General features: G+C 50.2%; 151 protein-coding genes, 1 riboswitch and 1 other annotated feature. Of the genes, 16 read left to right on the top strand and 135 right to left on the bottom strand.

The annotated features are described in order from the left end of the window. Positions 1–134: 134 nt before the first annotated feature. The 18 genes from rsfS to PUQ60_RS00670 form a co-directional block, all read right to left on the bottom strand. Entirely contained in the window at positions 135–503 is a 369-nt protein-coding gene (gene rsfS / locus PUQ60_RS00760) for a ribosome silencing factor (RefSeq protein ID WP_106999903.1), read from the bottom strand. Positions 504–647: 144 nt separating this feature from the next. Continuing rightward, positions 648–1,229: a bis(5'-nucleosyl)-tetraphosphatase (symmetrical) YqeK gene (yqeK, locus tag PUQ60_RS00755; RefSeq protein WP_022359429.1), complete on the bottom strand. Its 582-nt coding sequence runs from the start codon at positions 1,227–1,229 to the stop codon at positions 648–650. Then, positions 1,229–1,855 carry a nicotinate-nucleotide adenylyltransferase gene (gene nadD, locus PUQ60_RS00750; protein ID WP_273381395.1) on the bottom strand — a complete coding sequence of 209 codons (627 nt, stop codon included), beginning with the start codon at positions 1,853–1,855 and terminating at the stop codon, positions 1,229–1,231. Before nadD ends, yqeK begins: the two co-directional genes overlap by 1 nt. A 50-nt stretch (positions 1,856–1,905) precedes the next feature. Then, a complete protein-coding gene (gene yhbY / locus PUQ60_RS00745) occupies positions 1,906–2,202 on the bottom strand; it encodes a ribosome assembly RNA-binding protein YhbY (protein ID WP_022359431.1) in 297 nt (98 codons plus the stop codon). Positions 2,203–2,276: 74 nt separating this feature from the next. Continuing rightward, positions 2,277–3,569 carry a GTPase ObgE gene (obgE, locus tag PUQ60_RS00740; protein WP_106999904.1) on the bottom strand — a complete coding sequence of 431 codons (1,293 nt, stop codon included), beginning with the start codon at positions 3,567–3,569 and terminating at the stop codon, positions 2,277–2,279. 59 nt (positions 3,570–3,628) lie between these two features. Next, on the bottom strand, positions 3,629–3,919 hold the full coding sequence (rpmA, locus tag PUQ60_RS00735; RefSeq protein WP_022359433.1) for a 50S ribosomal protein L27: 291 nt from the start codon (positions 3,917–3,919) through the stop codon (positions 3,629–3,631). Positions 3,920–3,922: 3 nt separating this feature from the next. After that, positions 3,923–4,252, bottom strand: coding sequence for a ribosomal-processing cysteine protease Prp (locus PUQ60_RS00730; RefSeq protein ID WP_022359434.1), 330 nt, complete (start codon positions 4,250–4,252; stop codon positions 3,923–3,925). Positions 4,253–4,257: 5 nt separating this feature from the next. Beyond that, on the bottom strand, positions 4,258–4,566 hold the full coding sequence (gene rplU, locus PUQ60_RS00725; RefSeq protein WP_106999905.1) for a 50S ribosomal protein L21: 309 nt from the start codon (positions 4,564–4,566) through the stop codon (positions 4,258–4,260). Positions 4,567–4,705: 139 nt separating this feature from the next. Next, positions 4,706–5,584, bottom strand: coding sequence for a transposase (locus tag PUQ60_RS00720; RefSeq protein ID WP_273401116.1), 879 nt, complete (start codon positions 5,582–5,584; stop codon positions 4,706–4,708). 432 nt (positions 5,585–6,016) lie between these two features. Further along, positions 6,017–6,469, bottom strand: coding sequence for a M14 family zinc carboxypeptidase (locus PUQ60_RS00715; RefSeq protein WP_273379908.1), 453 nt, complete (start codon positions 6,467–6,469; stop codon positions 6,017–6,019). A 92-nt stretch (positions 6,470–6,561) separates the two neighbouring features. After that, positions 6,562–7,821, bottom strand: a complete 1,260-nt coding sequence (gene pepT / locus PUQ60_RS00710) for a peptidase T (RefSeq protein ID WP_273379873.1) — start codon at positions 7,819–7,821, stop codon at positions 6,562–6,564. Beyond that, positions 7,818–8,363 (bottom strand): Holliday junction resolvase RecU, encoded by a 546-nt coding sequence (locus PUQ60_RS00705; protein ID WP_022358599.1) that lies wholly within the window; start codon positions 8,361–8,363, stop codon positions 7,818–7,820. Before PUQ60_RS00705 ends, pepT begins: the two co-directional genes overlap by 4 nt. A 48-nt stretch (positions 8,364–8,411) precedes the next feature. Then, positions 8,412–9,410, bottom strand: coding sequence for an RluA family pseudouridine synthase (locus tag PUQ60_RS00700; protein WP_273379877.1), 999 nt, complete (start codon positions 9,408–9,410; stop codon positions 8,412–8,414). An 18-nt stretch (positions 9,411–9,428) separates the two neighbouring features. Further along, complete coding sequence (locus PUQ60_RS00695; RefSeq protein ID WP_273379879.1) at positions 9,429–9,998, bottom strand: O-linked GlcNAc transferase-like protein; 570 nt, start codon at positions 9,996–9,998, stop codon at positions 9,429–9,431. Positions 9,999–10,055: 57 nt separating this feature from the next. Then, positions 10,056–10,820 carry an SDR family NAD(P)-dependent oxidoreductase gene (locus PUQ60_RS00690; RefSeq protein ID WP_022358596.1) on the bottom strand — a complete coding sequence of 255 codons (765 nt, stop codon included), beginning with the start codon at positions 10,818–10,820 and terminating at the stop codon, positions 10,056–10,058. Positions 10,821–10,887: 67 nt separating this feature from the next. Then, positions 10,888–12,930 (bottom strand): YgiQ family radical SAM protein, encoded by a 2,043-nt coding sequence (locus PUQ60_RS00685; protein ID WP_273401113.1) that lies wholly within the window; start codon positions 12,928–12,930, stop codon positions 10,888–10,890. 1 nt (position 12,931) lies between these two features. Beyond that, entirely contained in the window at positions 12,932–14,401 is a 1,470-nt protein-coding gene (locus PUQ60_RS11435; protein WP_337955610.1) for a pseudouridine synthase, read from the bottom strand. Beyond that, entirely contained in the window at positions 14,401–15,927 is a 1,527-nt protein-coding gene (locus PUQ60_RS00670) for an RsmB/NOP family class I SAM-dependent RNA methyltransferase (RefSeq protein ID WP_273379883.1), read from the bottom strand. The genes PUQ60_RS11435 and PUQ60_RS00670 overlap by 1 nt, the downstream gene beginning before the upstream one ends. Before the next feature lie 198 nt (positions 15,928–16,125). On the opposite strand from PUQ60_RS00670, the gene PUQ60_RS00665 reads away from it, so the two are divergent. Beyond that, entirely contained in the window at positions 16,126–17,124 is a 999-nt protein-coding gene (locus PUQ60_RS00665; RefSeq protein ID WP_273379886.1) for a nucleoside recognition protein, read from the top strand. On the opposite strand, the gene PUQ60_RS00660 is transcribed toward PUQ60_RS00665, so the two are convergent. Genes PUQ60_RS00660 through rsmD form a run of 3 tightly spaced genes read right to left on the bottom strand, consistent with a single transcriptional unit; the run spans position 17,090 to position 18,797 of the window. Then, positions 17,090–17,707 carry a hypothetical protein gene (locus PUQ60_RS00660; RefSeq protein ID WP_022358776.1) on the bottom strand — a complete coding sequence of 206 codons (618 nt, stop codon included), beginning with the start codon at positions 17,705–17,707 and terminating at the stop codon, positions 17,090–17,092. The genes PUQ60_RS00665 and PUQ60_RS00660 overlap by 35 nt on opposite strands. 11 nt (positions 17,708–17,718) lie before the next feature. After that, positions 17,719–18,222: a pantetheine-phosphate adenylyltransferase gene (coaD, locus tag PUQ60_RS00655; protein ID WP_273379889.1), complete on the bottom strand. Its 504-nt coding sequence runs from the start codon at positions 18,220–18,222 to the stop codon at positions 17,719–17,721. A 20-nt stretch (positions 18,223–18,242) separates the two neighbouring features. Next, complete coding sequence (gene rsmD / locus PUQ60_RS00650; RefSeq protein ID WP_022358774.1) at positions 18,243–18,797, bottom strand: 16S rRNA (guanine(966)-N(2))-methyltransferase RsmD; 555 nt, start codon at positions 18,795–18,797, stop codon at positions 18,243–18,245. Positions 18,798–19,111: 314 nt separating this feature from the next. Between rsmD and PUQ60_RS00645 the strand changes: the two genes are divergently transcribed. Beyond that, positions 19,112–19,321 carry an alpha/beta-type small acid-soluble spore protein gene (locus tag PUQ60_RS00645; protein ID WP_022358773.1) on the top strand — a complete coding sequence of 70 codons (210 nt, stop codon included), beginning with the start codon at positions 19,112–19,114 and terminating at the stop codon, positions 19,319–19,321. A 155-nt stretch (positions 19,322–19,476) separates the two neighbouring features. Here PUQ60_RS00645 and pgeF read toward each other — a convergent pair whose 3' ends face one another. The 13 genes from pgeF to PUQ60_RS00580 all read right to left on the bottom strand — a co-directional run bounded on the left by pgeF (position 19,477) and on the right by PUQ60_RS00580 (position 28,941). Next, the gene (gene pgeF / locus PUQ60_RS00640) at positions 19,477–20,367 is read right to left on the bottom strand and encodes a peptidoglycan editing factor PgeF (RefSeq protein WP_118637268.1); all 891 of its coding nucleotides are present in this window, start codon (positions 20,365–20,367) and stop codon (positions 19,477–19,479) included. 70 nt (positions 20,368–20,437) lie between these two features. Further along, a complete protein-coding gene (locus PUQ60_RS00635) occupies positions 20,438–20,824 on the bottom strand; it encodes a YraN family protein (protein ID WP_106999914.1) in 387 nt (128 codons plus the stop codon). Positions 20,825–20,839: 15 nt separating this feature from the next. Further along, the gene (locus PUQ60_RS00630) at positions 20,840–21,511 is read right to left on the bottom strand and encodes a ribonuclease HII (RefSeq protein ID WP_117795445.1); all 672 of its coding nucleotides are present in this window, start codon (positions 21,509–21,511) and stop codon (positions 20,840–20,842) included. A 6-nt stretch (positions 21,512–21,517) separates the two neighbouring features. Further along, the gene (ylqF, locus tag PUQ60_RS00625) at positions 21,518–22,393 is read right to left on the bottom strand and encodes a ribosome biogenesis GTPase YlqF (RefSeq protein ID WP_022358769.1); all 876 of its coding nucleotides are present in this window, start codon (positions 22,391–22,393) and stop codon (positions 21,518–21,520) included. Between the two features lie 24 nt (positions 22,394–22,417). After that, entirely contained in the window at positions 22,418–22,963 is a 546-nt protein-coding gene (gene lepB / locus PUQ60_RS00620; RefSeq protein ID WP_106999916.1) for a signal peptidase I, read from the bottom strand. A 235-nt stretch (positions 22,964–23,198) separates the two neighbouring features. Continuing rightward, positions 23,199–23,546: a 50S ribosomal protein L19 gene (gene rplS, locus PUQ60_RS00615; RefSeq protein WP_022360232.1), complete on the bottom strand. Its 348-nt coding sequence runs from the start codon at positions 23,544–23,546 to the stop codon at positions 23,199–23,201. A gap of 154 nt (positions 23,547–23,700) precedes the next feature. Then, the gene (trmD, locus tag PUQ60_RS00610) at positions 23,701–24,459 is read right to left on the bottom strand and encodes a tRNA (guanosine(37)-N1)-methyltransferase TrmD (protein WP_022360233.1); all 759 of its coding nucleotides are present in this window, start codon (positions 24,457–24,459) and stop codon (positions 23,701–23,703) included. Between the two features lie 65 nt (positions 24,460–24,524). Beyond that, positions 24,525–25,037 (bottom strand): ribosome maturation factor RimM, encoded by a 513-nt coding sequence (gene rimM, locus PUQ60_RS00605; protein WP_273379896.1) that lies wholly within the window; start codon positions 25,035–25,037, stop codon positions 24,525–24,527. A gap of 73 nt (positions 25,038–25,110) precedes the next feature. Next, a complete protein-coding gene (locus PUQ60_RS00600; RefSeq protein WP_022360235.1) occupies positions 25,111–25,338 on the bottom strand; it encodes a KH domain-containing protein in 228 nt (75 codons plus the stop codon). 32 nt (positions 25,339–25,370) lie between these two features. Further along, positions 25,371–25,610: a 30S ribosomal protein S16 gene (gene rpsP / locus PUQ60_RS00595; protein ID WP_022360236.1), complete on the bottom strand. Its 240-nt coding sequence runs from the start codon at positions 25,608–25,610 to the stop codon at positions 25,371–25,373. An 81-nt stretch (positions 25,611–25,691) separates the two neighbouring features. Beyond that, entirely contained in the window at positions 25,692–27,059 is a 1,368-nt protein-coding gene (ffh, locus tag PUQ60_RS00590) for a signal recognition particle protein (RefSeq protein WP_118650829.1), read from the bottom strand. A gap of 15 nt (positions 27,060–27,074) precedes the next feature. Then, positions 27,075–27,416 carry a YlxM family DNA-binding protein gene (gene ylxM, locus PUQ60_RS00585; protein WP_022360238.1) on the bottom strand — a complete coding sequence of 114 codons (342 nt, stop codon included), beginning with the start codon at positions 27,414–27,416 and terminating at the stop codon, positions 27,075–27,077. A gap of 160 nt (positions 27,417–27,576) precedes the next feature. Next, a complete protein-coding gene (locus tag PUQ60_RS00580) occupies positions 27,577–28,941 on the bottom strand; it encodes an MATE family efflux transporter (RefSeq protein ID WP_270231382.1) in 1,365 nt (454 codons plus the stop codon). A gap of 218 nt (positions 28,942–29,159) precedes the next feature. On the opposite strand from PUQ60_RS00580, the gene PUQ60_RS00575 reads away from it, so the two are divergent. Continuing rightward, the gene (locus tag PUQ60_RS00575) at positions 29,160–30,239 is read left to right on the top strand and encodes a Xaa-Pro peptidase family protein (RefSeq protein WP_273379912.1); all 1,080 of its coding nucleotides are present in this window, start codon (positions 29,160–29,162) and stop codon (positions 30,237–30,239) included. Positions 30,240–30,409: 170 nt separating this feature from the next. Here the strand turns inward: PUQ60_RS00575 and gatB are convergent, their stop codons facing one another. The 4 genes from gatB to aspS form a co-directional block, all read right to left on the bottom strand. Then, positions 30,410–31,846, bottom strand: a complete 1,437-nt coding sequence (gene gatB, locus PUQ60_RS00570) for an Asp-tRNA(Asn)/Glu-tRNA(Gln) amidotransferase subunit GatB (RefSeq protein ID WP_273379899.1) — start codon at positions 31,844–31,846, stop codon at positions 30,410–30,412. Position 31,847: 1 nt separating this feature from the next. After that, positions 31,848–33,323 carry an Asp-tRNA(Asn)/Glu-tRNA(Gln) amidotransferase subunit GatA gene (gene gatA, locus PUQ60_RS00565; RefSeq protein ID WP_273379901.1) on the bottom strand — a complete coding sequence of 492 codons (1,476 nt, stop codon included), beginning with the start codon at positions 33,321–33,323 and terminating at the stop codon, positions 31,848–31,850. A 41-nt stretch (positions 33,324–33,364) separates the two neighbouring features. Further along, positions 33,365–33,658: an Asp-tRNA(Asn)/Glu-tRNA(Gln) amidotransferase subunit GatC gene (gene gatC, locus PUQ60_RS00560; RefSeq protein ID WP_273379903.1), complete on the bottom strand. Its 294-nt coding sequence runs from the start codon at positions 33,656–33,658 to the stop codon at positions 33,365–33,367. 75 nt (positions 33,659–33,733) lie between these two features. After that, entirely contained in the window at positions 33,734–35,065 is a 1,332-nt protein-coding gene (aspS, locus tag PUQ60_RS00555) for an aspartate--tRNA(Asn) ligase (protein WP_022360244.1), read from the bottom strand. Between the two features lie 824 nt (positions 35,066–35,889). On the opposite strand from aspS, the gene PUQ60_RS00550 reads away from it, so the two are divergent. After that, the gene (locus PUQ60_RS00550; protein WP_273379905.1) at positions 35,890–37,989 is read left to right on the top strand and encodes a glutamine synthetase III; all 2,100 of its coding nucleotides are present in this window, start codon (positions 35,890–35,892) and stop codon (positions 37,987–37,989) included. Positions 37,990–38,163: 174 nt separating this feature from the next. Beyond that, the gene (purF, locus tag PUQ60_RS00545; RefSeq protein WP_118491450.1) at positions 38,164–39,588 is read left to right on the top strand and encodes an amidophosphoribosyltransferase; all 1,425 of its coding nucleotides are present in this window, start codon (positions 38,164–38,166) and stop codon (positions 39,586–39,588) included. A gap of 244 nt (positions 39,589–39,832) precedes the next feature. Here the strand turns inward: purF and codY are convergent, their stop codons facing one another. The 7 genes from codY to PUQ60_RS00510 form a co-directional block, all read right to left on the bottom strand. Next, positions 39,833–40,630 carry a GTP-sensing pleiotropic transcriptional regulator CodY gene (codY, locus tag PUQ60_RS00540; protein ID WP_022360247.1) on the bottom strand — a complete coding sequence of 266 codons (798 nt, stop codon included), beginning with the start codon at positions 40,628–40,630 and terminating at the stop codon, positions 39,833–39,835. Positions 40,631–40,773: 143 nt separating this feature from the next. Next, entirely contained in the window at positions 40,774–42,843 is a 2,070-nt protein-coding gene (topA, locus tag PUQ60_RS00535; protein ID WP_106999929.1) for a type I DNA topoisomerase, read from the bottom strand. A 9-nt stretch (positions 42,844–42,852) separates the two neighbouring features. Next, the gene (dprA, locus tag PUQ60_RS00530; protein ID WP_273380997.1) at positions 42,853–44,085 is read right to left on the bottom strand and encodes a DNA-processing protein DprA; all 1,233 of its coding nucleotides are present in this window, start codon (positions 44,083–44,085) and stop codon (positions 42,853–42,855) included. A gap of 103 nt (positions 44,086–44,188) precedes the next feature. Continuing rightward, positions 44,189–45,832, bottom strand: a complete 1,644-nt coding sequence (locus PUQ60_RS00525; protein ID WP_273380998.1) for a YifB family Mg chelatase-like AAA ATPase — start codon at positions 45,830–45,832, stop codon at positions 44,189–44,191. Positions 45,833–46,258: 426 nt separating this feature from the next. Further along, positions 46,259–48,571 (bottom strand): molybdopterin cofactor-binding domain-containing protein, encoded by a 2,313-nt coding sequence (locus PUQ60_RS00520; RefSeq protein ID WP_273381000.1) that lies wholly within the window; start codon positions 48,569–48,571, stop codon positions 46,259–46,261. Beyond that, complete coding sequence (locus tag PUQ60_RS00515) at positions 48,568–49,044, bottom strand: (2Fe-2S)-binding protein (RefSeq protein ID WP_107000403.1); 477 nt, start codon at positions 49,042–49,044, stop codon at positions 48,568–48,570. Before PUQ60_RS00515 ends, PUQ60_RS00520 begins: the two co-directional genes overlap by 4 nt. A gap of 59 nt (positions 49,045–49,103) precedes the next feature. After that, positions 49,104–49,967, bottom strand: coding sequence for an FAD binding domain-containing protein (locus tag PUQ60_RS00510; RefSeq protein WP_273392031.1), 864 nt, complete (start codon positions 49,965–49,967; stop codon positions 49,104–49,106). A 148-nt stretch (positions 49,968–50,115) separates the two neighbouring features. On the opposite strand from PUQ60_RS00510, the gene PUQ60_RS00505 reads away from it, so the two are divergent. Next, entirely contained in the window at positions 50,116–51,240 is a 1,125-nt protein-coding gene (locus tag PUQ60_RS00505; protein ID WP_273381002.1) for an NTP transferase domain-containing protein, read from the top strand. Between the two features lie 146 nt (positions 51,241–51,386). Here PUQ60_RS00505 and PUQ60_RS00500 read toward each other — a convergent pair whose 3' ends face one another. From PUQ60_RS00500 to PUQ60_RS00485, 4 genes are all read right to left on the bottom strand, one after another. Further along, positions 51,387–52,784: a nucleobase:cation symporter-2 family protein gene (locus tag PUQ60_RS00500; RefSeq protein WP_273482796.1), complete on the bottom strand. Its 1,398-nt coding sequence runs from the start codon at positions 52,782–52,784 to the stop codon at positions 51,387–51,389. 145 nt (positions 52,785–52,929) lie between these two features. Continuing rightward, complete coding sequence (locus PUQ60_RS00495; protein WP_273381484.1) at positions 52,930–53,853, bottom strand: alpha/beta hydrolase; 924 nt, start codon at positions 53,851–53,853, stop codon at positions 52,930–52,932. 298 nt (positions 53,854–54,151) lie between these two features. Continuing rightward, positions 54,152–57,688, bottom strand: coding sequence for a pyruvate:ferredoxin (flavodoxin) oxidoreductase (gene nifJ / locus PUQ60_RS00490; protein WP_273417092.1), 3,537 nt, complete (start codon positions 57,686–57,688; stop codon positions 54,152–54,154). A gap of 346 nt (positions 57,689–58,034) precedes the next feature. Further along, positions 58,035–59,852, bottom strand: a complete 1,818-nt coding sequence (locus PUQ60_RS00485; protein ID WP_273381275.1) for a VanW family protein — start codon at positions 59,850–59,852, stop codon at positions 58,035–58,037. A 331-nt stretch (positions 59,853–60,183) separates the two neighbouring features. Here PUQ60_RS00485 and PUQ60_RS00480 point away from each other — a divergent pair, with 331 nt between their 5' ends. Next, positions 60,184–61,038, top strand: a complete 855-nt coding sequence (locus tag PUQ60_RS00480) for a PHP domain-containing protein (protein ID WP_117795479.1) — start codon at positions 60,184–60,186, stop codon at positions 61,036–61,038. Between the two features lie 108 nt (positions 61,039–61,146). Here PUQ60_RS00480 and hemC read toward each other — a convergent pair whose 3' ends face one another. Then, positions 61,147–63,573, bottom strand: a complete 2,427-nt coding sequence (gene hemC / locus PUQ60_RS00475; protein WP_273381273.1) for a hydroxymethylbilane synthase — start codon at positions 63,571–63,573, stop codon at positions 61,147–61,149. A 25-nt stretch (positions 63,574–63,598) separates the two neighbouring features. Further along, a complete protein-coding gene (locus tag PUQ60_RS00470; RefSeq protein WP_117795481.1) occupies positions 63,599–64,081 on the bottom strand; it encodes a bifunctional precorrin-2 dehydrogenase/sirohydrochlorin ferrochelatase in 483 nt (160 codons plus the stop codon). A gap of 494 nt (positions 64,082–64,575) precedes the next feature. On the opposite strand from PUQ60_RS00470, the gene PUQ60_RS00465 reads away from it, so the two are divergent. Both PUQ60_RS00465 and PUQ60_RS00460 read left to right on the top strand, forming a co-directional pair. After that, positions 64,576–64,833 (top strand): hypothetical protein, encoded by a 258-nt coding sequence (locus PUQ60_RS00465; RefSeq protein ID WP_022359554.1) that lies wholly within the window; start codon positions 64,576–64,578, stop codon positions 64,831–64,833. 185 nt (positions 64,834–65,018) lie between these two features. After that, positions 65,019–65,255, top strand: a complete 237-nt coding sequence (locus PUQ60_RS00460) for a hypothetical protein (protein ID WP_022359553.1) — start codon at positions 65,019–65,021, stop codon at positions 65,253–65,255. Positions 65,256–65,457: 202 nt separating this feature from the next. Here PUQ60_RS00460 and PUQ60_RS00455 read toward each other — a convergent pair whose 3' ends face one another. Next, the gene (locus PUQ60_RS00455; RefSeq protein WP_273380853.1) at positions 65,458–66,624 is read right to left on the bottom strand and encodes an alanyl-tRNA editing protein; all 1,167 of its coding nucleotides are present in this window, start codon (positions 66,622–66,624) and stop codon (positions 65,458–65,460) included. 216 nt (positions 66,625–66,840) lie between these two features. On the opposite strand from PUQ60_RS00455, the gene PUQ60_RS00450 reads away from it, so the two are divergent. Continuing rightward, positions 66,841–67,092: a hypothetical protein gene (locus PUQ60_RS00450; RefSeq protein WP_022359551.1), complete on the top strand. Its 252-nt coding sequence runs from the start codon at positions 66,841–66,843 to the stop codon at positions 67,090–67,092. 82 nt (positions 67,093–67,174) lie between these two features. Here the strand turns inward: PUQ60_RS00450 and PUQ60_RS00445 are convergent, their stop codons facing one another. The 12 genes from PUQ60_RS00445 to PUQ60_RS00390 form a co-directional block, all read right to left on the bottom strand. Then, positions 67,175–67,810 (bottom strand): precorrin-8X methylmutase, encoded by a 636-nt coding sequence (locus PUQ60_RS00445; RefSeq protein WP_273380867.1) that lies wholly within the window; start codon positions 67,808–67,810, stop codon positions 67,175–67,177. 16 nt (positions 67,811–67,826) lie between these two features. Beyond that, entirely contained in the window at positions 67,827–69,440 is a 1,614-nt protein-coding gene (locus PUQ60_RS00440) for a cobyric acid synthase (RefSeq protein WP_118637232.1), read from the bottom strand. Positions 69,441–69,588: 148 nt separating this feature from the next. Beyond that, on the bottom strand, positions 69,589–70,776 hold the full coding sequence (locus PUQ60_RS00435) for an aminotransferase class I/II-fold pyridoxal phosphate-dependent enzyme (protein WP_273380855.1): 1,188 nt from the start codon (positions 70,774–70,776) through the stop codon (positions 69,589–69,591). Between the two features lie 156 nt (positions 70,777–70,932). Next, a complete protein-coding gene (cbiB, locus tag PUQ60_RS00430) occupies positions 70,933–71,949 on the bottom strand; it encodes an adenosylcobinamide-phosphate synthase CbiB (protein WP_273380857.1) in 1,017 nt (338 codons plus the stop codon). A 23-nt stretch (positions 71,950–71,972) separates the two neighbouring features. After that, positions 71,973–72,431 (bottom strand): bifunctional adenosylcobinamide kinase/adenosylcobinamide-phosphate guanylyltransferase, encoded by a 459-nt coding sequence (locus PUQ60_RS00425; protein WP_273380859.1) that lies wholly within the window; start codon positions 72,429–72,431, stop codon positions 71,973–71,975. A gap of 15 nt (positions 72,432–72,446) precedes the next feature. Next, complete coding sequence (locus PUQ60_RS00420) at positions 72,447–73,232, bottom strand: adenosylcobinamide-GDP ribazoletransferase (protein ID WP_270706567.1); 786 nt, start codon at positions 73,230–73,232, stop codon at positions 72,447–72,449. Positions 73,233–73,303: 71 nt separating this feature from the next. Then, entirely contained in the window at positions 73,304–73,945 is a 642-nt protein-coding gene (locus PUQ60_RS00415; protein WP_273380861.1) for a bifunctional adenosylcobinamide kinase/adenosylcobinamide-phosphate guanylyltransferase, read from the bottom strand. A gap of 87 nt (positions 73,946–74,032) precedes the next feature. Continuing rightward, entirely contained in the window at positions 74,033–75,175 is a 1,143-nt protein-coding gene (gene cobT / locus PUQ60_RS00410) for a nicotinate-nucleotide--dimethylbenzimidazole phosphoribosyltransferase (protein ID WP_273380863.1), read from the bottom strand. Positions 75,176–75,591: 416 nt separating this feature from the next. After that, positions 75,592–76,968 (bottom strand): TolC family protein, encoded by a 1,377-nt coding sequence (locus tag PUQ60_RS00405; RefSeq protein WP_273400758.1) that lies wholly within the window; start codon positions 76,966–76,968, stop codon positions 75,592–75,594. 14 nt (positions 76,969–76,982) lie between these two features. Next, positions 76,983–78,173, bottom strand: a complete 1,191-nt coding sequence (locus PUQ60_RS00400) for a TolC family protein (RefSeq protein ID WP_273400761.1) — start codon at positions 78,171–78,173, stop codon at positions 76,983–76,985. Between the two features lie 86 nt (positions 78,174–78,259). Next, a complete protein-coding gene (locus tag PUQ60_RS00395; protein WP_273400764.1) occupies positions 78,260–81,268 on the bottom strand; it encodes an efflux RND transporter permease subunit in 3,009 nt (1,002 codons plus the stop codon). Positions 81,269–81,287: 19 nt separating this feature from the next. After that, positions 81,288–82,580: an efflux RND transporter periplasmic adaptor subunit gene (locus PUQ60_RS00390; RefSeq protein ID WP_273380664.1), complete on the bottom strand. Its 1,293-nt coding sequence runs from the start codon at positions 82,578–82,580 to the stop codon at positions 81,288–81,290. A 207-nt stretch (positions 82,581–82,787) separates the two neighbouring features. Between PUQ60_RS00390 and PUQ60_RS00385 the strand changes: the two genes are divergently transcribed. Both PUQ60_RS00385 and PUQ60_RS00380 read left to right on the top strand, forming a co-directional pair. Further along, a complete protein-coding gene (locus PUQ60_RS00385) occupies positions 82,788–83,465 on the top strand; it encodes a response regulator transcription factor (RefSeq protein ID WP_273380662.1) in 678 nt (225 codons plus the stop codon). Then, positions 83,462–84,529: a HAMP domain-containing sensor histidine kinase gene (locus PUQ60_RS00380; RefSeq protein ID WP_273380660.1), complete on the top strand. Its 1,068-nt coding sequence runs from the start codon at positions 83,462–83,464 to the stop codon at positions 84,527–84,529. The genes PUQ60_RS00385 and PUQ60_RS00380 overlap by 4 nt, the downstream gene beginning before the upstream one ends. A gap of 268 nt (positions 84,530–84,797) precedes the next feature. Here PUQ60_RS00380 and PUQ60_RS00375 read toward each other — a convergent pair whose 3' ends face one another. From PUQ60_RS00375 to PUQ60_RS00335, 9 genes are all read right to left on the bottom strand, one after another. Beyond that, a complete protein-coding gene (locus PUQ60_RS00375; RefSeq protein WP_022360264.1) occupies positions 84,798–85,202 on the bottom strand; it encodes a GerW family sporulation protein in 405 nt (134 codons plus the stop codon). A 1-nt stretch (position 85,203) separates the two neighbouring features. Beyond that, positions 85,204–86,301, bottom strand: coding sequence for a hypothetical protein (locus tag PUQ60_RS00370; RefSeq protein ID WP_273380658.1), 1,098 nt, complete (start codon positions 86,299–86,301; stop codon positions 85,204–85,206). A gap of 122 nt (positions 86,302–86,423) precedes the next feature. Continuing rightward, positions 86,424–86,762, bottom strand: coding sequence for a hypothetical protein (locus PUQ60_RS00365; RefSeq protein ID WP_022360266.1), 339 nt, complete (start codon positions 86,760–86,762; stop codon positions 86,424–86,426). Between the two features lie 103 nt (positions 86,763–86,865). Beyond that, a complete protein-coding gene (locus PUQ60_RS00360) occupies positions 86,866–88,119 on the bottom strand; it encodes a competence/damage-inducible protein A (RefSeq protein ID WP_273380654.1) in 1,254 nt (417 codons plus the stop codon). 1 nt (position 88,120) lies between these two features. Further along, a complete protein-coding gene (pgsA, locus tag PUQ60_RS00355) occupies positions 88,121–88,663 on the bottom strand; it encodes a CDP-diacylglycerol--glycerol-3-phosphate 3-phosphatidyltransferase (protein ID WP_118628485.1) in 543 nt (180 codons plus the stop codon). Beyond that, positions 88,647–89,990 (bottom strand): 30S ribosomal protein S12 methylthiotransferase RimO, encoded by a 1,344-nt coding sequence (gene rimO / locus PUQ60_RS00350; protein WP_273380651.1) that lies wholly within the window; start codon positions 89,988–89,990, stop codon positions 88,647–88,649. Before rimO ends, pgsA begins: the two co-directional genes overlap by 17 nt. A gap of 133 nt (positions 89,991–90,123) precedes the next feature. Continuing rightward, entirely contained in the window at positions 90,124–90,375 is a 252-nt protein-coding gene (rpoZ, locus tag PUQ60_RS00345; protein ID WP_107000406.1) for a DNA-directed RNA polymerase subunit omega, read from the bottom strand. A 20-nt stretch (positions 90,376–90,395) separates the two neighbouring features. After that, positions 90,396–91,016: a guanylate kinase gene (gene gmk / locus PUQ60_RS00340; RefSeq protein WP_273380649.1), complete on the bottom strand. Its 621-nt coding sequence runs from the start codon at positions 91,014–91,016 to the stop codon at positions 90,396–90,398. Between the two features lie 108 nt (positions 91,017–91,124). Beyond that, positions 91,125–92,003: a YicC/YloC family endoribonuclease gene (locus PUQ60_RS00335; RefSeq protein WP_118468641.1), complete on the bottom strand. Its 879-nt coding sequence runs from the start codon at positions 92,001–92,003 to the stop codon at positions 91,125–91,127. Positions 92,004–92,147: 144 nt separating this feature from the next. Between PUQ60_RS00335 and PUQ60_RS00330 the strand changes: the two genes are divergently transcribed. Next, complete coding sequence (locus tag PUQ60_RS00330) at positions 92,148–93,890, top strand: NFACT RNA binding domain-containing protein (RefSeq protein WP_273380646.1); 1,743 nt, start codon at positions 92,148–92,150, stop codon at positions 93,888–93,890. 109 nt (positions 93,891–93,999) lie between these two features. Here the strand turns inward: PUQ60_RS00330 and serS are convergent, their stop codons facing one another. From serS to PUQ60_RS00160, 34 genes are all read right to left on the bottom strand, one after another. After that, positions 94,000–95,277 (bottom strand): serine--tRNA ligase, encoded by a 1,278-nt coding sequence (gene serS / locus PUQ60_RS00325; protein ID WP_022360274.1) that lies wholly within the window; start codon positions 95,275–95,277, stop codon positions 94,000–94,002. A 192-nt stretch (positions 95,278–95,469) separates the two neighbouring features. Beyond that, positions 95,470–96,306 carry a pyridoxamine kinase gene (locus PUQ60_RS00320; protein WP_118472671.1) on the bottom strand — a complete coding sequence of 279 codons (837 nt, stop codon included), beginning with the start codon at positions 96,304–96,306 and terminating at the stop codon, positions 95,470–95,472. A gap of 252 nt (positions 96,307–96,558) precedes the next feature. Next, positions 96,559–97,161 carry an ECF transporter S component gene (locus PUQ60_RS00315; protein ID WP_022360276.1) on the bottom strand — a complete coding sequence of 201 codons (603 nt, stop codon included), beginning with the start codon at positions 97,159–97,161 and terminating at the stop codon, positions 96,559–96,561. A gap of 117 nt (positions 97,162–97,278) precedes the next feature. Further along, positions 97,279–97,929, bottom strand: coding sequence for a thiamine diphosphokinase (locus PUQ60_RS00310; protein ID WP_273380743.1), 651 nt, complete (start codon positions 97,927–97,929; stop codon positions 97,279–97,281). A 5-nt stretch (positions 97,930–97,934) separates the two neighbouring features. Beyond that, on the bottom strand, positions 97,935–98,600 hold the full coding sequence (rpe, locus tag PUQ60_RS00305) for a ribulose-phosphate 3-epimerase (protein ID WP_022360278.1): 666 nt from the start codon (positions 98,598–98,600) through the stop codon (positions 97,935–97,937). A gap of 33 nt (positions 98,601–98,633) precedes the next feature. Then, a complete protein-coding gene (rsgA, locus tag PUQ60_RS00300; RefSeq protein ID WP_022358687.1) occupies positions 98,634–99,527 on the bottom strand; it encodes a ribosome small subunit-dependent GTPase A in 894 nt (297 codons plus the stop codon). 25 nt (positions 99,528–99,552) lie between these two features. Further along, positions 99,553–101,799: a Stk1 family PASTA domain-containing Ser/Thr kinase gene (gene pknB / locus PUQ60_RS00295; RefSeq protein WP_273380746.1), complete on the bottom strand. Its 2,247-nt coding sequence runs from the start codon at positions 101,797–101,799 to the stop codon at positions 99,553–99,555. Beyond that, positions 101,796–102,542, bottom strand: coding sequence for a Stp1/IreP family PP2C-type Ser/Thr phosphatase (locus PUQ60_RS00290; RefSeq protein ID WP_273380748.1), 747 nt, complete (start codon positions 102,540–102,542; stop codon positions 101,796–101,798). The genes pknB and PUQ60_RS00290 overlap by 4 nt, the downstream gene beginning before the upstream one ends. Further along, positions 102,539–103,603: a 23S rRNA (adenine(2503)-C(2))-methyltransferase RlmN gene (rlmN, locus tag PUQ60_RS00285; RefSeq protein ID WP_022358690.1), complete on the bottom strand. Its 1,065-nt coding sequence runs from the start codon at positions 103,601–103,603 to the stop codon at positions 102,539–102,541. Before rlmN ends, PUQ60_RS00290 begins: the two co-directional genes overlap by 4 nt. A gap of 75 nt (positions 103,604–103,678) precedes the next feature. Further along, positions 103,679–105,010: a 16S rRNA (cytosine(967)-C(5))-methyltransferase RsmB gene (rsmB, locus tag PUQ60_RS00280; RefSeq protein ID WP_273380751.1), complete on the bottom strand. Its 1,332-nt coding sequence runs from the start codon at positions 105,008–105,010 to the stop codon at positions 103,679–103,681. Next, positions 105,003–105,719: a zinc metallopeptidase gene (locus tag PUQ60_RS00275; protein ID WP_106999964.1), complete on the bottom strand. Its 717-nt coding sequence runs from the start codon at positions 105,717–105,719 to the stop codon at positions 105,003–105,005. Before PUQ60_RS00275 ends, rsmB begins: the two co-directional genes overlap by 8 nt. A gap of 66 nt (positions 105,720–105,785) precedes the next feature. Then, the gene (fmt, locus tag PUQ60_RS00270) at positions 105,786–106,730 is read right to left on the bottom strand and encodes a methionyl-tRNA formyltransferase (RefSeq protein WP_106999965.1); all 945 of its coding nucleotides are present in this window, start codon (positions 106,728–106,730) and stop codon (positions 105,786–105,788) included. Between the two features lie 49 nt (positions 106,731–106,779). Beyond that, positions 106,780–107,253 (bottom strand): peptide deformylase, encoded by a 474-nt coding sequence (def, locus tag PUQ60_RS00265; protein WP_022358693.1) that lies wholly within the window; start codon positions 107,251–107,253, stop codon positions 106,780–106,782. Positions 107,254–107,271: 18 nt separating this feature from the next. Then, entirely contained in the window at positions 107,272–109,488 is a 2,217-nt protein-coding gene (gene priA, locus PUQ60_RS00260; protein ID WP_273380754.1) for a primosomal protein N', read from the bottom strand. 161 nt (positions 109,489–109,649) lie between these two features. Further along, positions 109,650–111,059 carry a UDP-N-acetylmuramoyl-tripeptide--D-alanyl-D-alanine ligase gene (murF, locus tag PUQ60_RS00255; protein WP_273379119.1) on the bottom strand — a complete coding sequence of 470 codons (1,410 nt, stop codon included), beginning with the start codon at positions 111,057–111,059 and terminating at the stop codon, positions 109,650–109,652. Between the two features lie 18 nt (positions 111,060–111,077). Then, positions 111,078–112,541 (bottom strand): UDP-N-acetylmuramoyl-L-alanyl-D-glutamate--2,6-diaminopimelate ligase, encoded by a 1,464-nt coding sequence (locus PUQ60_RS00250; protein ID WP_273379117.1) that lies wholly within the window; start codon positions 112,539–112,541, stop codon positions 111,078–111,080. A gap of 42 nt (positions 112,542–112,583) precedes the next feature. Next, positions 112,584–115,880, bottom strand: a complete 3,297-nt coding sequence (locus tag PUQ60_RS00245; protein WP_273400901.1) for a DNA translocase FtsK — start codon at positions 115,878–115,880, stop codon at positions 112,584–112,586. Between the two features lie 139 nt (positions 115,881–116,019). Then, a complete protein-coding gene (locus PUQ60_RS00240) occupies positions 116,020–116,826 on the bottom strand; it encodes an ATP-dependent Clp protease proteolytic subunit (RefSeq protein WP_273379115.1) in 807 nt (268 codons plus the stop codon). Positions 116,827–117,152: 326 nt separating this feature from the next. After that, a complete protein-coding gene (locus tag PUQ60_RS00235) occupies positions 117,153–118,832 on the bottom strand; it encodes an SH3 domain-containing protein (protein ID WP_273379114.1) in 1,680 nt (559 codons plus the stop codon). 15 nt (positions 118,833–118,847) lie between these two features. After that, on the bottom strand, positions 118,848–120,527 hold the full coding sequence (locus tag PUQ60_RS00230; protein WP_273379113.1) for a C40 family peptidase: 1,680 nt from the start codon (positions 120,525–120,527) through the stop codon (positions 118,848–118,850). A 379-nt stretch (positions 120,528–120,906) separates the two neighbouring features. Next, entirely contained in the window at positions 120,907–121,704 is a 798-nt protein-coding gene (locus PUQ60_RS00225; RefSeq protein ID WP_117795542.1) for an ABC transporter ATP-binding protein, read from the bottom strand. Continuing rightward, positions 121,704–122,621 (bottom strand): ABC transporter permease, encoded by a 918-nt coding sequence (locus tag PUQ60_RS00220; protein WP_118691721.1) that lies wholly within the window; start codon positions 122,619–122,621, stop codon positions 121,704–121,706. The genes PUQ60_RS00225 and PUQ60_RS00220 overlap by 1 nt, the downstream gene beginning before the upstream one ends. Positions 122,622–122,751: 130 nt before the next feature. Next, positions 122,752–123,774, bottom strand: coding sequence for an ABC transporter substrate-binding protein (locus PUQ60_RS00215; RefSeq protein WP_273379108.1), 1,023 nt, complete (start codon positions 123,772–123,774; stop codon positions 122,752–122,754). A 182-nt stretch (positions 123,775–123,956) separates the two neighbouring features. Further along, complete coding sequence (locus PUQ60_RS00210) at positions 123,957–125,357, bottom strand: ATP-binding protein (RefSeq protein WP_273379105.1); 1,401 nt, start codon at positions 125,355–125,357, stop codon at positions 123,957–123,959. A gap of 7 nt (positions 125,358–125,364) precedes the next feature. After that, a complete protein-coding gene (locus tag PUQ60_RS00205) occupies positions 125,365–126,093 on the bottom strand; it encodes a response regulator transcription factor (RefSeq protein WP_117795548.1) in 729 nt (242 codons plus the stop codon). Next, positions 126,093–127,766 (bottom strand): Na/Pi cotransporter family protein, encoded by a 1,674-nt coding sequence (locus PUQ60_RS00200; RefSeq protein ID WP_273379101.1) that lies wholly within the window; start codon positions 127,764–127,766, stop codon positions 126,093–126,095. The genes PUQ60_RS00205 and PUQ60_RS00200 overlap by 1 nt, the downstream gene beginning before the upstream one ends. Positions 127,767–127,932: 166 nt before the next feature. Beyond that, entirely contained in the window at positions 127,933–129,033 is a 1,101-nt protein-coding gene (locus PUQ60_RS00195) for a tRNA-dihydrouridine synthase family protein (RefSeq protein WP_337955593.1), read from the bottom strand. A 5-nt stretch (positions 129,034–129,038) separates the two neighbouring features. Further along, positions 129,039–129,605 carry a precorrin-6Y C5,15-methyltransferase (decarboxylating) subunit CbiT gene (gene cbiT / locus PUQ60_RS00190; RefSeq protein WP_118523384.1) on the bottom strand — a complete coding sequence of 189 codons (567 nt, stop codon included), beginning with the start codon at positions 129,603–129,605 and terminating at the stop codon, positions 129,039–129,041. Positions 129,606–129,644: 39 nt separating this feature from the next. Beyond that, positions 129,645–132,749, bottom strand: coding sequence for a cobyrinate a,c-diamide synthase (locus PUQ60_RS00185; protein WP_273400893.1), 3,105 nt, complete (start codon positions 132,747–132,749; stop codon positions 129,645–129,647). Continuing rightward, a complete protein-coding gene (gene cobJ / locus PUQ60_RS00180; protein WP_273379121.1) occupies positions 132,742–133,425 on the bottom strand; it encodes a precorrin-3B C(17)-methyltransferase in 684 nt (227 codons plus the stop codon). The genes PUQ60_RS00185 and cobJ overlap by 8 nt, the downstream gene beginning before the upstream one ends. Positions 133,426–133,454: 29 nt before the next feature. Next, entirely contained in the window at positions 133,455–134,798 is a 1,344-nt protein-coding gene (locus PUQ60_RS00175) for a cobalamin biosynthesis protein (protein ID WP_273379094.1), read from the bottom strand. Positions 134,799–134,817: 19 nt separating this feature from the next. Beyond that, the gene (gene cobM / locus PUQ60_RS00170; protein ID WP_273379092.1) at positions 134,818–135,591 is read right to left on the bottom strand and encodes a precorrin-4 C(11)-methyltransferase; all 774 of its coding nucleotides are present in this window, start codon (positions 135,589–135,591) and stop codon (positions 134,818–134,820) included. A gap of 63 nt (positions 135,592–135,654) precedes the next feature. Beyond that, complete coding sequence (cbiD, locus tag PUQ60_RS00165) at positions 135,655–136,845, bottom strand: cobalt-precorrin-5B (C(1))-methyltransferase CbiD (RefSeq protein WP_273379090.1); 1,191 nt, start codon at positions 136,843–136,845, stop codon at positions 135,655–135,657. A gap of 326 nt (positions 136,846–137,171) precedes the next feature. Continuing rightward, positions 137,172–137,405 (bottom strand): hypothetical protein, encoded by a 234-nt coding sequence (locus tag PUQ60_RS00160; RefSeq protein ID WP_022358715.1) that lies wholly within the window; start codon positions 137,403–137,405, stop codon positions 137,172–137,174. Positions 137,406–137,533: 128 nt separating this feature from the next. On the opposite strand from PUQ60_RS00160, the gene PUQ60_RS00155 reads away from it, so the two are divergent. Beyond that, positions 137,534–138,946 (top strand): alanine/glycine:cation symporter family protein, encoded by a 1,413-nt coding sequence (locus tag PUQ60_RS00155; RefSeq protein ID WP_273379086.1) that lies wholly within the window; start codon positions 137,534–137,536, stop codon positions 138,944–138,946. A 47-nt stretch (positions 138,947–138,993) separates the two neighbouring features. Here PUQ60_RS00155 and PUQ60_RS00150 read toward each other — a convergent pair whose 3' ends face one another. Both PUQ60_RS00150 and PUQ60_RS00145 read right to left on the bottom strand, forming a co-directional pair. Next, a complete protein-coding gene (locus tag PUQ60_RS00150) occupies positions 138,994–140,172 on the bottom strand; it encodes a phosphoribosylaminoimidazolecarboxamide formyltransferase (protein ID WP_022358717.1) in 1,179 nt (392 codons plus the stop codon). Positions 140,173–140,283: 111 nt separating this feature from the next. Next, positions 140,284–140,997 (bottom strand): IMP cyclohydrolase, encoded by a 714-nt coding sequence (locus PUQ60_RS00145; RefSeq protein WP_117795557.1) that lies wholly within the window; start codon positions 140,995–140,997, stop codon positions 140,284–140,286. Positions 140,998–141,576: 579 nt separating this feature from the next. On the opposite strand from PUQ60_RS00145, the gene upp reads away from it, so the two are divergent. After that, on the top strand, positions 141,577–142,206 hold the full coding sequence (upp, locus tag PUQ60_RS00140; protein WP_022358719.1) for a uracil phosphoribosyltransferase: 630 nt from the start codon (positions 141,577–141,579) through the stop codon (positions 142,204–142,206). Between the two features lie 91 nt (positions 142,207–142,297). Here upp and PUQ60_RS00135 read toward each other — a convergent pair whose 3' ends face one another. From PUQ60_RS00135 to PUQ60_RS00080, 12 genes are all read right to left on the bottom strand, one after another. Beyond that, a complete protein-coding gene (locus PUQ60_RS00135; RefSeq protein ID WP_117795592.1) occupies positions 142,298–144,256 on the bottom strand; it encodes a fructose-1,6-bisphosphatase in 1,959 nt (652 codons plus the stop codon). Between the two features lie 405 nt (positions 144,257–144,661). Then, positions 144,662–146,065, bottom strand: coding sequence for a HAMP domain-containing sensor histidine kinase (locus tag PUQ60_RS00130; protein ID WP_022358721.1), 1,404 nt, complete (start codon positions 146,063–146,065; stop codon positions 144,662–144,664). Further along, a complete protein-coding gene (locus PUQ60_RS00125; protein WP_022358722.1) occupies positions 146,062–146,766 on the bottom strand; it encodes a response regulator transcription factor in 705 nt (234 codons plus the stop codon). Before PUQ60_RS00125 ends, PUQ60_RS00130 begins: the two co-directional genes overlap by 4 nt. 85 nt (positions 146,767–146,851) lie before the next feature. Then, positions 146,852–148,375 (bottom strand): sulfite exporter TauE/SafE family protein, encoded by a 1,524-nt coding sequence (locus PUQ60_RS00120; RefSeq protein WP_273379076.1) that lies wholly within the window; start codon positions 148,373–148,375, stop codon positions 146,852–146,854. Positions 148,376–148,457: 82 nt separating this feature from the next. Next, complete coding sequence (locus tag PUQ60_RS00115; RefSeq protein ID WP_273379074.1) at positions 148,458–148,940, bottom strand: GNAT family N-acetyltransferase; 483 nt, start codon at positions 148,938–148,940, stop codon at positions 148,458–148,460. A gap of 386 nt (positions 148,941–149,326) precedes the next feature. Next, positions 149,327–151,978: a valine--tRNA ligase gene (locus tag PUQ60_RS00110; protein WP_118691816.1), complete on the bottom strand. Its 2,652-nt coding sequence runs from the start codon at positions 151,976–151,978 to the stop codon at positions 149,327–149,329. Between the two features lie 110 nt (positions 151,979–152,088). Beyond that, positions 152,089–152,280, bottom strand: a complete 192-nt coding sequence (locus tag PUQ60_RS00105; protein WP_273379072.1) for a DUF6472 family protein — start codon at positions 152,278–152,280, stop codon at positions 152,089–152,091. A gap of 116 nt (positions 152,281–152,396) precedes the next feature. After that, positions 152,397–152,693: a binding site (T-box leader), on the bottom strand. 132 nt (positions 152,694–152,825) lie between these two features. Then, positions 152,826–153,758, bottom strand: coding sequence for a type II secretion system protein (locus tag PUQ60_RS00100; RefSeq protein ID WP_273379071.1), 933 nt, complete (start codon positions 153,756–153,758; stop codon positions 152,826–152,828). 195 nt (positions 153,759–153,953) lie between these two features. Continuing rightward, complete coding sequence (locus tag PUQ60_RS00095) at positions 153,954–154,835, bottom strand: MetQ/NlpA family ABC transporter substrate-binding protein (RefSeq protein WP_273379069.1); 882 nt, start codon at positions 154,833–154,835, stop codon at positions 153,954–153,956. A gap of 98 nt (positions 154,836–154,933) precedes the next feature. Then, positions 154,934–155,599, bottom strand: coding sequence for a methionine ABC transporter permease (locus PUQ60_RS00090; RefSeq protein WP_022358729.1), 666 nt, complete (start codon positions 155,597–155,599; stop codon positions 154,934–154,936). A 1-nt stretch (position 155,600) separates the two neighbouring features. Beyond that, on the bottom strand, positions 155,601–156,614 hold the full coding sequence (locus PUQ60_RS00085) for an ATP-binding cassette domain-containing protein (RefSeq protein WP_273379065.1): 1,014 nt from the start codon (positions 156,612–156,614) through the stop codon (positions 155,601–155,603). A gap of 425 nt (positions 156,615–157,039) precedes the next feature. Continuing rightward, a complete protein-coding gene (locus PUQ60_RS00080; protein WP_106999988.1) occupies positions 157,040–158,131 on the bottom strand; it encodes a glycosyltransferase family 2 protein in 1,092 nt (363 codons plus the stop codon). Between the two features lie 308 nt (positions 158,132–158,439). Between PUQ60_RS00080 and PUQ60_RS00075 the strand changes: the two genes are divergently transcribed. Next, complete coding sequence (locus PUQ60_RS00075) at positions 158,440–159,579, top strand: DUF362 domain-containing protein (protein WP_273379060.1); 1,140 nt, start codon at positions 158,440–158,442, stop codon at positions 159,577–159,579. 113 nt (positions 159,580–159,692) lie between these two features. On the opposite strand, the gene PUQ60_RS00070 is transcribed toward PUQ60_RS00075, so the two are convergent. The 14 genes from PUQ60_RS00070 to PUQ60_RS00005 form a co-directional block, all read right to left on the bottom strand. Further along, the gene (locus tag PUQ60_RS00070) at positions 159,693–161,111 is read right to left on the bottom strand and encodes a serine hydrolase (RefSeq protein WP_273482791.1); all 1,419 of its coding nucleotides are present in this window, start codon (positions 161,109–161,111) and stop codon (positions 159,693–159,695) included. Positions 161,112–161,306: 195 nt separating this feature from the next. Then, positions 161,307–162,293, bottom strand: a complete 987-nt coding sequence (locus PUQ60_RS00065) for a diaminopimelate dehydrogenase (protein ID WP_117795607.1) — start codon at positions 162,291–162,293, stop codon at positions 161,307–161,309. Between the two features lie 181 nt (positions 162,294–162,474). Then, a complete protein-coding gene (locus PUQ60_RS00060; RefSeq protein ID WP_273379052.1) occupies positions 162,475–164,340 on the bottom strand; it encodes an ABC transporter ATP-binding protein in 1,866 nt (621 codons plus the stop codon). Beyond that, positions 164,337–166,019, bottom strand: a complete 1,683-nt coding sequence (locus PUQ60_RS00055; RefSeq protein ID WP_337377171.1) for an ABC transporter ATP-binding protein — start codon at positions 166,017–166,019, stop codon at positions 164,337–164,339. Before PUQ60_RS00055 ends, PUQ60_RS00060 begins: the two co-directional genes overlap by 4 nt. 104 nt (positions 166,020–166,123) lie before the next feature. Continuing rightward, positions 166,124–169,351 carry an SNF2 helicase associated domain-containing protein gene (locus PUQ60_RS00050; RefSeq protein WP_273379050.1) on the bottom strand — a complete coding sequence of 1,076 codons (3,228 nt, stop codon included), beginning with the start codon at positions 169,349–169,351 and terminating at the stop codon, positions 166,124–166,126. A gap of 22 nt (positions 169,352–169,373) precedes the next feature. After that, on the bottom strand, positions 169,374–171,143 hold the full coding sequence (gene argS, locus PUQ60_RS00045) for an arginine--tRNA ligase (RefSeq protein ID WP_022358738.1): 1,770 nt from the start codon (positions 171,141–171,143) through the stop codon (positions 169,374–169,376). 32 nt (positions 171,144–171,175) lie between these two features. Beyond that, positions 171,176–171,940 (bottom strand): N-acetylmuramoyl-L-alanine amidase, encoded by a 765-nt coding sequence (locus PUQ60_RS00040; RefSeq protein WP_273379044.1) that lies wholly within the window; start codon positions 171,938–171,940, stop codon positions 171,176–171,178. Between the two features lie 305 nt (positions 171,941–172,245). Next, entirely contained in the window at positions 172,246–172,803 is a 558-nt protein-coding gene (gene efp / locus PUQ60_RS00035; protein ID WP_022358740.1) for an elongation factor P, read from the bottom strand. Positions 172,804–173,041: 238 nt separating this feature from the next. Next, positions 173,042–173,557 carry a YqeG family HAD IIIA-type phosphatase gene (locus tag PUQ60_RS00030; protein WP_273381527.1) on the bottom strand — a complete coding sequence of 172 codons (516 nt, stop codon included), beginning with the start codon at positions 173,555–173,557 and terminating at the stop codon, positions 173,042–173,044. Further along, positions 173,557–174,054, bottom strand: a complete 498-nt coding sequence (nrdR, locus tag PUQ60_RS00025; RefSeq protein ID WP_118472763.1) for a transcriptional regulator NrdR — start codon at positions 174,052–174,054, stop codon at positions 173,557–173,559. Before nrdR ends, PUQ60_RS00030 begins: the two co-directional genes overlap by 1 nt. A gap of 111 nt (positions 174,055–174,165) precedes the next feature. After that, the gene (locus PUQ60_RS00020) at positions 174,166–174,417 is read right to left on the bottom strand and encodes a YlmC/YmxH family sporulation protein (RefSeq protein ID WP_106999996.1); all 252 of its coding nucleotides are present in this window, start codon (positions 174,415–174,417) and stop codon (positions 174,166–174,168) included. 87 nt (positions 174,418–174,504) lie between these two features. Further along, positions 174,505–175,428, bottom strand: coding sequence for a hypothetical protein (locus tag PUQ60_RS00015; protein WP_273400960.1), 924 nt, complete (start codon positions 175,426–175,428; stop codon positions 174,505–174,507). Between the two features lie 5 nt (positions 175,429–175,433). Further along, positions 175,434–176,663 carry a sirohydrochlorin cobaltochelatase gene (locus PUQ60_RS00010; protein WP_118472761.1) on the bottom strand — a complete coding sequence of 410 codons (1,230 nt, stop codon included), beginning with the start codon at positions 176,661–176,663 and terminating at the stop codon, positions 175,434–175,436. A 41-nt stretch (positions 176,664–176,704) separates the two neighbouring features. After that, positions 176,705–176,882, bottom strand: a riboswitch (cobalamin riboswitch). A gap of 297 nt (positions 176,883–177,179) precedes the next feature. Then, on the bottom strand, positions 177,180–177,941 hold the full coding sequence (locus PUQ60_RS00005; RefSeq protein WP_273381172.1) for a hypothetical protein: 762 nt from the start codon (positions 177,939–177,941) through the stop codon (positions 177,180–177,182). Positions 177,942–178,176: the final 235 nt, after the last annotated feature.

The following is a 178,176-nucleotide window of genomic DNA, read 5'->3' as shown; positions in this document are numbered from 1 at the left end:
CTTATGAAGCAGATTCAGTCTGTAATTGATGCAGACAGCACAAATAAATAGAGGGTTTGAGAAATAAAAGGGAAAAACCATTTGCAGGTTTTTCCCTTTCTGTTCGTGATATAAAAGAAATGAAACAAAATCTATTACAATTCCTCTACATTCTCAACTACTTTTCCATCTCTCCAGATGCGCTCCAGATCATAAAACAGTCTGTCATCGCGGGAGAAAATGTGTACGATCAGATCGCCGTAATCCATCAGGATCCATCCGGCAGTCTGATAGCCCTCGATCTGACGGCACTCATGACCGGCTTTGCCGAGTTCTTCCTCTACATTATCTGCCATTGCCTTTACCTGGCTGGCGTTGCTTCCGTCTGCGATGACAAAGTAATCAGCCAGTACAGATACTCCATGAATATCAATGACGCGAATATCTTCGCCTTTTTTATCTTCCAGCGCCTTTACGGCAAGTTTGGTCAGCTCTTTTGCTTCCACGGGGATTATCCTCCTCATTATTTTATTTAAATCCTGTTTCAAAAGCAAGCAGCTCTTCTGCCTGCCCTTTTTATAACCTGTCGGACAGTTGTTACTGTTCACGCATACGTGCCCAGTAACGTCGGATACCGTTCACAACATCATGTTCACATCTTAATGTGTCTATTGATGAACATGACGTTCATGATAGTATTCCCAGGTCTGTTCGGTTGTATCATCCTCTGCCGTGCCCGTTTCCTTTAAATAATTGCGGGTGCTGTCCAGAATCTGATACAGCGCTTCGTCCAGATCTTCAAATGCAAGACGGCGGAGCTTCGGCAGATTTGGCGCCTTATCACGGCGCGGTTCGATGTAATCGGCTACGTACAGGATCTTGTCTAACAGGGACATCGCCGGTTTTCCGGTCGTATGGCAGGCGATTGCAGATAAGACCTCTGGATCGGTAATACCATACTTGTGTTCTGCCATCCATGCGCCTAATTTTGCATGAATCACAGCCGGAGCCCGCAGTTCACCTTCAGTCAGTTCAATGCCATGCTCCTGGCATTTGCAGATGATAGTCGCATCATCATAGCGCTTCGCACAGTCGTGGAGAAGTCCAGCCATCTCCGCCTGATCCAGATTGGCACTGTAACGCATAGCCAGAGCCATGCATGTGTATGAAACACCCAGCGTATGTTCATAGCGCATCGGGTTCAATTTCTTTTTCAAATGCTTCCGTATCTCTGTAATTCTTTCGTCCATTACACATTTACCTCCTGATACAAGCCGTGCTGTTCGATATATTGACAGACTTCCTTCGGCACCAGGGAACGAACGTCTGCTGCGTGTCCTGCCCGGAAAGCCGCGCGGATCTCCGCCGAAGCAACATCCATTTCACGGCAGTGAAGACGCAGAATATGCGCCTGATATTTCTGGGTTAAATAGGAAATCTGCTCATCCAGCGAACGATCCGCCTCCTCATGCTCTCTTGCTGCCGCCAAAAATGTGACGGCTGGAAGAACATATTCGGGATGATACCATTTTTCAATGTCCATAATTGAGTCCGCGCCCGCGATAAAGAAAAATTCCACATCCGGATATTCTTCTTTCAATAAGCGAAGCGTGTCTGCTGTGTAGGTATTTCCGCCGGTCCTGCGAAGTTCAAAATCAGACAGCTTAAAATAAGAATACGGCGCGATCGCAGCTGCAGTCATTGCCAAACGGTCCTTTGCCGCTGTGATCGTATGATCCTTTTTATGCGGCGGGATCCTGGAGGGCATATACCAGATGCAGTCAAGATCATATTCTTCATACGCCTGTCTTCCCAACATGATATGTCCATTATGGATCGGGTCAAATGTTCCCCCCATAATACCGATCTTTTTCATCGTCATCCGTATCCTTTCTGTCAGAGATTCATTCGCAGAATGCAGCCCCTTTATTTTGGCAGAACGATCTTACGTTTCTTCTCGTCCTTTGCCTCTTTATAAAGAACAATTTTCTTGCCGATTACCTGTACTACCTGTGCGTGGGTACGCTCAGCCAGAACGGCTGCCAGCTCATTGCCGTCATCGACGCAGTTCTTCAGAATATTCAGTTTAATTAACTCGCGGGCCTCCAGCGCCTCTGCCACAGCAGCGGTCAGTTCTGGTGTCAGGCTGGATTTGCCGATCTGGAAGATCGGATCCATGGTCATCGCGAGACCTTTTAAATAAGCTCTCTGTTTGCTTGTCATAAAATCTATCTCCTGTTAAAATTCAAACTCAGATCCAGTGTGGATTTCTGAGTTTGAAATATTGTAAATGTCAATTATTTATAGTAATCAAATTCAAGACCATACATACGAACTGTATCGCCCTCTTCGATGCCAGCCTCTTCCAGCTCAGCCAGAATACCGCTGTCCTTTAAGAATTTCTGGAAGAACTGGAAGCCCTTCTCAGAATCAAGGTTTGTGTAACCAAGCATCTTCTCGATCTTCGGTCCTTCTACCACATAAATACCATCTTCATTGCGTTCCACGGTATACGGAAGATTCTCGCCCTGATACTGGTACTCAAATTCTTTTTCGAAAATAACTGGCTTGCGGTCAACCGTTTTCAGCAGATCATTTACATGGTAAAGGAGCTCTTTTACACCCTGTCCGGTAACTGCAGAAATGGCAAATACCTGGATGCCTTCCGGCTCAAATTCGCGTTTTAAGCGCTCTACCGGGTCTTCCCAGTCCTCTTCGCCGGTATTGTAAATCGAATCTACCTTGTTGGCAGCAATCACCTGCGGACGCTCTAAAAGCGACGGATTATATGCTTTTAACTCCGCATTGATGGTACGGATATCTTCAACCGGATCACGTCCCTCGACGGATGCCGCATCCACAACATGAACGAGAACCTTGGTTCTCTCGATATGGCGCAGGAAATCATGTCCCAGACCTATTCCCTGGGAAGCACCCTCGATGAGCCCCGGAATATCTGCCATGACAAAGCCTTGTCCATCCTGCAGATCAACCACGCCAAGATGCGGGTTCAGCGTCGTGAAATGGTAATTGGCAATCTTCGGACGTGCATTGGAAACGCGTGAAAGCAAGGTCGATTTACCGACGTTCGGGAAACCAACCAGACCAACATCTGCGATTACCTTTAATTCCAGCTGTACCCAGAGTTCCTGTGCCGGCTGTCCCGGCTGTGCATACTTCGGAACCTGCATCGTCGAGGTCGCAAAGTGCATATTTCCAAGACCGCCCTTGCCACCTTTTAAAATCACTTCTCGGCGGTTCTCGCCGGACATATCCGCGATTACCTTACCGGATTCAAAATCCTTGATAACGGTTCCTTCCGGAACCTTGACAATCAGATCCTCGCCGTCTGCTCCGTGACAGCGGCGCTTTCCGCCCTGCTCTCCGTCGCCAGCCACATATTTGCGGACATGACGGAAATCGGTCAGGGTATTCAGTCCGTCGTCCACTTCAAAAATGACATCGCCGCCGCGACCGCCATCGCCGCCGTCCGGACCGCCAGCAGCTACGAAAAGTTCCCGGCGGAAGCTGACATGACCGTCACCGCCTTTTCCGGATCTGATATAAATTTTTGCACTGTCGGCAAACATAAATACCTCCTTCTGATCTGAAAAAAGCTCCATACAATCCGTATGGAGCTTCTTTATAATTATTCGTTAATTGTTCTCGGGTAAACAGAAACCTGCTTTTTGTCTCTGCCCTTTCTTTCAAACTTTACGACGCCGTCAACCATAGCGAATAATGTATCATCTCCACCGCGTCCTACGTTCACACCTGGATGAATCTTGGTTCCGCGCTGTCTGTAAAGAATGTTGCCAGCTAATACGAACTGTCCGTCTGCTCTCTTCGCACCAAGTCTCTTGGACTCAGAATCACGACCGTTCTTTGTGGAACCAACACCTTTTTTATGAGCGAATAACTGAAGGTTCATTTTAAACATGCGTTACACCTCCCTGAATCGAATTTTAATGTATTTATCTCCATAACTCTCCGCGATATCGGTAAGTCCAAGTATCAGCGAATCCATCAGGAGTTTTGATTCCGCACTTACAGTACCGGTAAAATGAAAAATAAACTGACCTGTCTTTTCATCCACACTGCCTTTAAAACCGTCATCGGTAAATTTCTCCACCGAATTAGCCATATTGACAGTCAGAACGGATACAGCCGCACAGACAATATCTTTGCCGTACTCATCATATCCAGCATGTCCCTTTACTTCCACTCCCGTGGTACATCCTTTGGAATCGGAGTATACGTCTACTTGAATCATTTCAATTAAGCGTTGATCTTTTCGATCTTAACTTCTGTAAAGAGCTGTCTGTGACCATTTTTCTTATGGTAGCCAGTTTTTCTCTTATACTTGTAAACGATAACTTTTTTGCCTTTGCCTTCTTTAACAACTGTTGCGGATACAGTAGCACCCTCTACAGTCGGGCATCCGATCTTCATCTCACCGTTGTTAACAGCCAGAACCTGATCGAAAGTAACAGCTTCACCTGCAGCAGCACCGAGTCTCTCAACTTTGATTACATCGCCCTCGGCAACCTTATACTGCTTACCACCTGTTGCAATAATCGCGTACATCTGATGGCACCTCCTATTATCATTACTCGCCAGCTATGGCGGCTTGCGCACTTTTAGCCTCGCTGTGCGGCACACTTAAGTATTCTAGCATCGGAATATGGATCTGTCAACGGTTTTTTCTTGAATTTGGGAGAAAATTTCAAACCAGTGTTACGGATAAAGCTGCTTTTTCCAAGTCCTCATAAGTACCACCAAATTGTTCAAGGGCTTGTTCCTTTGTTAGTATGCCTTTTTCAATCAGGTTTAAAAGTATTTTAGCCTCACCCTTTGCCTCACCAACCTTCTCCCCTTCTGCAAACTCCGCCTTCCGTATCAGCTCCGTTTCCCGTTTTTCATCATATTCGAAAATACACACCTCTATCGCCTCCGCTCGATTCTTCCTCAGAAACTCTGCCAATATATTTTCATCGATACATTCCGTCACAGCCTTTTCAACCGCTTGATTGATGTCTTTGTATTCAATCGCATACTGCCGTATTTTATGAACCAACAGCATATACTCTTTCAACAACCGGCAGGTTTCCAGGATCTCCAGATTTTTATCCAAATTGATATTTAAAACCTTCACAAGCAATTCCAGCTCAGGATGTTCTGTCTTCTGCATGAACGAATGTGACAATTTAAGCAGCCCCTCCGCCTCCCGCTCTTTTTCTCCATTGTAGAATACTACAAAATGCGGTGTCGGCAGTTCCACCAATGCCGATGCGTACAAGGTCTGGTTCCGGACCAGCATCTGGTACTCTTTTGCCACATAGAACAGAAAACGCAGTGGCATATTCGGATTCCATGTCGATTGATGTTCATATAAGTTTAACTGCATATCCAGCAAAAATGCCTGATCGTTTTTCATATTCATATATACAGCATTTTTCAGCGTCACAATCTCCAATTCTTTCGGATCTGTATAATGTGAATGATTCACTGCATTGTACAGGCTCAGCAGATTCTCCCTTGTGCTGAACAACATCCGAAACAGCGTGTCCTTGTGATTTCTCCTCGCCCTCGTTAAATTCCCCATAATTCCCCTTTCTGACAGGAGAATCTGGCTTTTCTGAGAATCTCCTGCTCTTTCGTATTGCCAAGTTGGATAAGCATAAGATTTCTCAGATTAATAATATAGAATATAAGATTGCTTGAATTGCAGATAAAGAAATATATATGCTTGATGAGTTAAATGTAACATATCTGGTCCTGATATGCAAGCAAGAATTTTGCAACTATTTATTCTGTAAATACGCACAAACATATAACGGGTGTATTTCCTGTATGTGAAATGATACATACAATATGGCTAAAAGCGATTCTATATATTTGTGCAAAAATATAGAACCACATAGTACAAAAAGAGCAGAGGGATATATTTTTATATTTTACAACACATAAAACCATATCGCTCTGCCCTCATTATAAAAATTTATAACATGTTTGGATTCAATCTCTTTATATCCATCTACTCTCTCAACCCATACAAAATTTCTCCAATCACATTCTTATTCTGCTCATAGATCGCAGGAAGCTGACTCATTTCCAGAGGATTTGTACCTCTGCCTACTTCTATTGTCAGGCTGGGAATGTTTTTCTTCTGGATCGCCCAGTCTTTATATCCGGAGGGTTCGAGTTTGGTGTAGTCGGCATCTAATGGATATCCTGTGACGGCGGATGCCGACTCCGCAAACGCCTTACTTTCGTTTAACAAATCGCCGGTCTGTGCGAAATACCAATAGATTACTTCGCCCTGTGTATGATAGCTTACCGTTCGTTTGAAAGGGTACTGCTCAGTCAGTTTTATCAGCGCCTTTGCTTCTTCCGTAGACGCCGGAGATGTCCCCTTATAGTGATCGGAGGAAGGATGTCCCAGATGATCGTTGTAAGAATCCCACATTGCATCAAAATTTCGATTTATTTCCAGTTATTTTATTTAATCTTACCACATACAGAAGGTTTCTTCAACAATTTTCAATGTTTAACAAAAAGATTACCAAATAATTTATTATTTCATGAAAATAAACTGGCAATTTTCACCAGTATCTCCGCCGTCTTCTGAAGCGAATCCACCGGAATAAATTCATATTTTCCATGATAGTTATATCCGCCGGTGCAGAGGTTCGGGCACGGGAGCCCCATGTAGGAGAGGCGGGCGCCGTCGGTGCCGCCGCGGATCGGAACGACCTCCGGCTCGATGCCGCAGGCTGTCATCGCCTCTTTGGCGGTATCGATCAGGTACATGCACGGCTCAATTTTTTCTTTCATGTTGTAGTAGCTGTCCGTTACTTCGGCGATCACGGTGCCCTTACCGTATTTGCGGTTCAGGAAATCGGCGGCTTCGGCGAAAAATTTCTTTTTCTGTTCAAATTTTTCATGGTCGTGATCGCGGATGATATAATTTAACTGCGCCTCTTCTACATTTCCGCTCATTTCATCCAGGTGATAGAATCCCTCGTAACCCTCTGTGTACATCGGATTTTCGAAGACCGGCAGCAGGCTCTGAAATTCCATGCCGATGAGAAGGGCATTTTTCATCTTGAGCTTCGCATCACCCGGATGGATGCTGGCTCCCTGAATCCGGACTTTGCCGGAAGCGGCATTGAAATTTTCATATTCGATCTCGCCGATCGGACCGCCGTCTACCGTATAAGCAACCGCTGCACCGAAGTCTTTCACATCGAAGTGATCCGCGCCGCGTCCGATCTCCTCGTCCGGCGTAAATCCAATGCAGATCTCGCCGTGCGGGATCTCCGGGTGGCTCAGGAAATATTCTGCCATCGTCATGATCTCCGCCACGCCTGCCTTATCGTCGGCGCCCAGAAGCGTGGTTCCGTCGGTTACGATCAGATCCTGACCTTTTAAGTCGGCTAAAAACGGAAATTCTGAAACTTTCATGACAATTTGTTTTTCTGCATTTAATACGATATCTTTGCCGTCATATGCCTGGACGATGCGCGGCTTTACGTTTGTTCCGGTTAAGGACGGCGCGGTGTCCATGTGGGAAATGAAGCCAAGTGCCGGGATGGTGGTTTTCTGTCCAATGCCGGATGCACCGTGAGCAGAGGTACTGCCTGTATTATCCGGAATGCGTGCAAACAAGTATCCGTACTCGCTCATCCGCACATCGGATGCACCCATTTCTTCCAGCTCGCGTTTCAGCTCATTGGCTAACAGAAGCTGTTTTTTTGTGCTCGGGCAGGTGTCATATGCCTCGTCTGACTGCGTATCATATGATACATATTTCAAAAAACGTTCTACGGCTGTTGTCATGAAAAATCATCCTCTCTTTCTCCTAAATCCCGGCTCAGCGGTTCCAGATAATGGACTAATATATCCCGGTGGCTTTTGATGCGCCACGTTTTATCCATTTCCTCATATGTAAAACTCTTTCGTCCGCCCTGCTGCATCCGCTCCCAGTATGCGTCCAGATGGAAAAATGGCAGGTAGTAAAGTTCATCCCTCTGTGAAAAATATATAATTAAGAAAGCAATTCCGCCCTGCTCTTCAAATTCCCGCATAAATGCGACCTGATGCGGATGGACGTTCTGCAGTGGAAATGTATCTGCCGCACATTCTTTCGCATCAAAGCAGACCGGGACGCCCTGAATCGCGCCGATGTAATCGACGGTACTCTTCTGGTCGAAATACGCCAGCGTGATATGGCGGCTGGTTTTATCGATCGAGACGGGTGTGATCGGCGTCGGGATTTTCTGGATCAATGCCAGCTTTTTCTCACGGTAAAGATCGTTTGTGTGGTTTATCATATCCTCCAGGGTTGAACCACGAAGTCCCCGGCTGTTCCAAGTCCCCATGTTGTTGCTCCTCCACTTATTTTTTTGATTTTTCGCACAACTTAAAATTTACAGGCGATGATTGGCTGGGCGTTTTGGAGCTGATTTCATCATCTCTTCCATCCGTTTCATTTCCGCCGGCATAGGCGCGGTAAATTCTTTGCCCGCCAGATATGAAAGCGGCTCGGAGATCGTTTCCGGCATTACCAGCCGCCACGCATGAAGCATCTGCGAACGGACACCGAAGCGTTTCTTCACTTCCTCATTGACCCGGGGATCACCGTACTTCGGATCCCCGGCGATCGGGTGCCCGATGGATGCCAGGTGGGCGCGGATCTGGTGGGAACGACCGGTGATCAGGTGGACCTCCAGAAGGGTATATCCATTTCCAGACGCCAGCGGTCTGTATGCAGTCCGGATCGGCAGACTTCCAGGGGTCTCCTCTTTTCGGATCGACACCTGATTCGTCTTTTCATTTTTCGTCAGCCATCCCTCGATCCGGGCTTCGCCTTTTACGATTCCCCGCACGACGCAGACATAATATTTTCCCAGACTCCGATCCTTGATGACTTCGGACATGATCTGCAGTCCCGGCAGGGAACGTCCAGCTGCCACGATGCCGCTTGTGTTGCGGTCGAGGCGGTTGCAGACGGACGGACGGAAGCACGCCAGGTCCTCTTTCTTTAATTTGCCGGAATCCAGCAGATAGTCGATCAGGTATTCAACCAGCGATTCATCCGTCTCTTTCGCTTTCTGGGACAGCATTCCAGATGGCTTATTGATCAGTAAAATATGTTCGTCCTCATAGACGATATCGAGCTTTTTCTTTTGAACCTTCTGAATCTTCACTTCCGAAAACTTCTCGATCGTCTCCTCTGCCAGAAACAGCTTGATCTCATCGCCCTCGGTCAGATGTTCGGAACCGTCGCATTTTTTTTCGTTCAGGGTAATATTTTTTTTCCGCATCATTTTATAAATGAAGCTTTTTCCCGCCAGATTCAGATATTTTGCCAGCAGCTTGTCCAGGCGCTGCCCCGCCTCATTTTTAGATACTGTCAGCATCCGCATGGCTGCCGCCTCCCTTTTTTACATCGATAATCCTTTTATTACGCGCACGCCGTACTCTACAGTTCCATCGTCCTCATACTCTGACGCCGGTTTCAGGCTGTGAATCCGCTTGTCAAAGGTACTGCGTGAGGTCACGATTTTCAGGTTCGGATCCAGTTTGTTAGCCTTTAACAGTTCATTTAAACCTGCCTCCGCGCGCTTTACATTCAGCTTTGGATTAATGCAGTACACATAGATGCCGGTCGGGTGAACGACGGTCACATCGGACGGAATCACATCTTCCGGTGTCGTCAGAACCAGATCATAGAGAACTTCAAATTTTCCCTCATACGGCATATATGCCTCATGAAACGCCTGCTCCGGCGTATGGTATTTGAAAATGGCAATCAGCGGGGAAGCGAGATTCGCCGCCGGAAGTACTGTGACGATCGCCATGACCGTCAGAATTTTTTTGACGGAATCATTGTCTGTAAAAGACCGCCCAACCAGCTGTGCGATGATAAATAACGCCAGAAGTGCGATGATAAAAAGCTGTTTCCGCTTGAAATGATTGCGGTAGCCATAATCGCCTTTTTTTATCTTTTTCACGGTGTAAAAATCCTTTCTATCATGTTTTTATTGAATGATACTAGCTTTTTGTCTGATTTAATGGTTTAATGCCTGCATCGCGCGCAGAATCCACTCATGCGGCACTACCTTGCAGAGCACAAAGAATGCCTTCATCCAAACGCCGTAAACCGACACGCTTTTTCCCGCCATACAGTCGCGGATGGCAAGTTTTACAACTTTGTGCGGATCTGCCATCACCAGACGCTTATAAAGAGGAATCTCCCCGGTTGTCTCGGCAATGTCGAAAAACTCGGTTTTGACCGGTCCGGGGCAGACCGCCGTCACACCGATTCTGCGCAGGCGGAGTTCTTCCCGCAGGGCGCGGCTGTAGCTTAAGACAAATGCCTTGGTTGCCGCATAGATGGCAAATCCCGGCTGCGGCAGAAAGGAGGCTGCTGACGCGAACTGGAGAATCCGGCTGTTTTCGCTCATATAGGGAAGCACCATATGCGTGACCGCGCACAGCGCCTTGCAGTTGAGCTCTACCATTCCCGTTTCATCGTCAAGCGGCAGGTTCCCGACCGTTCCGATTTTACCAAAGCCGGAAGCATTTACCAAAAGTTTTACGTTGGGCTTGCGCGCCGCCAGCTCGTTTTCCAGCGTCTCCCGCTGGGATGCATCCGTCAGATCGATGGCGAAACACCGCGCCGGGATCGGCAGCGTCCGTTCCAGCTCCTGCATCCGGTCCATCCGGCGGGCAATCAGCCAGACTTCCTGAAGTCCCGAAAAGCGATCCGCCAGCTGTCTGGCTGCCTCGCGCCCCATGCCGGAAGAGGCACCTGTAATTATCGCAATTTTCATGAGAAATTCCTCCCGTCTCAAGTATGTACGCTCGGAGTCGTTCCTTCATTCCGAGCGTACATACGTTTTATTTCTTCTTGTGCACGTTCCGGATGGTTTTTTTCTTTCCGCTTCCGCTGCTCTTTTCACCTACAGCGCCGCCAAATCCCCCCGCATTTCGTCCATTTCCATTTACGCCGGTCTGTTTGTGCCCGGTCATACCGCCCACAGCCGGTCTTTTGGCGTCTTTTGCACGATTGGCAGCAGCCGGTTTTGCCGTCTGGCTGCCATGATGCGCCCCTTTATATCCGCCAGCCGAGAAATCGCGTCCTTTGATCTGCCGCGGACGGATCAGGCATTTCTTATCAAAACCGATCAGATCCGTTCTGCCTGCCAGACGGAGTGCTTCCAGCACCAGATCATAGTTTTTCGGATTGCGGTACTGGATCAGCGCACGCTGCATCGCTTTCTCATGCGGGTTGGTTGGCACGTACACTTTTTCCATCGTGCGCGGATCATATCCCGTGTAATACATACACGTAGACAGTGTGGATGGCGTCGGATAGAAATCCTGCACCTGCTCCGGCATGTAGCCGAGGTCGCGCAGATATTCTGCCAGTTCGATCGCCTCCTTGAGCGTGGAACCCGGATGGGAGGACATCAGGTACGGAACGAGGTACTGCTTCATTCCCAGCGAGTCATTCATCGCTGCATATTCCTTCATGAACTGGCGGTAAACCTTATTCTCCGGTTTTCCCATCCGTTTTAATACATTATCCGATATATGTTCCGGCGCTACCTTGAGCTGTCCGCTGACATGGTACTGACAAAGCTCCCTCAAGAATGCCCGGTTTTTCTCCGCCAGCAGATAATCGAAACGGATACCCGAACGGATGAAAACTTTTTTTACCTTCGGAATCGCCCGCAGCTTCTTTAACAGGGAAATATAGTCGCTGTGATCGGCATTCATGTTTTTGCACGGTTGCGGGAACAGGCACTGTTTGTGCGGACAGGCACCGTAGGTCATCTGTTTTTCGCATGCCGGGTGACGGAAGTTTGCGGTCGGACCGCCGACATCGTGGATGTAGCCCTTGAAATCTGGTTCCTGGGTCAAAAGTTCTGCTTCCTGAATAATTGATTCATGGCTGCGGGTCTGCACGATGCGTCCCTGATGGAAGGTCAGCGCACAGAAGCTACATCCGCCGAAGCATCCGCGGTTGCTGATCAGGCTGAATTTTACTTCCGTGATCGCTGGAATACCACCCGCTGCATCATAACACGGATGCCAGGTTCTCATGTATGGAAGTGCGTAGACATCGTCCATCTCTTCCTGGGTCAGTGGTTTCGCCGCCGGATTCTGCACCACATAGAGGCGGTCGCTGTACGGCTCAACGAGGCGTTTTCCCGAAAATGGATCGGTGTTGCTGTACTGGGTGTAAAAGCTCTCCGCATACGTCTTTTTATCGGAGGAAACCTCGCGGTAAGACGGCAGACGGATTTCGTCGTAAACAGAATCCAGGTTTTCCGCCTTATAAACAGTTCCCTCGATGAAGGTGATATCCTTTGCCTCGATGCCGCTGGCCAGTGCATCTGCGATCTCCACGATCGAGCGCTCGCCCATTCCGTAGGAAATCAGATCTGCCTGGGAATCCAGCAGAATGGACCGTTTCATTTTTCCAGACCAGTAATCATAATGTGCCAGACGCCGCAGGCTGGCTTCGATACCGCCGAGAATGATTGGCTTTTTCGACCAGGTGCGGATCAGGTTGGAATAGACGATCGTCGCATAATCCGGACGTTTTCCCATCTCGCCGCCCGGTGTGTAGGAATCCTTTGCGCGGCGCTTTTTCGAAACCGAATAATGGTTTACCATCGAGTCCATATTTCCGGCGCTCACAAGCCATCCGAGACGCGGTTCGCCCAGAATCTGAATGGATTCCTGATTCTTCCAGTCCGGCTGGGCGATGATGCCTACTTTATAGCCGTGCGCTTCGAGCATACGGCTGATGATCGCGTGGCCGAACGACGGATGATCGACATACGCATCCCCGCACACGTAGACAAAATCGCAGCTCTCCCAGCCGCGCTTGTCCATATCCGCCCTGCAGATCGGTAAAAAATCATGTATCATTTTATCTTGCCCCCTGTATCAGTTCCCGGTAGTCCCGGATATAAAAATCAGCTAATTCTTTCTTTTCTTCGATCATGGAAAGTGAAAATACGTCCTCGACCGCGCCGACGCGCATACCAGCCCGTTTTCCAGCCAGAATCCCCGCCGGGACATCCTCAAATACCAGACATTTTTCCGGCTGTACGCCCAGATCCGCCGCCACCTTCAGATAGATATCCGGCGCCGGTTTTCCTGCCGCCACCTCACAGGCAGTTGCCACCACACCGAAATAGGAACGGATATCCAGAGAATCCAGCACAGCTGCTACCATATCCTGTGCATTGCTCGTCGCAATTCCCATGCGGATTCCTTTTTTCTTTAAAAATGGAAGAAATTCCGCAACCCCCGGTTTCAGCGGCACCTCATGGCGGTATTTATCGATCGACATTTCAATCCAGATCGCCTTGATCGCATCCAATGTCATCGGCAGCTGGAAGCGCTCTTTAAAATAGATTGCTGTCTCGGAAAAACTCATGCCCTCAATCACCTTCTGGAGATCCTCCGGACAGTCATAGCCGTAACGCTTTAAAAATTCCACGTCGATCGCTTTCCACATCCACATGGAATCGACCAGGGTGCCGTCGAGATCGAAGAGGACGGCATCTACTGTGTTCCAGTTGATTTCAGGAGGTGTGTTATTTTGGGTGTCTGACAAATTTTCGTCATTCGATACACAATTTTGTGAGGTTAGCGTTCTTTCTTTTAACGCTCTAATTTCATCTTCCGTCAGCGCCCGGTACTCTCCCGTCGCCAGTGCCTCATCCAGGACAAGCGGTCCCATCGAAAGGCGTTTCAGGTAAATGACTTCGCCGCCCTCTGCCTCAAACATCCGCTTTACCTGATGAAATTTTCCTTCATGGATGGTCAGGCGCGCCTCGCAGAGGTCTTCTCCTGCGTCGTTCCATTTTTTCTCGATCACAAGCTCTGCCGGCCGTACCGGTGTGCCATCCGTCAGCGTCAGTCCCGCCTGAAAGCGCGCTTCGATTCCTTCTTTCAGTGTTCCCTTTACGCGTGCAAAATAGACCTTATCCACGTGTTTTTTCGGTGCCAGAAGCTCATGCGCCAGCGCACCGTCGTTCGTGATGAGAAGCAGTCCTTCCGTATCAATATCGAGGCGTCCGACCGGGAAGAGGTCTTTTCGCTTTGCTTCATCAATAAGGTCAATGACAGTCTGATAGCGCCCGTCTTCCGTTGCGGAAACGACGCCCTGTGGTTTATTTAACATATAATATTCCGTGTCTGCCCAGCCAACCGGCTGTCCATCCAGTGTAACCCGGGTTTCGTCCGGGAATATTTTCCGGTCAGACTCGCGGCAGACGGTTCCATCGACCAGAACCCGCCCTTTGCGGATCATCTCTTTTACCTGACTGCGCGTTCCCTGCTTCATCTCTGCCAGGAAACGGTCTAAACGTATACTTTTACCCTGTCCCATCACTGCCACCTCCATCCGGGATTGTATTTATTTTTAAGCTGACCGCCCCGTTTCTGCGCCCAGCCAAGTGGAAATCCATCCACACAGATTAGTACAAGACCATCTGCTGCCTCTTCCTCTGCGGCTGTCAATGTCTCGCCCTTTAAATAGCGGATCGTGCGCTCATCCGAGGCATTAAAATTTAAGGAATTTACAAATTCCTGCATCCGCAGGTTCATTGCCAGCGCCTGGGATGGTTCAAACCGCCCTTTTTTCAGTTCTCCGAGCAGAAGCCCGGTACGCAGACAGCGGAGCGGCTTAAAATAGCGTGTATTGTCGCCTGCCAGCGCTGCCGGGAGGTAATAGATGCGCTCGCTGTCACGGTAGAATTGCTCCGGATTCCAGGTTCTTACCGGAAGCTGGCGCAGAAACTCAAACAAGGGGGAAAAGTCCTCGGCGGTCTGGTTTTGCGCCACGTTTTTTCCTTTTCCAAACGTTTTCCCTTTCGCTTTTCCGGAAGCCATCTGTCTGGATTTACCGTCTTCCGCCACACGGCACAACCGCGCTTCTATTTCCTCTACCAAAAGTGGATCGCTCAATGCTTTCTCACCGGCATTTTCCAAATCCTTGACATTTGCGTCTGGTTTCTCCGTCCGCTTCTCCAACAGCGCAACAAAATGTCCTTCGCCCTCCAGACGGTGCGGAAACAATCTCAGACAGCCCTCAATGCCACGGCTTCCCTCAAAGCCATATTCCGGTTTCTGCGGCACGACCGCCATCTGCGGATATTTCTCCAGAATATACTCGATCGTTCCCTCGTCCTCGTCCCTGTCAAAGGTACAGGTCGAATAAACCAGTTTTCCGCCCGGCGCAAGCATCTGCACGGCACAGTCGAGAATCTGGCGCTGCAGCGGCGCATAATAATCGGGACCTTTTTCGTTCCAGCTCTTTACCATCGACGGATCGCGGCGGAACATACCTTCGCCGGAGCACGGCGCATCGACCAGAATCTTATCAAAAAACTCCGGCAGGATGCCAGCCATTTTTTCCGGTGCCTCGCTCGTTACACAGATATTTCCCGCTCCGAACATTTCCAGATTTTTAAGAAGCGCTTTTGCGCGCGAATTGCTGATATCATTGGAAAACAGGACACCTGTACCGGCTAATTTCGCCGCCAGTTCCGTACTTTTACCGCCCGGTGCCGCGCACAAATCCAGAACCCGGTCGCCCGGCTTGATCGGCAGCCATGCCGCCGGTGACATCGCACTCGGTTCCTGCAAATAGTAGAGTCCCGCGTAGTACCACGGATGCCTGGATGGGCGTTCGCCCTGATAATAAAAACCGTTCTTCGTCCACGGCACTGGTTTCAAATTCCAGTCCGCCGTCTGTGCCATCTCTAAAAACTGTTCCGGTGTCAGTCTGCCCGTGTTGACGCGCAGCCCTGAACGCGGCTCTTCCTCATACGAAGCCAGATACTCAGGGTATTCCTCCCCCAGAAATTGTTTCATTTTTTCAAGAAATTCTTCCGGCAGTTCTCGGTAATCCAATCGTTTTCCTCCTGTTTTTGTCTATTGCTCTGTATATCCATTTATAATCGTGATTCGAAAGACTTTTTCTTCGCGCTCATTCGTTCTTTCTTTGTTCGGTATTCCGGTTTTCAGGCTTCCAAAAGGAATGAGCCATTTTCTGTCTACATATATATAATCTATCTTTATATTACTTTTTAATGATAGAAAGGCGCTCCCATGCCATATATAAAAAAAATATTATCCGCCCTGTTCCCAGCACTTATCCTGTCGCTTCTGCTCTCGCATCCGCGTCTCTCTGCGGATGGGGCACAGAAAGGACTTCTTTTATGGTTCAATACGGTCTTTCCGACGTTATTTCCCTTTATGCTCTTCTCAAAGCTTTTAGCTGAACACGGCGGCGTCCAGCTGCTTCTAGCGCCATTTCACCCGGTTTTGAAACATCTTGGGATGTCTGTCTACAGCGGCTATGCCCTGCTTGCCGGGCTGCTCTGCGGTTACCCGATGGGAATGAAAACTGCCGCTGATTTTAACCGGAAATCGCTGCTTTCGGCACATGAAAAACGGCTTCTGACCGCCATCAGCGCTTCGCCAAGCCCCATGTTTATCGCCGGATATGCTGCACCTAGGCTGAACCCGGCAGTTCCGTCAAACTATCTGGTTCTGGCACTATATACGCCGCTTTTATTGGTTGGAAGTCTCCTATGCATTTATAATAAAGTAACTTCTTTTAGCCTTCAAAACCGATTTTTTTCGAAAGAAACCGGCTCTGTCAAGCCCGCCCGCACAAAATCCACATCCGTCTCCGTTCCCGCTTCCTTCGACACCATCCTGATGGACTGCATCGAACTGCAGGTCCGCATCGGCGGTTTGATCATGCTGTATTCGATCCTCGCTGCCTTTGCCGACGCCTTCTGTTCCGGCACGCTGCGTCTGTTTCTGATCGGGACGGCTGAAATGACAACCGGCATCGATGCGATCGCCCGTTCTGGTTCCATATTCAGTATCCCGGTTCAATCCGGCGCGATGGCGGCATGTGCTGCGTTCGGCGGGTTATCCGGGATCGCCCAGACAAATTCAGTCATACGGGACAGCCGAAAAGACAGAGAAAAAAATGCCGGACTTTCCATCCGGCATTATGTACTGTGGAAACTGGTTCACGCCAGTCTCTCGTTCGTTCTCTTTATTCTGCTGCTTCGCCGGATGCCGCCTGTGTAGCGGCCGCTGCTGCCTCGGCGCCTGTGTTCTCCTCCGGCTCGGTCACGACACTGCCAGCCAGCTCATTGCGGTTGGAAGATACGACATCGTAGCTGGACTGCATCGAACTCATGTAAGACTCGAAACGGCTCTGCGCGCCCTCCATCGAATGCTTGATGATGGTCTGCAGGCTGCGGAGCATGTCGTCCGTGTACTGAACGGAACCCTGGCGGATATTGTTTGCCTCTGTGACAGCGTTGTCCACGATCTGCTGTGCCTGTGCATTTGCCTGCTCAATAATGCTATTTGCTTCTGCATATGCACGCTGCATGATCTCATGCTCATTAACCAGCTCATTGGTCTGGGCGGTCGCCTCGGCTACCATCGCGTCTGCCTGGGAACGTGCCTCCTGCAGAATCGCATCCTGGTTGCTGATGATCTTCTGATATTTCTTGATCTCCTCCGGAATGCGAAGACGCAGTTCCACGAGCAGTTCTTCAATCTCTTCTTTATTTACTAAAATCTTCGTGTTGGACAGCGGCTGAAACTTGCAGCTGTCGATATAATCTTCAATTTCTGTGATGATCTGTTCAATTCTGCTCATAGCTTTTCTCCTTACTTACATTCCCTGTCTTCCTGAAGCGCCTCGTATTTCTCCTGTACTTGTTTTGCAATGACCGGATCGAGAAATTCGGAAATGTCTCCGCCGTACATCGCAACCTCTTTTGCCATACTGGAACTTAAATACGCGTATTTAAGGTTCGTTGTCAGAAACAGGGTATCTATTTCGGGTGCAATCACCCGGTTCATCTGCGCGAGCTGCAGCTCATATTCGAAATCCGTGATCGCACGCAGACCACGCACGATGACCTTTGCGTGATTCTGGCGCATGAAATCGACCAGAAGTCCGTCAAACGACTGCACCTCCACGTTAGGAATGTCTTTTGTCACTTCCTCTAACATCTTAACACGTTCTTCGACAGAAAACAACGGAGATTTTGCGTTATTACACAAAACTCCCACGATGACCTGATCAAAAATTTCGGAGGATCGCTTTATAATATCAAAATGTCCGAGCGTCACCGGATCAAAGCTGCCCGGATAAATGGCTGTTTTCATCTTTTTTTCTCCTTTGGTATTCAAGCTTTTCGGATAAACAGATGTTTATTCGTCTTATATATCTTCTCTTTTTCGAGATGGTATCCCAGTTCTGAAAGGTAGCTGCACCCGGTCTCTTTCGATGCCTCTGTGATGATCATCGTATGTTCATCTGCCAGGGACGAATGCGCCAGATAAGTAAGCACTTCTTTCTCCCAGAGATGGTTGTACGGAGGATCCATAAAAATGAAATCAAACGCACTCTTCCGGTTTTCTATCCGTTTCAATGCATCCGAAATATCACAGTTTAACAGCGTCGCCTTATCCGCCAGGCGGGCCGCTTTCAGATTGTCACGGATGCAGTCCGCCGCTTTCGGATTCTTCTCCACAAAAACAGCTTCTTTTGCCCCGCGGCTTAAAGCTTCGATCCCGATCGCCCCGCTTCCGCTGAATAAATCGAGAAATGTGCATCCATAGATATCATTCTGAATCATATTAAAAAGAGTTTCTTTGATACGGTCCGTCGTCGGTCTCGTATCCATTCCCTCGATCGTCTTTAAAGTAAGCCTTCTGGCACTTCCTGCTATTACCCGCATGGATTTTTCTCCATCTTACTAGAAATATTAATGTATTTTGAACTGCAACCGTAAAATTCACCAAACAGTTTGCGTATTTTTTAACACTACATCTGTTCTATTATAGTATGAGTTTTACTGATATACAAGCATAAAATCGGATCAATACTAACTTTTTTCCCTACATTGTGGGTGTTTTGCCCCAAAATGTCAATTTGCACAAAACCTTCTAGTGTATTTCACTTTTAAGATCCGCATACTGAGAATGTAACAAAAAGAGACACCCGGACAAACGAAAGTTTGAAGGGGCACACGCAAAAAAGGAGGCGTCTGTTATGTCTAGTTCCAACAACACTAACAAAACCAATGTACCGGAAGCCAAGGAGGCGATGAACCGCTTTAAGATGGAGGTTGCCAATGAGATTGGCGTTCCGTTAAGCGAGGGCTACAATGGTAACCTGACCTCCGCACAGGCTGGTTCCGTCGGCGGCTATATGGTCAAAAAGATGATTGAGGAACAGGAAAAAAAGATGGCTGGTAAATAAGGCATCGTAGGGCTCTTCTGAATCTTCGCTGAAACGGCGAAAAAAACGGCAGCAGCATGATTGACAAAACCGGACTTGAACGACCGATTTTCAATCATGCTGCTGTTCTTTTCTGCAAAACATTCATTCACTTGTTTGACAGACAGATTGCATACTTACTTTAGCGATAAAAATGCCGCCAGATTCCCCCTCTTATCTCCCATCACGCGGTGTGAATATAAAAGATCCGGATTGCATTTCGTACATACATTCGTCACAGCCAGATGCTCCGGTAAAATTCCGGCATCCAGGAGCACCAGGCGGTTCGCGCCCCAGAGGTCAAGCTGATACTTACCATTCCCCTTATTCATGAGAATCGATTTCCCATTCCAGGAATAACAGGATGTTGAATCATCCTGACTGATTTCTGCTCCAAATTCTTCTTTAAATGCATCTGCCACATCCTCACTGACCTCATAACAGTCCCGGCAGATGCTCGGTCCGATGCAGACGCGCAGATCCTCCGGCTTCGTGCCGAACGCCTCTCCCATCGCCTCGATCGTTTTCTGTCCCATCCGGTGAACGGTTCCCTTCCAGCCGGAATGCGACAGTCCGATCGCACGATGCACCGGATCTACAAAATATAATGGTACACAGTCCGCAAAAAATGTAACCAGCGTCAGCCCCGGCACGTTTGTGATAAGCCCGTCGATGTTTTCATAATCGCGTTCCCGCCAGATTCCTTTTCCAGCGTCCGCTTCCGTAACAAGACGGATATTCGTCGTGTGCGTCTGATGGCTGAGCACCATCTTTGACACATCCGTTCCCAGAATTCGCGCCATTTTCCGGTAATTTTCAAGCACATCGTCCCGGTTGTCGCCGCGCGTCAGCGAAAAGTTCATCGTACTGAAATACCCCTTGCTCGCTCCGCCAAGCCGGGTAGAAAATGCGTGGCGCACCATCCTGGTCTGCTCTAAGAGCGGGAAGGTAAAATAAGCCACTCCGTTTGATTCATGAAGGGTAATTGGTGCCGGATGAACTGTTTTTTGTATATAGGTAAGCGCCATGATTGTCACATCCTTTTTCTGTCTCTTGCTCAAATCTGATTGTGCAGTTTTTGAATTCTCTCATTTGTAATTATCCGCACCAGAACGCGTCCCGAATTAATCTCACGTTACTGCCAAGCACCGCCACCACATCAAACCGGCACGGCGTGTCCTCGGAAATATGATAACGCGTCATATAATACCGGGCGGTACGAAGAATCCGCGCTTGCTTGCGGGCATCCACTGCCTCCGCCGGATCGCCTTCGTGTTCATCGCGGCGGTATTTGACCTCGATAAAAACCAGGTAGTCTCTATCTCTTGCGATAATATCAATTTCACCCTGGCGACAGCGGAAATTCCGGCAGAGAATCTGATAACCGTGCCGGGTGAGATATTCACACGCCAGAGTTTCATATTCAGTTCCGATGGCACGGCGGTTGAATGAATTTCCATGAAGATGAAAGTTTCTTTCTCCCATTCAGCTCCCTTTCTGTTATTTCATTCCCTGCATCGCGGCTTCCTCGCCCAGCAGCTTCTTCAAAAAGGTTCTCCGGTGGATCGGGCATGGACCATAGGTTAAAATTGCCTCGTTATGCATCTTGGTTCCGTATCCTTTATGCTTCGCAAACCCGTATTCCGGATAGATTTTATCGTACTCCATCATCATATGATCCCTCGTCACTTTTGCCAGGATACTGGCTGCCGCGATCGAGACACTTTTTGCATCGCCCTTGATAATCTTAATCTGCTTTTCCTCCGAAATCCCCGGAATGATGACCGCGTCATTTAAAAAGATATCCGGCTCCTGCGGAAGCTGTGCGACTGCCTGACGCATTGCTTCATAGGTCGCCTGCAAAATATTGATGGAATCGATCACCTCCGGGCTTACAATTCCAATTCCGTAGGCAGCTGCCTTTTCTTTGATTTCCAGAAACAATTCTTCCCGGCATTTTTCCGACAATTTTTTGGAATCGTTCAGCCGCAGAATCGTACAGTCTTTCGGAAGTACCGCGACCGCCGCCACCACCGGACCGGCTAATGGACCTCTGCCCGCCTCATCAATGCCGCAGACGATCCCTGCACTTTCGTACTGATGTTCATAGGCGCGCATTCCTTCGAGACGCGCCAGTTCTGCTTCCAGTTTTTCTCCTGTTAGTTTTCTCATGTTTTCCTATACCTCCGGCACTTCCAGTGTCACGCGCCCCAGTTTGCCGCTGCGGAAGTCATCTAATAGGAAGCCAGCCGCTTTTTTCGTATCCAGCTCGCTGCCCTTTAAAAGACAGGAACGTGCCCTTGCGATTTCACGCAGAATTTCCCAGGCTTTTTTTGTATCTTCGCCGTCCCCAGCCGTATTCTCAACCAGCGTCACACCATACCGCTCTTCCAGGCGCTTTCCGTAACGTCCGGACATATTTTTGATCAGCTCGGCTGCCAGCTCTTCCTTATCCAGAATCTCATCGTTGATCGAGCCGATAAATGCAAGACACAGCCCCACATTCGGATCTTCAAATTTCGGCCAGAGGATTCCCGGTGTATCGAGAAGTTCCAGTGTCTTATTTAAGCGGATCCACTGGTTTCCCTTGGTAACACCCGGTTTATTTCCAGTCTTGGCGCAGGCTTTTCCGGCAAAGGAATTGATAAAGGTCGATTTTCCGACATTCGGAATGCCGACTACCATCGTCCGCACCGGGCGGTTTTTGATACCGCGGCGGCGGTCACGCTCAATTTTCTCTTTGCATGCCTCCTGCACCAGCGGCTGGATCTGCTTCATTCCCATGCCGCTGCGCGCGTTGATGCGGAGTGCATGGATGCCCTGCTCCTTAAACCATGCGATCCAGCGCTCTGTACAGCCGTCGTCCGCCAGATCCGCCTTATTTAAAAGGACAATCCGTCCCTTTCCCTTCGCAAGCTCATCAATATCCGGGTTGCGGCTGCCGAGCGGCACGCGCGCATCCACCAGCTCAATCACCAGATCGATCAGCTTGATATCTTCCTTCATGGCTCTTTTTGCCTTTGTCATATGTCCAGGGTACCATTGTATCTGCATGAAATTTTCTTCCTTTCTTAGAACCTATCTCGACGAAATCAACCCAAACCGGCTAACCGGCTGGATCCGCAGCCAGACCTTTCCTTTGATCTGCCGGAACTTCACATTTCCCACATTGGAAAAGCGGCTGTCCTCACTGCCGGAGCGGTTGTCACCCAGCAGAAAATATTCGTTTTTATCCAGACTAATCGGATATTCCGCCAGTCCAGCCAGAGCCGCCTTACCCAAGTCGTTCGGGGCGTCTAATTTTTCATTATTAATGTAAATATAACCGTCCTTGATCTGCACCGTCTCACCTGGCAGTCCGATGACGCGTTTTATATTGTAATTTCCCGTTTCTTTTTCAAATACGATAATGTCATAGCGCTTTGGGCGCATCACGCGGTAACTCAGGCGGTTCATCAGAACCTTTTCGTTCTGCGACAACACCGGTTCCATTGATTGACCGCTCACCCGTATCTGTGTCCCCATCGCAAACACGGCGAACCACGCGATCGAAATTACCACCGCGATATCCACGATCCATCCAACCACCAGACGGATGCGGTTTTTATCCTCTTTCAGCTCCATATGTCACTCCCTCTCTATCCGTTCCCCATGAATCATCGCTCATGTCGCAAGCGACCGCGCTCGGCGCGAGAATATGCCAGGGCACATTCTTTTTTATAATAGGGAATCACAAGGAATTTCCTATTACACGAAAAAAAGCTGCTGCACAGCTCCTCCCGCCGCGCCGGACACACATAACCGCATATCCGGATGCACAGCGGGCTGACCTGTACAGCAGCCCCATCCGCTTCAGAAATTATTTTACTAACTCTTTTACCTTCGCTGCCTTGCCGATTCTGGATCTCAGGTAGTTCAGTTTTGCTCTTCTTACTTTACCTCTTCTTACTACTTCAACGTTCTCTACAGACGGAGAATGTAACGGCCAGGTCTTCTCTACACCAACACCGTTGGAGCTCTTTCTAACAGTGAAAGTCTCGCGAACGCCGCCGTTCTGTCTCTTAATAACAGTTCCCTCGAAAACCTGAATTCTCTCACGGTTTCCCTCTTTGATCTTAGCAGATACACGTACTGTATCGCCTACGTTGAAACTCGGAACGGTTTCCTTTAACTGAGCTGCTTCAATGTTCTTAATAATCTCGTTCATCTTTGTGAACCTCCTTTAAAATCTTTGATGTTCTTAATACGATCTTTTATCCCGTAAAAACGTGCTTCCTGTAACAGCGGAACATCTCTTTATTTCACAGAATATGATTCTATCATAGAAATCCTTGATTTGCAAGGACTTTCTTCTCTCTTTTTTAGAGTTTTTTTGTTTCTTTTTCCTCTTTCTGACGAATCAGCTCTTCCAGATATTTCTTCTCTTTCTTATCCAGAACCGCATCTTTTAAAAGATCCGGGCGGCGTTCCAGCGTCCGTTCGATCGATTTCTGACGGCGCCAGGTCTCGATATTTTTGTGATGCCCGGTCAGAAGTACGTCCGGGACCGCCTTATCCATAAATACAACCGGGCGGGTGTACTGTGGATATTCCAGCAGATTGTCGTGAAATGACTCAAATTCCGCGGATACGTCATTATTTAACACACCAGGCACCAGACGGGAAATGCAGTCGATCATAACCATCGCCGGAAGCTCACCGCCCGTCAGGACATAATCACCGATCGAGAGATAGTCGGTCACAACCAGCTCTAACGCGCGCTCATCGATCCCCTCATAATGCCCGCAGAGGAACACCAGATCCTCTTCTTTCGCCAGTTCTTCCGCGATTTTCTGGTTGAAAACCTGCCCCTGCGGAGTCAGATAGATCACGCGCGGACGTTTTCCGGTGCGCGCCGCCAGGTCTTCATATGCATCGTAAATCGGTTCCGGCTGCATCACCATACCGGCGCCGCCGCCATAGGGCGCATCGTCTACATGATGGTGTTTGTCCTTCGAGTAATCGCGGATATTGACCGCCTCAACCGAGATCAGCCCTTTGTCAATCGCACGCCCCGTAATACTTGTGTTCAGTCCCCCCATTACCATCTCCGGGAACAGGGTCAGAATATGAAAATTCATCCGTTTCTCCTATATTTATACAGCACTTTCACAACGGTACTTTTATTTTAGGATTGTCATTCCATTTACAGATCCAGAAGCCCGTCCATGATATGTACCGTTACAGTGCCAGACTCCAGATCGACATTCAGGATGCATTCCTTGATGGACGGGAAGAGGTATTCTTTGCCCTCAGGTCCTTCGATCAGATATACGTCGTTAGCTGCTGTCTGAAGGATATCTTTCACCGTACCGAACTCCTCGCCCTCGTCCGTCAGCACTTTCAGACCAATCAAATCGGCAATGAAATTCTCATCCGGATTCAGTTTCACCGCCTGATCGCGGGTGATCAGAATATCCTTATTACGGAACGGCTCGCAGTCCTCAATCCGGTTCATCTCTTTAAATTTAAGAATGACCATATTTTTGAAAAAACGCGCCTGTTCCACGGTCACCGGCATTTTTTCTTTTCCAGTGTCGATATACGCTTTTTTTAATTTTTTAAAGCGATTCACATCATCGGTGGTAGGGAATACTTTCACATCTCCGCGCAGACCATGCGGGGACGTAATTACACCAACTCTCAGATAATCAACCATTCTGTAATCCTCCTGTATGAAATAAAAAAGCCGGACACCCTTTCAGGCAGCCGGCTTTTCAGCTTCGTCTGTATTACTGAATCTCTACAATAACTTTCTTGTCTTCCTTGGATGAAGCCGCCTTGACAACCGAGCGAATCGCTTTCGCGATACGACCCTGTTTTCCAATTACCTTACCCATATCGGCCGGTGCAACGGAAAGCTCGATTACAGTCTCATCGTCTTTGACCGATTCTGTAACCACTACCTCGTCCGGGTTCTCAACCAGTGCTTTCGCGATAACTTCTACTAATTCTTTCATACCTTTGCACCTCACAGGTCAGTATGCTTGATTTACTGGATACCAGCGATCTTTAAGAGTTTACCAACAGTCTCTGTCGGCTGAGCGCCTGTTGCTAACCATTTCTTAGCAGCTTCCTCGTCGAATTTCAGAGTGCTCGGCTCTGTGTTCGGATCGTAGATACCGATCTCCTCGATGAATCTGCCATCTCTCGGGGATCTGGAATCTGCAACAATAATTCTATAGAAAGGAGCTTTCTTCTGACCCATTCTTCTTAATCTCATCTTTACCATTTTAAATTACCTCCTGAAATTTTCCTTATTTCCTTAAATTATAAAATATAGCTAATGCACACTGCATCTACTAACACTTGTTTAAAACGGTAGCTTCATCTTGCCAAGCATACCGCCGAGTCCGCCAAGACCCTTGCGTTTTCCGCCACCTGCCATGCCCGGAAGCTGTTTCATCAGCTTTTTCATATCTCCGAACTGTTTTACCAAGCGGTTGACTTCTGCGATGTCCACGCCTGCGCCCTGTGCGATTCGTTTCTTGCGGGACGGATTCATCAGATCCGGGTTGCGCCGCTCTTCGGCTGTCATCGAAAGGATGATCGCCTCCACGCGTCCCATCGTCTTCTCATTTTCATCTAAATCCAGACCTTTAAGCTGTCCCATACCCGGCATCATGCTCATGATGCTCGCCATACCGCCCATTTTCTTGATCTGGTTCATCTGATCGAGGAAGTCGTTGTAATCAAATTCTGCCTTCTTAATCTTGCGACCGAGTTCTTTTGCCTTCTCCTCGTCGATCACAGCAGATGCTTTGTCGATGATGGAAAGGACATCGCCCATGCCTAAGATTCGGGAAGCCATACGATCCGGGTAAAACTGTTCCAAATCGGAAAGCTTCTCACCCATACCGACATAGAGAATCGGTTTTCCGGTTACCGCCTTGATAGAAAGAGCCGCACCGCCTCGCGTATCGCCATCCATCTTTGTCAGAACTACACCGTCAATGCCGATTTTGTCATTAAACATGCTCGCTACATTGACTGCATCCTGACCAGTCATGGCATCTACAACGAGAAGTGTCTGATAGACGTCCACATTCTCTTTGATCTCAACCAGCTCATCCATCATCGCTTCATCGATGTGGAGACGACCGGCTGTATCGATGATAACCACATTGTTGCCATTTTTCGCTGCGTGCTCAACCGCCGCCTTTGCGATATTGACCGGTTTGTGGTTCGTTCCCATCGCAAATACGGGAACACCCTGTTTTTCACCATTTTTCTGCAGCTGTTCGATTGCCGCCGGTCGATAGACATCACATGCTGCCAGCAATGGGTTTCTTCCCTTTGCCTTGAGCTTTCCGGCAATCTTTGCCGTCGTGGTCGTCTTACCAGCACCCTGGAGACCTGCCATCATGATGACGGTAATCTCATTGCCCGGTTTTAACGCAATCTCTGTCATCTCGGAGCCCATCAGCTTGACCAGCTCGTCGTTGACAATCTTTATTACCATCTGTCCTGGATTCAGACCATTTAAAACGTCTGTTCCAATCGCCCGTTCCTGTACAGAACTGATAAACTGTTTTACTACCTTGAAGCTTACATCCGCTTCCAGAAGGGCCATCTTGACTTCTTTGAGCCCGGCTTTTACGTCGCTCTCGCTGAGTCGTCCCTTGCCTGTCAGGTTTTTAAACACATTCTGCAGTTTGTCTGCCAAGCTTTCAAATGCCATCAAAAACCTCCCGCATTATAAATCCAATATCTCGTTTGAGATTCGCCCGATTGCCTCAATCAGCGCCTGATTCTGAGTCCGGCTAAATTCTTCCGTCAACCGATGAATCTCAGTTACTTTTTCCTTGGTTTTCTGGAACTTGGCAATCAGCCCAAGCTTTTCCTCATAACCAAGAAGTGTACGGTCACAGCGCCGGATCAGATCATGCACACCCTGACGGGTAATGCCCTGTTCATCTGCAATCTCACTGAGGGATAGATCGTTAAATACCACATCCTCATATACACTTTGCTGATGCTTTGTCAGGAGTTCTCCGTAGAAATCATACAAAAGACCCTGTTCAACAATTTTTTCCATTCCTCATCACCTGTGTTATCATACACGATAATCTAATTGGTGTCAAGTATTTTTTCTTTACACGAATCAGATTATCAAACGAATTATTTTTTATGCTGCTCTGTTTGTGTTTTCTTTCAAAAACAAGCAGATTAATGATCGCATTGCATCGTTTCAAATTCTATCCCCGCACCGGATGACCGTCTTCCTTCGGCAGCTTCTTCGCCGCCCGCCAGAAGCAGATCATATGTGCCGTCGCTGTGACCGCCCAGGAGATCGGGTACGACAGATACAGGATCGCCAGCGACCGCTGCGCTGCAAATATGGTAAAGATCCAAATCACCCGCAGTCCGCAGGCGCCGGTCAGAGAGACAAGCGTCGGCAGGATCGAATACCCAAGTCCGCGGATGCTTCCGACCATCGTATCCATCATGCCGCACAGGAAATACGTCGTACAGATGATCGACATCCGGAGCAGTCCATAGGAAATAACGTCGGCATCTTCTGAATATACCTGCAGCAGCCACGGACCTCCGAGGTATGCTGCAAATCCAAGCACCAGTCCTACTGTCACAACGACACCCTGGCAGGTGGCAAGAATCTTTTTGATCCGCGTATATTTCTCCGCTCCGATATTCTGGCTCGTAAAGCTTAAATTGGTCTGATACAGCGCATTCATCGAGGTATACACAAATCCCTCGATATTCTGCGACGCCGTGTTGCCTGCCATCGCAATCGAACCGAAGGAATTGACGGACGACTGAATCAGTACGTTGGAGATCGCAAAAATCGCACCCTGGATACCAGCCGGAAGACCTACCTTTATAATAAGAAGAAGTTTTCTCCGGTTGACTCCCAGCCTGGAAAGCGACAGCTTCATCGCGCCCTCTGAATGCATCAGGCAGCGGATAACCAGAAATGCGGAAATACACTGGGAAATCACGGTTGCCAGCGCGACACCCGCTACGTCCATCTGGAGCTGGGTAACAAAGAATATGTTCAGTGCTGCATTGATAACTCCTGCCACGGTCAGGAAATACAGCGGACGTTTCGTATCGCCGATCGCGCGCAGGATCGCACTTCCGAAGTTATACACCATCGTTGCCGGCATACCGGCAAAATAAATCCGCATGTAGATCGTCGATTTATCGATGACATCGTCCGGCGTCCCCATCAGTTCCAGCCAGAAACGTGAGGTAAACAAACCCAAAAAGACTAGAAACAGCCCGCTCATCAGGCTGACCGTGATCGCCGTATGGATTGTCTCGCTCATGTCGCGGTCATTCTTCGCGCCATAATAGCGTGCCACCAGAACGTTCGCACCGATCGACAGACCGATAAAGACGTTAATGAGAAGATTAATAAGGGAACTGGTCGAGCCGACTGCAGCCAGAGACTGGCTACCTGCAAAACGCCCCACCACGATCACATCTGCCGCATTGAAAAGAAGCTGAAGCACACCGGAAAGCATCAGCGGAATGGAGTATGTAAGTACCTTTCCGAGAATCGGACCATTGCACATATCCATTTCATAGGATTTCGCCATGTTTTTCATCCTTTCGTATCTTAAAAATAAAAGTCCTTTCATTTTTCGAAGGCTGGTCAGTTGATACTATTCTACCCCCTTTCCATGCGCTTTTCAAGCGTTCTTTTAATCGTTGACTTTTTCCCGGCGCGTTTTATAATAAGGGTAGATAATTTACGGCGTAAACTGTCTGGCATCTTCACAGTTACAGCCACTCTACTTATAAGGAGGACATCATGATGAACACACAGCGACTTGAGAAAGTTTTGAAGAAAATGGAAACAGAGGGGCTCGAGCAGATGATTATTTCCGATCCATATGCGATCTATTATCTGACGGGTCGTTTTATTGATCCGGGTGAACGTCTGCTGGCACTTTACATTAACCAGTCCGGCAAGAATAAGATCTTTATCAATAACCTCTTTACCGTTCCGGAAGATCTGGGCGTAGAGAAATTCCGCTTCTCGGATACAGACGATTACCTGACTCCTCTGTGCGACTGTGTTGAGGCAGGCAAACCGCTCGGTATTGATAAAACATTTGCTGCCCGTTTCCTGATTCCGGTCATCGATCATTCGGGCGCTTCCTCCTACAAGGTCAGCTCCATCTGCGTCGATGAGGTCCGTGCATGCAAGGATGACGAAGAACGTGAAAAAATGCGTGCGGTTTCCGCAATCAATGATAAGGCGATGGCACAGTTCCGCGGTCTGATCCATGAGGGCGTAACTGAGGAAGAGATCGCTTCCAAAATGTTAGATATTTATAAGAGTCTCGGTGCAGACGGATATTCCTTTGAACCACTGGTTGGCTTCGGTGCAAACTGCGCGCTTGGACACCACGGTCCGGACAATACTGTTCTGAAAGAGGGCGACACCGTCCTGTTTGATGTTGGATGCAGGAAGGATGGCTATTGTGCCGATATGACACGTACTTTCTTCTATAAAAAAGTACCGTCTGAGAAGCACCGCGCTATTTATGAGACTGTCCGCCGCGCAAATGCTGCCGCAGAAGCAATTCTGAAACCGGGCGTTCCGCTCTGCGAAGTCGATAAAGCTGCCCGCCAGATCATCGAGGATGCCGGATATGGTCCGAACTTTACCCATCGTCTGGGACATTTCATCGGTCTGGAAGTACATGAGTACGGCGATGTTTCTTCTGCGAACACCAAGGTCGCTGAGGTTGGCAATATCTTCTCCATCGAACCAGGTATTTATGTAGAAGGCGAAGTTGGCGTGAGAATCGAGGATCTGGTGCTGATTACTGAGGATGGATGCGAAATTCTAAACTCCTTCAGCAAGGAGCTGGATATTGTAGAGTAATCACATCGCATCATTTATAACACGATTATAAAAAAGAAACTGTTACAGATGGTATTTCTGGTAATTCCGATTACAAATCACGAATCATCCAGAAAGCCAGCATCTGTAGACAGTTTCTTTTTAGTTTTCTTTAAAAGCTAATTATAATTTTTCATTTATAAAAAGGCGTTTTACGCGTTCAGCTTCTCCGTCATCATTTCATTCACTTTACCCGGATTTGCCTTGCCCTTCATCGCTTTCATCACCTGACCAACCAGAAATCCAAGTACCTTTGTCTTTCCACTCTTGTACTCTTCCACCGTCTTCGGACTTGCGGCGAGCACATCGGAAACTGCCTGTTCCAGGGCACTGTCGTCATTGACCATGCCAAGTCCGTGTACTTCGACATAGGCGGACGGATCGACATCTTGCTCGAAAATAGCTGTAAATACTTCTTTTGCCGTGTTGTTATTGATCGTTCCGGCATCGACCAGATCGATGAGCTGTGCCAGATGCATCGGGGAGAACCACAGGCTTTCAGCGTCCTGTCCTTTTTCCTTGAGCAGGCGGCTTGCCTCGCCGATCAGCCAGTTTGCCGCTTTCTTCGGTTTCTGGCAGATGGTAGTGGTCTTTTCAAACATATCCGCCATCTTCTTAGACTCAGTCAGAATGCGGCTGTCATATTCAGACAGACCATATTCACTCTGGTAACGTGCCATTTTTTCCGGCTGCAATTCCGGCAGGACGGCGCGGACGGATTCCAGCCATTCATCGCTGATGCAGACCGGCGGAAGATCCGGATCCGGGAAATAACGGTAATCTTTCGCATCCTCTTTAGAACGCATCGCATAGGAGTATTCCTTGTTGTCATCCCAGCGTCTCGTCTCCTGGATGACCTTCCTGCCCTCTTCCAGCAGCTCAATCTGGCGGGCGCGCTCGCCGTCGATCGCACGGGCAATCGCCTTGAAAGAGTTCAAGTTCTTCATCTCGGTTCTCGTACCAAATGTCTCACTTCCCACCTCACGGACCGATAAGTTGACATCGGCACGCATCGAACCTTCCTGTAACTTACAATCGGATGCGCCCAGATACTGTACCAGCAGGCGCAGGCGTTCGAGGTAGGCAATAACCTCATCAGCACTCCGCATATCCGGCTCAGAAACGATCTCGATCAACGGCACGCCGCTTCGGTTGTAATCAACCAGCGAGCAGTCTTCCCACTCGTCGTGGATCAGCTTTCCGGCATCTTCCTCCATGTGAATTTCATGAATACGAATTTTCTTTTCACCGGCAGGTGTATCGATCGGGATATAACCGTCGTGGCAGATCGGGAGATACAGCTGGGAAATCTGGTAGTTCTGCGGGTTGTCCGGGTAAAAATAGTTTTTCCGGTCAAATTTACAAAACTGGTTGATACCACAGTTTGCCGCCAGACCGACAGACATCGCGTATTCAACGACCTTCTTATTTAAAACCGGCAGAGAACCCGGCATACCGGTACAAACCGGGCAGGTATGAGTATTTGGTTTTGCTCCAAATTCGGTGGAGCAGCCGCAGAAAATCTTGGTTTTCGTCGCCAGCTCTACGTGTACCTCCAAGCCGATGACTGTCTCATATTCTTTCTTCATCTTATCTGCCCTCCTTGTCTGTCATAACCGGAAGCTTCCATGCACCTCTCGCCTTTTCGTATGCAGATGCTGCGCCAAACAGCTTTTTTTCCTGGAAGCAGTCTGCGATCATCTGAAGCCCGATCGGAAGTCCCTTCGAATCCAGCCCGCACGGAACTGAAATGCCCGGAAGACCTGCCAGGTTGACCGAAACAGTATAAATATCGCCCAGATACATCTTCATCGGATCGGAAAGGCTGTCGCCCAGCAGCGGTGCCGTGGACGGCGCTGCCGGTCCCAGAATGACATCGTATTTCTCAAACGCCTTGTCAAATGCCTGTTTAATCAATGCTTTTGTGCGGAGTGCTTTCAGATAATATGCATCGTAGTAGCCGGAACTCAAAACGAACGAACCGAGCATGATACGGCGTTTTACCTCTGGTCCAAAGCCCTCGGAACGGCTCTTTTTATACATTTCATGTAAATCTTCATATTCCGGTGTGCGGTAACCGTACTTCACACCGTCAAACCGGGACAGGTTGGAGCTTGCCTCCGCCGATGCAATGACGTAATATGCTGGGATCGCATACTCAACCATGCCTAAATCAAAAAACTCCACTTCTGCCCCGCGTTCTTTTAACGCCTCAGCTGCCGCCAGAACAGCTTTTTTTACATCTTCATCGAGCCCTTCGCCCAGATAATCGGACGGGATTCCGATCTTCATCCCTTTTACCTCTCCGGTCAGGGCAGCGGTAAAATTGTACGCCTCCCGCTTGACAGAGGTGCTGTCCTTTTTATCATAGGAAGCGATCGTCTCCAGAATTGCCGCGCAGTCTGCGGTATCTTTCGCAATCGGTCCAATCTGATCCAGCGAGGAACCATAGGCGATCAGACCATACCGGGAAACCGTTCCATAGGTCGGTTTGATACCGGTCACGCCGCAGAAGGAACTTGGCTGGCGGATGGAACCGCCCGTATCTGAACCAAGAGCAAAAAAGGTCTCTCCCGCTGCGACAGCCGCACACGAGCCACCGGAAGATCCACCCGGTACATGCTCTGTATTCCACGGGTTTTTCGTCGGTCCAAACCAGGATGTCTCGGTCGTACTTCCCATCGCGAATTCATCCATATTTGTCTTGCCAAGCAGGATCGCACCGGCTTTTTTGAGGTTCAGCGCTGCCTCCGCTGAGTACGGAGGTACAAATCCCCTTAAAATTTTGGAACTGCACGTTGTCTCAATTCCCTCTGTACAAATATTATCCTTGATCGCCATTGGAACGCCCGCCAGCGGTCCGGTCAGGGTGCCATCGTCAATCTGTTTCTGGATCTCATCCGCCTGTGCCAGTGCTGCCTCCTCGGTCAGCGTTACATAAGCATGAACTGTATCTTCATATTTATGAATCCGTTCCAGAGATGCCTGTACCGCCTCCCGGACGGAGATTTGTTTTTCTTTAATTTCTTTTCCCAGCTCCAGCGCTGTTAATTCTGAAATTCCCATCCTGATTTCCTCCATATTGCTGCCTGTATCTCTACTTCTTTTTACTCCACTGTCCTCGGCACCTTGTACTGTTTTTCTTTCTGCTCCGGTGCATTCGAAAGCATCGCATCTGATTCATCTCCATTTTCCACGACATCTTCGCGGAACACATTGTGAATGTCAAAGACATGCGACATCGGTTCTACTTCCGAAGTATCAAGCTGATTCAGCATATCGATATACTCAAGCATCCGGCTCATGTCGCTTTTCGCTGCCTCTTTTTCCTCTGGGAAAAGGGAAAGCTTTGCTAAAATACCAACATAATCAATCATTTCATCGTCTATTTTCACTGCCATAAGTTCTGTTCCTTCCTATTATAATGTGTGTTATGGACAAGCTCTTTGTTTCATAGGAAATTGCGTCCTGTCACGTTACGGTACCAGACGGCTCATATCTCTCGGGAAGAGCGAAACCTCACGGACATTCTCCTCTTCAAGCAGCTGCATCGTCATACGTTCCAGACCGATACCGAGTCCGCCGTGAGGCGGCATACCGTGTTTGAAGGTGCTTAAATACTGTTCCATTCCCTCGGTATCCATACCGCGTTTTTCAATCTTCTCCATCAACTCGGTGTAGCTGTGGATACGCTGTCCGCCGGTTGTGACTTCCAGTCCACGGAATAAAAGGTCAAAGCTGAGTGTTACTTTCGGGTCTGTCGGGTCATCCATCGCGTAGAATGGACGCTTCTTGGATGGATAATGGGTGACAAACACGAAATCGGCGCCGTACTCTTCTTTAAAGTATCGTCCAATCAGGTGTTCTTCCTCCGGCTCCAGATCGTATGGGTTTTTGATCTGGGTTCCATATTTTTCGGAGGCAAGGCGTTTCGCCTCGGTAAAGGTCACTGCCGGAATCTTCTCTACTTCCGGAAGTTTGACTTTAAGGATTTCCAGCTCCGTGGAATATTCCTTCTTTAAAATTTCCACCATATGCTGAAGAAATCCGGTTTCCATCGCCATGATATCGGTAAAATCATCGATATATCCCATCTCAAAATCCAGTCCGGTATATTCGTTTAAATGGCGTTTTGTGTTATGCTTCTCCGCACGGAACACCGGACCAACCTCCATCACACGGTCAAACACACCGACCATCATCTGTTTGTAAAACTGCGGACTCTGCGCTAACACCGCCGGGCGGTGAAAATAATCGAGTTTAAAGACGTTTGCTCCGCCCTCGGCTCCTTTTGCTCCGATCTTCGGGGAATGAATTTCCGTAAATCCTTCTCCATGCAGGTACTCCCGGAATGCCCGTGCGATTCCTTCCTGGATTCTGAAACGTGCGCGCTCCCGCAGGTTGCGGAGTGTCAGAGAACGCATATCCAGTTTGGCTTCCAGGGATGCGCTCATTTTCCATTTTGATACGGCAATCGGCATCGGTTCTTCCGGTTTCGAGAGGATCCGAACACTCTTTAAACGAAGTTCCATGCCTCTCGGCGCCCGCTCTTCTTTTCGGAGGACACCGGAAACTTCTACGAATGTTTCTTCTCTTAATTCAGCAAAATCCGCGTCGGTCACACCTTTTTCATAGACAGTCTGCAGCACGCCGTCACGTTTCCGGAGAATCACAAATGCGATATCGCCCATGTTGCGGACACTCATGATCGCGCCGTTTACCTTTACTTCCCGTCCTTCCATACCGTCTGCAAACACGGCTGCCAGATCCAGCACTTCTTTTTCCTTTTTACCTGTCATAAATTCCATCGCTGTTTCCTCTCTTTCTCTGCTTTTTGATATGTCCGGGACGGGAATAAAGAATGTGCCTTGGCACATTCTCGCGCCGAGCGCGGTCGCTTGCGACAAACTAAAAAAGTCCCGGAATGACGTTCACTCACATCATTCCGGGACGGGATATTCCCGCGGTACCACCCGCATTTAAAAAGAAACGATTGTTTTTCTTTTTACTCTTTCGCTGCTTAACGCGCAGTCACGTGATGACCTACCTGCGGCGGCTGGCGGGGTGTCCAGTGTCGCTCTCAGTCATCCGGCTCCGGAGTGTTCCCTATTGTCCCGCTCCCTCCTGACACGGCTCTCAGCCGGTGACCGCGTCTTTCTGTCGGATTCTTCGAAACAGAGTCTCCATCTTTGCCTTTTAAAAAAGTGAGCACGAATACCATGATTATCATGGCATCCTTGCCCACCCCGTTGGATTCAATTTTTTATGTTCAAACTATAAACTATTTTTCTGAGTTTGTAAAGAGGTTTTTTAATTTTTTTTCACGCAGTAATTCTGTATGGAATATGTCAGCTTCGCTGACCAGAATCGCGCGCCAAGTCTCACGGACGTTCGACTTAAATAGAAGAAATCTTGTACAATATTCTCCCTTGAAACATTTTTTCAAAATTCGTGTGAAAATTGTATTGACATTCAGAATTTTTCGTGTATACTACTACACATAAAAGCAAGGGCGCTTCGAGATGATCGAGGTGCCCTTTTCTTTATGTAAAATGTGTCAGAGCACATTCATCTTACGTGGATTTAATCATCACAAAATCGCAGACATAAAACCTGAAAGGAGACATGAGTTATGAAAAAAAACATCCCTGAACTGTATGGAAGTCTTGTATTCAACAACAAAGTCATGAAAAGCAAATTGCCGCGAGATGTTTATAAGGCACTCCGCAAAACGATTGAAAATGGCAGCCATCTGGATCTCGATATTGCAAATGCAGTCGCAGTTGCAATGAAGGAATGGGCCGTTGAAAATGGTGCAACTCACTTCACACACTGGTTCCAGCCGATGACCGGCATCACCGCTGAGAAACACGACAGTTTCATCAACCCGGTTGGCGATGGCGAAGTCATCATGGATTTTTCCGGCAAAGAGCTGGTAAAGGGCGAACCGGATGCATCCAGTTTCCCATCCGGCGGACTTCGTGCCACCTTTGAGGCAAGAGGTTATACAGCCTGGGATCCAACCTCCCCGGCATTTATTAAAGACGATACACTCTGCATCCCGACCGCATTCTGTTCCTACAGCGGCGAGGCACTTGATACCAAAACCCCTCTTCTGCGTTCGATGGAAACCATCAACCGCGAGGCGCTGCGTGTCCTGAAGCTCTTCGGAAATGAAGATGTGACCCGCGTTGTCTCCACCGTTGGTCCGGAACAGGAGTATTTCCTGGTTGATAAAGAACTGTTTAATAAGAGAAGCGATTTGAAGTTCTGCGGAAGAACTCTGTTTGGCGCACCAGCTCCGAAGGGTCAGGAAATGGATGACCACTATTTCGGCGCTCTCCGTCCGAGAGTTTCCGCTTTCATGAAAGAACTGGATGAAGAGCTCTGGAAGCTCGGTATTCCGGCAAAAACCAAACACAACGAGGTAGCTCCGGCGCAGCATGAACTTGCCACCATCTACACGACTACCAATGTGGCAGTTGACAACAACCAGCTCACCATGGAAATCATGAAACGTGTGGCAGAAAAACATGGCCTTGTGTGCCTGCTCCATGAGAAACCATTTGAGGGCATCAACGGAAGCGGTAAACACAACAACTGGTCTTTATCGACCAACACCGGCGAAAACCTTCTTGATCCGGACCGCGATCCGGCAAAGAACTTACAATTCCTTCTCTTCCTGTTCGCAACGATCAAGGCAGTCGATGTCTACGGCGATCTGCTCCGCGTATCAGTTGCAACTGCTGGAAATGACCACCGTCTGGGCGGTAACGAGGCACCGCCAGCTATCGTGTCTATGTTTATCGGAGATGATCTGGAAGCAGTTCTCGATATTGTGGAAAAAGATCTCGAATCTGAGGCAAAAGAAGTCCAGACCATGAAGCCGGGCGCAAAGGTTCTGCCGCACTTTATCAAAGATACAACCGATCGCAACCGTACTTCTCCGTTTGCCTTTACCGGCAATAAATTCGAGTTCCGTATGCCAGGTTCCGCTCTCTCTGTATCGGAACCGAACATTGTCATCAATACAGCCGTAGCTGAAGTTTTAGGCGAATTTGCAGACCGTCTGGAAGGTCTTTCAGGCAAGGCTCTGGAGGCAGAAATCCATCTGCTCTTAAAGGAAGTGCTGCGTGATCACCGCCACATCGTATTCAACGGCAACGGTTACACCAGCGAATGGGTAGAGGAAGCTCACAAACGCGGACTCTTCGACCTGCCGAGCTGCGCAGAGGCATTTCCGCGCCTGATTGCTGAGAAAAACGTAGAACTGTTCCTGAAACACGGCATCTACACCAAGGAGGAACTCTTCTCCCGCTACGAAATCAAGGAAGAGAACTACATCAAGACCATCAACATCGAGGCAAAGACGATGCTTTCGATGATGAAGAAGACCTTCCTGCCGTCCGTCCTCTCCTACTGCAAGGAGCTGGCTGAAACCGCCGCAAAGACAAAGGCAATCCTGCCGGACGCACCGATCAGCGCCGAGAGCAAACTGCTTGAGAAGCTGTCCGGTCTCTACACCGAGATTTCCGAGAAAACCGAAGCACTGGCAGAGGCTGAAAAAGCGGCAGAATCCATGGAAGATAATATCGAGAAGGTTACATATTTCCACTATACGATTCTTGCCAAGATGGATGACTTGAGAAGCAGCGTTGATACCGCAGAAGCCCTGATTCCGGATTTCTTCCTGCCGTATCCGACTTACGATGAACTGCTGTTCTCCGTATAATCTGACATGTCAATATTATGACTTGATTGAAAAATCGAGAAAAATGTGTTATGATTTGGCTGCAAAATATTGGTATATTGTCTTTTATACTGATATTTTGCAGTCAATTTTGGGTTATTATCCCTGTTATTTTCTTATCATTCAGGTATCTTGAATACAAAGGAGGTTTATATCATGAGGGAGTCACTCACATACGAAACCGGGCTTCGTGAGGAATGCGGCGTATTTGGAATGTTTGACCTGGAGGGCGGCGATGTTGCCAGAGATATGTACTACGGACTCAGCGCACTCCAGCACCGCGGTCAGGAGTCATGCGGCATCGCAGTCTGTGACACGAACGGTCCAAAGGGCGTTGTCAACTGCTACAAAGGGCTGGGACTTGTCAATGAGGTATTTCATGAGGAGACGTTAAAACGCCTCGGCGGCAATCTGGGAGTTGGTCATGTCCGCTACTCCACAACTGGTTCTTCTACCATCGAAAACACACAGCCACTGGTACTTAAGTATTTTAAGGGAACACTCTGTCTGGCGCACAACGGAAACCTGGTAAATGCGTTTGAGATGCGCCGCCAGCTTGAAGAAACCGGCGCAATCTTCCAGACGACGATGGATTCAGAGGTAATCGCGTTCCACATCGCCAGAGAACGTCTGGCTGCCCCGACCGCTGAAGAGGCAATCAAACGGACCGCGGCAAAAACACGCGGCGCTTATGCCCTGATTATCTCCAGCCCGCGCAAGCTGATCGGTGTTCGTGACCCATTTGGTCTGCGTCCTCTCTGCCTCGGCAAAAAGGGAAATGTCTGGATCATGGCATCGGAAAGCTGTGCCATCACCTCGGTCGGCGGCGAATTTATCCGTGATATCGAACCGGGTGAGATCGTGACCATCACCCGCGACGGCGTTTTTTCTGATAAAAGCCTGCAGCAGGAAAAACGGGCGCACTGCGTTTTCGAATACATCTATTTTGCCCGCCTCGACAGCCACATCGATGATGTGAGCGTCTATGAGGCAAGGCTGCGCGGCGGCGCGGCTCTCGCACATTCCTTCCCTGCCGATGCCGACCTCGTCGCCGGTGTACCGGATTCCGGCCTGACCGCCGCGATGGGATATGCGAAGGCATCCGGCATTCCATATGAGATTATTTTCCATAAAAATAGCTATGTCGGCAGAACCTTCATCAAACCGACCCAGGAAGAACGCGAAAATAGCGTCCGTATCAAGCTTAATATTCTGGAACCGGCTGTCAGGGGAAAACGCATTGTCCTCGTCGATGACTCTATCGTGCGCGGTACGACGATGAAAAACCTGATCCGCATGCTCAAAAAAGCCGGGGCGAAGGAAGTCCATGTGCGCGTCAGCTCTCCGCCATTCCTCTTCCCCTGCTATTTCGGTACCGATGTCCCCTCCAATAAACAGCTCATCGCCAGCAGTCATTCCGTCGAAGAAATCTGCCGGGAGATCGGTGCGGATTCGCTTGGATATATGCCGGTTGAAGATCTCGAGGAGATGGCAGGCGGACTGCCGCTCTGTACGGCATGCTTCACCGGAAACTATCCGATGGATGTGCCGGATGGGGAGATTAAGGATGCATTAGAATAAATATTTCGCAAATGAAAAAGAATGTGCCTTGGCACATTCTCGCGCCGAGCGCGGTCGCTTGCGACATGTTTCTGCTTCGCGCGAGTGCGCATCATTGGCACGTTAGTGCCTTTTTGTGTAATAGGGAATTCCAAGGAATTTCCTATTACATAAAAAAGGGCTCTCACCGAGTCCTTTTTTATCCCTCACACTTTTTCACGTTTTGTCAAAACTTTTGTTTTTGTTTAAAATGTCTTATATGTTTTTATACATTGGATGACGGACGGTTATTCTGCGCTTTTAACGCTTTCAACTCGTCAAATACAACATCGTTCAGAACCTTAATGTAGGTTCCCTTCATACCGGACGAACGGGACTCAATAACGCCTGCACTCTCAAACTTGCGGAGTGCATTGACGATAACGGAACGGGTAATGCCGACTCTGTCTGCAATCTTGCTGGCTACCAGAATGCCCTCGTTGCCTTCCAGCTCATCAAAGATGTGGGTAATTGCTTCCAGTTCGGAGAAGGACAGGGTGCTGATCGCTGATTTAACGATCTGGATCTTTCTTGTCTCCTCTGCATTCTCCTCGTTGACAGAACGCATCATCTCAAGTCCGACAACAGTGGTTCCGTACTCACTCAGAATGATATCGTCGATGTCGTACTGTGCATCTGATTTGTAGATGAACAGAGTACCCAGTCTCTCACCGGATATATCAATAGGCGTGATGATCGCCTGATACTTCTTCACGTTCTCCTCAGCGAATCCCAATGTGGCAAGGTTGACATTTTCCTTCGTTGACAAAACGCTTAAAAGGCGTTCATTCAACATACGGTCAACAAAACCGCCGACCTGATCCTTGATCAACTCTTCGATCTCATCCACACCCTCATGAATCGCAACTCCGAGTACTTTACCTTTCTTGCTGATTACGAGAATATTGGATTCCAGTATGTCACTGAGGACTTCACAAATGTCATTGAACACAACCTTATGAGAATGGTTGTTGTGCAATAACTTATTAATTTTTCTAGTTTTGTCCAGTAATTGAACGCTCATTTTACCAGTTACCTCCTTTGCCTTTATCGTAAATTAGAATTCGATCCTAACCTGTAAGAATTGTAACACGATTTTCGTATAATAGCAAGAGTTTTTCTGTATTTTTCATTTTTTTTAATAATTAATATCTATTTCAAGAGTTTTTATGAGTTTTTTACAAAACCGCAGGCTTCGTTAGAACAAAGAAGCTTATTTCCCTTTTCGAGCATAATATGTCCACATTTCGGACACATTTCTTTTGACGGTTTCTGCCAGGTCATAAAATCGCAGTCCGGGTTATTTTCGCAGCCGTAATATCTTCTGCCCTTTTTCGATTTACGGATGACAATCTCACCACCGCATTTCGGGCACTTCACGCCGATCTTTTCCAGGTACGGCTTCGTGTTTTTACAGTCCGGGAATCCCGGGCAGGCAAGGAATTTGCCGTGCGGGCCATACTTAATTACCATGTTGCGCCCGCACTGGTCACAGATCACATCCGTCACCTCGTCAGCAATCTTGACGCTCTCAAGCGTCTTCTCCGCTTCTTTAACCGCCTTGTCAAGATCCGGATAAAAGTTTTCGATAACGGTCTTCCAGCCGATCGTGCCGTCCCCGATGCTGTCGAGCAGGTACTCCATATTTGCCGTAAACTGCAAATCAACGATGGATGGGAACGCCTTCTTCATCATCCGGTTGACTACCTCGCCAAGCTCCGTCACATAGAGGTTCTTATTTTCCTTCGCTACATAGCGGCGCGCGATGATTGTCGTGATGGTCGGTGCATAGGTACTTGGCCGTCCGATGCCCTGCTCTTCCAGCGCCTTGACGAGCGACGCCTCTGTATAATGTGCCGGTGGCTGTGTAAAATGCTGTGCCGGTTCTAACTGGTTTAAATCCAGCTTCATGCCTGCTTCCAGCGACTCGTTCAGAACGCCGTCGGTCTCCTTATCCTCGTCCTGTGAATAGACGGACATGAAGCCGTCAAATTTGATTTTGGACGCCGACAGGGTAAAAAGCTCCTCTCCGGCTGCTACCTTGACGGAGGTTGTCTCGTAAACCGCCGGGCGCATCCGGCTCGCCGTGAAGCGCTTCCAGATAAGCTGGTACAGACGGAACTGGTCTCTGGAAAGCTGTTCTTTTACCTGTACCGGCGTCAGTGTAATGTCGGTCGGACGGATCGCCTCGTGTGCGTCCTGGATCTTGGCGTCTGATTTTGCCGCTGCCGGCGCCTCGGACACGTAACTTGCCCCAAACTGGTCGCCGATATAGCTTCTCGCCGCCGCATCTGCCTCTGCCGCGATGCGGGTGGAATCGGTACGCAGGTAGGTGATCAGACCGATTGTGCCGCGTCCCTTGATATCCACGCCCTCATAGAGCTGCTGGGCAAGGCGCATCGTCTTCTGCGTTGAGAAATTCAGCGTCTTGGATGCCTCCTGCTGCAGCGTACTGGTCGTAAACGGGATCGGCGCCTTCTTCACGCGCTCGCCCAGCTTCACATCGCGCACTTCGTACTCACAGCCCTCCAGACGCTTCATAAGCGCCTCCACTTCCTCTTTGCTGTGAATTGCCTTCCTGCCGTCCTTATCGCCGTAATAATGGGCGGTCAGCTTCTTTCTGGAGCCATGTACGTGGAGCTGTGCATCCAGCGTCCAGTATTCTTCCGGTATAAACGCATTGATCTCTTCCTCACGGTCGCAGATCATACGCAGCGCGACCGACTGCACACGACCGGCGCTGAGTCCTCTCTTGACCTTCGCCCAGAGAAGCGGGCTGATGAGGTAACCCACCATACGGTCGAGCATACGTCTCGCCTGCTGTGCATCCACCAGATTTTCATCGATGGCACGCGGCTCTTTTAAAGATGCCTTGACGGCGTTTTTTGTAATCTCATTGAAACTGATACGGTAAACCTTTTTATCTTTCTGTTCATCCAGCTTTAATGCTTTCATCAGGTGCCAGGAGATCGCCTCTCCCTCGCGGTCCGGGTCAGTTGCGAGATAAATCTTATCCGCTTTTTTAACCTCTTTCCGCAGACGCGCCAACACATCGCCCTTTCCCCGGATGGTGATATACTTCGGCTCATATCCATGCTCTACGTCCACCCCCAGCGTACTCTTAGGGAGGTCGCGCACATGACCGCCGGAGGCGTCCACCTCATAGTTGGAACCCAAAAATTTTTTAATTGTCTTGACTTTCGCCGGAGACTCTACAATAACCAGATTTTTTGCCATAACAGACCTCTATACAATCTTCCTAACGTAATATTGATTCATTGGCTGCAGGATCAATCCCTGCATTTCCAGATTCAAAAGCGCAGTCATGCATTCCCCAGCTGTCACCCCACAGCTTTTCATGACCGCTTCCAGATGTTTCGGTTGTGAATCTAGGCAACTATACACCATTTTTTCCGACTTGGCAAGTGCATTTACTGATTTTATTGTTTTTTTACAAGAATTTTTACATTTTATATGGAAGAAATCCAACACATCCTCCGGTTTCGTCACGATCCCCGCCCCCTGTGCAATCAGCCGGTTGCAGCCCTCACTGAGCGGATCGATGCGCCGTCCCGGCAGCGCAAATACCTCTTTTCCCTGCTCCAGCGCCAGATCCGCCGTAATCAGGGAACCGCTTCTTTTTCGCGCTTCCACGACCAGCACCAGGTCGGAAAGTCCGCTGATGATCCGGTTCCGGATTGGAAAATGGGATGCCGTCGGCGGTACACCCGGTCCATATTCTGACAATATGCCGCCTTGTTCACGGATGCGCGCATGCAGCCGTATGCCGGATGGCGGATAACAGGTGTCAATCCCACAGCCCATCACGGCATACGTCAGTCCACCGCCATCCATCGCGCCCTTATGCCCCGCCTGATCGATCCCCAGCGCCATGCCACTCACTACCTGCACGCCGTTTTCTGCCAGAATCCGGCCGAAATACTCTGCCTCCTGTCGTCCATACGGCGTACAGCTGCGCGCCCCGATGACTGCCGCGGATGGTTTCGCATCTTCTGGAAGCATTCCACGCACAAACAGCCACATCGGTTTATCATAGATATGCGTCAGGCGCTTCGGATATGCCGCCTCACCGCACAGAATGAAACGTACCCCCTGTTCCTCCAGCCTATCGTATTCTTCCACGCGCTGTTTGAAGAGCGGAACCGCTTCCTCCAGCCCCTTTTTCACAGCTTTTCCGAGAAAGGAGCATATAAACGGATCCAGTTTCTTCCTATTATATAAAACCCGCTCATAGATTCTCTCAAAACTGCCGCACGATTCATATAATTTAGCCGCCGTCACCGCGCCGATTCCATCCACTCGCGATAGCCAGTAGGCATGGATGCGCTCACGGTCGGAATACTGCATATTTTCTGTCAGAAGCACATTTTTATGCGACGGTTCCTGTGTTTTTCCATATAGTTCCTGCATAGAAAGCTGAGCATTCTGTACATTGCTCTCTTCTTTTCCTATTTCCATATCTTTTCCCCCTATATATGTCAGATCGGCTGCCTTTTACCATATAACAATTACAACCCTTGTTAAACTTTTTATTCTTTCAATCTTTTAGACATGCTTCTTTTCAGAGACTCCCCCAATATTTTTTTTCAAAACTCCGGAATCCTATCGCCTCCGCTAACTGCGTCCGCCCGATCTCCGCCTGTCCATCCAGATCGGCAAGTGTGCGCGCTACTTTTAAAATCTTTCCGTGTCCCCTGGCACTGATTCCCTGCTGCCGTTCGACCTTTTCCAGAAATACCGCATCTTCCCCGGACAGACGGCAATACTCTTCGATCTGGCGGCGGGTCATCTGGCTGTTATAGGAGATAGATTCGTCTGCAAACCTCTTTTCCTGTCGAGCGCGCGCCTCCATGACGCGGGCGCGCATGACAGCGGAGGAATTCCTCTGCTCTGTCTGTGGAAAACTCCCCTCATCTATACTTTTCTCTGCAGCCATCATCCCCAAATCCTGCCGCGGTACTTCCACCCCAATATCGATCCGATCTAAAAATGGTCCCGAAACGCGGTTCAGATACCGGCGGATCTGGGTTGGAGTACAACGGCATTTTCCCAAATCTGGGAAAAAACCGCATTTGCAGGGATTCATCGCCGCCGCAATCATCGTTTTTGCCGGAAATACAACCGTCTGGTTGAGACGGGAAACCGTGATGCTTCCTTCCTCCATCGGCTGACGCAGCAGATCCAAAATTTTCGGCTGAAACTCCGTTAACTCATCTAAAAAGAGGGTTCCATAACTGGCGAGTGAGATCTCCCCGGGCTTCGGATTTCGTCCTCCGCCTGCCATCGCCTGGGCGGTCGTGCTGTGATGCGGACTGCGGAACGGACGCTGCAAAACCAGCGGCGTGTCTGGCTTCAGGAGACCGCAGATACTGTATATCTTCGAAACTTCAATGCTTTCCTCCAGCGTAAGCGGCGGCAAAATTGTCGGAATACGCCGAGCTGCCATCGTTTTTCCCGTTCCAGCCGGTCCGATATAGAGAATGTTGTGACGCCCCGCTGCTGCTGCCTCGGTTGCCTGCCGCACCAGCGGAAGTCCGACGATCTCATCAAAATCGACGTCAAATTCTTCCTGTCCCGCCTGAAACAGATCGGGTGTGAACCATTGTCCGTGAATCTGTTCCGGATGCTGCAGGCAACCCGTCAGCGCTTTCACATCCCGGACTCCGACGATCTCGATTCCATCCACAGCCCGTCCCTCCTGTACATTCTCTTCGGATAGAAAAACCCGTTTCATTCCGCAGCGGCGCGCTTCATAGACCATCGAGAGAACACCGGTCAACGGCTTGATGCTGCCGTCCAAACCCAGTTCACCGATAAACGCCCATTGGTCCCAATCCGGTGCAGAATTATTCTCCTCATCTTCCATCCCATCCATTTCCGGGCAGGTTTCATCCGTCTTTCTTATTTTTGCCTTTTCACCCTGTTCCCACAAGCACCTCAAAATTCCTGCCGCGATCGCCAGATCACACCCCGTTCCCTCTTTCCGCACCCCGGCTGGCGATAAATTGACCGTGATCCGCTTCGGCGGCAGGCAAAACCCCGCATTCCGAAGTGCGGTCCGAACGCGCTCCTGCGCCTCCCGCACCTCCTCCGCCAGGTAGCCCACCATGACAAAACTCGGCAATCCGTTACTCACATCAACTTCCACCGTGATCCGGTAGCCATCGATGCCGCGGGTGCTGAAACTGTTTATTTTACTGAACATATATTTCCCCCTATTATTGATTTTTTACCTTGCCTTGTATTTTTCATATCATACAGGCTTAAAATTTGGATACTTTTAATGATATTTTGAATTTTTAGAATTAAAAATATATTATAACAATCTTATTTTCTCTGAAATTGATATCACCCAAAAGAGGTGGGGTCTTCTCAACTGAGATAAAAGAGATTCTACTTGAATTTGATTTGAAATTAAAATAAATAGATTTGAATCATGAAATCAGATTTACCAGACCTAAAATAGATATTCACTCTTTCATTATATATAGACCTGCGGCAGAATGCAAGCCAAAACAGCTTAGAACTATGACACTAATTAATTGACATTGTGCGCACAAAAAACAAAACGCTGCCGCAAAATGCTAACATATAACATTCTGCTGCAGCTTTTTGTTTTTAATCTATCTCTTTAAACAAAATCTTCTCCCAGCTTCTCTGCCGCCGCGCGTGCAATCTGCTCCGGCGTGATCGGAAGCTCATAGAATCGTTTTCCGACTGCATTGTACACCGCATCAGCAATCGCCGGAAGCGGCGTGTTGATAACAATCTCGCCGATCGACTTTGCTCCGAACGGACCAGATGGCTCATAACTGCTCTCAAACTCGACGTTTAAATGTCCATAGTCAATCCGGGTCGGAATCTTATACTGCATCAGGGAATTTTCACGCACACCACCCTGTGCATTGCGGGTAATATTTTCCGTCAGCGCCATGCCGATTCCCTGCATCAGACCGCCCTCAACCTGCAGGCGGGACAGATTCGGATTGATCGGTGTACCGCAGTCTACCGCTGCCGCATAATTAATAACGCTGGTTTCGCCTGTCTCCATATCAATCTCAAGCTCAACCGCACCTGCCATAAACGGAGGCGGGGAAATGTGGGCGGTTCTCGACTCGGTTACCTCCAGCGGAATTTCATGCCCGTACATGGACGCCGTTGCGATATCAGCCAGAGCGATCTTCTTCGTCTCATCCCCGGCTTTTTCGGTTGTGAATACCTCTTTTCCGTCAAATTCCACTGCATCCGCCGGGACGCCCAGAAGCTCTGCACCCAGTTTACAGATCTGCTCACGCAGGCGCAGCGCACACCGTTCGGTCGCTTTTCCGGTCAGATAGGTCGTACTCGATGCATAAGAACCTGAGTCATACGGGGATGAATCCGTGTCCGCGCCCAGCACCGTGATCGCGTCGATTGGGCATTCCAGCACTTCCGCCGCAATCTGCGCCAGAATCGTGTCACAGCCGGTTCCCATATCTGCCGCTCCGAGCGACAATGTATAGAACCCTTCGTCGTTGACTTTGAGACGGGCACTTCCGACATCCATCGCCGTGATTGCCGATCCCTGCATCGCCATACCCATGCCGACGCTGCGGACCTTGCCATTGCCCATGTCACGCACCGGATATTTGTCTTCCCAGCCGATCATCTCACGCACTTTTTTTACACAACGGTCGAGTGCGCAGCTTGTATTAACCTGATTATAATATGCTGGCATCAGATCGCCCTCTTTAACCATGTTTTTCAGGCGGATCTCAAAGCGATCCATCTGAATCTGGTCTGCCAGCTCATTGACCGCCGACTCGATCGCGAAAAGTCCCTGTGTCGCACCATAGCCACGGTACGCGCCTGCCGACATGATATTCGTATAGACAACATCGCTGATAAAGCGGAATGCTTCAACACTTCCATACAACGGGATCGATTTGTGTCCTGACAGCCCAACGGTTGTCGGTCCATGCTCGCCGTAAGCACCGGTATTGGACAATGTGTAAAGATCGATGCCGCGGATCGTGCCGTCCTTCATCGCTCCCAGACGCACATGCATCTCCATCTCATGGCGCGGCGAAGACGCCGTCTGTGTCTCCATCCGGCTATAAATCAGCTTCGATGGTTTTTTCGTCATCCAGGTAACGAATGCCGGATACACTTCACAGACCGCCGTTTGCTTCGCACCAAACCCTCCGCCGATTCTCGGCTTGCTCACGCGCACCATCGACTTCGGGATATGAAGCGCATTTGCCACGATTCTGCGACAGTGGAACACGATCTGCGTGGAACTTAAAATATTTAATCTTCCGTAGGTATCGATCGAACAATAGGTACGGAATGTCTCCATCATCGTCTGCTGGCACGGCTTTGTGTGGTATACATGGTCAATCACGATGTCGCAGTCCTTTAAAACCGCCTCGACATCCCCGTTGCCGCACTCATCGTGCGCGCAGAGGTTGCGCTTGTTGTCTGCGCCGACCGGAGCAAGACTCTCCCAGTTGTCCTCTGGGTGAACCAGGATCGGGTTGTCCTTTGACGTATGGAAATCCAGAACCGGCTCTAAGACTTCGTACTGTACCTTGATCAGGCGAAGTGCTTTATCGACACATTTTTCATCTTTTCCTGCTACAATCGCCACAATATCGCCCTGAAAACGGACATGGCGGTCGATCAGGAGACGGTCATACGGGCTCGCCTCCGGGTATGTCTGCCCCGCCTGTGTGTAGCGCTTTGCATCCTGCGGCACATCCTCCCAGGTATAAATTGCCTCGATGCCCGGAACTTTCATTGCGATCGCGGTGTTGATCGTTTTTACCATCGCATTCGCATACGGGGAACGCAGAAGTTTGACGATCAGGCAGTCCTGCGGCGCCAGATCATCCACGTAAACCGGCTGTCCGGTTACCAGCTGCATCGCATCTTTTTTTCGTACAGAAGTATTGACTACTCTCATTCTGCCGCCTCCTTCTGTTTTTCTCTCTTCCAGTCTAAAAATGCCAGAATGCCGCGAAGCTGTCCTTCATAACCGGAACAGCGGCACAGGTTTCCTGCCAGATATTCGCGGATTTCATCCTCCTCCGGGAACTCTTTTTCCCGGAACAGCGCCAGCGCATTCATGATAAAGCCTGGATTACAGAAGCCGCACTGTTCGGCTCCCTGATCGGCAATGAATGCGCCAAATTCTTTTGCCTCCTCCTGGAGTCCTTCCAGCGTCGTCACGCTGTGACCGTCCGCCCGCGCCGCCAGCACGGAACAGGAAAGCACTGGTTTTTCATCCAGAAATACGGTACAGAGTCCGCAGTTTGCCGTCTCGCAGCCGCGCTTGACACTGTAACAGCCCTGACTGCGTACCAGATCAATCAGAAGCGTATCCGGTTCAATCTCCGGGGAAATCTTCGTTCCATTTAGAGTAATCGTTATCTGCATCATATGTGAATCTCCTAATATTCATACTGTTATACGATCATTTTATTGTCCTATTTCGTTTAGCACTCTTCCAGCACACGCACCGCCCGCTTTATCAGAACACCGGTTAAATGTTTCCGGTATTCAGCGCTGCCGCGCATATTGGAAGACGTCTGAACCTGATCACGGATCCACTTTGCAAGACAGGCTGCTTTCTTCCCGGTCTGCGCCTTGTCCTGCTTTTCTCTGGTATCGGCATCCGCATCTGCTTTTGTTTCAGCCTTTTGCTTTTCCTCTATAAGCGCCTGTATTGTCTCCGCTGATGCCTCGAACAACACTGCACGCCCCGGACGCGCACCGATGCTAAAACGATATGCTCCATCCGCCCGTTTCGCCGCTGCACAGGTCAGTACTGGAAAATCAGTCTGCGTATTCCGCACGGACTGGTAGTGATATACGGCTTTGTCTTTATGGACAATTAATTTGACTAAAATGTCCCGGCCGCCGATCTGTTTTGCAAATTCCACCAACGGCATCCGTCCAGCTTTGTAAAGTTCCACTTCGGTGTCCATCGCCAGGAACATCGTCAGGACATCTGAAAATCCAAATCTGCCATAGATACTGCCTCCGACTGTCGCCAGGTTCCGAAGCTGCACGCCGACGATATGGCGCACCGACTCGCGCATGGCACCGTCTGTGTATGCCGCCAGTCCCGGATGTTCTTCCAGCTGGCGCAGGGTAACCATCGCGCCGATCTCAAACGCATCCTCTGTCTCCTCTATCTGATCCAGCCCCAGCCCTGAAATATCAATCGCGGTTCCTACATTGCCCCGGCTCATCTTCAGCCAGATCATACCGCCTATCACCCGGTTCGCTTTTTTCTGATTCAGCTCCCAGGCTTCCTCCAGGCTTTCTACCCGTTTATATTCTCGAATCGTCATCATAGGTTTTTCCTCTTTTTCATCTATTTCTTAAATAACAAACTTATCCATCTTTTATTATAGCATAAAACATGGTATAATTCCGTTGTTATTTTTAAAATACAACGAGACCCCTTTTTCCAGAAAAGATTAGGAGGATTTGACAAAAACTATGAAACCATCCATCCGTACCTACCTCTGCAACGACGAAAACCATCGTTTCTTTGGCGAAGGTCCTCGTCAGCTTCTTCATGCCATCGATGAAACCGGCTCGCTCCGCTCCGCCGCTCTGTCCATGAATATGGCGTATACAAAAGCACTTCGGATTATCCGCTCCGCCGAAGCCACGCTTGGATTTCCACTGACCGTCCGCACCACCGGCGGAAAAGGCGGCGGAGGCAGCCAGATGACGGCGGAGGCGAGGGAGTTTCTAGCTAAGTATGAGGCATATCGGGATGCATGTACGGAGAGTGGGCAACAGTTATATGACGAATTTTTTTGCAGGCGGAAATCTGTTTTTTACTCTTCTGGAACACAAACACCCTCTTTCACTTGTTTGCAAAATTCAAACGATGTCCGGATCGCCTGCATCATCATGGCCTCCGGTCTTGGAAAACGTTTCGGCTCGAACAAGCTCATGGCTTCGTTCCACGGTGCTCCGCTCATCCACTCGGTTCTGGATGTGACCGGTTCTGTTCCGCTCTTTGCCGATCGTCTCGTTGTGACGCGCTCCCGGGAGGTTCACGATTACTGTCAGTCCCTGGGAATTCCGGTGCTGATTCATACACTTCCCAATCGGAACGAGGCGCTCTGCCTAGGACTTACACACATGTTAAAAAGGCACCCGGATTTATCAGGCTGTCTCTTTGCACTCGGCGATCAGCCGCTTCTGCGTCCGCGGACACTGGAACGGATATGCCGGCGCTATCTCGAATGCAAAATATCACCACGTCACTCTGAATCTGTTTTCCCAGATTCTGATTTTTCCATTTTGAAATCAAAATTGCCTCAGAATTCAGGAATTGCAGAAAAATCACCGATCGTACAGCTCTGCAGCGTCCAAATGACGGCTTCTCCCGAACCTTCCGTCTCAACCACCGTCGGAAGCCCGATTCTCTTCGACCGGGCATATTTTGACGAACTGCTCCATCTGCCGGAAAAAGCTGGCGGAAGCCATGTTCTCCGCCAGCATCCGGACGTTGTCCAGTATGTGACTGCCGAAGTGCCGGAGGAATTGATGGATGTAGACACGCCGGAGGAGCTCAAACGCCTGGAGAATCTGGTAACAATCGAATAAAACTATAAGGACTGACATCACACATGCAGCATGATGCCAGTCCCTTTTTATCAATCTACGTATCACTTTCAGCCATACATTCCATATTTTATAGATGGATCTTATATTTTTATGTACCTATAACCTTTTTCTAATCTTCCTATTTCTTACGCCTCATCCTTCGGCAGCAGCACATTCAGGATAATCGCCATGAAAGCTGCCGGAACGATACCAGATCCGCCGAATACAAGCTGAATTGCTTCCGGCATCTTGGAAAGGATGGTTGCATGTGCACCCATGCCGTAACCAACACCCAGTGCAACAGAGACGATGGTCAGGTTGCGTGAAGTCATCTTCTCTTTCGTGATAAGCTGAATACCGCTAACTACGATCGAAGAGAACATCATAACCGCTGCGCCTCCCAGTACCGACTGCGGCATGATCGAAACGATCGCACCCAGCTTCGGAATCAGACCGCACAGAATCAGGAATACCGCGCCGGTTGCAAGTGCCATGCGGTTGACTACCTTTGTCATCGTAACCAGACCTACGTTCTGGCTGAACGAAGTGTTCGGAAGAACACCGAACAGCGCCGCAATACTGGAACCAAGTCCATCGCAGATAACGCCGCCGGAAAGCTCTTTATCGGTCGCCTCACGGTCCATACCGCCCTCAACGACACCGGAAATATCTCCGACCGTCTCAACAGCGGTTACAATAAACATGATAAGAACCGGCAAAATCGCGCGCATATCAAAGACAATTTTAACCGGGACGATCGCCGGAATGCTGATCCAGCTCGCCCGTGCTACCTTATCCCAGTTTAATACCCATGCTTTGGTATATTCGGTTCCGTCCGCTGCAATGCCCGTGTGCGGAAGCACCAGACCCATGATGAATGCTACAGCATAACCGGCAATAATTCCGACCAGAATCGAGGAAGAACTTAAATATCCCTTCGTTCCGTGCTTCACTGCCAGAATCACAATCAGGACAAAAATAGCAAGCAGCATATTTTCCATGGAACCAAAGTCCTGCGCTGAGCTGCCGCCGCCGAAGGAATTGACGCCGACCCCGATCAATGACCGACCAATCGAAAGAACGACCGTACCTGTTACGACCGACGGGAAAAATCGGCGAAGCGGCTTTAAGAAGCATCCAAGCACACTCTCGAACAGACCGCCGATGATCGAAGCACCCATAATGGCGCCGTACGCTAAAATACCGCCGCCCATCGTAGCCGCCACGCTGTTGAATACACCGATGAAACCAGAGCTGGTTCCCATGATAATCGGAACCTTGCCGCCGACCGGACCAACCGAAAATAACTGCAGCAGCGTGATCAGTCCCGCCACCAGCATCGCATTCTGCAGAAGCTCGATCTGCAGCTGTGCCAGATCGTTTCCGCCCGTGATACCACAGGCGCCTGTGATGATCAGAAGTGGTGTCAAGTTACCAACAAACATCGCAAGCACGTGCTGCAGTCCCAGCGGAATCGCCTGTTTTAACGGCATCTTCGCCTCAAACTCATAGGCAGGTCCCGTAAATTTCTTTTCATTTTCCATAGATTTTCTCTCCCTGTACCCAATTTAAAACTACCTTTTTACACAGTTTCCAAAACATTCTCAATTATAAAAAAAAGCATATGAACTGTAAAGATTGTTTTTTCATTTGTATATTATTTTTCATTAAGTAAGTTATAAGTATTACTTATAATTTACTTACCCAGTCCACAATATCACCAAATACCTCTTCCCGGTTGATCTCATGAAACAGTTCATGCCTTGCCCCCGGATAAAGTTGCATCGACACATTGGTACATCCGGTTTCTTGCAGATCTTCCATCGCGCGCCGCACACCGCGTCCGCCTTCTCCGACCGGGTCCTCCTCTCCCGATATCAGCAGAATCGGCAGATTTTTCGGAATTCCATCAAAGCCTCTCTTCCGCTTCAAATCCAGCATGACCTGGAAAAAATCGACGAATGCCCCATCGGTAAATAAAAACTGGCAGTATGGATCCGCCTCGTATTTTTCATCCTCCTCCGTCACGCGCGACAGCCATTGATGTTCCGTTTTTCCTTTTTCAAAATAGCGGTTATAGCTTCCAAGAACCAGCTGGTGCAGCCGCTCATTTCGTCCATTTCTTCCTTCCAGCCACGCTGCCACTGCCACGACGGTTCCGCCCAGCCACAAAAGTGGTTCCGGCTGGCTTCCGGTTCCCATGAAAATTGCGCCGTCCAGCCATTCTCCATAATGCGTGATAAAACGGCGTCCAAAAAACGAACCCATGCTGTGCCCCAGAAGAATATGCGGAATGCCCTGAAACTTGTGTTTCGCAAAACGTGCCACCTGCGCCATCGCACCGTTCACGCGGCGGACACCATTTTTCTCCGCGAACTCGCCTAATTCACCTGGTTTTGCTGTCCGTCCATGTCCCGGATGATCGTGCCCGATGACCGCAATCCCCGCCCGGTTCATCGCCTGTGCAAATTCTTCGTATCTGCCAATGTGCTCGATCATACCGTGTGCCACCTGAATGACCGCCCACGGTGTTTCCTCCGGCTCCCAGCAGATGCCATGGATTCTGCCGCTCCCATCCTGAAATGGAATATAAAAATCTTTGCCCTGTGCCATCCTGATTTCCCCGCTTTCTAAATGCTATATCGAATTATCTCTCTCAACATTGCCTGAAATATTTTTTATTTTCCTGTTTTATTGAAGCATATAATTTTCAGATCCTTTTCATATACAGGATACCACAAAAACACTCTATTATACGATTTTCCCCCTTAAAAAAAGAATGTGCCTTGTTGTGTAATAGGGAATTCCAAGGAATTTCCTATTACACAACAAAAGCTCCATCTTTCGACGGAGCTTCTGCAGTCATACGTTTTATATATCGTATGTCATATATTCATGAATCAGTGATTCATTAGTTGTTTGTATACAGAGTAACGAGCTTGTTCAGGTACTGGTATCTAGCCTTTGCCTCTTCCTCGTTCTTTGCATCCAGCGCGCCGGCTCTATCCGGATTCTTCAGAGCCAGAGATGCGTAACGAACCTCACCCTTTAAGAATGACTGGTAGTCACCTGTCGGTGCCTTGCTGTCCAGAGTGAACTTCTTGTCCTCTGCAGCCGGATTGTAACGGAAGTTGTGCCAGTAACCGCACTCTACCGCCAGTTTCTCCTCGGTCTGAGCCTTGTCCATACCTTTCTTGATACCGTGGTTGATACACGGAGCATATGCAATGACTAAGGACGGACCCGGATATGCCTCTGCCTCAGCGATTGCCTTAACAGTCTGAGCATAATCAGCACCCATGGAGATCTGGGCAACGTATACATAGCCGTAGCTCATAGCGATGGAAGCAAGATCTTTCTTCTTCACATCTTTACCACCTGCTGCGAACTGTGCAACTGCACCGGTCGGAGTTGCCTTAGAGGACTGTCCGCCTGTGTTGGAGTAAACCTCGGTATCATATACCATGATGTTGATATCCTTGCCGGAAGCAAGTACGTGGTCAACACCGCCGAAACCGATATCGTAAGCCCAACCGTCGCCGCCGAATACCCACTGGGATTTCTTAGCGAGGAAGTCTTTGTTCTTCACAATATCCTTGCAGTTCGGGCAGTCGATGCCGTCCAGAGCCTCTACCAGCTTGTCGGTAGCTGCGCCGTTCAATGCACCGATTCCGTAAGTATCCAGCCACTCTTTGCAAGCTGCTTTCACTTCATCGGTCGCCTGTTCTGCCGCCATCACAGCCTCAACCTTACCCTTTAAGCCGTCACGGATTGCGTTCTGAGCCAGAAGCATACCATAACCGAACTCTGCGTTGTCCTCGAACAGGGAGTTGTCCCAAGCCGGACCCTTGCCAGCCTTGTTCATGGTGTAAGGTGTGGACGGTGAAGAGTTGCCCCAGATAGAGGAGCATCCGGTTGCGTTGGCAATGTACATACGATCGCCGAACAGCTGAGTAATCAGTTTTGCGTACGGAGTCTCGCCGCATCCTGCACAAGCGCCGGAGAACTCAAGTAACGGCTGTTTGAACTGGCTTCCCTTAACGGTTGTCTCTTTATATTTATCAATGACATCCTGTTTGATCGGAAGTGTCTGACCGTAGTCATAACCCTTCTGAGCCTCCAGATTCTTGTCAAGACTTACCATCGTAAGTGCTTTCTCACCCTTCTTGCCCGGGCAGACATTTGCACAGGAACCACATCCGGTACAATCCAGGGAAGAAATAGTCATCACGAACTTGTACTGCGGCATACCTGTAAGCGGCAGTGTCTTTGTTCCTTCCGGAGCGGCAGCAGCCTCTTCCTCGGTCATCGCGATCGGGCGGATAACTGCGTGCGGGCACACATAAGAACAGAAGTTACACTGGATACAGTTGTCCGGATTCCAAACCGGTACATTGACTGCGATACCACGTTTCTCGTATGCAGCGGAACCAGATGGAGTTGTACCATCTACATAATCGGTAAATGCAGATACCGGCAGGTTGTTACCCTCCTGAGCATTGACAGCAGCCTGAACGGTGTTGACAAACTTAACAACGTCTGCTCTTCCCTCGGTTGCGTGAGTCATCTCAAGTCCCTCGTCCTCGCCGTTCTTCCAGCTTTCCGGAACCTGAATCTCTACAACGTTCTGAGCGCCTGCATCGATAGCAGCCCAGTTTTTCTTAACAACATCTTCGCCCTTACGACCATAGGTTGCCTTTGCAGCAGCCTTCATCAGTTCGATCGCTCTCTCCTCCGGAATAATATTTGCCAGCTTGAAGAATGCGGACTGAAGGATGGTATTGATACGGGTCGGGCCCATACCGGTCTCGATACCCAGTTTAACACCGTCGATGGTGTAGAATTTAATCTTGTGGTCAGCGATGAACTTCTTAACCTGTCCCGGTAAGTGCTGCTCCAGCTCTTCCATGTTCCACGGGCAGTTTAACAGGAATGTACCGCCGTCAACCAGTTCCTGAACCATGTTGTACTTACGGATGTAAGCCGGGTTGTGACAGGCAACAAAGTTTGCCTTGTGGATCAGGTAGGTGGATTTGATCGGTTTATGACCGAAACGAAGGTGGGACATTGTAACACCACCAGATTTCTTGGAGTCATAATCGAAGTAAGCCTGTGCGTACATATCGGTATTATCGCCGATGATCTTGATAGAGTTCTTGTTTGCACCTACAGTACCGTCGGCACCAAGACCCCAGAACTTACAGTTTACAGTTCCTTCCGGAGTGGTAACAAGCGGTGCGCCAAGCTCCAGGGAAAGGTTGGTAACATCATCTACGATACCGATGGTGAACTGTTTCTTGGTTGTGTTCTCATATACAGCTACGATCTGAGCCGGTGTGGTATCCTTGGAACCAAGTCCATAACGACCTGTGAAGATCGGAGTCTGATCGAATTTTGTACCCTTTAATGCTGCTACTACATCAAGGTAAAGCGGCTCGCCAAGGGAACCTGGCTCTTTGGTGCGATCTAATACGGAAATCTGCTTAACTGTATCCGGAATAGCGTCTACCAGTGCGCTGGCTACGAACGGACGGTACAGGCGAACCTTTACAACGCCGACTTTCTTTCCAGCTGCTACGAGGTAATCGATCGTCTCCTCGATGGTATCGTTGACAGAACCCATTGCAATGATAACGTGCTCTGCGTCCGGAGCGCCATAGTAGTTGAACAGCTTGTAGTCTGTGCCAATCTTCTCATTGACCTTGTCCATGTATTCCTGAACAATCGCCGGAAGTGCATCGTAGTACGGGTTGCAAGCCTCTCTTACCTGAAAGAAGATATCCGGGTTCTGAGCAGAACCGCGCTGACACGGGTGGTTCGGGTTCAGTGCATTCTTACGGAATGCATCGATTGCATCCATATCTGCCATATCTTTCAGATCTTCGTAATCCCAGGTCTCGATCTTCTGAATCTCATGGGATGTACGGAAACCATCGAAGAAGTTAATGAACGGAATCTTGCCCTTGATGGATGCCAGATGTGCAACCGGGGTTAAATCCATAACTTCCTGTACGCTGGATTCACACAGCATCGCGCAGCCTGTCTGACGGCACGCATAAATATCAGAATGGTCACCAAAGATGGATAACGCATGGCTGGCCAGTGCACGAGCAGAAACATTAAATACGCCCGGGAGCTGCTCACCTGCAATCTTGTATAAGTTCGGGATCATCAGAAGCAGACCCTGGGAAGCGGTGTACGTGGTTGTCAGCGCACCTGCTGCCAGAGATCCGTGTACTGCACCTGCTGCACCTGCCTCAGACTGCATCTCTGTAATCTGAACTGTGTGGCCGAAAATATTGGTTCTTCCGTCTGTTGCCCATTCATCGGTAGCCTCAGCCATCGGAGAAGAAGGGGTAATCGGATAGATAGCTGCCACGTCGGTGTATGCGTAAGAAGCATGCGCTGCTGCGTGGTTTCCATCCATGGTTTTCATCTTTCTTGCCATAATGAATATTCCTCCTATTGATAGTGAATGTATTCAGTAATAAATCTCCCCAAATAGATTGTCCTGGAAATTTACCTGATAATATTATAACAAATTCTCGTCAAAATGCAAATAATTTTGATTTATATCCGGTATTATTTTTCGAACAATTACAAAAAAGCTGTCTACTGTTTTTTCAGATAGTCGATAAAACCACAAAATATGAAAAAAAGCGCCGCCAGATGAAGAAAGACTCTCCATCCAGCGGTGCTTTTCATTCAAATGCCGCTTGAATGCCCTTTTATCATTCATTTTTGCAATCCATCTTACAGCACTTTCTATATTTCACTTTCGTTTTGCCTTGGTTTTAATTGCTTCCAGGTCCATTTGCTTCCACAACCGGGTTCGTTTCCTCTGGCTCTGGAGTTGTCTCCTGTGGTCCTTCGTTGGATTCCGCCGCTGTCGTGGTCGGAGCTTTTGTCTCGCCGCCAGAGCTGGACGATGCCGCTGTGGTTGTCTCATGTGCCACTGTGCTCTCATTAGCTGCATTTGTCTCAGCCGCAGTGCTCTCTGCTGCCGCCGTTGCCTCCGTTGCGTTGGTCGCTACAGTAGCGGAACTGTTACGTTTGATCTGCGCTGCCTTTCCACGGTAGCTGCTATTGTGAAAAAATTCACGACTCACTTCTTTATCATTCTCATAGATAACCAGATCCGTGGACCAGCGGCTGCCCGGAGTCGCTGCCTTTGTCTGCACTTCCTGATTCGGCTGCAGGGAACCATCCTCGGTATAAACCGCAGACGGCGGATCAATCTCGCCTGTCTTCTCAGAAGACATACGGATCTTGACACCCTCTTTCAGAATCGGAACTCCATACAGTGCGATCGACAGTTTTCGATCAGATGCGCTGAAGCTTGCCTTGATAGCCAGCGGATATTCCGAGTTGTTGACGAACTTGAAGTCCGGTCCGCCGTAGCTGACTGCCGCATCCTCGCCCGGTGTAACGTAGGACGGCTCGTAGCTGTGTGCGTGGCGCTCCGTACTCTTAAGCCCCGCAAATACAACCGCGTTGTATAAGGTCGAAGATACCTGGCAGACGCCGCCGCCTGGCTCCTGGACAACCTCGCCATTTAAGTATGCGGTTGCCGGCTTGTAGCCTTTTTCTTCGGTTCTCGCACCGGTCGTATTGTTAAAAGAAAATTCCTGTCCTGGTTTGACAATCGTTCCGTTTAACGCTGCGACCGCCAGACGGATATTCTCGTTTCGGTTGCTGTTGGAGGTCGTCGTGGTTGTGTAGGTGGACATTGTCTTGTACTTATCCTGTACCGACGAATCCGCTGCGACTTCCTTCGTCTCTGCGGTCAGGACGGCATCAAACTCTTTCTTGTCAATCGCATCGACCATCGCCTGTGCCAGCTTATCCTGATCGATGACAAGTCCCTTGGTGCCCTCGCTGAACTCAAACTTGCCCGTTTCCTTATTGTAACCGGAGATACCGCCGCTTTTGGCTGCCATGTTCCAGTTTCCGGCAATCAGTGCTGCCTCTGCCTTGGCATCCTCGATCATATTTTCCGTGTTGACTTCATATGTCTCACCCGGTTTCAGATCACTTGCATAGATCTCCTCGAGAAGCTGATCAACTTTATCCGCCATCAGATTGGTGACGTCGGTCTCTTTGTCTTCGTATTTGGCCTTCATCTTCCAGTCAAATGAATCAAGGATCGCCTTGCGCGCCTCCTCCTGCGTCATTCCGTAAATATTGACGCCGTTGACGGTCACCGCTCCATCTGCCACGGTACTCTCCTGTACGGCATCCGATTCAGTCGCCCCGCCTGCCGCGCTGCCCCCACCGCACCCGCGGGAGGCAATCGCCGCTATCAGGATAACCGCCAGGACACCGATCACGATCAAAAGGATCTGTGTAATATCCAGACGGTTTCTTCTCTTCTTTTTATAACGCCCGGAAGTATGCCCACTCCGACCGGCTGCCGCCCGGTTCATCGCAGTATCCCGGCGTCCCGTGCTTGTGTGCGCAGCTGTACTTTTTGTATGGCTGGATGTTCCGGACGACGAACGATGCCCGGAACTGCTATGTCCGGCACGGCTGTACGAACTCAGCGTTCCGCCCTCCAATCCTCTATGTTCAAAATTCCTTCCTCCTGAAGAATTTCTGTTGTACTCACTCATTTTCCATCACCTGTCCGTCTTTTCCATGAAATTTTATTATATGTGTTTATTTGAAAATATCCCTGCTACAGTATAGCACAATTCCAGGAAAAGAAAATAACATAATTCTTAAATTAACTTATAAATTTTTTTGATCCCCACAACCGTTTCCTGGTACATATTTCCACAGCCGCTCTGTTTTTTGTATAACGCTTCTTCTTTCAAATATATCTGATGTAAACAATCATTTTTGTTCCCGTTTACACACTGGCAAACTGCAGCGGGTATCTGCCGCATACTTGACTTTTCCATCTAATGCGGGTAGTCTTACAGCAGAAGGAGGTCTGCATCTATGCAGTTAATTGATTTACACGTTCATTCTACTGCTTCGGACGGCACACTCACGCCCACCGAAGTGACAAAGCTGGCGCTTCAATGCGGTCTGACCGCCTATGCGCTGACGGATCATGATACAGTTGACGGCGTTGCGGAAGCCATGCAGGCAGCCGAGAACACCTCCCTGACTGTCATTCCCGGTGCCGAATTTTCCAGTCCTTATGAAGGAAAAGAAATCCATATTCTGGGGCTCTATCTGAACCCGCACTGCCCGGAACTTTTATCTGCACTGCGGCAGGTCCGCGAGATCCGCAACCGGCGCAATGAAGAGCTTCTCGCTTTATTTCAGGCAGATGGATTTCCCATTAAATATGAAGATTTAATTCACGGAAATGAACACACTGTCATCACCCGTGCCCATTTTGCACGCGCACTGCTTGAAAAAGGCTGTGTCACTTCGGTCAGCCAGGCATTTGATAAATACCTCGGGGACGGCAAAAAATATTACCGCCCGAAGCAGATGATTGAGCCGGAGGAAGCGATCCGCCTGATCCGTGTAGCTGGCGGTTTACCAGCGCTCGCACATCCTCTCCAGTATAAACTTGGCTGGAAAAAGACCGAGCAGCTTCTCTCCTATTTAAAAGAAGCCGGAATGATGGGCATCGAGGTTTATTATTCCTCACACTCTCAATCCGACAGTCTTCATTTACGTGAAATAGCTTCCCGTCTCGGTCTGGTCTCCACCGGCGGTTCCGATTTTCACGGTGCCAACAAACCAGATATTCATCTTGGAAGCGGCTACGGCGGTCTGCGGGTTTCTGCACTGTTGCTGGACAACATAAAAGCCCGGTTACAGCAGAAAAACAGCTAAAATGCTGATTTACCCGCTCACGCTTCTATCGGTTCCGTATGTTCAGGCATTTACAATCTATATAAAAACTTCTTCATGAACCTGCTGAACAGACGTCTGTTTATATGTTTACATATGATAGAGCGCCTGCTCAATCCCTTCTTCCGAGACGGACTCCGCCAGTACAGCCTTCATTCCCGCCGCGCTGGCGGTTTTTTCTGTCTTTTCTCCGATACAGACGGCTGTAAATCCGTTCAATGTCTCCTTATCCGGCTGTAAAATATCCAGGAATCCCTGTACCGTCGATCCGCTCGTAAACGTGGCCGCATCGATCGCGCCCTCTTTTAGGAGTTCACGGATGCGCTCTGCAAGCGGCGATTCCTCCGGCGTGATCGTATCGTAAAGTGTCACATCCATATAGGATATTCCGGCAGCTTCAAATGCCTGCGTCAGTTCCGGCGAACCATGTCTGGCGCGCAGGATACATACGCGTTCGTTCTGCTTCACCTGTTTTGCCAACCCTTTTCCGAGATCTGCCGCATAAAAGCGCTCCGGAATATAATCTGGGTAAATACCGTGTTCCCGGCAGACGGACGCGGTTCCCTCGCCGATCACAGCAAAACGCAGATGGGAAAGGCTCCTGAAATCTTTCTGCATCTGGTTCAAAAGCTCAAAGAAATATTGTGCCCCTGCCGGACTTGTGAGCACCAGCCAGTGATACGATTCCAGATTCCGAACCAGTTCATACAGTTTTTCTTTATCCGCTGTGCCAGCATCCGCTTTTTCTGATTTTTTCCAGACCGGTTTTAACTCAATCGTCGGAAATTCCAGCACCTCCGCTCCGGCATCGCGCAGATGTTCCGCCAGCTTCTGGCTGCGCTCCTTCGGGCGGGTAATCACGATCCGTTTTCCTACCAACGGCTTTTCTTCTCTCCATGCACATGTATCAGCAAGCGCACAGACCTCCCCGATCACAAGGATGGCAGGCGCCTTGACGCCCTGACGCACACCCTCTTCCGGAAGTGTCTGCAGGGTTGCGCGGATCATTCTCTGGGACGCAAGGGTTCCGTTCATCAGAAATGCCGCCGGCGTCTCCGGTTTCATTCCCGCATTCAGAAGCCCCTCACAGATCCTCGGCGCATTCGCAACACTCATCAGAAAAATTAAGGTGCCGCCGACCCGAGCAAGTGCCTCAAAATCCAGAGCCGGCATGCCCTCCATACGATGTCCGGTAATCACATGAAACGATCCCGCCAATCCTCGGTGCGTCACCGGGATGCCAAAATATGCCGGAACTGCCAGGCTGGAGCTGATACCTGGAACCACCTCAAACGGGATCTGATGTTTCTTTAAAAATTCAGCTTCTTCGCCGCCGCGTCCAAAGACGAACGGATCCCCGCCCTTGAGGCGCACGATCGTTCCGCCCTTTTTCGCTTCCTCTAATAAAATTTCTAAGATTTCTTCCTGCTTCTTCGAATGGCGTCCACTCCGTTTACCAACGTCAATTTTCCGCGTGTGCTCCGGAATCCAGCCCAGTACCGCGTCGCCTGCCAAAGCGTCGTAGACGACGGCATCCGCCTGCTCCAGAAGTTCTCTGCCGCGCAGGGTAAAAAGCCCTGCATCGCCAGGACCCGAGCCGATAAGGTAGACTTTCCCCAACGGAGACATTGCAGGCTTTCCCGATAACTGTTCCGCCAATTTTCTTCCAAGCTCCGCTGCTTTCTCTGCCTCCCCCTCAATGGAACCAATACGGACTTCTCCCGTTTCTTCCTTATAATAAAGACCTCTCAGCTTGATTTTTCCATTTTCAAGCACCGCCGAAGCTGCCGTCGGCGACGAACATCCGCCCCCAAGCGTGGCGACAAAGCCCTGTTCTGCCCTGGTTAAAACCGCAGACTCCTCAGAGTGAACCATTTTCACAAAAGGGATCTCCCGGTCACGCCGTCCCTGGATTGCCAGAATGCCCTGTCCTGCTGACGGGATCATTTCCTCCACAGAAAAATAACGGCTGATGCGATCTGCAAATCCCAGACGAATCAGCCCCGCCGCTGCCAGAATCAGCGCATCATATTCGCCAGAATCGAGCTTTCGCAAACGCGTGTTCAGGTTGCCTCGGATCCCCTTAAATTCTGCATCCGGGAATAATCTCTGCCCCTGTAGGACGCGGCGGCGGCTGGAAGTTCCGATTACCGGGTGTGCCGGAAGCTCGGATAAGCCTTCACGCAGAACCAGCACATCGCGGCAATCTTCGCGTTCTAAAAGCGCCAGCACCGGCAGCTCCTCCGGCGGACAGAGCGGCATATCTTTTAAGGAATGAACTGTCAGCTCGCACCGCCCTTCATAAAGCGCCTGATCCAGCTCTTTTACAAACAATCCCCTGCCGCCAACCGCATCGAGTGGACGGTCAAGTACCTTGTCTCCCGTCGTTTTCATCGTGATCAATTCAAATCCTGTCTCCGGACAGACATTCTGCATCGCTGCGATCGCCATCTTTGACTGAACAACTGCCAGCGCACTGTCGCGGCTGCCTACGCGGATCCTATTTTTATCTGTCAATTTTTAATCTCCTCTATAAAATATATTAAGTATCTTCTACCTCTGCCTCCGCCAGCACGCGGCGTACTTCTTTTGCCACACGATGCGTCAATCCCGGATCCGCTCCGCCAGAAATCAATCCGGCTGTCAGTTCTCTGCCCTGGGCGATCGCCGGGAAATAAAACTCTGACTGACTTTTATCGGAAGCCATATTAAACCAGACGGAATGGCTCGACGCATCCTCCTTGATCCGTGCGTCCGTCCCCGTCTGCCCGGTCGCTGCCAGCGCCATAAAAAAGTTTTTTTCCTGCCAGATCGTATCACGAACTTCCTCATAGGTTTGTTCAATCAGACGGATTTTCCGTGAATCCGCCAGCTTCCGTATCTCTTCCGAAGTGTTCGGTGCAATCACCGTGATCGCTGCGCCAAATTTTTCCAGCACGCCGACCCGCCTCGATGCCACACTTCCAGCTCCCACAACCAGTACCTGCCGATCTGTCATATCTATAAAAATCGGAAAATAGGACATTTCTCTTCTCCCACTATTTTCGTTTGGTAACTGTTCAGTGCCTTCACAGTCACGCGCAATAAATCCGCAGACCTACTGAACAGTTACTTCGTTTGTTTCTATACTGCCGGAATTGATTTCATCTCTTCCAGACTGCGTTTCTGTATTATTATAAAGTGTCGCATTTTATAAATCAAGCGTGAGGCAGATCTATTTTTCATTTTAGAACCTCTTTTGTTTCTGTTCACGGGTAGGCACTTTTGGAACCGAAAGTGCCGTAAGAAAACGTGGTGGCAGCAGGAATTTGCCGTATTGAAATGCGAAGCCACGGCAAATTCCGTTACTGGACACGTATGCGTGTACAGTAACCCTCTTTTATTAATACCCGTATACGTAAAAAGTAATCCTTGTTTTATCTTGCCAGAACGGTGCAGATTTTGTATACTTATAACACATTTAAATTCAATACAATGAGTATAAAAAGATTGACTAATACCAATAAAGGAGTTACAACGATGGAAGAATTTTACAAAGCAATCGAAGACAAGATCAAAGCTTCCGGCTATCCGGGCGAGGTAAACGGCGAGGATATCTACAACGACATCTGCGATCAGATGGAGGAAAAAGAAAATGGAACCTATCTGTTTCTCTCCAAAAAAGACAATGGCGTCGTATTTGAATACAAGGTAGACATTCTGGATGAGTCCTTCAATCTCTCCTATGTTCATATTACCGCAAATAACGACACGTTTCATATTGATTTTGACAATTAATAGACAATCTTTTCTTGGACATCCCTGTATTTTTGACATACAGGGATATTTTTTTAAGGATTTTTTTGGAAAATGTGAGCATTGCGCCCTTTATAGAGGTCTGTTATAATTATCATTGTTAAAAGATTGACGAAATTATAAACTGCACACAGGGTTGTGTGCCAATCCATGAAGGAGGGCTAAATATGAAAATCCAGAATATTTCCGATGTAAACACATTTTTTAAAGTAATTGATTCCTGCAAAGGAACCGTCGAGCTGGTTTCCCCGGAGGGCGACCGCATCAACCTGAAATCCAAGCTGTCCCAGTATCTGTCGATGGCAAATATTTTTTCCAATGGCTATATCAAAGAGCTGGAGCTGGTCGCTTATGAGAAAGAGGACTTAGACCGACTGATTAAATTTATGTATCAGGGAGAGTAAGCTCTCTTCTGAGGTGTACACGGTATGTACGTTGCCGTTGTATAAAAAAATGTTTGAATGATGCGATAGAAACTGTATAAAAAAGCTTTCTGGCTGCATGGCAGATTGGCTCTGCTGCACAGAAAGCTTTTTTCCGTTTTATGAATCTAAGTCAAACCGTTTCTCATACTTCACGCAATAAACACGCAAACCTTCTAAACAGCTACGCTTCTATCCGCGCCAGCTCTTGAAAGACTTTTTCAATTTCTTCCCGCGACGCCCGGAATGTTCCCTGCACCATCTGGGTGCTCCCGCCGCCGCGTCCCTGCAGACGGGCGTTTAATTCTTTTCCGAATGCACGCATATCACGGCCGAGGCTTCCGGCTGTGTAGTTATAACCTGACGCGTCATCGCCAGAGCACACCAGCACGGTCTCTCCTTTTTCCTGTTCCACTAGCAGATTTGCAAACTGACGCACCAGAACTGGCGTCATGCCCTGCTCAAATACAGCCAGCGCATTCTGACCCTGCGGATAGACGTCTGCCTGCATGGTGAGAATGCGCTGCCAGAGGCGGTTGATCTCACCGTCCTTGCGCCCGCTCTCCTCTTTCAGATGGCTGACCGCCTCCGCCGCCTTCTCCGGTTTTGCAGAAAGCAGGTTAGAGATCGTCTGCATCTGCTCCGTCTTCGCCTCAAAATTCTCCAGCGCACGGTCACCACAGAGCACGGAGAAACGCACGCCGCCCTTGTAATTCATCAGGGAAAGCACTTTGATCACGCCGATCTCTCCCGTGTAATCCACGTGTGTGCCACAGCAGGCACAGATATCCGCCCCCGGAATCTCTACGATGCGGACCTGACCGGTCAGCTCTTTCTTGCTGCGGTAATCGATCGTTTTCAATTCCTCCTCATCCGGATATGTCACCTGTACCGGAAGATTCGCCCAGACAACCGCATTTGCCTTCTTCTCGATTTCCTTTAACTGTTCCCAGTTAAGCGGACCATTCAGATCGACCGTCACTTCATCGTGTCCCATATGAAATCCGACATTATCATATCCGTATGCGGCATGAATCAGCCCCGATATGATATGTTCTCCCGTATGTTGCTGCATGTTGGAAAAACGCTGTTCCCAGTCGATGGCCGCGTGAACGGTGTTTCCCACCTCCAGCGGCGCGTCCGTCTCATGAACAACCACGCCATGTTTCTCCTCCACATGTGTCACGTGCACTTCCCCGATCCGTCCGGTATCCGACGGCTGTCCGCCGCCCTCCGGGTAAAATCCGGTCTGGGAAAGTTCCACCTCAAATCCGTGCTTTGCCGGACGGCAGGCGGTGACGATGGCATCAAATTCTTTTACATACGGTGTCTGATAATATAACGGTTCCATTTTCATTCCTCTTTTCATTTCGTTGTACAATGTTCTGTGACAAATCGTTATGGATAAACATCCATGTCGATCCGCCCGGTTATCTCGGTTATCTCGATTATTTCAACAAAAAATTTATAGTAAAATATTTCCGTCCTAATTTTCCTGATTTATGGAAACTGTGGCAAGCTGCCCCTCATATGATGAAGTGTATAGAAAATCTCGGAGGACATAACCATGAGTGATTTAGCGGCTACCAACTGCGGTTGCGGATGTGATAACAACGGAGGAAGCTGCGGCTGTAATTGTGGCTGTGGATGCGGCGGTTTCGGCAACAACAACTGTCTCTTCCTGATTCTGATTCTGCTGTGCTGCGGCGGATGTGGCGGCGGATGCTTTGATCACGGATGCGGCGGCAACAACTGCGACTGCCTGATCTGGATCCTGCTTCTGTGCTGCTGCTGTGGCGGCGGTGGCTTTGGCTGCTGATAAACATCCGCCCATATCCAGCATATCTTTTGAGAATGCATCCATGTACATTTTAATACCGCAGATTTAACACCATCACATCTTATTTGCGCGTCAACTGATAAATCAATGCATTGCAGATCGCGGCGGCTACATTGCTGCCGCCCTTTCTGCCTCTTGCCACAATATAAGGAGTGTCCGGCAGGGATATAATCAATTCCTTGGACGGCACGACATTGACAAAGCCGACCGGCACGCCGATGATGAGTTTCGGGTGGATTTTTTCCTCCTGAATCAACTCGTACAGACGCACCAGCGCGGTCGGTGCATTCCCAACTGCAAAAATACAGTCTTTTCCCATTTCTGCCGCCTTGTCCATGCTGGCAACCGCACGGGTGGTCCCGAACGCTGCCGCTTTCTTCGCGACATCCTCGTCCGCCATAAAACAGTAGACCTCACCGCCCAGCGACGCAAGCGCGCGCTTGTTGATGCCGGATTTTCCCATATTCGTATCAGTCACGATGCACGCCCCATTTTTCAGAGCTTCCAACGCCTTATCGACTGCGCCCGGTGAAAATACAAGCGAATCTGCGTACTCAAAGTCGGCTGTCGTGTGAATCACGCGTTTCACAATTGGTGCTTCTTTCTCCGGAAATGTCCGTTCCCCCAGCTCCTCGGTGATAATCTCAAAACTTCTCGCCTCAATCTCCGACGGCAATACCTGACTGAGTTCTTTCATTTTTTCATCCATCTATCTACACTCCCTTTTCCAGAATCCGGTAAATTGCTTCCATATCCAAGTACTTCCGCATCGTGTCTGCCAGCCGGTTGTACTGCTCTTCCCGGTATTTCTCATAATCAAACGACAATCCGCCGACTTCCGGCTCCATTCCTTTTTCTTTCATCAGCGCACAGACAATCGTCTCCGCCACCTCTGCCTTGTCAAAAATGCCGTGGACGTAAGTGCCGTAGAGGTTGTCCCGGCAGCAGCCATCCTGTTTTTCAGTGTGGTTTCCCGCCTGTTCTTCCCTGAGTTTCAATAAACTATGATTTACGGCTTTTTCCTGCTCCTTGATCACGTTCTTAACAATATCACCGCCGACAGATGATGTCTCTCCCATATGTATTTCATATCCTTCCGCCTCCATCCCCGAAAGCCCGGAAAAGATACCGCTGACCGTCCCGAAACATCCCTTGACCTGCGTCCTGGTCTTTTCTTCCTGAAACTGTGTCTGTAACGGCAGAAGTCCCATACCGGAGATCGTACGCCCAGGCACACCCGCCTCGGTTCCTTCCTGATCTGACAGCGTCTGTCCCATCATCTGATAGCCGCCGCAGATGCCCCAGATCGGCGTTCCTCCGGCTGCTTTCTTTAAAACTGCCGCTTCCAGACCATTCTGCCGCATCCAGAGCAGATCCTCGATCGTATTCTTCGTTCCCGGAAGAACAATCAGATCCGGTCGTCCCAGCTCAGACAGGCGGCTCACATAACGCACCGAAACGCCGGGGATCGGGTCAAAGACGTTCAGGTCAGTGAAATTGGATAAACGCGGAAAGCGGATGGCTGCAATGTCGATCCATGCCTCTACATGTTTTTCAGATGACTCGTTTTCCTGTTTAAGGGTATTATTCCGCCCTGTGGATGAAAGGCGGCTGCTTAAGCTATCCTCGTCCTCGATATCCACATCCATGTACGGAACAACGCCGACCACCGGAATCTTGCATAATTTCTCGATCATCTCAACACCTGGATCCAGGATCGTCTTATCGCCGCGGAATTTGTTGATGATGAGCCCCTTTACCATCGCCTGTTCATCCGGTTCCAGAAGCGCTACCGTTCCATAGAGCTGTGCAAACACGCCGCCCCGGTCGATGTCCCCGGCAAGCAGCACCGGCGCACCCGCCATGCGCGCCATTCCCATGTTCACGATATCATCCGATTTTAAGTTGATCTCCGCCGGGCTGCCGGCGCCCTCGATCACGATGATATCGTACTGTTCGGACAAGTGCTGAAACGCTTTCTTGATTTCCGGGATTAGCTGCTTTTTATACTTGAAATATTCCTTCGCGGGCATTGTGCCGATCGGGACACCGCGCACGATCACCTGAGAACCGACATCGCTGGATGGCTTTAAGAGAATCGGATTCATGTCCACCGATGGCTCACAGCCCGCCGCCTGCGCCTGCACTACCTGTGCACGTCCCATTTCCAATCCCTCGCTGGTAATATAGGAGTTCAGCGCCATATTCTGCGATTTAAACGGCGCCACGCGGTAGCCGTCCTGCTTAAAAATCCGGCAGAGTCCCGCCGCCAGCAGGCTTTTTCCCGCATTGGACATCGTTCCCTGTATCATGATTGCTTTTGCCACGGTGAAATCCTCCTTATTTTTGAGTGTCTTACCAAATAATGGTTGCTCAAAGCTATTTAATTCGAAGCTATTTTGTGCTTAACCAAAACTATTATTCTGCCATTTGTCCTTTCAAATGACAGAGGCTATTTTATGGGTTCGTTTTATATTACAAATTCACATTGTGTTTATCTTCAGATTGTACCTCTTTCAAAATATGTATCAACCTTTCATTTTCTCCCCGGTTCCGCACCGCCACCCGGTAATAATGACGGTTCAGCCCTTCAAAATTCTCACAGGCGCGAATCAAAATTCCATGCTCTAAACAACCCTGTTTGTAATCGCGCGAATCCTCATCCGGCGAACGGAACAACAGATAATTTGTCTGGGACGGATAAACGATAAATCCCAGTTCTTCCAGTTTTTCCGCCAGCCGCGGACGTTCCGTCTGCAAAGATTTAACCGTCCATTCCAGCAGATTTCCTTCTGAATGATCCGCCAGTACCGCAAATGCCGCCACCCCGCCCGCCTGTGCCGGAGCCGAGACACTCCACGGCTGGCGGAACTTCTCGAGGCGTTCCCGGAGTCCGGCATTGGGGATGATGCCATAGCCCAGGCGAAGGCCTGCCATTGAGCAGATTTTGGTCAAGGCATTTAAGAGAATAACGTGATCTCCAACACCATTTAACAAATTTCCAACAAACGAACCTTCTCTCCGTGTATCCAAAAACCACTGAAAACACTCGTCCAGCATAAGCCAGGTATGTGTTTCCCGGCAGACCTCCGCCAACCTTTCCAGCTCGGTGGCTGAAATGGCGCGCCCTGTCGGGTTATTGGGATTTCCGAGAATCAAAATTTTTTCCCAGACGTTTTCATGTTTAGAGGATAAAGTTGGGACCGAATCTATCTTCGATGCATCCCCGGAGCCATCGCAAAGCATGGCATACAATTCTTCCCTCGTACTCTCCAGGGAAAATCCATTTTCTTCCTTTAAATGAAGCCACCGGATCTCGCAGCCGCACATCCGAAGCGCCTGCTCATACTCCGAAAATCCAGGTGCCAGCAAAATCGCCTGTTGGGGCCGAATCGCTGAGACAACTGCATATAGAATATCCGAAGCACCGTTTCCAAACACGAGCCAGTCCTCCGGAATCGGCGTGCCGTCTGCCTCATAAAAAGCAGCCGCTGCACGCCGCAGCTTCCGGCATAAAGCATCCGGATATTGTTCCCAAGCAGCCGCCGATGCCATCACAGCATCACGGACAGCCTGCGGCATTCCAAGACGATTTATATTGACTGAAAAATCTAACTCTACGGCTGCATCACCGTAAATATCGCCGCCGTGCGTGTATGGCATAGATGCTTCCTCCCTGTTGTTCCCTCTTTTTTGTGTATTCTTTATCTGGTTACTCTTTCCTTCGTTCGTTCTATTTTTGATATTTTTATCTGTTTGATTGTTTCATTATTTGGATGTTTTGCCTTTTTTATATTCTTCTTTGTTAAAATTCCCTTATCAAAACAAAATCACGGCCCGCATCACCAGTGCCAGAAGTCCCATGATTCCCGCCGCTCCATACATCAGGCGGTTGACACGGCGGATGTCCTGCGGTTCAATCGGGTGTATCTCATCACCGATATATGGCTTCGGAACTAACTTGCCGAAATACCAGGCATCGCCCGCCAGTCGCAAGCCCAGCGCGCCGGCGCATGCCGACTCGGTCTGCGCGGAATTGGGGCTTTTGTGGTTCCGGCGATCACGCCGCCAGATACGGTAAGCATTCTTTCCGTCATATCGTAAAAGGTATGCAGAGACTATCAATAAAAGCGCTGCCAGACGCGACGGAATCAGGTTTACCAGGTCGTCCAGTTTTGCTGCCGCGCGTCCAAAATGCAGATACCTGTCATTTTTATATCCGACCATCGAATCCATCGTATTGACTGCCTTGTACAGCCAGCCAAGAAGCGGACCTCCGATCGCCAGATAAAACAAAGGCGCAATCACTCCATCCGACGCATTTTCCGCTACCGTCTCAACTGCCGCCCGTGCGATCCCCGCCTCTGAAAGAGGTTTCGTATCGCGCCCGACAATCATCGACACCGCATAGCGGGCCCCCTCGATCTCTCCCGCCTCCAGCTTCCGGCAGACCGCCATGCTCTCATCCCGCAGGGAGCGCGCCGCCAGCAGATAGTAAGTCATGATCGCCTCGACTACTGTCTGAATCAAGATGCCGCCCAGACGGGAAATCCAGAGGATTGCGCCTGCCACACTGCCTGTCACAAGCAGCACCAGACACACAAAAAGAACGCCCGCGCGGCGTTCCCCCCGTTCCGTTGCATGCTTTTTTCCAGCTGGACGCAAATATTTTTCCAGCCACACAATCAGATTTCCGATCGCCCGGACTGGATGCGGCATCGAATGCGGATCACCCAGGCACAGATCCAGAAGATAACCTGCCAGAATCGCAGCTAAGTGATATCCGACCATTCTGCCTTCTATCATTCCTGTCAATACTTTACTGATTGCTGTCATTTTGTCTACTCCCAACTATTCTTTTATTTGATCCGCATTCCCAGACCACAGATAACCCGGTGCACTTCCTCCGAATATGCGGCGATCCGCTGGCAAATGCGCCCGTCTGTCTCCCGATAACCGCGCTCAAATGCTTCCATCGGCACAATGCCGCAGCCGATTTCATCCGCCGTCACGAATGCATCCGGATTTTCCTGCATCAGGCGTTCTGCAAACACGTATGGATCGCGCCCGGCTTCCATCTCACGCCTCACAAACAGTTCAAAATGCGTGATCAGATCCGCCTGCATGATCGTCTGTTCGTCCATTTCTAATCTCCCATCCGCGATGCGTGCCGTAACTCTACACGCTTCTGGATTTTTCGATCGATTCAGAACGGTGGATAAGTCTTTTGTTTTCCTCCGTTCCAAAGTACGTTTTTCCCACAATTTCATCGCATACGCTGTCTTTCCTTGTTCCCTGCCGCCAATTATAAAAATCATTCTGCTTTTCCTCGCTTAAAAATTCAAAAACCGCAGGCACGTACCTGCCAGCCGCATCGCCGCCAGCACCAGCACCACATTCCGCTCGCAGCTCTGCAGAAAATGCCCTGCCAGATCGCCGTTGATGCCGCCAAATTCCCGCATGGAAAAACGATAATAGCAAACGAAAGTCGCAAGTGCTGTTAAGGCTGCCAGAGCGCCGCGCAGATGTCCCCAGTAAATCATCCAGCTGATCGCCAACACTGTTAAAACTGCCATACTCACGCGAACAACCTTTGTCTCGGCACTTCTGGAAAATTCAGCGGCAAGCCCGTCCTTTTTCGCCTTTGGAAATGCCACCACCGAATAGCCGCTGCAGGCGCGTTCCAGCATAAGCGCCCCCGGCAGCAGCCACACATCTGCTCCCACAAGCTCAGAAACTGCCCCCGCATAGAGAAGCAGGTACAGCCCCAGACCGATGATCGCAAACGCCCCCGTATGTGGATCTTTTAAAATCGCCAGCTTTTTTTCCCGCTCGCCGTAGGAATGGCGCGCATCCGTCACATCGAGATACCCGTCCATATGGATTCCACCAGTAATCAATAGTGGAACCGCCGTCAACAGGCAGGTCCGGAACAGAACTCCAGCACCCAAAATTTCACAGAGCGCAAACGTGGCTATCTCTACCGCCCCGATCACCGCCCCGATCAGCGGAAAAAAACAAAGCGCATAGCGCATCCGCTCTTCCGTCCAGTCCATGCGCGGCATCGGAATGCGTGAATACATGGAAAATGCAATGACAAAACTTCCTATCAGATTCAATCTTCGATCCCCCTGACTCTATTCTGGCAACCATAACTTTAGCAGGCATTCCGCTCTGTTCCACTCACTGACTACCCTACATCTTCTGTCCTTTCATCGGCTGCAAAAACAGGTGTTGACACCGCAAGCGGAATTCCATACACCACTTCCGTCACCGAATCCGCCATCTGTCCCAGTTCCCGGTTGATCCGTCCCAGAAGCTCTATGTACCGCTCCGATTCCAGATCATACGTCACACCGTCCGAAAAGATCTCATTCGTTACAATGATAAGGTCATGGCACTGGTTTTGCAAGTGTTTTATTCCTTGCAGAATCCGCTCTTGCGCACCATTTTCCTGAGCATAAAATTCATTGAGGACAAGGTTGGACATACATTCAAGGAGAAGCACTGGTTTTTGTGCCACTCGGCAGGACTCCCAGCGCTTCAAACTATCGTTTTCCTGTTCATCGTCCAAACCAGCCGAATTAGACTCTTCGAATCTCTCCTCTAATTCTAATGTTTCTAACCCCGTATACCGCTCAATCGTCTCAAACCCTTTTGCCGCGCGCATCCGCCGATGGCGCTCCACCCGTTTTCTGCCTTCATCATCCCAAATCCGCATCGTCGCCAGATACCAGAGTGTCCCACCGTTCCTGTTCCGGCACTGCACGGCAGTCTGTTCGGCATATTCGGACTTACCGCTGCCACTGCCGCCTGTAACTATATATAACATCGTTCATTTATCCTCTTTTTCACCGAATTGCAGCAGTTTCCATGCTTTAAAAACATACGCAAAAAATGTTTTAATCCGTATATCTCATCACACCAGCGGCTTATATTCCTCTATTTCCATCTCCGCAAACGTATCCATATCCCGGTAAATGGACAGCGCCATATCCAGCAGTGGAAACAGCGCCAGCGCCCCTGTACCTTCTCCGAGTCGAAGTCCCGCCTGGATAGCCGGAGTTACTCCTATCAAATCAAGCAGCCAGATAGACGCCGGTTCCGCCGATACATGGGCTGCCAGCATATAGTCCGTCGCTGCCGGTGCAATTCTTCCAGCAGCTGCCGCCGCAGCTGCCGCGATAACCCCGTCAATCACAACCGGAACATGATAGATGGCACCGCCCAAAAAAGCACCTGCCATCGCCGCCAGATCGAATCCGCCTACCTTTTGCAATACCTCCATGCCATCCATGGGATCCGGGTGATGCAGTCCGATTCCACGCCGGATTGCCTCCGTTTTCCGTTTCAATCCAGCCGAATCTAACCCCGCCCCAGCTCCAGTGACAAGTTCTGGATCCTTTTGCAGCAGAACCGATGCGACCGCACTGCTGGTCGTCGTATTGCCGATCCCCATTTCACCCACTGCAGACAAGCGGTACCCCTGCTCCTTCAGCACACGCACTGCATCGATTCCCGTCAAAATGGCTGTCAACACCTCCTGGCGCGTCATCGCTGCTGCTTTTGTAAAATTGGAAGTTCCACGGCGGATTTTCCGTTCCGTTAGGGGATGAAGTTCTCCCCGATGTTCTACCTCACAGGCAATTCCCATATCGATCGGAAACACATCTGTCTCTACCTTTACTGCCATCAGGCAGGAACAGCTCCTCCCGCGTGTCATATTCGAAACAACTGCCGCCGTAACCTCCTGCCCGGTCTGTGATACTCCTTCTTCGACTACCCCATTATCTGCGCAAAAAATTAAAAGCGCACGCTTGGAGAAGTCTGGCACTTCCTCCCCCTGCGCTGCCGCCGCCCGCACAATATCTTCCTCCAGAACTCCCAGACTGCCAAGCGGTTTTGCCACATGCCCCCAATGCTTTTCTGCCTGCTCCCGGATTGTCTTGTCCGCTGGTACAATCTGTTTCTTAAGCTGGTCAAACCGTATTTCCAGCTCTTTTTCCGAAAAATGCCGAAAATCTTCCAGGGATTCCAATGTCTTCATATTCTCCTGCTGCATCTATATGTTCCTCCCGTTTTCGTTTCCGCCCTTTTCCATGGGTTCGTGAACGGGCGTACCCTTTCAGTCTATCGTTTACCGGTTCAAAATTCCGCCTATGATTGTACCATTGACCGGAACAATACGCAAATACAAATTTGTTCTCACACCGAAAGCACGAGAAACGACGTTACTGTTCACGCATACGTGCCCAGTAACGGAATTTGCCGTGGCTTCGCATTTAAATACGGCAAATTCCTGCTGCCACCACGTTTTCTTACGGCACTTTCGGTTTCAAAAGTGCCTACCTGTGAACAGTAACAAAACGACACCACCCATCCGGGCAGTGCCGTTTTTTCAAGCCCATCTTATAAAATTCTATTCCACATATCCATACAAAAAATTATACAATCTCAGGAAGCGCAATCACACTCTTCTCACGCAACCCCTTTCAACATCCACTCATACGCATCATACGCCGTCCGCAGGGAAATCTCGGCAGTCTCTAGTTCTGCTTTTTTCTGCAGATAAGACGCCTCACCCTGTAAATACGTTGCTTTATTAATCGCACCGGACTGATACTTAATCTGAGTGGCGCCGTATGTTTTTTCGGCAGACTGGTAGGCTGCCTGCGCCGCGTCGCGTTCTAGGCTTAATGCCGCTATCTCAGCGTACTGCTCATCCGCTGAGGCGCTTGCGGCGCTCTCGGCTTCCTCGATCTGCTGGTGGCGCAGCTTGCGCGCCGCATCTCCGGTTGCGGAGGATCGTCTGGCTGATTTGACACTGGAACTTGCAACGACAGCTGCCGCGCGGTCCGCATCCAGATTCATAGAAGCCAGTTCCGTTGCCGATACGGCTGGAATTTCCCCCAGCGTAATAGAAGTTCCGCTCTTTCCAAGTAAAATGGCAAGCTGGCGCAGCGCCTTATTTGCCTGATCGGTCGTGGATTGTAATGCTGTCTGAGCGCTTAGCAGGTTTTTCTGAGCCTGCAGCAGATCTGTCTCCGTGCAAAGCCCCGCTGCCAGTTCCCGCTCTTTGCGATCCACCTGCGCCTGATAGTTCTCTGCCGTCTTGGCAGCCGCCCCCACCTCGTCCTGAAGCTGCCGGCAGGTGCCCCACTGGATCTGTGCGGTCTTTACGACCTGCCAGACCGTCCGGTTTCTGGACGCACGGCTTGACGCCGAATTTAAGGAAGTGAGCGACTTTTTATACTGCTTCGCTGCCATCGACAGCGTTTGTGCATTTCGCTCATAGGTGCCGATCAGTGCCTCATCTCCGCCCGCATCTTCGAGCTCATCTGCTTTATAGTTCATATCCCGGGCACCGGAAATCATCGCATCGTAGGCTTCCTGGTAGACGGCAAGGCTGTCCTGATAACTGTAATCGGCGCTGACAGCCGTTCCATTGCCGCGCCGCACCAGCGCCTCCAGTTCCCCGTACTCTATCACAGAATCCGCTAGCTGTTCCTCCGTATAGGAGCCGGACTGGCTGGCGATCGTGTTGTCTGCGCTGTTTTCTGTTATGGTGCCATCTTCCAGCGCCGGACCATCTGCCTCGCTGTCTGAATCACTTTCTGTGCCGGAAATCAAAGGCGTTTTCGCCGCCTGCGCCGGGCTCGATACAAGAATACAAGCCGCCAGGGCAATTCCGATCGAACGACTCAATCTGCTTTTTCCGATTCGTTTCACATTATGACCGTCCGGATGCACATCCAAAGCACTTGCACCGCTTCGGTCTCTTTCTTGCCCCTTGCGCATCTTTTGCTCTGTCCCAGCTTCCGCGTTCATCCATTTTCCTTTCAGATTTCGCATCATCCGCCCACCCCTTTCTACTGCGTGGACGCCAGGCCGTCCACCGCCCACTGGTAGGCGAGCTGCGCCTGGAGAAGCGACATCGCTGCCGTCTCTTTTGCCACGGATGCCGATTCATAGGAATAGGTTGCGCTCTGGTATGCGTTCTGGCTGATAAGTCCGGCTGTCAGCTTGCGGTCGTTGGTCTGTTTCGTCTTTTCTTCTAATTCAAGGCTGCGTTTTGCCTGTTCATACTGTGCCTCAGACAGCTTCAGATTCTGATAAGCCGACTGGACATTCGACTTAACTGCCTCCTTCCCGCTGGTCAGAGTTGTCTGGTACTGCTCTTTAAGGGTGCTTGTCATCGCGTTGTTGACCTGACGTGCCAGAATCTTTAACTGATAATTATTTTCCTGTGCTTTCGCAATGTCCTCTTCGAGATTGATTGATGCACTCATCTGTTCCTGCGGGTCCGGTAATGCACAGATTTCTACTGATGCGCCATATTTCCATCCAAGCATCTGGCACAGGGATTCCTTTGTCGATGCAATATTGCTCTCCGCCGTCGTGATGGACGCCTGCGCCTTTAAAAGAGTCTCCTTGGCATCCAGCACATCCGTCTGGGTCGCGCTTCCGGATGAAAGCTTTAAGTTTGCCGTCTCATAGTCTTTTTCCGCCTTGGACACCTGATTCTGCACACTCTTTAAGTTTTCCTGGGCATTCCAGTACTGGATCATCAGGTTCTGCGCCTGCTGTACCAACGATTTCTCGGTCTGCGTATACCCCCACGCCTTAACATTCGCATCATCGACGTTATTATCGCCCTGCTCGCGCATCTGGGTCGCGGAAGCCTCGCTTCTCTGTGCTGCTGCCAGTGCGGAACCATAATTCGCATCATCTGAATCCGGGTACTCGATACTGCTCTCGATCTCATCTGCCGCGTCATAATATTCCTGCGCGATCTCATTGCTGTCTTTGCCCTGATAATCCTTGTACTCGATCCGGTTCTTCTCCACTGTGCTGTTGTACTCATGGATCCGATCAGCAATCTCGTCAAATTCGAGCTTATCATCCTGCAGCGAAGCCCATTTTTCTGTGGAATATGCAAATTGCGGGCTGGCTGCCAATACCTGGACCGGCGCACCTGCCGCCAGGAATACTCCCAGTGAGCAGGCTGCCACGCCAGAGGCAATCCGGCGGGTCAGGCATAATCTTCTATTTTGATTCATGTATGTCACTCCATTCCGATATATCTGATTTTAATTTCCGCAGCAAATATTTTATTTCCTACAATATTTTTTCTATTAACCTATATCTAATCCACATCCGGTATCTCTTCCTTCGGTTTCCGGCTCAGCAGTGCGTAATATACTGGGACCATGAAGAGCGCGACAATCACACCTACGCTCAGACCGCCGATATCTACGATCGCCAGACCCTGTGTCGTGGAACCGCTGCTTCCGATTGCCAGTGCCATCGGAATCATCGAGAGGATGGTTGTCATACTTGTCATCAGAATCGGCCGGATACGGGTCGCACCTGCCTCGATGAGCGCTGTCCGCAGATCCATCGTGGAGCGATACTGGTTGACCGTATCCACGTAGAGAATACCGTTATTTACAACAGTTCCGACCAGAATCAGGAAGCCGAGCAGGGACGTCATACTGATGCTGACGCCGGTCAGCTTCAGTAATCCGAAGGAACCAACCAAACTGAACGGGATGGTCGTCATAACCATGATGGAAAACTTCACAGACTCAAACTGTGCCGCCATGACAACGAATACCAGGAAGACTGCAATCGCAATCGCGCGGTACAGGGAGCTGAACTCACTCTTCATCATACGGTCACGGCTGTTCTGCCCAATGCTGATTGTACCGCTTAAGTTCGGAGTAATTACCTCACTGTTGATTTGCTGCTGTACATTATCACCGGTGTAATCGGCAGAGATTGTGATCTCATATGCACCGTCGGTTCTGGAAATCGAAGCCGGACTGTCCTCAAATACGACATTTGCCACATCGGTCAGTGCCACCTTCTGTCCGTTTGTTCCCGTCAAAATAATATCTTTTATGTTATCAACTGTCTCGTACTCGCCCTCCGGATACTCAACCGTTACCGTAATGTCTTCGCCGTCAATTTTAAGTGTCGTCGCGTCAATACCGCTCAACATCTGGTTGATCGTCGTTCCGATACTGGAAGCCGTGAGCCCATACGCCTTTGCCATGACCGGATCAATCTTCAGGGTAATGATCGGTGCATTATTCTCAATACTGGAATGGATGTTGATGACATCCGTTCTTGCTGTCATTTCCTTGACAATCTTATCACTAACTTCTTTTAATTCATCATACTGTGTGCCGTGAAGAATCACTTCATAGCCGCGCTGTCTTCCCATGAAGCTCATGGAAGTCGATGCCGATACGTCGATCGTACAGTTTGCAATGTTATCCATCTCTTTCTGCCACTGATCGGCTACATCGTCTGTTTTCATGGTACGGTCATCTTTCAGATAGGCACTGATCTCGCCGCTGTCTCCGTTGTAACGCAGCATGTACGAATCAACCTGGTCGCTCGCGGAAACAATCGCCTCCGCTTCTGCCAGCGCCTCCTCGATCTTTTCCTGTTTCAGACCCGGACGCGTCTCAATGCTGACACTGACCGTACCGGTATCATCCGATGTCATCAGCTCCGTCTGCATTCCGCTCGCCAGAATTACCGTCAGTACAAGTACCAGAACCGAAAATCCCATAACCATCGCCTTGTGGTTTAACAGACGGTCCATGATGCCGCGGTACCATTTCTGTAAACGTTCAATCGGACGTCCCATCAGAGCGCGCTTCGCCTCGCTCGGTTTGTAGAACAAATAGCACAGCGGAACCACCGTCATCGCAGAAAGCAGGGACGCCGACATACAGAACACGATCGTGAATCCCAGCGGTTTGAACATCTGTCCGGTCATACCGTTTAAGAATGCCAGCGGCAGGAATACGACACAAGTCGTGATCGTCGAACCGATGATCGAGTTGATGACAATGCCGGTTCCATGAAGCGCTGCTGAAAAATAGCCCAGCGCCCCTTTGTCTTCCTGCTCCGCCGTTGCACGGAAACAACTCTCCAGTACAACGATCGAGTTATCGACCATCATGCCGACGCCGAGTACCAGCGCACTCATCGTGATAACGTTCAACGAAAATCCTGCCATCGTGATCGCAATCAAGGACATCAAAATCGAAGTCGGAATCGAACTTCCGACGATCAGGGACGCCTTATAATCGCCAAAGAACAGGAAAATGATGAACATGGAGATGATAACCGCCAGAACCATTGTCTCTGCTACGTCTTTTAAGGAATCAAGAATCGTGTCAGATGTATCATTTGCAACCGTGATCGTCAGATCCGAATCATCTGCCATCAATTCTTCAACTTTCTCTTTTACAGCCGAGGACACTTCCATATCTGTGCTGTCCTGCTGCTTCTGAATCGAAACGGAGATCGTCTCCTGACCGTTGTAACGGGAAATGCCGCCCCGGTCTTTCGTTGCCTCATACACATTTGCCACATCCGACAGAGAAATAATCTGTCCTGCCGGCGTCTTGATTGGAATATCCTGCAGCTCATTTACCTGTTCTGTTTTTAAGGAGGTAGTAACGGAAAGCTCCAGATTTCCGGCATCTGCCTCACCAGACGGGGATGCCACGTTCGCATCGCTGATCGCACTCGCAACATCCTGCATGGTCAGATTGTACTGATCCATTTTTTCAGACTGTAATTCAATGCTGACGTACTTAGAAGAACCGCCTCGCGTCTCAATGTTTGCAATTGAAGAAATTCGCTCTAATTCAGGTACTATCTTCTGATCCACATAATCGTAGAGGTTTGTCTGCGTCTTATGTGCAATCGAAAGCATCATGCTGTCTCCTTGATTGGAGTTCATCGACATAACGCTCGGTTCCACATCATCCGGAAGCGCCCGCTGGATATTGTCCAGTTTCTGCTTTAAGTTGTCATATGCCTCATCCATATCGGTGCCGTAATCGTACTGAAGCATGATCATCGAACGTCCATCGCTCGATGTGGAGGAAATCGTGTCCACGCCTTCCATCGTGCCGATCGCCTCCTCGATCGGTTCGGTTACCAGCGCGCTGATATCCTCCGGTCCTGCGCCTGAATAATTTGCCATGATAATCAGCATAGGCGTCTCCATATCCGGCATCTGCTCCAGCTTTGCCGAAAAGACCGATGAAATGCCGAATACAACCAGACACAACAGAGCCATGACAGTAGTAACCGGATGTTTCAGGATATATTTCGTTACTCCCATGTCTTACATTCCTCCTGTCCTACTGTTTCTGTCCATTTTTTTTATCTTTCGGAGCACCTGTACCACCCGCAGGCTGATCGTTTCCGCCATCTGCCGGATCGCCCGCTTTCTGTCCATTTTCAGAGCCTGCCGGGGCATCGGCTTTCTGGTTTCCAGCTTCATCCACTGCTGCCGCGTCTGTTTCTTCACCCTTTAAGTTAACGGTTGAACCCTCATAAAGCTGGGAACTCCATGTACTGATGACGAGATCATCTGCCGTCAGCCCCGACTTGATCTCCGCCAGCTCTGTATTATAAAGCCCCACTTCGACTTCCACTTTATGTACCGTTCCGTCCTGATAAACATAGACATTTCCAACGCCGTTATCATAGTAGATCGCATCTACCGGCACGGTCATGACATTCTCTGCACGCTCAGAAGTTACTGTTACCTTGACAGTACTTCCCGTTGAAAGGCTGTTCGCCTCCGGCAGCTCTGCTTTTATCTTAAACAGACCGTTGCTCTCGTCCGCCATGCTGCTGACATCGGTAATCACACCATCATAAGTCGCTCCATCTTTTACAATCGTCATCGCGTCGCCCTGGTTTAAGTTGCTCATAACACGCTCGGATACGTAGAACGATACCCTTTTATCTCCCTCACCGGAGATAACGCAGAGCTGCGCCTGCTGGTTGACATGATCATATACATCAATATCCATCGTCTCAATCTTGCCGGAGATCGGTGCGGTCACGGAACTGTATTCCACCTGGCGATCGTAGTTTAATTTTGCCGATTCATAATTTAACTGTGCCGTCTTCGCCTGGTTCTGATACTGCTCCCATTCCTGATCAGAAATATCTCCTCCCTGATAAAGAAGCTGCATACGGCTTAAATTGCTCTGTGCCTCGGTCAGGTTAACAGAGGCGGAGTCCATCGCATTTTTCGCCGTCTCAACCTGTTCGGTATTGATCGTACAGAGAAGCTGACCCGCTGTCACCATATCACCGACGCTGACGTTGACACCCGTCACATCGCCGGATGCCTTCGCATAGACATAGACAACGTCCGATGCCTCGACAGTACCGGATGTGCTGGTTGTCCGCTCGATCGTTCCGCTCTTTGGATTCTCAGCCGCAACCGTCGCCACATTGTCTATCTGCGTGTCCTGCATACCGCCCGGACCGCCCGGACCGCCGCCTGAACCTCCTTTGCTGCCACCCTTGAAACGCATAAAAAGCGCCGCAAGTACGAGCACCACCACCACCGCGATGATGGCTGTTTTCTTTTTATTCTGTTTTGCCGCTTCCATCAGAGAAGATCGTTTACTCATTTCGCATATTCCTTTCTGGTTTTTCCTGATTGTCCCTAGTATAACATCCCATTTTTAAACGAGTTTCAACTACATATAAACTGAATGTAAACGAACCGTGAAAAAAATGTGTTGCACCGTTCACAATCAGTTTAAACTTATGTGGTATACTATGAGTACTTATGATATTACATCTTTTTAATTGAATTATAGGGAGGTTTTACGGATATGTGTCACATTCTCGTGGTAGAAGATGATGCGAAACTGCGTTCCCTGTTCTGCACGGTACTCACCAACAATGGTTATCTGGCGCTTCCGGCAGAAAGCGGCGAAAAAGCATTATCTCTTTTAGATTCTGAATATGTAGATCTCATTATTTCGGATATTATGATGTCCGGAATGGACGGATATGAACTGATTGATCACCTGCGGACGAGTGGATTTACGATGCCGATCCTGATTATCACCGCCAAAGAGCGCTTTGAAGACAAGCAGCGCGGCTTTCAGGCAGGCACGGATGACTACATGGTGAAGCCGATCGATGTCAATGAGATGGTTCTGCGGGTTGGCGCCCTGCTCAAACGCGCCAAGATCGCGACGGAGCATCGGATTGTCTGCCAAAATACGATTCTCGACTACGATGCACTGACGGTCACGGTCAACGGGCAGGAGACGCTTCTGCCGCAGAAAGAATTTTATCTTCTATATAAATTACTTTCTTATCCAAATAAGATTTTCACGAGGCAGCAGCTCATGGACGAAATCTGGGGGCTTGACTCGACAACCGACGAACGGACGGTCGATGTGCATGTCAACCGGCTGCGCGAACGGTTTAAAAACTGCGATGATTTTATCATCATGACCGTGCGGGGTCTCGGCTATAAGGCGGTGAAAACAGAAGCATGATCAGCAAGAACTTTACCAAATATTTCCAGATTCCACTCTACTGGCTGACCCTCCTGGTCTTTTTCTTCCTGGTGTCCTCGTTGATACCGATGCTGACCGGATATTTTGTCTCGCTGCTCACAAGCGGAACAGATAAACACGAAGTTTTTCGGATTTTCGGTCCGAATTTTCCGCGTCTGATGTCATTTTTGAGCAGCCTTGCATTCAGTATCGCGCTGTCGCTGTTCCTCTGGTCGAAAATCCTCTGCCCGATCGGTTCCATAAGCCTTGCCGCTAAGCAGGTAGCAGACGGAGACTTTTCTGTTCATGTGCCAAATTCGAAGTCTTTGCAGGCGATCTGTGAACTAACCGACAATTTTAACCGTATGGTGCAGGAGTTAAACAGCATCGAATCGCTGCGAAATGATTTCGTGACCACGGTTTCCCATGAGTTCAAGACACCGCTCGCCGCCATCGAGGGCTATGCGACATTGCTGCAGGATCCATCTCTCTCAGAGGCGGACCGGAATGAATACACGCGCATCATCATCGACAGCACGCGCCAGCTTACCACGATGACCGGCAACATTCTTCTGCTTTCCCGCCTGGAAAAGCAGGAGATCGTGACTGGCCGCACGAAGTTCAGCCTCGACGAACAAATCCGTCAGGCGATTCTTCTGCTGGAACCGCTCTGGGAGAAAAAGCATCTGAATCTCGACGTTGATTTGACGGCGTGCAAATTTTACGGCAACTGTGAGATGCTGCAGCAGGTCTGGATCAATCTCCTGCAAAATGCCATCAAATTCACCCCGGCTGGCGGTATGCTTTCTGCCAAACTCGTTATCACAGGAGATAAGGTGCGTGTCTCCATCCGCGATACCGGCGTCGGCATGGATGACGCCACGATGAAACGGATCTTTGAAAAATTTTACAGCAGGAACTCTGATCCCAATGAAAAGGGCAACGGGCTGGGACTTTCCATCACGAAACGGATCATCGACCTGATGCACGGTACCATCGAGGTATCCAGCCAGGTGGACGAGGGTAGCTGCTTTACAGTGATTCTGCCGCTTGAAAAAGCATAGAATCTCATCGGCAAAACATATTGTACCCGACAATCATCAGAGAAATGGCGATGCTGACCCATAGAAAATTCTTTGGGAAAATGAGCACCAGGGTCATGCCAAATCCCATTGAAAAAAGGACTAAACCAAATAAACGCTTCATAGAATGATACCTCTCTGAAATGTCTGTTTTCAAAAGAAGTTAAATAGCAGGCGATCATTGCCAGAGACATCTGACATTCGATCGTGTGCTATGATCATTCTATGAAGCGTTTTGATTTTAATTTCTTTATTTCTTCTCTTCCATCTCGCCCGCCATTTTCTCAGCTGTCTGCATCGTCTCCGCATCGATCGGTCCGGTGCTTCCGCCGACAAATTTATTGACGAGATCCGGTGCCATGTCGAGAACCTTGGTCAATGCATCCTGATGCTTGATATTGACCACCTTCGTCATGCCATTCTGAATGACCAGCACCGCGCTCGGCGTCATCTTGGCGCTCATGCCGCCCGCATTCTTCTCTTTCGCCGACTGACCAAACGCGCCCGCCGCCATGCCGCAGGTTACATCCACGAGTGGAAGTATAATCGCATCGCCAACTGTCACCGGCTCTCCCACGACTGTCTTTGTCGTGACGAACTCATCCATACCCTGAAATAATGCACCGATTGTCGATGCAAACTGATTGTCTGCCATATTATCTTCCTCCTCGGTTTCTATATTTATAAACCTGTGTCCGTACATTCTTATCCATCCAGATCCGAAGCGCCATCAATGCCAGCACGCCAATCTGGACTCTGCCCCGGAACGAAAGCTCCCCGTCCAGCGCATTTGCATCCATGACCGGAGTCAAATCAATCTTCTTTCCGTAAACTGGATACAAAAAAGCCGCCACACTCAAAATTTGTCCCATCAAATAAGGATCCTCCACGCCAAACGTAACCTGCCCGGACAGCTTTCTGGGAAATATATGCCGCAGAACTCGCATGAGCTGGCGTTTGATCAGGCGAAATGACTTCTGATTTTCTTCATTTTCTATAAATGCAAGGACGGATTGGCGTTTGTGCTCCAGGTTGTTGATTCGGGTAAGCAGCTTTGAGAGGGATTGCCGCAGGGCGCTCCATTTTTGTTTGAACCAGCTAATGATTCTAGGAAGGAACGATTCACGCTTTTCCTGGCTGGGATTTGATTTTAATTCATTCTTTGCCCGATGCGTTTCTCCTTCTGCCTCGGACACTCCCGCCTCCTTCACATCTGGAAATGCATCTGCATTCTTCACAGCTGGAGACATTTCCGCCTCCCTCTGCGCACTCCGTCTCTTCACCGCCTCCTCCAGCAGCCTGGCAGTTTCCTCCGCTTTCTCGATCGCGGCGTCTGTCTTCTCCGATGCTGCTTCCGCCCGCAAAATCAGTTCACCGGTGTCTAAATCATCATCCTCTGTTTTCTCCTGCGCACTTACAAATTCCAGCTCATCCGAATCCGCTGCCTGCGTGCCTTCCCGCACACGCCCAGATTCCGTATCTTTCTCTTCACTCTCACTCCCGAAAATCCGGAATCCAAACAACTTAACCGCATATCGAAGCCCATTTTCATAAGCAATCCGCAGCGACACCGCATGAAGCAGCCAATGGATATGCAGATGCACGCCAAAATCCTTGATACTGTGGTAGCTTCCGTTCCCCCGGTATCGAATCGGGACAAATAAAACCGCCATCAGGCACAGAAACAACAGTCCCAGAATGACAAGAAGCAGGATTCCGAGTATTTTCAAGATTATGAACAAAATATGCAGCACTCCATCCCCTCCCACTTCTTATTCTTTCATTGACAAATTCATGTATCAGCTCTGTATCATATGATGTTGGGGTCAAAAGACATTTTCAGTCCAAAAAAACTTCATAAAAGGCTGCAAAATACTTACCTCTTTTTCCTCAGCCTGTCTTCCTTCTCTCTCAGATACGTCTTCACATCAAATCCACCCGTCTCGCGGTACGTCTCATCCACAATCCGCCCCACCGTCTCCACGGCATCCTGGTAGCTCGCGCCGACCCCTACGATCAGCAGATCCGCCTGCTCCCGGTAATAATTCTGCCGGAGCACATAGGCAGGCAGGATGTCAAGCAGGTTGTGTCCGCCTGAGGCAGGCGTGATCACGTGAACGCCCGGCTGTACCTTTCCGAGGCGGAGTTTCTGTAGAATCGAAAAACGATGCTTTTTAGCAGTTTCTCCCAGATACAGATATTTATACCAAATCATCGTCCCCGCCTCCTAAAAAAGGAGAGCCTGATCCATGGCGCTCTAAAAACAGCACGTTTCCGGCTATTTCTCCCCGCCTGTCAGCTCTCCCTCCTTTACGTGATCAATCTTTTTTATAATTCTTAATAATCGACCGTCTCAGCAGATCCAGCGCCTGAATCACCGTCTGCTCACGCACCTTCTCGCGGTTTCCGCGGAAATGGTATTCCTCTACTTTGACTTTATCCTTCATATAACATGCGATATAGACGAGTCCCACCGGTTTCTCCTCGGTTCCGCCGTCCGGTCCGGCGATGCCGGTCACAGCGATACAGGCATCCGCATCCGTCGTAAATACACCGCCTGCAGCCATCTCACGCGCCGTCTGTTCGCTGACCGCGCCGTATTTTTTCAGGGTCGCCTTACTGACGCCCAGGATCTTTTTCTTTGCCTTATTGGAATACGTCACGTATCCCTCGTTAAAGACCTCTGAAGCCCCCGGCACGTTGACGATGCGTCCGGCGATCAGACCACCTGTGCAGGACTCTGCGGTTGTCACAGTCAGGTCGTATTTCTTTAAGAGGCGGACAACGACATCCTCCAGATTCTCATGCTCATCCGTCGTGTAAACCGCATTACCGAACCGTTTCTTGATCTCTTTGATAACCGGTTTTAACAGCTGTTTTGCCGCGTCTTCGCTCTCGGCTCTCGCGGTCACGCGCAGATGTACTTCTTTCGTCTTTGCATAGGTCGCAATCGTCGGGTTCGTCTGCTGGTCGATGAGGTCGAGAAGCATCTCCTCCACCTTGCTCTCCCCGTATCCGCAGATTTTGAGCATCTGGGAATAGATCACACAGTCAGAGCGTTTCTGAATATAGGCACAAACCTGATCTTCCACCATCGGATACAGTTCGTTCGGCGGTCCCGGAAGAAGAATCGCGGTCTTACCGTTTTTCTCCAGGGCAAGTCCCGGAGCTGTTCCGTTTGTGTTGGAAAATACCACCGCGCCCTCCGGCACCAGCGCCTGACGCCAGTTGCTATCCGGAATATCGGTGCGCTTGCGCTGCCGGTACCAGTCCTCCAGATGTGCCCGCACCTCCGGATCCTCGACTAACGACATTCCCATCAGCTCCGCGCAGACATCCTTCGTGATATCATCCTCCGTCGGTCCCAGACCGCCGCCGATGATAACGAGATCGGCTCTCGAGAGCGCCGTCCGGAAAACTTCTGTCATGCGCGCTCGGTTGTCCCCTACCGTCGTCTGGTAATAGACGTTAAGCCCCAGCTTTGCACACGTTTCCGATAAATACTGCGCATTGGTATTGACGATATTGCCAAGCAGCAGCTCTGTTCCTACCGAGATCAGTTCGACTATCATATCAGATACTCCCTTCTGTCAGTATTTTATGATTCTTGTAAATATAATCAACAAGTGACACAATCGTCAGCAGCAGCGCGATCCAGACACAGATCGTCGTGACAAACGCAAGCGCCGGAATATCCAGAATCAATAACACCACTGATACCATCTGAAACGTCGTCTTAAATTTGCCCCAATAGCTGGCGGCGATGACAACTCCGTTGTCCGAGGCGATCAGACGGAATCCGCTGATGATAAACTCCCGGCTGATGATGATGATAACCATCCAGGCTGGAAGCGCGTTCAGCTCAATCAGGCAGATGAGCGCCGAGCACACTAGAAGCTTGTCCGCGAGCGGATCCATAAATTTTCCAAAGTTCGTAACCAGATTGTACTTTCTGGCAATCTTTCCATCCAGAAGATCGGTCAGGCTGGCTATGATAAACAGTGCCAGTGCAATCATACGGAAGGTATGGTTTTCACCATTCTGCCAGAGAAGGAAAAACACAAAAAACGGAATCATGATGACGCGAAGCGTCGTAAGCTTATTCGGTAAATTCATCAGCCAACTCTCCTATCAAATCATATTCGAGTGCTCCCGTTACGCGGACACGGCAGAAATCGCCGGACATCAGCGGAACATCCGCATTGACAAAAATCAAACCATCTACGTTCGGCGCGTCTTTATAGGTACGTCCCACGAAAGCATTCTCGTCTGCCACTTTTCCCTCGATCATAACCTCAAGCACACGGCCTTTCATATCCTCGGCTTTCTCAAAGGCAATCTCCTGCTGCAGCTCCATGATCTCGTCGCGGCGGTCTTCCTTGACCTCCTGCGGTACCTGATCCGGATATCCGGCTGCCGGTGTGTCCTCTTCTGCAGAGTATGCAAACACGCCCAGGCGGTCAAATTCCATCTCATCGACGAACCGCATCAGTTCCTCATGATCCTCCTGTGTCTCACCCGGGAAACCGGAAATTAAGGTCGTGCGGAGTGCAATATCTGGGATCTCTTCCCGCAGATGTGCGATCCGCTCCCGAAGCTCCGCCTGATTCGTGCGGCGTCCCATCCGCTTGAGAACGGCATCGCTCGCGTGCTGGATTGGAATATCCAGGTAATGACAGACTTTTTCTTCCGTCTTGATCGCCTGAATCAACTCCTCGGTGATCTCCTCCGGATAACAGTACTGGATGCGGATCCATTCGATTCCATCGATCTGTGCCAGTTCATGTAAAAGTTTCGGCAGGGTCTTCTCTCCATACAAATCCACGCCGTAAAGCGTCGTCTCCTGTGCGACAAGAATCAGTTCCTTCACACCCTGATCCGCAAGCTCCTTTGCCTCTGCGAGAAGCTGCTCCATCGGCACACTGCGGTACGGTCCACGCAGGGACGGGATAATACAATAGGTACACCGTTTGTTACAGCCCTCGGAAATCTTTAAAAAAGCATAATGTCCGCCGGTCGTCACCAGACGTTTGCTCCGCATCTTCGTCTCCGGAAGTTCGGACAAATCGTGGAAATCAGATACCCTCTCGCCCTTCAGCGCCTCCGCCAGCACCTTGCTGACCTCATCATAGCTGGTCGTACCGAGAATACCGTCCACCTCCGGCACCTCCTGCAGGATCTCTTCCTTGTAACGCTGTGCCATACAGCCGCTGACTAAGAGCGCCTTGCAGGTTCCGCTCTTTTTGTACTCTGCCATCTCTAAGATAGTGTTGACACTCTCCTCCTTGGCATCGTTGATAAAGCAACAGGTATTGACCAGAATGACATCTGCCTCCTGCTCGTCATCGGTAAACGTGTACCCGTCCTGGCTCAGCGAACCCAGCATACGCTCTGCATCAACCAGGTTTTTATCGCAGCCAAGGGATATACAAAGTAATTTCATTCAATTCTCTCCTAATACCATATTTAAAAAATTTCTGTAACCATAATCGATTTGAACCGTCACAAAAAATCTATATCTAAGAAAAGACCATCTCCATGTACATAATGAACACGGGACGGTCTTCTGTCACCTTTTAGACCTCTTCCTCCGGGGAATCGTTCTCTGCTACAATTTTAACCTTAGAATGGTACAGCTCGTCGATCGCGATCGAAAGCGGTTTTCTTCCATTCTCAATGACCAGTGCCTCATCACCGGCGATCAGCTGTCTTGCACGCTTTGCAGTCGCAATTACGATGGAGTAACGGCTCTGAATCAGCGGTTCTTTCCCCGGCTCAGCCTCTTTGTTTACAACATTAATTAAGTCAAGATATGACGGACGCAGCATCATAATACATCTTTCTCCTTTCAGAATTGCTTCATCTCTTCTTTTATTTTTTCAATCAAAGTCTTGTGATTTTCTGTTCTGGCATGCATCGCCTGAATCAGTGCGTGCATTTTTTCTACACAGCGGTCTACCTCATCATTCACCAGAATGAAATCGTAGTCATCCATCTGCTTGGACTCCTCCGCTGCTCTCGAAAGCCGTGCGGCAATCTTCTCAGGTGTCTCGGTTCCACGACCTGCCAGCCGGTTTCTAAGCTCCCCGGCACTCGGCGGCGTGACAAAAATGAGAACTGCCTCCGGGAATTTCTTCTTGATTTTCAGGGCACCCTGAATCTCAATCTCCAAAAGGACATCCTTGCCCGCTTTCAGGTTGGAAAACACATACTCCTTCGGTGTGCCGTAATAGTTTCCGACATACTGGGCGTATTCGACCAGCTCATCGTGTTCGATCATCTGTTCGAACTCTTCCCGGGTCTTAAAGAAATACTCTCTTCCATCAACCTCGCCCTCGCGCGGTGCGCGGGTGGTCGCGGAGATGGAAAGGGCATAATTGTCATACCGCTCCAGCAATGCACGCATCAATGTTCCCTTGCCTGCCCCTGAAAATCCGGATATAACTGCCAGTACTCCCTGATTATCCATATATTTCGCCTGCTTTCTAAATTCTATCTATTATTACAATATTTCATATTCTCCGTATTTTCACCGCCAACGGCAGCTTTCCGTGAATACCTCTTCCAGCATGATCGGCTATTCAATATTCTGAATCTGCTCTCTGACTTTTTCGATCTCTGTCTTGAGTGCAATCGCACAATCGGAAACCTCCAGATCGTTTGCCTTGGAAAGGATCGTATTCGCCTCGCGGTTCATCTCCTGTGCAATGAAATCCAGCTTACGTCCGACGCTTCCGCCCGCCGTCAGCTCCTTGCGGGTCGCCTCGATATGGCTTCTCAGGCGGACCGTCTCCTCATCGGTGCAGATCTTATCTGCAAAAATCACAACCTCTGCCGCAATCCGGCCTTCATCGACGCTGCTTCCTTCCAGAAGCTCTTTCACCTTATCTTCCAGTTTCGCCCGGTATTCTTCCACGATCTTCGGGGAACGTTCTTCAATCTGATCGACCAGCGTTACCATATAGTCCAGCTTGCCAAGCAGATCCTGCTTCAGATTCTCACCCTCGCGTGTGCGTGTCTCGACAAATTTCTCTGCCGCCTCGCCGATCGCCTTTTCGAGAATCTGCCACATATGCTCCTCGTCCTCCGGCGCCTGCTCCATCGTAAAGACCTCCGGACACCGTGCAAGACGCATCACCGTCGCGTCATTCGGAATCCCAAGCTCGTCCGCCATCTGACGGAAATAATCCATATACTCGCCGGCCAGGGAACGATTGTACTTTAAGGACATCTTCTCATCCGTATAATCTTCATAGGAAATAAAGACATCTACCTTTCCCCGCTGAATGTATTTCTTGAGCTGCGCGCGAATCGCCGCCTCAAAGTAATTAAATTTCTTCGGCATCTTAATGCTGAGATCCAGGTAACGGTGGTTTACCGCCTTCATCTCCACAGAAATCTTATATTCATCCGTTGCCATCTCGCATCGGCCAAATCCAGTCATACTTTTAAGCATAGTGACGCCTCTCTCTTTCATCCATAGATAATGGTATTATAATGCAAATCGCCGCAAGCGTCAACCGAATTTAAAAGTGATTGTTTTTCGTGTCTTCTTTCATTATAATAGTAGATACTACACAAATAAAGGAGCACCAAAACCATGGCATTTGACGGAATTGTAATCGCAAACCTGGTTAAGGAGTTTAGTAACGCGCTTACCGGCGGCAAGATCGCAAAGATCACGCAGACCGAGCGCGATGAACTTCTTTTTACCATAAAGAACTTCCGGGAGACGAAACGGCTTCTTCTCTCGGTCAACGCAAGTCTTCCGCTGGCATATCTGACGGATACCAACAAGCAGGGACCGATGACTGCCCCGAATTTCTGCATGCTGCTTCGCAAGCACATCGGAAGCGGACGCATCGTGTCGGTCAGCCAGCCGGGTCTGGAACGCTGTATTCATTTTGAGATCGAACATCTGGACGAGATGGGTGACCTCTGCCGCAAGCTGCTTATCGTCGAACTGATGGGAAAATACAGCAATATCATTTTCTGCAGCCCTGACGGCACGATCCTCGACAGTATCAAACATATCTCCGTGCAGGTCAGCTCCGTGCGCGAGGTTCTGCCGGGACGGCAATATTTCCTCCCGCAGACGGTCGCGAAGCAGGATCCGCTGACTGCATCTGCCGATGATTTCGCCGCCATTCTGGCACAGTCACCGGCACCGGCAGGAAAGGCCATTTACACGAATTTCACCGGTATCAGCCCGGTCATGGCAGAAGAATTCTGCTATGAGGCATCGATCGATGCCGACCGCCCCGCATCGGAACTGAATGAGCTGGAGCGCACGCACCTCGGGCACACGCTGGAACTGGCAATGGAATCCATCAAAAATGGACAGTTCTCGCCCTGCATCGTATACCGTGAAGATGAGCCAATGGAATTTGCCGCTCTCCCATTGACCTCGTTCCCGCCGGAATATCAGGTCGAACACTTTGATTCGATCAGTAAAGTGCTGGAGACCTACTATGCGTCCAAGAACGTTATCACACGAATCCGCCAGAAATCCTCGGATCTGCGCCGGATCGTCCAGACTGCCCTGGAGCGCAATTATAAAAAATACGATTTGCAGCAGAAACAGTTAAAGGACACCGAAAAACGGGATAAATACAAGCTCTACGGCGAGCTGTTAAACACCTACGGTTATGAGCTGACCGGCGGCGAAAAAGAACTTGTCTGCACGAACTACTACACAGGAAAAGAGGTCAAGATCCCGCTTGACCCGCAGCTGACCGCCCGCGAAAATTCGCAGAAGTATTTTGACAAATATGGAAAGCTCAAACGTACTTTCGAGGCTCAGAGCCAGCTCATTGAGGAGACGAAGCAGGAGATCGAGCACCTCGAATCCATCAGTACCTCCCTCGATATTGCCTTAAAGGAGGAAGATCTGACCCAGATCAAGCAGGAGCTGACGGAATATGGCTTCATCAAAAAGCACGGTCCGGCTGGAAAGAAAATGAAAATCACAAGCCGCCCATTCCACTACCTTTCCTCCGACGGATTCCATATCTACGTCGGCAAAAACAACTACCAGAATGAGGAGCTGACCTTCAAGATCGCGACTGGAAATGACTGGTGGTTCCACGCAAAAGGAATTCCGGGTTCCCATGTCATTGTGAAATCCGAAGGAAAAGAGCTTCCGGACCGCACCTTCGAGGAAGCTGCCGGGCTGGCTGCCTACTATTCCAAGGGACGGGAAAATGAAAAAGTTGAGATCGATTATGTACAGAAAAAGCAGGTCAAAAAAGTAGCGGGCGCTGCTCCGGGATTTGTGATTTATCATACGAATTATTCGATGATGGCGACGCCGTCGAATCAGCTGGAAGAACTGCCATCATAATGCCGCCTGAAAAAAGACAATGTCTATATTTCTGCAATTCACAATGAGTCCAGTAAAAAACGCCACAGGCACACAACCCATGGCGTTTTTTTACTGGACTCAAATGAACTTAGCGAATCTCGCTCTTACCACCCATATACGGACGCAGAACCTCCGGAATGCGGACAGAACCGTCTGCCTGCAGGTTGTTCTCTAAGAATGCGATCAGCATACGCGGCGGAGCTACTACAGTGTTGTTCAAGGTGTGTGCAAAGTATTTGCCGTCTTTGCCGTTGACACGGATCTTCAGACGTCTTGCCTGTGCATCACCTAAGTTGGAGCAGCTTCCAACCTCGAAATATTTCTTCTGACGCGGGGACCATGCCTCTACATCAACGGATTTTACTTTCAGATCAGCCAGGTCTCCGGAGCAGCACTCCAGAGTACGAACCGGAATATCCATGGAACGGAACAGGTCCACGGTGTTCTTCCACAGTTTGTCATACCACATCTTGCTGTCTTCCGGTTTGCAGACTACGATCATTTCCTGTTTCTCAAACTGGTGGATGCGGTATACGCCTCTCTCCTCGATGCCGTGAGCGCCCTTCTCTTTACGGAAACACGGAGAATAGCTGGTCAGTGTCTTCGGAAGCTCTTCCTCCGGAACTACGGTATCAATGAATTTACCGATCATAGAGTGCTCGCTGGTACCGATCAGGTAAAGATCCTCGCCCTCGATCTTGTACATCATCGCATCCATCTCATCGAAACTCATAACGCCGGTTACAACATTGCTGCGGATCATGAACGGCGGGATACAGTAGGTAAATCCACGGTCAATCATGAAATCTCTTGCATATGCGATAACAGCAGAATGAAGTCTTGCGATATCGCCCATCAGGTAATAGAAACCATTTCCAGCTACCTTTCTGGCACTGTCCAGATCGATGCCGTTAAATTTCTCCATAATCTCGGTGTGGTACGGGATCTCGAAATCCGGTACAACCGGCTCGCCGAAGCGCTCGATCTCTACGTTCTCGCTGTCGTCTTTACCGATCGGAACACTCGGATCAATGATGTTCGGGATGGTCATCATAATCTTTAAGATGCGCTCGCCAAGATCCTTCTCCTGCTCTTCCAGCTCAGACAGGCGGGCAGACTGCTCTGCTACCTGTTTCTTCAGCTCTTCTGCTTCCTCTTTCTTTCCCTGACCCATCAGAGCGCCGATCTGTTTTGCAATCTTGTTCTTGTTCGCACGCAGATCGTCTGCTTCCTTCTTCGCTGCACGGTTCTTGGCATCCAGCTCAATTACCTCATCTACCAGCGGAATTTTCTTGTCCTGGAACTTATTTTTAATATTCTGCTTTACAATGTCAGGATTTTCTCTGACGAATTTAAGATCTAACATATCTTCCTCCTACTGTTATGCAATTAACTGCACGAAAACTAGTTATAATTATACTACAACTTTGTACGAATGAAAAGCCCTGTTTCAAGAGTTCCTCTGTTCTTCAAATCATTTTGTTATTGTTCACGCATACGTGCCCAGTAACATCATTTTTGCATTTTGAAACAAAACAGGATAGACTGCCCATTATATTTAACTCAACTTCGTCAAATAGGACAGACACGCCTCCAGGCACAGTCCGTCCTGCTCCGGGGCACCAAGTTCTTCTGTCTTTTCCACACATTTTTTTGTAAAAGCTGCCGCCCGTCTGACGGCTTCCTCCATCGGCACACCTCGCACCATGCTGGCACCGATGACTGCTGCAAAGACATCCCCGGTTCCGTGGTAATTGCCCGCCACAAATTTAGTTGCATGAAAGACCGGCTCCTTGCCGCGCTCATGGATCACGTTGAGGATCTGTTTGCCCTTGACCACGCCTGTCAAAATGACTGACCGCGCGCCCAAAAGGTGAAGCTTCCAGGTCAGATCTGAGAGCTTGCGCTTACTCCATCCATTTTCCTGATACAGCGTGTCCGTCAGGGCACAGGCTTCCGTCAGATTTGGCGTGACAACGTCCGCATACTGCATCAGCTCCCGCATCGCCTCGATCAGATCCTCGTCACAGACGCTGTAGAGATGTCCGTGGTCGCCCATCGTCGGATCTACCAAAACCTGCGTATTTTCCCGTTTGAAATCCCGGATAAAATCTGCCACGATCGACGCCTGTCTGGCGGAACCTAAGAATCCAGTCATGATTCCGTCCATCTCAAATCCCATCTTCCGCCACGGCTCCAGGTATGCCTCCATCCGATCGGTATAATCATCCATATAGCATTCCGGATATCCCGCGTGATTGGACAGCACCGCCGTCACCACCGGACAGCACTGTACCTTGAGGGCGCTGATAACCGGCATCGCCGCCGTCAGCGAACAGCGCCCATAGCCTGACAGGTCATTTAAAACCGCTATTTTCTTCTGAATTCCTTCCATGTATAATTTTTCCTCATTTTCTTAGATTTTAAGCAACTTTATAATCTAACATATTCTCGCAGCAGATACGACTGCCTGTGGCATGATTCTGGTTTCTACAAGCGTGTATCTATGCATTTGTGTTTCATAAGCCGCACACTCTAATGACGCAACAAGGAGACTGCGCCCGGACAGATGTTTTTCCCATTCTGCCCAACCACAGTCTCCTGTATGTATTTCATTTTAATTCTTCTCGACTGAGATAAAATTGCCTTATGCTCTCGCTTCTACAGACAATGCATCCAGAAAACCTGCCTTGCGGAGTGCCGGACGAACTGCCATATATATAACAACAGACGCAATCGTAGATGTCACCGCATTGATCGAAGTCGCTGCGATATTCCATGCAAGTGTGAGCTCTGCCGCCGGTTTACCAATGATCCAGAGTTTATAATAATATCCGATCAGCGGATCTGCAATGACGTTGAACAAAAGACCTGCCACCGCTGCTGCAATCGTAAAACCAAGGATGTGGTTCTTATCGGTGCTCCGGTCAATCTTGCCCAGACGATGTGCTACGAATCCGGCGATCAGTCCGATGCAGAGTTTGCAGATAAATGTCTTCGGTGCATATACAATATAAACCGGATCGAGAAGGTCACCTATCGTCATGCCGATAGCACCTCCCAAACCGCCGTAAAAGCCGCCGACTAAGAGTGCCCCGATGACACAGACTGCATTTCCCAGATGAATGGAAGTTGCATCGCCGCCCGGAAGTGTGATCTTCACCTGTCCGTATGTAAATACGACATAGGAGAGAGCTGCCAGCAGACCGACCATCGCGATTTTGTAAGCCTGATTTGATTTGTTTGCCATGATGTTTCATCCTCCCTTGTTATTGGACTCATCATAGCACAATCTTGTCCCCTGAAAAACATACAGTTTTTATCATTTTAAGCAGGTCAGTTATAACTTGCCACTTTTTTATCCGGATTAATCATGTGCCTCCACGCACAAAAGGACGCCTTTCTCCAGCTCCAGAATGCCCTCTTCCCGTTTGAGTTCATTGCTGATGCAGAGACTCGTCCCCAGCCCGATCGTCCGCCGCTGGAGCGGGTATTTAAATCCCCGCAGCGTCAGTCCCTCGACAGTCTCGGTCATCGGCAGGAACGAAATGTATTTTCCATACACCTCTTCCCGGTGAAATACCTTATGCCCGCCCAGAAGATACAGGCGGTTGCGGGCATCATAAATATTCACTTCCATTCCCTGGCAGAAAAACTGATACATCAGCTGGATATTGCCGATGGCGTGATCCATACGGCCGCCCAGCGCCCCCAGGATATCAACTGCCTCACAGCCCTGGCGCGCCGCCGTCAAAAGCGCCAGCTCCGTATCCGTCTCATCCTTCTCCGGTTTATGGATCTCAAATTCGATGCCCGGCTGGTTCTGATATTCTTCCAGAACCTTTTTATCCACCGTGTCCAGATCGCCGACCACCGCATTCGGAGAAATATGCAGCGGGCGCAGAACCTCCAGCCCCGCATCTGCCGCAATTACATAGTCATACGAGCGCTGTGAGAGAAAATCTTTCGCAAACGCAATATCAATCGTTCCGCCTGTCACAATCAAACAACGCTTCATCTTCATCATCCCTGTTCAAATTCCTGAAAAATATTTAAAAATGTTTTTACATTCCCAGCCGGGTTTCCCTTAAATACGGCGCTTCCCGCCACGATCACATCGGCTCCTGCCTCTAATACCGTCCGCACATTGTCCGGCGTGATTCCGCCGTCCACCTCAATGCGGGTGGAAAGTCCCCTCTCGCTGCACATTGCGCGCAGCTTCTTGATTTTTTCTACCGTATATGGAATAAATTTCTGACCGCCAAATCCCGGGTTGACCGTCATCAGAAGAACCATGTCCACCTCCGGCAAAATAACATCCAGTGTCTCAACCGGGGTCGCCGGATTTAACGCTACACCTGTTTGCAGCCCTGCCTCACGGATCTGCGCGATCGTGCGGTCCAGATGAAGACAGGCTTCCTGATGCACACAGATCAGATCCGCCCCCGCTTTTTTGATATCCTCTACATAACGTCCCGGTTCTTCCACCATCATGTGTACGTCAAACACACGATCCGTCACCGGGCGCAGGCTCTTAATCACCGGCATTCCAAAGGAGATACTCGGCACAAACGCGCCATCCATCACATCCAGATGGATGTACTGTGCGCCTGCCTTGTCCACCTCAGCGACCTGCTCTCCCAGCTTCGTAAAATCTGCCCCCAGAATCGAAGGTGATAATATAATCATGGTTCTTTCCTCCCAATTTCTTGTATAATACCGTCAACGGCTGCTTCTGCCGTATTTCTTTTTCTCTTTTAATTCCTGATACATCAAACGGTAATTGTCATACCGGCTCTGCCCGATCTTATGCTCCTGCACCGCCGTCTTGACGCCGCATTCGCGCTCGCCAATGTGGACACAGCCTAAGAAACGGCATTCATCCTCATATGCCTCAAATTCCGGGAAAAAGTCCTTGAGCGCCTCCGGCTCCAGATCCTCGATATAGAGAGAACTGAATCCCGGCGTATCCATCATATAGGTGCCCTCTTCCACGAAAAACAGTTCTGAATGGCGCGTCGTATGTTTGCCCCGGCGGATCTTCTCACTGATACCGCCCGTCTCCATCTGTGCCTCCGGCTGGATAAAGTTCGTGATCGACGATTTTCCGACACCCGAAGGTCCTGCCAAGACCGTTGTTTTCCCAATGATCAACCGATGAAACTCCTCCAGCCCTGATTTTTCGTAGGTGCTGATAAAATGCACCGGATAGCCCGCCGGTTCATAGATTGCACGCAGCTTCTCCTGCTCGGCTGCATCGACCAGATCGATCTTGTTGAAACAGATGCTGACCGGAACTTCCTGCCGTTCCATCATGACGAGGAAGCGATCGAGAAGGTTTAAATTTGGCATCGGATCGGTGATGGCAAAAACCACCACCGCCTGATCAACATTTGAAACCGCCGGGCGGATCAGACGGTTTTTACGAGGAAGGATCTCATCGAGATTGCCTGTCGCCTTCTCCTCATCGAGAACACTGATCTCCACGTCATCGCCTACCAGCGGCTTGATGCCGCGATTTCGGAAAATTCCCTTTGCACGGCATTCATATACCTTTCCAATACCGTCGTGTACATAATAGAAACCGCCGATCCCTTTAATTATCTTTCCCTGCATATCTGTACCTTACAACTACCTCTTATTAATTATCTGAAACTTCCACAAATTCAAGCTGATACGTTTTTAGAACCCGATCGTTCGTCAGATCGAGGATCTGCAGCTCGCCTGTCTGCACACCGTCCGCTCCCTCGATATTATAATGAATCGGAAGCGTGATATCGCCGCCGATCTCCCTCGGTTCCATGACCGTCTTAGTCACAGTATTGCCGGCAATCGTCTGCTTCATCACAATACTGACGCGGATATGCGTATCTCCGGAACTTGGTCCAAACAGTTCACTCATCTGGAATTCATCGTTGATCGCCGCCACATAGCGGGTTCCTTTTCCCAGACTGACTGTATAGCCAATGGCACTTCCCTCCGGTGTATCTGTTTTCTCCAGGACATCCTGACTGATGATCTTGCCCTTTGCTACTTCTGAACTCTTCGCTTCCTTGCGCTCGCCAAGCTCTAATCCGACCGCTTCCAGAACAACTTTTGCATTTTCCTCTGAAAGCCCTGTAATCCTCGGCATCGGTACCGTCGGTACGTTCGGACCTGTGCTGACATACAGCGTCACCGTACCGCCCGGATCCACGCTGGACGGGCTGTACCGGATCACTATACCGGAGGCAACCGTATCGCTGCTCTCTTTCTGCACTACTACGGTCAGTTTATTTTCTTCTGCCAGAAGCGTCTCTGCATCCTCGCCGGACATCTCTTCCAGTCCAAGTTTCGTCAAATCTATTGCCTCATTGCCTTCTCCGATCGTGACGATAACTTCCGTCTGTTTCGAGACAACCGTGCCGCTGGCAATACTCTGACCGATGACCTTCCCTTTTTCAGAGGTTTCCGACTTTGCATATTCATAACGGATTTTCAACGACTGCTTTTCCAATGCTGTCTTCGCCTCATCCTCCGTCATGCCGTCCAGCGGCGGAACCCTGCACTCCGTTGATTCCAGACTCTCGCTCTCAGACGCCTCCGAAGAAGCTTCAACGGTCGTCTTCGGATGCTTCTGACTACCAGATCCCAGATTAAAGATGCCTGTCAACTTCGCAGCAATGACAATCACAACCACCACAATCAATACGGCTGCACCGATTCCAATCATCGTAAGCAGGCGCTCCATCTGCGGATTGACATCCTCGCTGTCTTCTTCTATACGGCGTCCCTTCCGTCTACGGTCTGGGCGCCTTGAGGTTTCTTCCTCATAGACATCCGTCTCTTCTTCCTGCCAACCTTCTATCTCTTTCTCCGGCTGTTCCGGCTCTTTCCAGACTACCTCACCACGTTCATTTTCTGTCGGAACCGGTCCGGTCTTTTCACTCACTGCCGGATGTTCCATCGTCTGTTCCAGATTTCGATTTCTCTGTGCCTCCATCTGGCGGTTCAGTTCCTCTGCCCCGCGCACGACTGTCGGGGAATTTTCATCAAATTCCGGTTCTTTTTTCAGAAAATCATCGTTTGGATCCACCAGCGCATGGCGCAGATCCGCGATCAGCTCATACGCATTCTGGTAACGGCGTTCCGGCTTTTTCTGGGTACATTTTAAAATAATGCGGTCCAGGCTTGCCGACACCTCCGGGTTGATGCGGCTCGGCGGCTGCACCGGTTCTTCCAGATGTGCCAGTGCCACTGAAACCGGGGTATCCCCGTCAAACGGAAGTTTTCCTGTTAGCATCTCATACATCGTGATTCCCAGTGAATACAGATCGCTTCGTCCGTCGCTATAATTTCCTTTTGCCTGCTCCGGCGAGATATAATGCACGGAACCGACCGCATTGACCCCGATCGTCTGGGACGATACAGCTCTGGCGATACCGAAATCCGCCACCTTCACCTTGCCGTCACGCGATATAATCATATTCTGCGGTTTGATGTCCCGGTGCACAATATGCTGGTCATGTGCCGCTGCCAGTCCCTGCGCTACCTGGATGGCAATTCCAATCGTTTCTTTGACGCCCAGATGACCTTTCTTGAGAATATAGCTTTTCAGCGTGATTCCCTCGATGAGTTCCATGACGATATAATGAAGACTGCCCTCATCCACAACGTCATAAACACTCACAATATTGGGATGGGAAAGCCCTGCCGCCGCCTGCGCCTCCATCTTGAATTTGCTGACGAAATTCGCATCCTGGCTGTACTCATCCTTTAAAACCTTGATCGCCACCAGACGGTTCAGAGTGTGGCATTTTGCCTGATACACCTCTGACATGCCGCCCGTACCAATCAGTGAGAGGATCTCATAGCGATCCTGCAGATAAGTTCCCGGTTTCAGCATCATGATTCTCTCACCTCCTTGATCTGCGGGTCAATCAATATGACCGCGATATTATCTTTCCCGCCGTTCTGGTTTGCGAGCGCCGTGAGCGCCCTTGCCTTGGTGTCCAGGCTTCCCGGCAGAAGCACCATCCGGTAAATTGCTGAATTATCCACCATATTGGTTAACCCGTCCGAACACAGCAGTATGTAATCGCCCGGGTTCAGTGAAACCTCAAAGAAATCCGGCTCCACATGCCCACCGATCCCGACTGCGCGGGTAATGATATTTTTCTTCGTCTCATATTCCCGGCTGCCGCGGCTCATCTGTCCCAGCGAGACCATCGCCTCCACGTAGGAATGATCCCGGGTAATCTGATGAATGCCGGAGCGCTCAATCCGGTAGAGACGGCTGTCCCCCACGTTTGCCACGTAGAGTGTATTTCCCTGAATGGAAGCCGCTACCAGCGTTGTTCCCATGCCGGCAAGCTCCTCGCGCTCACAGGAAAGGGAATAAAGTTCCTGATTGACTGCCTCGATCCCCTTTCGAAGCGCCGCGACCGGCTCATTCTCACCACTCTCTTTGATATATTCCGGCATATGCTCGATCAGATAGCGCGAAGCGAAATCTCCCGCCTGATGACCGCCCATTCCGTCCGCCACGACAAACAGGTTGGAGAGTTCTCCCACCGGCTCCGTGCTGGCAAACTGGGCGTCCTGATTGACCTTACGCATTTTTCCGATATCCGTCAGTGCGTATGCTTTCATTTGACCGCCGCACCTTCTTTCTCCTGCTCTTTATCCATATAGCTCTTCCGGAGCTGTCCGCAGGCACCGTCTATGTCGCGCCCCATCTCGCGCCGGATTGTCACATTGATTCCCTTAGATTCCAGACATCCCTTAAATGCTTCGATCGCTTTCCGTCCCGACTGTACATAAGAGCGCTCCTTGATCGGATTGACCGGAATCAGATTCACATGCCCGTGCTGATCCTGAATCAACGCCGCCAGCTCGCGCGCCTCGTCCAGATTGTCGTTGACTCCCTGCACCAGGCTGTACTCAAACGTCATGCGGCGTCCCGTTTTTTCAAAATAGTAATGACAGGCCGCCAATACATCCTTTAACGCATATGTACGCGCGATCGGCATCAGGCTCTTCCGCACCTCGTCATTCGGCGCATGCAGAGAAAGTGCCAGCGTGATGGTCAGTCCCTGATCTGCCAGCTCCCGGATCTTCGGAACCAGCCCACAGGTGGAAACCGTCACATTCCGCTGACTGATATGCAGTCCGCCTTCCTCCGTCAAAAGATGGATAAAGCGGATCAGGTTATCGTAATTGTCCAGCGGTTCACCCGATCCCATCACAACCACGTTGGAAACGCGTTCGCCTGTATCGCGCTGAATCTGATAAATCTGGTCCAGCATCTCCGACGGGCGCAGGTTCCGTTCCAAGCCGTCCAGGGTCGAAGCACAGAAACGGCAGCCCATCCGACACCCCACCTGCGAGGAAATACAAACGGAATTTCCATGCTTATAACGCATCAGGACACTCTCGATGACATTGCCGTCCGCGAGGCGGAACAGGTACTTGCGGGTTCCATCGATCTGCGAAATCTGCACCCGTACCTTTTCCAGCGATACATACTCGCACGCGTCCTGCAGCTTCTGCCGGAGTACCTTGGAAAGGTTTGTCATATCGTCAAAGGAAGATGCCAGTTTTTCATGCATCCACTGATAGATCTGGGCGGTCCGGAATGGTTTTTCGCCCAGACTCACCAAAAAGGCACGCAGTTCCTCCTGCGTCATTGATTTTATATCCTGCTTTTCCATATCGGACTGCCTCCCTCTCTCCTATATGCACTCTCGGAGTCTTTCCTATATTTATTCATACACTGTTCCATCCAGTTATCCTTTTCTTTTCATCACAGAGATGAAAAATCCATCACACGGATGAACGCCCGGATAGAGCTGGATGTATCCCTCTTTCAGGCTGTCTTCCTGAAAATCAATCCCCAGACGACCACTGATATCAACCGGCTCAAATGGATATTCGTTTAAAAACCATGCCCGGTTTTCATCATTTTCCAGACGGTTGACCGTGCAGGTGCTGTAAACCAGCACTCCCCCCGGCTTCACGTACTGCCAGACCACCGACAGCATCTGCCTCTGCAATGCAGCCAGGTCCCGTATTCCATCCATTGAAGCGTTGTATTTGATATCCGGCTTGCGTCCGATAATGCCAAGTCCTGAACACGGCAGATCGGCAATGACCACATCCACTTTCTGCTCCATCGAAGCATCGAATTCACACGCATCAAAGGCGCAGGCAGAGACGTTTGTACAGCCGCTGCGGGCAATATTCTCCTTGATCAAAGATACCTTGTAATCACTCACATCCCGGATCTCAACCTGTCCAGTTCCGTGCAGCAGATCCGCCGCATGAAGCCCTTTTCCACCCGGTGCCCCACAGACATCGAGTACAAAATCACCCTCTTTAATACCCGCCGCATCACCAGCCAGCGACGAACTCAGATCCTGAATCCGGATTAGTCCTTCGCGGAACGCATCCAGACTCTCTGGATAGTCCACTCCCGTCAGACGGTAAACACCGCTTCCCGCCGCTGTCTCCTCTGCCGTCACGCCCTGGGCGGACAGGGAGGCAAGAATCTCTTCTTTCCCTGCACGGCTCTCGGCAAACCGCACCATAAACGGACGTTTCTCCAGACCAGCCTGTGCCATCCTGTGCGTCGTCTCTGCCCCATAGTTTTCCTTCCAGAGAGATAAAATCCAGTCCGGTATTGAATACCGCACTGAATCATCCGGGAAGGTCAATTTGCCTTTTCCACGCGCCACAGAACGCAGCACACCATTTACAAAGCCGGAAAGTCCGGAAAATCCGCGTTTTTTCGCAAGGCGCACCGCCTCATTGCACGCCGCCGAATCCGGTACACGGTCCATATAATAAATCTGGTACACGCTCATCCGCAGAAGTGTGCGGATAAACGGTTTCATCTTATGAACTTTTGTTTTGGAATATGCGTTGATAATATAATCAATCTGGATTTTATACTCCACCGTCCCGTCCACAATCCGTTTTAAAAACGAGCGGTCTGATTTTTCCAGATACTGATATTTAGAAAGAGCCTGAAAAAGGGCCAGATGTGTATACTGTCCCTTTTCCAGAATCTCGGTCAAAATTTCGACCGCTATTTCACGCAGCGCAGTTCCATCAGTCATCGCGTCGTCCTCCAAATAATATAATCAGACGCAGAAGCTGTAAAATCGAACCAGCCGCCGCTGCCACATACGTCAGTGCCGCCGCACCAAGCACCTGTTTGGTATATCCAACTTCTTCCCCGCGAAGAATCCCTGTTGAATCAAGCAGACGTACCGCACGCGCGGATGCATTGAACTCAACCGGAAGCGTCACCAGCTGGAACAGCACCGACAAGGAAAATAAAAGAATTCCAAGTGAAACGATCGGAGATCCCATGCCGCCGACCAGGACACCAATCAGGATCATAGGCCAGGAAAGCTGTGCGCCGATGTTGACCACCGGCACCATTGAACCGCGCAGGCGCAGCGGAACATACTCAGATGCATCCTGCATCGCATGTCCGCACTCATGCGCCGCAACACCGATCGCCGCGACCGAAGTAGAACCATATACACTCTCAGATAAATTCACGGTCTTGGTCCGCGGATCATAGTGGTCGGTCAGGCTGCCTGCCACCTGGCGGATCTGGACATCATAGATGCCCTGTGAATTTAAAAGCTGTCTCGCCGCCTCGGCTCCCGTCATGCCGGTCATGCTCCGGACTCTTGAAAACCGCGCGTAGGTGCTTTTTACCTTCGCAGATGCCCCTAATGACAGAAATACACCAATTAATACCAGAATCATCGTCGGATCAAACATACTGTAATATCCATATCCGTATCCGTACATATCACTCCAACTCCTTTCAAACGCCTGGCTGCCTGTAGCAGTTCAGTTCCTGCTGAAGCATTCATTTTATCCGAGCTTTACTCCCGTTTCCACCGGATATCCGCGTAAAAATGCCGCCGTATCCATCCGCTTCTTGCCTTCCAGCTGAAGTTCCCGGATCGTGAGAAGCCCTTTGCCGGTCTGGACAGAGAATGCATCTTTACCGACACGTACCACCTGTCCGAATGTCTCCGGTGACGGTCTTCCCGCCGCATCTTCCTCGACATCCGCCGACCAGATTTTCAGGGTTTTTCCTTCAAATTTTGTATAAGCGCTCGGCCATGGATTTAAGCCGCGAATCAGGCGCTCAATCACTGCCGCATCCATCGACCAGTCGATCTGCCCCATCGACTTATCGAGCATTGTCACATGGGTTGCCTCTGCCTCATCTTGTTTAACCGGATGCAGGATTCCCGCCTCCGCTTTCTCAAGCGTGGAGAGAATCAGCTTTCCTCCCGCAAGGCTCAAGCGGTCAAACAGGCTGCCGCCTGTCTCTTTCGGATCCAGGCGCACTTCCACGGTATCCAGGATATCTCCGGTGTCCAGACCGACATCCATCTGCATCGTCGTCACACCGCTGACCTCATCGCCATTAATGACCGCCCACTGAATCGGGGCTGCCCCACGGTATTTTGGCAGAAGCGACGCATGGATGTTGATACAGCCGTATTTCGGCAGGTTCAGAATCCGCTCCGGCAGAATCTGGCCAAATGCAATCACGACGATCACGTCCGGCTGAATCTTCGTCAATTCCTCAAAAAATGCCTCATCCTTGCGGACGCGCACCGGCTGATACACCGGGATTCCATATTCCAGCGCTTTTTCCTTGACAGGCGGCATTGCCATCGCCTTGCCGCGTCCCTTCGGCTTATCTGGCTGTGTCACCACCGCCGCTACTTCATGCCGGCTCTGATAGAGCGCTTCCAGTGTCGGAACCGCAAAATCCGGTGTTCCCATAAATACGATCTTCATATCTGCCTGTCACCCCACTCTTGTTTCTCTCTCATTCTGCCAATGTGCTTTATTCTTCCTCTGCCGCTACATCTTCTAACGGACCTTCTACCAACTCCACATACAGATGTCCGTGCAGATGATCGCACTCATGGCAAATCGCACGTGCCAGGAAATCATCTGCTTCCAGGACAAACTCTTCCATTTTTTCGTTCAGTGCGCGTACCTTTACGTGGCTCGGACGGGTTACCAGACCAGCCTTGCCCGGAACGCTTAAGCAGCCTTCCTGACCAGTCTGGCTGCCGGACATTTCCTCGATGACCGGATTGATCAGGACATACTGGTTGCCGTCCTCCACGTCGATTACTACGATCTGTTTGCGGATACCGACCTGCGGTGCTGCCAGACCTACGCCACCGGCTGAATACATCGTGTCAAACATATCCTCTATCAGTTCAAGTGTGTGATCGGTTACCTCCGTCACTGCCTTACACTCTTTTTTCAGTACCTCATCGCCAATAGTTCTAATTGATCGGATTGCCATTTTATACACTCTTCCTCTCTATGATATATCGTATTGAATCTGGACCGCCTGCCATTTTGTATCTGCGGCAGCCAAGGTTTCAATCTGACCCCTGATTTGATCCAGTATAGCACATTTTTCACACTTTATATATAAAATTTTTCTGTAGATGTCATTAACTTTGTATACCGGTGCCGGAACCGGACCGATACACTCGGCACTTTCGCGCAGCCGCCGCGCCGCCATTTCCGCACATTCATCCAGCACCGCCTCATCGCCGCAGGCAAAATAAACCGCAGCCATCTGGCAGACTGGTGGATAATGAAGCAGCCTCCGGTAATTGATCTCATGGCTGTAAAACAGCTCATAATTCTGCGCCGCTGCCGCCTGCACGGCATAGTGTTCCGGCCGGTACGTCTGGATGACCACATCGCCGGGCTTCCCGGCGCGCCCCGCTCTGCCAGCCGCCTGCGTCAGAAGCTGGAACGTCCGCTCCGCGCTGCGGTAATCCGGCGTATTTAAGGAAAGATCCGCCGCCAGGATTCCGACCAGCGTCACTCCCGGAAAATCATGCCCTTTTACAATCATCTGCGTGCCGATCAGGATATCTGCCTCACGATTTGCAAATGCCTCCAGAATCGCTTCATGTCCGCCTTTTTTTGCCGTTGTATCCGCATCCATCCGCAGGATCCTCGCATCCGGAAACCGAATTTTCGTAAATTCTTCCATCTTCTGCGTTCCGGCCCCAAACCCGGCAATATACGGTGATCCGCAGGACGGACACTGCTTCATCAGCGGAATCGTATAGCCGCAGTAATGACAGACCAGACGGTTCTTCCCGTGTAGTGTCAGGGAAACATCACAATGCGGACAGGTCACCGCCTTTCCGCAGGAACGACAGGAAACAAAATTGGAATAGCCGCGCCGGTTCATAAAAAGCATCGCCTGCTCGCCACGTGCGAGTCTCTCTGTCAACATTGCATCCAACGTCCGGCTGAACACCGATTTATTGCCTACCTGCATCTCCGCACGCATATCAGCGATCTGTACCTTCGGCAGGATACTTCCCGCCACTGCCCGGTAATGCAGGGGCAGAAGCACATATTCGCCATTCTGCGCCCGCAGATACGATTCCAGAGAAGGAGTCGCTGAGCCCAAGACCAGCGAAGCCCCGGAAAGCCGGGCGCGCTCCGCCGCTACTTCCCTTGCATGATAGCGCGGCATCGTCTCGCTCTTATAGGCGCCCTCATGTTCCTCGTCGATCAGAATCAGTCCCAGATTGGAAAATGGGGCAAACAGCGCCGACCGCGGTCCGATCATCACGGAAACCTCGCCCCGCGCCGCCCGTTCCCACTGATCATAGCGTTCTCCCGCAGAGAGACGGGAATTCAGAATCGCGATCTGATCGCCAAATCGCCGGTAAAACCGCATCACCGTCTGATATGTCAGCGAAATTTCCGGGATCAGCAGAATCACCTGCTTTCCATCCCGCAGGACACGCGCCATCAGCTCCATGTAGACTTCTGTCTTTCCACTTCCCGTAACGCCGTGAATCAGATACGTTTCACGTTTCCCCGTCTCATAATCCTCACAAAAACGCTCAACCGCCGCCTGCTGCTCTTCATTGAGGCGCACGGTCTGTCCGGCTGGACGCGGCAGTTTTGCATGGTTTAACCCGCGTTCCTCACGGGAAACTTTCACTGAAAGCTGTCCCCGTTCCTCCATCGGGCGGATCGCCGCCAGGGTCAGGTCAAGCTCCCGTCGGGCAAATTCCATCGGAATATCCAGATTGTCCCGGAATGCCTCAAGGAGCCGCACCCGCGCCTTATAATGCCGCTTCTGTGCCGCCAGGATTGCCGCTTCCAGCTCTTCCTGGTTTAAAAGACAATGCAGCGTCTTTTTCTCGCGCGGTTTTATCTTTTCCTTGACGGGAAGTACGGTTTTGAGCGTCTGGTTCATCGTCGCGCCATAACGTTCCCGCATCCACCACGCCAGACGGATAAGCTGGGATTGCACGGACATACTGCCCGGTGCGATCCCAGCTATCTCCTTGATGCGGGATGGGTCATACTCCGCCGTATTTCCCATTCCCACCACATATCCAGTCCGAAGTGAATTACCCTTTCCAAACGGTACCGTCACGCACGTTCCCGCCGTAATCTCCTCCGCCAGCTGCGTCGGAATCCGGTACTGAAACGGGCGATCCACCTTCTCATGGGATATATCTATAATAATATCCGCGTATTGATACGCCATGATTCCTTCTCTTTCTATTTCTAATTCAATTCGAACGTCCGTGAGACTTGGCGCGTGATTCTGGTCAGCGAAGCTGACATATTCTTTACAGAATCACTGCGCATCCTCGCGGAGCGTTTATCTCAGTCGGAGAATGGACTCCCACTGAGACAAACTTGCTATTACTTACCACCTGAAGAGGTGGGAGTCTTCTCGACTGAGATAAACCTCGCTGCCGTCTCCCCCAGCTTCATACTGTTGGAACCCTTGAACAGGACTGCATCTCCCTCACCGATCTGTGCATCCAGCCAGTCAAGCATATCTTCTTTTTCGCCCTCTTCAAACGAAACGACATGCAGATCCGGTTTGACTTTCTTTGCTCCCTCGGCGATCGCCTGCGCCAGTTCGCCATATACAACCAGGATATCGACCGGTTTTTCCGCCAGAAACGCACCAACTTCACGGTGGAACTGAATCGTATTCTCTCCCAGTTCCTTCATATCTGCCAGAACCGCAATTCTGCGTCCTGCCGGCAGGGAAGAAAGCACACCTATCGCCGCTTTCATCGAATCCGGGCTTGCATTGTAGGTATCGTCCACGATCGTATAACCATTTTTATGATAAATCTGCTGACGGTTCTTGAACCCGCCAAATTCAAGCAGCTTTTCCGCTGCATCGGCAAGCGGCACACCGTAGGCATCCGCAACCGCCAGGGCAGCCAGCGCATTCATGACATTGTGCTCGCCCATAACAGTCAGCTTCACCGGGACGCGCACCTCGCCGTGTACCATCGTAAAGGACGGAAATCCATCCGGATATGAAAGATCCTCGGCGCGGTAGTCGTTATCTGCTCCAAGTCCATAACGGACGGTATGGCAGCCTGCTTTTGCATGCACGGTGGAAAGCATATCATTATCTCCATTTACAAACAGGATTCCGCCTGCCTTCATACCGTCCTGGATATGCAGCTTTTCTTTTAAGATATTCTCGCGGGAGCCCAGATTCTCAATATGCGTCACACCGATATTCGTCATGACTGCCGAATCCACCGCCGCAATCTCCGCGATCACCGCCATCTCGCCCGGCTCACTCATTCCCAGTTCCAGCACGCCGATCTCATCATTCTCAGAAATCTCCGAGATCGTGAGTGGCACACCGATCTGGCTGTTGTGGTTTGCCGGTGTCTTGAATGTCTTATATTTCGCTGAAAGCGCCGCCGCCACCATTTCGCGCGTCGTCGTCTTTCCCACGCTGCCGGTGATACCAACTAACGGGATAGAAAGGCGTGCCCGCAGGCAGCGTCCGATCGTCTGCAATGCCAGTTTCGTATCTTTCACCTGGATCAACGCGCCGTGAAAGCCCTCCGGTGCCGCCTCATGCTCCGAAGTCAGTGCGGCTGCCGCCCCATTGTCCATCGCCTGAACCAGGAAACGATGCGCGTCTGATTTCTCCCCGATCAGCGGAACAAACAGATCCGCCCCGCGCATACTCCGGGAATCAATGCTGATGTGTTTTAACTCTGTATCTGCATCTCCGCAGAGCAGTGTTCCCGACACTGCTTCCACGATATGTCTGACTGTAATATGGTCCATATTTTGCCTCCAAATTGATTACATATGCAGCTTCTTCACCGTCTCCTGCACTACTTCCCGGTCAAGGAAATGATAGCGCACGCCCTCGATCTCCTGATAATCCTCATGCCCTTTTCCGATGATCGCGATGATATCGCCATCTTCCGCATGGGACAAGCTGTACTCAATCGCTTCGCGGCGATCCGGGATTTCAACGTATTTGCCGTCGGTTTTTGCAAGTCCGACCTTGATATCTGCCAGAATATCTCCCACTTTCTCAAAGCGGGAATTATCCGCCGTGATGATCGACAGATCTGCCAGCTTTCCGCCAATCTCTCCCATCGAGTACCGACGATCGCGCGCCCGGTTGCCGCCGCATCCGAAAACGCAGACGAGACGCTTCGGCTTGTAGTCGCGCAGCGTCAGAAGAAGACTTTCCATGCTGACCGCATTGTGGGCGTAGTCAACGATCACGGTGCACTTTGCTGATTTATATACAATCTCCATCCGTCCATCGACCTGGATATGTTCCAGCGCATGGCAGACTTTCTCCTTCGGCAGGTCAAAGAAGCTGCACACGCCCGCTGCCGCCAGCGCATTGTCCACGTTAAATTTGCCCGGAATGCCGACGCGCAGATCGTGCTCATATCGTCCATGCGTCTGAAATTCGACGCCCACGAAATCATGTTCGCGTACATAGTGAATGTCATCCGCTGTAAAATCAGCCGCCTGTTCCAATGAAAAGGTCAGGATCTCTGCTGTCGCCCCTTCTACGATCGCATCAAAGTGCGGATCATCGCGGTTGACGAGCGCTGTCCGGCAGTTTTTCAAAAGCTGCTTTTTGTAGTAAAGATATTCTTCAAAACTTGCATGTTCATTCGGGCCAATATGATCATTGGAAATATTCAGGAAAATTCCATAATCAAAGAAAAGTCCGTCTACCCGGTGCATCAGGTAGCTTTGGGAAGAAACCTCCATCACGATGTAACGGCAGCCCGCTTCCACCATTTTTGCAAAATATTCTTGCAAAATGTAGGATTCCGGCGTCGTATTTTTGGTCGGATAATGATTCTCACCGATCACAGCGCCGTTCGTTCCGATGAGACCCGTCTTCTGTCCGGCTGCCTCCAGAATCGCCTTGATCATATAAGTGGTAGTCGTCTTTCCCTTCGTGCCGGTCACACCGATCGCCGTCATCTTCCGCGCCGGATAATCAAAACGTGCCGCAGAAAGAAGCGATAGCGCGTTCCGTCCATTCTCCACTTGAATGACCGTCACGTTCTCAGGCGCCTCAACCGGATGCTCGACCACCAGAACCGGCGCGCCCTTTTCAACCACATCCGGGATAAAGGTATGCGAATCGACGTTTGCCCCGCGCATACACACAAACACCGTCCCCGGCGCCGCCTTTCTTGAATCGTAGACCACCTCGTCAACCTCCGTCTCCAGGCTGCCCTGCAATAATGTATACGGCAATTCTTTCAGCCAACTTTTAAGCTTCATAGGATACCTCCTGATTTTGATATTTTATAATGATTCCGCTTTTTAATATCCTTCTTCCATCATGTTTTCAAACTGCTCCATGCTCATCAGCACCTTACGCGGCTTCGTGCCTTCTTCCTCACCGACCACGCCTGCATCTGCAAGCTGATCCATGATACGCGCGGCACGGTTGAAGCCTATCTTAAACATACGCTGCAGCATGCCGATGGATGCTTTGTCTTTCTCAATAATAAATTTACCTGCCTGTGCAAAATAGGCATCGCGCCCACCGCCGCCAAAGCCCGCATCCATCGCCGTCGAACGGATCTTAGACTCAACCTCGGCGCTGTACTCTGCGGTCAGCCCCTCCTGTTTCAAAAATCCGACCACATCCGAAACCTCATTGTCGGACACAAACGCGCCCTGTACACGCTGTGGTTTCTGATAGCCCGACGGATAGAACAGCATATCACCCTTTCCGAGCAGTTTCTCCGCGCCATTCATATCAATAATGGTACGGGAATCCACTCCGGAAGAGACGGAAAAAGCAATTCTCGACGGAATATTTGCCTTGATCACACCGGTGATGACATTGACCGATGGTCGCTGCGTCGCAATCACCAGATGAATGCCCGCTGCACGCGCCAGCTGTGCCAGACGACAGATCGAATCTTCTACTTCGCCCGGCGCTACCATCATCAGATCGGCAAGCTCATCCACGATAATGATGATCTGCGGCAGTTTCTCCGGTTTCTTCGGATCGTCGATATCCGCGATCGACTCAACCTTGGCATTGAAACCCTTAAGATCGCGCACGCCGTATTTTGCAAACTTCTGGTAACGGTCGGTCATCTCTGCCACCGCCCAGTTGAGGGCGCCGGACGCCTTTTTCGGGTCGGTCACAACCGGAATCAGAAGATGCGGAATACCGTTGTATACACTTAACTCAACCACCTTGGGGTCGATCATGATGAGCTTGACCTCGCTCGGCTTCGCTTTATAAATCACACTCATGATCAGCGTATTGATGCAGACTGATTTACCCGATCCGGTCGCACCCGCGATCAGAAGATGCGGCATCTTCGCAATGTCGCTGACAACCGTCTGACCTGCGATATCTTTTCCGACCGCGAATGCCAGCCGGGACGGATATTTCTTAAATGCCTCTGACTCCAGCAGATCGCGCAGCAGAACCACATGGTTCTCCTTGTTCGGAACCTCGATACCGACCGCCGCCTTGCCAGGAATCGGTGCCTCGATACGGATGTCCGCCGCTGCCAGATTTAACTTGATATCATCCGCCAGCGCTACAATCTTGCTGACCTTGACACCCTGCTCCGGGTGAAGCTCATAGCGGGTAACCGTCGGTCCACAGCTGATGTTTGTAACCGTCACGCCCACGCCGAAGTTCTGGAGCGTCTGCTGCAGCTTGATCGCTGTCTCCCGGTACTCCTGATCCGAGAAATCAGTCTGTCCCGTACCACGTTTTAAAAGCGTCAATGGCGGGAATATGTATTCTTTCCGGATCTTCTTTTCTTCCTCTTCCTTGCGCTCGATCTGCTCTGGAACCGTCAGTTCCTCAACTGGAAGTGCTTTTCGTTCTTCCCGTTTCTGCTCCAGTTTTTTCTGTATTGCCTCTGTATCTGTCTCGATCACCTTTCCGGATGCAGTCACGACCGTTTTGGAATCCTCCGGGACAAAGAAACTGCCCTTTGCCTCGCCCCGCTCTGATTCCAGCGTCTTATAATAGCCATCGATTGGTTCGGAATCCGTTTCCCCAGATATAGGTTCGTTCCATTCATCCTCATTCCCCATCGAAACGGTTTCCCACTCGTTTTCCGATGGCTCAAAGACATCCTGATGCCCTAAATCTGTATGAACCTCCTCTGCGGTCAAACCGGACGCCGCCTCCGCAGCCGGTTTCTCCCGTGTCTCTACCGGATAATAGCCTGGACCTTTCCGGCTCTCGTTGCCGGCAAATTCTTCCATCGTCCGGGTATCACGGCGTACATACAGGCGTTTCAGGAGCTGGTCGCTCGCACTGTCCTCTGCCTCTGCATGCTCCTCTGCAAATTCTGTCTCCCTTACTGCCCCCGCCGTCTCGCGCTCCGATTCTTCCTGAAACTGGGATTCTGAACCAGCGTATGCATATGTATCCTGCTCCGATTCCACCGGCTCTTCTTCGTACTCCACCGGCTCTTCTTCATACTCCATCGGTTCTGGTTCTACCGCTCCGTCACCGTGGAATATCTGCCCGCGAAATATATCTGCCGGATTCTCCTTCTCTACTCCCTGTCTGGAATCCTGTGCCAGATTTTTTCCCTCTGCCGGAACATCGGTCCAATCATCATAAGCCGCGGCCTCATCCTGCAAGTTTTCCTGCCTTCCATGCATCTCACGGAATTCCTCCGGTGCATCCTCCGGTCCCAGCACGGTTCCCTCCGGGACTCCTTCCGAGAAATTCCGCATCACTGGCAGCTCGGTCAGCTTGGCGCCCTCGAGATCAACGCCACGGACCCGCTGCTCCTCCCGCAGACGGCGTTTTTCTTCCTTTTTCTCCTCATGTATCTCACGGCGGCGGCTCATATCTTCTTTCGCATACTCATACGCCCTTCCGCTGCCCTGTTTAACGAAGTTTACCAGGGAACGCTCCGTAATGCACACAGCACCGAGTGCCAAAAGCACCAGCAGAATCAGAACTGCTCCGATCGTTCCCACTGTTCCGCACAACAGCAGCATCAGAATGCCACCGATAAAGCCGCCTCCACCTGCCTGCGCGTAATAATCGCCCAGATTCCAGTCCAGATGCTGACCGCCTCCCATGAGAAGCTGGGAAAGTCCGCAAAATGCCAGAAGCACCTCGCCAACCGCCACCAACTTGGCTACGGCTTTCTGGTTGCCCCGGTTTGAAAGATAAAAACAAGTTCCCATAAATAAAAGGAATGGCACCAGATACCCCATCACGCCGAATACGCCAAGCAGAGTTGATCGCAGAAAACTTCCGACAAAGCCGCAAAGCCCGAAATTGCTCAAAAACAAAAGTACCGATATTGCAAATGATACAATAATCGCCACTTCCGTTCCCATAAATGCCCCTGTACCACTTTTCTCCAACGGCTCCGGCGCCTGACTGGCGCGGCTTCGGCTTCCTGTTCCTTTCGCGGTGCCTTTTCCGGACGAAGCTTTCTTCTTCCCCCCACTCTTTTTCTCGTTCAGCGTCTCCTCCGCTTTCTTCGCCGCAGGGGACTTTCTGGATCGCCCGGCTTTTTTCTCTGTCCCAGCTGTCTCCCCGGCACGCTCTGTACTCTGTCTTTTCCTGCTTGTATCTGCCACCTGTCTCATGCCTCCAATATTTCCCATGTATCTGCGGTTCCTCCTGTTTCACAAAATACAGCCTCCCGCAGACTGCTTTTCTCATTTTACATTCTTATTATCTCATTCAGTATACCCAAATTCAGGGAAAAAAGCAACGCTTTCCTAAAATTTTCGCACGTATGTTCTATCTCCTTTTCAGATTTTCACTAAAATCCGTCTTCGTCATCCGGTCGTGTTTATCTATTTCCTGTTTCTTCCCATCGATCGCCCGGTTCAGCCATGCAAGCGCTTCCCGGATCCCGCCGCATTCATCGATCAGTCCCTCCTGGACCGCCTCCTCGCCAACCAGGACCGTTCCCAGATCTTTTGTCATCATCTCCGTATTGAGCATCAGGCTCCGGAGGCGCTCATAGGAGATCTGACTGTGTCCGGACACAAAGCTTAAAATACGATCCTGAATCATTTCAAAATAATCATACGTCTGCACGGCACCGATCACCATCCCCGTCATCCGTACCGGATGTACCATCATCGTCCCGGTCGGGACAATAAAAGAGTGATCGACCGCCACTGCGAGCGGCACACCGATCGAATGGCTGTCCCCGATGACCAGTGAAACGGTCGGTTTGCTGAGCGAAGCAATCATCTCCGCCAGTGCCAGTCCACAGCTTACATCGCCGCCCACCGTGTTAATCAGGACTAAAACTCCCTCCGTCTCACCGCTCTCCTCGATCTCCGCCAGCTTAGGCAGAATATGCTCATATTTCGTCGTTTTCGTATTGCCGGACAAATTTTCATGTCCCTCTATCTCTCCGATGATCGAGATTAATTCAATGTGATTGCCATTCTTTCCCGTAATATCCGTCTGTCCATTTTCACGCTTCTGAATCGGATCCTCCTGCGCCTGTTCCCGGCTTTCTCCCGCCTTATCTGTCTGCTTGTCCCACGCTTCATTTTCCCATTCCCTGTTTTCACGATTTGCCCGAATCATATTTTCCTCTTTTCTGCGCTCTTTCTACCTTACACGCGGATTCAATGTTTTTTCTCAACTGCCTAATTCATCCTTAGTATTCTGTCTTCCTATTATCTTTATTCACTGAAACCGCTTTTTATACAAACAAGGATGTGCCTTGGCACATTCGGGCGTCTCGCGCGGTCACTTGCGACATGTTTCTGCTTCGCGCGAGTGCGCATCCTCGCGGAGCGTTTTTTATTTCATAGGACACAATTTCCTATGAAACAGAAAAAAGAGAGCTGGGAAAAGCTGCCTTTTCTCCCTGCTCTCTTTCAAATATTTTTTATTGACTTTCCATGGAATTAATCGCCCAGTACATTGACGATCTTCGCCGGGGTACGGTAATTCCAGGTGGAAATCTTGATACCATCCCTTGCATTCGACGCATGGCACACGCGCCCGCCGCCGATATAGAGTGCTACATGGTTGATCGTTCCACCGCTGTTTGTGTAGAAGATCAGATCACCCGGACGCATCTGGGAAGAACTGATACTTCTTCCTGCTCCCGCCTGGGAACCCGAATGATGCGGCAGACCGACGCCGAAGTGTGCCATAACCGACATCGTAAATCCAGAACAATCCGTACCATTTGTCAAGCTGGTACCGCCCCATACATACGGATTTCCAAGGAACTGAGTCGCGTAGTTTGCGATCTGCGCACGCTTGGAGGAGCCGCTTGAAGATGCTTTCTGGCTGCCAGAACCACCGTTACTGCTGCTCTTGCTTCCAGAGCCTCCCTTGCTGCTCGCCGCCTTGGTCTCAGGCTCCGGTGTCTCCTCAACCGGTGTAAACTCGATCGCCTCATTTAACGCATACCGGACATCGACAAATTCAGTTGCTACATAGGCACTCGTCTCATCCAGTGCAATCTGCACCCAGCCATCCTGCTGGCTCATAACCGAATACCGCTCGCTGTTGGAAATCTGCGTCCAGATCGGCGCGTCCGTGTTCGGCTCCGTACGGGCATTCAGACGGTCAGTTGATACGATCGCCATCAGCTGTGCAACCTGCAGTGCCTCCTGCTTCGCCGCCTCTCCAGTCAGAATAAATTCGGATTTAACATAGCCGGTAACCGGACCGGACTTGATCTTATACCAGCCGCCATCCTCGGTCGTTTCCAGAATCTCACCACCGGACTTGCTCGTCATCTTACCGATGATCTTCGCATCCTCCTTCGGCTCCACGCGGATATTTAAGTAGTTATTGACATTGGAAATACCCAGATTGTCATACATATTGAGAACCATCGTCCGCAGATCCAGCTTACGCGCTTCATTTAACGCATAGCGCACATCCACATAATCCGCTGAAATATAGCCCCCGCTGATCTGAATCCAGCCGTCCTGCTCGCTGACAATGGAATAACGCTCATTTTTCAGCGCCTGTTCCAGCACCTGCGCGTCCTCACTCGGCTCACTCCGGATATTCAGCTTGTCAGTCGTGATGACCGCCATCTTCTTGACCAGCTCAAATGCCTCTGTTTTTGCCGCCTCGCCGGTCTGTACAAATTCTGAACTGATGTAGCCCTCCAGACCGCCGGAAGATACCTGATACCAGCCTTCCTGCGAATCGTCCAGAATCTCGCACGCACTGCCGCCCATCAGCTTGCCGATGACATCGGAGGTCGTGCTGGCGCTCTCACGCATATTAAGATAACCAGATACATCCACAATACCCAGATTCTGGTAGGACTCGACTACATTCTTCTTTTCTTCGTCCTCTTTTGCCTGTTCCTCATCCTCCGGCAGCGTCTCTCCGATCACGGTTTCCTGCGCCTCTGCCTCGGATGCCGATGCCACCCGGGCGTTTCCAGAACCTCCGAACGTGCCGCCCTGTGCCAGCTTCACGATGATAACCAGAGCCAGCACCACAATGACAGCACAGCCCCCGATCATGAACCAGTGCATCGGATCTTTGCCATTTCGTCTCTGACGTGCTTTCTGCAGGCGTTCTTTATAATCTTCTGTCTTTTGCTCTTCCATCTTATCCTCTCCCTATCAGTCTCCCAGCATATTGACAATCCGGTACGGATTCCGGTAATTCCAGGTAGAAATCTTGATGCCGCTTCTCCGGCTCGCCGCATGGACGATCTGACCATTGCCAATGTACATCGCCACATGGTTGACCGTTCCCTTGCGATTCGTATAGAAAATCAGATCGCCCGGACGCATCTTCGAAGAATCAATCTTCGTACCCGTCCGCGCCTGTTCCCGGGACACCCGCGGCAGGGACACGCCCGCCACATGGCTGTATACATACTTTGTAAAACCAGAACAGTCCACACCCGAATGCGGGTCATTACCGCCCCAGACATAACGGTTTCCGACAAACTGAAGCGCATAGTTGACAATCTGGGTCCGCAAGGATTCCTTTTCTTTTAATGGGGTAAATGGGATCGCCTCCGGCAATGCATAACGCACATCTACGAAATCAGTCGCCACATACGCACTCGTCGTATCGAGCGCAATCTCGACCCAGCCATCCTGCTGGCTTATAACGTCGTAACGCTCATTGTTAGAGATCTGCGTCCAGATCGGCGCATCCGTGCTCGGCTCCGTGCGGGCATTCAGGCGGTCGGTTGAAACGATCGCCATCAGTTCTGCAACCTCCATCGCCTCCTGCTTCGCCGCATCTCCTGTCAGGATATACTCCGCCTTCACATATCCAGTGACGGGACCCGACTGGATCTTATACCAGCCGCCGTCCTCGCTCGTCTCCAGAATCTCTCCGGCAGACTTGCTCGTCATCTTACCGATGATATTGCCATCCTCACTTGGCTGATCGCGCACATTCAAGTAATTATCCACACTGGAAATACCCAGATTTTTGTATAAATTCAGCACCATCGCACGCATATCCAGCTTCCGCGCCTCATTGAGTGCGTATTTGATCTCCGCATAATCCGTAGAAATATAACCGCTCGAAATCTGAATCCAGCCATTCTCCGGCTCACCCTCGACCACATAGCGCTCATTTTTCAATGCCTGACCGACAACCTCAGACTCCGTGTTCGGCTCTTTTCGGATGTTCAGGGAATCTGCCGTGATGAGCGCCCGCTTTTCAACCAGTTCCAACGCTTTTTTCTTCGCCTCATCCCCGGTCAGAACAAACTCTGAGCTGATATAACCAGAAATACCGCCAGATTCGACCTGATACCAGCCTTCGGTTGAATCATCCACGATCTCACACGCACTGTCGCCCATCAGCTTTCCGATGATGTTGCCGTCCGTGCTCGCCGTCTCACGCATATTCAGATAACCGGACACCTGCACGATACCCAGATTTTTATAGGAAGCTACCACTGCTTCTTTCTCTTTGATCTCCTCCGCTCTGGACTCTTCGGATGCCTCGTCCTTCGAAAGCTCTGATGCTGTCGCCGCCCCATTCTTTGCAGTTCCGGCTCCCGCCTGACGGCTGAGCAGGGACTTGCCTGCAAATGCTGCAACTGCAAGAACAATTACCACTCCTGCTGCTATCACTCCGAAGCGCAGGTTCTGACTCTTATCTTCGCCCTGGCGCCTGCGCGAATGTCCCGCGGATTCCCGGACCGGATTTGGTGTCTGATCCTGAGCTGGCTCTGATTCCTGACTCTGAACTGCTTCCGGCTCTTGAATCCGCTCCGCCGCTGGCACCTGTTCTGACTCCTGCGTTTCTTTTTTATTTTCTTCTTCTAACATATGGATCGCTCCTGATTTTTCTTGAAATTATGACTTAATATCTTAAACGTAATTTTTATTTTATCATATTCGTAGGGAATTGCCAAGGAAGGATGTGGAGGAAAAAATGAATTTTCTATAAATGAATTATTACAGAAGTGTTAAGTTGTAGATAAACGGTTAAGTCGTGAAAGGGGGAATTAGTTGGAAATATGGGAGAGGAGAATGCACGACTATAAGTGAGAAAGAATGCCCTCCGACCGCTCGCGCCGCCGGAGGACATTCTTTCTCACTTATAGTCGTGGTTTTTAATTTGTTGACCCACTTTTCATTCCGTATATTTTTTGTCTGTTATAGGTTAATGATTTTGATAAAAGCCTTCAAATCTTATACCCCCTGCTTATTTGGCAAGCATCATACGGTCATTTGCAAATTCTTCTCCGCTTACCTTTTCAAATCTCTCTAACAGGTCTTCTACCTGCAGATTCTTCTTCTCTTCCCCTGCTACATCGTAGATAATCCGACCTTCGTGCATCATAATCAGACGGTTGCCGATCTGAATCGCATCTTTCATGTTATGGGTAACCATAAGCGCGGTCAGATTTTGTTCGTCTACGATCTTTTCGGTGAGATCGAGGACTTTGCGGGCTGTTTTGGGATCGAGGGCGGCGGTATGTTCGTCTAAAAGAAGGAGCTTTGGCTTCTGGAGGGTTGCCATCAGAAGGGTGAGCGCCTGGCGCTGTCCGCCGGAGAGTAAGCCCACTTTGCTGGTCATACGGGTCTGAAGCCCCAGGTCGAGCTGTGCCAATGCCTCACGGTAGAAGTCCTTTTCATTCTTTTTGATGCCCCAGCCGAGTCCTCTGGATTTGCCGCGGCGCAGTGCCATGGCAAGATTTTCCTGTATCTCCATATTGGCGGCGGTGCCGCGCATCGGATCCTGGAAGACTCTGCCGATATATTTAGCGCGTTTGTATTCTGGTTCTCTGGATATGTTTACGCCGTCGATCTCGATTTTACCGGAATCGATCGGATATACGCCTGCGATCATATTTAACATGGTGGATTTTCCAGCACCGTTTCCGCCGATGATCGTCACGAAATCGCCCGGTGCCAGGTGTAAGTTGATACCGTTTAAGGCTTTTTTCTCATTAACAGTTCCTTTATTAAAAGTTTTCTTTACATTTGTTATCGTCAGCATTACTCCTCGCCCCCTTCTGAATAATCTTTTCTCAGCCGGTATTTAGCGAGTGCTACCGGAATACAGAGTGCCAGTGCTACAATGGCAGCAGAGAGCAGCTTCATGTCGTTTGCATCCATACCCATGCGGAGTACAACCGCACGGATCACAAAGTAAATGACCGAACCGACAACCACGGAGGTCAGTTTCCAATAGAAAGAGGTCAATCGTCCCATCAGGACTTCGCCGATGACGATCGCCGCCAGACCGATGACGATAGCACCGGTACCACTTCCAACATCACCATATTTCTGGCTCTGGCAGACGAGTGCGCCGGAGAGACCGACCAGGCCGTTGCTGACCATCAGGGATAAAAGCTTCGTCATACGGGTGTCCACGCCCAGCGCGCGCACCATATCTTCGTTGTTACCGGTTGCACGCATCGCACTTCCGATCTCGGTTCCGAAGAACCAGTAAAGAAACAGAATAGCCGCCACAGCCAGCACAATTCCAACGATCATCGATGCCTGTGCCTGGGTCATCCCGAAGGAAGCAGCCAGACCGCTGATAAGTGTCTTGACTTTCAGAAGCGGCAGATTGCTCTTTCCTCCCATGATCCGGAGGTTGATCGACCAGAGGGAAATCTGAGTCAGAATTCCTGCCAGAATCGCTGGTATCTCAAATACAGTATGAAGAATACCCGTTACCGCACCAGCCACGACACCGGCTGCCGCTGCAACTAAAAGTGCCAGCACCGGATTTACTCCTTTGTTGACTACCAGGACTGCACAAACGCAGGCGCCCAACGCGAAGCTTCCGTCTACCGTCATATCCGCGATATCCATCAGGCGGAATGTAATATAAACTCCCAATACCATGATTCCCCAAAGAACGCCCTGTGCGACCGCGCCCTGCAGGGATACTAATAAACCGCTCAATCTTTTACCTCCCCGTGTTTCGTATTTTCTTCATCTGATTAACTGTAAAGACTGCCAGATCGGCATATTTATTTTATGCTTCTGATCTGACAGTCCATCTCATTTGAAGTTTAGGTCTTTCTGGTACTCTTTATTTCTCAAGTCCAGATACATCGATTCCCAGCGTCTCTGCTGTCTCTTCATTGACACTCAGCTCGCACTTGGAAGCGTCCAGATAACCGATCGGCATCTTAGAAATATCGGCGCCCTCAGTCAGGATTTTAACGGCCTGCTCACCGGTCATGTAGCCTAACTGGTAGTAATCAATACCGTAAGTAGCAAGACCGCCTGCATCTACCATGCCTTTCTCGCCGCAGATAACCGGAAGTTTATTCTCATTTGTTACCATCGTTACGGTTGCCATACCAGCTGCGATCATGTTGTCGGTTGGTGTGTATACACAGTCTACATTGCCAACCATAGATTCTACAACGGTAGGAATCTCATTGGAATTGGAAACGGTGTAATCTTCATACTCAATACCAGCTGTATCAAGTGCTTCTTTCGCCATGTCAATCTGAAGAACGGAGTTTGCCTCCGCGCTGCAATACAGAAGTCCGACCTTTTTTACATCTGGAATAATCTGCTGCATCAGATCAATCTGCTCTTTAACCGGAGTCAGATCAGAAGTACCCGATACGTTGCCGCCCGGAACCTCGTTGCTCTCTACCAGACCGGAAGCCGCCGGATCGGTAACAGCGCTGACAAGAATCGGAATCGAATCCGTCACACCTGCAACTGCCTGTGCTGCCGGGGTTGCGATTGCAAAAATCAAATCATCTTTATCGTTGACCAGTTTTTCTGCGATCGTCTGGCATGCAGACTGCTCGCCAGCTGCATTCTGCTGGTCGATCTCGTATTTGATGCCTGCATCGTCCAGCGCTGCCACGAAGCCCTCATTGGTCTTATCCAGTGCCACATGCTGGGTCAGCTGTAATACGCCAATCTTATAGGTCTCGCCGTCTGCTGTCTGCTCTGCCTCTTTGCTTTCTTCTCCGTCTGCGGACTCCGCTGCTGTCGTGTCCGTACTTGCTGTCTGTCCTCCGCAGGCTGCCAGGGATGCCGCCATCGCGCCAGCCAGCATCAGGGCTGCTAATTTCTTTGTCTTTCTCATAATATCATCCTCCTGAACCTTTTCAACGTATGTAACAGATTTTCCTCTTATGCATCAAACCATGATTTATTTTTCACTTTAAAGAGCTGAACTGTTACGCTTTAAAGCAATCATACTACAAACTCCAAAAAGAGTCAACCTAAAATTCCACTATTTTATAGGGAATTTAGGTTGACTCTTTTTTATTTTGCTTCCGCGATCTGCAGTTTTACCGTAAACGTTGAACCTTTTCCGACTTCCGACTCTACATTCACGCTTCCATGATAAAAATTCACGATATGCTTGACGATCGAAAGACCAAGCCCGGTGCCGCCCTGTTTGCGGCTGCGCCCTTTATCCACCCGGTAAAACCGCTCAAAAATACGGCTCTGGCTCTCCGCCGGGATGCCGACGCCGGTGTCGCGGACCGTCAGTATCATATCCGCGCCCCAGTGCTTGACCTGCACCCAGATTTCACCGCCCTCGTTGTTATACTTGACCGCGTTTGTCAACAGATTGTTAAACAGCTCCTGCATCTGGCGCAGATCGGCACGAATCGTGAAATTCTCGCACTCTTTATGGACTGTGATGCCGCGCGACGCCGCCTGCGCGGCAATCGAAGACAGGCTGTCCTCCAGCAATTCCACCGTGCGGATTGTCACAATATCTGCTTTCGCACCGCGCGATTCCAGACGGGAGATCATCAAAATATCATCCACCAGGTTCGTCATCCGCATTGCCTCTTTTTTTATGCGTCCCAGAAAATCACGTGCCGTGTCCGGATCCTGTGCCATGCCGCTTTCCAAAAGCTCGACATAACCGCGGATCGAAGTGATCGGTGTTTTCAACTCATGCGATGCATTGCTGAAAAACTCCTGCCGGATCTGTTTTTCTTTCTCGATGCGCTCCAGATATTTCTTCATATTCCGGGACATCCGCGTCGTCGTGTCCGCGATGACATTGATCTCCTCATACGGGCATTTTTCAAACTGAAAGCGCGTGTAGTCGTCATCCATCCGCACCATTTCGCTGGAAATTTCCTGCAAAGGACGCGTGATGGACTGGGAAAACCGTTCCGCCTCCATTGCCGATGCAAAAAAAGCTATTCCAAAGCTCAAAAAAGCGGCCGGAATCAACATCAGGATATATTCACCCAAACCGGTTGAACAGGCAGAAAGGCGCAGTATGTATTTGCCGTCCGATGAACGGATCGCCGCGTACGCCATCTGCATTCCTAACGTTCCGGAACGGCGCACCGAATATCCATAGCCCGTCGCCAGCGCATCCTTCACTTCCTTGCGCTCCAGATGATTTTCCATCTGATTCACCTGCGCTACTTCCGTATCAGCCACCACCGTGCCATCCATCCGGATCAGCGTATAACGGCTATTATTGTCGTTCGTAAGGTCGCTCAAATCCATCAGCTGTTCTTCCACATTTCCCGTATAATCCAACATACGGTCAACGGATTCCAATGCAAAATGCATGTCCTCCCTTGACCGTTTGAGCAATACACTGCTGGTAACCACCAGAGCGATAAATGTATTCAGAACCAGCGCCAGGAATAACAGATGAATAAATTTCGTCAAAATCGCTTTTCGCATCGTTTCATCACTTTCCCGCTTCTTTTTCCTTTAAAAACCGATAGCCCACGCCGCGCACTGTCTTGATCTGGGCTCCGGCGTCATGCAGCTTCTGCCGGAGTGTCTTGATGTGCATATCCAGCGTTCTCGTCTCCCCATCATAGTCATAGCCCCAGATATGGTCGAGAAGCTCGTCGCGCGTCACCACCCGGTTGATATGTTCCATGAGATATGTTAAAAGTTCAAATTCTTTGAGCGTCAGCTCCGTCCGGTCGCCGCAGGCAATCACCTCCCGCGTCTCCCGGTTGATGCTGACTTCACCGATCGTCAGGCTGGAAACTTCCTCTTTTGCAGGTTCCACCCGCTTTAAAAGGTTTCTGACGCGCGCCGAAAGCTCCAGAATACCGAACGGTTTCGTCATGTAGTCGTCAGCACCGTTGTCAAGTCCCTGTACAATATCCATCTCACGATCCTTTGCCGTCAGCATCAGGACCGGGGCTGCGGAAAAGTCCGGCATCTCCCGGATCTTGCGGATCGCCGCCATGCCGTCCATCCCCGGCAGCATCCAGTCGAATACAAACATCGCCGGATACTCCCGCTGCGCCTCCCTGCCTCTCCGGAGCAGGGCCGAGAGGTTGTCAAGCGCTTCCTCTGCCGTCTCAAATCCGCTGGCGCAGTAACCGAAGTTTTCCAGTGCCACGCAGATCAGATTCCGGATATTTTCATCATCCTCAATCACATATATCCGATATTTCATTACTGCATCTCTTCCTTTACGTAGCCAGCTACATTCTTGGCATGATCCGCGATTCTCTCATAATTTGCCAGTGCATCCAGGAAGATAACACCGCCCTCAATCTTGCATTCTCCATTGGAAAGACGGTTCATATGGCTCTCGCGCATCTCCTCTTCCATATTGTCAACCTCTTCCTCCCAGCGGGCAGTCTGACGTACTTTCTGCATGTCATGCGCCTGACGCGCCTCCACGGACGCCTCGACCGATTTAAGCGTTGCATCTGCAATCGTCCGCAGCTCTTTCAGCGCCAGATCCGAGAAATCAATATTCACATTCTCAATCCGTTTCTTGGCAAGCTCTGCTAAGTTTTCACAGTGGTCACCGACACGTTCAAGATCACCGATTGTATAATACATATTCTTAACGAGGAGATGCTGTTCATCATTTAAGGAGAGGTTGTTGATCTTTAAGAGATACTCAGTCAGCATTTTCTCCATACGGTCGATCGTCTCTTCATTTTCAAATACCTGTTCACAGAAATTATCATCTGCATCTACTAAGGCTGCTGTCGCTATTTTTAGGTTGGCAACCGCTACCTTACCCATGTTGACAACCTCGTTGCACGCCGTCTCAATCGCAAAGGACGGAGTTTCGAGGATACGGTCGTCTAAGTGACGGATCATCTCGGTCTCGACACTGTTTGCCGACCACTCTTTCTCTGTCTCCTTTGGCTTCGGAACAATCACATCCGATGCCTTTACCAGGAAACCAGCAAACGGGAACATAATGCAGGTGTTGACAACGTTAAATACCGTATGGAAAATCGAAATTCCCACACTGTCCGCACGCGTCATCGCAAGTTCCGGATTCATCATAAACACGATGTATAAAGCGACGCCAAATACAACTGCACCCGTCACGTTGAACAGAAGGTGAATGACCGCCGCACGCTTTGCCGTACGGGTCGTACCGATACAAGATAACAGCGCGGTCGCACAGGTACCGATGTTCTGTCCCAATGTAATAAAGACTGCTGACTGCCAGTTTACCATGCCGTTGATCGCCAGCATCTGTAAAATACCGACGGACGCGGAACTACTCTGGATGATTGCGGTAACTGCCAGACCAACTAAAATACCTAAAAGTGGATTCTGTCCCAGTACCCGGAAGGACTCGGAGAAGATCGGCGCATCCCGGTACGGCTCAATCGAACCAGACATGAAAGAAAGACCGATAAACAGGAGTGCAAAACCGATCAGGACTTCGGCACCCTCTTTTTTCTTGTGGCTCTTCGCAAACATCGTGATGAATGCGCCGATACCGAAGAGAACCGGTGCAAAGAACTCTGGCTTTAACACCTCGCCCCACTCACTCATCGACACAATCCAGCTCGTCACAGTCGTACCAATATTGGCACCCATGATGATGCCGGTCGCCTGCAGAAGATTGATAATTCCGGCATTTACGAAACCAACGACCATAACCGTCGTCGCGGAACTACTCTGGATGATCGCGGTAACGCCCGCGCCCACCAGCACGCCCAGCAAGCGGTTCGAAGTCAGGATCTCAAGCACACGTTGTAAACGGTTGCCCGCAAACTTCTGCAGACCATCCGCCATCGACTCCATTCCATACAGGAACATTCCCAGTCCTCCAATGAACTGAAAGAGTGTTCCCAAAGTACTAATAGACATACATATTCTCCCATCATCTTTTGATCTTTACACATAGTATGTCTTCACTATATCAAATAAATGTAAAAATAACCAGCAGGAAATGTAAAATCTGTGTAAAATCTGATATTCGCAACACTGTACTGCCTGAATGAGAGGATGGTTACAGGACAGCCCGGTATCACTCCTATGGTGCCGGGTTGCGAAAGCCTCCTTCCACAAACCGCCCGCTCGCAAACATCGCCTGAACAGCAGCCCGGTAGTCAGATAACTTCTGTGCCTTCTTAATCTTCTTCAATTCTTTTTCACATCCCGGAAAATGGCACTGGAAATAATACCAGAGTTCCTTCATTTTAAACAAAGTATTCCGGTCGCCAGACATGATTTCTGCATAACCGGTCAGGAGGCGATCGTGGAATTGCTGGAAGGATTGGAGATGAGTCGAGGATGGCAGATTCCGCATCTCTCCAAAAATCCACGGACTTGCAACCGCCCCACGCCCAAACATCAACGCGGCTAATTTCGTTTTTTTCTGCATTTCGCCTTTGTCAGACGGTTCATCTTGTCCTACAATTTCTTCCATGAGCGCAGACGCATCCGCCGCCGAAAAAAGATTTCCATTATAGCTGACCGGGCAGCGGCTCTGCTCCAGCGCATACGCAAATGACTCCATCCGTATTTTCCCCTTATAATAGTCCTCGCGCACTCTCGGGTGTACAATCAGTTCTTCCAGCGGATAGTGATTATAGATAGCAAGCAGGCGTGGAAATTCAGACGCTTCTTTCATGCCGATCCGGGTTTTGATCGACAAACGCACCGGCTTTCCATCCGACGCATGGATTTTTTCCAATCCGTTGCAGACTTCCTCCAGAAACAAGCTCAAATCTTCCGGCTCGGCTAAAAATCCCGCGCCCTTTTTCTTCGTAACCACCGTCCCCGACGGACAGCCCAGGTTCAGATTAACCGTCCTATATCCATACTCCGCCAGTTCCTCGCAAACCCACAGAAAATCTTCCGCCGAATGCGTCAGAATCTGCGGGATCAGGCATAATCCCTGATTATGCTCTGGAAGAATATCGTTCCTCTCCCTGGATGTCAGCTTATGGCTGGAACCTGGTGCAATGAACGGACTGTAATACCGGTCAACGCCCCCATAAATGACTGCATGCACCTGCCGGAATATGTATCCCGTGATTCCCTCCATTGGTGCAAAATCTAATTTTACACTCCTTGCATCGTTCGCGCTTATACGATTCGCGCCCACTTTTAATGCCTCTGGCTGAATCATTTTCTTCACGCTTCATTTCCTCCCAGTGATATGATATAGATCGGATTCTGCCCTTTCATCAAATGACTGGAACCAATCTTCTCCGCTTTTGCAATCTGCATGGACAGAATCTCCGCCTCTATCCCGCGCTCTTTCAGGTAACTCATAAGCACTGTCAGAGACTCCAGCGCAATCAGGTTGATCACAATCCGGATATCTGGGTTCAAGCGGAACAATTCATCCAGAATCTCGCGCATCTGTCCGGTTGTTCCCCCGATAAATGCCCGATCCGGTCGGTGAACACTTACCTGTGCAAATGTCTCCGGCGCCTTTCCCGGCACGATCGTGACCGCCTCTGTTCTGGCTTTCTCACAATTTGCCCGGATCAGTTCAACCGCCTCTTCCTTATATTCAAACGCACACACATGAATCCCCGGACAGCTTACCGCCGCTTCCACACTGACAGAACCCGTTCCCGCGCCAATGTCCCAGAACTCACAGCCCTCATACAATTCCAGCTTGGACAATGACACGGTCCGCACCTCACTCTTCGTCATCGGGACCTTGCCCCGGATAAACCATTCATCTCGCATTTGCTACTCCCCATTTTCTAGATTCTCATATAAATTCACTCAATTGATATATTTTTTCTGACTCCCTTTGGCACATACATCCAGCCATTTTCGCAAAAAATCTGGACAGGATGCATAATAGAGATGCGGAAATCCGCCAATCTGTCCTCCCTTTTCATGGATGCAGCGCCAGCTTCGGTTTCCGGTCGGTTTGACTGCCTCCCAGTCGGTGCCCGGATCTTCGCTCTCCCAGTAATGGAACTCATGCCCGTGAATTTCCTGACCGGATGAGGTCAGCAGACGCACATAGCCAAACCGGCGCAGGCGGTTCGTCCGGTAAGCGTCAAATGGATAAACGCCAGCCATTTCCCAGTGTTTTCCATCGCTTCCTTCAAGAGTACGGTGTAAATATAAAAATCCACCACATTCCGCCAGAAACGGCATTCCCGCCGCAATCGACCGCCGGATACTCTCACGCATCGCCGCGTTCTTTGCCAGCTCCCGTGCATAATTCTCCGGATAACCACCGCCAAATAAAAGCCCATCCACTCTGTCCGGGATTGTTTTATCCCTCAGTGGACTGAAATAAACCAGCTCCGCCCCCATCTGTTCCAGAAGGCGGAAATTTTCCTGATAGTAGAAGCAGAATGCCTCGTCACGGGCAACACCGATGCGGACGCGCGAGGTGACTTTTTGCTCTTGACATGCTGGGAATTGCGCTATACTTTCCGCCCCCATTGATTCGTTTTCTGCTTTTTCTTTCTCTTTGTTTTCTATCCTCAATGGAAGCATCCCTGCCACTTCCAGCACCCGCTCCACCGCGATCGACTTTTCCATCTGATCTGCCAATCGCCCGATCCGCTCGCGCAGCCGATCGATCTCGCCCGGCAGAAAAAGTCCCAGATGGCGGCTTTCCATGCGGTATTCCTCGGATTCTGGCAGATAACCAAGCACCGGAAGCCCCGACGCCTCTTCCACGGCTACCGCCAGCCGCTCATAATACATCGAAGAAACCCGGTTCAAAATCACTCCGGCAATATGGCTTTTTTTCCGGAAATGTAAAAATCCAGATGCCATTGCTGCCGCCGACAACGATGCGCCTTTACAGTCCAGCACCAGAATCACCGGCGTGTCTGTGATCTCTGCAATCTCCCAGCTGCTGGCGGACGTTTCTGTTCCGCCCAAGCCGTCATAATAGCCCATGACACCCTCTAAAACTGCGATTCCCGCCTGTTCTTCCCGCACTGCATCCACCAAAACCTTCCGCACGCCTTCCGTCGGCAGAAAAAAGCTATCGAGATTTCGCCCGGGAATGCCGAGCACATAGCGGTGAAACATTGGATCGATATAGTCCGGTCCACATTTGCACGCGATCGGATTCAGACCGCGGCGGCGAAGGACTTCAAGCAGCCCGCAAGTCAGAAGGGTTTTTCCACTGCCGCTTTTGGGGGCGGCAAGCATGATACGTGGAAATACTCCGACAGAATCTGCAGGAAGCAAACGTTTATCTTCTTGTTCAAACCTTTTCAGCTGCTTTACATTCTTTATTTCATCCGTAACTTCCAGCAGCATCAAGCTCAAATCCGCAAATTCCAATTTTTTCATTTCTTCCGCGGTTCCGCTCCGGATCTGCTCTTCCGGGTACGATAAGTTTTCACCAACCGTCACCTGTACATTTCCATATCCCGCCTGTGTCAGACGTTCACAAAACTGTCCAGCTCCATTTTTGCCGCCCATGAGGATAAACGCACGCTTAGCCGCTTCTTCTGGATCACACAGACGTTTCATCACCCGATCGACAGACAATTCTCTTCCATGTGCGGAATAAATCGCCGCATCTTCCCAGTGCGTCCCCAGGCGTGCCGCCAGATAACTGACACAGGATGTACCCGGATAGACAGTAAATGGATAACCAGCTTCCCGCAGCCGCTCTGCCATCCTGGATGCCCCGCTGAAAAAGCCGGTATCACCCGAATACAGGATGACCGCCTGCTTCCATTCCGGATGCTTCGATACAATCTGTATCACATCGTCAGGAAGATATGCTTTATAGCACTTCGTTTCTTTTTCCACCGCAGCCGCTGATTCCTGTCTGTTTTCATCTTTTCCTTCCTTGCTAATCAGCAAATCATTCTGCAGCGCTCTCTCCGCGGATTCCAGCATACGCTCCGCGCCAATCAAGGCGTCACTCTCTCGAATTGCCCGAAGGACTTCCCCTGTCATCTGGGACGGCTGTCCCATGCCAATTCCCGCCAGAATCAAATGTGTTTTTAACTCTCCAACCTTCCCCTCATCCGCTTTCTTCAGCACCTCCATCGCCTCTTCCAGCGAAATGCCATTCTCCTTCGGTCTGCGGATCACAACCACTCTGGTTCCATTTTCACGCGCCGCTTCCACCTTTTCCTGAAATCCGCCCGCACGCCCGGAATCTTTCGTCAATAGCCACTCCGCTTTTGTCTGTCGGAGAAATAGCGTATTCATTTCGGTGGAAAAAGGTCCCTGCATCGCAATCAGATGGCTGCCAGTTATCCCCAATTTTTCACATTTCTTCAAAACATTCGAAGTTGGAAGCACTCTCGCATACACCCGTTTTTGATAATCTGGTATCTGGCACAGGGCTTCCAGTTCTTTACTGCCGGTTGTAGCAAAAATCACGCCGGAAACAGAAGAAAGAAATGACACTGCCTCCTGAATGGAATCAACCTCGACCCAATCACGTGCTTTGTTTTGTTCGCCCTCTGCGCGCAGGCACCGTTCCAGGCGGACACCGGTCCGTCCGCACGCTTCCTGGATTTCTTCTGAAACAAGTCTGGCATGCGGATGTGTTGCATCGATCACAAGATGAATCCCCTGGTTTCGGATAAATTCTTCCATCTGGTAACGATCCATCCGTCCGCGTAAGACTTTTATCACTGAGGATGCCTGAACATTTTTCAAGCTTTTCTTTGCAAAACAAATCTCTTTGTCAGCGCATTGCCCACTTTCCTTCGTATTGTGGTTCAAATCTGGATTCCCTGCATTCCCAGACTCCATCAGCTCCTCCTGCAAAAGCTCCTCTCCATACTCTGAAGCCACGCTGACCCACGCCTCAATCTTTTCCCGACTGCAATATTCCGCCAGCAGGCGCCCTTCTGTCGTTCCTCCAAATATCCATATTTTACACATCGCGGTATCCCCTCGGTGTCACCAGACATCCATTTAACATCTGCGTTTCCTTATTTCCAATAAATACGGTCGTAAACATATCCACCGACGTCTTTTCCAGTTCTGCCAGTGTCAGAAGTTGCACCGCCTCGCCCTCGCGGCCAATATTCTGTACATATCCGCAGGCAGTCTCACCACTTTTATACTCTAAAAGAATCCGGCAGGCACGCTCCAGATAATCGTGGCGTTTCCGGCTGGATGGATTGTAGAGGCAGATAATAAAATCCGCTTCCGCCGCTGCACGCAGCCTTTTTTCGATCACTTCCATCGGCGTCAGAAGGTCACTCAGGCTGATCACCGCAAAATCATGTCCCAACGGTGCACCGAGAATGGCTCCGCCTCCCAGCGCTGCCGTCACTCCTGGAATTACTTCCACGTTCACATCCGGGTACGCCTCTGCCATCTGCAGCACCAGCCCCGCCATGCCATAGACGCCGCTGTCCCCACTGCAGATCATTGCTGTTTTCCGACCATCCTGCGCCGCTTTTAATGCCATCTCACAGCGTTCCTTTTCCTGGCGCATCGGCGTTGTCAGAAATTCCGCCTGTGGATAAAATTCTTTTACCAGGTCCACGTATACCGTATAACCGATGATCACCTGGCTTTCCCGCAAAATGCGGTCTGCCCGGACCGTCATCTGTTCTCTCGCCCCCGGTCCAATTCCGATCACGTATAATTTTTTTTCTTCCACTGCTGCCTCCTTACTTGCTCCGATGCCGGAACCGCTACTGCTGCCGTCACACCGTTAAACGCCATTTTCTGTACTCTCAGATCGATCGCAGGCAGATTTTTCTCATCCATCTCCCGTTCCCGGTAAATCCGGCGCACCCCCATGACGGCTGCACGCTCACAAACATTTCCTACCCCTACTGTCTTCCGCACAAACGGCGATTCTGCAAACTTCGTACCAGCACTCTCCAGCTCTTCCGGGGTAAAACTCCACAGTTCCACATCCCACTCCTTCGCAAGCGCCAGAAATGCCATCTCATTTTTCTTCCGATCCACCGTTGCAATCGCCCGCACCGCACTTTTATCAATCATCGCCCGAGAAAGTGCCACTCTTGCCATCTCCCGGACAGCATTCAGGGACGAATCCCGGCGGCATCCCATTCCAAGAACAACCGTTCGCGGATACAGGCGCAGAAGTTCCGGCGTACCTGATTCATTTTCCAGCTCATAACTTTGCTCTTTCTTCTGCTCACTTTTCTTCCCAAGCGATCCTATATCGGATTTTCCGACAGACATATCTATCTCAGCCGCCTTCGCCGAATCGCCGGTTTCCACTGCCACTACCGCCGCTGCTTTGGCTGCACCCCGCTGTTCCTTCTTCTCCTGCAGCCCAATCACCATATCCCGGCGCACCAGAGACGCTGGGGCATTTTTCGGGCATCCGCCCTGTTTCAGCGTCACATAGATGTTTTCCTTCTGCCATACGCCCGGAGTAATCTCTGCCGGAACGATTCCATCTACTGGATAATCACTGAAAAAGCCAATTTTGTCACCGCGCAGCTCCGCCGCAGAGATTTGTTTCGCCAGTTCCCGGTCACTGATCACCAGCTCATTTTCCGCTGCAAATACATCAACTGCAAATGCCTGCCGCAGATCCGTTGCCGTCGTAATTACCGGTTCTGCCCCCAGAATCTGCGCCGCTGCCTCTGCCAGTTCATTGCATCCGCCCACATGTCCAGACAAAATCGGGATCGCATAACGTCCCTGCTCATCGATCACCAGCACCGCCGGATCTTTCAGCTTATCCTGCACCCACGGCGCAATCAAACGGACTGCAATCCCCGCCGCCCCGACAAACAAAATTGCTTCCTTCTCCTGAAATGCTTCCTTGACCACCTGTTTCAGCGGTTTCGAATGTTCGGATCCTGTATAATCTAAAAAGTCAAACGCCTCTTCCATCTGCTGGCTTAATTTCTCCAGCAGACGCGTCGCCGTCTCTTTTCCCTGCGCAGTAAAGCAAATGCAGATACCGTTCCTGACCCGAAGTTTCAACTGCTCCATTTATAACAATCCCTTTCTATTACTCATATACAAAACCATCCGTCCCCTGACGGAATTCAGTTGTGAATTCTGGCGCATATAAACGTGAGCGCTCGTATCCCGCCTGGGCAGTCACATCCCCGACGATAATCAGAGCTGTTTTTTTGATATTTTCCCGCTCTGCCGCCTCTGCAAGCGTGGCAACCGTGCAGACAACCCGCTTTTCATCCGGCCAGGTCGCTTTATACACAATCGCCGCTGGCGTGTCCGCCTCATATCCGCCCTTTATCAGCTCTTCCGAAAGCTTCTTCAGCATTCCCGTGCTTAAAAATATAACCATAGTCGCATGATGCGCTGCAAACGACGCGATGCTCTCCCGCTCCGGCACCGGCGTCCGCCCCGCCATCCGGGTAATAATCACGCTCTGCGAAACGCCCGGCAAGGTATATTCCAGATTCAATACAGATGCCGCTCCGCAGAAAGAACTGACGCCCGGGCATACCTTATAAGAGATATTTAACTTGTCCAGCTCGTCCATCTGTTCCCGGATCGCACCATACACGCAGGGGTCGCCCGTGTGAAGCCGCACCGTCATCTTACCCGTCGATTCCGCTTCTTGGATCTTTTCGACCACTTCTTCCAGCGTCATTTTCGCACTGTCATAGACAACGGCTGATTCTTTTTTATAATCCAAAAGCTCTGGATTGACCAGAGAACCTGCGTAAATAATCTGGTCTGCCTGATTCAAAAGGCGTGCTCCCCGCACTGTGATTAAATCTGGCGCTCCCGAACCTGCTCCGACGAAATATACCATATATGTGATTTCTCCTTTTTTATTTAATATTCGAATCTCAACTTTTCGTAATTTATGATTCTTCTATCTATCATTACTTCCATGCCTCTCCATCTCCAGCAGCTCCCGCACATACGCATCCGCCCCAGCTGTCCGCGCCATCAGTCCATAATTGCTCGAAAATAGCATTACCTCTGTCTGAACGCCGCTCTCTTCTTCCAATACCGCTTTGACCTGATTCGCTACCTGCTCCATGACCTGTTTCAGATATCCATGTTCATATAGGAAATCTGCCGCTTCCTCAGTCGTATTCATCGGCAGCAGGGCATCTGCCTCCGGAAATCCAACAGTCCGCGCGCATGCAGACAAAATCTCCATCCGCCTGTCACCATACCGGGAATGTGTATTCATCACACCACCTGCCACTTTGACCAGTTTTCCAACATGCCCCGCCAAAAGCGCCTGGTGAATTCCTTCCTGTGAAAGCATTTTAAAGCTGGTCCCGATAAAATTACTGCACTTGATGAAATTTTCCATCGAAAGCCCGGTTTCTTCTTTTAAAAATCGTTCTCCATAATTGCCTGGCGCCACTGCCAGCAGCGAAACATCCTCCTGGGCGTGCACCCGGATATCCAGCCGGATCGTCTCAACCAATGCCGCCTCACTCATCGGGTTCACAATCCCAGTTGTTCCAAGCACCGAGATACCACCGATGATCCCCAGATGCGGGTTAAACGTTTTCTCCGCCAGCTCCCGCCCGGAAGGGATAGAAATCTCAATCCGCAAAGGTAACTCCGGCATGCCCGCCTCCCGGCGTGCCAGAGCCGCCTCCCGGAAAATAGCCGTCCGCGGTACCGGGTTGATCGCGTAATGCCCCACCGGACACGAAAGACCGTCCCGCGTCACCATGCCGATGCCCTCGCCGCCGGTTACCTCAATTCCCGGATACGCCGGGTCTGTGTAACCGCTTTCAGTTATGCTATCATGACAAGCCAGGACGGCCCGTGCACAAACCAATGTCCCATTCGTCACATCCGGATCGTCACCGGAGTCCTTCTGTACACCGCATACTGCGCTATCTTCCTCCCGCTCTGCCCGGACAATCGGCAGAATCGCCCGGACGCCGGAAGGTGTCACTGTCTCTGCCGCTGCAGGTGCTTCCCCTGTGCAGAGAAACAACACCGCCGCCCGCGTACACGCCGCCGCGCAGGTTCCGGTTGTAAATCCGGTTCGAAGTTTCTTTTTTTCATCTGTCTGTTTCTTTTCCGTCTCCATCTGCCTCCCTGTATGCCATTTTCTGCCTGAAGATTCTTCTGTCCATTATAGGAGATTTACACCCGACTTTCAACTTATTATTATTTATCTTTATTTAAAATTCCAGTAACAATCCCTCATTTTCCCCTTGCACTTTCCTCAACTGTGCGGTACAATACGGAATATAAATAAGTAGATTTAATTACATATTCAAGAAATAGTTATTATAAACGTGCAAGGACAGCTAACATGTAAATAATATAAAAAACCGGAAAGATCTTCTCTTTCCGGCATTTTAAGTCTCACACACTTTAAAACAATACAGTTTTAAACAACAACGTGAAACATTATTTGGTACGGACAACCAGATGGGCATTGACATACTCCCAGGAGTATGTGCCCGCTTTGCCGCCGTCCTCAATGAAAAATGGAGTTACCATCTTGTAGCCTTCATCCATCATCATGGTTGCAGCTTCCAGACATGATTCCTCTTCGTTTTCAAAATCAACATTAATGCATGGATTCTCTTCCATGGAAGGATTGTCCTCATTCGGATCTAAATGTGCAATTGCGTACTGCATATGAATTCTCCTTTTCCTTATGATACTGAGAGTCTGAAAACTCCCTGCCACTCATTATAACTATCTTTCAATCAAGCGTCAAGCACCTGCGGGCGCACCTTTACTATATAAAATTTTGGGGTGAAAACATGAACACAATTATCAATTTAATCGAAAAAACCTACTATTTCCTCTGGGGTGACTGGATTCATCTGCCGCTTCCTGGCGGAACAATCATCAACCTGCCGCTTCTGGTTCTTCTGCTCGTCCCGACCGGTATCTTCTGTACTATCCGGACGCGGTTCCTGCAGATCCGAATGCTTCCGGATATGCTGCGCGCGCTGCTGGAAAAGGCCGAAACCGGACACAAAGGCGGCTCTCTCTCCGCACTCCAGGCACTGATCGTGTCAACTGCGACCCGCGTCGGTATGGGAAATCTTGTCGGTATCGTTGCCGCTCTCTCCGCCGGAGGCGCCGGTGCGTTGTTCTGGATGTGGGTAACCGCGCTGCTCGGTTCGGCAACCGCTTTCATCGAGGCGACCTTAGCCCAGCTTCACAAACAGCCGGATCCGCTCTACGGCGGTTACCGCGGCGGTCCTGCTTACTACATTCACGACTGGATCAACAGCAAACGCCAGAAACAGGGAACGCCGGTTTCGAAGAAAAATCTTCTCTCCGTACTGTTTGCGCTCTCCGGTCTGATCTGCTGGTGCGGTATCAGCCAGGTCATCAGTAATTCCGTGACCTCTTCTTTTAAGAATGCTTTCGGCATCCCGCCGATCTACTCATGCCTGTTTTTAGTTCTCCTTGCGGCAGTCATCGTTCTTCGGAAAAATGCCTCCGTCAGGGTTCTGGATCTGCTGGTTCCGATCATGGCAGGCATTTACATTATCCTGACCCTGTTTTTAATTATCGTGAACTTCCGCCAGCTTCCAGGCGTTTTTGCCCGCGTTTTTGAGGAAGCACTCGGTCTGCGCCAGGCAATCGCAGGCGGCTTCGGCGCCGTATTGATGAACGGTGTCAAACGGGGACTTTTCTCCAATGAAGCAGGAAGCGGTTCCGCCCCGTGTGCGGCAGCGACGGCAGAAACCTCCCATCCTGCCAAAGTCGGACTGATGCAAGCGATGGGCGTTTTCATCGACACGCTTCTCTGCACCTGTACAGCCATGATCATGCTGCTGGTCCCGGCTGATAAAATCTCCGGTCTGGAGGGCATGGATCTGCTGCAGGCGGCGATGAGCTGGCATTTCGGGGAATTAGGCGTCATTTTCATAGCCGTGATCCTGTGGCTGTTCAGTTTCACTACCTTCATCGGCATCCTCTTCTACGCCCGCTCCAATGTGAGCTACCTCTTCGGAGACACCTGGGCCGCCCAGACGGCGTACAAAATTCTCGCCCTGATCATGATGTTTGTCGGCGGACTGACCGCCTACACCTTTGTCTGGGATCTCGGTGATGTCGGTGTCGGTCTGATGACCGTCTTCAACCTGATCGCGCTGATTCCGATGTCGAAAGAAGCGCTTGTAAGCCTGCGGGATTATGAGGCAAAATATAAGAAATAAAAAAACATCCTCTGCCAAAATGAATGATAGCAGAGGATGTTTTTTATTTAATGATGGAACAGACGGATTCCCGTAAATGCCATTACAATGCCATATTTATTGCAAACCTCGATTACATTGTCATCACGAACCGATCCGCCCGGCTGTGCGATGTACTGAACACCGCTCTTGTGCGCACGCTCAATGTTGTCGCCAAATGGGAAGAATGCATCAGAACCAATGGTTACACCCTTCATGCCGTCCAGCCATGCGCGTTTTTCCTCACGGGTAAATACCGGCGGTTTTACCTTGAAAGTTTTCTGCCATGCGCCCTCTTCCAGCACATCCATATATTCTTCTCCGATATAAACATCGATCGCATTGTCGCGGTCTGCACGCTTGATTCCATCCACAAACTGAAGATTTAACACCTGCGGAGATTGGCGCAGATACCAGTTGTCGGCTTTCTGACCTGCCAGACGGGTACAATGTACACGGGACTGCTGACCTGCGCCGATACCGATCGCCTGTCCATCCTTCACGTAGCATACAGAGTTGGACTGTGTATATTTCAGGGTAATCAAAGATACGATCATGTCGATCTTCGCGTTATCCGGCAGCTCTTTATTCTCAGTCACGATATTCTCCAGCAACTCACGGTTGATTGTCAGATTATTTCTACCCTGCTCAAAGGTCACGCCAAATACCTGTTTGCGCTCCACCGGAGCCGGTACATAATCCGGATCGATTTCAATGACATTGTACTTGCCATTTTTCTTTGATTCCAGAATCTCCAGCGCCTCCTTGGTATATCCCGGAGCAATCACGCCATCCGATACTTCTCTCTTGATGATGCGCGCCGTATCTGCATCGCAGACATCCGACAGAGAAATAAAATCGCCGAAGGAAGACATGCGGTCTGCACCTCGTGCTCTGGCATATGCACACGCAAGCGGAGATAAGTCTCCCATATCATCGACCCAGTAAATCTTACGCATCGTCTCGTCTAACGGAAGTCCTACCGCTGCACCTGCCGGAGAAACGTGCTTAAAAGAAGTTGCCGCCGGAAGCCCGGTTGCCTCTTTCAGTTCTCTTACCAGCTGCCAGCCATTGAACGCATCCAGGAAATTGATATATCCCGGTTTGCCGCAAAGTACCTTAATCGGAAGCTCACTGCCGTCCGCCATAAAAATGCGGGACGGTTTCTGGTTCGGGTTGCATCCATATTTTAACTCAAGTTCGTTCATCTTCATTCCTCCTGTATACCCATTTAAACGCATGAATAAACAATTTTGTTTCTGACCTGTTTTCATTTTCAGACGGTTTTTGACTTTTTTTAACTATTTTCCAGTCTGTTCCTACTTATTTTTATTAATGATCTTCGTCTGTGTCTCTCTGGTCGCAATATCAATATAGCGCACAAACAGAGATACCTTATTATCCGGGTTCAGATTCTCCCAGAGTGTCGCTGCAAACTCATCCAGGCTGTCCGGAATCTCGATCTTTTTCGGCTCACCCTCGAAGCTCGGAAGCGGATTGCCGTCGTGCATATAGGTGTGGATGAAATGTCCCTCGCCTGCAACCGGCTTCTCATACGCATATGTATAACGATGGCAGGAATCCGGATTGCCGTCGTTGGATTTCAGAATCGACAGCGCATAGTTGTAACCGCCATCCTCGATATGCAGGATACCGGAAATACGAGGTGTGTAGTTCGGCGCATCCGGCTCAAACTCGCGGCTTCTGAGGGACTGCTCAAAGGTCATCTGGCGATCCATTCCCTCATAAATCGTATCAGTCTGATCGCCGTTGGTCACGATCGTTTTATTTCCCAGCACACGGACCGGTGCATAGATAATCAGACTCGGATCTTCCAGCTTCGCCGGATCAAATGCCTGTGTGCGGATGCCCTCACCTTCTTCTACAAACACACGGTTGCGGCTGTTCTCGCTTCTTCCCATGATAAAGTATGCCGTAACCGCCTTCTTTCCGTCCGGCGTCCGTCCAATGATAATTCCGCGTCCCGGATAAGAATTGTTTTTCAGTTCCTCTGCTATCGATACAGTCTTCATAATGGCAAAGCTTCCTCCTTCATTGTTGTGCAATAATTCACTACTTTATATTTTACCACATTCTATTCTCATTTCCAGTTAGATTTATTGATTTGTTTTCAGAAGTATTGCTTATATATAGTACTGGTATTATTTTTTATTCTAATAAACATATAAAAGCACCTGCATTCTTTTACAAATGCCCTGCACTACTTCATGACAAACCGCTCTTTTACCGAGTTACTGTTCACGCATACGTGCCCAGTAACGGAATTTGCCGTGGCTTCGCATTTAAATACGGCAAATTCCTGCTGCCACCACGTTTTCTTACGGCACTTTCGGTTCCAAAAGTGCCTACCCGGGAACAGTAACTTTACCGATGCTTTTCAACAAAATACATCATAAAACAGACTGTTCAATCTGTACAATTCGGTGTATAATTAAAGAAAATATGCCATCAGGGCGATACATTTCACATATGTATACAGATTTTGGGAAATGACGGCATGAAGATAGCACAAAATTCGCAAGCGGTCTGCGCTATGCACCGTTACGAAAAAACGTTCATCATCAAAATTCAAGAAAAGGCAGGTTATGAATATGAAAAATGTAACAATTCTCGATCACCCGTTGATTCAGCACAAGATCTCGCTCCTCCGCAACAAGAACACCGGAACCAACGAATTCCGTTCCCTGACCGATGAGATTGCGATGCTGATGGGCTATGAAGCGCTTCGCGATCTTCCGCTGGAAGATCAGGAAGTAGAAACTCCGATCGAAACCTGCAGCACTCCGATGCTGGCTGGTAAAAAACTTGCCGTTGTCCCGATCTTACGTGCCGGTCTCGGTATGGTAAATGGTATTCTGGCACTCGTTCCGTCCGCAAAGGTTGGTCACATCGGACTCTACCGCGACGAGACAACCCATGAGCCGCACGAATACTACTGCAAGCTGCCAACCCCGATCGAACTGCGTACCATCGTTGTCACCGACCCGATGCTGGCAACCGGCGGTTCCGCAGTGGAGGCAATCGACTTTATCAAAGCACGCGGCGGAAAGAACATCAAATTCATGGCAATCATCGCTGCTCCGGAAGGATTAAAGAGACTGCATGAGGCACATCCGGATGTCCAGATCTATGTCGGTCATGTCGATCGCTGCCTGAATGAAAACGCTTACATCTGCCCAGGTCTGGGAGATGCAGGAGATCGGATTTTTGGTACGAAATAAATACTATAGCATTCACAAAAAATCGCTCTTCCCTCTTCCGGGTTGAGCGATTTTCCATTTTATCTTTATTTAAAATTTCGTTCTCAAATCGCTATCGCGTAAATTTTTCTGCTATAGCACCGCTATAGTACGCATTCAGCAATTTTTCCAGATCCTTGATCTTCTCTTTCAGTTCCCGTCCGATATCCGTATCTCCGACACACTTGCGCTCCGGCACCCATTTGACCATACGGCTCTCGGAGTGGATGTCACTCTCCTTTTCGATCGCCGCCTCGGTGGACTCAAACGGATCGTGCGCGGCCAGAATCAGACCGTAGGAGTTGTATATCAGCGTATACCCCGCGATGCCGGTTTCTTTCTGATATGCTCTTGAGAAACCACCGTCGATGACGAGAAGCTTACCGCCGCATTTGAGCGGACTCTCGCCGTCTTTGGATTTGACCGGGACGTGACCGTTGATGATGTGCGCGCCCTCCGGTTCCAGACCGAACTCACGGAGAATGCGGTCAAGCACTTCCTCATTTTCCAGCATATCGTAATACGGATTTTTTACTTCTTTATGTGTCTCTTTTTCTGCCAGAAAATAGCGTTCAAACGTCGCCATCTTGTCCTTGCCGAACAGCGGGGAATTTTCATTCAGCCAGATATACCACATCATATCCCTGCCTTTTTCCCGCTCTGCCTTATCGACCGCGACAAACCCCTTGCGGACATAATTGTCCAAAATATCGTACAGCGCCTTTCCCTTATATTGCTTGCCGTAGATCTCTACCTCCTTGAAGGTACCGTCCTTATTTAACGGAACGCAGCCATGGTAGAGAAGGTTATTGTTGTATACTTTATAGAGACTTCCCTTCGCCAGCAGGAATTTCATATGCTGCTGCAGCTTCTCGCAGTTCATGAATGCACGTTCCAGACGTTCCATAATATCTGCTTCTTCCGGTGTAAATGCATATGGATCTTTCGGATCTACGGTCGGGAAATTCATATCGAGCATCTTGTACTCTTTGCCGCCCAGCTCCAGAACACCGCGTTCAAAATCAATATGATGCAGAAGATTTCGTTTCTCCAGGCCAAATTCCGGATGACGCTTGATGATCTGCCCTTCCGCCTTGAACTGGATGATCGAGATCGCCTTGTGCATCTTCTGGTTCATCTCGCGCTCAGACGCACTGTAAGAGTCACTGCCCTTTAACTGGAAGCAGGTGCACGGGTCATCCCCATATGTATTGATCGCAAAGGTTGCCAATGGAAGAAGGTTGATGCCGTAACCATCCTCCAAAATATCCAGGTTTCCATATCGCGCACAGATACGGATTGCGTTTGCAATACAACCCATCTGTCCCGCTGCCGCGCCCATCCAGAGCACATCGTGATTGCCCCACTGGACATCAATCGAATGATAGGTCATCATCTTGTCCATGATGATATGCGGCCCCGGACCTCGGTCATAGATATCACCCACGATATGAAGATGATCGACCGTCAGGCGCTGAATCAGCTCGCTTAGCGCTATGATAAAGGCTTTCGCCCGTCCCACACGGACAATCGTCTGGACGATCGCATCGTAGTAGGATTCCTTGTCCTGCAGATCGCCGCGCTCAGTCAGAAGCTCTTCCAGCACATAAGCAAATTCCTTCGGAAGCGCCTTGCGGATCTTCGAACGCGTGTACTTGCTCGCTGCCCGGCGGCAGACCGCAATCAGGCGATAGAGTGTGATCTTGTACCAGTCATCCGGATTCTTCTCCGTCTGCAGAATCCGGCTCATCTTCTCCGCCGGATAGTAAATAAGGGTTGCCAGCGACTGCTTGTCCTGACGGCTCAGGGTATTTCCAAATACATCGTCAATCTTTCGCTTGACGGAACCGGAACCATTTTTCAATACATGGGAAAATGCCTCGTATTCTCCATGGATATCGGTCAGGAAATGTTCCGTTCCTTTCGGCAGATTTAAGATCGATTCCAGATTGATGATCTCCGTCGATGCCGCTGCAATCGTCGGGTAAAGCTCTGCCAGTCGATCCAGATAACGCGCCTGCAATGATTTCATGTTTTCTCTAACCCCTCCTGTTTGCGGACGCCCCTTTTGACCCTTTTTCACCCAATCCCGTGCATCCTGCTTCCGATGCCCGTTATGCATATAAAACACATGCAAAAGATACACGCAGAAAGATGGAAAAGAATTTGTAATGCTTGTTGCAAACAATTACAAAAAATCGAAATGGCGTCTCATTTTTAATTCTGATACTTGTATCTTATCACACTTCTATTAAAAACGCCATTTCGATTCCTATAATAAGTATTATTAGTATTTGCGCTGCCACCACGTTATCTTACGGCGCTTTCGGTTCCAAAAGTGCCTATTTATAAATATCCGGTCTCCACTTTGGCAGAATACCTTTGGTAGCCTCTACTGCCGTGGTTTCCCGATCGTCATTATCGATGTCGCCCCTACTCAATTTGGCTGCCCTACCGGTAATATAACTATAAATTTACTTCCGCGCCCTTCCCTGCTTTCAGCCGTCACAGTCCCATGATGTGCCTCAACAATCGCTTTGACGATGGCAAGGCCGATTCCGGCGCCTCCAGTTTTGCGGTTTCTGGACAGATCGGTCCGGTAAAAACGCTCAAACACCAGTGGAAGATCTTCTTTTGAAATTCCAATTCCTTGATCCTCCACACTCAGTTCTGCGACCGTTTCACCGCAATTTACCCGTATCTGTATTTGCCCGTCCTCGTTTGAATACTTGACTGCATTGGAAAGTAGGTTATAGATCACCTGATACAGACGTCCCGCATCTCCCTGCACGACTGCAGATTCTCCCTGAACCGTACATACAAGCTCTTTCTTCTTTAAATCCGGCTCAAAGGTCTTCTCCACCAGCCTGGATAATTCCAGCAGATCGACCGATTCCAGCACAAGCTCCAGCTTCTTATCTTCAACCTGACGCAGCTTCTCCAAATCAGCAATGATCCCTGACAGCCGCTCCAACTCCCCATAACAGTTCTGCAGCCGTTCTTTCGTCGGATCCCAGACACCGTCCAGCATCATTTCCAGATTTAGCGACACATTCGTCACCGGTGTGCGGAGTTCATGAGCTACATCTGAGGTAAGACGGCGGCGGAGCTTTTCTTGGCGTTCCAGGCTCTCTGCCATCTCATTGACCGATCGGCTCAGATTTTCCACTTCCTGAGTCTGCGCCCGTTCCGTCTGCAATCTCGCCTTATAATCTCCCTTTGCGATTTTCCTTGTCACTTCTGCCACATTCAACAACGGAACTGACAACCGTTTTGCCAGCATGGTTCCCATTGCCACCGCAGCCGTCAACACCACCAATCCAATCCCGATCAAAATCCGGTTCAAAGAATCCAGAAACCGAAAATCACTCTCATTAAAATAATAAGGACTGTAATAGCTCACATCCAGATACCCCACAATGGCATCCCTTTTCCGTATATCATAGCGGTACGTTGAAAATTCACCCTTTAACTGGGGGCGTTTCTCCTCCATTTCCGTGCGGATCTCCTGCATTACCTGATGGCATAACGTCATATCATGATTTTCAGCATCCCATACGACATGGTTTTCCCGATCCAACAGCCGGATCAGATATCCATCTTTCAATGCATACATTCCAATCCCATGGATGTAATCTACATTCCACTCACCATTCCTCTCATCATACTGGGATGGCAGTGATTCTGCCAGCTGTTCCGAAAAATTTTTCCTCTGCAACGCTACGTATCGCTCAAACTGACGGTTAATCAGACCATTCGCCACCGCTCCAATCAGAAGAACCGTGATCAGGACAATCAGTGCAAAACCGGTCGCCAGCTGCGTGCTGATTTTTTGCTTCATTCTGCCGTCCCTCCAAATTTATAGCCCATTCCATGAACCGTACAGAGATAAACCGGCTGCTTGGAATCATCCTCTATCTTCTTCCGAAGATTTTTAATATGGGTATCGATTACCCGGTCATATCCAGAAAAATCCAGTCCAAAGACCAGCTCAATTAAATTTTCTCTGGTAAATATTTTTTGCGGATATTTCGTAAAGGCAGCCAGCAATTTCCACTCGATCGCTGTAAGCGCCACCGGTTCTCCTTTTTTCCTCACTTCTTTTCGGTCATAATCAATCACCAGATCTCCCTGATTCCAGGAAAACTGTCTGGCAAGCGGAACCAGATCCTCGGTCGAGCGCCGCAAAACCGCCTGCACGCGGGCAGATAAATTTTTCAGACTAAACGGCTTCGTGATATAATCATCCGCACCCAGATCCAGACCATGAATCATATCATATTCCACATTTTTGGCAGTCAGCATGATGATCGGCACGCGCGACTGTTTCCGAATCCGGACACAGACTTCTTCTCCCGGCAGATCCGGAAGCATCAGGTCTAAAATCACCAGAGAAATCGGTTCTCTCTTCAAAATGTTCAGTGCCTCCTCGCCATTTTCCGCCCGAAAAACCTGGTAGCCCTGACTTTCCAGATAGGAAGCAACTGCCTCCCGAATCATCTCCTCATCATCTGCCACAAGCAGCTTCCTTTTCTCTGCCATTCTGACCTCCTCCTGTCATGCCATATTCATTTTCCCATTCTGCCAATTATCCTGAATTCAGTCGCTTTTTGTTATTGTTTATAACTTAATAACCGCCACAGCAGCCCATTCCAAAATCACCTGCTTCCGAATCTTCGAACTCATCTTCACTGATTTCAGCATTTTTCGCCGGTTCCTCTGCCAGCGATTCATTTTCTTCCTCATCCGTCACAAAAATCTTTCCACGGATCATTCCCATCCAGCAGGTATAATTAACGGTTCCTGTTTCTTCCGGCGTAAATTCAATTACATTTTCCCCCTCTGAAAACGTGTGCGAAATTCCGTACGCCCGCAGCACCATCCGGTAATTGCAACCATTCAGTGCTCCCTTCGGCACATCAATGATCCAGCGGACCGGAGTTCCTGCCTTTACCGTGATATTAGGGTATCGACCGCCGCTCAAGGTACTCTGCACAATCTGAACATCCGTTTTCTCCTCCGAGACCGCCTCCGATTCGGATGAGGCAATCGATTCAGGCAGCGGTTCAGCTCCCATATTCGGTCCAGCCGAACGCAGGGTTTCTTCGACCTGGCTTCCTGCCGTCCCATCCAGAAGGCCCGACAAACTGAATCCCTGGGACAGCATTGCAAGCCCCAGAACCACTACCAGAACCGCCCCGATTTCCATGACCCGTTTCGTAAACCGTTTTCCAAGCAGCGATACGAACGAGCCCAGTCCCAGCATCAGTGGTACCGTTCCAAGACTGAACATAAACATAGAAAAAGCACCCGCCAGCGGATTTCCCGAAGCCAGCGCTACAATCTGCATCGACTGCAGCGGTCCGCACGGCATAAGCCCGTTCAACATCCCGACTATAAAAGGCTGTCGGTTGCCAGCCTTTTTCTGGTTTACCCTGCCAGCCAGAAACCGTGGGATCTGTGGGGTAAAACGCCGCAGTCCCGGAAAAATACCCAGCATATTGATTCCCATAAGAACCATGAAAATACCGGCAATGATTTTCAAAATACCCTGAAGAAAAAGCGAGATTCCCACACCGGAGCCTCCGCCGATCAGCATTCCTGCAAATCCTAAAATTGCACCGATCACCGTGTAGGAGATCACACGTCCCAGGTTATAGAGAAGCGCCGACCCCAAAACCGATGTTCCGTTTCCTGTCTCCGTCCGTTTCTGCTGGATACACTGTGACAGGTTGATTCCGCCGCACATGGCAATACAGTGTACCGAAGTTAAAAGACCGATCACAAACAGCATCCCATATCCCATTCGGGTGTCCGCCAGCTGGCTTGGCACCAGCCGGTTCAGAATGCCCGAATTTTCGAGAAGCACATAGAGTACCGCAATTACAATCAAAATATGAGCGGCTCTGCCCGGCTTCTGTTTGTTTCTGGCTTTTTCTGATAAAACCTCATATCCCGCGTCTCGGATCACCTGCTGGATCTCCTCCAATGTAATCCAGTCTGGATCGTAAACCAGATCGGCAGTACCATTCTGATAACTGACTCTGGCTATCTCGATTCCTGCCGTATGGAGCAGAGCTGTTTCTATTTTATTCTGGCAGTTCACACAGGTCATGCCACCGATAAAAATCCTTGTTTTACTACGATTCATTCTTTCGCACCTCCTGACAGAGATACTAGCAGAAAAATGTGTGGTTTTTATGTGGATTGTGAATGTCTGGTCACTTTCTTATTTAAAATTTATACCGCATCTGATACCAAGTCACATTCCCATGCACCGATTCCGAGATCCCTTCATTCTCAAATCCAAACTTGGCATAATAGGCTATCAATTTTTCCTTGCACGTCAACACAAGTCCCTTCCTCCCCCGTTTTCTGGCATCCTCGATGGCGCACTGGAGCAACTGTCCCGCATAGCCATGTTTCCGGTATGCCGGGATCGTATTGACACCAAAAATCATCTGCCATGCGCCGTTTTCATCGTGCATTTCTGCCTGTTCGTACATCTCATCCGTCAGATCCGGCTTGTCTGTGACGAAGCCGTCCACAAACGCAATCAGCTTTTCGCCTTCAAACATGAGCCAGAAATGATTTCCATAATACTTAATTCTCTCCGCAAACTCCTCTTTCGTTGCGGCTTCCGCTGCCGGAAAGCATTCTGCTTCCACGGCTGCAATCTGAGTCAGATCTGCTATTGTCGCTGTTCTTATCTCCATAATATCTCGTATCATCCAATTATCCTCGTTCGAGGATAAAAAAATAATCTCCTTTCTCTCTTCAAAAGCATTCGCCCATATAATTCAAGTCGAACGTCCGTGAGACTTGGCGCGTGATTCTGGTCAGCGAAGCTGACATATTCTTTACAGAATCACTGCGCATCCTCGCGGAGCGTTTATCTCAGTCGGAGAATGGACTCCCACTGAGACAAATTTGCTATTACTCACCACCTGAAGAGGTGGGAGTCTTCTCGACTGAGATAAAAAACAGAATAATTTCGGTTCTTTCTTTGCAAATAAGCCAATGCATATAGTTTTCCCATACACATCGGCTTATTTCACGCATCAGGCGGATTTCTCGATCCTGCCTTTTACTTCATATTCAACTATTTCCGCAGCTGTGCCAGGCGCTCCTGTACCTGTGCCATCATCTGGCGGTATTTCTCCAGCTTCTCACGCTCTTCGGCAATCTTTGCCTCCGGTGCGCGGCTGACGAATTTTTCATTACTTAACATGCCCTCGGAACGGGCAAGCTCTTTTTTCAGCTTCTCCTCTTCCTTGGTCAGACGCTCGATCTCCTTGTCCAGATCCACCAGTTCTGCAAACGGCATATAGATGGTTGCCTTTGCAGTCACAGCCGATACGGCATCGTCTGCGATTCCGCTCTTGTCCTTCTGAAGGACAACCTCGCTCGCATAGCCAAGAGTTGCGAAGAAGACACGGCTGTGCTCGAAGATGGCCAGAACTTCCGGATCCTCGGATACAACGTATACTTTTGCCTTCTTGCTCGGCGGTACGTTCATGGATGTGCGGACGCCGCGGATCGCGCGGACTGCATCCTTGATCGTCTCTACAGCTTTCTCCTCGTCTGCGAAATTCCACTCATCCTTGTACTCCGGCCAGGAAGAAATCATGATGGACGGTTCCTCATCCTGCAGGTTGCAGAAGATTTCCTCGGTGATGAACGGCATATATGGATGCAGCAGTTTCAAGGACTGGATCAGAACCGTTTTCAGGGTCCAGAGTGCAGCTGCCTTGGTGGTGTCTTCCTCGGACCAGAGTCTCGGTTTTACCATCTCGATGTACCAGTCGCAGAACTCCTCCCAGATGAAATCGTAAACCTTCTGGAGGGCGATTCCCAGCTCGTACTTATCCATGTTCTCGGTAACATCTTTTGCCAGCGTGTTGACCTTGGAGAGGATCCAGCGGTCAGCCATCTGCAGGTCAGAAAGCTTCACATCCGTTACCGGCGCTTTCTCAATGTTCATCATGATGAAACGGGATGCATTCCATACCTTGTTTGCAAAGTTACGGCTTGCTTCCACACGTTCCCAATAGAAGCGCATATCGTTGCCCGGTGCGTTACCGGTCATCAGGGTCATACGAAGTGCATCGGCGCCGTACTTGTCGATAACCTCGAGCGGATCGATACCATTTCCAAGGGATTTACTCATCTTGCGTCCCTGGGAGTCGCGTACCAGACCGTGAATCAGGACGGTGTGGAACGGCTCTTTGCCCGTCTGCTCCAGACCAGAGAATACCATACGGATAACCCAGAAGAAAATGATATCGTATCCGGTTACCAGCACGTCGGTCGGATAGAAATATTCATATTCCGGTGTATCCTTCGGCCAGCCGAGCGTGGAGAACGGCCACAGGGCGGAGGAGAACCAGGTATCCAGCGTGTCCTCATCCTGATGCAGGTGGGTGCCGCCGCATTTCGGGCATACCGCCGGTGCACACTTGGCAACGGTCATCTCGCCGCAGTCATCACAATAATAAGCCGGAATCCGGTGTCCCCACCAGAGCTGACGGGAAATGCACCAGTCACGGATGCCCTCAAGCCAGTGCAGATAGGTCTTTCCGAAGCTCTCCGGAACGAATTTAAGTCTGCCGGATTTAAGTGCCTCTACCGCCGGTTTCGCCATCTCTTCCATCTTGACAAACCACTGCGGTTTTACCATCGGCTCTACGGTTGTGCCGCAGCGGTCGTGGGTACCTACGTTGTGGGAATGCGGAACGACTTTGACTAAAAGTCCCATTTCCTTCAGATCCTCTACCATGGCTTTTCTCGCCTCGTAGCGGTCCATGCCCTGATATTTGCCCGGTACGCTGATGGTTGCATCGTCATTCATGATGCAGATCTCTTCCAGGTTGTGGCGTTTTCCTACTTCAAAGTCGTTCGGGTCATGTGCCGGTGTGATCTTTACGCAGCCGGTACCGAACTCTTTATCTACATACTCATCCGCGATGACCGGAATCTCTCGGTCGGTCAGCGGCAGTTTTAACATCTTGCCTACGATATCCTTGTAGCGCTCATCCTCCGGGTTGACAGCTACCGCAGTATCGCCTAACAGCGTCTCCGGACGGGTGGTTGCGATCTCGACGAAACGTCCCTCTTCGCCGACGATCGGGTAATTGATGTGCCAGAAAAAGCCGTCCTGCTCCTCATGCTCTACCTCGGCATCCGAAATGGAAGTCTGGCAGACCGGGCACCAGTTGATGATACGGGATCCCTTGTAAATATAACCTTTTTCATACAGTCTGGTAAATACTTCCAGAACCGCCTCGGAACAGCCCTCGTCCATCGTGAAACGCTCGCGGTCCCAGTCAGCGGAGGAACCCAGCTTGTGAAGCTGTTTTACGATACGGCTGCCGTACTCTTCTTTCCACTCCCATGCTTTCTCCAGGAAGCCCTCACGACCCAGATCATGCTTGTCAATGCCCTGCTCTTTCAGCTTATTGATAACCTTAACCTCCGTTGCGATCGCCGCATGGTCGGTACCCGGCTGCCACAGTGCCTCATAGCCCTGCATTCTCTTGTAACGGATCAGGATATCCTGCATAGTGTTATCCAGCGCATGTCCCATATGAAGCTGTCCGGTAATATTTGGCGGCGGCATCACAATCGTGAACGGCTTCTTGCCGTTTCTGCGTCCGCGCTCTGCATCGGCGTGGAAATATTTGCTGTCCAGCCATTTCTGATACAGGCGATCTTCAATATCCGCCGGATTATATGTCTTTTCCAGTTCTTTCATTGATCGATTCTCCTTTTGTGTTTTAACTCATCAAATGCTGTTTATCCTCGCATTCTATCATGAACCACATCTTGTTTACCTTCATTTTGTGTAATTTCCGATGCAGTTTCTTACATCTGTTTCCGGACAATCTCGTACTCATCATCCGTCTGGTAGTACGGGCAGACAAAACGCTGGTTGCTTAAAAATGCCGCCATCTCGTCCTCATCCAGATCTGCCTCGCACAGATAATACCCATAATCATCGTCATAGACATAATTGCCGCACGTATCACAGCTTGTCAGCGGACCCTGTTTTTTCATCTGTTTTGTCCTTTCCGAAGCGCGTTTCCTATGAAAAAGAATGTGCCTTTTGTGTAATAGGGAATTCCAAGGTATTTCCCATTACATGAAAAAAGCCCCTTGCAGACATATCATCTGCAAAGGGCGTCATATACGCGGTACCACCTTAATTCAATCAGGATTTCCGTCTGCCGGTGTTTTCTTTGCACACATCCAGACTTTACCCCAATCCTCTTGATTCTATAACGGGAACTCCCGGGATCTCTTATCCACCACTCTCTTTCACAGCATTCCTAAGCCATAGCAGAACGCGGTTTTTCAGAAATCCGGCTCCGAAGCTACCTTCCACATCCGTTTCCCGGAACCGTCTCTCAACCTGCGCGGTTCTCTCTGTCAGGGCTTCTATGTGTACTCCTCTTCTTCACTGCCTTTCATTTTTCAGTTCCTTGTTATCATAGAGGTTTTTCAGGAAAATGTCAAGGTTTTCGGCACAGGTTGGTAAATTCTGATATATGCCCTGGCTCTTCCCACTTTAAAGACGCCCAGCTGTAACAGCTGCACAGCCCCTACTTCGGCAGCGTATCCTTATATTGTTGATACGTCCCATCCGTCACCATCTTTGCGTATGCATCATATGCCTCCTGCAGATTCTCATACTTTTTATCATTCGAAAGATATTCCGTATACTGTTTTGGAGTTAGATGATCGGCGATTGCTACATAGTTACCAGCTGTATTCTTTCGAATAGCGGTAGTTGTTTCTGAAATATAAAACCTTCCATCTGCTGTACTGATAATAACCGGTATCTTCTTTCCTGCACCAACCGAATCTGACGATATATCTACAGATGTCCAGAATAAATATCGCTTCGACTTATCCTTCGCATCTCCCAGATAGGCCCAGGTTCCCTTTTTTAACAGGCTGTCCTCCTCAATCTTTGCCTGTATCTTTGGAAGCATATTGGATTTTGTACAGTTGGAATCAATTTCAAAATTGCTGTTATTACCCAGCATTTCCAATACGCCGCTGTTATTCAAGGGCGCATGCATATCACAATTGATATTAAACGTATATTTCTGTTCCGAACCGCCTGTACCATTTTTACCTTTCCAGTTAAAAAGCACTCCCGAATTTGGCTGATAGGAAACTTCACATTTCCCACCCGGAACCGGATAACCAATCCAGTTGGCCGTATCACCCTGATCATTATAATGCATCACTCCACCTATCGTCACCGGGTCATGCGACTGCCATTTTGCTTTTTTCTGCTTCAGCTTTACAACCTTCACTTCATTCTCTGTATCCTCAATCATGACCGCTGCCATCACCTCTGCATAGGCAGAACGGACATTGGCAAGATCCGTGGCCTCCCGGCTGGCCTCCAGCTGCCTGGTGAAAATAGGAATAGAAATTACAGCTAAAATGGCAACAATTGCAACGACTACCAAAAGCTCCGCCAGCGTAAAGCCCTTTTTCCTATTCTGTATATGAATTTCCATTCTTATCACCCACCTGTCACCTTTATCCCTTTTTTTGTTTTATTCTATCACATGATTCTAAAAAATTCACGCAAAACGTTTTTCATCTGACGCACATTCCCATAAATAGAAAGAAGAGGCCTCCGCCTGCGGTTTTCACCGCAAAGCATCCGCCTCTTCCCCATTTCGCTGCTGTAATCAAATTCCTGCCGTCAATTAAAACAGCGGAACAACCGCTCCATCATACTTCGTCTCGATGAACTCTTTGATATCATCGCTTGTCAGGACTTCCATCAGAGCTTTTGTCTTGTCGCTCTCCTCGTCACCTTCACGAACCGCTACGACATTTCCGTATGTCTGGGCTGCCAGAGAGTCAGAAGACTCTACTGCCAGAGCATCGGTTACCTTTAAACCAGCCTCGATTGCGTAGTTGCCGTTGATAACTGCGATATCCGCATCCTGTAAGGAACGCGGAAGCTGTGCTGCCTCAAGCTCTACGATATCCAGGTTCTTCGGGTTCTCTGTAATATCATTGATAGTTGCGGTCAGACCTGCATCCTCTTTCAGTGTCAGAAGACCCTGATCCTGAAGAAGCAGAAGTGCTCTTGCCTCATTGGTTACATCGTTCGGCACAAGAACCTCTGCGCCGTCAGCCAGCTCATCTAAAGAATCGCTCTTGCCTGCGTAGATGCCGAATGGCTCATAATGGATTGCGCCTGCACTTACCAGATGAGTGCCATTCTCCTCATTAAAGGTATCGAGATATGGTTTGTGCTGGAAGTAGTTTGCATCCAGATCGCCGGACTCCAGTGCGTTGTTCGGCTGTACATAATCAGTATACTCTACGATCTCCAGATCGTAGCCCTTGTCTGCCAGAAGGTCTCTTGCAGCTTCCAGGATCTCAGCGTGCGGTGCCGGGCTTGCGCCTACTACCAGCTTCTCCAGATCGCCGTCTGCCTCTTTAGCCTCTGCGGTGCTCTCCTCTGATGTCTCTGCAGCGGTCTCAGCAGTTGTCTCATTCGAGCTGGAAGAGCAGCCTGCTAAGGATGCAGCTGCCAGCAGTGCCAGGAATGTGGTTCCTAAGAATGATTTTTTCATAGTGATTTCCTCCTCTTTGTGTGTTTAAATTTATATTTCAGAAATGTCCTGCATCTGCCACAGACGATAGGCTGCATTTCATTTCTGTAAATATCTTATTAACGGATTCTCTTATCACTTCTTCTCGAACTCCGCGTAAAGATCTCCTGAATCAGCTGTGCGATAATAACCAGAATCACAACGGTAACCAGCATCATATCTGCCTGATAACGGTGGTATCCATATCGGATCGCCACATCGCCCAGACCGCCGGCGCCGACACAGCCTGCCATCGCGGAATATCCGAGGATTGTCGTGATCGAAATCGCCGCGCCGACTAACAGGGACGGCTTGGACTCCGGAAGCAGCACCTTGAAAATAATCTGCCAGGTTGAAGCGCCCATTGATTTTGCTGCTTCAATCACGCCGGCATCAATTTCCTTTAATGATGCCTCTACCATACGGCTGATGTACGGGAACGCCGCGATTACCAGCGGTACAACTGCCGCATTTGCTCCGATCGTCTTTCCCACGATCGCGCGGGTCAGCGGCATTACCATCGCTAACAGGATGATAAACGGCACCGAACGGAGCAGGTTGACAATCACGCCCGCCACTTTGTTGAACAGCGGCACCGGACGGATGCCGTCTTTATCGGTTACAACCAGCGCCACGCCGAGCGGGATGCCGATCAAATAAGAAATCAGGGAAGAAAGACCTACCATATATAAGGTTCTCCAGGTCTCTTTTACCAGCATACTGACTGTCTTCGCATCAAATACCATCTTAGCGCACCTCCTCATAGGTCACACCGACCGTTTTTAAATAATTGCAGATACGCCCTGCATCTACCTCGTCCTCCGGGAGCTGCAGAAGCATCTGTCCCATCGCCTTGCCCCCAATATCGTGGGTATCCGCGAGAAGGATATTGACCGGAACCTTGCAGGCTAATACCATATTAGAAATAATTGGCTCCGAAGATTCCCGTCCATTGAAAATAACGCGGATCTGGCGCGCTCTGGCAAAGCTTGTCTTCTGCCCTGCCGTCTCTCCTAGAATCAGCTGCCGCCCAATCTCCGACTTCGGACCAGAGAAAATCTCTGATACCTTGCCAGACTCTGCAATGTGGCTGTGGTCGATGATCGCCACACGATCACAGATAGACTCAATAACTGCCATCTCATGGGTAATCACGATCACCGTAATACCGAGTTCGCGGTTAATCTTCTTGAGAAGCTCCAAAATCGATTTTGTCGTATTCGGGTCGAGCGCACTCGTCGCCTCATCGCAAAGCAACACCTTCGGGTTCGTGGACATCGCGCGTGCAATCGCCACTCGCTGTTTCTGTCCGCCGGAGAGCTGTGCCGGATATGCCTTCATCCGTTCTTCCAGACCGACTAATTTTAAAAGCTCAGCCGCCCGTTTCTTCGCCTCTGCTTTCGGGACACCGGCAATCTCCATCGGAAAGCACACATTCTGGAGTACATTTCTCTGTGCCAGAAGATTGAACTGCTGGAAAATCATCCCCATCGACTGTCTGGCTTTCCGAATCTCCGCCTCCTTCATCATCGACAGGTTCTGTCCCTCAAAAATAACCCGTCCCGCCGTCGGTGTCTCCAGATAATTGATACACCGGACCAACGTACTCTTTCCTGCACCTGACAGACCGATAATTCCAAAAATCTCGCCCTTCAGGATTTCCAGGTTAATATCATCTAACGCGGTCACCGTTCCGTTCGTTGTCTGGAATTGCTTTCCCAGTCCTTCCAGGCAGATGATCGTTTCCTTTCTCTGCTCCATGGTCTTTTCCCCTCTCTTTTTCCGAATATACAGCATTGATACCCTGTCGCATAAAAGATGCCACTACTGTTTTCTGTCACAGGAAGCAGTTAGTGCCTTTTTGTGTCATAAGGAATTCCAAGGAATTTCCTATGACACAAAAAAGCCGCGAATCCAGTACGGATCGCGGCTTCCTATGCTATACTTACAGGTCTATCCGACCAGCCCGTTCCGTCTTTCATGCACACAAATATGACAGCACATCATACACATGCCGTTCATCATCATATTCATCTGCATGGCTTTACTCTGACGCATCGGACCTGTCCCCTTTCAGCTTATATTCCCTTATTCCTGATAGGAATTATTTGTTTATGAAGATACACCCATTTTCCGGGTTTGTCAAGTGTTTCCTGAATTTTTAAGAGCTATTTTTTAGAGCTATTTCACTCCTGCTCCGGTTTTTGCACAGCTTCTCTTCTTTTTGATGTCTGGAGTTCCCGTGCTTCTGCACGGCTGCGGCGCAAATTTTCTCCTGGCATCTCCTGTTTCCGGCTGCGCCCTTTCTCACGCTCGCGGATGCGATCCGGCGTGCGGCTCTCAATGATATAGCGCGGGCGGTGCTTCGACTCCAGATAAATCTTTCCGACATACTCTCCGACGATTCCGACCGAGAGAAGAAGCAGTCCGCCGATAAACCAGAGCGATACCATCATGCTCGCCCAGCCGGTGATCGTATTGCCCCGGAAGAAATCAACCACCGCCCAGATAAGGAATCCAATACTGACAAAAAATGCCGCAATTCCCATGAACGTAATCATCCGGATCGGCTTTGTGCTCAGCGAAGTGATGCCCTCGATCGCAAAAGCCAGCATCTTTTTCAGCGGATATTTGCTCTCCCCTGCTGCCCGCTCTTTACGGTCATAATATACCACATCGGACGGATAGCCGATCATCGGGACAATCCCTCGCAGAAACAGATTGACCTCCGAAAATTCCGCCAGCCCTTCCAGTGCCCTCCGGCTCATCAGGCGGTAATCCGCATGATTATACACGGTGTTCGCTCCCAGCGCATTCATAATCTTATAAAATCCCAGCGCAGTTGTACGCTTAAAAAATGTATCCGTCGCCCTGTGGCGGCGCACACCGTACACGATGTCACAGCCAGCCATATACCGCTCGATCATCGCGTCGCATGCGTCCACATCATCCTGCAGATCGGCATCCATCGAGATCGCCGCGTCACACCGCCGTCTCGCCGCCTCAAAAAGCCCGGCTAAAAGCGCGTTCTGATGACCGCGGTTGCGGCTCAGCTTCACACCTGCAAACCGTTCGTCCTTCTCATGGAGTTCCTCGATCAGCTTCCATGTTCTATCCTTCGAACCGTCGTCTACCATCAGCACCCGGCTTCCCGGATGAATCCGGCGGCTGCGGGTTAAATCATCTAATTTTTTACCTAAAAATTCTGCCGTCAATGGCAGAACTTCCTCTTCGTTGTAGCAAGGCACCACGATATAGATAACCGGTGCATTTCTCATACTGTCATCTCCTGCCCGGGTCACTGTCCCTTCTATGCAGACAAGTCCCCTCGTATTTTCAAAAGCAGGTTTCCAGATACAGGTATCTTGCCAGAATCCCCCTGCAGCTGAAATCTGCTTTTTCCGTATTTTCCTATTATATAGGAACTACATTAAAAAGAAAAGTAAATTTTTGACACATCCACCCGATTCCGGTATAATAGAATGGATATTTTTATCACTTTACTATTACTCGCCACCTAAAGAGGTGGGAGTCTTCTCGACTGAGATAAAAAATCAAAAAAAGCCATCTATCAGGAGGTATTCATATGTCAAAAACCGAAAAAGCAAAGGTATATTTTACAGATTTCCACACCATTGCATTTGGCGACGGTCTCCCTACCAAATTAAAAAAACTGATCCGTAAAGCCGGGATCGGTTCCATCGATATGGATGGTAAATTTGTCGCTATCAAGATGCACTTTGGTGAACTTGGAAATATCAGTTATCTGCGTCCGAATTATGCCAAAGCCGTTGTTGATGTCATCAAAGAGCTGGGCGGCAAACCATTTTTAACAGACTGCAATACGATGTATCCAGGCAGCCGCAAGAATGCGCTTGAGCACCTGGAATGCGCCTGGGAAAACGGATTTACCCCGTTGACTGTTGGATGTCCAATCATCATCGGTGATGGATTAAAAGGCACCGATGACATCGCTGTTCCGGTGGCCGGAGGCGAATACATCAAAGAAGCTAAGATCGGCCGCGCCGTCATGGACGCCGATGTCTTTATCAGCCTGACCCATTTCAAGGGACATGAGACGACCGGCTTCGGCGGCACGATCAAAAATATCGGCATGGGCTGCGGTTCTCGCGCCGGTAAGACCGATCAGCACAGCAGTGGAAAACCGCACGTCAAGGAAAAGCTCTGCCGGGGCTGCCGCCGCTGTCAGAAGGAATGTGCCAACGGCGGTCTCGTTTTCGATGAAGCCTCCAGAAAAATGCACGTGGATGCTGAGCACTGCGTCGGCTGCGGACGGTGTCTCGGCGCCTGCAATTTTGACGCAATCGAATTTGACAACAACGCAGCCAACGAGCTGTTAAACTGCCGTATGGCGGAATACACAAAAGCCGTTGTGGATGGACGTCCAAACTTCCATATTTCCCTGGTCGTTGACGTCTCCCCGAACTGCGACTGCCACGGTGAAAATGACGTACCGATCCTTCCAAATCTTGGTATGTTTGCTTCTTTCGATCCGCTGGCACTCGATCAGGCCTGTGTGGACGCCTGTCTGGCCGCTGCTCCGATGCCGGGCAGCCAGCTTGCAAAACATCTTGCTGATCCGGATTTCCACGATCACCATGACCATTTCACAAATTCCACACCAGAATCTGAGTGGAAAAGCTGCCTGGCACACGCGGAGAAGATCGGTCTGGGAAGCCGGGAGTATGAATTGATCACACTATAATAACATCAACCCCCTCTGCCAGCTGTGCCGCCGGTCTTTTTGCGGCCACAGAGCTGTGAAAAACGGAGCCGCCCCGGTCTTTTCTGCCGGTCGGCTCCGTTTTATGCTCTTCTTTATTTCTGAATCCAGACACCATTCGCATCGACTCTATATCCGTCCGGTGTCGTTCCATTGACAAACAATGCTCCGTCAGCACCCACATAATACCAGTATCCATTCGTCTGAATCCAGCGGCTCTTCGCCATAGCCCCGCTTTCGGTATAATAATGCCAGGAGCCGTTTACCATCTGCCAGTCACGCGCCATCCACGCATCTGCATGGAAATAGTATGTCTCCCCCTTGATCAGGAGACTCTCATTTGCCGCGTAGGTTCCGTTTGCTTTCAGGTATTTCCATTCATTTCCAAACTGCTGCCACGCACCGTCGCCCTGAGCAGCTGTATTGCCAGCTCCAGAGCTACCCGGTCCACCCTGGCTGCCGGAAGATGAGGTATTTGTACTGGTCGTATTGCCGGACGGCTTGCTGGAATTTGACGTACTGTTATCCGCCGCATCCGATACCGAGGTGTTCGTGCCAGCCGGTGTGCCGGATGCGCTTCCCGACACCGCAAAACCATAGTCCAGCAGCTTCTTCGTATCGTCATAATGAGTCTGCGAACTCTTTAAAATAACTGCAATCAGGCGCACGCCATTCCGCTCTGCACACGTTACCAGCGTGTTGCCTGCCAGGGAGGTATAACCGGTCTTTCCGCCTATGATTCCCTCATAATACTGGGAATTTGCCGGATTGAGCATCTTATGTCCCATCGTAAGCGTCCGCACCGTCGGCACGCTGGCAGTCGCCGGGAAATCGTAATGCAGGGTCGATGCAACCTGACGCACCGTCGCATTATTGAATGCAGCATTTGCAATCAGCGCCATATCATGTGCGGTTGTAAAATGGTTCGCATTATTCAGACCGTTCGGGTTTGCAAAATGCGTATGCGTGCATCCTAAGGACGCTGCCTTCTCATTCATCTTATCCGCAAACGCGCTGACACTGCCGGACACATGCTCCGCCAGTCCGTTTGCCACCTCATTTGCCGATTTTAAAAGCAGACCATAGAGACAGTCCTTAACCGTAAAGGTATCACCCGCCTTGACCTGCAACGTCACCGCGCCCGATTCCAGATTCGAAACTGCCGTCTGGGAAAAGGTTACCGTATCACTCAGATTACAGTTTTCCGCTACCAGAAGCGCCGTCATCAGCTTCGTGATGCTGGCTGGATAATACTGCGTATCCGCATTCTTGGAAAACAGGAACTGGTTGTGCGTCGCATCATAGAGCACTGCGCCCTGCGCTGCCACCGTCGGCTGAGCTGCATTCTGTAAAGTAACCGTTGCTCCCGAAGGAACTGCGCCGGAGACCGTGCCTCCTGCCGCCTGTCCCGGACCGGTCGCCCCGTCTGTCGCAGCAAATGCCGTCCATGACACAGACATCATAAGTGCCATTCCCAGGCAGAGGGAACGCACGGATTTTTTCCATTTATTCATCGTATATTGTCCTTCCTGTATGTATTTTCGCTTTTCTCCTACCCGCCAGCTCCCGCAAACGTAAAGTTACGTTCACTCATTGCGCGGACTTTAACGGATTTTGCCAGTGCTGCGCAGGTACAAATCATGCAAATCTGTCTTACATTTTACTTCATTTTAAGCGACAATACAAGTTGAAAGGAAAATTTGAAATTATTACAGATACTTCTTCCGCAGATCCGCCCCACTCTCTGCCGACAGATATGCCGGTGCCACATCAAAGACGGTCTTGCAGCCTTTCTGGCCTTCCTGGTTCATCTTGTATGCCGCGCGTGCGTATGCCACGATGATGGAGGAAGTAAATTCCGGGTTGGAATCCAGCTTTAAGCTGTACTCGATGATATGGTGGTTCTCCTTGTTCCAGCCGGTCTTGCCGCTGCGGAGTACGAAACCACCGTGCGGGAGACGGTTGTGATCGCGTTTCAGTTCTTCTTCGGTGATGAAATGAACCGTTGTGTCATAATCAGAAAAGTAATTCGGCATGGTCTTGATCTCATTCTCGATCTTTGCCTGATCCGCGCCCTCTTCTGCCACAACAAAGCACTCTCTGGTGTGTTTTTCGCGGGTGGTCAGCTCTGGGCTGCTGCCGCTTCTGACTGCCTCCAGTGCACTCTCAACTGGGATTGTGTACTGTCTGGCATCCTTGACGCCCTCGATCCGGCGGATCGCATCGGAATGTCCCTGGCTGACGCCCTTGCCCCAGAATGTATAATTTTCGCCCTCCGGCAGGCATGCAGCTGCATAGAGACGGTTCAGGGAGAACATACCCGGATCCCAGCCAACGGAGATGATGCCAACCTTTCCGGATTTCTGTGCGGACTCATCGACTGCTGCGAAATGCTCTGGAATCTTTGCATGGGTATCGAAGCTGTCCACTACGTTAAACCACTGTGCATATTTCGGGGTCTGGACCGGCAGATCCGTAGCCGAACCGCCGCAGAGAATCAAAACGTCGATCTCGTCTTTCTTCGCCTCTGCCTCATCTACATGATAAACCGGTACGCCCTCGGTCAGGATCTTGACCGTTTCCGGCGCACGCCGTGTAAATACTGCTTTCAGTTCCATATCCGGATTCTGGCGGATCGCACACTCCACGCCGCGTCCCAGATTTCCATATCCTAAAATTCCAACTCGGATACTCATAGATATTCCTCCTAAGGGTACAAAATTTGCCACGGATCCGGCTCTATTTTCCAGCTTACGTGATCCGATTTTACTTAAAAATTTCAAGTGTTCCCATTATACACTAGATCCGCCCGTTTTTCAATATAGGTGAGTTCACGCGTACAGGATACAAATTCTCATTTAATTCTCAACGAAAGCCTTATTCCAGCTCCTTCATTCCGGTATACAGCTCAAAATACCGCCCTTTCTGCGCCAGCAGATCTTCATGGTCGCCGCGCTCAATGATCTGCCCGTGCTCCAGCACCATGATCGCATTGGCGTTGCGGACTGTCGAAAGCCGGTGGGCGATGACAAAGGTCGTCCGGTCCGCCATCAGCCGGTCCATGCCGTGCTCGATGTGCTTCTCCGTCCGCGTATCGACCGAACTCGTCGCCTCATCCAGAATCAGGATCGGTGCTTTAGAAACTGCTGCCCGCGCAATGTTTAATAGCTGGCGCTGTCCCTGGCTTAAATTTGCACCGTCGCCCTCCAGCATCGTGTCATACCCATCCGGCAGACGCATGATAAAGGAATGCGCCGATGCCGTTTTTGCCGCCTCAACAACTTCTTCATCCGTGGCATCCAGCCGCCCGTATCGAATATTTTCCCGTACCGTGCCGGTAAAAAGATGCGTATCCTGCAGAACCATCGCGATATTTTCCCGCAGCTCCTTCCGGTGCATCCGGCGGACATCGACGCCGTCCACCGTGATCGAGCCGCCCTGTATATCATAAAAACGGTTGATCAGATTCGTAATCGTCGTTTTTCCGGCTCCCGTCGAGCCGACAAAGGCGATCTTCTGTCCCGGCTTCGCATAGAGCGAAATATCCTTCAAAATCACCTGCCCCGGCTCATAGCCGAAAGTCACATGGTCAAGCACCACCTCACCGCGGATCGGCGCGATCGAAACCGCATCCGGCGCATCTGCCGCCTCCGGTTCCGCATCCAGCACTGCAAACACGCGCTCCGCGCCTGCCAGCGCCGAAAATACGTTTCCAACCTGCATGGAAAGCTCGTTGATCGGTCTGGAAAATTGCCGCGAAAAGCCTAAAAATACGGTCAGTCCACCGACATCAAAGTTCCGGAACACACAGAGCAGACCGCCAATGCAGGCTGTCAGTCCATAATTTAACTGGCTTAAATTGTTCATGACCGGTCCCATCACACCGCCGAAAAACTGCGCCCGGATCTGTTTTTCTTTCAGATCCGCATTGAGCCATCCAAATTCTTCCTCTGCGATCTCCTCATGGCAGAATACCTTGACGACCTTCTGCCCCTGCACGGTCTCCTCAATATAGCCGTTCATCGCGCCAAGCGCCGCCTGCTGGGCAGAGAAATATTTCTGGCTCCGTCCGGCAACAAATTTACCGGCACGCAGCATCACCGGCATCATGGCAAGCGTAATCACCGTCAGCCACACGTTCGTGTAAATCATCAGCACCAACGTTCCCACAATACTGAGTGCACCGGATAAAAGCTGCACCAGCGTACTGCTGAGCATCATGCCGATCGTATCCACATCGTTTGTAAAACGGCTCATCAGATCGCCGTTGCTGCCGGTATCATAAAACCGGAGCGGAAGCGTCTGCATATGGTTAAACAGCTCTTCCCGCAGCCGCTGCAACGCGTTCTGCGCCACCTGCAGCATGATGCGCGACTGCATATAGGCAGCGGCAACGCTGACTAAATAAACCGCTCCCATCACGCACAGGGAACGGAACAGCCCCGCCACATCGCCCCGGCTGCCATCTAAAGGCACAATATACCGGTTGATGATCGGGCGCAGCATATAGGCGCCCGCCAGATTCGTCACCGTCCCCAGGATCACACAGAAAAAGGCGACTGTCATCGCCATCCGGTCGCGTTTTAAGTATGAAAGCAGGCGCAGCATCGTCTGACCGCCCGCCTTGGGCTTTCCGCCCTTCATGACCGCCATCCGTTCCGGTCCCCGGCGGCGTTTCGGCGCGTCGGCTATGCGGCTGCCATATCGGCGTTTCAGGCTTTCAATCTGTTTTTCATCCATCATGCCATCACCTCCCCGTCTGCCCGTTTTCCATATTGCGTCTCATAGATCTCCCGGTACGCCTCACAGGATGCCAGCAGCTTCTCCTGCGTTCCCTCTCCGATAATCCTGCCGTCCTCAAGGACGAGAATCCGATCCGCGTATTCCAGCGAACTCAGCCGCTGTGCGATAATAAATTTCGTCGTATCTTTCAAATCTTCCCGGAATGCCGTCCGGATCGCCGCCTCCGTTGCCGTATCGACCGCACTGGTGCTGTCGTCGAGAATCAGGATCTTCGGCTTCTTTAAGAGTGCCCTTGCGATGCACAGCCGTTGTTTCTGACCGCCGGATACATTGACGCCGCCCTGTCCCATCTCCGTTTTGTAGCCTTCGGCAAACGAATTCACAAAGGAATCTGCCTGCGCATACACTGCTGCCCGCCGCACTTCTTCCTCCGTCGCCGTCTCATCACCCCAGCGCAGGTTTTCCTCGATCGTGCCGGAAAACAGGACGTTTTTCTGTAAAACCATGCCAACGCCGTCCCGGAGATTTTTCAGGGAATACTCCCGCACATCGATACCATCCACCCGCACACTCCCCTCTGTCACATCATAGAGGCGGGGAATCAGCTGTACCAGCGACGTTTTTCCGCTTCCGGTCGCACCGAGGATGCCGATCGTCTCTCCCGGCTCTGCCGTCAGGCTGATGTGGGATAGAACCGGCTCACCGCCTTCGCGGTAGGAAAAGGAAACATCCTTAAATTCCACGCGTCCTTTCTCAACCTTCCGGTCCTTCTGTGATGCATTTTCATCGCTCAGATCAATCGGCTCATCCAGCACCTCATCGATTCGCCGGATGGACGCCATCGCGCGGGAACTCTGCAAAAATACCATTGAGAGCATCATAAGTGACATCAGAATCTGTACAATGTAGGTCGTAAATGCCGTCAGATCCCCGACCGCCATCCGTCCGCCGATAATCAGGTTTCCGCCGAACCAGACAACTGCCAGTGTCGTCACATTCATCGCGAACATCATGACCGGCATCGTCGCAATTACGATCTTCAGCGCCCGCAGCCCTGCCTCCTTGAGCTCCCGGTTCGTGTCGGCAAACCGCTTTTCCTCGTAGTCTTCCCGCACAAAGGATTTCACCACCCGCACGTTCGTCAGCACCTCCTGGATGCCGCTATTGAGCGTATCCAGCGCTTTCTGCATGGCCGTAAACCGCGGGTAGGCAGTCCGTAGGATCCAGACGATCGCCGCCGTCAGAAGCGGAATCACCACCAGGATGACAGCTGCCAGTTCCGCATTCATCCAGAACGCCATCACAAGCGCCCCCAGGAACATGCCCGGCGCGCGCAGCATCATCCGAAGTCCCATCATAATCAGGTTCTGTACCTGCTGGATATCGTTCGTCAGACGGGTTACCAGCGATCCCGTGCTGAACGTATCGATATTTTTAAATGAAAACTGCTGCACTCTGGCAAATAAGTCGCGGCGCAGATCGCTGGTAAAGGAAATCGACGCCTTCGCTGCAAAATATGCCCCCAGAATGCCGCCTGCCGCCATCAAAAAGGAGGTAATCGCCATCACAAGTCCCATTTTGAGAATGTATCCGCCGTCTTTCTGCGCCACGCCATGGTTAATAATCATCGACATAAATTTGGGCAGCAGAATCTCACCCAGCACCTCCGTTACCATCATGAGCGGTCCCAGAATAAAGGCGCTCTTATATGGCAGTATATATGATTTGTATCGTTTCCATTGCTTCACGCTTTTTCCTCCTGCCCGTTATTTCTGCAAATTTTTTATGGATTCTGTTCAAACAGCTCCATCAGTTCATTCTGGCTCAAATCGCCCAGTGAAACCATTCCCTCTGAAACCACCTGCGCCGCCAGCGCAAGTTTCGCATTCTGCAGCTTCAAAAGATTTTCTTCTATCGTATCCTTTAAGATCAGTTTGTATACCGTAACCGGCTTTTCCTGCCCGATCCGGTACGCGCGGTCGGTCGCCTGGTTCTGCGCTGCCACATTCCACCACGGATCGTAATGAATCACGATATCCGCCGCCGTCAGGTTGAGTCCCGTTCCCCCGGCTTTCAGGGAAATAAGGAACACCGGAACCTCATCCGAGGCAAACGCCTGCACCATCCGGCTGCGTTCTTCCTTCGGGGTCGCGCCGACCAGAAGATGGGACGAAATGCCCTCCTGTAAAAGGCGTTCCCGAATCCGCTCCAGCATCGAGGCAAACTGGGAAAAGAGCAGGATCTTATGTCCCGCCGCAGACGCCGATGCGATCAGCGAAACACAGGTCTCCAGCTTCGCCGATTCCCCCGTATAATCTTCAAAACAGAGTGCCGGATCGCAGCAGATCTGACGCAGCCGCATGAGCTGGGAAAGCACTTCCAATTTTCCATTACCCGACCACGCGCCGCCAGCCAGCGCCTCTTTCAGTTTCAACGCCGACGCCGTATAAAGCTTCTGCTGCCGCCCCGACGCCGCCGAATAAACGATCCTCTCTTCCTTGCCCGGAAGCTCCCGCAGCACATCCTTTTTCAAACGGCGCAGGACAAACGGTCCCGTCATCCGCCGCAATGCCATCAATGCTTCCGGATCCTGATTTTTCACGATTGGCAGCTCATACCTCTCACGAAACTTCCGGTAACTGTATAAAAATCCTGGCATCAGGAAATCAAAAATGCTCCAAAGCTCGCTGAGCCGGTTTTCCACCGGCGTTCCCGTCAGGGCGAAACGGACATTCGCCGAAATCTCCTTTACCGCCTTCGCTCCCTGTGTCTTTGCATTTTTAATGACCTGCGCCTCGTCAATAATCTCATATTCAAACGTGCGTCCCAGATACGCTGCCCGATCCCGTTTCAACAGATCATAGGACGTGATGATCACCTGCGCCCTCTCAGACGCCTCCATCCGCATCTGCTCCTCCAGCTGTTCCTGCCGTTCTTTCGCCGTCCCGGCAATCAGAAGCACGCGGATCTCCGGCGAAAACCGGGCAAATTCCTGTCCCCAGTTGTAGACGAGCGACGCCGGGCAGACGATCAAAGACGGAAGAGGTAATTCTGACCCACTGCCTTCATTTCCAGCCGCTTTCTGCTCGGTTTTTTCCTGATAAAATGCCGTCAGAAGCGCAATCACCTGCAGCGTTTTTCCCAGTCCCATATCATCTGCCAGGATCCCGCCGAAATGATACCGCGCCAGCGTCCGCATCCACGTATATCCGATCTTCTGGTATTCCCTCAGCGTCTTTTCCAGCACCGCCGGAACCGCATAGCTGACACTCTGCGCCGTTTTTAGATCGCGCACCATCATCCCGTAGGCTTCATCCCGCTGAAACAGTTTCATCCTGCCGTCGCCCGAGAGACTATCCAGATAAAAAGCACGGTAGGCAGGTATCTTCGCCTCCCCCGCCTGAAATTCACTCTTTGTCAGTCCCAGATCCGCAGTCAGACTGTCAAGCGCCTGCAGGCCGCCGCCCGAAAGCTGCAAAAATTCGCCATTTTTCATGCGGTAATATTTCTTTTTTTGGCGGTATTCACTGAGTACCTGCAAAAGCTCCGCCGGGTCGATTCCCGCCGTCTCAATCTTCAGATCCAGCCAGCCGCCTCCAAGAGAAACTCCCATCGACACTTCCGGCGGGGGCAGGACGCGCAGATGGCGGACAGACTCTGACAGCCATACCTCGCCCACCTCCTGAAACTGCGGCATTCCCTCGCTCAAAACCTGGTACAGTGCGTCTTCATCCCCGCGGATCACCAGCTCGCCGCTCTCATCCTCCCAGTAAGAGAAGTACCGCGTGATCAGGCGGCTGATATAAAATTCCGCCGGTACATCCCGGCAGATCTCCCGCGGAACATGCTCGTCCGCCAGCGGCGAAAACGTAAAATCTCCGTAGGAAAGCGTCGGACGCAGACGCAGCTCGTCCGGCGAATCACTGTCAAACTCAAACCGGGCTTTCAACGCCTCTGGGCGGTATTTCTCCCAATCGATCTCCGGGCTCTGCAAGATCCCAAGTGCCTCCATGCCTTCCAGCACCCGCGCATAAAAGAGCGGAATATCCCGGCTTCCAACCAGCAGCTCCCGCTTCTCTTTCCGGCTTCCGCACTCTCTTCCGCCCTGTTCCATCTGCTCCAGAAAAACGCCCATCGTTTCTGTATACAGTTCACTGCATCCAAACAGATGCAATCCATCTGCCACATACAGACGCTGTTCTCCCCGGAACGAAGTTAGAGCCGATGGAACCGTAACCGCAATTCCATCGCCCCTTGCTTCCACCTCCACCGGGAAACGCGGATCCCTGCGCTCAACCCGGCACACACATTCAGCACCTTTCTCGTCCTCCGTCTGGACTTCTTTTCCCTCTAAAAGATCAAACAGCCGATCCCTCGCTGCAGATCCCAGCGTTAACGCCCGCATCACTGGAAGCGGCAGCCCCGCATGACCGCGCATCTCCTCATAATGGCGTATGTAGGCGTCCGCCTCCTCCAGCAGAAGATCTAAAAATGGGCGGCTTTCCGGCGCAAAGGCAGACGGGACGTGTTCAAACGCCATGCCTTTTCCGTATTCCACCCGTTTTCCGCTGTGAACCGCCTGTGCAAATTCCAGCAGGTTTTTCACAATATACCGTTTTTCCCGTCCGATCCGTGCCTCCAAAAGCACTTCGCCGCGCCGGATCTGTAAATAGGGATGCAGATAGACCGGTTCCCGCTCTTCCTCGCCCAGAATCCGCGCTACTTCCCGGTTCGTGTACTCCCGGATCATCATCCGGATCTCCGGCGAAGTCGAAACCGGCAGTGTATGCTCGGCTTTCTGCTGGCGGGCAAACGCCTCCTGAAGCGCTTTTGCATGCACGCAGGGACCCCGGAATGAATTTCCCTCCGCACAAGAACAAGAGTAGTCATAGATCTGACTACCCTTGATAAAAATTCTTGTCTGATATACCTTTGTCTCATCCTCAATCTGTCCCTGTACCCGTACTTCGCCCTTCCAGAAGGTATCTACGGACATTTTTATTATTTTCATGAGGATTCCTCCATATTACAGATTACATGTGTTCCGGCGATTCCATTCCGAGCAGATCCATACAGGTATCCAGCACCCGCTTGGTCAGCGTGATCAGACTGATAAAGGCTGCCTGCTTCGCTGCGTCCTCCTCGGAGAGGATCTTATTTTCCAGATAGAATGCATTGAACGCATCCGCCACTGCCGCCATGTATTGGCAGAGCTTATGCGGCGCCGTCTCGTAGAATGCAGATTCTGTCACCTCGCCGAAACGGCAGAGCGCCATCTGAAGTGCTTTCTCTGTCTCGCTCTCAGCCGGACGGATCGGAACCACTTTAGCATCCGCACCGCGCAGTTCCTTGTATTTCTCCAGAATGGACTTGATGCGGACGATCATATACTGGATATGTGGACCTGTATTTCCCTCAAAGGAAATAAAGCGGTCTACATCGAAAATGTAATCTTTGGTCGCCTGATTCGAAAGATCGGCATATTTAAGTGCCGCCAGACCGACAATCTCCGCCGTGCGTGTCATCTCGTCCGCCGGAACCTTCTGCTTCTCCTGAATCTTCTCATATACCTTCTCATCGATATTCTTGATCAGGTGCTCCAGACGCATAACACCGCCCTCACGTGTCTTGAACGGACCACCGTCCTTGCCGTTCATCGTACCGAAGCCCAAGAAGATCATCGGCGTATCTTCTTTGACGATGCCCGCTTTCTTCGCCACACGGAATACCTGGATAAAATGAAGCTCCTGGCGCTTGTCTACGACGTAAATGTAGCGGTCCGGATGGAAATCCTGCTCACGTTCGATGATCGTCGCCAGATCGGAAGTCGCATACAGCGCCGCACCGTCGGATTTGCGGACGATACAAGGCGGATATTCCTTCGCATCCCCTTCCTGTGCGATATCGACAACCAGCGCGCCATCGCTCTCATAGGCGAGACCTTTTTTCTGTAAATCCTCGATCAGTCCCGGAATATATGGCTGCGCATCGCTCTCGCCCTTCCAGAGGTCGAACGATACATTTAAATTGCCATAGTTCTTTTTCAGATCCTTCAAGGACACGTTCATGATGTGCTTCCAGATCGCATGGAACGGTGCATAGCCACTCTGCAGTTTGAAGGTTGCCTGCTGTGCCCGCTCACGGAATGCCGCATCTACCTTGGATTTCGCGCTCGCTGCCGGATAGATATCCTCCAGCTCGGAAATCGTAAATGGCGGCTCCGACGGATACTCGCCGGTATAATCCGGGTCAAAATATACCAGATCCGGCTGACGGTCATGCAGCTCCTCGATGATCAGTCCCATCTGCAATCCCCAGTCACCCAGATGCACATCGCTGATGACATGGTGTCCCATATAGCGGCTGATGCGCTTGATGCTCTCTCCGATGACCGCGGAACGTAAGTGTCCGACATGCAGTGGTTTTGCTACATTGGCTCCGCCGTAATCGATGATGATCGTCTCCGGCTTCTTAGCTGCGTTGAGTCCCAGCTTTTCATCCTCTGCCACCTGCTGTACATAGGATGCCAGGTAGCACGGATTCAGGCGGATATTGATAAATCCAGGCATCACGGCGTTGATCTCAGAAAACATCTTGCTTCCGGCTGTCTTTTCCACCACCTCATTGGCAATATCGATCGGTTTCTTTTTATACGCTTTGGCAGCTGCCATCGCGCCGTTACACTGATACTCGCAGAGATCCGGGCGGTTTGATACCGTCACGCGGATATACTTCTCATCGTACCCGCAGCCGGTAAACGCCGGTTTCAGTTCTTCCACGATCAAATCTAAAATCGTTTTCATACTAGATTCCCTTTCATAATTTATATCGTATATTATATATCCTTCCGCATTGCTTTTTTCACATCCTTGCGGAACTGCTTCCAGGCATCCTCATGATCCACGAAATACTTCGGGCACGCCTTTCCAGTCACGTCATAATGACGGATCACGTCTTTCGGACTTAAATCGAGCTGCTTGCACAGCCATGCAGTCAGTTTTACCAGCGAGTCATATGTCTCGTCTGTGAACTTTCCGTCTGCCGCCGGATGGCAGCACTCAATCGAAACGGTGTCCGCATTCCTCTCATTGGAGGCATATGCCTTCTCCCCGACCGGAACGCACTCAATGATCTCGCCGTCCAGACCGATCACGAAATTGCTGCTGACGGAAACAGTGTTACTGCCGCTCTGATCTTTCAACCCCTCAAAATAATCATGGTTCTGCTGTGCCGTCGTCCCAGGATTTGCCACATAGTGAATCACGATCCCGTTGATGACCGGGATATTCGTCCCCGGTCTGGAATATCGGTTGACCGTGAGAAGCTGCTCATCAACCCAGTTTGGCATCTCGATCGTGGACGGATCGATCAGCTTGCGGATCATTTTCCCGCGCAGCGTCCAGCCTGTTCCCGCACCCAGGAGGAAAATAAGCAGACACAAAAGCAGCCGCATCATCACACGGCGCTTCTTCTGCTGCCTCGTCCGCTCCCGGCGGATTGCCGTCTGCCTGCCGGATGTACGCCTCTTCCTGCCACCAGGTCTGCGCCCCGGCTCATCCTCTTCCCCCAGACGCAGACGGTCTTCTCTTCCGTTCTCCATATTTATCACTCCCCATGAGCACCGCTCACTCCGAACCCGCTCTCTGAGATGAACCAACGGACGCGTCATAGACGCCTCCCCGATATGTTAAGCAAAAAAACTGTTGTAAAATCTCGACGTTTCCTCCGGATCTTACAACAGTTTCTCTGCTTGCTACTGTTCATGCGCTGCATAACCAGCAAAGGAAAATGCCTGCCACAAACAGTAATCTCTGTTTCCAGTCAGAAACCTGTCAGTGACACGACTGCCTCCCCACAAGGGTACAAACGGTATCGTGAAGACCTTTCTGACGTATATGTTATAACTTAGACTCTGGACAGATATTCACCAGTACGTGTATCGATCTTGATCTTATCGCCCTGGTTTACGAATAACGGTACATATACAGTAGCGCCAGTCTCTACAACTGCCGGTTTGGTAGCGCCTGTAGCGGTATCGCCCTTGAAGCCCGGCTCTGTATCTGTGATCTCAAGCTCTACGAACAGCGGCGGTTCTACGGAGAATACCTTGCCGTTGTAAGAACAGATCTTGCACATCTCGTTCTCTTTTACGAACTTGAGTGCGTCGCCGATTGTCTCCTGGTTTAAAGCTACCTGCTCATATGTGTTTACATCCATGAAGTTGTATAAGTCGCCATCGGAATACAGATACTGCATATCAACTCTGTCGATTCTGGCAGACGGGAACTTCTCGGTCGGACGGAAGGTTTTCTCTACAACGCCGCCATTCATTACGTTCTTAATTTTAGTACGTACGAACGCAGCTCCCTTTCCCGGTTTTACGTGCTGAAATTCCATGATCTGGTATACGTTGCCATCAATCTCCAGTGTGATGCCGTTTCTAAAATCGCCCGCTGATATCATAAATGATGCTCCTCCTTGAAAATACTCGCTTTATCTTTTTTATTTTATACTATAAAATCCTCTTTTTCAACTACTTTTTTGAAAACACAGGGCACATCATGTCAATTCCGCCCCTTATTTTTCTAAAATTGCCGATATTTTTTCTGAAAACAACTGATTTTTCACCGTTTCCGGCACTCCTGTCAGCATCCGGTTCTGCCGCCTGGCAAGCTCTTTCAAACCGTTCAAAAACACCCGGCTACAAACTTCCGCTATTTTTTTCCTGTCTTCTCACATAGAACCACAGGACAATTTTCTCCAGATACCGCTTTAACACGATCTGGATCTCTTCCTTCGGATTGATCGGCTTTACAAGAATCGAATAGATGCCTGTCCGCCTCGCCCCGTACACATCCGTAAAGAGCTGATCCCCGACAAACATCGTCGAGCGCTCGCCCGTTCCCATCCGGCGCATCGCCTGTCTGTATCCGCTGCGCTTCGGTTTTCTGCCCTTGTAAATATAATCCGAATCTACCTGTCCGGCAAACGGGGCGACCCGCGCCTCCTTATTATTCGAGAGCAGACAGGTGTGGAACCCTATCGCCCGCAAACGTTCAAACAGCTGTACTGCCCGCTCGTCCGCCGGGGCACCGTGCGGCACCAGCGTATTGTCAATATCAAATATGATACCCCGCATTCCCTTCTGATAAAACTGCTCATACGGGATATCATACGCAGAATCCAGCCATTCATCCGGATAAAACGCATTTCCCATCATCTGGTCTCTTCCCCGTTCTTTCCAGACTCGTACGACGGCACATTCCGCTGCTGTATCTTCTGCAGTTCCTCCATAAATGTATCGACGTCTTTAAACTCCCGGTATACCGATGCAAACCGCACATAGGTAACCACATCCAGATCCTTTAACCGCTCCATCACAAGTTCCCCGATCACCGCGGTCGAGATCTCCCGTTCTTCCCGGTTAAATAAATTGTTTTCCACATCGTCGATCAACGCCGAAATCTGTCCCTGAGAGACTGGGCGCTTGTGGCAGGAATGCAGGATTCCTGCCTCTATCTTCGCCCGGTCGTACATCTCCCGGGTATTATCCTTTTTGACAACCATCAGAGGGATCGTCTCAAGTTTTTCATATGTGGTAAAACGCTTTCCACAAGTCTCGCACTGTCTCCGGCGTCTGATAGAACTGTTGTCATCCGCAGGCCGTGAATCGATTACTTTCGTGTCAGCCGCGTTGCAAAATGGACACTTCAATCGCTCTTCCCCTTTTCTGGTTTTATTGATATGCCCCCGCCAAGTTTTCATAACATATCATACTTATTATAATATCGCAGGAAGTGCGCTTCTGCAAGCAGAAGTTTTCCGCTATTCTTTCTTTTCTCTCTCTTCTTTCAGCCTCACCAGAATAATGTCATCCCCTATCTGGCAGATGTCGCAGAATGGAATTATGTACTCTTTTTCCCGCCCCAGAAAGCCCCAGACACAGCCCGGTCCCGGCACGATGATTGCAAGCATTTTTCCCGTGCTGATGTCAAAATCGACGTCGCCCACAAAACCAAGGCGCTTGCAATCTTTTACATTTATAACTTCCCGCTGTTTGAGTTCACAGATACGCATAGACATAAACCTCCCGGATCCTTCTGTAATCAAAATATGTACAAAAGGACCGGGAGGTTCTTCCTGGACAGGTATTTCTATCTACTTTTATTTCGTAACTTCTGATAACGTCACGCTGTCAAAATGCAGCGTATAATCAATCAGATGCGGCTGGCTCATCGCCACCGTCAAGGCACTGACCGCTACATCCTCATCCAGCATTACCGGAATCTGGAATTCGGAATTGCCCTCGGTCTGGATTGGATCATACTGCACGTCATCCACCAGCATATACTCATAGTTCGGGCTGCTCCAGACAATATCGGCCGTCACCTTTCCATCCTTGACGATAATGGTCGCCGGGCTGTCCACCGATGCTCTGCCGGAACCTCCCTGCAGGGTTACCTCACAGGTATAAGTGCCGTCTGCCACATCTGCAGTCTGCCCTGCCGGTTTCTGGGCATCTGCCGCATCATCGCTATTCTCCGTCTCGGATGATGCCGCTTCCGCGTCCTCTGCCTCTCCGGAAACCGGATTTTCTACCCTTACTTTGTGGTCGTACCAGGTGCCTTTCTTACCAATCAGAGCCAAGTCAAATTCTTCTCCGAGCGCCGGAACCGGCACATCGAAGCCGTTGACCTCCTCGCTCAGACCGTCGCTGTAAGTAACCGTGTCTACGGTTGGCTGCAGCCAACCGGCTTCATCTTCCTTTGCCTCGTCCGCAGTACCCAGATACAGGTTCACGATGTTTTTCGAGGTCAGGCTAATATGAAGTGTCGCCTCGCCATCCTTGACCGTCAGGACACCTTTTCCATTTTTCGATTCATTGACCTTGAACATACTGCTGTCCGTCTTAAAATCGACGGTGTAGACGCCGTCTGCAAGGTCAATGCTGCTTTTCTGTTCGACATTCTCGGTTTCTGCGCTCTCTGTCTGCGCCACGGTGTCGGCTGCGTCCTGTTTCTGTCCTCCGCACGCTCCGAGAAGAGCGGCAGCAAGCAGAAGCGCCGCTAAATTTAATTTCTTTTTCATATACATTATTCCGAAATAGACTCAATGGCTGTCCGTGTATGAGCAACATAGAATGATTCTACCGCTTTAATTCTGCCCAGACCGGAAATCTGAGTATCTACCTTGTCAAACGCACCTGATGCCTCAAACTGGCTCTTCCAGGAATCATCATCATCGCCTGCCATATCGTTGTTTGCGTGATCACCTGCAACTACCATCAGCGGACGAAGAACGACGTTCTTATAACCAGCTGCCTTCACTGCCTCGATAACAGACTCACAGGAAGTCTCTTCCGGCTCGCCCTCTACGGTACCGATAAATACGTTGCTATATCCAAGATTCTGCATCTGGGTCTGCATCTGGCTGTAGGTTACCTTTGCAACGTGTGCGGTACCATGACCCATCAGAACGAATGCGGTTCCCTGATCGGCTGCGTCAGCTGCATCTTTAAAACCAGCTTCCGAAGCTTCTTCTGCTACAACTGCTTTTGCAACTGCCTCTTTATCTGCATTGATAACGGCTGCATCGTCGCCAACCTCACCTAACAGCGGCTCTGCGACAGCTACCTGCTCGAATTTATCCTGATACTTCTCGATCGCCTCAACCATCTCGTCGTACTCAGCACCGTGCATGAGGTGGGTCGGCTGGACAACCAGCTCTTTAACTCCGTTCTCCACGGCTCGCTCCAGTGCCTGATCCATATTGTCGATGCACTCGCCGTCACGAGCCTCAACGTGGTTGATAATGATCTGTGCGGTAAACGCACGGCGGACTGCCCAATCCGGGAATGCATCCTGGATGGAATCCTCGATACTCTTGATATCTTTCACACGGCTGTCGTTGAAGGAAGTACCAAAGCTGACTACCAGGATCTCCTTGTCTCCAATCTCATCCTGATTGCGCGGATCGTCCAGGCTCGCGTCGCCGGTATCACGACCAAAATAATCTGGATCTGCGTTCTCGCCTTCTACCAGCTCCTTCTGCTCGTCAGTCAGGGCATCCCATGCCTCTTTGGCTGCCTTGCACTGCTCATCCGTGTCATCGGTGCGCTCCTGTACATAGATGTCATCGATCAGCTTTGCCACCTTATCTGCTGCTTCCTGATCGGAATCGGCGCTCTCAGCTGCCTCGGTCTCTGCCTCAGAAGCCGCCTCCGTCGAGGTTGCCTGGCTGGATGTACTGCCGCCGCAGGCTCCAAGCAATACGGACATCGTAACTGCCGCTGCACTTACAACTACTTTTTTGTTTTTTCTCATGTTTTCCTCCTTGTGTGACTCGCACAAAAATAGTTTTAACCGATATGTTCACGACAGCCGGCAGGTTTCCTGGCTTTCGGGTCATCATGCACGCCGCGCCTTCTCACTTTCGCAATGGCATCTGCAGCGCCACTCTCCGGTTCACAGTGACGAGATCGCACAGGTTTTGCACCTGTTTCCCTTTTACCCCCTGTCCACGCCTGCCAATCCGAGCAATCTGACTGGTCTGGCACAAACAGCGGCACCCACTGCCCATATCAGCTTGTTTCATTATAGATGGGGTATGTTTAAAAGTCAATTTATCCTGGAAATTATATTGAAAAAGAATGTGCCTTGGCACATTCTCGCGCCAAGCGCGGTCGCTTGCGACATGTTTCTGCTTCGCGCGAGTGCGCATCATTGGCACGTTAGTGCCTTTTTGTGTAATAGGGAGTTCCAAGGAATTTCCTGTTACACAAAAAAGCACCTCTCATCCGGATAAAAGGTGCTCTCCTCCTCTTAATGATTTTATATCTTTTATGGCATAAATTTCCGGTAAATCGAAATAATTTTCTCATCCTTCACCGTCACAGCCGTGTTGTATGGCTTAAACTCCCCGATCAGCCGATCACGGATCGCGAATAATTCTTCCGCGGTATACACCTGCGGCGGTGTATCCGGGTCAGAATCATCTGTCAGGACAAAGTTCTCATCCATCTGCAGCGTAACCTCTCCCAGCTTATGGTAACTTCTCCCAACTACCATCTCCGAGCCATACAAGGAATCCTCCTCTACCATTCTCAGCTCTTCTCCCCCCTGTGCCGGACCGCCATTGATCTCGATCCGCCCAGACTCCTGTCGGTCAATCGAAGTAATGAGACATTCTTTCCCATCGATGCGCAGCGTATCTCCCGCCTGCAGTTCATCGATATCTGCCTTATGAAAATGCTCATAGTCATAAACCGTCAATGTGATGATAACATTGCTTTCATCCTGATGGATCTGCCGCGGTTTGAACCCAGCTGCAAAGGTACAGTTGTCAAAACGCGTCATATTGAGGGTTTCCCGGACTGGTTCAACCGTGAGCGGTTCCGTCCGCTCAGTTTCCTGCGTTTTATCCCGTTCGGGCTGCTCCTGCGCCTGAGCATTTTCAGCCACAGCCTCGCGGATCGCCCCCTGGCTCTCCTCATCGACAGCCCCTTCCTGTGTGGCTGTCTCCGATGCCGCGCCCGCACAGGCGGTCATCCATACACTCATCCCAAGTGCTGCGGCGATCCATGTTTGTTTCAATCGTCTCATGTTTGCTGCCGCCCCTTTTCGGCTTCTCCTTTTTCCTGGCATTTTCGTAACTGTTCAGTACCTTCACAGTCACGCGCAAAAATCCATCAAAAATTGCCTACGGCAATGGGATTTTTGCCTGCTGGCCCATGTTTTCGTACGGTCAGCGCAGTAAATGCGCAGACCTACTGAACTGTTACACATTTTCGTAACTGTTCAGTACCTTCACAGTCACGCGCAAAAATCCATCAAAAAT

This window comes from Clostridium sp. AF02-29 (assembly GCF_934835585.1).
Taxonomy (GTDB): Bacteria; Bacillota; Clostridia; order Lachnospirales; family Lachnospiraceae; genus Otoolea; species Otoolea fessa.
Note: the sequence above shows the minus strand (reverse complement) of the source record. Positions and strands in the feature narration are given on the sequence as shown.

Excerpts from the sequence above, each read along its gene's own strand:
- rsfS (WP_106999903.1), bottom strand. The coding sequence starts at position 503 with ATGAGGAGGATAATCCCCGTGGAAGCAAAAGAGCTGACCAAACTTGCC.
- yqeK (WP_022359429.1), bottom strand. The coding sequence starts at position 1,229 with ATGGACGAAAGAATTACAGAGATACGGAAGCATTTGAAAAAGAAATTG.
- nadD (WP_273381395.1), bottom strand. The coding sequence starts at position 1,855 with ATGAAAAAGATCGGTATTATGGGGGGAACATTTGACCCGATCCATAAT.
- yhbY (WP_022359431.1), bottom strand. The coding sequence starts at position 2,202 with ATGACAAGCAAACAGAGAGCTTATTTAAAAGGTCTCGCGATGACCATG.
- obgE (WP_106999904.1), bottom strand. The coding sequence starts at position 3,569 with ATGTTTGCCGACAGTGCAAAAATTTATATCAGATCCGGAAAAGGCGGT.
- rpmA (WP_022359433.1), bottom strand. The coding sequence starts at position 3,919 with ATGTTTAAAATGAACCTTCAGTTATTCGCTCATAAAAAAGGTGTTGGT.
- PUQ60_RS00730 (WP_022359434.1), bottom strand. The coding sequence starts at position 4,252 with ATGATTCAAGTAGACGTATACTCCGATTCCAAAGGATGTACCACGGGA.
- rplU (WP_106999905.1), bottom strand. The coding sequence starts at position 4,566 with ATGTACGCGATTATTGCAACAGGTGGTAAGCAGTATAAGGTTGCCGAG.
- PUQ60_RS00720 (WP_273401116.1), bottom strand. The coding sequence starts at position 5,584 with ATGGGGAATTTAACGAGGGCGAGGAGAAATCACAAGGACACGCTGTTT.
- pepT (WP_273379873.1), bottom strand. The coding sequence starts at position 7,821 with ATGACAACAGCCGTAGAACGTTTTTTGAAATATGTATCATATGATACG.
- PUQ60_RS00705 (WP_022358599.1), bottom strand. The coding sequence starts at position 8,363 with ATGGGGACTTGGAACAGCCGGGGACTTCGTGGTTCAACCCTGGAGGAT.
- PUQ60_RS00700 (WP_273379877.1), bottom strand. The coding sequence starts at position 9,410 with ATGCGGATGCTGACAGTATCTAAAAATGAGGCGGGGCAGCGCCTGGAC.
- PUQ60_RS00690 (WP_022358596.1), bottom strand. The coding sequence starts at position 10,820 with ATGAAAATTGCGATAATTACAGGTGCCTCTTCCGGCATGGGGCGCGAG.
- PUQ60_RS00685 (WP_273401113.1), bottom strand. The coding sequence starts at position 12,930 with ATGATACATGATTTTTTACCGATCTGCAGGGCGGATATGGACAAGCGC.
- PUQ60_RS11435 (WP_337955610.1), bottom strand. The coding sequence starts at position 14,401 with ATGGGACAGGGTAAAAGTATACGTTTAGACCGTTTCCTGGCAGAGATG.
- PUQ60_RS00665 (WP_273379886.1), top strand. The coding sequence starts at position 16,126 with ATGCCATATATAAAAAAAATATTATCCGCCCTGTTCCCAGCACTTATC.
- PUQ60_RS00660 (WP_022358776.1), bottom strand. The coding sequence starts at position 17,707 with ATGAGCAGAATTGAACAGATCATCACAGAAATTGAAGATTATATCGAC.
- coaD (WP_273379889.1), bottom strand. The coding sequence starts at position 18,222 with ATGAAAACAGCCATTTATCCGGGCAGCTTTGATCCGGTGACGCTCGGA.
- rsmD (WP_022358774.1), bottom strand. The coding sequence starts at position 18,797 with ATGCGGGTAATAGCAGGAAGTGCCAGAAGGCTTACTTTAAAGACGATC.
- PUQ60_RS00645 (WP_022358773.1), top strand. The coding sequence starts at position 19,112 with ATGTCTAGTTCCAACAACACTAACAAAACCAATGTACCGGAAGCCAAG.
- pgeF (WP_118637268.1), bottom strand. The coding sequence starts at position 20,367 with ATGGCGCTTACCTATATACAAAAAACAGTTCATCCGGCACCAATTACC.
- PUQ60_RS00635 (WP_106999914.1), bottom strand. The coding sequence starts at position 20,824 with ATGGGAGAAAGAAACTTTCATCTTCATGGAAATTCATTCAACCGCCGT.
- PUQ60_RS00630 (WP_117795445.1), bottom strand. The coding sequence starts at position 21,511 with ATGAGAAAACTAACAGGAGAAAAACTGGAAGCAGAACTGGCGCGTCTC.
- ylqF (WP_022358769.1), bottom strand. The coding sequence starts at position 22,393 with ATGCAGATACAATGGTACCCTGGACATATGACAAAGGCAAAAAGAGCC.
- lepB (WP_106999916.1), bottom strand. The coding sequence starts at position 22,963 with ATGGAGCTGAAAGAGGATAAAAACCGCATCCGTCTGGTGGTTGGATGG.
- rplS (WP_022360232.1), bottom strand. The coding sequence starts at position 23,546 with ATGAACGAGATTATTAAGAACATTGAAGCAGCTCAGTTAAAGGAAACC.
- trmD (WP_022360233.1), bottom strand. The coding sequence starts at position 24,459 with ATGAATTTTCATATTCTGACCCTGTTCCCGGAGATGGTAATGGGGGGA.
- rimM (WP_273379896.1), bottom strand. The coding sequence starts at position 25,037 with ATGGTTGATTATCTGAGAGTTGGTGTAATTACGTCCCCGCATGGTCTG.
- PUQ60_RS00600 (WP_022360235.1), bottom strand. The coding sequence starts at position 25,338 with ATGAAAGAATTAGTAGAAGTTATCGCGAAAGCACTGGTTGAGAACCCG.
- rpsP (WP_022360236.1), bottom strand. The coding sequence starts at position 25,610 with ATGGTAAAGATGAGATTAAGAAGAATGGGTCAGAAGAAAGCTCCTTTC.
- ffh (WP_118650829.1), bottom strand. The coding sequence starts at position 27,059 with ATGGCATTTGAAAGCTTGGCAGACAAACTGCAGAATGTGTTTAAAAAC.
- ylxM (WP_022360238.1), bottom strand. The coding sequence starts at position 27,416 with ATGGAAAAAATTGTTGAACAGGGTCTTTTGTATGATTTCTACGGAGAA.
- PUQ60_RS00580 (WP_270231382.1), bottom strand. The coding sequence starts at position 28,941 with ATGGCGAAATCCTATGAAATGGATATGTGCAATGGTCCGATTCTCGGA.
- PUQ60_RS00575 (WP_273379912.1), top strand. The coding sequence starts at position 29,160 with ATGAACACACAGCGACTTGAGAAAGTTTTGAAGAAAATGGAAACAGAG.
- gatB (WP_273379899.1), bottom strand. The coding sequence starts at position 31,846 with ATGAAGAAAGAATATGAGACAGTCATCGGCTTGGAGGTACACGTAGAG.
- gatA (WP_273379901.1), bottom strand. The coding sequence starts at position 33,323 with ATGGGAATTTCAGAATTAACAGCGCTGGAGCTGGGAAAAGAAATTAAA.
- gatC (WP_273379903.1), bottom strand. The coding sequence starts at position 33,658 with ATGGCAGTGAAAATAGACGATGAAATGATTGATTATGTTGGTATTTTA.
- aspS (WP_022360244.1), bottom strand. The coding sequence starts at position 35,065 with ATGGAATTTATGACAGGTAAAAAGGAAAAAGAAGTGCTGGATCTGGCA.
- PUQ60_RS00550 (WP_273379905.1), top strand. The coding sequence starts at position 35,890 with ATGAAAAAAAACATCCCTGAACTGTATGGAAGTCTTGTATTCAACAAC.
- purF (WP_118491450.1), top strand. The coding sequence starts at position 38,164 with ATGAGGGAGTCACTCACATACGAAACCGGGCTTCGTGAGGAATGCGGC.
- codY (WP_022360247.1), bottom strand. The coding sequence starts at position 40,630 with ATGAGCGTTCAATTACTGGACAAAACTAGAAAAATTAATAAGTTATTG.
- topA (WP_106999929.1), bottom strand. The coding sequence starts at position 42,843 with ATGGCAAAAAATCTGGTTATTGTAGAGTCTCCGGCGAAAGTCAAGACA.
- dprA (WP_273380997.1), bottom strand. The coding sequence starts at position 44,085 with ATGGAAATAGGAAAAGAAGAGAGCAATGTACAGAATGCTCAGCTTTCT.
- PUQ60_RS00525 (WP_273380998.1), bottom strand. The coding sequence starts at position 45,832 with ATGTTCAGTAAAATAAACAGTTTCAGCACCCGCGGCATCGATGGCTAC.
- PUQ60_RS00520 (WP_273381000.1), bottom strand. The coding sequence starts at position 48,571 with ATGAGAGTAGTCAATACTTCTGTACGAAAAAAAGATGCGATGCAGCTG.
- PUQ60_RS00515 (WP_107000403.1), bottom strand. The coding sequence starts at position 49,044 with ATGCAGATAACGATTACTCTAAATGGAACGAAGATTTCCCCGGAGATT.
- PUQ60_RS00510 (WP_273392031.1), bottom strand. The coding sequence starts at position 49,967 with ATGATGACGATTCGAGAATATAAACGGGTAGAAAGCCTGGAGGAAGCC.
- PUQ60_RS00505 (WP_273381002.1), top strand. The coding sequence starts at position 50,116 with ATGAAACCATCCATCCGTACCTACCTCTGCAACGACGAAAACCATCGT.
- PUQ60_RS00500 (WP_273482796.1), bottom strand. The coding sequence starts at position 52,784 with ATGGAAAATGAAAAGAAATTTACGGGACCTGCCTATGAGTTTGAGGCG.
- PUQ60_RS00495 (WP_273381484.1), bottom strand. The coding sequence starts at position 53,853 with ATGGCACAGGGCAAAGATTTTTATATTCCATTTCAGGATGGGAGCGGC.
- nifJ (WP_273417092.1), bottom strand. The coding sequence starts at position 57,688 with ATGGCAAGAAAGATGAAAACCATGGATGGAAACCACGCAGCAGCGCAT.
- PUQ60_RS00485 (WP_273381275.1), bottom strand. The coding sequence starts at position 59,852 with ATGAGTGAGTACAACAGAAATTCTTCAGGAGGAAGGAATTTTGAACAT.
- PUQ60_RS00480 (WP_117795479.1), top strand. The coding sequence starts at position 60,184 with ATGCAGTTAATTGATTTACACGTTCATTCTACTGCTTCGGACGGCACA.
- PUQ60_RS00470 (WP_117795481.1), bottom strand. The coding sequence starts at position 64,081 with ATGTCCTATTTTCCGATTTTTATAGATATGACAGATCGGCAGGTACTG.
- PUQ60_RS00465 (WP_022359554.1), top strand. The coding sequence starts at position 64,576 with ATGGAAGAATTTTACAAAGCAATCGAAGACAAGATCAAAGCTTCCGGC.
- PUQ60_RS00460 (WP_022359553.1), top strand. The coding sequence starts at position 65,019 with ATGAAAATCCAGAATATTTCCGATGTAAACACATTTTTTAAAGTAATT.
- PUQ60_RS00455 (WP_273380853.1), bottom strand. The coding sequence starts at position 66,624 with ATGGAACCGTTATATTATCAGACACCGTATGTAAAAGAATTTGATGCC.
- PUQ60_RS00450 (WP_022359551.1), top strand. The coding sequence starts at position 66,841 with ATGAGTGATTTAGCGGCTACCAACTGCGGTTGCGGATGTGATAACAAC.
- PUQ60_RS00445 (WP_273380867.1), bottom strand. The coding sequence starts at position 67,810 with ATGAAAGAACTCAGTCAGGTATTGCCGTCGGAGATTGAGGCGAGAAGT.
- PUQ60_RS00435 (WP_273380855.1), bottom strand. The coding sequence starts at position 70,776 with ATGCCATACACGCACGGCGGCGATATTTACGGTGATGCAGCCGTAGAG.
- cbiB (WP_273380857.1), bottom strand. The coding sequence starts at position 71,949 with ATGACAGCAATCAGTAAAGTATTGACAGGAATGATAGAAGGCAGAATG.
- PUQ60_RS00425 (WP_273380859.1), bottom strand. The coding sequence starts at position 72,431 with ATGATTTTTATAATTGGCGGCAGGGAACAAGGAAAGACAGCGTATGCG.
- PUQ60_RS00415 (WP_273380861.1), bottom strand. The coding sequence starts at position 73,945 with ATGTTATATATAGTTACAGGCGGCAGTGGCAGCGGTAAGTCCGAATAT.
- cobT (WP_273380863.1), bottom strand. The coding sequence starts at position 75,175 with ATGCAGCAGGAGAATATGAAGACATTGGAATCCCTGGAAGATTTTCGG.
- PUQ60_RS00405 (WP_273400758.1), bottom strand. The coding sequence starts at position 76,968 with ATGATGCGAAATCTGAAAGGAAAATGGATGAACGCGGAAGCTGGGACA.
- PUQ60_RS00400 (WP_273400761.1), bottom strand. The coding sequence starts at position 78,173 with ATGAATCAAAATAGAAGATTATGCCTGACCCGCCGGATTGCCTCTGGC.
- PUQ60_RS00395 (WP_273400764.1), bottom strand. The coding sequence starts at position 81,268 with ATGGGAGTAACGAAATATATCCTGAAACATCCGGTTACTACTGTCATG.
- PUQ60_RS00390 (WP_273380664.1), bottom strand. The coding sequence starts at position 82,580 with ATGAGTAAACGATCTTCTCTGATGGAAGCGGCAAAACAGAATAAAAAG.
- PUQ60_RS00385 (WP_273380662.1), top strand. The coding sequence starts at position 82,788 with ATGTGTCACATTCTCGTGGTAGAAGATGATGCGAAACTGCGTTCCCTG.
- PUQ60_RS00380 (WP_273380660.1), top strand. The coding sequence starts at position 83,462 with ATGATCAGCAAGAACTTTACCAAATATTTCCAGATTCCACTCTACTGG.
- PUQ60_RS00375 (WP_022360264.1), bottom strand. The coding sequence starts at position 85,202 with ATGGCAGACAATCAGTTTGCATCGACAATCGGTGCATTATTTCAGGGT.
- PUQ60_RS00365 (WP_022360266.1), bottom strand. The coding sequence starts at position 86,762 with ATGATTTGGTATAAATATCTGTATCTGGGAGAAACTGCTAAAAAGCAT.
- PUQ60_RS00360 (WP_273380654.1), bottom strand. The coding sequence starts at position 88,119 with ATGATAGTCGAACTGATCTCGGTAGGAACAGAGCTGCTGCTTGGCAAT.
- pgsA (WP_118628485.1), bottom strand. The coding sequence starts at position 88,663 with ATGAATTTACCGAATAAGCTTACGACGCTTCGCGTCATCATGATTCCG.
- rimO (WP_273380651.1), bottom strand. The coding sequence starts at position 89,990 with ATGAAATTACTTTGTATATCCCTTGGCTGCGATAAAAACCTGGTTGAT.
- rpoZ (WP_107000406.1), bottom strand. The coding sequence starts at position 90,375 with ATGCTGCGTCCGTCATATCTTGACTTAATTAATGTTGTAAACAAAGAG.
- gmk (WP_273380649.1), bottom strand. The coding sequence starts at position 91,016 with ATGGATAATCAGGGAGTACTGGCAGTTATATCCGGATTTTCAGGGGCA.
- PUQ60_RS00335 (WP_118468641.1), bottom strand. The coding sequence starts at position 92,003 with ATGCTTAAAAGTATGACTGGATTTGGCCGATGCGAGATGGCAACGGAT.
- PUQ60_RS00330 (WP_273380646.1), top strand. The coding sequence starts at position 92,148 with ATGGCATTTGACGGAATTGTAATCGCAAACCTGGTTAAGGAGTTTAGT.
- serS (WP_022360274.1), bottom strand. The coding sequence starts at position 95,277 with ATGTTAGATCTTAAATTCGTCAGAGAAAATCCTGACATTGTAAAGCAG.
- PUQ60_RS00320 (WP_118472671.1), bottom strand. The coding sequence starts at position 96,306 with ATGGAAGGAATTCAGAAGAAAATAGCGGTTTTAAATGACCTGTCAGGC.
- PUQ60_RS00315 (WP_022360276.1), bottom strand. The coding sequence starts at position 97,161 with ATGGCAAACAAATCAAATCAGGCTTACAAAATCGCGATGGTCGGTCTG.
- PUQ60_RS00310 (WP_273380743.1), bottom strand. The coding sequence starts at position 97,929 with ATGAAGCGTTGTTTGATTGTGACAGGCGGAACGATTGATATTGCGTTT.
- rpe (WP_022360278.1), bottom strand. The coding sequence starts at position 98,600 with ATGATTATATTATCACCTTCGATTCTGGGGGCAGATTTTACGAAGCTG.
- rsgA (WP_022358687.1), bottom strand. The coding sequence starts at position 99,527 with ATGCAGGGAAAGATAATTAAAGGGATCGGCGGTTTCTATTATGTACAC.
- pknB (WP_273380746.1), bottom strand. The coding sequence starts at position 101,799 with ATGATGCTGAAACCGGGAACTTATCTGCAGGATCGCTATGAGATCCTC.
- PUQ60_RS00290 (WP_273380748.1), bottom strand. The coding sequence starts at position 102,542 with ATGAAAGCATACGCACTGACGGATATCGGAAAAATGCGTAAGGTCAAT.
- rlmN (WP_022358690.1), bottom strand. The coding sequence starts at position 103,603 with ATGGAAAAGCAGGATATAAAATCAATGACGCAGGAGGAACTGCGTGCC.
- rsmB (WP_273380751.1), bottom strand. The coding sequence starts at position 105,010 with ATGACTGATGGAACTGCGCTGCGTGAAATAGCGGTCGAAATTTTGACC.
- PUQ60_RS00275 (WP_106999964.1), bottom strand. The coding sequence starts at position 105,719 with ATGTACGGATACGGATATGGATATTACAGTATGTTTGATCCGACGATG.
- fmt (WP_106999965.1), bottom strand. The coding sequence starts at position 106,730 with ATGAAGATCGTATTTATGGGAACACCGGATTTTGCGGTTCCGACACTG.
- def (WP_022358693.1), bottom strand. The coding sequence starts at position 107,253 with ATGGCAATCCGATCAATTAGAACTATTGGCGATGAGGTACTGAAAAAA.
- priA (WP_273380754.1), bottom strand. The coding sequence starts at position 109,488 with ATGGCGTATCAATACGCGGATATTATTATAGATATATCCCATGAGAAG.
- murF (WP_273379119.1), bottom strand. The coding sequence starts at position 111,059 with ATGGACCATATTACAGTCAGACATATCGTGGAAGCAGTGTCGGGAACA.
- PUQ60_RS00250 (WP_273379117.1), bottom strand. The coding sequence starts at position 112,541 with ATGAAGCTTAAAAGTTGGCTGAAAGAATTGCCGTATACATTATTGCAG.
- PUQ60_RS00245 (WP_273400901.1), bottom strand. The coding sequence starts at position 115,880 with ATGGGAAATATTGGAGGCATGAGACAGGTGGCAGATACAAGCAGGAAA.
- PUQ60_RS00240 (WP_273379115.1), bottom strand. The coding sequence starts at position 116,826 with ATGATTCGGGCAAATCGTGAAAACAGGGAATGGGAAAATGAAGCGTGG.
- PUQ60_RS00235 (WP_273379114.1), bottom strand. The coding sequence starts at position 118,832 with ATGGAAGAGCAAAAGACAGAAGATTATAAAGAACGCCTGCAGAAAGCA.
- PUQ60_RS00230 (WP_273379113.1), bottom strand. The coding sequence starts at position 120,527 with ATGTTAGAAGAAGAAAATAAAAAAGAAACGCAGGAGTCAGAACAGGTG.
- PUQ60_RS00225 (WP_117795542.1), bottom strand. The coding sequence starts at position 121,704 with ATGCTGACGATAACAAATGTAAAGAAAACTTTTAATAAAGGAACTGTT.
- PUQ60_RS00215 (WP_273379108.1), bottom strand. The coding sequence starts at position 123,774 with ATGAGAAAGACAAAGAAATTAGCAGCCCTGATGCTGGCTGGCGCGATG.
- PUQ60_RS00210 (WP_273379105.1), bottom strand. The coding sequence starts at position 125,357 with ATGCGAAAAGCGATTTTGACGAAATTTATTCATCTGTTATTCCTGGCG.
- PUQ60_RS00205 (WP_117795548.1), bottom strand. The coding sequence starts at position 126,093 with ATGAAATATCGGATATATGTGATTGAGGATGATGAAAATATCCGGAAT.
- PUQ60_RS00200 (WP_273379101.1), bottom strand. The coding sequence starts at position 127,766 with ATGTCTATTAGTACTTTGGGAACACTCTTTCAGTTCATTGGAGGACTG.
- PUQ60_RS00195 (WP_337955593.1), bottom strand. The coding sequence starts at position 129,033 with ATGATTCAGCCAGAGGCATTAAAAGTGGGCGCGAATCGTATAAGCGCG.
- cbiT (WP_118523384.1), bottom strand. The coding sequence starts at position 129,605 with ATGCGAGATGAATGGTTTATCCGGGGCAAGGTCCCGATGACGAAGAGT.
- PUQ60_RS00185 (WP_273400893.1), bottom strand. The coding sequence starts at position 132,749 with ATGTGTAAAATATGGATATTTGGAGGAACGACAGAAGGGCGCCTGCTG.
- cobJ (WP_273379121.1), bottom strand. The coding sequence starts at position 133,425 with ATGACGGTCCGGGCAGACCGCATTTTGCGGGAAAGCCAGGTGATCATC.
- PUQ60_RS00175 (WP_273379094.1), bottom strand. The coding sequence starts at position 134,798 with ATGGAGCAGTTGAAACTTCGGGTCAGGAACGGTATCTGCATTTGCTTT.
- cobM (WP_273379092.1), bottom strand. The coding sequence starts at position 135,591 with ATGGTATATTTCGTCGGAGCAGGTTCGGGAGCGCCAGATTTAATCACA.
- cbiD (WP_273379090.1), bottom strand. The coding sequence starts at position 136,845 with ATGGAGACGGAAAAGAAACAGACAGATGAAAAAAAGAAACTTCGAACC.
- PUQ60_RS00160 (WP_022358715.1), bottom strand. The coding sequence starts at position 137,405 with ATGCAGTACGCAATTGCACATTTAGATCCGAATGAGGACAATCCTTCC.
- PUQ60_RS00155 (WP_273379086.1), top strand. The coding sequence starts at position 137,534 with ATGAACACAATTATCAATTTAATCGAAAAAACCTACTATTTCCTCTGG.
- PUQ60_RS00150 (WP_022358717.1), bottom strand. The coding sequence starts at position 140,172 with ATGAACGAACTTGAGTTAAAATATGGATGCAACCCGAACCAGAAACCG.
- PUQ60_RS00145 (WP_117795557.1), bottom strand. The coding sequence starts at position 140,997 with ATGAAGACTGTATCGATAGCAGAGGAACTGAAAAACAATTCTTATCCG.
- upp (WP_022358719.1), top strand. The coding sequence starts at position 141,577 with ATGAAAAATGTAACAATTCTCGATCACCCGTTGATTCAGCACAAGATC.
- PUQ60_RS00135 (WP_117795592.1), bottom strand. The coding sequence starts at position 144,256 with ATGAAATCATTGCAGGCGCGTTATCTGGATCGACTGGCAGAGCTTTAC.
- PUQ60_RS00130 (WP_022358721.1), bottom strand. The coding sequence starts at position 146,065 with ATGAAGCAAAAAATCAGCACGCAGCTGGCGACCGGTTTTGCACTGATT.
- PUQ60_RS00125 (WP_022358722.1), bottom strand. The coding sequence starts at position 146,766 with ATGGCAGAGAAAAGGAAGCTGCTTGTGGCAGATGATGAGGAGATGATT.
- PUQ60_RS00120 (WP_273379076.1), bottom strand. The coding sequence starts at position 148,375 with ATGAATCGTAGTAAAACAAGGATTTTTATCGGTGGCATGACCTGTGTG.
- PUQ60_RS00115 (WP_273379074.1), bottom strand. The coding sequence starts at position 148,940 with ATGGAGATAAGAACAGCGACAATAGCAGATCTGACTCAGATTGCAGCC.
- PUQ60_RS00110 (WP_118691816.1), bottom strand. The coding sequence starts at position 151,978 with ATGAAAGAACTGGAAAAGACATATAATCCGGCGGATATTGAAGATCGC.
- PUQ60_RS00105 (WP_273379072.1), bottom strand. The coding sequence starts at position 152,280 with ATGAAAAAACAGGGTCCGCTGACAAGCTGTGATACGTGCGGCAATTAT.
- PUQ60_RS00100 (WP_273379071.1), bottom strand. The coding sequence starts at position 153,758 with ATGGAAATTCATATACAGAATAGGAAAAAGGGCTTTACGCTGGCGGAG.
- PUQ60_RS00095 (WP_273379069.1), bottom strand. The coding sequence starts at position 154,835 with ATGAAAAAATCATTCTTAGGAACCACATTCCTGGCACTGCTGGCAGCT.
- PUQ60_RS00090 (WP_022358729.1), bottom strand. The coding sequence starts at position 155,599 with ATGGTATTTGATGCGAAGACAGTCAGTATGCTGGTAAAAGAGACCTGG.
- PUQ60_RS00085 (WP_273379065.1), bottom strand. The coding sequence starts at position 156,614 with ATGGAGCAGAGAAAGGAAACGATCATCTGCCTGGAAGGACTGGGAAAG.
- PUQ60_RS00080 (WP_106999988.1), bottom strand. The coding sequence starts at position 158,131 with ATGAGAAATGCACCGGTTATCTATATCGTGGTGCCTTGCTACAACGAA.
- PUQ60_RS00075 (WP_273379060.1), top strand. The coding sequence starts at position 158,440 with ATGTCAAAAACCGAAAAAGCAAAGGTATATTTTACAGATTTCCACACC.
- PUQ60_RS00070 (WP_273482791.1), bottom strand. The coding sequence starts at position 161,111 with ATGAATAAATGGAAAAAATCCGTGCGTTCCCTCTGCCTGGGAATGGCA.
- PUQ60_RS00065 (WP_117795607.1), bottom strand. The coding sequence starts at position 162,293 with ATGAGTATCCGAGTTGGAATTTTAGGATATGGAAATCTGGGACGCGGC.
- PUQ60_RS00060 (WP_273379052.1), bottom strand. The coding sequence starts at position 164,340 with ATGATGGATGAAAAACAGATTGAAAGCCTGAAACGCCGATATGGCAGC.
- PUQ60_RS00055 (WP_337377171.1), bottom strand. The coding sequence starts at position 166,019 with ATGATGGTAACGGAGGTGCTGGGTGAGATTCTGCTGCCCAAATTTATG.
- PUQ60_RS00050 (WP_273379050.1), bottom strand. The coding sequence starts at position 169,351 with ATGAAAATAATAAAAATGTCCGTAGATACCTTCTGGAAGGGCGAAGTA.
- argS (WP_022358738.1), bottom strand. The coding sequence starts at position 171,143 with ATGAAAACGATTTTAGATTTGATCGTGGAAGAACTGAAACCGGCGTTT.
- PUQ60_RS00040 (WP_273379044.1), bottom strand. The coding sequence starts at position 171,940 with ATGGAGAACGGAAGAGAAGACCGTCTGCGTCTGGGGGAAGAGGATGAG.
- efp (WP_022358740.1), bottom strand. The coding sequence starts at position 172,803 with ATGATATCAGCGGGCGATTTTAGAAACGGCATCACACTGGAGATTGAT.
- PUQ60_RS00030 (WP_273381527.1), bottom strand. The coding sequence starts at position 173,557 with ATGGGAAATGCGTTTTATCCGGATGAATGGCTGGATTCTGCGTATGAT.
- PUQ60_RS00020 (WP_106999996.1), bottom strand. The coding sequence starts at position 174,417 with ATGCGTATCTGTGAACTCAAACAGCGGGAAGTTATAAATGTAAAAGAT.
- PUQ60_RS00015 (WP_273400960.1), bottom strand. The coding sequence starts at position 175,428 with ATGAAAAAGAAATTAAATTTAGCGGCGCTTCTGCTTGCTGCCGCTCTT.
- PUQ60_RS00010 (WP_118472761.1), bottom strand. The coding sequence starts at position 176,663 with ATGAGAAAAAACAAAAAAGTAGTTGTAAGTGCAGCGGCAGTTACGATG.
- PUQ60_RS00005 (WP_273381172.1), bottom strand. The coding sequence starts at position 177,941 with ATGAGACGATTGAAACAAACATGGATCGCCGCAGCACTTGGGATGAGT.